The sequence below is a fragment of the Actinocorallia sp. B10E7 genome, from assembly GCF_039871655.1.
Classification (GTDB): Bacteria; Actinomycetota; Actinomycetes; order Streptosporangiales; family Streptosporangiaceae; genus Actinocorallia.
Genome location: NZ_JBDPLZ010000001.1, coordinates 783209 through 1012571, shown reverse-complemented (window position 1 = coordinate 1012571; position 229363 = coordinate 783209). Strand labels below are relative to the sequence as shown.

Below are 229363 nucleotides of genomic sequence, written 5' to 3'. Positions count from 1 at the left end.
GATCCCGGGCGGTGGCGGTGGATCGCGGTCTGTACGGCCTTGTTGTCGGCGAGGACGTCGGCTTTGAAATGAGTGATGCCGCATGACAGCGCGATCTCACTGAGGGAGTCGAGCAGGAGGCGGGCGAGGCCGCGGCGCTGCCATGCGTCGGCGACCAGCATGGCCAGGTCCGCCGTCCGGGGGGCGGCCGTATCGCGTGTGTACTCGGCGATCGCGACGGCATGGGTGTCTTCTTGTAGTGCGATCAGGACTTCCCGGTCCCGGTGGTCGACGGTCTTCAACGAGCGGAGATAGCCCGTGGGGATGCGTGGTGTGCCGACGAAGAACCGGTGGTAGAGGCTCTGGGCCGAAAGGAGGTCCGACAACGCGTGGACGAGGCCGATGTCGTCCTGTCGATACGTCCTGATCGTGACGAGGCCTGAGCCGCTCATGCGCGGGTGCGGGGTGTGATACCGAGGGCGGTGACGGCGCTGAGGACCGCGGCGAGGGCGATGAACCACCAGCCGTGCTGGAAGGCCGTCAGCGCCCGGCTGGAGGAGCCCTCGAGCGTGCCGAGGACGGCGACGAGGATGGCGACGCCGAGGACGTAGCCGAGCTGGCGGCTGGTGTTGACCACGGCGCTGCCGGTAGCGGCCTGGGCGGGAGGCAGGCCGGTGGTGGCGGCGGCGAGCAGGGTGGGCAGAGCCAGGCCGATTCCGACGCCGGTGACGATCCACCCGGGCAGGACCTGCGTCGCGTAGTGCACGTCGACGGAGGCGCTGACGGCCAGCATCGCCGCGCCGACGCAGAACAGCAGATTCCCCAGCGCGACCAGGACGCCCGCCGGGACGCGCCGGACCAGCCGCTGGCCGACGACCGCGAAGATCGGCACCATCAGCGGTCCCGGCATGATCGCGAGGCCGGTGTCGATCGCGCTGAACCCCGCGGCGTTCTGCAGCCACAACACGACGCTGGGGAAGAGCGCGCCGAACGCCGTGCAGAACAGCAGCGCCGTGGCGTTGGCCCAGGCGAAGGCCGGCACCCGGAACAGGGCGGGGTCGATGACCGGGGCCGGATGCCGCGCCATCCGTACGGCGAGGAACGCCAGGCCGAGGATCGCGGTGGCGAAGGAGCTCACCGTCAGCGCGTCGGCCCAACCCCATGATTCGCCTTTCACCAGGCCGAGCGCCGCCGCGCCGAGCGCGACGGCGATCACCGCCCCGCCGAGAAGGTCGGGCGTCCCGGCGATCGAGTCGTCGCGTGATTCGGGGAGGAGGCGCAGCGCCGCGGCGAAGGCCAGGATCCCGACCGGCAGGTTGATCAGGAACACCCACTGCCAGGACAGCTGCACCAGCGCCCCGCCGGCCACCGGGCCGAGCGCGCCGGCGAGGGAGCTGGTGGTCGCCCACACCTTCACCGCGCCCGCGCGCCGTTCGGGGGGCAGGGCGGTGAGCAGCAGCCCGAGGCTGGTGGGAGTGAGCACGGCGGCGCCGGCGGCCTGCAGCACGCGGAACGCCACCAGCCACCACAGCGTCGGCGCGGCCGCGCAGGCGGCGCTGGCGAGGGTGAAGACGACGAGCCCGGCGAGGAACCCGGTCTTCCTGCCGTGCCGGTCGGCGAGGCGTCCAGCCGGGATCAGCAGCGCCGCGTAGACGATCGTGTAGGCGTTGAGGATCCAGCTGAGGTCCGGCAGGGAAGCTCCGGGGAAGCTCCTGCCGATGTCGGTGAAGGCGACGTTGACCACGAAGACGTCGAGCATGGCCATGAACGCGGCCGCGCAGAGCACGAACACGACGGCGGTCGAGCGGTCGCCTTGCGGCCGCCCGGTGGCCGTCAGCGCTTTTGAAGGCATGGGAGCTCCCCACATCCGATCTAACTACACTTTTGTATAGCCAGGTCGCTGACTATACATCAGTGAAGTCATGGGCGGGTAGTATGGGGTCCATGCCTGCTGTGATGGAAGGTCTGCTCGCGGACCTCGGCTCGTGGAAGACCGACCACTGTTCACTGGTCAAGGCCCTGGAGATCGTCGGGACCAGGTCGACGCTGCTGATCCTGCGCGAGGCCTACTACGGCACCACCCGCTTCACCGGCTTCGCACAGCGCATCGGGATCACCGAGCGCATCGCGGCCAGGCAGCTGCGCCACCTCACCGAGGCCGGTCTGCTCGCCAAACGCCCCTACCGCGACGAGGGCGGCCGCACCCGCGACGAATACGTGCTCACCGACATGGGCCGCGACCTGCTGCCGGTCATCCTCGCCCTGATGCAATGGGGCGACAAATACCTCCAGGGCGAACATTCGCCGCTTCTGTACGTCGAGCACGACACCGGCTCCCCGGTCCATGTCGAGCTGCGCAGCGACACCGGGAACAAGGTCGAGCTCGAGAACCTCGGTGTGAGGCTCAACCCGGACTGGCGCAGGCCCAAACCGGCAGCAGACGTCGGCGACTGACGAACGGACGGGCCGTCCGACGGCTCAGGCGCGTTATCGAGGCATGACGAGCATCGGACCGAGCCCAGAGCCCACACAGGATCGTGTTCCTTCTGTTCAGCGCCGTGAGGGATCGGGCGGCGGCCACGACGGGAGCGCCCGTCAGTCGGGGAGCTCGGGCAGGGGCAGGCCCAGCGCGGCGGCCAGGGCAGGGAAGCACGATCGCAGGTCCGCGGCCCATGCTTCGAGTTCTTTCAGCCAGCTGCGGGTGGGGGCGCCGGCTCTCGCGGAGAACCGTTCGATCGCCCTCGCGGCGGGCATCTCCCCCGAAACCCTCCGCAAGATCGAGACCGGCCGCCTCCCCACCCCCGCCTTCGGCACCATCGTCCAGCTCAGCGAAGCCCTCGGCACCCCCTGTCCGACCTGGCCGACGCCTGGCGCCCCACCTCCGTCCGCACCAGCGCCTAAAGCCCCGACACTTTTCGGCCGCTCGGCGGCGCCCGGTCACCGCGTCAGATGGACTTCTGGGGCTTGAGCCGCTCTGGGAGGCGGGTGTGGCACGCAAACCCGAGGTGTTCTTCTGTGCGTTGTCGATGGAGAAGGGACGTCGGCTCCAGCGGATCACCAGGTCTGCGAAGGATCCGGTGAGGCTGCGGCGGGCGATCGTCGTCCTGATGCCGACGCAAGGCCGGCTTCCTTCTGGGCGGGGCCTCCGACTTCGACGGGGCGGTCCATGTGATTTCTCCTGGTGTGGAGGAGGGCCGAGCCGGGATGATGAAGGGTGACGGGCCGGGAGCGGGGAGGCGTGAGTGCGGGCGGGGCTGGAGATCGCCGGGCGTTACCGGGTGGGGGAGAAGCTGGGGCGGGGTGGGTTCGGTGAGGTGTGGACGGCTGAGGATCTGTTGCGGGATCGACGGGTGGCCATCAAGTTCCTGTACCGGCATGTGGCGGACTCTGAACCGTTGTGGCTGAGCAAGTTCCGGCAGGAGGCGCGGATAGCGGTCCGCCTGAACCACCCTGGGGTCACGTCGGTCAAGGACTTCGGGGAGTACGACGGGCAGTGGTACCTCGTGATGGAGTTCCTCGCAGGCAAGGATCTCGGCTGTGAACTCGTCGAGTATTCGCAGGGGCTGGAGCCCGGCAGGGCGGCGGGGCTGGTCGGGCAGGTGGTGAGGGCTCTCCGCGTCGCCCATGAGCACGGGATCGTGCACCGGGACCTCAAACCGGGCAACCTCATGCTCTTGGCCGGTGACGAGGTCAAAATCTGTGACTTCGGAATCGCCCACATCGCCGAGGCATCCGCCAGCTACAGCCTCGACGGGCGTCAGATCGGGACACCCGCTTACATGGCACCCGAACAATGGCTGGGCCAGCCTGTCGACCACCGCACGGACCTCTATGCGGTGGGAATCATCCTGCACGCCCTCCTCACGGGTACCCCACCCTTCCCCGGCCCCACCGTCACCGCCTTCATGGGCCAGCACCTCACTCTCCCCCCACCACGCATCACGCGACCCGACATTCCCCGCCACCTTGGCGAGCTCATCCATGGGTTGCTCCAGAAAGACCCCGACCAGCGCCCCGACCACGCCTTCGTACTCGCATCCCTGGTCAGCCCGCCCAAGGACGGCACACAGCAATCGGACCGGCCGACCGGTCCGTCCGGTCCGGAGTCCTGGGACAGCAGCAGCACCGACCGGACTCCGTTCACCGAAGACGCCCTGCTGCCTGAGATGTTCACCAACGACATGGGCATCGCATTCGCCCGGGTGGCCAGCGGTGCCCGCCCTTGCGATCAGGCAGGCACCGGGGATGTGGTCGCGGAGCTCACCAGCCACGGCTGCACCCACGTGATGACCGGGGTTTACCTGGAGCAACCCGGCCCCCTTGCCACCCCTGAGAACCCCGTCCTGGTCTCGGTCCAGGTTCTTCCGTTCCCTGACGCGGCGACGGCTCGGGACATGTACGACTACCTGAATGGCGATGCTCGATGGCGCCTCACCATCTGGTGTGCTCAGACCGGGGGCGTCGATGTCCCCCAAGCCGGCGGCACCGAGTGGCACCAGAGTTTTCGCTGGCAGCACAACCAGGTATTCCACCGCTACGTGATCACCTCGCTGGCCGCCCGCATGGACCACACAAATGACGGCTCCCTCGAACCCTGGTTTTCTTCGGCCGCGAATAAGGCCGCGAACTCCTGCGGGCCGCAGAACTACCGTGGCATCTAATCCGGATCTACCGGCCGGGTCGGTCAGATCGACGGCCGGTGGTTCAGCCGGGGGGTTCGGGTAGGGGCAGGCCCAGCGCGGTGGCCAGGGCGATGGTTCTGCGGGGAGTGGGGTAGCGGCCGGCCAGGCCGGTGGGGTCCAGGCGGCCGTCGCGGGCTTGGAACAGGACCTGCGCGGCGGGGTGGCGGCGCAGCTCGTCCGTGGTGAGTTCGCCGGAGACGCGCTGCGCCTCGGCGGCCAGGGCAGGGAAGCACGATCGCAGGTCCGCGGCCCATGCTTCGAGTTCTTTCAGCCAGCTGCGGGTGGGGGCGTCGGCTCTCGCGGAGAACCGTTCGATCGCTTGATCCAGCTCCTGCCAGGTGTGGTCTTGCCAGGGCCTGGTCTTCAGGACGGGCAGTTGCCACCGGCGTTTGGCGGTCGTCCAGTGGTCGGCGTGCGCGGGGACCGAGTGGACGGTGAACTCCGGGACGCACAGGGCGGTCAGGTTCCAGCCGTGGCAGGCGCCGGTGTCGAGGCCGAAGACCCTGCCGTCGCGGATCATCGGTTCCCGGCCGGTGACGTGGTGGCCGAACACGACCGGTTTGGAGTCGGTGTAGTGGTCGTGCCAGTGGCCGCCGGGGAAGAGCGCCGCGAGTTCCCGTTCGCCTCGGGTCGAGCCGCAGAGGATCTCCTCTTTCTGCTCGGTCAGCGGGACCCCGGGCACCATCGCGGCGTGCACGACACGGACGTGCTCGTTCTCGAAGTGGTAGGGCAGCGTCCGCATCCAGTCGACCGCCTCGGCGTAGCGGGCGCCGAGCTGCAGGCGTGTGATCTCCTGCGCGTAGGAGAAGATGCCGCGCACGTGCTTGCGTTCGTGGTTGCCCATGAGCGCGACCGAGTTCGGACGTTCGCGGAAGAAGTCGACCACGTCGCCGGGCGCCGGGCCGCGGTCGACCAGGTCACCGACACCGACCAGCAGGTCGTCCGGGCCGAGGTCGACCCGCTTCAGCAGTTCGAGCAGTTCGTCGAAGCAGCCGTGGATGTCGCCCACGATGATGGTGCGCCCCATGCGGCGATCTTAGGAAGGCACCGGATCGCCGCACAAAGGGTTTTGGAAAGGCTCAGATCGATGGCCGGTGGGTGAGGCGGGCGGAAGCCACATGCGCGAAGTTGATGACGCCGGGTGAGGGACTGCTCTGGGGGGAGCCCTTCCCGTTGAGGTGGGGGGAGCCCACCTGGCTGAAGGACTGCACCGTGCCGTCACGCATCCAGTCGACGAGGATCTCCTGTGTGAGCGCGGTCTCTTCGGAGGGGACGATCACGGTCACCTCCGTGCCGCCGACCAGGGTCAGGGCCAGCACTTGTTCTCGCGACGGACTCACGACGGGCTTCCCCCAGATCGATGGCTTCTTCTGTTCTGCAAGACAACCGGAGAGTACTTTCCCAGGAACAGGGAAGGGCCTGGCCGGATCCGGCCAGGCTAGCCGAAGGTCGCTTGACGGCGGGACGTCACCGGTCGTGACGGCCGGTGCGGAGGCGACGGGTGAAGGCGGTGAAGGCGGTGCGGGAGAAGGCGAGCTTGGGGCCGTCGGGGTTCTTGGAGTCCCGTACCGCGATCATCCCGGGGAGTCCGGCGACCTCGACGCAGTTGTCTCCGGAGGGGTCGCTGTAGGTGCTCTTGCGCCAGCATGCGGATGACAGGTCAGGTGTGCTCACTCATCCTCCATGATCGTACGGATCAGGTTCTCGGATTCCTCTGCGGACAACGCATCGGACCTAGTCACGTTGAACATTACGGCAAGTCTCCGGACGACTTCGGGATCGGTGAGCATCCGGCCGTTCCCATCGGAGCCTTCCATATAGGCGACGTCCGTGTCCTTGTCGAAGTTGAGGACCTGGAATCCGGTGGGATTGAAGACGAGCGCGTTCTTCGGAATGACTTGGATAGAGATCTTCGGAAGACTCATCAGATCCAGTAGGCGCTTGCACTGTCCAAGTCGAACCTCTGGATGCAGGTCTCGGATGACGGCTTCGCGAATCAGGAGGAAAACCCAGGGGGGGTCCTCTTTCGAGAAGATGGATTGCCGCTCCATCCGGATGGCGACCAACTCTTCGATCTTGTCCGGGCGGCGACCTGCGGTGAACATCAGGCGCGCGTATTCCTCTGTCTGAAAGAGGCCGGGGATGAGCAGCGGTTCGTAGAAACTGATTCCAGTTGTGCTCTTCTCGGCGTCGATCAGTCGACGGAACCCACTGGGAATCAGCCCTCGCTTCCGCGCGTCGACGAGTTGCTCCCACAGTCGGTGGAAGGTCCCACCGGTCTTGAAGTAGGTATCGAGATCGTCGGCAAGCCCTTCTGAGGGGGACTTGTCGTATGTTTCGACTTTTGCAAGCCACTGTGGGGTGCATCCGAGGGCTTCGGCCAGCTTGCCGCGAGATAGTCCGGCTGCTTCACGTTGCGCCCGCATTTCGATTACGAACATCTTTTGCGGCCAGACCGGCTCATCCTTGCGTTGAGGCGCCATTGGGTGCTCCCGGGTTGGGTCCACCAGGATCTTGGTCACCGGCGGCGGGGTCGGGGTGCGGCCGGGGGAGCGCACGGTTCGTAGCCGAGAGTAACGGCTTCCTGTGAGGGTGGTCACGAGAACGCACCCGAATCCCCAAGGAATTTCATTCATGAACGAACAGGAATGCGCCCTTCTCCAGAAGCAGCACCCCAACTGGAACATCCGCACCTTCAATGACAAGACGTGCTATATCGCCACCCGCCTTGGCTGCCCTTTCCTCACCGACGAGGAACTCGTGGCCGGCCTCTACATGACCCTCGTGGAAGACACCCTCGAAGAACTCGAAGAGGCCCTCGCGACCCAGGCGAAAATCGAGGACGCCCTGTGACTGCGGGAACCGCAGGCGCCTTCCTCTTGGGCGCCTGCGTCCTGACCCTGTCCGTCACCTTCACGGCCATGGCCATCCGTGACTTCTGGTACTCCGGCCGCCACCGCTGAACCCGCGCACCCTCATTCGCATAATGCGAACTTTTCGGGGAGCCATCGAAAGATCCGTCCGGCACATGACGTCGGTGGCGCAGGCCGCCGCGCGTGAAATACAGAGTGCTTCGGCGGGCGTCGGCCGGATAGCGTGTGGGCCATGTCGAGCCCTGAGGCATCCACGGTGGGGGCTTTCGGTCACGCCGTCAGCCCCCTGAACCACTGAGTTCGTAGTTCCGCCGTCCCGCCGCGTCCGCGGCCGGGCGGGTGTGCCCTCGGGCGCTGACCGCGGTGACGAGACGTCCCTTCTCACGCATCTCATCGCCTCGGAGCCACTCGATGCCTCTCCCGCTGTACCTGCTCGCCATGGCCGTATTCGCCATGGGCACCTCCGAATTCATGCTCGCCGGCCTCCTGCCGGACCTCGCCTCGGACCTCGACGTGACGGTCGGGGCGGCGGGCTCGCTCACCTCGGCCTTCGCGGTCGGGATGATCGTCGGCGCCCCGCTCATGGCAGGGCTGGCCCGCGACAGATCCGGACGGTCCAGCCTCCTCGGGTTCGTTCTCGTGTTCTCGGCGGCCCACGCCGTGGCCGCAGCCACCTCGAGCTTCCCGGTCCTCCTCGCCACCAGGGTGGTCGCGGCGTTCGCGAACGCGGGGTTCCTCGCCGTGGCCCTGACGACGGCCGCCACGCTGGTCTCTCCCGACAAGAAAGGACGTGCGCTCGCCGTGCTGCTGTCGGGCACGACGACGGCCACGATCGCCGGAGTCCCGGGAGGAGCGGTGCTCGGCACGCTGTTCGGGTGGCGGGCCGCTTTCTGGACCGTCGCCGCTCTCTGCCTGCCCGCGGCGATCGGCGTCCTCAAGGGAATCCCGGCACGCTCCGAGCGGGAAGACGAGACCGGCGGACCGGGCCTGCGATCGGAACTCGCATGCCTCGGGCGTCCGCGGCTGATCCTGGTCATGCTGCTCGGCGCGCTGGTGAACGCGGCGACCTTCGCGAGTTTCACCTTCCTCGCCCCCGTCGTGATCGGCACCGCCGGGCTGGGCGAGCTGTGGATCTCCGTCGTCCTGATGCTCTTCGGCGTCGGTTCCCTCATCGGCGTCACCGTCGCCGGACGGCTGTCCGACCGGCGCCCCGGCCCGGTCATCGCGGTCGGCGGTCCGCTGCTGCTCATCGGCTGGATCGCCACGGCCGTGCTGGCCGACGAACCGGCTGCCCTCCTCGTCCTAGTGTTCGTGCAAGGCGCGCTGTCGTTCGCGCTGGGCGGCACGCTGATCACGCGAGTCCTCTACGAGGCGGAAGGAGCCCCCACCATGGCGGGCTCATACGCGACCGCGGCACTCAACGTCGGCGCCGCCGCCGGACCACTCGTCGCCGCGACCACCCTCACCACCGAGGCCGGAGACCTCGGGCCGCTCTGGTCCAGCGGGCTCCTCGTCGCGATCGCGCTGCTCATCGCGTTCCCCTTCCGCGGTGTGATCGCGGCCGGCCGGAACGAGGAGGCGCGCGGTGACGCATGCGAACGCCCCTCGACCAAGGCCTCGCAGATATCGAGGTCGTCGAGCCGGTCGGAGACGAGTTCGATGGTGCTTTTCGCTCACCTGAGCAAAGAGCTCTGGTGGATCAGGAGGGCGTCAAGGTGCGCGAGAGCACTCACATCAAGGCTCTCGGTCCGGTTGAGGTAGAGGCGTCGGAGACAGGTGAGGTTTGTGAGGGGGGTCAGGTCGTTCACTTGGGTCCCGGTCAGGTCGAGGTGTTTGAGACAGGTGAGGTTTGTGAGGGGGGTCAGGTCGTTCACTTGGGTCCCGGTCAGGTCGAGGTGTTCGAGTCGGGTGAGGTTCGTGAGGGGGGTCAGGTCGCTCACTCGGGTCTCTGTCAGGTTGAGCTGTTTGAGCAGGGTGAGGTTTGCGAGGGGCATCAGGTCGTTCACCTGGGTCCCGGTCAGGTCGAGGTGTTCGAGTCGGGTGAGGTTCGTGAGGGGGGCCACGTCACTCACCCGGGCTCGGAGCAGGAGGAGCGTTCTCAGGCCGACGAGATCAGAGACAAAGGACAAGTCGGCGGGCCCGGCGCCGGACAGGTGAAGACGTCGAAGCCCGGGGAGCAGGCGGAGCAGTCGTGAACGCTCCGAGTCGGGTGCGGGGAACTTTATGACCGTTTGTCTCCCGGACAGGACCTCTCTCGCATACTCCTCGGGGAAACGCGAACGGAACCAGCCGCGGGAGAGGGCTTCCTGCACCTTTCCTCCTGCGACTCGAGAGAGCCGGGCGAGCAAGGGGATCGACGCGTCGACGTCGGTCAGGAGCACGGTCTCGGCGATGGCGGCGGCCTCGTCCTCGGTGAGGTCGTGAGTGCGGGCGTGCTCGGCCACCAGGTCGATGACGAACGGTCCGGCCTTCGCGAGCCTCCGCGCGTCGTCGGCGTTCTTCGGCGGGATGAGCCGCTCGGTGCGGTCGGTGATGGTCCGCGCGAGTTCCTCGGAGACGACCTCGGCCTCGGCGACGCAGGCCGCGGCGAGCAGCCAGAGGGTCTGGGCGGTGTCCTCGGAAGGGGCGGCCTCGGCCCGGGCGATGAGGTCGCGGAGGATCCGGTCCTGGCGGGTGCGGTCCCGCTGGCTCTGGCCCACGGCCATGATGAGGACGTCGTGGTAGAGCGGGTCGTCGGCGTGGCGGACGAGATGGTCGAGGTTGTGCTCCTGGAAGATCTCGACGGCGGCCAGGTAGTCCTGGAGGCTCGGGTGGCGGAACTCGACGCTGTCGGTCGTCGGGTCCTGCAGGAGGCCCGAGCGCTCCCGGAGGAACCCCAGCACGGCCTTCGGAGTGGTCTGGATCTTGCGGAGGCGGGGGAGCAGCCTCTCGATCTTGGCCAGGGCCGTCGCGTGGTCGATGGTGCGGCGGCCGTTGAGGGTCATCCACATCGCGATGCCCGACAGGAAGGGCTCCGACTGGGCGCGGGTGAGGGACAACTCCCCGGAGGGGATGCGGCGTTCCCGGTCGCGGGCCTCCAGGAGCATCGTCAGCGCCTGGTCGTAGAGGGCGGTGCGGCCTTCGGGGAGCACGCTGTTGTGGAGCCGGCCGAGAGCGCACAACATCGCGCACAGCAGCGGGTTCGTGGCCAGCCGGGACAGGTCCCTGCGGGCGGTCAGGGCCTCGATGAGCGCTTCGGCCTGCTCCTCGGCCGTCTCCCCGCCGTCCTCCGCCCGCCGGGTGCGATGCCAGCGGCGGATGAAGTCGTTGACCTGGCCGACGTTCATCGGTTCCAGACGGCTGGAGACGAAACCCCACGCGGACAACTGCTCCCGCTGGAAGGGGGAGAGCGCGCCGGGACGGGACGTCACGACGAACCGGGCGTTCGGATGACGGGTGAGGCGGCGTTCCAGCCACTCCATCACCTGCGGGCGGAACTCCTGGGGGACCTCGTCCAGCCCGTCGACGAAGACGACGGCGCGTCCCGCGTCGAGAAGGCCGGTCACCCAGGCGGCCGGCTTGTCGTCCGCGGCGGCGTCCTGCTCCACGAACTGCTCGACGGACGGCAGGCGCAGGCCGTCGGAGCTCATGTGGTCGCGCAGGCGCAGCAGGAAGGGGACCACGCCCAGTTCTTTCCAGCCGTCGAGCTGCGCCGGGAGGCTCTGCTTGCAGACCAGCAGGGTGAGGTGCTGGAGCAGTGTGGTCTTCCCCGCCCCGGCCGGGCCCTCCATGAGCAGGCGGGGATGGGCGGCGAGGAGGTCCTCGAAACGGTGGTCGAACTCCCGGGCGGGAACGAGGCCCTCGGGGCCGTCCGCGCGGTCCGGGGCGCCGGAGCGGACCGAGAGGTTCACGTAGGCGGTGGCCAGCTCGTAGGTCTGCTCGCGGAAGGGAAGGCCGAGGCCGTAGAGGCGGACCTTGCCGTAGAGCGCGGCGACCGCCGTCCGGTAGCGCGCCTCGTAGGCGCGGGTCTTCTCGTCCAGGTCGGGGAGGCGGCGGCCGAGGTCGGCGACCCTGCGGATCGTCTCGACGGCCACCCGGGGGCCGAACTCGCCGAGCCGGGTGAAGTGCTCGACCAGGTGGAGGCAGGCACCGTCCAGGAGTTTCGTGAAAAGGGCCAGGGCGCGGTCGTCCGTCAGCCCGTCGGCGGCGTCCGGGGCGGCCTCGCGCATGAGCTCCGACAGCCGCCCAGGGTCGAGGTCCGCCCGTAGCGCCAGGTCGATGTCGACGGCGTCCAGGGAGAGCAGCGCGGTGACGACCGCGTCCTCGGCGCGTTCGCCTTCTTCGGGGGCGATGAAGCGCCACTGCGGCTTCTCGTCCGTCGCCAGGAGGGCGAGCTGGTGGACGAGGGAGCGGAGGTCTTGTTCGACGAGTTCCTTCCTATCGCCCCGACGCCAGGCGAGGCGTTCCCGCCAGCCGACCGGTTCGGCCAGACCCGCGCCGGGTGCGGGAGCCCGGGGGATCATGCGGGAGACCAGCTCCCCCCAGACCGGGGAGGTGATCCAGGTGGTGAAGAGCTCCGGCACGGTGCGCCCCATCGGCTCGGCGGCGGTTCGAATCTCTCCATCGTGCTGAACTTTGTTCACCTTTGTGGGGAATCTCAGAAAGAGGGGTTCCCGGGGTAGCGTGCGCTTCGTGATGCGCAGATGGACGCTGCCCCTGCTGCTCGCGGCCATAGGCCTGGCCGTCGCCGTCCGGCAGGCGGACGAAGGGTCGCCCGTGGCGGCCGCCGTCTGGTCGGCGGTGTTCCTCGTGCTCGCCGCAGGGCTGTCGCCGCTGGCCTTTCCCCGGTCGGTGGGCGCGGCGGAGGCCCGGCGCCGCAGCGCGGACGACGGACGGCCGATCATCTACTGGCGGCCGGGCTGCCAGTACTGCCTCCGGCTCAGGCTTCGGCTGGGCCGAGCCGCCCGCCGGGCGCACTGGGTGGACATCTGGCGTGACCCGGAGGGCGCGGCCGAGGTCCGGGCCATCACCGGAGGCGCCGAGACGGTGCCGACCGTCGTGGTGTCGGGACGGTCGCAGGTCAACCCCGACCCCGCATGGCTACGCCGTCGGCTCAAGTGAGAGAGCCGACGGGCGCCTGTTTCCGCCGGGTCGACGGCGTGCCGGTTTCCCGGAGCACGACGTGGCGGCGGGGGATCCGGCTCGAAGCTTGGGATCATCGGCCCATGGACGGAATCGAGTGCGACGAAGAAGCGATCTCCGCGGTGGCGGACCACGTGGGCGGATTCTTCGCCGGGCATGAGGTCGACTCCACCCTCTACGACCTGGGGAGGAGCCGCCGCGCGGCCGTCCCCGGGCTCCGCATCCTGACCGTCGCGCCCGGGCCCCGCGCCGACGGCTGGACGTACGTCACCGCCGGGTGCTGGGGCGCGGCGAACGAGGAGGGGCAGGGCCTGGAGCTCGTACTGTCGGCGCCCGGCCGGGACGAGGGCTTCGTGGAGCTGCTGGCGATGGTCGCCTACTACCACGCGACCCGCTGGTTGGAGCTGCGGCACAGCGTCCCCATCGGCCGGCCCTGGGCGCCCGGCTCCTCATGCGACCACCTGCTGGTCTCCCGGCCCCGCCTCCACGGCCCGGCCTTCGAATACTGCTCCCTCCCCGGAGGGCGGGCCCGCCTCCTGGAGATCGTCCCCGTCACCGCCGCCGAACTGGCCTTCCGGCGCGAACACGGCCACGAGGCGCTGGAGCGCCTCTTCGAGGAGACCGGGACCGTCCCCACCGACCCCCACCGCCCCTGCGCCGTCGCGTGACGGCGTCCGGCGCCGGGAGCCGCGCTCAGGAGACGGACATAGATACGTCCTGTTCGCTGGTTGTTTTCCAGTTCCTCCGTTTAGGGAGGAGGAATTCGGGGCGCGTGGAGCGGTTGGGTAGGATCTGAGACCAGGCCGAGAGGCGCTGCAACGGGCCGGTCGCCCGCCACGCTCGGCCTTTTCGACATGAAACAAGGGCGCCTCCCGGAGACGAAGACGATGGGAGGAGCCGGGATGTCGGAATCAACGCAGGTCGTCCAGGGTCGCGAGGAGCGGACGCGGCGGCTGCGGGAGATCCTCGAGCAGCGGATCGCGGTGCTGGACGGGGCCTGGGGCACGATGCTCCAAGGGGCGAACCTCAAGCCCGAGGACTACCGGGGAGAGCGGTTCGCCGACCACCCGATGGACGTCACCGGCGACCCGGACCTGCTGAACATCACCCGGCCCGACGTGATCCTCGACGTGCACCGGCAGTACCTGGCGGCCGGGGCGGACATCACGACCACCAACACGTTCACCGCGACGAGCATCGCGCAGGCCGACTACGGGCTGCAGGAGTACGTGCGGGAGATGAACGTGGCGGGGGCGCGGCTGGCGCGCCAGGCCGCCGACGAGGCCGGCGGGAAGTTCGTCGCCGGGTCCGTGGGGCCGCTGAACGTCACGCTCTCCCTGTCGCCGAAGGTCGACGACCCCGCCTACCGGGCCGTGACCTTCGACGAGGTCGAGGCGGCGTACGCCGAGCAGATCGAGGCGCTCGCCGAGGGCGGCGTCGACCTCCTGCTCATCGAGACGATCTTCGACACGCTCAACGTCAAGGCAGCGATCTCCGCCGCGAAGCGCGTCGCGCCCGACCTGCCGATATGGATCTCCGTGACGATCGTCGACCTGTCCGGGCGCACGCTGTCCGGGCAGACGGTCGAGGCGTTCTGGAACTCCGTCAAGCACGCCGAGCCCCTCGTCATCGGCGTCAACTGCTCGCTGGGCGCCACCGAGATGCGCCCGCACATCGAGGACCTCGCCCGGATGGCCGGGACGTACACCGCCTCCCACCCCAACGCGGGGCTGCCCAACGCGTTCGGCGGGTACGACGAGACGCCGGAGGAGACCGGGCGGCTGGTCGGGGAGTTCGCGGCCGAAGGGCTCATCAACATCGCGGGCGGCTGCTGCGGCACGTCCCCCGCGCACATCGCGAAGATCGCCGAGGCCGTCAAGGGCAAGAGCCCGCGCAAGGTCGCCGAGCCGCCGAAGCGCAGCCGGTTCTCCGGCCTGGAGACCTTCGAGATCGGGCCCGACACCGGCTTCGTCATGATCGGTGAGCGGACCAACGTCACCGGGTCGGCGCGGTTCCGGCGCCTCATCGAGGCCGACGACTTCCAGGCCGCCGCCGACGTGGCGCTGGAGCAGGTGCGCGGCGGGGCCAACCTCCTCGACGTCAACATGGACGCCGACCTGCTCGACAGCGTGCAGGCCATGACCACCTTCCTCAACCTCATCGCGACCGAGCCGGAGATCGCCAGGATCCCCGTCATGATCGACAGCTCGCGGTGGAGCGTGCTGGAGGCCGGGCTCAAGTGCGTCCAGGGCAACGGGGTCGTCAACTCCATCAGCCTCAAGGAGGGCGAGGAGCAGTTCCTGGAGCAGGCCCGCAAGGTCAAGTCCTTCGGCGCGGGCGTCGTCGTCATGGCCTTCGACGAGCAGGGCCAGGCCGACACCGCCGACCGCAAGGTCGAGATCTGCGGGCGCGCCTACGACCTGCTCACGAAGGAGGTCGGGTTCGCGCCCGAGGACATCATCTTCGACCCGAACGTGCTGGCCGTCGCGACCGGCATGAGCGAGCACAACGGCTACGCCAAGGAGTTCATCGAGGCGCTGCCGCGGATCAAGGAGCGCTGCCCGGGCGCGCTCACGTCCGGCGGCATCTCCAACCTGTCGTTCTCCTTCCGCGGCAACGACGTGGTCCGCGAGGCCATGCACTCGGCGTTCCTGCTGCACGCCGTCCGCGCCGGGCTCGACATGGGCATCGTCAACGCGGGCCAGCTCGCCGTCTACGCCGACATCCCGGCCGACCTGCTGGAGCACGTCGAGGACGTGCTGTTCGACCGCCGCCCGGACGCCACCGACCGGCTCATCGAGTTCGCGCGGACGGTCTCCGGCAGCGGCACCAAGCGCGAGATCGACCTGTCGTGGCGGGAGCAGCCCGTCAACGAGCGCCTCTCGCACGCGCTGGTCCACGGCATCACCGACTTCATCGAGGAGGACACCGAGGAGGCCCGCCAGGGCTTCGCCCGTCCCCTCGAGGTGATCGAGGGCCCGCTCATGGACGGCATGAAGGTCGTCGGCGACCTGTTCGGCTCCGGGAAGATGTTCCTGCCGCAGGTCGTCAAGAGCGCGCGGGCCATGAAGCGCTCCGTGGCCTATCTCGAGCCGTTCATGGAGGCCGAGAAGGAGAAGGCCCTCGCCGAGGGTCGCGTCCAGGAGCGCCGCGGGCAGGGCAAGGTCGTGCTCGCCACGGTCAAGGGCGACGTCCACGACATCGGCAAGAACATCGTCGGGGTCGTCCTCGGCTGCAACAACTACGAGGTCGTCGACCTGGGCGTCATGGTGCCCGCCGCGAAGATCCTCGACACGGCCGTGGCGGAGGGCGCCGACGTCATCGGGCTGTCCGGGCTGATCACCCCGTCGCTGGACGAGATGGTCGCGGTAGCGGCCGAGATGGAGCGGCGCGGGCTGAAGATCCCGCTGCTCATCGGTGGCGCGACCACGTCCCGGCAGCACACCGCCGTGCGGATCGCGCCCGTCTACAGCGGGCCGGTCGTGCACGTCCTGGACGCGTCCCGGGTCGTCGGGGTGGTCTCGGACCTGCTGGACGCCGACCGGGCGCAGGTGCTCGACGCCGCCAACCGCAAGGAGCAGCAGGCGCTGCGCGAGGCGCACGAGAACCGGCGGCAGCAGCCGATGCTCACCATCGACCAGGCCCGCGGGAACGCCGAGCGCGTGCCGTTCGACGAGCTGCCCGTCCCGGCGTTCACCGGCCTGAGGACCGTCACGCCGAGCCTCGCCGAACTGCGCGAGATGATCGACTGGCAGTTCTTCTTCCTGGCCTGGGAGCTGAAGGGCAAGTACCCGGCGATCCTGGAGCAGCCCGCCGCCCGCGAGCTGTTCGACGAGGGGCAGGCGCTGCTCGACCAGATCATCGCCGACGGTTCGCTGCGCGCCGAGGGCGTCTACGGGTTCTGGCCCGCGCACTCCGAGGGCGACGACATCGTGCTGGAGAACGGCGTCCGCTTCCCGATGCTGCGGCAGCAGACGGCCAAGCCCGAAGGCCGCCCCAACCGCAGCCTCGCCGACTACGTGGCGCCGTCCGGCGACCACCTCGGCGCGTTCGCGGTCACCGTCCACGGCGCCGAGGAGCTGGCCGCGCGGTACGAGGCGAAGCAGGACGACTACAAGGCGATCATGGTCAAGGCCCTGGCCGACCGTCTCGCCGAGGCGTTCGCCGAGCTGATCCACCTCCAGGCCCGCCGCGAGTGGTTCGAGCCGGACGCCCGGCCCGTCCTGGAGGACCTGCACGCCGAGAGGTTCCGCGGCATCCGCCCGGCCCTGGGCTACCCGGCCTGCCCGGACCACAGCCGCAAGCGCACGCTGTTCGAGCTGCTCGACGCGGGCGCGCACGGCATGGCCCTCACCGAGTCGTTCGCGACGACCCCCGCGGCGAGCGTCAGCGGCCTGATCTTCGCCCACCCCGACGCCCGCTACTTCACCGTCGGGCGCCTGGGGCGCGACCAGATCGAGGACTATGCCCGCCGGACCGGGCTGAGCCTGGAGGAGACCGAGCGCTGGCTGCGCCCGAACCTCGCCTACGAGCCCTGATCGGCGGCCCGGCCGGGCGCCCGGTTCACGGGCGTCCGGCCACCCACGCCGTCCTGGTGGCGCGGACGGTGAGGTCGGTCCGGCGTAGGACGTGGTGGGGCCCGCCCTCGTCGAGGAGCGCGTCGAGCACGGCCTGGTCGTCGGGGCTCAGCAGGCCGCGGAGGCGGGCGCCGCCGCGCCGCAGGGTCGCCTCGGCGTAACGCCCGGCGGCGGCGGGGAGCGGAGGCGTCAGCTCGACGTCGAAGACCCGCTCGACCTTGACGGCGAAACCGGCCCGGGACAGGCGCGGGCCCCAGTCGGAGCCCAGGTCCGGGAGGTCGTGCCCGCGCTGCTCGGCGAGGGCGGCGTGACAGCGCTCCTCGAATCCTGGACGGCCGAAGCCGAGGTCCTCGGGCAGGAAGCGGGGGAAGGAGTCCAGCTCCAGCACGGCCAGGAGCCCGCCGGGACGGAGTGCGGCGAAGATCTCGCGCAGGCCCCGGTCGGGATCCGCCAGATGGTGCAGGGACGCCGACGCCCACACCAGATCGACGGTGTCGAGGGGCGGCCACTCGTCGTCCAGGTCCGCCTGGACGGTGTGGATCCGATCGGCCAGCCCGAGCTCGCGGGCCTTCTCGTGGAGCCGGAGCAGCATGGATTCGGAGGCGTCCACGGCGACGGCCTCGGCCTCGCCGAAGCGCTGGAGCAGCGCCAAGGTGCCGGCTCCGGTGCCGCTGCCCAGGTCGAGGATCCGGCGCGGGGGCGTGTCCCCGGCCAGTTCTTCCAGCAGGGCCGTCATCTCGGTCAGGAGCGGGTGCAGGACCTCGGCGTCGAGATCCAGGAGCTCCGCCATCCCCGTCTCGTCATCGGAAGCGTGATGGTGGTGCGTGTGATGTGCCATGTCTCGAGCTTACGAGACCTTGCTCCGATGGCATACCATCTTGCGTATGACGCAAGACTCAGCGGTCGAAGCCCTGGTCCGCAGCCGCATCAGAGGGATGCGCACGGCCCTGGGATGGTCGCTCGACGACCTGGCGGCCCGCTGCCACATGAGCCCGTCCACGCTGAGCCGCATCGAGACCGGCCCCCGCCGGATCGCCCTGGACCAGCTGACCTCGATCGCCCGCGCGCTGGGCACCACCCTCGACCAGCTGGTGGAGTCCCCGGACGACGAGGACGTGGTGATCAGACCGCGGCACGATCCGGAGCGGGGCCTCACCGCCTGGACGCTGAACCGCGACTCCGGGCCGCACGGCCTCACCGTCGCCAAGATCCGGGTCACCGAACCGGTGCGCCACGGCGCCGCCGAGCTGAAGGTCCACCCCGGCAGGGACTGGTTCACGGTGCTGTCCGGAACCCTGGTGCTGCTCCTGGGAGAGCGGACCGTCCTCGTCGAGGCGGGCCAGGCGGCGGAGTTCTCCACCATGATCCCGCACGCCTTCGGCGCCCACGACGGCCCCGCCGAGATCCTCGGCATCTTCGACCCCGAAGGCCGCCGTATCCACCTCCACGGCCCCTGGTGAGCCCTGGAAGCTCTCAGAGGCGAGGGATCAGGGCCTTCCCAAGGACCACACGGCGACGTCGATGCCGCCGCCGGAGGTCTCGCGGGTGCCGGCCGCCCACAGGGACTTGGTGCCGGGGATGTGGACAAGGTGCTGGATCATCCGCCTTTCGGGGAGGATGCGGCGGGTCCAGACGCCCTTGGGCGTGCGGTGGAAGAACGCGCGGTCGAAGTCCCACTCGTCGCCGGAGTCCGAGCCCCAGCCCTGGGCGTAGAGGCCGCCCGAGCCGTCGGAGACGTGATCGCTCAGAATGAAACCGGAGGTGACGGCGGGGGCCTCGCTCGCCCAGGTCCGGCCGTTCCAGCGGAGCTGAACGGAGGCATGGACGTTGGCGCCGCAGAGGGCGCCCTCGGTGGTGATCGCCGAGACCCAGACCCGGTCGCGGCCGAGCACGTTGAGGTCGAGGATCGTGGCCGAGTAGCCGGGGGAGGTCTTGGTGGGGGCAGGGTCGGTGCGCAGGACGTCGGGCTGGACGCGAGTCCAGCGGGTGCCGTCGAACCGGGCGATGATCCCGCTGTAGCCGTTGTGCAGGGAGCGGTCGTGGGCGAGCGCCCAGATCTCCCGGCCGGAGACGGCCTCGGCCTTCTGGATCAGGAAACCCGTGGCGTGGCGTTTCCAGGTCCTGCCGTCGAAGTGCCAGGAGGCGGGGCCCTTCCGGTCGAGGCCGTACACCCAGACGTTCTTCGGGCCGAGGGCCGCGACCGCGTTGACGTAGGCGTTCTTGAACGTGCGGGCGACCGTCCAGCGTTTTCCGTTCCAGCGCAGGACCTTCGACGCGTTGGAGCCGGCCCGGGCCGCCGCCGGGGCGGTGCGCGGCCCGGCGGACCGCTGGGGGGCGGCGCAGCCGTCCTCGGGCAGGTTGTCCAGGTACTTCTCGGCCAGCCGTTCGCTGCCCGTCACCGACATCCAGACGTTCTTCGCCGACGACGCGTCCGCCTGGCCGGGGATGCCCGTCAGGCCTCCGGGCAGCGGGCTGCGGCTCCAGGTCCTGCCGTTCCATCTGAAGGCCAGCGGCTCCAGCCCGGCACGGCGCTCGCGCATCCCGAAGACGAAGGCGCTCCGGCGGGTGGGCGCGATCGCCGCGGTCACCGTCTCGTCCCCCGCGAGCTTGAAGGTCTTCACCAGCGCGAACGTCCCGGGTTTCGCCTCCGCCGCCCCCGCGAGCAGGGCTGACGACAACGATCCGACGACGGCGACGGTGAACAGACGCTTCATGGACATTCCTGACAAAGGTGGCTGTAGTCCGATGAACCTATCTGCTCCGGCGCCGGAAGGAGGGCGTTACAGACCGGGCGCGCCCCAGACGGGGAACCAGCGGGTGAGGTCCGGTTCCAGAGGCAGGTCCTCTCGCAGAAGATCCTTCACCTGGAATTCGAGGTGGTTGTTGCGCCTCTGGCCGGGAAGCGGGGCGAAGGGATAGAAGGTGCCGCGCTTGTAGAGGTAGATGAGGGCCAGGGGACGGGCCGAGGGATTGCGGAAGGCGGCCAGGGAGCACAGGAGCTGGGAGCCGAAACCGTTGTCCTGGAGCGTGGTGTTGACGGCGTGGAGATCGTTGACCAGGGACGGCAGGTCCTCCGGGGTGTGGTGGGAGACGAGCCAGGTGTAGCCGTACTCGTCGTGCGTGAGCTCCACCGAGGGCGCGTCCGGAACGGCGTCGAGCAGATCCCGCAGCTCCTGCCGGAGCTCGGCGGAGGCGGTCCCCTCGACCGTGGCGAAGCAGACCGAGCCGACGCCGGCGGGAGCGTAGCCGGTGGAGGCCTGGAGGGTGATCGCCGCCGAAGGGAGGGCGAACAGCCGGTCCAGGTCGGGCTTGGCGGGCTTGCTGCGGCCGAGCAGAGTGTCCAGGAAACCCACGGGTCTTGCTCCTCTCAGGCGGGACCGCCCAGCCGGGCGGAGATGCCGGCGAGCTGCTCCAGGCGGCGTTCCAGGCTCGGATGGGTGGAGAACAGGACGGCCAGGGCGGTGCCGGGGCCGAGAGCGGGAGTGAAGAAGAAGGCGTTGAAGGCCTGGGCGGTGCGCAGATCACGGGTGGGGATGCGGGCGATGTCGCCGGTGAGCTTCGTCAGGGCCGAGGCCAGCGAGGACGGGCGTCCGGTGAGGATCGCGGCGGCGCGGTCGGCCGCCAGCTCCCGGTAGCGGGACAGGGCGCGGATGAGCAGGAAGCTGATGGAGTACACCGCCGCGGAGACGGCCATGACGGCCAGCAGCACGAGCGTGGTGTTCTGGTCGCGTCTTCCGCCGAACATCTGCGAGTAGAACGCGAACCGCACGATGAGGCCCGCCAGGACGCCCAGGAACGAGGCGATCGTGATGACCGCGACGTCACGGTGGGCCACGTGGGAGAGTTCGTGCGCCAGCACGCCCTCCAGCTCGTCGGGCTCCAGCCGCCGCAGCAGGCCGGTCGTGACGCAGACGACGGCGTGGTCGGCGTTCCGGCCGGTGGCGAAGGCGTTCGGCATGTCCATGTCCGAGACGGCGACCCGCGGCTTGGGCATGTCCGCCAGCGCGCACAGGCGGTCCACGACACCGTGGAGGTGCGGCTGTTCTTCCGGCGTGACGATGCGGGCGCTCATGCCGTACAGGGCTATCCGGTCGGAGAACCAGTACTGGGAGCCGAGCAGGAGGGCACCGATGGCCACGCCCACGACCCACGATTTGAGCAGGACGAACAGCGCCGAGACGAACAGCACGTACAGCAGGCCCAGCAGGAAGAGCGTCAGCAGCATGCGCGCGCTGAGCCTGCGGTCCGGCGGGAAGCGGCTGCGCATCACGTCATCCCGGGATCAGGCCCTCGGACGACAGGAGCTCCTTGACCTCGTCCAGAGTGGTGTCGTCGTCGGGGAGCACGAGCTCCGAAGGGGCGAGCACGTCGGGGGGAAGGGGCGACCCCAGCCGGCGGACGGTCTCCAGGAGCTCGCGCAGGGACAGGGTGAAGGTCTGCTCGTCGCCTCTGTCGGCGGCCTTCTGGAGCGCGGAGTCCAGCTCGTTGAGCTCGTTCAGGTGGTCGTCGGCGACGCGGTACTGGCCCTCGCCGAAAATCCTGATGATCATGATTTCCCTCCCTCTGGAAGCTCGGCCTGCTGGGCCTTCAGCCGGTCCAGCTCGGCGTCCACGTCCTGGCCGCTGGTGATGGCGTCGAGCTCGGCCTGGATGTCGTCGCGGCCGGGCGGGAGGGTGGCGTCCTCCAGGGCGCCGGAGGCGAGCAGCTCGTCCAGGGCTCCGGCGCGGGCCTGCATCTGGTCGGTCCTGTCCTGGACGCGCTGCATGGCCATGCCGACCTCGCCCATCTCCTCGCCGATGCCGCTGACGGCCTCGGAGATGCGGGTCTGGGCCTCGGCCGCGCTGTAGGTGGCCTTGAGCGTCTCCTTGCGGGTGCGGAACGCCTCGACCTTCGTCTGCAGGCGCTGGGCGGCGAGGGTGAGCTTCTCCTCCTCCGTCTGCAGGGCGGCTTCCTGATTCCGCAGGTCGGCGAGCTGGGAGACGACGCCCGAACGCCGGGCGAGGGCCTCCTTCGCCAGGTCCTCCCGTCCCGCCTGGAGCGATTGGCGGGCCTGCTCCTCCAGCTTCCCGCTGGACTGCTCCAGCCGCGCCGCCTGCAGTTCGACCCGTTTGCGGCTGGTCGCCACGTCCGCCACGCCCCGCCGGACCTTCTGCAGCATCTCCGACTGCTGCTGATAGGAGTAGTCCAGTACCTCGCGCGGGTCCTCCGCCCGGTCGAGAGCACTGTTCGCCTTGGTGCGGAACAGGGTGGCGATCCGTTGCGCGATACCGCCCATGGTGGCCGTCTCCCCCTTCCCGGAGGTGCCTCCGGCAGGTGGTGCAGGAATACCGTCAGCTACCCACAGTAATGATCCGAGCGTCAGCTACCTGCTATGTCGGGGTATTGGAGTCGTTAGGCCGCGTTCCATGATCCACGGTGTCTCTTCTCACCGTGCTCAGCCGGTGAGGGCGTCGAGGGTGACGAAACCATAGCCCCGGCCGCGCAGTTCGCTGATGACCCGGGGGAGGGCCTGCGCGTCCAGGGTGGTGCCGTCGTCGGGGTTGGCGCCCACGTGCATGAGGACGATCTGGCCGGAGTGGGCCGTGGAGACGACGCGGTCGACGACGGTGTCGGCGGTGACGCCGCCGGAGGTCCCCTTCCAGCCGAGGGTGTCGACCGTCCAGCGGACCGGGACGTAACCGGCGGCGTTGACCGTCCGGATGGTGCGGGTGTCGCGGTCGCCGTAGGGGAAGCGGAACAGCGGGCGGGGGTCCTTGCCCGTCGTCGAGGTGATCCGGGAGGCGGCCGTGGACAGCTCCTGGCGGATCTGGGCGTCGGACAGCTTCGTGAAGTACGGGTGGGTCGTCGAGTGATTGCCGAGGCGGTGGCCGGCGGCGGCGATCGTGGAGGCGCTGCCCGAGCAGCCCGAGGTGAACTGCCCCGTCAGGAAGAACGTCGCCTTGACGCCCTGGTCCCGCAGGGTCTTCAGGATCGAGGGGACGCCGCTGTCGTCCGCGCCCCCGTCGAAGGTGAGGGCGACGACCTTGCGGCTCGTGGGGATGCTCTCCCAGTCCTTCCCCGCCAGCTTGGACGGGACGCCGGGCTGCGGCTGCGTGGTGGTCGGCTTGGGCGTCGTGGGCTTGGGCGTCGTGGGTCTGGGGCTCGTCGGCCTGGGACTGGACGGGGTGGTCGACGGCGTGGAGGCGGAGGGCGAGGGGGTGTCGGGGAAGGGGTAGTCCGAAGGAGAAGGCGCGGGCGAGCAGGTCGAGGGGCTGGGGGACGGCTTGGCGCCCTTGGAGTCGTCATCGTCGCCGCATCCGGCGATCAGGGTCAGCAGCAGTACGGCGAGGGCGGCTTTACTCACGGTCTCCATGGGCATGACTATCCGTTTTATCACCCTCTGTGGCGATAAGGCGAAGGTCGGTGAGCTGGGGACGAAGGTCCCGCCGCCGGGACCCGCTCGCGGCGGCGAAGTTTAGTGCCGAGAACGTTATGTGGCTCACAGAATGCGTGTGATCCATGTCGCATTATGGCCGGTCTCATCGGTGGTAAAGCGGTGCGAGTGATCTCGAAAATCGATGCCTTACCAGGGGGAACGCTGTCCCCGGCGAAGGATCGGGAATTAATCACACCGCGACCGTCAATGGCATCCCGGTGTTTGGTCATGAGGGGTCAAGGGCATCGGAAATGCATGGCAACTCTACTTTGGATCATCGCGGTCGTCTTCGTCATCGCCGGACTCTACACGCTCCTTGCCCGCCGTGACCTGCTGTGGGGCCTGATCCTCATCGTGGTCGGGTTCCTCATCGGCCCGGGCGGCGTGAGCATCTTCAACGTCTAGCGCCCGCCGTACCAAGCGCATCGGAAATTCCCGTGAAAGACCGAGAGAAAGGTACGAGAAATGAGCACCATCGAGCAGATCATCGATGTGGCGGTTCCCGTCCGGGTCGCTTATGACCAGTGGACGCAGTTCGAGGACTTCCCCGAATTCATGGAAGGCGTCGACCGCATCGAGCAGGTCACCCCGACCCGCACCCACTGGAAGACCAGCATCGCCGGCGTCCACCGGGAGTTCGAGGCCGAGATCACCGAGCAGCGGCCCGACGAGTGCATCGTCTGGCACACCCTCGGCACGCCGCGGCAGGCCGGCGTCGTCTCCTTCCAGCCGCTCGACCCGGTGAACACCCGGGTGGTGCTGCAGATGCAGTTCATCCCCGAGGGCGTCGTCGAGCAGGTCGGCGACAGGTTGAACCTCGTCGAGAACCGGGTCAAGGGCGACCTGCGGCGCTTCAAGGAGTTCATCGAGGACCACGGCCGCCCGACCGGCGCCTGGCGCGGCAGCGTCGGCACCGACCCGTTCCCCGGCTCCGCCGCCGCGACCCCGTCCCGCCCGGTCACCGACCACGACCTCACCCGCCCCGACCACGCCCCGGGCCTCGACCCGGACCCCGAGCCGGGCGACCTGCCCGCTCAGGGCGTCCGGCCCGTCCCCGGCGCCCAGCAGCCCGCTCCGGGCCCGTACCCGGCGCGGCCTCACGGCACCCGCCCGGACCAGGGCCAGGACCCGCGCCTCGACCCCGGCCCCGCGCTCTGACGCACCGACAGACCCAGGCGTCCACACCCGAAGAAAGGACCCCCGAATGAACCTCACCACCGAACTGCGCCGGTTCACCCGAGGCAGCGACAGGTCGCGCGGACTCTTCGACCGACATCACCGCGGCCCGCGCCTGACGGCCCTGGCCCGTACCCGCCGAGGCCGCACCCCGACCCACCCCCTCGCCCGGCTGAAGGGACTGGCCGGACGCCTCCGCCGAACCCGGCGGTGACACGAGACACGAAGGCCGCGGTCATCCATCGGGGGAGGCCGCGGCCTTCGCCATGCCCGCTTCACTCCGGGCTGCACCTATCGGCGAGAATTCTCAGCTTTTTGCCAACTTCCCTCCCTATAGTCGCCCCCGTCAACCGACTCCAACGAGAGGTGTCTCATGCAGAGCCGTATCGTCATCTCCGCGGTCATGGGAATCGCGGCCGGGGCCACTGTCCTGGTGGCGGGCACGGGGGCGGCTTCCGCGACGTCGACCCCGTCCTGCGACACCAGGGTCTGGACCGACGACGTGCAGGGCCGGCCCGCGGGGCTCACCGTGCACTCCAAGGGCGGCGTGTACCTGTGGCACGCGCGTGACGGCTTCCACCTGAGGGTGACGCACCGCAGGGGTGACAGGCGCGTGTACGCCGGTTCGATCGTCTCCCCGGTGCGCATCCACGGGGTGCAGCGGGTCCGCAAGGAGTGGCGGGACAAGGTCTGGCTGTCCAAGGACCGCAAGACGCTGCACTTCCGGTTCGTCAACCGCGGCAAGCTGGACGGCGTGAACTTCCGGACGGCGTGCGCGAGCAGCCTGACGATCACCGCGGCGAAGGGCGGGGGCAGGACCCTGCCGCCCAAGCGGGTCTACCTCGGCGTGGACCGCGTCAACCCGCCGTCCGTCCCGTTCACGGTCCACCGCCAGGGCTGACCGTCCACAAGGGGTGAGAACGCGCCGCGCCGGACCCGTACCGTGTGACGGGAGGCGAGGAGGTCGCGGATGAACCGACGTCGGATACTCGCGGTGGACGACGATCCAGCGATCCTGCGCGCGCTGCGGCGCGGTCTCACCCTGGAGGGCTTCACGGTGCTGACCGCCGACGGGGGCCGGGCCGCACTGGAGGGCGCCGCGGACGCGGACGCGATCGTGCTGGACGTCTCCATGGCGGGCCTGTCCGGTATCGAGGTGTGCCGGACGCTGCGCGAGCGGGGCTCGGACGTCCCGGTCCTCATGCTGTCGGCGCTGGACGAGGTCGCGGACAGGGTCGCGGGGCTGGAGGCGGGAGCCGACGACTACCTGGCCAAGCCGTTCGACTTCACCGAACTCGTCCTGAGACTGCGCGCGCTGCTGCGCAGGGCGGGCGCCGCGCCCGGCGAATCGGTGCGGGCGGGCCCCGTGGCGCTCGACCCGGCGACCCGGCAGGCCTGGCGCGGAGAGCGGGAGCTGAATCTGACCCGCCGCGAGTTCGACCTGCTGGAGGTCTTCGTCCGCAACATCGGGACGGTGCTCTCGCGGGGAGTGCTGCTGGAACAGGTCTGGGGCTACGACTTCGCGGTCACCGACAACGCGGTCGAGACGTTCGTCGGCTATCTGCGCCGCAAGCTGGAAGCCGGAGAGGAGCCCCGGATCCTGCACACCGTCCGCGGTGTCGGTTACGTCCTGCGGGAACGGCCATGAGGCTCTCCACCCGGTTCACCCTGTGCGTCGTCCTGCTGGTGTCGGTGCTGGTGGCGCTGTCAGGGCTCCTGGTGCTGCGGATGGCCGTCGACGGCCTGGGGAACGAGCGCGACCACCGCCTCACCGTCCGGCTCCGGTCGCTGGATCCGACGGCCACCATCTACGCGCGGCGCGTCGTCAGACGGGACGCGGGGAACATGGTGGGGCAGCAGCTCAGCGCGGCGGCGACGGGCTCCGGAGGCGTCGTCATCGCACCGGCGGGCGCCGAGTCACTGGTCATCGGAGTCGTCCCGAGGGAACTCCCCGTCCTGTCGGAGGCCCCGGCCACCACCGCGGACGGCCGGTGGCGCTACGCGGGCACCGGGCTGGGCCGCGACGGCAGGCTCGGCACGCTGTGGGTCTTCGAGGAGGAGGCCGAGCTGGCCGGGCAGGCCTCCCGGCTGCGGACCCGGCTGCTGCTCGCGACGCTGCTGGCGATGCTGCTGTCCGCGGCCGTGGGGTACGGGATCGGCCGTTTCGCGGTCCGGCCGCTGTCCCGGTTGAGCCGCGAGGCGTCCCGGATCGATCTGGGGCCAGGCGGCGGAAGGCTGTCCACCTCCTCCGGCGTCATCGAGATCGACGACCTCGCGGGCCTCGTCAACGACCTGCTGGAGCGCCGGGACGGAGCCGTCGCCCGCACCGGCGAGGCGCTGGAGGCCGCCCGCGCCTTCGCGGCCACCGCGGCCCACGAGCTGCGCACCCCGCTGACCAGCATGAGCGCCAACGTCGGCCTGCTGTCCCACCCGGAGCTGCCGGAGGAGGACCGCGAGGAGATCCTCGAGGACCTCGCCCGCGAGCAGGCCAGGATGCAGCGCCTCATCACCATGCTGCGGCAGCTCGCCCGGGGTGAGCTGCTGGACCCCGCCTCCTTCACCGAGGTCGACCTGTCGGCCCTGGCCGACCTCGCCGTGGAGGACGCCCGCCGGAGACACCCCCACGCCGTGATCGTCGCGGACCTCCCCGGCCAGGTGACGGTCCGCGGCTGGCCCGAAGGGCTCCGCCTCCTCCTGGACAACCTGCTCGACAACGCGGCCCTCCACGGCGCCGACCCGTCGGGCCGGGCCCGCGTCGACCTCACCCTGCGCCCCGCCGGGACGACGGCGCTCCTCCGCGTCCGCGATCGGGGCCCCGGCATCCCCCCGGAACGCGCCACCGAGGTCTTCGACAGGTTCCACCGCCGTCCCGACAGCCCGGGCTCGGGCCTCGGCCTCACCCTCGTCAGGCAGCAGGCCGTTCTCCACGGAGGAACGGCGGTCCTGGCCCCGGCGCCTCCGGGGGGCGGCGCCCTCTTGCGCGTCGAGCTGCCCCTCCGGGAGCACGCCGCGTTCCCGCGCCCCGCCCCGTCCTGGCTCGCCGCCCGCCCGCCGTCGTCCGCGGCTCCCGCGGAGGAGGGCAGGTGAAGCACATTCCGGGAGGTTCGTGACGACCGGCCGGCGGGTCCGTCAGTCCTCGTCGCCTCCTTCGTCCTCGTCATCCTCGAAGATCTCCTCCACGATCTCGCCTGCGACCATGCCGCCGACGAATCCGACGGCCGCGCCCGCCACGACGCCTCCCATGCCGGAGCCGTGAGAGTCATGGGAGCCGTGGTGGCCGTGGGAGTCGTAGTGGCCGTGGGAGTCGTGGGAGTGGAAGCCGCCGTGTGAGGTGAGGGACTCCAGCCAGGCGAGCAGCTCGGAGGTCCAGTCGGCGGTGAGGGCTTCGTCGTGAGAGATGGTGAAGCGGCCGACGGCGTCGTGCCCGCCGCTGAAAAGGCCGCCGCGCTTGTCGGCTTCGAGGATGACGGTGAGGTTCCACGGGTCGGCGTGGAAGGTCAGCTCGACCTCGTTGACGCGGCCCCGGTACTGGGCGGGCGGGTAGAACTCGATCTCCTGGTAGAAGGGGATCCGCTGGTCGACGCCGGCCAGATGGCCGTGTTCGACGTCGGCGCCCTTGAACTGGAAGCCGAGCTGGGAGAAGGCCGACAGGACGACCTGCTGCGACGGCAGGGGCTCGACGGAGACGAGGTCGAGGTCGCCCTTGTCGACAGCCTTGGCGATGGCGAGCTCGGTGCGGACGCCCAAGGACATGCCGTGCAGGTGGGTGCCGAACACCGACGTCAGCGGGGTCTCCCAGGGGACGTCGAACTCGAACGGGATGCTCTGGTCCTGGCCGGGCTGGAGCTGGAAGGCGCCGGCCACGTCGACGCGGTGGAACTCGACGGTGGCGTTCGTCTCCTCGTCGCCGTGCTCGGACTCCATCCGGGTGACGAGGCCGAGCGTGACCCGCTGGATCTCGACGGCGTAGTCCGCCGCCTTGATGTGCACCTGTCCGCTCAGCGTGCCGCCGGGACGGCAGGCGGGCGTGGACAGGACGGTGTCGACGGAGGGGCCGCCCATGCCGAGGCTGCCCAAGATGCGTTTGAAGACCACGAGTTCCTCCTTCGCGCTCGCCTCGGGCGGCGCTGACGGGGGTTGCTGACGAGGTCTACTATTACAGTTGTAATTTCTTAACGCCAGTCGCTTGTGGATCTTGTCGGCTCCGCGGCGGTTACCCTCGAGGGCGGTCCATGCTCACCATCTACGCGGAGGGGGTCCGCCCAGTGTCCAGACGTCCGCTCGGGCAGCTCGAAGCCGAAGTCCTCGCCGCCGTCTCGGTGAGCGGGCCCGCCACCACGGCCGAACTCCTCTCGCGGATCCCCGGCGACCCCGCCTACACGACGATCAACACCATCCTGTTCCGGCTCCACGACAAGGGCCTCGTGACCCGGGAGCGGGACGGCCGGCAGTACCGCTACCGGCTGGCCGTCGACGAGGCGCGCCTGGTCGCGGACAAGATGCACGACCACCTCCGCTATGCCAGCGACTCCTCCAGCGTGCTCAGCCAATTCGTAGACGCGCTCAGCCCCGAGGAAGTGGACGAGCTGCGGCAGATCCTCGAACATCGTGGAAAGCGGACATGAACTGGTTCACCTTCCTCCCCGCCGGGATCACGCTCGCGCTGGGCGTCCTGCTGGGCCGCCTCCCCCTGCCGCTGCACCCCATGTGGTCCGGGCGCCTGCTGTGCACGGTCGCCGGGACGACGGGCCTGGCGACGGTCGGGACGTTCGTGTTCGTCGCGGTCAACTACTGGGCCACGCTCCACCCCCGCACCGCGGACCGGCTGCCCGAATGGACGCTCGTCGGTGACGACGATCCCGTCCCGGCCTGGCTCGGCGTCCCCGCGCTCGTCCTGACCGCCGTCAGCCTTATGATCATCTTGTGGCGGTCCGTCCGGTGGGTCACCGAGGTGAGAGCGGCGCAGCGGATGGCCCGGAGCCTGCTGGAGACCGACGTCCCCGTCGCCGTCGCGGTGCCCGGACGCCGAGGCGGGGTGCTGGTCTCGCGCGGCCTGCTCAAGGCGCTCGAACCGGCGGAGCTGGAGGCCGTCTTCCAGCACGAGGGCTCCCATCTGCGGCACCGCCACCACCGCTACCTGGCGGTCGGCGCACTCGCCGCCGGCGCCCTGCCCCCGCTGCGGTGGCTGAACGAACGCATGCGCTTCGCCCTGGAGCGCTGGGCCGACGAGGACGCCGCCGACGCCATCGGGGACCGGGAACTCGTCGCCCGCACCATCGCCCGGGTCGCGATCCTGCGCTCGCAGGCGCTCCCCGGCGCCATGGGGTTCACCGGCTCCGGCGTCGTCCAGCGGGTGAGAGCACTCCTGGACGAGGCCCCCGGACGCAACCCCGTCACCGGCCCCGTCGCGCTCATCTGCACCGGGCTGGCGACCGGAACCCTGGCACTGGTCGCCCTGCAGCTCGACCACGCCTTCAACCTCAGCTTCATTTGACCCCGCACGCGCCGGGCTGTCCGCGTCCGGCGCCTGTCCAGACCTGGAGCCTCAGTGCCCGGACGTGACCGTGTCCGCACGCTCGTCGAATCCCGTCGTTTCCAGCGGTTCATCACTGCGGTCATCCTCGTCAACGCCGCCACCCTCGGCTGCGAGACCTCGCCTTTCCTGCTCTCGGAGTACGGCGGCCTGCTCCATGCGATCGACCGCCTCGCCCTAGGCGTCTTCGTCGTGGAGCTGGTGCTGCGGCTCCACGCCTACCGCAGGGGGTTCTTCTCCGACGCGTGGAGCTGGTTCGACCTGATCATCGTCGGGATGGCCCTGCTGCCGTCCGGGGGCGGCCTGTCGGTGCTCAGGGCGCTGCGGATCCTGCGCGCGCTCCGGTTGATCTCGGTGGTCCCCAGCATGACGGCGGACGGCTGGCCGGAGATCACCCGCAGGGTCATGGCTGAGCGGCCCTGCGCTTGGGTGTTCTTCGTGGCTTACATCCTGGTCTCGCCCCGTCATACTCCTCAAGGATGTAAGTCGGCCTGCTCCCATGAGCGGGCCTTCGCCTTCTTAGTGGCGTCCTTTGTGACGTACGTGCCCTTGCCCTGGACGCTCACGATGAGCCCGCGCTCGCGGAGGACGGCCATCGCCCGCCGCACTGTGAGGTAGGCGTGCCCGTACTCGACGGCTAGTTCTCGCTCCGGCGCGAGGCGCTCGTTTGGTGCCAGGTCGCCGACGGCGATACGCGCGGTGATGTGGTCGGCGATCGCGACATAGATGAGGTCGGGGCCGTCCGGGCTGAACTCGGGAACCTCCACTCTTTGAGTATGTGGCTCTGCGTACCAAACTACGGCCATGGATTGCTATACATGGCTCTACTCTCGGCCCTAGGCTGACCTCATACGGATCGAGAGGAGGCCGGTATGGCCATGGCGAAGGAGACGAAGCGGGAGCTGCTGCTCCAACACCGATGGCCCGGTGTGTGCATCTGGTGGGGCGCGACGACGAGGAATTGGTGGGCGGTACTGCCGGGAGCCGCATATACCCGCCGGTCGAGGGCGCCTTCCTCTACCGCGGCAGCACTCGGGTAACGCACATCCTGTCGGCGATCCTGCTCATCATGGGCGACGAGCTCGACGAACGACGCTAGATCACCACGCGCGACCCGCCACCCACCGGGCACCCGGCAACTAAGGCGGCGGCTCTCGGCATCCCATCCCACCCTCAGGACCAGAATGATCCCCGTCATTGGCTACATTCGCGTCAGCACGGCGCGTGAAGAGATGATCTCGCCAGAGATCCAGCAGAACGCCATCAACGCATGGGCAGCCCGCACCGGCCGAAAAATCATCGAATGGATCATCGACCTCGACACCTCGGGCCGGAATTCCAAACGACAGGTCATGACGGCGATCGGCCGTATCGAGACCGGAGTCGCCCGCGAGATCGCCGTCTACCGGTACGACCGGTGGGGACGCAACGCCCTCGAGTCCATGGCGAACATCGGCAGACTCGAAGCCGTCGGCGGGCAGCTCCAGTCCGCCACCGAGCCTCTCGACGCCGAAACCGCCATTGGCCGCTACTCCCGCACCAACGCCCTCGCCCTCGCAGAGATGCAGTCCGACCTGATCAGCGAGAACTGGCGAGCCGCCCTCGACAACCGCCTCGCTCGCGGCCTGCCCAGCCACGGCACCGCCCGCTACGGCTACCTCCGACTCGGACGCATCCTCGACGTCGGTAACCCCGCCCCAACCCCCCGATACCGCGTCGACCCCAACGACCCCCTCGGGGAACGCTACGAACCCGACTACGAAGGCGGAACCGCCGACGTCCTCGCGGACCTCTACCACCGGTTCATCGGCGGACAGGGCGGAACCGCGCTCGTCAACATGCTCCACCGCGCCGGAATCCTCAACGCGACCGGGAAAACCTGGGAGTATGGGGCGCTCATGGCCGTCCTTGACTCCGGGTTCGGCGCGGGCCTGCTGCGCATCCACGACTCCGGCTGCCGGTGCGACAAGCGCAAGCGGAAGCACTGCCCGAACAATCTGTGGCTGCCTGGTGCGCACGCCCCCATCATCGACACGGACACATGGGAGGCATACCAGGAAGCCCGCCAGCGCCGCCATCGCTACGCGCCGCGGGCCCGCGCCGCGGTCTACCCGCTGTCCGGGCTCGTCCGCTGCGGGATCTGCTATGGCGGGATGGTCGTCACAGGAGGCGCCCGCCATCCCAGCGGCTACCAGTACGTGTGCAACCGGTGGAAGAGGAACCGCGACTGCGTGGCCGCCTCCCCCAGCCGGGCCCGCGTCGAGCGTGAGGTCCTGGCGATGCTCGCCGAGTGGAGCGACGACATCGACCGTCCCGTCGTTGAGGAGCGCGAGTCGGTCCGCATCGTGCCGGACACGGCACGGCTCACTCAGCTCCTCGCGGCGAAGGACGCGGTGCTCGTCCAGCTCGTCAAGGACCGCGCAGCGGACGGCGGGCGCACGCCGGCCGCGGTCTGGGACGCGGCCCGCGACGGCCTCCTCGAAGAGCGGGCGAGGATTGCCGAGCAGCTCGCACAGGAGCCTGCCGAGCCCGTCGGCCGGGCGTCGTTCGCGCCGGTAATGGTCGGCCTCCTGGAGAGCTGGGAGGTTCTGGCGGCAGAGGCGCGGAGGGAGATGCTGGCGCAGATGATTCGGCACGTGATCGTGCGGCGGGGGGAGCGGCGCGGCCATCCCGAGGTCGTCGTGACGCCCGTGTGGGAGCCATGTGATCTGCCCTGCTGTCAGGACTCTTAGTTACATCCTTTAGATGATGTCAAGTCGTCGTTTTGAATCTTTTCATCGCGATCACGGTCAGTGCGATGGAGCCGCAGGTCGTCGGGGAGATCCACGAGGATCTGGAGCGGCTGGACGAACGCGAGCAGCGCACGGACGCGCTCGTCCTGGCCGAGTTGCGCTCCCTGCGCGCCGAGGTGGAGGCCCTGCGAGCGCGGCTTCCCGATGTCTCCGCGCCGCGCGGGGCCGTCCCCGAGCAGGAGGGCGAGCCGGACGTGCTGCACGCCTGACCGGCTTGCCCTCTGTTTTCAACCGTTTGGTTGAAAACGGGAGCCGGACTGCCTATGCTGTTATTCAATTGATCGGTTGAATAACAGGGGGTAGGGGTGGTGGAGCTCTCGACGGACCGGCTCTCGCGGGTGTTCGCGGCGCTCGCCGACCCGACTCGGCGCGACATCGTGGCCCGGCTCGCGGAAGGCGACGCGACGGTGGGCCGGCTCGCGGAGCCCTACGGCATGTCCGTCCAGGCGATCTCCAAGCACATCAAGGTGCTGGAGGACGCCGGTCTGGTCAGCCGCAGCCGCGACGCCCAGCGCCGCCCCTGCCACCTCGAAGCCGAGGTGTTCGACCTGATGACCAAGTGGATCGAGCGCTACCGCCGCCAGGCCGAGGAGCGTTTCAGCCGCCTCGACGCCGTACTGGCGGCCATGGACGACACCCAGGGCATCACCGACCAGCAAGGAGTCGCATCGTGACCACGACGAAGACCCACGAGACCCGCATCGAGGCCGACCCGAACCTGCCCGTCATCCGCATCATCCGGGAGTTCGCGGCGCCGCGGGACCGCGTCTTCCGCGCCTGGACGGACCCGGAGCTCGTCGCCCGGTGGCTGGGGCCGAAGGACACCCCCACGAAGATCCATGTCTGGGAGATGCGCACCGGCGGCCACTACCGTTACTCGTCCCTCAGGGACGGACAGGAGATCGCCTCCTTCTACGGCTCCTTCCACGAGGTCCGCCCGAACGAGCGCCTCGTCCAGACCTTCACCTGGGAGGGCGCCCCCGACGGCGTCTCCCTGGAGACCGCCGCCTTCGAAGACGTCGACGGCGGCACCCGCGTCACCATCCTGTCCGTCGTGGAGAGCATGGAGCTCCGCGACCAGATCCTCGCCAGCGGCATGGAGGTCGGCGTCAACGAGGGGTTCGAGAAGCTCGACGAGATCCTCGCCGTGGAGTGAACGCCGCGGCCCGACGGCTCCTCTGACCAGGGGACGCACCATGACCATGCCGACACCCGGGTGGGTCCGCATCGAGATCGATCCGGACCTGCCCACCATCGTCATCACCCGCGATTTCGCGGCCCCGCCCGACCGCGTCCGCCGCGCCTGGACGGATCCGGGCCTGGCCGTGCGCTGGCAGGGCTCCAAGCACGTCACCACCCAGGTGGATCCCGGCCGGGCTCCCGGGGGCGACGGCCGCAGGCCCGTGCCGCGCCTGGCCCAGACCTACACCTATGAGGAGGTTCCGGCCGCCACCTGTCTGGAGACCGTCACGTTCGAGGACCTGGGAGCCGGGCACACCCGCGTCACGTCCCTCTCCGTCATCGACACGGTGGAGCACCGCGACCAGCTGACGTCCCAAGGGCTGGAGCGGTGGGTCACCGAGAGCTACCGGAAACTGGACGAACTTCTCTCCGCGGGGTGACCTCCGCCGGCCGCGCTCTTCCGCCGCGTTCCGCGTTCCGTCCGGCTGACAGGACCGTCGTGTGCCGGGGTGCCGGGCACCTCTGGCGACATTGGGGTCTAAAGTCCATGGACTTCGCTGTTTCGGACTGCCAAGTTGAGTTCGCGATAGTGGGATTTATGCGGACATCATGGCCGTGGAGCGAGGGACAGGGAGAACATGGCGGGAGCCGAAGGCGCAGTTCTCAGATGTGAAGGGCTCTCCAAGAAGTTCGGGGACCTCGTGGCGGTCGACGACCTCAGCTTCCACATCGGGGAGGGGGAGACCTACGGGCTCCTCGGCCCCAACGGGGCGGGCAAGACCACGGCCATCTCGATGATCGCGGGAATCCTGTCCCGGGACGCCGGAGAGGTGTTCGTCGACGGGGAGCCGCTCACGGCGGGGAACGTCGGGCTCAAGTCGAAGATCGGATACGTGCCGCAGGAACTGGCCGTCTACCCGGACCTGACGGGCCGGGAGAACCTGCGGTTCTTCGCGCGGCTGTACGGGATGAAGAAGGCCGAGGCGACGCGCCGGGTCGAGGAGGTGCTGGAGGTCGTCGGGCTGACGGAGCGCGCCAAGGACCTGGTGAAGCACTACTCGGGCGGGATGAAGCGGCGGCTGAACGTGGGGCTGGGGCTGCTGCACCGGCCCCGGCTGCTGATCCTGGACGAGCCCACGGCCGGCGTGGACCCCCAGAGCCGCAACGCCATCCTGGACAGCGTCTCCCAACTGGCCGGGGAAGGGTTGGCGATCCTCTACACGACGCACTACATGGAAGAGGCCGAGCGGCTGTGCGACCGGGTCGCGATCATCGACCAGGGGCGGATCCGGGCCGAGGGGACGCAGCGCGAACTGGTCGAACTCGTCGGGGAGCGGGACCACGTGACGCTGACGGGGGACGGCGAACTCGAGGCCCTCTCGGCGCGGCTCGGGGAACTGCCTGAGGTGTCCGAGGCCACCGTCGCGGACGGGCGCGTCGAGGTGTTCACGCAGGACGCCCGCGCGCTCCTGCCCAAACTGCTCCACGTGGCGGACGCCGAAGGCACGACGGTCAGATCCGTCCAGGTGGTGGAACCCGACCTGGAAGCCGTCTTCCTGCACCTCACCGGGAAAGCGCTGAGGAACTGAACATGCGGACGGCTCTTCTCATCGCGGGCAAGGACCTCAGACAACGCCTGCGAGATCGCACACTGCTGATGTACGCGCTGCTCCTGCCGCTCGGACTGGCGTTCGTGTTCAACGTGGTCTTCGGAGGCGTCGGAGAGGAACAGACCTTCCGGGTCGGCGTCGTGGACGGCGACCGGGGGACGGTCGCCACCGCCTTCGTGGACGGGGTCCTGAAGCCGGTGGAGGAATCGGGGGCCATCACCCTGCGGACGGTCGGAAGCCGTGAGGAGGGGGAGAAACTGGTCGCGGGCGACGACCTGGCGGCCCTGTTCGTCATCCCGTCCGGGTTCACCGCGGCCGTCAACGCGGGCGAGGAGACCGGGATCGAGGTCGTCGGCAACGCGGACTCGCCGGTCGGGGTCGAGGTCGCGCGGTCCATCGCCACCTCCTTCACCTCAGAAGTGATGACCGTGCGGCTGTCCGTCGCGATGGTGGGCGGCGACGCGGAGACGGCCCAGCGGGCCGCGGCGTCGGCGGCGTCGGCGGAGGCGATCTCCATGGAGAACATCACGGCCTCCGACAAGCAGTTGGACTGGAGCACCTACATGGCCACGGCGATGTCGGTGTTCTTCCTCTTCTTCACCGTGCAGTTCGGGGTCTCCGGAATGCTCGAGGAGCGTGAGAACGGCACGCTTCCCCGGCTGCTGACCGCGCCGGTGTCCCGCACGGCCGTGCTGGCGGGGAAGGTCCTGGTGAGCGTGTTCGTCGGTGTGATGAGCATGGTGCTGCTCATGGTCGCGATGGCCCTGATGTTCAAGGTGGAGTGGGGCAGCCCGGTGGGGCTGGCGCTGCTCGTGCCGGTGGGAGTGCTGGCCGCGACCGCGCTGATGGCCGCGGTCGCCGCCTTCGCGCGCGGACACGAGCAGGCGGAGCAGCGGCAGGCGGTGGTGGCGATCACCCTGGGCGCGCTCGGCGGCGCGTTCTTCCCGGTGGCACAGCTCGGCGGGGTGATGGGGGCGGTCAGCCCGGTCACCCCGCACTACTGGTTCCTGCGGGGACTGGCGGACCTGTCGGGCGGGGCGTCGGTCGTCGGAGTCCTGCCCAGTGTGGCGGCGCTGGGCGGTATCGCCGTCCTCGCCGGAGGAGTGGCCGCGTACGGCTGGAGCAGGGAGGCGAAGGCGTGAAGGCTCTGGCCATCGCGGGCAACGGGCTGCGGATGCTGCTGTTGCGTGACCGCAGCAGCATCTTCTTCGTGTTCCTCATGCCGATGATGTTGATCCTCATCTTCGGCGCGGCCTTCGGCAACAGCGGCCAGGAGAGGCTCGGCCTGGTGGTGCAGGACCGGGGTCCGCTGGCCGCCCGGATGGCGGCCGAGCTCAAGGCGCTGCCCGACCTCGAGGTCGAGGTCATGACGGACGCCGACCGGATGCGTTCGGACGTCGAGCGGGGGCGGCTGCAGGCCGGCGTCGTCATCCCCGACGGGTACGACCGGGCCGTGCGGGAGGGCTCGGCGGGCACCCTGCGGTTCGTGAGCCGGGAGGGCGTGAGCGGGCTGCGGATCGGCTTCGTCGTCCGGGCCGCGGCGGGCGGGGAGGCCGAACGGCTGAAGGCCGCGCGGTTCGCGGCGGCTGAGCAGGACGGCTCCTTCGAGGAGTCGCTGGCGAAGGCCGACCGGACGGCGCCGTCCGTGCCCGCGGTGAAGGCCGAGGTCGTCCTGGCCGGTGAGGAGAACGTCTACGCGAACGCGGGGCAGTTCGACCTCGGGGCCAGCCAGCAGTTGGTGCTCTTCATGTTCCTGACCGCGATGAACGGCTCGGTCGCGCTGATCGCCTCGCGCCGGCTGGGGATCGCCCGCCGGATGCTGGCCACGCCGACCCCGGTGCGCACCATCCTGGTGGGGGAGGCGCTGGGCCGGATCGGCCTGTCCTTGCTCCAGGGGCTGCTGATCATGGTGGGGTCAGCGGTCATGTTCGGCGTCGACTGGGGTTCCCCGGTGGGGACCGTCAGCCTGCTGCTGGCGTTCTGCCTGGTCGGCGGCGGCGCGGCGATGCTCACCGGCGCCGTCTTCCGGACGGAGCAGCAGGCCGGCGCGGTCGGGCTGTTCCTGTCGCTGGGGCTGGCCGCGGTGGGCGGGTCGATGATGCCGCTGGAGTTCTTCTCTCCGGCTCTGCGCTCCTTGGCCTTCCTCACCCCGCACGCCTGGGCCAACGACGGGTTCTCCGTCCTTGTCCTGCACGGCGGCGGCCTGGCCGACATCCTGCCGAACCTGGGTGTGCTGGCGGCCTACGCCGCCGTGCTGTTCGCCCTCGGCACCTGGCTGCTGCGCCGCTCCCTGATGTCGGCGCGTTAGCCGGGGCTCAGCCCACCGGACGGCTCCCGCGCAGCAGCAGCTTCGCGATCAGCGCGGGGTCGTCCACCATGGGGACGTGGCCGCAGTTCGGCAGCCGGAGGTGCCGGGCGTGCGGGACGCGGCGGCGGGCCACGGACGACTGGTAGAGCGGCAGGACGAGGTCGCGCCGCCCCCAGGCGATGGTGACGGGGACGTCGGGGGAGACCGCGGCGCGCAGGGGCTCGCTGTCGTCGATGAACCGCTCGATCGTCGGCAGGGCGCGCAGCATGCTCCGGTAGTCGCCGAGGGCGAGGTCGGGCAGGGCGGTGTGGGGGCGGGCGTAGATCCAGGAGAACAGGAGCGCGCGGCCGGCCTTGGTGGCGACGATCCGTTCGGAGCGGGTCTCGAGCCTGCTCGCGAGGGAGGTGACCACCTGGAACAGGGTCCGGGTGTAGGCGAACTCGGCGCCGGTGTTCCAGAACCCGGCGGGGGAGAGCGCGGTGGCGCTGCGGGCGGCGCCTTCCGCAGCGAGTTCCAGGGCGAGCCTGCCGCCCAGGGAGTTGCCCGCCACGTGCGGCCGGTCCAGTCCGAGGCCGTCGAGGAGGAGCCGGAGTTCCTTGCGCATGGTCTCGGTGGGCTTGCCCGGCCCGAGCTCGGGTGATTCGCCGTGCCCCGGAAGGTCGACCAGGATGACTTCGCGCTCGTCCGTGAGCCGGTCGAGCACCGGATACCAGCCCTGTCTGCGGTGGGCCAGCCCGTGCAGCAGAACCAGCGGCTCACCCGTCCCGACGCGTTCGTAAGCCAGCATGTCCGCTCCCTGTCCGCGATCCGTTCATTCCAGTGGCAACTGGGATGGTAGCGCCCTAGTTGTACATGTTGTCTAGATACCGAGGCCAACGTGTTCAGCGGCGACTGGCAAGGACGGTGGGACACGCGGGGCGTGGGACCAGGAGCAGCCGTCAGCCCGGAAGGCCCCTGCGGAGCATGTTCCGCAGGGGCCTTCCGGAGGCGGGGACGGCGTACAGCTCTTGAGGACGACTCAGTCGTCGTCCTTCTCGCCGGAGTCGTCCTTGTCGTCGTCGGCTGCGACCCGGCTGGAGAGGACCTTGCCGTCGGCCGCGTCGACGAACACCTCGTGCTCGACGCCCTCGCCGTCGCGGACCTCGACCTTCCAAGCGGGCCGGTCGCGGCCGTCGTCCTCCAGCTCCACCGAGGTGACGGTCCCGGAGACGGAACCGGTGGCGGCGGAGGCGGCCTGGGAAGCGGAGACCTTGGCGGCCTTCAGCGCGTCGGCCTCGGCCTTGGCCTCGGCGGCGTCCTCGGCGTCGTCGTCCTTCTCCTCGGCCTCGTGGGTGACCTCGCCCCCGGCGTCGATCTCCACCTCGCGCCAGGACCCGTCCTCGGCCAGCAGGTCGAGCTCCCAGGCGGACCCGTCGTCCTCCAGTTCCACGGACTCGACGGTGCCCTTGACCGTCTCCTGGGCCTTGGCGATCGCCTGCTCGACCGTCAGAGAGGTCTTCGCGGGGGCGCCCCCGGTGACGGTGCGGGCGACCCGGCCGACGGTGTCGTCATCCGCCATCGCCACGGCGGTCCCGCCGCCCAGAGCGACGAGCCCGGCGGCGGCGATCACGATCAGGGTCCTCTTCTGCATGGTCTTTCCCCTTCTGCTGAGATGGCTCCACCGTGCCTGAAGGGTGCTGAAGATCCGCTGAAGCAGTCTGAAGCCCGCTTCAGGTTCGGTTTGGCAAGCTGGCGGTATGAGACTGCTGATCGTGGAGGACGAACGCCGCCTGGCGCTCTCGCTCGCGCGGGGCCTGACCGCCGAGGGGTTCACGGTGGACGTCGTCCACGACGGAGCCGAGGGGCTGCACCGGGCCGTCGAGGAGGAGTACGACCTCATCGTCCTGGACGTGATGCTCCCGGGCATGAACGGCTACCGGGTCTGCTCGGCCCTGCGCGCGGTCGGCGACGAGACCCCGATCCTCATGCTCACCGCCAAGGACGGCGAGTACGACGAGGCCGAGGGCTTGGACACGGGGGCCGACGACTACGTGACGAAGCCCTTCTCCTACGTCGTCCTGAGGGCGCGCATCCGCGCGCTCCTGCGCCGCCGCACCCGGGGAGGCGCACCCGTGATCACGATCGGGGACCTGACCGTGGAGCCGGACGCCCAGCGCGTCCTGCGCGCCGGAGAGGAGATCGTCCTGACCGCCAGGGAGTTCGCCGTCCTGGAGCACCTCGCCCTCCACGCCGAGCAGGTCGTCTCCAAGCGGGAGATCCTCGAGCACGTATGGGACTCCGCCTACCGGGGCGATCCCAATGTCGTGGAAGTGCACATCAGCGCGCTGCGCCGGAAGCTGGACATCCCCTACGGGCGCAGATCGATCGTGACGGTGCGCGGAGCGGGCTACCGGCTGACGGCCGGAGGCTGACGTGCATCTGGGCTCGGTACGCGCGCGCACCACGCTCGGCGCCACCGCCGTGGTGGCGCTCGTCCTGGTGGTCACGGGCCTGGTCGTGGTGCTCTCGCTCCGCAGCGACCTGGTGCGCACCGCGGACCTGGAAGCCGAGGTCGGCGCCCGCAGGGTCGCCTCCCAGATCGCGGGCGGCGTGGCGTTCGGCGATCTCCGGCTCCCCGACGAGGACGAGCCGGTCCAGGTGATCGGACCGCGAGGCGAGGTCCTGGCGGCGACGGAGGACCTGGCGTCCGTCGCGGGAGTCAAGGGGATCACGCCCCGCCAGTACGACATGGATGACGACGACAAGGACGATGACGATCCCGGCAGGGGAGAGGTCTCCACCGGTGCGGTCTTCAGCACGCGTGACGCCACGGTCGACGGTGTCGTCGACGAGTACAGATTCGCCGCCGTGGAGGCCACCAGCCCCGGTGGCACGACCGTCCTGGTCTATGCCGGAAAGGATCTGACGACGACCCGTAACGCGGTCTCCGCCACGGTGCGTTCGATGCTCCTGGGGCTGCCTCTGGTGCTGCTCGTGGTCGCGGCGGCCACCTGGCTCGTCACCCGGAGGGCACTGCGCCCCGTCGAGGCGATCCGCGGAGAGATGGCGTCCATCACGGAAGCGGGTGATCTGGCCCGTAGAGTGCCCGTCCCGGACTCCCGTGACGAGATCGCCCGGCTGGCGGCGACTACCAACCGGACGCTCGCCGCCCTGGAATCCTCGGTCGAGCAGCAGCGGCGCTTCGTCGCCGATGCCTCGCACGAGCTGCGCAACCCGATCGCGTCCCTGCGCGCGCAACTGGAGATCGCGCTCGAACACCGGGAACTTCTCGATCTCCCCGGTGCCGTCGAGGACGTGCACCGGCTGCAGCAGCTCACCACGGACCTGCTCCTCCTCGCCCGTATGGACGCGGGAGAGGCACGACCACCCGCTTCGGTGATCTCCTTGACGGAGATGGTGGCGGACGAGCTGGCGGCCAGGCCGGATGCCGACAGGGTCCCGATCATCGTCGATCTGGAGGAGGGCATCCGGGTCGAGGGCCACCCCAGGCTGCTCGCCCGCGCGCTGTCCAACCTGGTGGACAACGCGCAGCGCCACGCCCACTCGTCAGTGAGGGTGGCGCTGCACGCTCGAGGAGACCGCGCCGTCCTGCGCGTCGCCGACGACGGGGAGGGAATCCCTCCCGCCGACCGGGAACGGATCTTCGGGCGTTTCGTCCGCAGGGACGACGCCCGGACCCGGGACGAGGGCGGCGCCGGTCTCGGTCTGCCCCTGGCACGTGAGATCGTGCGATCCCACCACGGCACGCTTCAGGCGGTCGAACCCGCCGTCCGTGGCGCCGTCCTCGAGATCACCCTGCCCCTGAGTCCCGCCTGACGGCGGAAGGGTGATCGGGAAGCGCAGGGGAAAGGGAGACCGCGGGACCCCCGACACCGCGGTCTCCCTGGTCGGTCACCGGCGGTCCCGCCGGCGGGCCCGGGTCACTTGGTGCTGCGCCGGATGTCGCGGGCCGCGTCCTTCACGCGTTCGCCGACCTGCTTGGCGCCGCCCCGGAGGCGGTCGGTCTTGCCTTCCGCGGTCAGTCCGGGGTCACGAGTCTCCCGACCGAGATTCTCCTTGGCGTGACCCTTGCCCATAGTCGCTTTGTTGCGAAGCTTGTCGAAAAAACCCATTTTCAGACCCTTTCTTGAGAGGGAGAGGCATCGAGAAGCGTGCGGAGCCGCCGCCGTCAGCCGACGTCGCCGCGCCAGCCACCGGTGGACCGGCCCCGGGCCTCGATGAACTCCTTGAAGCGGCGCAGGTCGCCCTTGACCCGGCGCTCCACGAGGTGGAGCTTGTCGGCCGCCTGCTCGGCCACGCCCTCGGGCTCGAAGTCCATCTGCAGCATCACCCTGGTGGTGCCGTCACTGATCCGGTGGAAGGTGACGACCCCGGCCTGCCGCGGCTTGCCCAGCGTGTGCCAGGCGATGCGCCGGTCGGGGTGCTGCTCGTCGATCTCGGCGTCGAACTCGCGGTGGACGCCGGCGATGCTGGTCTTCCAGTGGGTGCGGGTCGGCGTGACCTGCTCGATCCGCTCGACCCCCTCCATGAACTTGGGGAACTCCTCGAACTGGGTCCACTGGTCGTAGGCCGTGGTGACCGGAACGTCGACCTCCACAGACTGCTCGATGGTGCTCACTCTTCTTTCCTTTCTTTCTTTTGGGCCCTTTCAGGGGTCCTCTGGATTAGGGATTGAAGATGCTGACGCCGCCGGGTCCGATGAGGAGTCCGACCACGATGAGAATGATTCCCCACAGCAGATCCCTCCGTGCCAGCAGTGTGTAGAGACCCGCTATCACAAAGATCACTGCGATGATCCACAAAATTGTCGCCATGATTTTTGGGTGCCCTGAGTTTCTCGGCTCAAACACCCCGATCGGGGATGGTCCGTGTCGGGGAGTGGTGTGATCATGGCAAAAGCGTGATATTTTCGCAGGTCAAGACGTGTTTCGATGGGGATGGATCGGCTCTTAGATTTTCTTTGACCGGCGCACTCCCGGCGGTCCGACTGTGATAGTGGCCAAATCGAGATGTGAGCTGCCTTACGTTCGGCCCGATGGGGTATCGCCCTGTCCTGAAATGAGAAGGATTCAGCGGGCGCGGGTGCGGGCATATGAGGTGGCCATGGACGAGAAGAAGAAAGACGACGACAGGCCGGAGAGCGAGCGCGCCGCCGAACGGGTCTCGGACGCACTGGAGCGGGGCGTCTCCCAGGAAGAGCTCGACCCGGCCGACGCCGAGCGGACCGCGCACGCCACGGTCTCCCCGCAACCGGAGCCGGACGAGCGCCCCGAAAGCCGCTGAGAAGGCCGGCGGCCGCTCGAAGGAACGGCCGCCGGTCGTGGCGGGTCGTGCGTCAGGAGGACCTGACGGTGCCCTTGGGGCGTACGGTGCCCTTGGGACGGACGCCCCTGGGCATGAGCTTGCGCATCCTCGGCTTCTGCGAAGGACTGATCTCGCGCGGCCTGTACGTCTCGTACGGGCGGTTCGCCTTGTGCTTGCTCTTGTTGTCGTACAGGTAGATGTGCAGGTTCCGGCCCTGCTTCTGCCTCACCTTCTCCTGCTTGTTCCGGTACTCGCGGCGGTGCTCGTGCTTGTAGGGCTTGTAGGGCCAATCCGTCTGGAGGTCCCACCACTCGGGGCAGTCCTCCAGGGTCCGGATCCTTCCGTCCACCCCGTCGACGACGTCGCGGAAGCCGTTCTCGTCGGTGTGGGCGCGGTGCTGAAGGTGCCTGGTGAAGTGCGCGGAGTCGCGGCGCACCTTCAGCAGTTCATACGGGTGCATCAGCGAGGCCGTACGGTGGCAGATCTTCACCAGGCCGCGACCGGATCCGATGCCCGGATCGGCCGCGGCGACCGCTCCCGGCCCGCAGGCCAGGACCAACGCCAGTGCGCCGGCGATCGCGCCGGCGCCTTGAGATTTTCTCATTTGCGCGTCTCCCTCCGCCACGCTGGTGATCACGCGGCGATCCTCACTTTAGGTAATCGGGAGAACGCGGAAAGCTCTGACACGCGGCCGTCCGCGTGTCGCCGGGTAGGGGCACTTCATGCAGGTCACCGTGTTCGGCGCTACGGGCAGGATCGGCAGGCTGGTGGTCGACCGGCTGCTGGCCGACGGGCACGACGTCGTGGCGTTCGTCCGCGACCCCGCCCGTGTCCACCGCACCGACCCCCGCCTCACGCTGCTGCCCGGACGGCTGACCGACCGGGCGGCGGTGGTCGAGGCGCTGCGGGGGAGCGGCGCCGTCATCAGCGCGCTGGGCCCGTCGCTGCGGCAGAGGAAGAGGGGGATGGACCTCGCGGACGGGGTCCGGGTGATCGTCACGGCGATGGAGGCGGCCGGGATCGACAGGTTCATCGGCCTGGCCACCCCGTCGGTCGCCGACCCCAGGGACGCCCCGCACTGGAAGCGCACGCTCCGCCTCGTCCTGGGCAGGGCGATGTTCCCCCACACGATGCACGAGCTGACCGAGATGGTCGAGGTGATCACCGGGTCGGGGCTGGACTACACCCTCGCCAGGGTCGTCACCGCCACGGACGGCCCGAGCAGGGGACCCGTCCGGGCCGGGTTCTTCGGCCACGACCGGATCGGGATGTCCGCGCCCCGGGCGGACATCGCCGACTTCCTCGTCGACCAGCTCACCGACCGGCGGTTCTCCCGGGCGATGCCGGTGATCAGCTGCTGAGGCGGTGGCCGCCCTCGGGGACGGGCCGGGAGCCGAGGCCGAGCCGGGCCAGCAGCGGGGTGACCACCCGGACGAACAGCGGGGCGAACATCAGCACCGCCGCCGCCGAGAAGGCCGCGCCCAGGACGGTCCCGGCGAGCACGTCGTGCGGGTAGTGCACGCCCACCGCGACCCGCAGGACGGCGGCGGCCAGGCCGAGGGGCAGGACGAGCGCGGCGAGGCGGGGGCGGAGCATGGCGAGCCCCACGGCCGTGCCCACCGCGAGGGTGGTGTGGTTGCTGGGGAACGACCAGTCGCCCAGGGCGGGGCAGGGGGCGACGGCGGCGGCGTCCGCCAGGGCGCGGCACGGCCGCTCCTCGTAGACCAGCAGTTTCAGCCCCTCGCTGAGCGCGTAGGCGCCCACGGTGCCGACGCCCAGCATCATGGTCCCGGCCACGGTGCGCGCGTCTCCGCGGCGGACGGCCAGCGCCCAGACGACGACGAGGGTCAGGGCCATGATCGCCACGGTGGCCTCGGAGGCCAGTTCCAGCACGGTGTGCGCCCAGGAGGGGGTGCCCTCCACCGCCCCGGTCAGCGACCGGTAGACCGAGACCGAGGTCCCGCTCTGGACCCGTACCGGTTCGTCGCCGCCGCTGCCCGCGGGCGCGAGCCAGAGGGCGCTCGACGCGCCCACTCCCAGCAGGATGAGGCCCGCCGGCAGGTGACGGCTGAGGTAGTTTCCGGAGTCCAGTGCCATAGGGGCCGATTCTATGGAACAAAGAGGGCTGGAATTCTGGGTTAACACTTCTGGCGGCCGGAGAAAGCCCTGCCGAGATCCGGTTAGCTTAGGCTAGCCTAAGCTGCGTGCCTGTTTCCGGTGGGGCCCCGCGGTGGACGGTGCTGCTCGTGCTCGTCCTGGCGCTGGCGGGAGCGGTGGCCGCGAGCCTCGCGTTCGGGGCCAAGCACATCCCCTTCGGCGAGGTCGCCGACGGGCTGTTCGCGCCCGACGGCTCGGAGAACTCGCTGATCGTGCGCGGTGAACGGCTGCCGCGCACGATCCTGGGCATCGCGGTCGGGACGGCACTGGGGTCGGCCGGGGCGCTGATGCAGGCCCTCACCCGCAACCCGCTGGCCGAGCCGGGGCTGCTGGGCGTGAACTCGGGCGCGGCGCTGGCCGTGGTGCTGGTCATCGGCGTGCTGAGGGTGGACGAGGCACTCGTCTACGTGTGGGCCGCGCTCGCCGGCGCGGCGGTGACGGCGGTGCTGGTGTACCTGCTGGGGGCCGGCGGCGGATACGGGGCGACGCCGACGAGACTCGTCCTGGCCGGGGTCGCGGTCAACGCGGTCGCCGCCGGCGTCACGGCCGGGGTGATGCTGCTGGTCCCGCGGGCCTTCAACGGGTTCCGCTTCTGGCAGGTCGGCTCGCTGGGCGGCCAGGGCCTCGACGTCGTGTGGCGGATCCTGCCGTTCCTGCTGGCCGGCCTGCTCCTGGCGCTGTTGCTGGCCGAGCCGCTCAACACGCTGGCGCTGGGCGACGAGGCGGCCCGCTCGCTCGGCGGTCGGCCCGGACTGATCCGGGCGGCGGGCGGGCTGGCGATCGTCCTGCTCTGCGGCGGGGCGACGGCGGCGGCCGGGCCGCTGTTCTTCATCGGCCTCGCCGTCCCGTTCGCCGCGCGGGCGCTGGCCGGGACCGACCATCGCTGGATCCTGGCCTACTCCGCGTTCCTGGCGCCCGTGCTGCTGCTGGGCGCCGACGTCCTCGGCCGGCTCCTCGGCTCCCCGGGTGAGCTGGAGACCGGGCTGGTCACCGCCTTCCTCGGCGCCCCGCTGTTCATCCTCATCGTCCGCCGCGGAAAGGCCACGCGACTGTGAACGGAACGCTGCGGGCGGGCGGGACGCGGGTGCGCGGGGCGCGGGTCCCCGTACGGACGCTCTGCGTCTGCCTCGGGCTCGCCGCGGCGGCGTTCGGGGCCGCGGTGCTCGTCATCGGCACGGGAGACCTTCCGATCCCGCCCGCGGACGTCGTCCGGACGCTGTTCGGCGAGGGCACGCAGGTGCACCGGTTCATCGTGACGGAGCTGCGGCTGCCGAGGGCGCTGACGGGGATCCTGGTGGGGCTGGCGCTGGGGCTCAGCGGCGCGGTGTTCCAGAGCCTGTCGCGCAACCCGCTGGGCAGCCCCGACCTCATCGGGTTCACCACGGGGGCGGCGACGGGCGCGCTGGTGCAGATCCTGCTGGTGGGCGGCGGGACCGCCGCGGTCGCCTTCAGCTCGGTGGGCGGGGCGGCGCTGACGGGCACGGCGGTCTACCTGCTGGCCTATCGCGGAGGCGTCCACGGGAACCGCCTGGTGCTGGTGGGCGTGGGCGTCGCGGCGATGCTGGAGGCGTTCAACTCCTACCTCATCACGCGGGCGGAGCTGCGCGAGGCGTACGAGGCGGCGTTCTGGCTCACCGGAAGCCTCGACGGCCGCGACTGGGACCACGTGAAGGCGCTGGGCGTCGCGCTCGCCGTGCTCGTCCCCTTCGCGCTCGCGCTGGGCGGGCGGCTGCGGATGGTCGAGCTGGGCGACGACGTGGCGCGTTCGCTGGGGGTGAGGGTCGAGCAGAGCCGCGGGCTGGCGGTCGCGGGCGGGGTGGGGCTGGTCGCGGTGGCGACCGCCGCCGCCGGTCCGGTGGCGTTCGTCGCGCTGGCCGCGCCGCAGCTGGCGCGGCGGCTGACCCGGGGTTCGGGGCCGCAGCTGCTGCCGTCGGCGCTGATGGGCGCGGCGCTGCTGGTGGTGAGCGACCTGGTCGCGCTGCGGTTGCCGGTGCGGCTGCCGGTGGGCGTGGTCACCAGCGTGCTGGGCGGGGTCTACCTGGTCTGGCTGCTGGGGATCGAGGGCCGCAGGGGGCGTTGACGCCCCCGCACCCCTATTTTAGGTTAGCCTTACCTAAGTTAAGGGGTGTCTGTGCTGACCAGAGAAGAACTGAGGGACACGCTCGCCGGGATGCTCGGCGAACGGGCCGAGGACCATGACGACCTGATCGAGCTGGGCATGGACTCGATCAGGCTCATGGGCCTGACCGGACGGCTGCGCAAACGCGGCGTCGAGGTGGGCTTCGCGGAACTGGCCGAACGGCCGACGCTCGCCCAATGGTGGGAGCTGCTCGCCGAACGGGGCGCCATCGAACCGGCGGACGCCCGGGAAGAAGAGGCGGCCGAAGACGAGCACGCCGAACCGGAAGGCCCCTTCCCGCTCGCCCTGATGCAGCACGCCTACTGGATCGGCCGCGACGACGGCCAGCGGCTCGGCTCCGTGGCGGCACACCTCTACGTGGAACTGGACGGCGCCGGCGTCGACCCCGTCCGGTTCGAGGCGGCCGTCCGCGGCCTCGTCGAGCGCCACGCGATGCTGCGGGTCCGCATCGGCGACGACGGTACACAGCGGGTCCTGGCCGAACGCCCCGGACCCGCCGTGGTCGTCAATGACCTGCGTTCGGCGGCCGACCCCGAAGCGGAACTGGAACGGCTGCGCCGGGAGATGTCGGTCCAGCGGTTGCCGATCGAGGAAGGACGGGTGTTCGACGCGCGGCTCAGCCTGCTTCCCTCCGGTAGGACGCGGCTGCACCTGGACGTCGACATGATCGCCGCGGACGCGATGAGCTACCGCGTCCTCCTGGCCGACCTCGCCGCGCTGTACGAGGGCGAGACGCTCCAGCCGCTCGGCTACGGCTACGCCCGCTACCTGGCGGCCGACCCCCGGTCCAAGGCTCGCGAACGGGACGCGAAATGGTGGGCGGAGCGGCTCGACGACCTCCCCGGAGCCCCGGAACTGCCCGTCGTGCCGCGCCCCGGCGACCGCGTCGTGCGCGAACACCACTGGCTCACCCCCGACGACCGGCGGGGATTCATCGAACGAGCCCATCGCGAAGGCGTCACCCCCGCCATGGCCCTGGCCGCCGTCTTCGCCGAGACGATCGGCGCGTGGTCGGCCAACTCCAGGTTCCTGCTGAACCTGCCGCTGTTCCAGCGCGAGCCCGTCCACCCGGACGTGGACCGCCTGGTCGGCGACTTCACCGGCTCGATCATGCTGGAGGTCGACCTGACGTCCGAGCTGACGTTCCGGGAGCGAGCGCGCGCCCTGCAGGCGAAGCTGCACACGTCCGGGGCGCACAGCGACTACTCCGGCCTGGAGGTGCTGCGCGACCTGTCACGTGTCCGAGGGGAGCAGGTCCTCGCGCCCGTCGTCTACACGAGCGCACTGAACCTCGGTGAACTGTTCGCGGACGGCGTCCGCAGGGCGTTCGGAGAACCGGCGTGGATCATCTCCCAGGGCCCGCAGGTACTGCTGGACGCGCAGGTGACCGAGGTGTCCGGCGGCCTGCTGCTCAACTGGGACGTGCGCGATCCGGCGTTCCCCGAGGGCGTCGCCGACCTCATGTTCGAGGCGTACACCTCGGCCATCACCCGTCTCGGCGCACCGGACGCGGACTGGGACCAGCCGCTCGGCCTCGGCGTGACGCGCGAGCGGCTGGAGCTTCGGGAACGTCTCAACTCCCAGCCCGCGCTGCCCGAACGCACCCTGCACGAGCCCTTCTTCGAGCACGCCTCCCGCACGCCTGACGCTCCGGCCGTGCACTGGGGCGACTCCGGCACGATGACGTACGGCGAGCTCGCGGAACGCGCGTTGCGCATCGCCGCGGGGCTCGTGGCCGAAGGAGTCAAGCCGGGAGACCGCGTCTCCGTGGAGCTGCCGAAGGGCGCGGAACAGACCGCCGCGGTGCTCGGCGTGCTTGCGGCGGGCGCCGCGTACGTGCCGATCAGCCCCGCCCAGCCTCCGGCACGCCGTGACAAGATCCGTGCCTCGGCAGCCGTCTCCGCCTCGCTCGTCCCGGGCGGAGACCACGGTTCGGACGAACCGCTGGCGGCTCCCGTGCCCGGACGTGCCGATCAGGTCGCCTACATCCTGTTCACCTCGGGCTCCACCGGCGAACCCAAGGGAGTGGAGGTGTCGCACCGCGCGGCGGCCAACACGATCGACGACCTCATCGAGCGTTACGCGCTGTCCGCCTCGGACGTCACGTTCGGCGTTTCCGCGCTGGACTTCGACCTTTCGGTCTTCGATCTGTTCTCCGTCTGGTCCGTGGGCGGTGCGGTCGTCCTCCCGGACGAGGAAGAACGGCGCGATGCCGCCCGCTGGGCAGAGCTCGTCGGACGCTGGTCGGTGACCGTGGTGAACTGCGTACCGTCGGTCCTGGAGATGCTTCTGATGCAGGGACGGCCCGTGCCTTCCCTGCGTGTCGTCCTGCTCGGCGGAGACTGGGTCGGCACCCACCTTCCGGGGCTGCTGGAGAAGAGCGCTCCCGGCTGCCGTTTCGTGGCGCTGGGCGGAACGACGGAGACGGCCATTCACTCCACCGTTCAGGAAGTGGCCGGAGACGTCCCGTCCGACTGGACGTCCGTCCCCTACGGTGTGCCGTTGCGCGGTGTCGCCTGCCGTGTCGTGGACGAGCAGGGCCGCGACCGTCCGGACTGGGCCACCGGCGAGCTGTGGATCGGCGGCGCGGGCGTGGCCGAACGCTACACCGGAGACCCCGAACTCACCGCCGACCGCTTCGTGGAGTACCGGGGGCGCCGCTGGTACCGCACCGGTGACCTGGCCCGTTACCGTCCCGACGGGACGTTGGAGTTCCTGGGACGCCGAGACCACCAGGTGAAGATCCGTGGTTTCCGCATCGAGCCGGGCGAGGTCTCCGCCGCTCTGGAATCGCATCCGGCCGTCCGCCGCGCAGTGGCCCTGGTGTCGGGGGGCCGTCTGGCCGCAGCTGTGGTCCGCGAGGGGCCCGCGGTCTTGGACGACGGGGAGCTGACGGACCACGCGGCGGCTCTGCTTCCCCCGCACATGGTTCCCGAGCTGCTGGTCACCCTGGACGAGCTTCCGCTCACGGCCAATGCGAAGATCGACCGTCGTGCCCTGGCCGCGCTCGTCGCCGCCGAAGCCGGGACGGGCGGCGGTGCTCGGGTGCGGCCGCGCACCCGGCTGGAAGAGCTCATCGCCCGGACGATGGCCGAGGTGACGGGTGCCGCGTCCGTGGGCGCGGACTCGGACTTCTTCGCCCTGGGAGGTGACTCGGTCCTCGCCACGACGGTCGTCGCCCGGCTCCGCGAGGCCCTGGACACCACCTCCCTCCCGGTTCGCGTCCTGTTCGCCGAACGCACGGTGGAGAGGGTGGCCCGCCGCCTGAACGAGCTGGAGCGCGTTCCGGGCCGGCTGGAGGCCGTCGCGGACATCTGGCTGTCCGTCGCGGACATGCCGGAGGAGGAACTGGCCGCGCGGCTCGCCTCGGACGGGGCCTGACGCGCGTCCGGAGAGGCGGACCGGCCGGGCCCCACTCCCCCCGGGGCCCGGCCGGTCCGCTGCAGGTCAGTCGGCGGCCTGGATGCCGTCGGAGGCCGCGGGGAGGGTCGCGGCGCGGAGGCGGGTGAGCGTCAGCGCGAGAAGGGCGGCCAGCGCGGCGCCGATGACGCCGTAGAGGACGATCGCGGTGCCGGGGGCCAGATACCGGCCGAGGAAGCCCGCCGCGAGGGAGCCGACGGCCTCGCCGCCGGTCTCCTGGGCCGACCACAGGGCGTTGACGCGGCCCAGGTGGGAGTCGGGAGTGTGGGTCTGCAGGAGTCCGTAGCGCAGGATCTCCTCGATGGACGTGGCGAAGCCGTAGCCGAAGAGGACGGCCACCGCGAGCGCGGGATGGCGGGTCAGGCCGAGGCAGGCCAGGACGGCCAGGCCCGCGACCGAGGACAGCAGCAGGGCGCGTCCGGGGGCCTTCAGCGCGGTGGCCCAGCCGCTGGTGACCGAGGCCAGGACGGCTCCGCAGGCCGGGGCGGCGTACAGGAGGCCGAGGGTGGCGGGGCCGCCGTTCAGTTGGAGGTCGGTGAAGGCCGGCAGCAGGACGGGGACGCCGCCGACGATCATGAACAGGGCGCCGAGCAGCATGAGGCCGCCGACGACCCGGTGGGAGGCCACGAAGCGGAAGCCCTGGAACAGCGCCTTGAGGGGGTCGCCCTCGGGCTCCTCGGCGGGGTGCAGAGCGGGCAGGCCGACCAGCAGGCCGAGGGTGGCCAGGGTGGCGAAGGCCGCGGCGGCGTAGTTCCAGCCGACGCCGAAGGCCGCGACCGTGACGCCGCCCAGCGCGGGGGAGAGCATGGACCCCAGCCGGACGGTGAGGGCGTTCAGCGCCCCGGCGGCGACCATCTTGTCGGGGGTGGTGAGGGCGGGGGTGGCCGCGAGCAGGGCCGTCACCGAGACGCCGGTGGCCAGCCCGTCCCAGGCGGCCAGGAGGTAGACGGCCGCGAGGGACGGGTCGGGGAGGAAGGCGTTCAGGGCCAGCAGGGCGAAGCCCAGGCCGGCGACGGTGCGGGCGATGAGCATGAGGCGGCGGCGGTCGTGCCGGTCGGCCAGGACCCCGCCCCACAGGAAGCCGAAGAACAGGGCGAAGCCCTCGGCCGCCGCGACCCCGCCGACGTGCGCGGTGGAGCGGGTCATCTCGTGGACCTGCACCGGCACCGCGACGGCGAGCATCCCGATGCCGAAGACGGAGACGGTCCTGGCGATGAACACGTTGCGGAAGGGCCTGCTGTCGCGCAGCGGGCCGAGGTCCATCAGCATCTCGGGGGTTCTCCTCGGAAGGGGAAGTAAGTAAGGTAAGGCTATCCTTAGTCGATCACGGAGGAAGAGGGAAGCCCGTGCGGCGCACGTTCATGAACGGAAAGATCCACCGGGCCACCGTGACCCAGGCGGATCTGCACTACGTAGGCTCCATCACGATCGACGCCGAGCTGATGAGCGCCGCGGACATCGCGGAGGGCGAGCAGGTCCACGTCGTGGACATCGACAACGGCGCCAGGCTCGTCACCTATGCGATCACCGGGGAGGCGGGCAGCGGGGTCGTCGGGATCAACGGCGCGGCGGCCCACCTGGTGAAGCCCGGAGACCTGGTCATCATCATCTCCTACGCCGAACTGGAGGAGGCCGAGCGGACGGCCCACCGGCCGCGGGTGGTGCACGTGGACGGCGGCAACCGCATCGTCGCGCTCGGCTCCGACCCCGCGGAGCCCGTGCCCGGCGCGGCCGCCCAGCTCGCCGGACGGTGACGGATGAGCTCGCTGGAAGGGTTCGTCGGCTGGCCCGCCGAGTTCGAAGAGCGGTACATCGCCGAGGGCTACTGGAAGGACACGCTGCTCGGCGACGTCCTGAACGGGGTGGACCCGGAACGTGAGGCCCTCGTCGGCGGTGGTGAACGCCTCACGTACGGAGAGCTGGACAGGCGTGTGGAACGCACGGCCGCCGGCATGCTGCGACTGGGCCTGAAGAAGGGCGACCACGCCGTCGTCCAACTGCCCAACAGCCCGTCGTTCGTCATCGGGCTGCTCGCGATGCTGCGCATCGGCGTACTGCCGGTATTGGCGCTGCCCGCACACAGGGAGAGCGAGATCGGCTACCTGTGCGAGCTGGCCGGAGCCCGCGCGTACTTCATCCCCGACGGCCACGGCGGTTACGACCACCGCGAACTCGCACGGAAGGCCCCCGTCGAGTTCGTCATCGTCGACGGGGAGGCGCAGGAATTCATCTCGTTCGCGGATCTGGACGCCGAACCCGCCCCGTACGAGCGGCCGTCTCCGGCGGACGTGGCGCTGTTCCTTCTCTCCGGAGGCACGACGGGCCTGCCCAAGCTCATCGGGCGCACACACCGCGACTACGTCTACAACTACCAGGCCAGCGCAGAAGTCTGCGGATTCGGCCCGGACACCGGCTACCTGGTCGTCCTTCCCGCGGCGCACAACTTCGCGCTCGCCTGTCCCGGCATCTTCGGCGCACTGAGCCGGGGCGGCAAGGTCGTGCTGGCGCCCTCCGGGGCGCCTGACGCGGCCTTCCCGCTGATCGAGGCCGAACGCGTCACGGTGTGCGCGGTCGTCCCGCCGATCGCGCTGCTGTGGCTCGACGCCGTCAGCTGGTCGGACGAGGACCTGTCGTCCCTGGAGGTGCTGCAGGTGGGCGGGGCGAAGTTCGCCGCCGAACGCGCCGTACAGGTTCCCGGCGTGCTGGGCTGCCGGGTCCAGCAGGTGTTCGGCATGGCGGAAGGGCTGCTGAACTACACCCGTCTGGACGACCCCGACGACCTCGTGGCCATCTCCCAGGGGCGTCCCATGTCGCCCGCCGACGAGATCCGCGTGGTGGACGCCGAAGGCGAGGACGTCCCGCCCGGAGAGGTCGGCGAACTCCTGACCCGCGGCCCGTACACGTTGCGCGGCTACTACCGCGCGCCCGCCCACAACGCCCGGTCCTTCACCGACGACGGCTTCTACCGGACGGGCGACCTGGTGCGGCGGCTCCCGTCCGGGCACCTCGTCGTGGAGGGGCGGGAGAAGGACCAGATCAACCGGGGCGGCGACAAGGTGGCCGCCGAGGAGCTGGAGAACCATCTGCTGGCCCATCCGGCCGTTCACGACGCCGCGGCGGTGGGAGTGCCCGACCCGGTGATGGGCGAGCGGACCTGCGCGTTCCTCATCATCCGTGACGGCGGTGCCCCGCCGACTCTGAGGGAGCTCAAGGAGTTCCTCAAGGGCAGGGGAGTGGCCGCCTACAAGTTCCCCGACCGGATCGAGACGATCGACGCGTTCCCTCGCACGCCGGTCGGCAAGGTCAGCAAGAAACGACTGGCCGCGCTGCTCGCCTGAGCCGGATCGGGACAAGGACGCCCCCGGGACTCCCGGGGGCGTCATCGTCTTCGTCAACGGCCCACCACATGCGGTGCGATGCAGGAGAGCTTCTCGCACGTCTCCTCGTACTCGCGTTCCGGTGTGGAACCCGAGACGACGCCCGCGCCCGCGCGCAGCCAGGCCTGGCCGTCCTGGCTGTAGAGGGCGCGCAGGACGAGCGCCGCGTCGAGCGAACCGTCGTCGGAGACCGTCAGGACGGTCCCCGCGTAGAGCCCGCGGGGCTCCTCCATGCGGGCGATCGCCTCCATCGCCTCGCGCTTGGGGATGCCCGACGCCGTCACGCCGGGGAACAGCGCGCGCAGCGCGTCCCAGGAGGTGCGTCCCGCCGCGAGCCTGCCCGTGACGCGGGAGGCGAGGTGCTGGACGCTGCCGCGCTCCTTGACGCTCATGAACTCCGTGACGTTGACGGTGCCGGGTTCGCAGACGCCGTGCAGTTCCTCTTGCGAGGTCCGGACGGAGACGGCGTGCTCGAAGATCTCCTTGGGGTCGTTCTGCAGTTCGCGCCGGCGGGCGGAGTCGGCGTCGGAGCCGAGGCCGAACGCGCGGGTGCCCGCCAGGGGCTGGGTGGTGACGGTGCCGTTCTCGTCGACGGCGGCCACGACCTCGGGGCTGAAACCGGTGGACCGGAAGCCGTCGAGGTCGAGCAGGAACGACCGGGCCGGGGTGTTGGCGGCGCGTCCGGCCAGGTAGGTGCCGATGACGTCCACGGGGAACGGGATGGGCAGACGCCTGGAGACGATGACCTTCTGGTACTCGCCGGCCTCGATCTCCGCGACGGCGCGGGCGACGTTCTCGCGGTAGGCGTCGCCGCCCGTGCGCACGTCGATGGGAGACGGCACGGGGATCTCGGGCGGGAGGTCTCCCGACAGCAATTCGGCGACGGCGTTCGACTCGTCGGGCTCTTCGCCGGTGATGTAGGCGACGCCGTCTTCGATGCGCACTTCGGTGCGCGGGACGATGAGATGCGCCAGCCTGCCGGTGCGGGGGGTGCCGGCGAACTCGAAGGCGATCCACCCGTAGGCCGTCCAGCCGGAGCCGGGGACTTCGGTGAGCGCGTCGCCGAGCGCGCGGGCCGGGTCGCCGGACCAGGACCTGGCCGACTCCGGCCGCTCCGCCCAACGGAAGCGGACCGTCTCGGTATCGAGTGTCACCTCGCCGAGGGCGCCGCCTGCGAACCGCCAGGCGCCCGGACGTTCGTAGGCCACGTAGTCCGTGAACAAGCCCGAGCGGGCCAGACGGGCGACGAGCTGGACCGGATCCGCCGTGACGGAGACGGCGATCTGTGTACGGACACCGAACAACTGACCCACTCCTCTGCACGATCAACTTAGGTAAGGCTAACCTTGCAGATATTTAGTAGGCAAGGCTAACCTAACCGACGGGTGGGCGATCTTCGTCCGCACGGTGTTCCCCCCAGCGGAAGAGTTGAGCGTGCAGGGACAGACGGCCGCGCTTCGGCGCGAACTGATGCGACGGATGATGGCCGAAGCGGGCATCGGCCCCGAGACCGACCGGATCACCCCGAGAACGGCACAGGAACCCGCTCCGCTGTCCTACGCGCAGCAGAGCATGTGGCTGCACCACCAGGCCTTCCCCGACAGCCCCGCGTACAACGTCTGCCTCCTCATCCGCATGAGCGGCGCCCTGGACGTCGACGCGCTGCGCGCGGCCCTGCGCGGCCTGCTGCGGCGGCACGCCGTCCTGCGGACCGTCTACGACGACGGGCCGGTGCAGCGCGTCCTCGCCGACGACACGGCCGACTCGCTGGAACTGCCCGTCCGCGAATGCCCCGACGCCGAGGCGCGCGCCGCCGAACTCGCCGCGTCGCCGTTCGACCTGCGCGAGGAACGGCCGATCCGGCTGGAACTGCTCGGCCTGGGCGAAGCGGAGTACGCGCTCGTGCTCGTCGTCCACCACATCGCCTGGGACGGCATGACATGGGGTTCGCTCTCCCGCGACCTGTCGGCGCTGTACCGGGCCGAGGTCGACGGAGGGCCCGACGGGCTGCCGCCGCTGAAAGTGCAGTACGCCGACTTCGCGGACTGGGAGCAGAAGCGCGAACTCGACGCCGAAGACCTCGCGTTCTGGCGCGGACGCCTCGACCCGCCGCCCGCCCCCCTGGAACTGCCCGCCGACGCCCCGCGCGGATCGTCCGCCTCCGAGCGCGGCGGACGTCGCGCACGCCGGTTCGGCGACGACGTGACGGAGGGGATGCGCGAGCTGGCGGCCCGCGAGAACGCCACCCCGTACATGGTGATGCTCGCCGCCTACAAGGTCCTGCTCCACCGCTACACGGGTGCGACGGACATCCCCGTCGGCTCGGCCGTCATGAACCGCGAGCACACCGAGATCGAGCGGCTGGTCGGCAACTTCGGCAACACCCTGGTGCTGCGCAGCGACCTGTCCGGCGCGCCGACCTTCCGCGAGGCGCTGCACCGGGTCCGCGAGGTGTGCACCGAAGGCCTCGCCCACCGGACGACGCCCTACGACAAGATCATCGAGGAGCTGCGTCCCGCCCGCCGGAGCGGCGGGTCGCCGTACTTCGACACGATGCTGCTGTTCCTCGCCCAGGAGATCGGCGAGCTCGACCTCCCCGGCGTGAAGACCAGCTGGGCGCACATCCACAACGGGACGACGCACTTCGACCTGTCCCTCGAAGCGTTCGTCCGGCCGTCCGGGATGGTCGTGGAGGCCACCTTCCGGCGCGAACTGTTCACCGACGAACGCATGGACGCGCTGCTCGCGCACCTGGAGACCCTGCTGCGCGCCGCGATCGCCGACCCGTCATGCGCGATCCGAGACCTTCCGCTGCTGGACGAAGCCGAACACTCCCTCCTCGCGGGCTGGAACGCCACCGACCGGCGGGTCCCGGCCGAGACCATCACGGACCTCTTCGAAGCCCAGGTGCGCCGCACCCCCGACGCCGTGGCCGTCGAATCCGCGGCCGGCGTCCTCACCTACGCCGAGCTGGACGCCCGCGTCACGGCGCTGGCGGCCCGGCTCGGCACCGGACGCGGCGACGTGGTGGCACTGGCGCTCCCGCGAACCCCCACCCTGGTCGTCGCCCTTCTCGCGGTCCTCAAGACGGGCGCCGCCTACCTGCCTCTGGACCTCGCCCACCCCGCGGACCGGCTCGCCTACATGCTCCAGGACGCCGCTCCCACATGCGTGATCGCCGACCCCGCCACCGCGGAGCTGGTCCCCGAAGGACACCACGTCGTGTTCGCGGAAGGCACCGGACCGGAGCACTTCGAACGCCCCGAGATCCGGGGCGGCGACCTCGCGTACGTGATCTACACCTCGGGTTCGACCGGACGGCCCAAGGGCGTCGCCATCCCGCACACCGCGCTGACGAACTTCCTGTGCATGATGCGGGACCGGCTGGCGCTCGGTACGGACGACAGCCTCGTCGCGGTGACCACGATCGCCTTCGACATCGCGGTGCTGGAGCTGTACGTGCCGCTGATCAGCGGAGCGACCGTCGTGCTCGCGGACCGCGAGACGGTAAGGGACCCCCGGAGGCTCGCCGGCCTGCTGCGCGGGGCCACGATCGTCCAGGGCACCCCCTCGCTGCTGGGCACGCTGGACCCGGAGGCGTTCCGCGGCCTGCGCGTCCTGGTCGGAGGCGAGGCCCTGCCCCGGGCCCTCGCCGACAGGCTCGCCGCCACGGCCGAGGAGGCCCTCAACGTCTACGGGCCGACGGAGGCCACCGTCTGGGCGACGCTCACCGAACTCCCGTCCGACGGGATCGGCCGCCCCTTCCGGAACACCCGCGCACACGTCCTGGACGCCGCGCTGCGGCCGGTGCCCGTCGGAGTCCCGGGAGAGCTGTACCTGGCGGGCGACCAACTGGCCCGCGGCTACGTCGGACGGCCCGACCTGACCGCCGAACGCTTCGTCGCCGACCCGTACGGCCCGCCCGGCACGCGCATGTACCGGACGGGAGACCTGGCGCGGTGGAACCGCGACGGCGTCCTGGAATACCTGGGACGCACCGACGACCAGGTGAAGATCCGCGGTTTCCGCATCGAGCCCGCCGAGATCCAGGCCGTGTTGAACGCCGCCCCAGGGGTGGCGCAGGCGGCCGTGGTCGTCCGGGAGGACGTTCCGGGGGACAAGCGGCTCGTCGGCTACGTCGTGGCCTCCGGCGACCCCGACCCGCTCGACCTGGACGAGGTGCGCTCCGCCCTGGCCGACCGCCTCCCCGAGTACATGGTTCCCGCCGCCCTGGTGCGGCTGGACGCGCTGCCCCGGACGGTCAACGGCAAGCTCGACCGCGCGGCCCTCCCCGCACCCGAGGCCAGGACCGGGGGACGCGCTCCCCGCGACGAGCGGGAGGCCGCCCTGTGCGCGGTCTTCGCCGAGGTCCTGGGCCTGGAGGAGGTCGGCGTCGACGACGACTTCTTCGCCCTCGGAGGCCACTCTCTGCTCGCCACCCGGCTGGCGGGCCGCGTCCGCGCCGTGATGGACGCCGAACTCACCATCGCCGACGTCTTCGAGGCCCCGACGGTGGCCGCTCTGGCACCCAGGCTGGTGGCAGGAGCCAGGAAACGGGTCCGCGACGTGGTCCGCCCCGCGACGGTCCCCGCCTCGCACACCCAGCGCGGCATCTGGCTGGAAGAGGCGCTGCGCGAGCCGTCCGCCGCCTACACGCTGCCCCTCGGCCTGCGCCTCACCGGCGAATTCGACCCCGCGGCCCTGCACCGTGCGCTGGAAGACGTCGTGGCCCGCCATGAAGCACTGCGCACGCTCCTCGTCACCGGCGCCGACGGGCTGCCGGTCCAGCGGATCCTGGACTCCGTCGAAGTCGCCTTCGACGTCTTCGACGCCCGCGACTGGACGCCGGAACGGCTGCACGCCGACCAGACCCGCGCCGCGTCCCACGTCTTCGACCTCGGCAAGGAACTCCCCATCCGCGCCACGGTGTGGCGTACGGGCGGCACGGAATGGGTGCTCGTCGTCGCACAACACCACTCCGCGGCCGACGAATGGTCGTTCACACCACTGCTCGCCGACCTTTCCACGGCCTACGTCTCCCGTCTGAAGGGCGAAGAGCCGGGCTGGACCCCGCTGCCCGTCCAGTACGCCGACTACGCCGTCTGGCAGTCGGGCCGCGACGTCGACGAGCAGCTCTCCCACTGGGAGGAGACGCTGGCGGACCTTCCGGCCGAGAGCACCCTTCCGCTCGACCGGCCCCGCCCGGCCGAGGCCGCCCACCGGGGCGGGCTGCTGCCGTTCCGCATGCCGGCCGCCGGGATACGCGAGCTGGCACGGGAGACCGGCACCAGCGTCTTCATGGTCCTGCACGCAGCCGTCGCGGCCGCCCTGCGCGCCGCAGGCGCCGGAGAGGACCTCGCACTCGGCTCGCCCATCGCGGGCCGCTCCGACGAGGACCTCACCGACCTGGTCGGCGTCTTCGTCAACCTGCTGGTGCTGCGCACCGACCTGTCGGGCGACCCGACCTTCCGGGAACTGCTCGAGCGGGTCCGCCGCACCGACCTGGCCGCCTTCTCCCACGCCGAGGTCCCCTTCGAGCGGGTGGTGGAACGCCTGGCCCCCGAACGCTCCCTGGCCCGCAGCCCGCTGTTCCAGGTGATGGTCGTGCACCAGCGGCTGGACGACGTGCGGCTGCGGCTCCCCGGCGTCACCGCCGCGCCGTTCCTGCCCGAGACCGGCGGCGTCAAGTTCGACCTCGACCTGTACTTCGGCGAGGGCGAGGAGGAGATCGAGGGCTTCGCCGCCTATGCGGCCGACCTGTACGACCGCGAGACGATCGAGGACCTGCTCGCCGACCTGAGCGGCCTGCTCGCCAAGGCGACGGCCGAACCCGACCTTCCCCTGTCGTCCCTGCGGGCCGCCACCCCGGACGGCGCCCCGGCCGCGCAGGCGTACACCGGTCCTCTGACGGCCGAGCTGATCGAGGCGCAGGTCCGGCGCAGTCCGGACGCCACGGCACTCGTCTTCGGCGACGAGGCGCTCACCTACGCCGAGCTGAACGAACGGGCAGAGCGGCTGGCGGGCCGCCTCGCCGCCGCCGGAGCGGGCCCCGAACGGGTCATCGGCATCGCCTTCCCGCGCTCGGCGGACTTCGCGGTCGCGCTGTTCGCCGTGCTCAAGACGGGCGCCGCCTACCTGCCGATAGACGTGACATACCCGCAGGCCCGCGTGGACCTCATGCTGGAGACGGCCGAACCGCTGCTCGTCCTGGGGCGCGACGAGCCCCCGGCCGAGAGCGCGCCCCGCGACCGCGCCGGGGTCAGGCCCGGCCACCCCGCCTACGTGATCTTCACTTCGGGCTCCACCGGTACCCCCAAGGCGGTCATCGGCACCCAGCGGGCCCTGGCCAACCGCCTCGCCTGGGGAGCCGACCTGGTAGAGCCGGGCGTGCGCGCCGCCAAGAGCTCCCCGTCGTTCATCGACGGCACCACCGAACTCCTCGGAGGCCTCGTCTCCGGAGACACCGTGGTGATCGCGGACGACGCCACCGCCACCGACCCCATCGCGCTCACCGGGTTCCTCGACCGCCACCGCGTCACCACGGTGACGGTCGTCCCCAGCCTGCTCAACGCCCTTCTGGAGGCAGGCCCCCCGGCCCCGGTGACCACCTGGATCAGCAGCGGCGAACCCCTACCCAAGGCGCTCGCCGACCGCGTGACGGGAAGGCTGATCGACCTGTACGGCTGCTCCGAGGCGGCGGGCGACAGCCTCATCTCCGAGGTCTCCGCCGACGACGGCCTGTTCCCGATCGCAGGAACCACCGCCTACGTCCTGGACGGCTCCCTGCGCGAAACCGTCACGGGAGAGCTCTACCTGGCAGGAGACGGCCTCGCCCGGGGCTACCTCGGCGACCCCGTCCGCACCGCCGAACGCTTCGTCGCCAACCCGTTCGGCCCGCCCGGCTCCCGCCTCTACCGCACCGGCGACCGCGTACGCCGCCGCCGCGACGGCGGCCTGGAGTTCCTCGGCCGCGCCGACGACCAGCTCAAGATTCGCGGTTTCCGCATCGAGCTCGGCGAGGTCGAGACGGTCCTGGCCGCCCAGGAAGGCGTCCGCCGCGCCGCCGTGGCCGAACGCTCCGGACGGCTGGTCGGCTACATCGTCGGTGAAACCGACCTGGAAGCCCTGCGCGGACGTCTGGCGGAACTGCTGCCCGACTATCTCGTCCCGTCCCTCCTCGTCCGGCGCGACGAACTGCCGCTCAACCCGAACGGCAAACTCGACCGGAAGGCGCTTCCCGAGCCCGCCTCCGAAGGCGGAAGGGCACCGCGCACGGAACGAGAGAAGACCGTGGCCGCGCTCTTCGCCGAACTGCTGGGCAAGAACAGCGATGAGATCAGCGCGGAGGTGGACTTCTTCCGTTCGGGTGGCGACAGCATCAGCGCCGCCCTCCTGGTCGCGCGCGCCCGCAAGACGGGGCTGGCGGTCACCTTCCGCGACGTGTTCAAGCTGCGCACCGTCGAGGCACTGGCCCGCCACAGCACCGCCTCCGACGCCACCGTGTCCGTCCAGGTACGGGAAGACACCGGTGAACTGCCGCTTTCACCGCTGCAGGAAGGCCTCCTTTTCCACCTGATGATGGCCGGAGACAGACGTGACATCTACGTCCAGCAGGCCGTCATCAAGCTGGAAGGCCCGGTCGACGAAGCCCGCCTCGCCATCGCCGCACGTCGTGTCCTGGAGAAATTCCCCAACCTGACGGCGGGCTTCCGGACCGACGGGTTGCGGACCGTGCAGTTCATCCCCGAGGACTTCACCCTCGACTGGACGTACGCCGAAGTCGAAGATCTGGACGCGTTCGTCGAGGAGCAGAGGATCCGCCCGTTCACGCCGGGCGAGCCGCCACTGATCCGGTTTGCACTGGCCCGCGTGGGCGAGGACGACCACCGGCTCGTCCTGACCTCCGAGCTGATCCTGCTCGACGGGTGGTCCGGCGGCCTGCTGGTCACCTCTCTGCTGGAGTTCTACACCGATGAGGAAGCCGAGGCCGGGCGGCCCGTTACGCCGTTCCGCGCCTACCTGGACTGGGTGACGGCCCAGGACCGGGAGTCGGCGGTCAAGGCATGGGCGCGCAGCCTGAGCGGCCTGGAAGAGCCCACTCTTCTCCGCCCCGACCTCCTCGACCGGCCCGCAGACCTCGCCACAGCACGGGAACGGCATCTGGCCCTGCCCATGGACCTCGCCGCCGCGCTCGAACGGGCCTCCCGGGAGACCGGCAGTACCTTGAGCACCCTCTATGAGACCGCCTGGGGCCTGCTGCTCATGGGTCTCACCGGACGTGACGACGTGGTGTTCGGGGCGTCCGTCTCCGGGCGCCACCCCGACATCGACGGCGTCGAATCCATCGTCGGCCTGCTGTTCAACACCATCCCGGTACGGGTCACGGCAGCCCCCGCCGAGCCGCTCGGCACCGTGATGGACCGCCTCCAGGCCACCCAGTCCGAACTGTTCGACCACTCCTACGTCGCGCTGGCCGACGTCCAGCGTGCCACCGGGCTGGGCACGCTGTTCGACACGCTCTTCGTGTTCCAGAACTTCCCCGGAATGCCCACGGAACGCGGCTTCGGCCCGGGCGGCGACCTGCGCGTCGTCGACCGCGAGGTGCGCGACGCCACGCACTATCCGGTCACCATGGTGGTGAATCCCGGGGGGAACCTGCGGGTCATGTACCGCACGGACGCGTTCACCGACACGGAGGCCGAGCGCATCACCGAACGGTACGTCCAGATCCTCCGAACGCTGGCCGCCGACCCGCAGACGGCCTGCGCGAACCTGCCCCTGCTCCTCCCCGAGGAAGAGGAACGCATCCGCCAGGACTGGGCCGAGGCCGAGAAACCCGTCCCCGAACTGACCATCGCCGAACTCCTGGCCGACCGCGCCGCGCAGATCCCCGACGAGACGGCCCTCGTCTCCCAGCCGGACGTACGCCTCACGTACGCCGAACTGAACGCCGAGGTCAACAAGCTCGCAAGGCTCCTGCTGAAGTACGGCGCGGGTCCGGAGAAAGTCGTCGCGCTCGCGCTACCCCGCTCCGCGGAAATGGTCGTCGCCCTGTTCGCGGTGCTGCGTACCGGGGCCGCCTACCTTCCCCTGGAACTGGACTACCCGGCCGAACGCCTGGACTACATGATCCAGGACGCCGCGCCCGCATGCCTGGTCTCCCACCGCGGCATCGCGGCCGGACTCACCTACGAGGCGGCCCCGATCCTGCTGGACGACCCCGAGACGGATGCGGAACTGGCCGCCCAACCCCACGGCGACCTCACGGACGAGGAACTTCCCGGCTTCGCCCCCGGCACCCCCGGACGGCTCGAACACCCCGCGTACGTCATCTACACGTCCGGCTCCACCGGCCGCCCCAAGGGCGTGGTCACCCCTTACCGAGGCCTGACGAACATGCAGTTCAACCACCGCGCCAACATCTTCGACCCCGTGGTGGCCGAGGCCGGACACCGACTGCGCATAGCGCACACGGTCTCTTTCTCCTTCGACATGTCGTGGGAGGAACTCCTGTGGCTCATCGAAGGCCACGAAGTGCACGTCTGCGACGAGGACCTGCGGCGCGACGCCGAAGCCCTCACCGCCTACCTGCGCGAACACCGCGTCGACGTCATCAACGTCACGCCCACCTACGCCCAGCAGCTCCTGGAAGAAGGGCTGCTGGACGGCGAGCACCGCCCGCCGCTCGTCCTCCTCGGCGGCGAGGCGGTGCCCGCCTCCGTCTGGGACCGGCTGGCCGAAACGGAAGGCGTGCTCGGCTACAACCTGTACGGGCCGACCGAGTACACCATCAACACCCTCGGCGGCGGCACCACCGACAGCGCCACCCCGACCGTGGGCCGTCCGATCTGGAACACCCGCGCCTACGTCCTGGACGGCTGGCTGCGCCCCGTACCGCCGGGTGTCCCGGGCGAGCTCTACATCGCCGGAGCCGGCCTGGCACGCGGCTACCTGGGCCGCCCCGACCTGACCGCCGAACGTTTCGTCGCCGACCCCTACACGGCGGGCGGCCGGATGTACCGGACCGGCGACCTGGTGCGGGTCCGCGAGGACGGCATCATCGACTTCCTCGGCCGCACCGACGACCAGGTGAAGATCCGCGGCTACCGGGTGGAGCTGTCGGAGATCGAGACCGCGCTCGCCGCCGAACCGGGCGTCGGCCAGGCCGCCGTCATCGCTGTGGACAGCGACGTCCCCGGCGTGAAGCGGCTCGTCGGCTACGTCGTCCCCGACGCCCGGCCGGAGGCCGAAGAGGCGCAGATCGCCGAATGGCGGCAGGTGTACGACGAGGAGTACACCGAGATCGGCACGGCCGTCCACGTCGAGGACTTCGCCGGCTGGGACAGCAGCTACGACGGCGCTCCGATCCCGCTGGAGGAGATGCGGGAGTGGCGCGAGACGACCGTCGAGCGCATCAGGGCGCTGGCCCCGCGCCACCTCCTGGAGATCGGCGTCGGCAGCGGTCTCCTGCTGTCGCGTCTGGCACCCGTGTGCGAGACGTACCGGGGCACCGACTTCTCCGCTCCCGTCATCGCCAAGCTGCGCGAGGACCTGGGCGCCGCCACGAACGTCACGCTGAGCTGCCGGCCCGCCCACGACTTCACCGGCCTGCCCGAAGGGCACTTCGACACCGTCGTCATCAACTCGGTGGTGCAGTACTTCCCGAGCGCGGAGTACCTGGCCGAGGTCATCACCAAGGCCTTCGGCCTGCTCACCCCCGGCGGCGCGCTGTTCATCGGCGACATACGCGATCTCAGGACGGCCCGCGCGTTCCACTCCGCCATCCAGTCGCTGCGGGGAAGCACGGATCCGGCGGCCATCGACCGCGCCCTGCGCATGGAGAAGGAACTCCTCTTGGAGCCCTCCTTCTTCACCGCCCTCGGCCTGCCCGCGGACGTCGAGATCCGCACCAAGCGCGGTGTCCACCACAACGAACTGACCCGTCACCGCTATGACGTCACGTTCCGGAAGACCGAGGCGCTCCCCGAATCACGCACGATCCCCTGGAACGGCCTGGACGGACTCGCGGACCAGCTGGAGGACCTGCCCGTGCGCGTCCAGGGCGTCCCCGACCCGCGTCTGTCCGGCGAACTCGCCGCCCTGGAGGCGTTGGAGAACGGCGCGAGTGCAGAAGAAGCCCGCGTTCTGCTGGACGCCGCGCCCGAAGGCGTCGAACCGGAGGTGTTCTACGAGCTCGACCCGGACGTCGTCATCACCCCGTCCGGCGAACCGGGCCGTTACGACGTCGTCTTCGGCAGGGCGGCCGCCCGCCCGCAGGCGGAAGCAGGCCGCAAACCCGCCTCGTACGCCAACAACCCCGCCGCCGCACGAGGCAGAGGAGCACTGGCGTCCCGGGTCCGGGACGCGCTCAAGCGCACTCTGCCCTCTTACATGGTGCCCAGCGCGATCGTGACGCTCGACGCGTTGCCGCTGACCGTCAACGGCAAACTGGACCGGCGTGCCCTGCCGCTGCCCGACGGGCAGACCACCGGAGGCGCCGGACGCGAGCCGCGTACGCCCGTCGAAGGGCTGCTGTGCGCCCTGTTCGCCGAGGCTCTGGACGTCGCCAGAGTGGGTATCGACGACGGTTTCTTCGATCTGGGCGGCCACTCCTTGCTCGCCACGCGCCTGGTGGGCCGCGCCCGTACCGTGCTGCGTACCGAGCTGGCCATCCGGGACCTGTTCGAGGCTCCGACGGTCGCCGAGCTCGCCCAGCGCATCCACGACCGCGCGGGCGAAGAGGTCCGTCCCGCGCTCACCCCGCGCGAACGCCCCGAACACATCCCGCTGTCGTTCGCCCAGCGCCGCCTGTGGCTGCTCGACCAGCTGCTACGGGAAGACGAAGGCCCCCGAGAGGCGTATCACCTTCCGCTCGCCGTGCGACTGCGCGGAGCATTGGACGTCACCGCGCTGGAGGCCGCGATAGGTGACGTCGTGGCCCGCCACGAGAGCCTGCGCACTGTCTTCGCCGAACACGAAGGCGTCCCTTACCAGCGCATCCTCGCGCCGGAGCAGGCCAAGCCCACGCTGGAGATCGCGGCCTGTGCTCCGGAAGAGGTCATCGCGCGTCCCTTCGACCTCTCCAGGCAGATCCCGTTGCGCGTGGCCGTCTTCCCCGAAGGGGAGAACGAGCACCTGCTGCTGGCGGTCTTCCACCACATCGTGTTCGACGAGTGGTCGTTCGGGCCGTTCGCGCGTGACGTGGCGCAGGCGTACAACGCCCGTGTCGCGGGGGAGACCCCCGTCTGGGAGCCGCGACCCGTCCAGTACGCCGACTACACGCTCTGGCAGCGCGATCTGCTCGGCGACCCGCTCGACCCCGGCAGCAGGCACGCCCGCCAGCTCGCCTACTGGGCGGGCGCCCTGTCCGGCCTGCCGGAGGAGATCCCGCTCCCGGTCGACCGGCCACGGCCCGCCACGGTCGGCCAGCGCGGCGGCACCGCCGTCCGGGAGGTCCCGCGTCCGCTGACCGGGGCGATGCGGGCCAGGGCCCGCGAGGCCCGCGCCAGCATGTTCATGCTCTGCCAGACGGCGGTCGCCGCGCTGCTGCACACGATGGGCGGCGGCGAGGACATCCCGCTGGGCAGCCCGGTCGCGGGCCGCACCGACGACGCGGCCGGCTCCATGATCGGGTTCTTCGTCAACACGCTGGTGCTGCGCGCCGACCTGTCGGGAGACCCGACCCTGGAGGAGTTGCTGGCCCGGATCCGGGACACCGACCTGGCCGGGCTCGCTCACCAGGACCTGCCGTTCGAGGCGGTCGTGGAGGCGCTGAAGCCGCGCCGTGTGCCGGGACGCAACCCGCTGTTCCAGGTGATGGTGGGGTACGAGGCCCAGGACGCCGGTGAGATCGCCTTCTCCGGCCTGGAGCAGCGGCCCGCGCTGTTCGGCCCTGCCGCCGCCAAGTTCGACCTGGACTTCATCTTCCGCGAGGAGGGGGAGGACCTGCGGCTGATCGTCGACTACTCGGCCGACCTGTTCGACGCCTCCACCGTGGAGCGGATGATCGACGCGCTGCTGGCCGTCTGCGCGGCGGACCCAAAGGCCCCGGTGAGCGGCCTGCCCGCCTCGCTCACCGCCAGGAAGGTCACCGGCGACGCGGCGCCTGGCGCCGGCGGCGCCGGGTCGCCGGACCGCGAGGCCGCGCTGTGCCGGATCTTCGCCGAGGAGCTCGGCGTGGACGCCGTCGGCCCGCACGACGACTTCTTCGACCTGGGCGGCCACTCGCTGCTGGCGATGCGGCTGGTCCGCCGGATCCGCAGGGAGCCGGGCTGCGCAGGACTGAAGATCGCCGCGCTGATGGCGGCCCCGACCGTCGCGGGAATCCTCGGCGTCCTCGGGGCTTCCCAGGAGATCCCCCGATTGCTAAGTTAGGCAAGCCTTACCTAATAAAACCCCCTCCAGGAAGGACCCTTATCCATGCGCAGCACGATGCGCCGGCTGGGAGCCGTGGCCGCCCTGGCCCTCGGCCTCAGCCTCACCGCCGCCTGCGGCGGTGAGGGCGACGAGCCGTCCAAGGACGCTTCCGCCGGCTCGGCCGGCGCCTTCCCCGTCACCATCGAGCACAAGCTCGGCACCACGAAGATCGAGTCCGAGCCCCAGCGCATCGTCGCCCTCGGCGAGGCCGACCAGGACGCACTGCTCGCCCTGGGCGTGCGGCCCGTCGGCATGGCCGAGCTGACCGGCGTCCAGGAGGACGGACTGGCCCCCTGGACCGCCTCGAAGATCACCGGTGAGAGGCCGAAGCTGCTCAAGGCCGGCGAGTCCGGCTTCTCCGTCGAGGAGATCGCCGCGCTCCAGCCCGACCTGATCCTGGCCGGCGGGGACTACTACATAGACCAGGAGTACGAGAAGCTCTCCAAGCTCGCGCCGACCGTCGCCTACACGACCGGGCCGGCCGAGGACTCCTGGCAGGCGATCACCGCACAGGTCGCCAAGGCGGTCGGCCGGTCCGCCGAGGGCGAGAAGCTGATCGGACAGGTCGAGGACGAGCTCGCATCGGTGGTGACGAGCCATCCCGAGCTCAAGGGCAGGACCTTCGCCTTCACCAGCGTCTTCCCGTCCGGGAACATCGCGGTCATGAAGGCCGAGACCGACACCAGCGTGAAACTGCTCAACCGGTTCGGCCTGGTGCTGCCCGAGGAGATCAAGAAGCTGCCCGGCGAGGGCTTCGCCGCCGAGTTGAGCATCGAGAAGGCCGGCGTCCTCGACGCCGACGTCCTGATCAGCCACTACAACGACGACCCCGCGACCCAGAAGAAGATCGAGGGCAACGGGGTGTTCTCGAACCTGGAGGTCGTCAAGCGCGGCTCCTACGTCGCGATCGACCTCAAGGCCTTCTGGCCACTGCGCACCCCCACCGTGCTGGCGGCCCCCTACGTCGTGGACGAGGTGGTCCCGCGGATCGCCAAAGCGGCGAAGGCCGCCTCCTGACCGTCTCGTCCGCCGCGGCCCGCACGGGCCGCGGCGGCCCTTCCCCCAGGGAGCTTGTATGAGCACCAATCCCTTCGACGACTCCGAGGCCTCCTTCCTGGTCCTGGTCAACGCGCAGGAGCAGCACTCGCTGTGGCCCTCCTTCGTCCCGGTCCCCGAGGGCTGGACCGCCGTGCACGGGCCCGCCGACCGGTCCTCCTGCCTGGACCACGTCCGGACGCACTGGAGCGACCTCGTCCCGCGCGGCGTCCGCGACTGATTCTGAAGACCCTTAATTGGATCAGATGTCAAAAGACTCACCGTCATCACATGGGGGCAATCCGTACGAAGTGAGCCACACCACTTACCTCCGCTCAGTTTTGTCGCGATTAATTGCTGTGGATCGCTCAATCTTCTCGGCGGTCCAGCCGGTAATCTCGGCCCGCACATTTACCCGTTGTAACCCCCCTCATTCGCGAGGTAACTGATGGTGACGGCCACCCCCCAGGTTCTCGGCAGGACCCGGCAACTGATCCTGGATCTGTGGGAGATTTCGCGCCCCGGTCTGTTCCTTGTCTCCCTGGTCCCCTTCTATCTGGGATATCTGCTCGCCAGCGGTGAATTGATCGGCCCGGCCACCGGCCTGCTCGGACTCGTCATCTGGGGTCCCCTGGTGTGGCTGGCGGTACTGGCCATCAACGACGCCTACGACCTGGAAGGGGACCTGCTCAACCCGCGGAAGGACACCCCGCTCACCAGCGGCCGGCTCTCGGTCGGCGGAGCCAAGGCCGCGGCCTACGGCTCCGCGGCACTGGCCCTGGCGCTCTCCTTCGCGGTGCGCCCGGAAATGGCGTTGGCGACCCTCGGTTTCCTGGTGTGCGGGTGGGTCTACAGCGTGCCCCCGCTGAAATGGAAGAACCGTCCGGGCCTGGACGTGCTGAGCAACTGCACCGCGCTGGGCGTGTTCCCGGTGCTGGGCGGCTGGGCGGCGGTCGAATCGTTCGACGGATTCCCCTGGTGGACGATCCTCGCGGTGCTGCTGGTGGAGATCGCCCTCTACACCCCGACGATGATCCCCGACATCGAGAGCGACAGGGCCAGCGGCTACACCACCATGGCGGTGCGCATCGGAGCCGAGCGCACCTACCTGGTGGGGCTGGTCTGCTGGGCCGGGTTCTGGGTGCTGACCGTCGCGATGGCGGCGGTCGGCGAGGTGTTCCCGCAGTGGATGGTCTGGCCGTGGGCGGCCTGCGCCCCGGTGTTCGTCTGGCTGTACCACCAGGGTCTCAGCAAGGCCCGCGAGCCCAAGGACGTCGGCAAGGGCATGATCCGGGTGGGCAAGCTCTTCCTGCTGCCCTGCCTGCTCTTCGCCCTCGGCTACGCCGAGATCATCTCCTTCTGAACGACCCCTGAGCCCTTCGGCGCCCGCGGCTAAAGCCTCCGGGCGCCGATTCGCACCATGAGCTCCGGCCAGAGCCTCTTGGAGATCCGCCGCCACGCCGGCCAGTTGTGCCGCCCGTCGCCGTAGAGGCGCGCGGTGTAGGGGATGTTCAGCCCGTCCAGGCGTTTGCGGAACTCCCGGTTGGTCTGGCCGACGGCGCGCTCCCCGAACAGGCCGACGTCGACCGGCCCGACCTTCGGGTCGCCCGGTCCCGGACGTCCGGTGGTGCCCGCGGAGAAGAAGATCCCCACGCCGCGCAGCCGGGGCGCGAGCACGTAGGGGTCGTGCGCGCGCCAGTTGGCCGCGTCGACGCCGGGGAGGCCGTAGATGGCCGCGGGGTCCTGCTTGTTCGCCGCGTTGGTGACCATGGCCAGGGCGGGCATGCCGGGGGCGGTGAGGTGCAGGATGCCGCTGAGTGAGGCGACCTGGCGGAAGAGTCCCCTGTGCCGCGCCGCGTAGCCGATCGAGCCCATGCCGCCGGCCGAGACTCCGATCGCCGCGCGCCGCCGTCCCGCGTGGTAGTTGCGCTCGACGAGCTGGACGACGTCGGAGGTGTGGAACGTCTCCCAGCGCGGCGTCCCACCCCGCCCGTAGTTGTGCCAGTCGGTGTAACTGCCGTTGCCGCCCTCGGGCATGACGACTATCACGTCATAAAGGCGAGCCCATTTCTCTATGTCGGTGCTGCGGGCCCAGGAAGTGTAGTCGTCCTGGCCTCCATGAAAGGCATAAAGAACGGGCCAGGTTCTCTTCGTCTTCTTCTTCCAGTTCCGGGGGAGCAGAATCCTGATCTTCACGGACCCGTCGAGGTTCGGCGTCCGCACGGTCAGGTCGCGCATGTGCCGGCCGAGCCTCCTCTCCCGCACGATCTTCGCTCCGCCGTCCGCCGGGACGGGCGCCGCCGCCCGGACGGGGACGTCCCCCAGCAGGGGGAGGGTCAGCGCCACCCCCATCAGGCCGAAGGTCGTCCACGGATTCAGTGCCCTGGTCGCCGCGTCCACCGATCACCCTCCTCCTCGGAAGACAAGAGTGTGATCCTTGAAGTTTTCTCTGGCTAGCCATGAGTTGAGTGATAACGGATGTTTCATCAGTATCCGGTTAAAGGATCTGCGGTGGAAGCGTCAGCGGATGTCCGTTGTTCAAGAAGAAGCAGGGCCGAAAAAGGGGGGGGAGGAAAGCAGTGGACGAACAGGGGGCGGGCATGTCCGACCGGGACCGCGTCATCGTGTTGGCCCGGAGGCTGTTCGCGCAGCTCGGATACGACGCCACCACGCTCGGCATGATCTCGGAGGCCTCGGGCATCGACTCGCAGCGCCTTCACGAGCTCGTGGGCGGAAAACAGGACCTCTACCTCATCGTGCTCACCGAGCTCTTCGCCGAGCAGAACACCAGGCTGGCGGAGGCGGTGACGGCGTTCGACCCCGAGGCCCCCGGAAACGAGGGCTTCCACGGGCTGATCGACGCGTTCTTCGACTTCGCCCTGGAGCACCCCGAGCTGCCCGCCCTGCTCACCCACCGCTGGCTGGCCGACGCCGCGGACCTGAAGGCCACCGTCGACGAACGCTTCTCCCGTCCCCTGATCAAGGGGATGAGCGACACGATGCGCCTGACCGTCCGCGAGGACCTGGACCTGGACCTCGCCATGTGGACGATGCTCTGGAGCATCTGCGGCTTCATCAACATCGGCCTCACCGACGCCGAAGGCGTCCACCACGACCCGCACGACCGGGCGACCCGGGAACGTTTCCGCAGGTACCTCTACGAGATGATCGACCGCCTGCTCTGACTCCGCCCCGAGGGGCGCTCTCCGCTTCAGAAGGAGGCGGTCTCGGGCGGGCCGGGGCGGACTCCGAGCTGGATCGGGGCGAGGCCGTCCAGCAGGCGGTCCAGATGTGCCAGCAACTCGCCGTGCAGGGGCCAGTGCCCCGGGTCGTCGCGGAGCAGGGCGCCCAGGGCCTCGCGGTGCCCGCGGCCCTCGACCAGGAGCTCATGGGTGGCCTGGCCGTACCTCAGGCGGGACTCGGGCCCCGGCGCGGTGGCGGTCGCCGCGAACAGCCGGACCGCGCCGGACAGGGAGCGCAGGGTGAGCGCCAGCTGGGTCCGCACGTCCGCCGCCCACATCCGCGAGCCGAGGCCGGTGCGGTCGCGCAACTGCAGCCACGTCCGGTCGGCCATGCAGAAGGCCAGGCCCCGCAGCCGGATGGCGACGTGCTCCAGCGCGCTCACCGCGGTGCGCAGGGTCGGCGAGGGACCGCCCCTGGTCCTGGCCCTCGGGTTGAGCCGGGCGCTCTCCTCGGCCTCGGTGAGCCGCACCTCGGTCTCCTCGGCCCGGTCCGACAGCCGCCTGCTGCGGCCCAGCCAGGTGGTGACGTGCACCTTGCCCGGTTCGAGGTGCAGGTCGTCGGCGAGGGAGTCGAGCAGGTCGGCGGTGTGGGAGGCCAGGTCCAGCAGGCTCTTCTCCGCGGGTTCCACCCGGATCGGCGCGGTCAGCAGCACGCCGATCAACCCGACCAGCGCGCCGATGATCGTCTCCACCACCCGGTCGGCGGCGCCCTCCGGGGTCTCGGTGCCCAGCTGCAGGATGAGCATCGCGCTGATCGGCACCTCCAGAATGTGGTCACCGAGCTTGAACAGCCGGCCCAGCAGCAGCGCGACGCCGATGACGAGGCCCAGGCTCCACCAGGTGAACCCGATGGGTCCCGCCACCACCACCGCGACGACCACGCCGGTGGTGACGCTGAGGACGCGCTGGAGGGAGTGCCGGAGCGTCTGGTAGAGCGAGACCTGGACGATCAGCAGAGCGGTCAGCGGGGCCAGCAGAGGGGCCTGCACCGTCAGGATCCGGTCGGCCACGAGGTACGCGGCGACCGCGGTCACCACCAGCCTGACGGCGGTACCCCAGCTCACCCTTTCCTTGATAGGCGATCCGGGGCGCGCGCACCACGCTCAGGAACCGGAACTGGAGGGCTCTTGGCTCCAGCTTGGACCTCCTCAGATCCAGGAGTCCAGCCACATCCGGGAGTGCCACTCGCCGTAGGGGATGTTCTGCGCGGCCAGCACCGGATACAGGTACCAGAAGTTCAGCAGCACCAGCAGCACGAACCCGCCCGCGATCAGCGAGCCGACGACCCGCCGGGAGCGCGGATGGACCTGCGCGGGACCGATGATCAACCCCAGCACCAGAACGACCGCCAGCACCATGAACGGGACCAGCGGCAGCGCGTAGAACATGAACATGGTCCGGTCGCCGAAGGCCGAGGGGAACCAGCTCAGCCACCCCGCCACGTAGGCCGCGAGGACGGCCCCGGCCCGCCAGTCGCGGTAGGCCAGCCACAGGAAGACGATCACCACCAGGGCCGCGAGCGCGGCCCACCACAGGGCGGGGGTGCCGATGCCGAGGATCTCGCGGGAGCACTTGGCGGCCCCGCACCCCGTCGCCTTGTCGTCGTAGAAGTACGCCACCGGCCGGCGCAGGATCGGCCAGTCCCACGGCCAGGACTGGTAGGGGTGCTTGGACGTCAGGCTGTTGTGGAAGTCCAGGATCTGCCGGTGGTAGCGCACCAGGTCGGGCAGGCCCTCGAACGGGCGCAGCCACACGTTCTTCGCAGGGGTGCCGCGTCCCCAGCCGCCACTGGCGAACAGCCAGCCGGACCAGGTGGCCACGTAGGTGACGACCGGCAGGACGCCCAGGCTCAGCACCGTGGCGGTCCCGTCCTTGGCCAGCGCGCCGCCGACCGGGAACCGCACCCGGGCCATACGGCGGGCGCCCACGTCCCACAGGACGACCATCAGGAAGAAGACCGCGAGGAAGGGCGCGGCCGACCACTTGGTGCCGCAGGCGAGGCCGAAGCAGATCCCGGCCAGGATCCGCCACGGGTGCAGGATCCACGGGCCGAGGGAGGACGCGCGGCCGGGATCGGCGTCGAGCCCGGCCGCGAGGGCGCGCCGGGACCGGTCGCGGTCGGCCACCAGGCAGGCGAAAGCGGCCAGGATCCAGAACATCAGGAAGATGTCCAGCAGGGCCGTCCGGCTGGAGACCAGGTGCAGGCCGTCCAAGGCCAGCAGGAAGCCCGCCGCGCAGCCCAGCAGGGTGCTGCCGGTCATCCGCCGGGCCACCCGGCACAGGATCAGCACCGACAGGGTGCCGACCGCCGCGGCCATGAACCGCCAGCCGAACGGGGTGACCCCGAACAGCTGCTCGCCGAGCGCGATCATCCACTTGCCCACCGGCGGGTGGGCGATGAACGAGCCGCCCTCGGCCCAGATCTGGTCGGCCTTGCCACCGAGGAACAGCTTGTCCGCCAGGTCCTCGGGCTCGCGCACCCAGGAGTGCTCGTACCCGAACTTCAGCAGCGCATAGGCGTCCTTGGCGTAGTACGTCTCGTCGAAGACCACCGCGCGGGGGACGCCCAGCCGGTCGAAGCGCAGGAATCCGGCGAAGGCGGCGACGAGCAGCGGTCCGAGCCAGCCCCACAGCGCGCTGCCCGGCACCTTGGGCGCCAGTTTCTCGCGCAGCGTCGGGGGCGCCGGTGCTGTTTCGATCTCGGTGACAGCCACCCGGCCATCGTAGGGGGGATCGGGCGCCGGACAGGAAGCCCCTGTGGAAGGGAGGAGAGAATGGGCGGATGAGCACAGGCACCCTCATTCTCGCCGCCGCCCCCATCGGGCGGGCGGACGACGCCTCGCCCCGGCTGCGGACGGCCCTGGCGCAGGCCCCGGTCATCGCGGCCGAGGACACACGGCGGCTGCGCAGGCTCGCCGCCGACCTGGGGGTGACGCCGACGGGCAGGATCGTCTCCTACTACGACCAGAACGAGCGGAGCCGCGCCGTCGAACTGCTCGGCGACCTGCGCGACGGCAGGGACGTCCTGGTCGTCACCGACGCCGGGATGCCCGGGGTGTCCGACCCCGGCTACCGGCTGGTCGTCGAGGCCGTCGCCGCGGACGTCCCGGTCACCGTCCTGCCCGGCCCCTCGGCGGTGACCACCGCGCTGGTGCTGTCCGGACTGCCGACCGACCGGTTCTGCTTCGAGGGTTTCCTGCCCCGCAAGGCGGGGGAGCGGGCGGCCCGGCTCGCCGAACTGGCGGAGGAGCCGCGCACCATGGTCTTCTTCGAGGCCCCGCACCGCCTGGCCGCCTCCCTGGAGGCGCTCGGCGCCGCGTTCGGCCCCGGACGCCGCGCCGCCGTCTGCCGGGAGCTCACCAAGACCTACGAGGAGATCCGCCGCGCCCCGCTGGGCGAGCTGGCCGCCTGGGCGGAGGACGGCGTCAGGGGCGAGATCACCCTGGTCGTGGAGGGCACCCCGCCCCGCGAGACCCTCTCCGAACCGGCCGACCTCGCCGAGGCGGTGTTCGCCCGGGAACACGTCGGCCTCTCCCGCAAGGAGGCCATCGCGGAGATCGCCAAGGAGAACAAGGTCCCTAAAAAGGTGGTCTACGACGCGGTGCTGGCAGCGAAATGACCGGGGGCCCGGCGGTCCCCTCCGCCGTCTCCCGGGTCCGGGCGAACGCGCATCCGGCGGCGAGCGCGATGATCGGCATCGCGGTCAGCGCGTAGCGGTGGTCGAAGTCGACGGTCAGCGGGGGGACGGCCAGCAGCGCGACCCCGGCGGCCCAGGGCAGGAGGGCCGGGGGCGCCGAGCGGCGCCGGTACCAGGCGTAGGCGGGCAGGAGCAGGGCCAGCGCGAGCACCGGGCCGCGTACCGTGACGAACCCCTGGTAGAAGCGCATGATCCCGGCGTAGGGCTCGACGATTCGCGTTCCGCTGTTCGTCGCCATATCCGGGTCGTAGGCCGTGACGACGTCCGCCGGAGCGCCGCCTCCCAGCACGGGCCACACCGGAAGATCCTCGGCCCGCTCCGGGAAGAGGTACTTGCGTGCCGTGACGGCGGTCGGATGGTCGTCGCGTTCCCAGCGGAAGGTGCGGACGAAGAAGTCGTAGGCGACGGTCTTCGCGTAATCGAAGGGCTGTTCGAGGACCGCCCGCACCGCGAAACGCTGGGCGTCCTCGTTGATCCGGGGATCGAACGCCTCGCCGAAGCGCCATCCGATGGGTGATTCCGGGGCCCACACCTGGGAGGAGGACGCCTTCCGCTCGCCGGGCTCGCCCGCCGGGCACAGGTACCGCAGCTCCTCCGGGATGTTCTCGCACCGCACGAAGGCGGCCGTCCGGCCCCAGAGGAAGACGCCGTCCGTCGCGGTGATCCCGTAACGGCCGTTCTCGGAGTGGAACCAGCTCGCGTAGACGGCCAGCGGGAGCAGCCCCGTCACGGCGACCAGCCCCACGGCCCCCCACCGCCGCCGGAGGAGCAGCCAGGCCAGGGCGAGGAGCAGCAGCGGCAGCCCGATCGTCCTGGTCGTCGTGGCCGCGGCCAGCAGGGTTCCGGCCGCCGCCAGCCGGACCGGGTGGTGCCCTCCGGGCCACAGCAGGGCGGTCAGGGCGGCGACGGACAGGAACAGGAACAGGGTGTCGGAGAGGATCAGGCTCTCCAGCTCGATGATCCCCCCGTCCAGCAGGACCGGCGCGGCGGCGAGCGCGGCGCCCCAGGGCGGCAGGCCCCGCCGGGACAGCAGCAGGTAGACCAGGAGCCCGGTGGCGAGCCCCAGCAGATGCTGGACCGCCACGACCAGCTCGAAGGAGTGGAAGGGGCGCAGCAGCCACAGGAAGATCCCGTACCCGGCGGGCCGGATGGGGTGGGGGAACGGCTGCAGGGCGATCTGGACGTAGTCGTAGCTGTCGTTGAACCAGAGGGCGGGCCGGTACCCCAGCCCGGCGATGATCCGCAGCAGCGCCCCGAGCGTGAGAACCGCCACGAAGGCGCGGTGCCGCCGCAGGCGGAAGGCCGAAGGGGCCGGGGAGAGCGGGGGGCTGGCGCCCTTCTCCTCGGCCGGCAGGGGGGCCCGTCGTATCCTGGTCACCTGATCCAGATCTCGTCCGTCCGATCCTCGGATCCGACCGGCACGAGACCTCGGCCCACGGTTGCGGCTTGGCAACGGCGCCGATGTGCGGTCAGAATGCCCGGCACCATACTTCACCAGGCCCAGTCGAATCCTAAGGAGCCCTTTCCCATGGAACTGTCCGTGGTGATGCCTTGTCTGAACGAGGCGGAGACCGTGGAGACCTGTGTCCGCAAGGCCGTGGGTTTCCTCGAGGAGCACGGCATCGACGGCGAGGTCATCGTCGCGGACAACGGGTCCACCGACGGGTCGCAGGCCCTGGCCGAGGCGGCCGGGGCCAGGGTCGTCCCGGTGGCGCTCAAAGGCTACGGCAACGCGCTGATGGGCGGTATCAGGGCGGCGAAGGGCACCTATGTGATCATGGGTGACGCCGACGACTCCTACGACTTCACCGCGCTCCTGCCGTTCGTCGAGAAGCTGCGCGAGGGCGCGGACCTGGTGATGGGCAACCGCTTCAGCGGCGGGATCGAGCCGGGCGCGATGCCGCCGCTCCACCGCTACCTGGGCAACCCGGTCCTGTCGTTCGTCGGGCGGCTGTTCTTCGGCTCGAAGATCGGCGACTTCCACTGCGGCCTGCGCGGCTTCCGCCGGGACACCGCGCTGGCGCTGGGCCTGCAGTCGTCCGGCATGGAGTTCGCCTCCGAGCTGGTGGTCAAGATGACCCTCGCCGGCGCGAAGATCACCGAGGTGCCGACCACCCTGAAGAAGGACGGCCGGTCCCGTCCGCCGCACCTCAACACCTGGCGCGACGGCTGGCGGCACCTGCGCTTCCTGCTGCTCTACAGCCCTCGCTGGCTGTTCCTCATCCCCGGCCTGGTCCTGATGGCGGTGGGCCTGGTCTCCGGAGTGGCGCTGGCGGCCAGGCCGATCGAGATCCGGGGCGTCGTCTTCGACGTCGACACCCTGGTGGGCGCTTCGGCCGCGGTGGTGATCGGCTTCCAGGGGGTGGTGTTCTCGCTGCTCACCAAGGCCTACGGCGTCGCCGAGGGCTTCCTGCCGGCCGATCGCAGGGCCAACTGGCTGCTGAACTCCTGGAGCTTCGAGAAGGGCCTGGTCGTCGGCGGGGTGCTGGCGGTCGCCGGCCTGGCCGGGGTGGGCGTCTCGGTGGTCCACTGGCACGGCGCCCAGTTCGGCGAGCTCAACGCCCGGGAGACCCTGCGCATGGTCGTCCCGTCGGCCACCGCGCTGATGATGAGCTGCCAGATGATCCTGGGGACGGCGTTCCTGTCGATCCTGGGCATCCGCCGCTCCAGCCACCCGGGCACCGAGAGCGACGCCACGGAGACCCTGACGGTGGCCGACGCCGTGCGCCCGTCCGTGAAGGTCGCGGTCGAGGACTGAGACCCGTCCCGGAACCCGTCGCACAAGAAGCGGGGCGGCCCCGAGGGCCGCCCCGCTTCTTGCGTCCGGCGTGCTCAGCCGGGCCTGCCGCACACCCAGGACGCGGCGTCGGTGCAGACGGTGACCTTGGCGTTCTTGTAGGAGCCCTTGACCTTGGTCTTCACCTTGAATCCATCGCGGTCACCGCACTGCTTGAGTGAAGCGATCGACTTATTGCGCTTCTTCCATTTCTTTCCAACCTTTTCTTGATAGGAAAGGTAGAGGTAAGACCTGCCGACCGGCTCCTGCGAGACGCACCCCGTCTCGAAGTCGCGCACGTCGACGGTGATGTATCTGCCCTTCCAGATGATGAATCCCGAGGCATCGGCATAGGCGTTCGAGGTCCTGAAGTCCCGGTACGCGGCGAAGGCCGGCACGGAGGTGCCGCCCACCAGAGCGGCCGCCAGGGAGAGCGTCAGGAGCGGGCGTCCGAGTCCCTTGCGCACAGTCGTCCTCGTTCCACTCGATGGTGATCAGCGCGTGGACGATTCTCGCAGCTCCGGGCCGGAACACCCGGCCGGTGACCACTCTCGGACACCGGCCGGACACGCCGGGCTCGCGGTTCACCCCACGAGGACGGGGGTCTCCTTCGGCTCCTTCTCGGAGCCGTCCTCCGCCCGGTCGGCGCGCCGCCGGAGCCTGACGTCGCGCAGGGAGATGAAGGCGGCGAGGAAGGCCATGGGGACCGCGGGGATCACATAGCGGTAGTCGAACTCCGCGGTGGCGGCCGGAGCGGTCAGCAGGGCGGCCGCGAAGCCCCAGGGGAGGATGGCCTCGCCGCCCCACTCCCTCCACCGGCGGGCGATGCCGACGAGCGCGGCTGCGAGGGCGATTCCGACGACGGTGCCGGGGAGGAAGAAGTAGGACTGGTAGAACCGCATGAAGCCCGCGTACGGCTCGACGATCCTCGGACGGGCGTCGCCCGCCTGGTACCGGTGCAGAACGGGCACCGCCCAGTCGGAGATCGGCTCCGTCGTCGTACGGAAGCGGTACATGTTGTACGTGGGAGGGTCGGGGTAGACCTCGCGGTTCCACTTGAACACGCGGATCACGTCGTAGCCGATGGCGCTCAGGTAGTCGCCGGGCTGGGCCATGATCGCGCGCCGGGCGAACCGGCCGGCCAGCGCGCTCTTCTCGTTGCTGAACAACGCGCCCGAGTAGCGGTCGAGCGGGGAGACCTGCCCCCAGACGTAGAACTGCGAGCTCGGCCGCTCGTCGACGGGCAGGCCCGAGCACAGGGCGCTCTCCTCCACCGGCGGGTGGATCTTGTAGCAGTCGGCGAACTTCATGACCCGGGCGTACAGGAACGGTCCGTCGCTGTTGCTGAGCGCGAACCGCCCGTAATGGGCGTTGAACCAGGCGGCGTAGCCCACCAGCGGCAGGGCGCAGCTCACCGCCACCGCGGCGATCGACCGCCAGTTGACCCGCTTGACGACGAAGTAGACCAGGACCACGATCATCAGGCCGAGGCCGATCGAGCGCATCACGACGACCGAGGCCGTCAGCAGCCCCAGCACCAGCCCGCGCCGGACCGTGATCTCCCGCCAGGTGAGCGCCAGATAGGCCAGGAGGGTCATCATCAGCAGGAAGGGCACGTCCGACAGGACCAGATGCTCCAGCTGGACCTGGTAGGCGTCGAAGAGCACCGGGGCGGCGGCCAGGGAGGCCGCCCATTTGGGCAGGCCGAAGCGGCGCCAGAGCAGGACGTAGATGAGGGCCGCGGTGGCCAGGCCCATCAGGTGCTGGAGCGCGGTGACCAGGCCGAAGCTGTGGAACGGTTCAAGGAGCGCCAGCCAGAAGGCGTAGCCGTTGGGCCGGACGATGTGCGGCTCGCCGTCGAGCGCGCTGGCGACGTACTGGTAGGAGTCGTTGAACCACATCGCCCAGCGGTAACCGAGCATCGTGACCACGCGCAGCAGCAGGCCCAGGGCGGCGAGGAAGACGAAGACACGGTGCCGGGAAGCCAGGGCCACGGCTCTTCTGATGTGGGTCAATGGTGCTCCTGTGCGTCCCCCGGGGCAGAAACCCGTATCCTTTGATCCTCTAGTGTGCCTTCGCGGGCTGTTTCCCAGAGTGTGATCCGGTTCCAACCCGGCAACGAATGGCCACCCGGTCAGTCGAGGTGCTGCAGTAGCCGGTGTTGAGATCGAGGTTAGCCTAACCACCTGATCCAGGAGCTAACGGACTGAAGATGCTGCCCACCTTCGACCCGGTGCTCCTGGCGCTGGAATGCCTGCTCCTGCTGTCCGGCATGGCCCTCGCGGTGCTCGCCCACCGTCGCGACTGGCGGCCGGGGATCGCGCTGATCCTGCTCACCGGGCTCGGGCTGCGGCTGTCGATGCTGGCACTGGCGGTGATCACCGATGTCCGGCCCCAGGACCTCGACATCGACTTCCACGCCGCCGGGATCAACGCCCTGGCGCACCGCGACCCCGCCCTGCACGCAGTCCGCGACCTGGGCTGGAACTACCTGCCCACGTACGCGCTGTTCCTGGCCGCCAACGAGTGGGTGAGCCAGACCCTGGACCTGTCCTGGATGCTGGTCAGCCGAATCGGCCCGGTCTTCTTCGACCTCGGGGTGGCGCTGCTCGTCGGCAGGCTCGCCACCCGGCGAGAGGCCTTCCAGTACGCCTGCTTCCCGCTGCCCGTCCTGGTCAGCGCGGTCCACGGCCAGATGGAGCCCCTCTGCCTGCTGTTCGCCGTCGGGGCCTTCGTCGTGCTGCGCCGCCCCTGGCTGGCGGGGCTGCTGCTGGGACTGGCGATCTCCGTCAAGACCTGGCCCGCGCTCTTCATCCCCGCCCTCCTGCTGGGCCTGCCCGGATGGCGGGAGCGCCGCCAGGCCCTGGCCGCGATGTTCGCGCTGCTGGGCGCACTGCTGGTGACCATGCCGCTCACGGTCGGGACACCGGTCGCGCAGATGCCCGAGGTCGTGAAGATCATGCTCGGGTACAGCCCCGTCATCGGCACCTGGGGCTGGAGCTCGGTCCTGCTCTCCTTCGCCCCCGACGTGGACCAGACCCTGGTGGGCCGGATCGGCACCCTGCTGACGCTGAGCGCCGTCATCGCCGGGATCTGGCTCTGGCGGCGCGCCCACGCGGTGGACGTCGCCCAGGTGAGCGCCTCGGCCTTCCAGGTCGTCACCGCCGCCCACGGCGTCCAGTACCTCTCCTGGGCGGGGCCCTTCGCCACCGCGCGCCAGACCGGCCGGCTCCTGGTGCTCCAGGGGGCCCTGGGCCTTTACGCCGCGGTCGGATACCTGGTGCTGGGGCTCTCGCGGCCCCAGACGTACAGCGCCTGGTCGGACTGGTACTTCCCGGCCAGCCTGCTGGTCATCCCGCTGATCCTGTTCGCCCAGCCGTGGTCGCGGCGAGAGGCCCCCGCGCCCGTGTCCGCGCCGAGGCAAGAGCTGGCCGGGAGCCCTGCGTGAACCACCCCTGGCTGGTCGGGCTGCGCCTGCTGCTGGTCGCCGTCTGCTTCGCGCTCTTCTTCCTCGCCTCCCGCCGCGGCTGGCGCCCCTCGCTGAAAGCGACCCTGGCGGTGGCGCTGGGCCTGCGCCTGGCGATGCTCGCCCTGTCGCAGGACATCCGGCCGTACGACCTCGTCAACGACTTCCACACCGCCGGGGCCAACGTCCTGGCCCACCAGGACCCGATCCTCAACACCCGCCCCACCGGCTGGAACTACACCCCGCTCTACGCCTTCGTCCTCGCCCCGGCGGTCTGGCTGGAGCAGCACCTGGGCGTCCCGTGGCTGGTCGTCAGCCGGCTGGCGCCGATCGCCTTCGATCTGGGCGTGGTCGTCCTGGTCGGCCTGCTGGCGGGCCGCGAGACGGGGGCGCTGCGCCGCTTCCAGTACGCCTGCCTGCCGCTGCCCGTCCTGGTCAGCGCCGTCCACGGCCAGATGGAGCCGCTCTGCCTGCTGTTCGCCGTCGGCGCCTTCCTGGTGCTGCGTCGCCCCTGGCTGGCCGGCGCGCTCCTCGGCCTGGCGATCTCGGTGAAGTCCTGGCCCGCCCTGTTCCTGCCCGCCCTGCTGCTGGGCCTGCGCACCAACGCGGACCGCCTGCGCGCCTTCACGGCCACCGCGGCCGTCCCCGCCCTCTTCCTCGTCACCCTCCCCCTGACGGTCGGCACCCCGCTGGACGAGCTCCCCCGCATCGTCAAGACCATGCTCGGCTACAGCCCCAACGTCGGCACCTGGGGCTGGCCCGCCGTCCTCCTGGAGTTCCGCCCCGCCGACCCCCACGTCTGGGACGACCCCTTCTACCTGGCCGTCCGCCGCATCGGCACCCTGCTGACCCTCGCCGCCGTCCTGGCCGCCCTCTGGTACTGGCGCCGAGCCCGCTGCACCGACATCGCCCTGGCCACGACGTCGTCCTTCCAGGCCGTCACCGCCGCCCACGGCGTCCAGTACCTCCTGTGGCCCACCCCGTTCCTGGTGTCCGCCCCCACCCCCCGAGCGTCCTGGTTCCACACCGCCGCAGGCCTCTACGCCGCGGTCGGCTACCTGGTCATGACCGATCTGACCCCGGACGCCTACACCACCTGGGGCCGCTGGTACCCCCTCGCCAGCCTCCTCGTCATCGCCACCATCCCCCTGACCCTCCCCTGGAACCGCCGTCTTCCCCGGCGCGGTCTCCGCCCGGAGGGATCGCATGAGATCGAACGGCGCCGATGCGCAGGAGACCCCGCACGAGGAGCGCGCACAGTGTCGTAGGGCTGTGCTGGAGTGGCGGCGGCCGGGTAGACCACTCAGCGGAGGCGGGTCATGAATCGGATCTTCTCGTTTCACATCGTGAGCGTCGACGGGTACTACCAGGGGGCCGAAGGGGAGTTCGACTGGCCGAACATCGACGAGGAGTTCGACGCGTTCGCGGTGGCGCAGCTGCGGGAGATCGACACGATCGTGTTCGGGCGGCGGACGTATGAGCACATGGCCGCCTACTGGCCCACCGAAGAGGCGCTGGAGGCGGATCCGGAGGTCGCGGGGCTGATGAACTCCTACGCCAAGGTCGTGGTCTCGCACAGCATGACCTCGGCGGGGTGGCACAACACCGAGGTGATCACGGATCCGGGACTGCTGCGGGCGCGGAGCGGCACCCTCGCGGTCTTCGGGAGCTCGGAGCTGACCACCTCGCTGCTGGAGCGGGCGCTGATCGACGAGCTGCGGATCATGGTCCATCCGGTGGTGCTGGGGGAGGGGAGGCCCCTCTTCCACACGGCCACCCGGAGGCACCCGCTCAAGCTCACGCAGAGCCGCACGTTCTCGTCCGGGAACGTGCTGCTGACCTACCGACCCGTCTGAACCACCCTGTTGATCGTTCAGTGCGCGTCAGCGTGCGTTCAGCCGCCGGTAGCACGCCGTCAGGCGGGCGTCACCCGTGTGGATCGTTCAGTGCGCGTCAGCGTGCGTTCAGCCGCCGGTAGCACGCCGTCAGGCGGGCGTCACCCGCGTGGATCGTTCAGTGCGCGTCAGCGTGCGTTCAGCCGCCGGCAGCACGCCGTCAGGCGGGCGTCACCCGTGTGGATAACAGTTCGGTCCCCTCACGGGTAAGCCGTAGGCTTGGTACATGTCATCGCCGTCCCGCCATATCCTGACCGCCCCCGCCTGGCCGTACGCCAACGGCCCGCGCCACATCGGGCACGTCTCCGGTTTCGCCCTGCCGTGCGACATGTTCAGCAGGTACCAGCGCATGCTGGGCAACCAGGTGCTCATGGTTTCCGGGACGGACGAACACGGGACCCCGATCCAGGTCCAGGCGGACAAGGAGGGCGTGACGGCCCGCGAGCTGGCCGACCGCTACAACCGCGTGATCGTCGAGGACCTGCACGGACTGGGCATGTCCTACGACCTGTTCACCCGGACGTCCACCGAGAACCACTACGCCGTCGTCCAGGAGATCTTCAAGGGCCTGTACGACAACGGCTACATCTTCCCCAAGACCACGATGGGCGCGATCTCGCCGTCCACCGGCCGTACGCTGCCCGACCGCTACATCGAGGGCACCTGCCCCCGGTGCGGCTATGACGGCGCCCGCGGCGACCAGTGCGACAACTGCGGCAACCAGCTCGACCCGATCGACCTGATCGATCCGGTCAGCAAGATCAACGGCGAGACGCCGAAGTTCGTGGAGACCGAGCACTTCATGCTCGACCTGCCCGCCTTCACCGAGGTGCTGGGCCGCTGGCTGCGCGGCAAGGAGGGCGACTGGCGGCCCAACGTGCTGCGGTTCTCGCTCAACCTGCTGGAGGACCTCCAGCCCCGCGCGATCTCCCGCGACCTGGACTGGGGCGTGCCGATCCCGCTGGACGGCTGGCGCGACCAGCCCAACAAGCGGCTGTACGTCTGGTTCGACGCGGTCGTCGGCTACTTCAGCGCCTCGGTCGAGTGGGCGCGCCGCTCCGGCGACCCCGAGCGCTGGCGCGAGTGGTGGCAGAACCCCGAGGCCCTGGCCTATTACTTCATGGGCAAGGACAACATCGTCTTCCACACCGAGATCTGGCCGGCGATGCTGCTGGGCTACAACGGCGAGGGCGCCAAGGGCGGAACGCCCGGCTCGCTGGGCAGGCTGAACCTGCCCGACGAGGTGGTCTCCAGCGAGTTCCTGACCATGGAGGGCAAGAAGTTCTCCTCCTCGCGCCAAGTCGTGATCTACGTCAAGGACTTCCTGGCCCGCTACGACGTGGACGCCCTGCGGTACTACATCGCGGTGGCCGGTCCGGAGAACCAGGACACCGACTTCACCTGGCAGCAGTTCGTCGACCGCAACAACGGCGAGCTGGTCGCCCAGTGGGGCAACCTGGTCAACCGCAGCGTCTCCATGGCGGCCAAGGAGTACGGGGCGGTCCCCGAGGCCAAGGACCTCACCGAGGCCGATCTGGCGGTGCTGGAGTTCGCCCGCGGCGCGTTCGCGAAGGTCGGCGCGGAGCTGGGCCGCTCCCGGTTCAAGAACGCCATCACCGAGGCGTTCGAGGTGGTCCGCGAGGCCAACAGGTACCTCGCCGAGCAGGAGCCCTGGAAGATCAAGGACGACCCGGTGCGCAAGGGCACCATCCTGCACGTGGCGCTGCAGGCCGTCTGGGACGCCAAGACGCTGCTCACCCCGTTCCTGCCCAACAGCTCGCAGAAGGTCTTCGAGATGCTCGGCGGCCAGGGCGTCTGGTCCGGCATGCCGCGGATCGACGAGGTCTCCGAGGGCGAGCGGGTCTACCCGGTGATCACCGGCGACTACACCACGGCCCAGGCCCGCTGGGAGCACCAGCCGATCACCGCGGGCACCCCGCTGCAGCGGCCCGTCCCGCTGTTCCCCAAGCTCGACCAGAGCGTCGTGGAAGAGGAGCTGGCCCGCCTTGGCGCCTGAGGGCCGGGGGAGGGCCGAGAAGGCCCGGGAGCCCGTTCCGGTGCTTCCCGTGGCCGTCTTCGACAGCCACTGTCATCTCGACATGCTCGAGATGACGGTGGCCGAGGCCGTCGCGAAGGCCCAGGAGGTGGGAATCCGGCGGATCATGACGATCGGCTGCGACCTGCCGTCCTCGGAGTGGGCCGCCAAGACCGCCTCAGAGCACCCCGACGTGTACGCGGGGGTGGCGATCCACCCCAACGACACCAAGGGGCTCACGGACGAGACCCTGGCCCGGATCGCCGAACTGGCGCGGGACCCGAGGGTCGTCGCCGTGGGGGAGACAGGCCTGGACTACTACCGTGACCACGCCTCGCACGAGGAGCAGCAGAGTTCGTTCCGCGCCCACATCGCGATCGCCAAGGAGACCGGCAAGGCGCTGGTGATCCATGACCGCGAGGCCCATGACGACGTCCTGCGCATCCTGGACGAGGAGGGCGCCCCGGACAAGGTGGTCTTCCACTGCTTCTCGGGAGACGCCGAGATGGCCGGGGTCTGCGCCGGCAAGGGCTATGTGATGAGCTTCGCGGGCAACGTGACGTTCAAGAACGCCCAGCCGCTGCGCGACGCCCTGGCCGTCGCCCCGCTGGACCTCCTGCTGGTGGAGACCGACGCCCCGTTCATGACGCCGGTCCCCTACCGGGGGAAGCCGAACGCCTCCCATCTGATCCCCTACACCGTCCGTCTCATGGCCGAGGTCAAGGGAGTCCCGGTGGAGGAGTTGTGCTCGGCCATCGCCGGGACGGGCTCGCGTTTGTTCGGCTTTCCGCAGGGGTAGTTCAGGGAAAGCCCCGGGAGATCCACGCCTGACACGCGACAAACCGGTACGTTGTGTTGTTCGCCGCTCACGCTGCGGCTTCGGCCTCTAATGTTCTGTGACCGTGACTCGTAGTGGAAGGCATGCGGCGGCAGGGCGACCTCCGAGCCGGGTCCTGCCCGTTTTCGGGGCGGGGCTCCTGCTGGCCCTCGCGGCCGGCGGATGGTCCCTGTTCTCGAAGACCCCCTCGGAGGCCGAACAGCTCGCCCTCACCGGCGAGCAGAGCAACCTGGTCCTGCCGCCCTCCCTGCGGACGGTGACCGCCGCCCCGGCGCGGCCCGTTCCCGGCGGCGACGTGCGCCGGTCCAGGGCCGCCGCGCCGGGTACCCGCCACCGCCAGGCCCCCGAGACGGCCGAGAGCCTCCCCTCCCATCCGATGATCACCCCGCCAGAGGTTCCCACCGTGGTGGTTCCCACGGCCAAGCCCTCGCGCTCCCGGCCCGAGGTCCCCGAACTCCTCCCCAAGACCCCCACCGAAGACCTCGGCCACCTCGCCGACTCCGCGGCCAAGGGTCTGACCTCCGGGTTGAGGGCCATAGAGGCCAAGGTCCACGAGTTGAAGGTCCATGAGCTCAACTGGGACGCCGTCGCCCGTTGCGCCTCCGGCAACGATCCCAAGGCCGTCACTCCCGACGGCGCCCACGGCCTTTACCGCTTCACCCCCGAGAACTGGCGTTCCGTAGGCGGCACCGGTCTGCCCAGCGAAGCCACCCCCCACGAGCAGACCAAGCGCGCCCAGCTCCTCTACGCCCGAGAAGACGGCCGCTGGGAGTCCCTCTGGCCCCAGTGCGGCCGCCTCCTGTTCCAGAAGTGACCCGGGCGTCGCTCAGTCGATCGCCTTCAGGTCCACGATCAGGTGGCCGCCCGCCACCGGGGCGGTGTACATCCGCGTGTCCGGCCCCTCTACGGCGCCGTAGTAGACGGGGCCAGAGCCGTGGTCGTACCCCGGTACCGTCGCGAACGATCCGGTCCGCCGAGTCCGGAGATCGTGCAACAGCATTTCGGCCCCGCCTTCCGTGTCGGCCATGCTCACGGCGAACCGGTCAAGGGCCACCTCATCGTCCATGAGGTGACCGTGGAGCCGGACCGTGCCGGTCCCGTTCCTGGTCGTGATCGAGTTCGACTTCCGGTCGAGACACCAGGTGATCTTGCAGTTCCAGCTCGTGCCTCCGGCGGCGAAGGCCACGGTTCTCTTCTCCCCGGTCTCCAGGTTCCGCAGTTCTCGGCCGGTGATCTGCACCCGGTTCTGGTCCTGCGAGCGGTCAGGGACCGGGGAGCCTGCCCAGGGCCACCGCACCAGCCGTTCCTTCTCGGTCCCCGGGACCAGTTCGGCGGTGCCCCCGGCGAGCGGTGCGGTGTAGACCCCGGCCGAGAACTCCGACCAGTAGATCCTCCCGCCGGAGACGGTGAGGGTGTCGCGGGCCCCGATCTCACCGGAGAACCGCTCGACCGCCTTGACCGCGGCGCCTCCACCGACGGGGGCGGACCAGATCGTGCTGGTCCGGTCGGCGGAGACGGTGCTCCAGACGACCCGCCCCTCACCGACGGCGAACCCGCCGGCGGTGTACTTGCTCCCCGCAGGGGTCACAACGTCGATGATCTTGGCGGCCTTCTTCGTTCTCAGATCGTAGGTGTACAACGCCGAGACCGTCTCGAAGCCGGCCCAGGAGTTCACCAGGACCGTCCGTTCGTCGATCATCAACCTCGGCGCGATTTCGGTGCCGTCCGGCAGCCGGGCCGGGATCCGGTGTACGGCCTTGGGCCACAGCTTCTCGATCGGAGTGATCTCGAACGGGTCCTTGGCCGCCTCTTCGGGAGGAGGCAGCGGTGAAGCGGCCGTGTCCGCAGGTCCCACCGTCCTGTCGGGGCCGGCGGACGACCATCCGCCGAACACGGTTCCGCCCAGGACGAGCACCATCGCGGCGGCCGCTCCGGTCATCCGGGCCCGGCGCCGCTTCCGGTACCGGGTCTCCACCCGCTCGATCAGGTCGGGGGCCGGTGCCGGGGCCCTTTCCGCATGCCGTTCGAGGGTCAGGTTCAGGGTTTCTTCCAGGTTCTCCACGGACTGTCCGGTCATCGAATGCTCCCTTCCATGACGGCCGGGCTCCAGGTCCGGCGCAGTTTCTCCAGGGCGCGGGAGGCCTGGCTGCGGACCGTCCCCCGCGAGATGCCGAGCTGGGCGGCGATCTCCTCGTCGCTGAGAACCTCGTAGTAGCGCAGCACCAGGACCGCGCGCTGCCGTCGCGGTAGCGTCTCCAGCGCTCGCCAGAGCACGTCGTCGGACGGCGCCGGATCGGTGTAGGAGCCCTCGGGGACCAGGTCCGTGAGGGTCTCCCGGCGGGTGCGCCTCCAGAGCGAGATGTGCTGGCGGGCCATGGTGGTCCGCACATAGCCCTCGGGGTCGCGCTTGTTGATCACTCGGGGCCAGGCTCCCCGGAGCTTGAGCAGGGCGTCCTGGACGAGATCGGCGGCGTCGTGCGGGTTGCCGCTGAGCACGTACCCGTAGCGCAGCAGGGACTGCGCGCGGGAGGCCACGAATTCCTCATAGGTGTCATCCACCGGATGACGCCCGCCTAGCGGCGTGCTATCGGTGGCTGAACGCACGCTGGTGCGTGCTGAACGATCCACCGGATGACGCCCGTCTGACGGTGTGCTGCCGGTGGCTGGACGCACGCTGGAGCGTGCTGAACGGTCCACCGGACGACGCCCGCCTGACGGCGTGCTGCCGGTGGCTGGATGCATGCTGACGCGTGCTGAACGATCCACGGGTGTCCTCCTTCATGACCGGGACGCCGCGGGGGGCTCAACTGTTGCAGGGGAGAAGCACCTGATCCCTCTGGGAGAATCGAGGCGTGGGGGACGACGAGACCGCTGAGCGGGAGACGGCGCTGCTGGGCGCCGCCGACATCCGGGAGATCGCGGCTGCTCTGGGGGTCCGGCCCACCAAGCAGCTCGGCCAGAACTTCGTGGTGGACGCCAACACGGTGCGGCGGATCGTCCGGACGGCGGGGCTGACGCCCGAGGACGTGGTGATCGAGGTCGGGCCGGGGCTGGGGTCGCTGACCCTGGCGCTGCTGCCGGAGGCGGCCCGGGTGGTGGCGGTCGAGCTGGATCCGGTGCTGGCGCAGGCGCTGCCCGCGACGGTCGAGGCCCGTGCGCCGAGGCTGGCCTCGCGGCTGGAGGTGGTCCACGGCGACGCCATGCGGATCGGGGAGGTCCCGGGTCCGGCGCCGACGGCGCTGGTCGCGAACCTGCCCTACAACGTCGCGGTCCCGGTGGTGCTGCACCTGCTGGAACTGCTGCCGTCGCTGCGCAAGGGCCTGGTGATGGTGCAGGCCGAGGTGGGGGAGCGGCTGTCGGCGCGCCCCGGCAGCAAGATCTACGGGGTGCCGTCGGTGAAGATGGCCTGGTACGCCGAGGCCAAACGGGCCGGGAACGTCGGACGTGCGGTGTTCTGGCCGGCGCCCAACGTCGACTCGGCACTGGTGGCCTTCACCCGCAGGGAGCCGCCGTCGACCAGCGCGTCCCGGGAAGAGGTCTTCGCCGTGGTCGACGCGGCGTTCGCCCAGCGGCGCAAGACGTTGCGGGCCGCGCTCGCCGGATGGGCGGGGTCGGCCGCGCTCGCCGAGCGGATCCTGCGGGCCGCCGACGTCGATCCCACTGCGCGTGGTGAGATGCTCGACGTCAACGCATTTGCCAGCATTGCCGAACATCGTCTGAGCTGAGGTCCAGCATGTCCGTGACCGTCAAGGTCCCCGCCAAAGTCAATCTCCAGCTCGGGGTGGGGCCGCTGCGCGACGACGGCTACCACGACCTGGTGAACGTCTTCCACGCGGTCTCGCTGTTCGACGAGGTCACCGTGACGCCCGGGCCCCTGGCGGTGACCGTCGCGGGAGCCTCGATCGAGGGGGTGCCCGCCGGTCCGGACAACCTCGCGGCGAGGGCGGCCAAGAGGCTCGCCGCACACCTGGGCCGCGAACCCGAGGTCTCCATCCACATCGACAAGACGATCCCCGTCGCGGGCGGCATGGCCGGGGGCAGCGCGGACGCCGCCGCCGCACTGCTGGCCTGCGCCCGCCTGTGGGAGGCCGACGTCTCCCAGCAGACCCTCCTGGATCTGGCCGCCGACGTCGGCAGTGACGTCCCGTTCGCGCTGTTCGGCGGCACCGCCCTCGGGCTGGGTCGCGGAGAGCGGCTGACCGGGCTGCCCTGCGGGGGCGAGTTCCACTGGGTCTTCGCGCTGGCCGACGGTGGCCTGTCCACCCCGGCCGTCTTCGCCGAGTGCGACCGGCTGCGCGCGGCCTACGGTCAGGAGGCCGGCTGGCCGCACGAGTCGCCCGAGCTGCTGGCCGCCCTGGCCGCGGGGGACGCCAAGGCCCTGGGCGCGGCCCTGAGCAACGACCTGCAGCCCGCCGCCCTCAGCCTCCGGCCGTCCCTGGGCCGTACCCTCGCCGCGGGACGTGAGTTCGGCGCGCTGGGCGGGCTGGTCTCCGGTTCCGGGCCGACCTGCGCGTTCCTGGCCGCCGACGCCGAGCATGCCGCCGAGCTCGCCGCCGCCCTGGGGGAGGCGGGCGTGGCCCGCGCGCTGGTCACCGCCACCGGACCGGTCCCGGGAGCCCACGTCCTGTCCTGAATCCGTCTCCGAGACCACCCGCGGCCGCGGGCCGGTCCATGCTGTCGCGCGACGGCATTAGCCTGGTGGTGCTGTGAATCTGATCAATCTTGAGAACGTCTGCAAGGCCTACGGGCCCACACCGCTGCTCGACGGGGTCTCCCTGGGCATCGAGTCGGGGATGCGCATCGGCATCGTCGGCCGCAACGGGGGCGGCAAGTCCACTCTGATGGCGATCATGGCCCGCCGGATCGAGGCCGACTCCGGGCGGGTCACCCACACCGGCGGGCTGCGCCCGGCCTACCTCCTCCAGCGCGACGAGTTCGGCCCGGACGCCACCGTCCGCTCCGTGGTGCTGGGCGACCGGGCCGAGCACGAGTGGGCCGGCGACACCCGGATCCGCGACGTCCTCGCCGGGCTGCTGACCGGCCTGGACCTCGACGCCCCGCTGACCGGCATGTCCGGTGGCGAGCGCCGCAGGGTGGCGCTCGCCGCGCTGCTGGCGCCCGAGTCCGACGTGATCATGCTGGACGAGCCCACCAACCACCTCGACATCGAGGCGATCACCTGGCTGGCCCGCCATCTGAAGGCCCGCAAGGAGGCCCTCGTGGTGGTCACCCACGACCGCTGGTTCCTGGACGAGGTCACCGACCGCACCTGGGAGGTAGTGGACGGCCGGGTCGAGCGGTACGAGGGCGGCTACTCGGCCTACGTGCTGGCCAAGGCCGAGCGGACGCGGATCGCCGACTCCGCCGAGGCCAAGCGCCAGAACCTCATGCGCAAGGAGCTGGCCTGGCTGCGGCGCGGCCCGCAGGCCCGCACGTCCAAGCCGAAGTTCCGGGTGGACGCCGCTCAGGCGCTGATCGCCGACGTGCCGCCGCTGCGCGACAAGGTGGAGCTGACGAAGTTCGCCACGGCCCGCCTGGGCAAGACCGTCTACGACGTCGAGGACGTCACCCTGCACCTGGGCGGCGAGCCGGTCTTCCAGCATGTGACGTGGCGGCTGGGCCCCGGCGACAGGATCGGCCTGGTCGGGATCAACGGCAGCGGCAAGACGACGATGCTGCGGCTGCTGGCGGGCACCGTCCAGCCGGAGAGCGGCCGGATCGTGCGCGGCAAGACCGTCGCCCTGGCCCACCTGTCGCAGGAGCTGGCCGAGCTGGACCCGCAGCGCCGGGTTCTGGAGTCGGTGGAGGAGATCGCCCGCCGGATCACCGTGGGCAAGCGCGAGTGGACGGCCGGGCAGCTGCTGGAGCGGCTCGGCTTCCGCGCCGACGCCCAGTGGAAGCCGGTCGGCGACCTCTCCGGCGGCGAGCGGCGGCGCCTGCAGATCCTGCGGCTGCTCATGGGCGAGCCGAACGTCATGCTGCTGGACGAGCCGACCAACGACCTGGACATCGAGACCCTCACCGAGCTGGAGGACATCCTCGACGGCTGGCCGGGCACCCTGGTGGTGGTCAGCCACGACCGGTACTTCCTGGAGCGGGTCACCGACGTCGTCTACGCCCTGCTGGGGGACGGCACCATCCGGATACTCACCGGCGGCGTCGAGGAGTACCTCCAGCGGGTGGAGGCCGGCACCGTCTCGGCGGTCCGGAGCGCCCCCGCGCCCGCGGACCAGGCGTCCTCCCCGAACGGGGCGAAGCCCGTTCAGCAGGCCAAGCTCGACTGGAAGACCCAGAAGGAGCTGGACAGGCTGGAGCGCAGGCTCGACAAGCTGTCCCAGCGTGAGGAGCAGCTGCACGGGGAGATGGCCGGGGCCGCCACGGACCACGCCCGCCTGATGCGGCTGGACGGCGAGCTGAAGGCGGTGCTGGCCGAGAAGGACGAGGTCGAGATGGCCTGGCTGGAGCTGGCCGAAGGCTGAGCCGCCCGGCGCGGCACTCGGGTCAGTCCCGGTCGAACGGGATCAGCAGCGTGCGCAGCAGGTCGGTCAGGTGCCTGCGGTCGACCTCGCTGAGGGCGGCCAGCAGGTCCCGCTCCCGTTCGATCAGGTCGCTGAAGGCGGCGTCGACGCGCTGCTTGCCGGTCTCGGTGAGCCTGACCTGCACGCCTCGCTTGTCCTGCGGGTCGGGGTGCCGTTCGACCAGCCCGGCGGCGGTCAGCCGGTCGATGCGGTTGGTCATGGTGCCGGAGGTCACCAGGGTGGCCTTCAGCAGCTGCCCGGGGTTGAGCTGGTAGGGCGTTCCGGCGCGGCGCAGCGCGGTGAGGACGTCGAACTCCCAGGACTCCAGATCGTGGGCCACGAAGACCGCACGCCTGGCCCGGTCCAGGTGGCGTGCGAGCCGGGAGACCCTGCTCAGCACCTGCAGCGGCGTGACGTCGAGGTCCGGGCGCTCCACACGCCAGGCCTCGACCAGCCGGTCGACCTCGTCCTTCATGGGTGCACCCTACCTGTCTCGACATCAAGACACATGCCCGTGGGAAAGTCGGAGTGAACCGCGCCATCTCATCTTGACGTCGAGAGACTTTTGTTGCCATCATGTATCTCGATGTCAAGAGACAGTTGAACGAGGTGCCGCCCGCAGTGGGAGGAAAGCGGCTATACGTTCCCCTGCGGTGCTGCCGACTCCCGTAGCGGGCGGCATCTACCCCCGGCGGCTCACCTGCCGCCACCTCCGGCTCCCTATCCACGAGCCGACTCCGACCGGCGGTCGTGCGGAAAATCTCCGACGGCCCGCCGGTCTTCTCATGTGCGGGAAAGCAGGATTTTGCCCATCGGCCCTTCCAAGGTTACGAATCCGTAGGTTACGGTGGCGTAAGTAAGTGACTCCGACCGAGAGACCGGTGCTCGTGACCGCTTCCTCCATCGCCACGCCGCCGCGGCAGCCTATGAGCGATTTCTCCGACAGCCGCAACGGCGTCAAGCACAAGATCCTGGTGGCAATCTTCACCGGAGTGCCCTTCCTCACCCTGTTCGCGGTGGTGCCGATGGCATGGGGACGGATGCTGGGCTGGACGGACGTCGTCATCTTCGCGGTGTTCTACGTGCTCTCGGCCGGGGGCATCACCATCGGCTACCACCGCTACTTCACCCACGGCTCCTTCAAGGCCAAGCGCCCGCTGCGGATCTTCCTGGCGGTAGCCGGCAGCCTCGCGATGGAGGGCCCGGTCCTGAACTGGGTCGCCGACCACCGGCGCCACCACAAGTTCTCCGACAAGGAGGGCGACCCGCACTCGCCGTGGAAGTACGGCGACGACGCCAAGTCGCTGTTCAAGGGCCTGGTCTGGGCGCACTACGGCTGGCTGTACGCCTCCAAGGCCACGAACGTCGACAAGTACTGCAAGGACCTGAAGGCCGACAAGGACATCGCGCGCGTCCACAGCTCCTTCGGGCTGATCGTCGCCGGCACCTTCCTGCTTCCCGCGATCATCGGCGGGCTGGTCACCTGGTCCTGGGCCGGCTTCTTCACCGCGCTGTTCTGGGCCGGCTTCGTCCGCGTCACCCTGGTCCAGCACGTCACCTGGTCGGTCAACTCGATCTGCCACACCTTCGGCGACATGCCCTTCGCCTCGCGGGACCAGTCCCGCAACGTCTGGTGGCTGGCCATCCCGTCCCTCGGCGAGGCCTGGCACAACCTGCACCACGCCGACCCCACCGCCGCCCGCCACGGCGTGCTCAAGGGGCAGATCGACATCAGCGCCCGCATCATCTGGATCTTCGAGAAGCTGGGCTGGGCGTGGGACGTGCGCTGGCCCTCCGCGGAGCGACTGGAGTCCAAACGCGCTTAAGGTCTAGTCCATGAGCGACGCGCGAAGACGGCGGATGTCCGGCGGCGAACGGCGTGAGCAGCTGCTGGGCATCGGCCGCGCCCTCTTCGCCGAACGCGGGCTCGACGGCACCTCCGTGGAGGAGATCGCGGCCAAGGCCAAGGTCTCCAAGCCGGTGGTCTACGAGCACTTCGGCGGCAAGGAGGGCCTGTACGCCGTCGTCGTCGACCGGGAGATGGACCGGATCCTGGAGGCGGTCACCGCCGCGCTGACCACCGAGGCCGACTACCGGCGCAAGCTCGAGCTCGGCGCGCTGGCCCTGCTGGAGTACATCGAGGAGAGCACGGACGGCTTCCGCATCCTGGTCCGCGACTCCCACGCGGGGACGGGCCAGGGGAGCTTCGCCAGCCTCCTGTCGGAGATCGCCGCCCGGGTCGAGCACCTGCTCGGCAAGGAGCTCGACCACCAGGGCTACGACGAGGACTTCGCGGCGATGTACGCCCAGATGCTGGTCGGCATGATCGCCATGACCGGCCAGTGGTGGCTGGACGGCCGCAGGCCCAGGCGAGAGGACGTCGCCGCCCATGTGGTCAACCTCGCCTGGAACGGCCTGTCCCGGCTGGAGGAGAGGCCCACGCTCGATCCGCGCCGCAGGGCCAGGGAGCGCGAGCGCCGGGAACGCCGCCAGGAGAAGGCCCAGGCCAAGGCGGAGAAGGCCAGGGAGCGCGCCCTGCGCAGGCAGAGCCTCCTGCCGGCGGAGGAGATCGCCCCACTGGAGGCCTGACGTCTCTGGTGCATCATGGTCGGATGGCAGAGCGTCGCAGGCGGATGACGGGCAAGGAGCGGCGGGAGCAGCTCATCGAGATCGGCCGCGCCCTTTTCGCGGAGCGGGGCTTCGACGGCACGGCCGTGGAGGAGATCGCGGCGAAGGCCGGGGTGTCCAAGCCGGTGGTCTACGAGCACTTCGGCGGCAAGGAGGGCCTGTACGCCGTCGTGGTCGACCGGGAGATGACCCGGCTGGTGGACCTGGTCACCCAGGGCATGGCCGAGGGGCGGCACTACCGGGGCAAGCTGGAGGGCGCGGCCCTGGCCCTGCTGGAGTACATCGAGGAGAGCACGGACGGCTTCCGCATCCTGGTCCGCGACTCCCACGCCGCGTCCGGGACCGGCACCTTCGCCAGCCTGATCAGCGACATCGCCACCCACGTCGAGTACATCCTGGTCGAGGAGTTCGACCGGCACGGCTACGACGGCAAGCTCGCCCCCATGTACGCCCAGATGCTGGTCGGCATGGTCGCGATGACCGGCCAGTGGTGGCTGGAGGTGCGCAAGCCCCGCAGGGAGGAGGTGGCCGCCCACCTGGTGAACCTGGCGTGGAACGGCCTGTCGCATCTGGAGGCCGGTCCCAGGCTGCGTCCCTCCTCCAGGCGGAAGCGCTGAGCGGCCGGAGCCCCCGCCGTCCTCCGCGGCGGCCGCCGGAGCATGAGATGAATCACGTGGGACGATCCCCGCGTTCCGCCGGAGGGGCGGGCGGAGATCACGGGAATAAGGGCGCGCCGGTCGCCGGTCGGCGCGGTATCGTGGCCCCGGTGAAACGATCCGGCGTGGTGTAATCGGCAGCACAAGGGTTTTTGGTGCCCTTTGTTCAGGTTCGAGTCCTGGCGCCGGAGCTCAGGTCTGTGCAGGTCCGGTGCGGGCGATCATCAGCCCGGGCGGTATTCTCTCTACATGTCGGGTGAGTTACGCCCTGACGAAAATTTCCCGTCCTTGACGCCCAGGAGCCACTCTGTGAGCCCGGCCGCAGTCATCGTCCTCGCCGCCGGCGAGGGCACCCGGATGAAGTCCCGTACCTCCAAAGTCCTCCACCCGCTGGCCGGGCGCTCGATGCTCGGCCACGTGCTGGCCGCCGCCGGGGCGCTCGATCCCGAGCGCGTCCTCGTGGTGGTCGGGCACCGGCGTGAACAGGTCATCGAACATCTCCGGCAGGTCGCACCCGAAGCGGTGCCGGTCGTGCAGGAGGAGCAGGGAGGCACCGGACACGCCGTCCGGATGGTCTACGAGCAGGCGGGCCCGCTGAAGGGCACCGTCGTGGTGACCAACGGCGACCACCCCCTGCTCACGGGCGAGACCCTCCGCGCGCTGGTCGCCGCCCACGAGTCCGAGGGCAACGCCGTCACGGTGCTGAGCACGGACGTCCCCGACCCGACGGGCTACGGGCGCGTCCTGCGCGACGCCGACGGCTCGGTCGCCGGCATCGTCGAGCACAAGGACGCCACCGAGGAGCAGCGGCGCATCGCCGAGATGAACGTCGGCATGTACGCCTTCGACGGGGCCCTGCTGGGCGACGCGCTCAAGCGGCTGACCACCGACAACGCCGGCGGTGAGGAATATCTCACCGACGTCCTGGGCATCGCCCGTTCGGACGGTCACCGCGTCGGCGCGCACAAGGTCGCCGACTGGGTGGAGACCCAGGGCGTGAACGACCGCGTGCAGCTGGCCGCGGCCCGCCGCCAGCTCAACGACCGGATCCTGGAGCGCCTGATGCGCGAGGGCGTCACGGTCGTCGATCCGCGGACCACCTGGGTGGACGTCCAGGTCAGCGTGGAGCAGGACGTCGTGCTCCACCCCAACGTCCAGGTGCACGGCGCCACCGTGATCGGCGCGGGAGCCGAGATCGGCCCCAACGTGACGCTGCGGAACTCCACCGTGGGCGAGGACGCGGTCATCCGCGACGCCGTGGTCGAGCAGGCAGAGGTCGGCCCCCAGGCGAGCGTCGGACCGTACGCCTACCTGCGGCCGGGTGCCAGGCTGGGCCGCAAGGCCAAGGCCGGGACGTATGTGGAGATCAAGAATTCCGAGGTGGGCGAGGGCAGCAAGGTCCCGCACCTGACGTATGTCGGGGACGCCACCATCGGGGAGGGCGCGAACATCGGCGCGGGCTGCGTGTTCGTGAACTACGACGGGGTGACCAAGCACCGCACGACGGTGGGCGACCACGTCAGGGTCGGCAGCGACAACATGCTCGTCGCTCCGGTCACCGTCGGGGACGGCGCCTACACGGCGGCCGGCTCCGTGATCATCAAGGATGTGCCGCCCGGGGCCATGGCCGTGGCCCGCGGGCAGCAGCGCAACGTTGAGGGCTGGGTCGAGCGCAAGCGCGCCGGTACTGCCGCCGCGGAAGCGGCGAAACGGGCGCGTGAAAACAACACCCAGGAGGGGGACAAGTGACCGAGATCAAAACCCAGGTGGAGAAGAAGCTGATGCTCTTCTCCGGCCGGGCCTATCCGGAACTGGCCAAAGAGGTCGCCGAGAACCTCGGTACCGAACTGGTGCCGACCGCCGCCTACGACTTCGCGAACGGTGAGACCTTCGTCCGTTTTCTGGAGTCGGTGCGGGGCAGTGACGCCTTCGTCATCCAGAGCCACACCGCGCCCATCAACCAGTGGATCATGGAACAGCTGATCATGGTGGACGCGCTCAAGCGCGCCAGCGCCTCGCGCATCACCGTGGTCGCCCCCTTCTTCGGCTACGCCCGCCAAGACAAGAAGCACCGCGGCCGCGAGCCGATCTCCGCCCGGCTGATGGCCGACCTGTTCAAGACCGCGGGCGCAGACCGGATGATCACCGTCGACCTGCACACCGCGCAGATCCAGGGCTTCTTCGACGGCCCGGTGGACCACCTCTTCGCCCTGGAGTTGCTGGCCGACCACGTCGCCAACACCCTGGACACCTCCCAGGTGACCGTCGTGGCCCCCGACGCCGGCCGGGTGCGCGTCGCCGAGCGCTGGACCGACCGGCTGGGCTGCCCGCTGGCGATCATCCACAAGCGCCGTGACCCGATGGTGGCCAACGAGGTCAAGGTCTTCGAGGTCGTCGGCCAGGTCGAGGGCCGCACCTGCGTGATCGTGGACGACATGATCGACACCGGCGGCACCATCGTGAAGGCCGCCGAGGCCCTGTTCGAGCAGGGCGCGGCCCGGGTCGTCGTCACCGCCACCCACGGCGTGCTGTCGGGCCCGGCCGTCGACCGGCTGAAGAACTCCCGCATCTCCGAGGTCGTGCTCTGCAACACCCTGCCGATCCCGCCGGAGAAGCAGTTCGACAAGCTGACCGTCCTGTCGATCGCTCCGCTGCTGGCCAGCGCCATCAACGAGGTCTTCCACGGCGGCTCGGTCACCTCGCTGTTCGACGACGAGGGCTGAGTCCCCCGTCTTCCGGGCCCGGGCGATTCCGCCCCCCGGGCCCGGAAGCCGTGCCCGAGCGCATTTCAGCTCCGGATATCGGCTAGACTTTATGAACCGTGTGCGCCTCCTGCTGCGCGGCAGCCTGAGCGGATCAGGCCGCCTGTGCCGGAGATGCGCCCGAACGACGCCCTAGAAAGGGCCGAGGTCTTTCAGCAGACATCATCAACGAGGAGTATTCGCCGTGTCCGAGGTACGCATCGCCGCCGAGCCGCGCTCCGAGTTCGGTAAGGGTGCCGCTCGGCGCACCCGCCGGGCCGGGAAAGTGCCGGCCGTCCTCTACGGGCACGGCACCGACCCGCAGCACATCACCCTGCCGGGCCACGAGCTCATGCTCGCCCTCAAGACCCCGAACGTCCTGCTCCGCGTCTCCGGCCTGTCCGGCGGCGACGAGCTGGCCCTGCCCAAGGACGTGCAGCGCGACCCGCTGAAGGGCTTCCTTGAGCACGTCGACCTGCTGCTGGTCAAGCGCGGCGAGAAGGTCGTCGTGGACATCCCGATCACCGTCACCGGCGACGTCCCGGCGGGCGGCCGGGTGGCTCAGGAGCTGACCACCGTGTCGCTCGAGGCCGAGGCCACCCACCTCCCCTCCGAGGTCGTCATCGACCTGGGCACCCTGCAGGAGGGCTCCACCGTCCTGGTCAAGGACCTCGACCTGCCGCGCGGCGCGACCGTCGCCGGCGACCCCGAGGCGCTGGTGCTGCAGATCACCGGTGTCGCGGCGGCCGCGGAGGCCGAGGGCGAGGCCGGAGAGGCCTCCGCCGCGGAGTGACCTCCACGGAGTGAGAGCACGTCATGCTGGGCCCGGACGCCGTGGTGCGTCCGGGCCTTCGCCATATCCGGGAGACGTCCTGTGAGCGGAAGGGTGCGATGAGCGAGGATCTGTGGCTGGTGGCGGGGCTGGGCAACCCCGGTCCGGCCTACGCGGGGAACCGGCACAACGCGGGCTTCATGGTGCTCGACCTGCTGGCCGAGCGGATGGGCGGCGCGTTCAAGTCCCACCGGAGCCGTAACGAGGTGGTCGAGGGAAGGCTGAACGGGCAGCGGGTCGTCCTGGCCAAGCCGCGTTGTTACATGAACGAGTCCGGCGGTCCGGTGAAGGCCCTGCGCGACTTCTACAAGGTGCCCGCCGAGCGGATCGTCGTCGTCCATGACGAGCTGGACCTTCCATACGGGGCAATCCGTTTGAAGAAGGGCGGAGGTGATAACGGCCACAATGGACTCAGATCCATTACGAAGTCCCTGGCCGACAAGGAGTACCTGAGGTTGCGCTTCGGGGTGGGGCGCCCGCCCGGCCGGATGGACGCCGCGGCCTTCGTGCTGAAGGACTTCTCCGCCGCCGAGCGCAGGGAACTGCCTCTCTTCGTGGACCGGGCCGCCGACGCCGCCGAAACGTTGATCACCGATGGCCTCGCCGCCGCCCAGAACACCTTTCATCCGCTGTAATACGCGGTCATCGGTGCGCCTGGACGCCTTCGCGGACCGCCTTCACGCAACGTGACGGGCATGGCCGCTCCTGGCCTTGCCCGGCGGGAGAAACCGCACGTGAACGTGCCGCGGCAATCACTGTGAAATATGACGAACTGTTACGGGATTGACAGTCGTATGCCTCACATGATTTTTGGACTTCGTTGCATCGGTGATGCTGACGGGGCCTGGGGCGGATGTGCGGGAGTTGGAGGCTTCTGAACGCCGCGTTCCAGTTCTGGAGGACCGTGTGCTGCACGGTGGGCGGCGACCCGCGGGGAAGCCCGCGGATCAAGGGGCGCATAGTGGAGGGGCTCGATTCTGAGCGGCGTTCTCCGGGGGAGGGGCGGCCCTCGGGGGTGCTTTCGGCGCGACCGGGCCGCTCAGGTCCCGGTGCGAACGCATGGACGACGAATTATGTAGTTTCCGCAGTAGTTTTCGATTTTCTTGTTGTGCTTGCCGGGGCCTTGCTGGGTTTTGTTCTGAGATTTCCAGGTGCTCCCCAAGTAACTAATTTGCCGTATTTCATACTTACCTTCGCGCTGCCGTTCCTGTGGGTGCTGGTCCTGGCCGTGTGCCGGGCCTATGACCCCGGGGTGTTCGGCGAGGGCTCGGAGGAGTACCGGAGGGTCTTCAACGCGGGTTTCGTGCTCATCGCCTCCATCGCGATCCTGGCCTACGCCATGAAGGTGGACGTGGCCCGCGGCTACGTGATGACCGCGCTGCCCCTGGCCACGTTGCTCGACCTCTTCTGCCGCTACTTCCTGCGCCGTCGCCTGCACGCGCTGCGCGCCCGGGGCCGCTGCATGCGCGACACGGTCGTGGTCGGGCACGGCCACGCGGCGGATGAGCTGATCCGGCAACTGCGCCGGGAACCCCGCCACGGGCTGAACGTCGTCGCCGTGTGCCTGCCCGCGGGACCGCTGGAGAGCGAGGAGATCAGGGGCGTCCCCGTGCTCGGGGACTTCGGCGAGGCCGCGGACGTGGCGCGGCTCCTGGGCGCGCGCACCGTGGCGGTGCTGGCCTGCCCGGAGATGGACGCGGCCGCGCTGCGCAGGCTGGCCTGGAAGCTGGAATCCGACGAGGTCGAGCTGTGCGTGGCGCCGGCGCTGATGGACGTGGCCGGGCCCCGGATCAGCATCCGTCCGGTGGCGGGCCTGCCGCTGCTGCATGTGGAGCATCCGGAGCTCTCCGGGGGGCGGCGTCTGGTCAAGGGCCTGTTCGACCGGAGCACGGCGCTGCTCCTGCTGGTCCTGCTGGCCCCCCTCTTCCTGCTGATCGCGGGGACGATCCGCTGTTCCGGCCGGGGCCCGGTCCTCTTCCGGCAGGTGCGGGTGGGCAAGGACGGCCGGACTTTCGTGGTCTTCAAGTTCCGCTCGATGGTCGAGGGCGCGGAGCAGATGCTGGATCCACTGCAGAACGACGGCGACGGGGTGATCTTCAAGATCAAGCGGGATCCGCGGGTCACCCCGATCGGGGCCAGGCTCCGCAAGTACTCGCTGGACGAGTTGCCGCAGCTGCTGAACGTGCTGCGGGGCGAGATGTCCTTGGTCGGGCCCCGCCCGCCGCTGCCCGAGGAGGTGCGGCGCTTCCCCGAGGACGTACTGCGGAGGCTCGCGGTGAAACCTGGCATGACGGGGTTGTGGCAAGTGAGCGGCCGTTCCGATCTTTCCTGGGACGATTCGGTCAGGCTGGATCTGCGTTATGTGGAGAACTGGTCGCTCGCCCTGGACCTGCAGATCATGTGGCGGACAACGGCGATCATCGTGCGCGGTTCAGGGGCCTACTGAAGGCCGCTCTTCTGGCTGTCGGCGCCTGCCTGCGAGCGGAGTCCCGACTCCTGCGGAAGGGGGCGGGGAGCGGGCTCGGGCGTCCGCCGGGTCCCGGGGGCGCGCTGCTCGGGCATGACGACGAGTCCGAGCAGCTTGGCCCTGACCCGGTCGACCTGACGGAGCGCGGCGGTGACATGGTCGGTCTTGGTCCGGTGGGTCTCGATGACGACCAGCACGCCGTCGGAACGTCCGGCGATGGCCTGCGCGTCCGCGCCGAGCGTGGCGGACGGCGCCTCGATCACCACGAAGTCGACCTTCTCCCGCAGCCGGACGAGGATGCCGTCCAGCTTGACGCTCTGCAGCAGGTCGACCGCGCGTTCGGTGGCGAGGCCGGGGCCGATGACGGAGAGGTTGGGCGACTCGCCGGAGCGCAGGGTGACCTCCTTGAGCGAGGCGTGGCCCAGGAGCAGCTCCGCCAGGCCGGGTGCCGGGCTCTCGCCCAGGATGAGATGTCCGGCCCCGGTCTCGAGGTCGGCGGTGATGAGGACGCTCTGCCAGCCGATCCGGGCGAGCGCGGCGGCGGTGTTGGCGGCCACCACGCCGGCGCCCCGGCCGGTGGCGGCGCTGGAGACCATCACGACATGGGAGCCCTCGCCGAGGGTCGTGGAGATCGCGTGCGCCAGTTCGTGGAAGCCCTGGCCCTGCCGGTGCCGGGCGGACAGCAGCCCGAGCGGGGGGCCGCCCCGCCGGCCCGGCGGCAGGACGAAGGCCGGGACGAGTCCGAGCCGCCGTTCGAGGTCGCCCGCGGTGTGGATCCGGCGGTCCATCCGCTCCAGCACGATCGCCAGGATGACGCCCAGGAGCAGGCCGACGGCCAGCCCGCTGGGCAGGTACTTGCGGGGGCTGGGGTCGATGGGCGCGGGAGACGGCACCGCGTCGGTGATGATCTCGCCGGGGGCGACGTTCGCCGCGTTGATCTTGGCTTCCGACAGCCGGTCGGTGAGGCTCTCCATTTGGGAGAAGAGCAGGCCCTTCTGCTGGGCGTCCTTCTCCGCGGACCACTGCTCGGTGATGTTGGAGATCTGGGTCTCCAGCGTCTGCAGTTGCGAGTTGATCACACCGAGCGCGCTGTCGGCGCGGCTGCTCAGGTAGGCCTGCCCGAAGGCATGGGCGCAGTCGCGGGCCGTGACGGCGTCCGCGGCCTCGCAGGTCAGGTAGAGGACGGTCGATTCGTCGGGGACGGTGACGGTCACCTGCCTGGACAGCTGCTTGGGTGGCGTGCCGGTCCTCATCAGCCGCGCGGCCACCTGGGCGACGCTCATCGAGCGCACGCGCTGCGCCTCGGTCTGCAGGTTGATCTCGTTGTTCCGGCTGGACTGCCCGCTGTTCTCCACCCCCGTCGGGGTCACATGGACGACGACGAACGACGAGTATGTCGGCGGGACGACGACCACGAGGAGGGCCGCCAGGGCGAGGAACAGGAAGGCGGACTCGGCCACCACCCACCAGCGCCGCCGCAGCATGGCCAGGTAGTCGGCCAGCCCTTGGGAGGGGACACCGGAGACGGCGTTCATTCGATCATGCAAGACGAGCTCCCCTTTGCCGCCCACCGCAATCGCCCGGCCGTGTGGGGCAAACATACCTTGAGGATTTGCGGTTGATCTATGGATGGGTGCCGGTAACTGCGGATATTCAGATGAGAGAGGTCATTCCCGCCGGGTGCGTATCTTGTGGATGGCGATTCCCGCGCTCGCCGCGAACATGAGAAGCGCGAATACGGTGAGCGGCGTTCGGGGGATTCCCTCGGCTCGCGTTTCTGTCGTAGGCGGCGTCGGGGGAGAGGCGGTGTCGGCCGAGCGGGGCAGCGGCACCCGCCAGATCGGCTGGCGCGACCCCTCGGAGTTGACCAGCAGCGCGTGCCCGTCGCGGGTGAAGGCGACACCCTCGCCCTGGCGCTGCGGGGGCAGATGGATCTTGACCGGCTCGCGGGTGAGCGCGTTCGCGACCTCGCCGCGCTCGACCCACCAGACGAACGCGTTCTCGCCGTTGCGGACCACCAGCCTGTCGCCGGAGGGGGAGAAGGCGCCGCCGGACGCGGCGGGCACCGGCAGCGAGCGGGTGACCTCGCGCAGCACGTTCACGTTCTCGGTGCTCGGGTTCTCCGGCAGCTCCCAGACCTCGGCGGCGGCCGGAGGGGGCTGGGAGGCGGCTCCGGGGGCGGCGGCGGGCGCCTGGGTCTTGGTCACCAGGTAGATCCGGCCGGTTCCGGGCTGCAGCAGCAGGGTCTCGACGTTCCTGGTTTTGAGGTCGGGATACCGGACCGGGTGGGAGACCAGGCCCGACGGGCCCTTGGCCGCGGCGTCCGGCTCGTCGAAGCGCAGGATCCGGAAGCTCGTGCGGTACCTCTGGCCGGAACCCCGCCTGACCTGAAAGGCGTCGCCGGTGTCGGCGATGACGACCACCCGGCGGCCGTCCGCGAGGGTCCCGGTCGCCAGATCCTCCCAGTCCTCGTTGCCGCCCTTCGGCAGCGGGACGGTGAACGCCGTCCGGCCCCGCCGGTCGAGCGCGTAGAGAAGGGTGGAGCGGCGGGCGTCCTGGACGGTGAACATCAGCTGGCCGTTTTCGGCCAGGGCGAGACCGCTGAGATTGTCCAGAGCGCCGTCGGCGACCACGGTGATGATCTGTGCGGCCGGTGAGTCCGGCGAGATGGCCAGGGCCGGGACCGGCGCGGGAACCGCGAGCACGGAAACGGCGGCCGATATGCCGAGTCGCCTGATCTTGTACATGTGCGCCCGCTCTCGGAGAGGGTGAGACTTAAGTGCAGACGCGTGCATTATGCGGTACTGACAGTAGGCTGCTCGGAAACCGATGATCTCCATCGTCCGATTGCTGTTCTGGCCCGCCGGAGGAGACGGAAATGGCCGAAGTGGCCTCTGCGGCTTCCGTCACCGTGGTGATCGCGACCAGGGATCGTCCGGGGCTGCTGGAGACCGCGGCGAAGGCCGCGCTGGCCCAGGACCACCCCGGCCGGCTGGAACTGCTCGTGGTGTTCGACCAGACCGAGCCCAGAGAGCTCGACCTGGGCGTGCTCCCGCCCGGACGGACCGTGCGCACGATGCGCAACCGGCGGACGCCGGGCCTGCCGGGCGGCCGCAACACCGGCATCGACGCGGCCACCGGGGAATACGTGGCCTTCTGCGACGACGACGACTTCTGGCGGCCCGGCAAGGTCGGCGCCCAACTGGCCCTGCTGGCCGAGCACCCCGGCAGCCTCGCCGCCGGCACCGGGGTCGAGGTCCGCTCGCCAGGCGGCTCGACGGTCCGGCTCGTCCCGTACGAGGCGGTCGGTCTCCGGGATCTGCTGCGCGACCGGGTCTTCGCCCTGCACCCGTCGTCCGTGCTGGCGCACCGGGACCGGCTGGTGGCCGAGGCGGGGCTGGTGGACGAGGAGATCCCGGGCGGGTATGCCGAGGACTACGACTTCGTCCTGAGAATCGCGCGGATCGCCCCGATCCCCTGCGTGCCGAGTCCGCTGACCGTGGTCAACTGGGGCGGCTCGTTCTTCGCCGACCGCTTCGCGACGATCGCCGACGCGCTGACCTACCTGCTGGACAAGCATCCCGAGTTCGCGTCGGAACCGGCGGGACTCGCCCGGATCCAGGGGCAGATCGCCTTCTACCGCGCCGCGTCGGGCGCGCACGCCGTGGCCAGGGGCTGGGCGCGGTGCGCGCTGCGCGGCAACTGGCGGGAACCGCGTGCCTACCTGGCCATGGCGATGGCACTGCGGTTGGTCTCCGCGCCGCGGGTGCTGAAAGAGCTCAACGCCCGGGGCCGGGGGGTCTGACCCGTCATGGCCCTGCTGACGGCGGACCGGCGCTTCACGGTACGGCAGGCCGATCTGCCCACCCGGTCGTTCGTCCTGGCGTTCGCGGGCTTCCCGGCGCTGTGGCTGCTCGGCCTCGGCGGGTTCGCCGCGCTCATCGCCGCCGCCCCGATCCTTCTGCGGCTGGTGTTCCGCCGCGGGATCGACCTGCCCGCCGGCTTCCTGCTGTGGCTGCTGTTCCTCGGCTGGACCGTGCTGTCGGCCACCCAGCTGGACACCTCCGGCCGGATGATCGGCTTCGTGTTCCGGTTCCTGAGCTACGGCTCGGCCGCCGTCCTGTTCGTCTACCTGTGGAACTGCCCGCCGAGACTGCTTCCGGCGCGCAGGGTCTGCGGGCTGTTCGTGCTGTTCCTCACCTGGGTGGTCATCGGCGGCTACCTCGGGGTCCTGCTGCCGCGCGTGTCGCTCACGACCCCGATGGAGCAGCTCCTTCCCGCGGCGCTGAAGAGCAACTCCTACGTGTGGGAGCTGGTGCATCCGAAGTTCGCGGAGATCCAGTACCCGTGGGGCGCGCCCGAGCCGTTCATCCGGCCCAGCGCGCCGTTCGCCTACACCAACACCTGGGGGAGCCACTTCGCGCTGCTCGCCCCGTTCGCCTTCTGCTACGCGTCGATGAGCGTCCCGAAGTGGCAGCGGTACGGCGCGCTGGCGCTGGTCGCGGCCGGATTGGTCCCCGCCTTCGCCACCCTCAACCGGGGCATGTTCCTGTCCCTGGGCGTCGGCGTCGTCTACGCCTCGGCGCGATTGGCCCTGCGAGGCCAGATCTTCCTCATGACGGCGGTCGGATCGCTGCTGGCCGCCGCGCTGTACACCGCCTACTCGATGGGCGTGTTCGAGCTGATCAGCGCGCGCACCGAGTACAGCCCGACGAACTCCTCCCGCGCCAGCCTGTACGCGGAGGCGTTCGACCGGACCCTGGACTCCCCGCTCCTCGGCGCGGGCTCCCCGCGCCCGTCGCTGACTCTGAACATCTCGGTCGGCACCCAGGGCCAGTTCTGGAACGTCATGTTCTCCTACGGGTTCGTGGGCCTCGCCCTCTTCTGCGGGTTCATCTGGTGGCTGGCGATCCGCAGCCGGAACGTCCCGGGCCCGCTGATCTGGCTGCACGTCGTGCCGTTCATGGCGTCCTTCATGCTCTTCTTCTACGGGCTGGACGGCTCCCAGCTCGTGCTCGTCTTCGTCGCGGGAGCGCTGGCGATCTCACGTGCCGGGGAGGAGACATGACCCGGCCCGGCCCCGAGGGGGCGCTGCGCGAGACCGCCAAGGGCGGGGCGGTCGGACTGCTCGGCACGATCATCGCCGCGGCGGGGGGCTTCGGGCTGACCGTGGTGGTCGCCCGCGCGCTCGGCCCGGAGCGGACCGGGGTGTTCTTCATCGTGGTCGCGCTGGTCATGATCATCGGCGAGATCACCGAGCTGGGCGCCGACACCGGCCTGGTCCGGATCGCCGCGGCCCACCGCGCGCTCGGCCGGACCGGAGCGCTGCGCGACCTGCTGCGGGCCGCGCTGGTCCCGGTCGCGGTGAGCGGCCTCGCCGCCGCCGCGGTGCTGCTGCTGGCCGCGGAGCCGATCGCCGGACTGCTGGTGGACGAGGCCGGCCGAGACGACGCCCTGCTGTTCCTCTACCTCGGCGGGCCCGCGGTCGCCGTCTGGGCCCTGCGGAACGTGGCGCTGGCGGGTACCCGCGGGCTCGGCGGCGTCACCGCGTTCACCCTGGTCAACAATGTCGCGCTGCCCGCCGCCCGGCCGCTGCTGGTGCTCGGCTGCGTGGTCCTGGGCTGGCCCGCCTGGACGGTCATGGCCTCGTGGTCGCTGCCCGCGGTCCTGGCCGCCGCGGCGGCGCTCCTCCTGCTGTGGCGGGCGCTGCGTCGGGTGGAGGAGCGCGAGCCCGCCTCGGCCCCGGCCCCGGCCAGGGCCGAGACCGTCCGCGAGTTCTGGGCCTTCTCCGGGCCGCGCGGGGTGGCGGCCGCGCTGGAGGTCGGGATCGTCTGGCTGGACGTCCTGATCGTCGGCGCCCTGGTCTCCACCCGTGAGGCCGGCCTGTACGCCACGACGAGCCGGTTCGTCACCACCGGCACCCTGGTGCTGGCCGCGACCAGGATCGCGATCGCGCCGCAGCTCTCGGCGCTGCTGGCCAGGGGGGAGAAGGCGGCGGCGGAGCGGCTGAACACCGTGGCCACCACCTGGATCGTCGCCGGGTCATGGCCGCTGTACCTGGTGCTGGCCGTCGGCGGCCCGTTCGTGCTGACGCTGTTCGGCGCGGAGTTCGCCGAGGGGGCGACCGCGCTGGCCGTCCTGTGCGGGGCGATGCTGGTGGCGCTGCTGGCGGGCAACGTCCAGACGGTGCTGCTGATGGGCGGCCGGAGCAGCTGGAGCCTGATGAACAAGGCGGTCGCGCTGGGCGTGATGGTCGTGGCGGACCTCCTGCTGGTGCCGTCGTACGGGCTCGTCGGCGCGGCGGTCGCCTGGGGCCTGACGATCCTGGTCGACAACGGGCTGGCCGTGCTCCAGGTCAGGTACGGGATGGGGCTGCGGTCGGTGTCCGGCGGCCCGCTTCTGGTGGCGGCCGGAGCGCTGCTGTGCTTCGGAGCGACCGGTGTCACGATCCGGGGGACCGTGGGCATGACCGGCCAGGGATTCCTGCTCTACTGCGCGGTGGCGACCGCCGCCTACGCGGGAGTGCTGTTCGTGCTGCGAGGCGTGCTCCATCTCGACGCGTTGTCGGGTGCGGTGCGCGACCGGCGAGGAACGAAGGGGTAGCTCATGGCTGACGGGATGGCGGCGCGGCTGAAGGATGTCTCTCCGCGTTGGCTGAAGGACGTGGCGAACTCCGTGACGCGGGCGTACGCGGTGCGGACGGCGGAGCGGCGGCACCTGCCGGACTTCATGATCATCGGGACGAAGCGCGGCGGGACCACCTCGCTGTGGAACTACCTCGTCGGGCACCCGCTGGTGATGCCGATGTATCCGCCCTCCCGGGGGCTCAAGAGCCCCTGGTACTTCTACGCCAACTACGCCAGGGGCGACGCCTGGTACCGCTCGCACTTCGCGACCGAGGGCGAGCTGGACCGGTGGGAGGCCCAGCACGGGGCGCGTCCGCTGACCGGTGAGGCGTGCCCGTACTACATGTACGATCCGCGGATCGCCGGGCGGGTCCACTCCATGATGCCGGAGCTCAAAATCGTCGTGCTGCTCCGCGACCCGGTGAAACGCGCCTATTCGCATTTCTGGGAGCGGACGGGCGAGGGCGACGAGGTCCTCACCTTCGAGGAGGCGCTCGCCGCCGAGCCGGCCCGGATGGAGGGGGAGCTCGACCGGATGGCGGCCGACCCGTACTACTACAGCCGCCCGCACGACTTCTTCTCCTACCGGGACAGGGGCGTCTACCTGCCGCAGCTGCGGCGCTGGGCGGAGCTGTACTCCCGGGAGCGCATGCTCGTCATGCCGGCCGAGGAGCTGTACGCCGACGAGCAGCGCGCCGTGGACCGGGTCTGCGCCTTCCTCGGCCTGCCGCCGCATCCCCTCACCGTCGCCGAGCGGCACAACCACCTGCCCGCCCCCGCGATGAATCCCGGGACGAAAGCGGAACTGACGGAGTTCTACCGGGAGCACAACCGGGAGCTCTTCGCCTGGCTCGGCGCGGATTACGGGTGGCCTGTTTAGGCTGTTTCTTATTCCGCCTCATTCATTGACATTATTTTTTGTTCATTAATAAAATTCTCCATTGCGGACTCATCCGTCCTCGGGGGGCGCGGGCCGGTCCTCTGTGGGGGATTTTCATGTCTTTGTCCATTCGTGTCCGTCATCGGGTGGCAGCGGTCGGAGCCGCCGCCGCCCTGCTCTGCCCGGGGTTCCTCCTCGCGCCGGGAGACCCGGCTCACGCCGCGGTCCCCGGCGACGGGACCACCGCGCTCACCGCCGCACCTTCCTGCTGGGCCGTCAAGCAGTCGATCCCCGCCAGCCCCGACGGCGTCTACTGGCTGCAGACGCCCCAACTCGTCACCGCCCAGCAGTTCTACTGCGACATGACCACCGACGGAGGCGGCTGGGTACTGATCGGCCGGGGACGCGAGGGCTGGAAGTTCGAGTACGGCGGACAGGGCACCGCCGGCTCGATCCGCAACACCCCGGCGGGCACCGGGGCGTTCACCCCCGCCGCCCTGCCGGGCGACACGGTCAACGGCCTGCTCGGCGGCACCCCGGTCAAGGACCTCCCGGACGGGGTCCGGATCAGACGGGCCACCGACACCACCGGCACCGCCTGGCAGGAGCTGCGCTGGAAGTTCAGCAAGCTCACCTCCTGGTCGTGGACGTTCGACGGCGGCAACCGGCTGTCGTCCGCGTCGTTCGACTCGGCCGTCTACAACGAGTCGCTCAGCACCGCGAGCATCGCCAAGGACAGCAGCAGCGCCCCCTACCAGCGGGTGACCACGACCGAGTCGAGCAGCCACGGTTACAAGAAGGGCTTCGCCCACGGCACCCGGGTCGGCGGAGGCAGCAACTCCGCGACCAACCACCTGTGGACGAACGCCGCCGAGGGCTCGCCGCTGGCCTTCTCCCAGGTGTTCATCCGGCCTCGGTCCACCACCACCGACTACGGGACGGTCCCGGACGAGGGGCTGCCCGCCTCGCTCACCGCGCCTCTCAAGGCCAACCGGACCACCCCGGTCACCTGGGGCGTGACGGGAGTCGTCGGCGGCGGCAGCGGCGAGCAGAACATCGAGGTGCAGGGCCTGGCCGTCCTGAACAACGTCCTGTACGTCGGAGGGAAGTTCCGGTACGTGCAGAAGGGCGCGACCCCCGGCACCGGCGAGAAGGTCGAGCGGCCCTATCTGGCCGCGTTCGACGCGAGCACGGGCGACTGGCTGCCGGCCTTCGCCCCGGTGCTGAACGGGCAGGTCTGGGACATCCAGGCGGCCGGCGACAAGATCGTCATCGGCGGCGAGTTCACCAGTGTCAACGGGGAGGCCCACACCGCGGGCGTCGCCGCGCTCGATCCGGTGACCGGCGCGGTGGTGCCCGGCTGGCGGGCCTCGGTCACCCTGAGCGACGGATCCGCTGCGCTCGTCCGGGCGATCGACCTCGAAGGCGGCTGGCTCTACCTCGGCGGCAACTTCACCCGGATCTCCGGCGGTGACCCGGTCGGCTCGCAGGTCACGCTCAGCCGGACCGCCCGGGTCAGGCTGACCGACGGCCGGCCGGACGGCACCTGGAAGCCCCAGTTCAACGGCAGCGTCATCGAACTGGACGCCACCCCCGACCGGGTCTACTACGGCGGTTACTTCACCCAGTTCGCGGGCGCGCCCGCCCGCAAACTGGCCGTCGTCACCACGTCGGCGCCACCCGCCCAGGTGGCCGGGCTGGGCGACCAGAACTGGGTGCCGAGCACCACCAACGTGGACAAGCAGTACCGCCAGACCGTCCGCGAGACCGGGAACACGGTCTGGATCGGCGGCTCCGAACACGACTTCCAGGTCTACACCCGTGACACCTTCGACCGGATCACCGGTCACATCAGCCGGGCGGGCGGCGACATGCAGGCGGCGGTCGAGATCGACGGCATCATCTACGGGGCCTGCCACTGCTGGAACTTCATGTACAACGACGCCACCAACTACTCCGATCCAAACGCCGACGGCGGGTTCACCTCGGTGCACCAGGTCTACGGCATCGGCGCGTGGAACGCCTCGACCGGGGAGTTCCTGCCGAACTTCACGCCCAGCTTCGACACGCGGGCCGGTATCGGCCCCTGGGAGCTGGTCGAGGACGCCAACGGCTGCCTGTGGTTCGGCGGCGACTTCAACCGGGGCTCGTGGGACTCGGGGGCGGGCGCCTACCAGTGGATGGGAGGTTTCGGCAGGCTGTGCGGGAAGGACGGCACGGCTCCGGCGGCGCCGACGAATCTGCGGATCGGCGCACAGGACGCCACGACGGTGAGGCTGCAGTGGGACGGGACGCCGAACGATACCTCGGTGAAATACGAGCTGCTGAAAGACGGCCGCGTCATAGCCACCTCCCTGGCAGGCTGGTCTTACACCGACGCCCTTGACGGTGTTCCTCATAGGTATGTCGTCCGCTCGATGGATGCGGCGGGCAACCGATCGGCATCAACGCCTGTGCTCACAGCTCCCTAAATCAGGAGAAAGCCGTGCGTAACGCCCTGGTTCTGTCCCTCGCCCTGGTCCTCGCCGGCACGCTGACCGCGTCCTGCGAAGACGCGAAGGACTCCCTCTCGGCCGAGGAACAGAGCCGGCGGCCGTCACCCCACGGTACGAGCCCGGGTTCCTCCGCGGCTCCGGCCTCCGGGCCGGAGCCGCGGCCCACCGGACCCCCATCACGCACCCGCACGCCGCCGGACGCCACCGCCTCCGCCCCAGCGCCGGACGGCCCCTGCGGCACCGGGGCCAAGCTCGTGCCCGAGTGCGGCGCCTGGTGGGGGGTGTACGTCCGGCGCGGCTGGGAGGACTCCAGCGTCACCTCGCTGGAGAGCAGGGTCGGCCGGAAGTTCGATATCGTCATGCGGTACTTCGACTGGACGAACAGCGACACGGGACGCTTCCCCGACGCCTCGGCGCGGCGGATCGGACGGTCCCGGCACATCTTCTTCTCGTGGGACACCCGGGTCTACAAGACCGGCGAGACCATCAAATGGGCGTCCATCGCCCGCGGCGACCACGACGACGAGATCGTCCGCCCGGCGGCCGAGCGGATGAAGGCGTTCGGCAGACCGGCCTTCCTGTCCTTCGACCACGAGATGGAGCTGAACGTCACCCCGGACGGCGGACGGCACGGCACCGAGGCCGACTACGTGGCGGCGGCCCGGCACGTCCGCGAGGTCTTCGACGAGGTCGGCGCGACGAACGTCGTCTGGGTGTTCACGCTCAGCGGCGGCGTCTACGGCCGGATGGCCGAGCGCATGACCAGGCTCTACCCCGGTGACGACCACGTCGACTGGGTCGGCTGGGACCCCTACAACTTCCACCGGTGCCACCGGACGGGCTGGGAGACCTTCGGCGAGTCCATCGACCGCACCTACACCTGGATCAGCCGGGGCATCGGCCGGAACAAGCCGCTGATCCTGCCGGAGTACGGGACCGCCTGGGACCCCGGCGACCCGGGCCGCGCCCAGCGCTGGCACGACGACATCCCCACCACGCTGGCCACGAAGTACCCCAGGATCAAGGCGCTGATCCGCTGGGACTCCGATGTGCGCAACCAGGGGATGCAGTGCGGCCTGAACATCGACTCCGGACCAGGGATGCTGGAGTCCTTCCGCCGGGCCGGCCTGCACCCCTACGTGAACCCCTGAGGCGCCGTCCGGTCAGTGAGGCCGGCGGCGACGGGGCCTGGCCATGAGCTCCTCGACCAGGGTGGTGAACCGCGCGGCCGTCGCGGCGGTGCGGTCGGCGCCGTCCTCCCGGACGGCGAACCGGGCGGGTTCGGCCAGAGCGAGATCGAGCCGGGCCGCCAGCTCTTCGGCGCTCTCCGGCCGGACTATGAGCCGCTGCTCGGCCATCAGCCGGGTGAACCGCACCTGGTGGTCGTCCACATGCTCGCCGAGGGCGGCCCGCCGGGGCACCACGATCGGCAGCCGCCCCGCGTCACGCGCGGCGGTGATCGTGCCGGGGCCGCCGTGGCAGACGACGGCGTCCGCGCCGCGCAGCAGTTCCTCCATCCGCTCGTGGGGAAGCAGTTCGTGGCACCGGGCCCCGGCGGGCGGCCGGGACGAACCGTGCTGGACGACGCAGTCGAGCTCCGGCCGTCCGGCCAGCCAGGGCTCGATCCAGTCCATCAGCCGGTGGAACGGGTGGTGGTCGGTGCCGACCGTGATGAAGACCAGGGGTCGGGGGGTCACAGCAGCGGTCCCAGCACCACGCCGCGGGGGTACATCTTCTTCTGCTCCTCCCACTGCAGCAGGAACAGGTCGGTGAACGGCGCGCAGAGGCGTCCGGTCAGGGTCGCCGAGTCGATCCGGTCGTAGACCTCGATGTAGACCGTGCGGCAGCCGAGCAGCCGCCCGAGCACGAAGAACGGCAGCGCCACGCCCGCGCCGCTGCTGACGATCAGATGCGGCCGGGACCGGGAGAGCAGCCGCGCCGCCAGCCAGAGGTTGCGCAGCAGGTTGGGGAGGTTGCGGGTGGTCGGGTGGTGGCCCCAGCGGACGTCCTCGTCACGCAGCAGCGACACCGCGTCGGCCTTGTCGAACGTCACCCAGGTCCGTTCGTGCCGCTCCCACCAGGGGCGCAGCCGGTAGAGCTGGGCGAGGTGGCCGCCGGGGGAGGAGACCAGCAGGACTTTCAAACGGTGCCTCCGATCTCGGCGAGAACGCCGAGGAGCGCCGGGTGCAGGGCGGGGTTCCAGCCGCCGCCTCCGCGTCTGAGCCGCCAGGTCCGGGCGGACATCTCCAGGAGGTAGAGGTCGGCCGCGGCGGGGTCGCCCAGCTCGTGCCGGGCGGACTCGCGGACCGCGGCCACCGCGGTGGGCAGCGGCGCCCCGCGCAGCACCAGGGCCACCTGGAACCGCCAGTGCAGCAGGTCCAGCCCGAAAGGGACCTGGTCGGCGCTGTGCTCCCAGTCCCAGAGCTGGAGCCTGCCGCGGTGGGTCCCGACGTTCCACGGCACCCAGTCGCCGTGCCAGCGGCCGAACTCCCGTCCGGCGCCGCCGGATGTCCGCTCGACCCGGTCCAGCGCGGCGCGCAGCGCCTCACCGAACCGCCGGTCGTCGGCGTCGGCCGGCTCCACGCCCGCGGTCTCGTCCCGCAGCCGCTTCCAGTAGGCGGAGGCGGCGAGCGGGACGGGGGCCGACGGGGCGGCGATCGCGCGCAGCAGGTCCAGCGGCGGAGGCGTGTCGGGGTCGCGGTGGCCCCGTACCCGGGCGGGCAGCGGCTCGGTCACCGTGACGGTCCGCTCGCCCCAGCTTCCGTGGTGCAGCACGGCGGGGACGTGGGCGGCCTCCAGCGGGGGCAGCGCGGTGATGCTCGCGGCCTCGTTCGCCACCAGGTCGCGGGTCGCGGGATTCCAGCCGATCTTGGCGTAGCCGATGGACGTCCCGCCGGGGGAGAACAGCTGCAGGGTCGGCTTGGAGTTGGGGTCCAGCGGCCGGACGCCCACGCCGAAGACCAGCGGCCCGCGGCCGAGCACCTCGGCGAGATGGGTGCTGAGCAGCGCCGAGGGCGGCGCGTCCCGGGGGACGGCGACGGTGAGCTGGGGGAACGCGGCGCCCAGCCCGGCCCGGAGTCCCAGTCCCAGCACTCCCCGGACCGCGCGCTTGCGGATGGGCCGCAGCGCGTTGTAGCGCAGCAGTGAGGCCGAGGCGGCGCGCCGGGTGGCCAGTGGCACGAGGAACCGGGCTCTGCGCAGGTCGGGGACGACGGCGTAGCGTTCGGCGATCCGGTATCCGTCGGGCGGGTGGCCGTCCGAGGGCGGGACCAGCACGACGGCGGACCCGCCGGTGGTCCAGAGCTGTCCGACGAGTGCCCGCAGACCTGTATTGGCTACCCCGAGAGCGTCCAAAGTGGGGCAAGTTTATCGAGCAATGCGGGCCGGCGGCAGGGAAGCCGGGGAAGTCAGCGGAGACGGGAAGGGGCGGCGCTGCCCTCGCTCGGTTCGACGGCCTCGGCCTGGACGGTGCAGTCGTCGCAGACGCGGATCGGCGTTCCGTTGAGGAGCCTGCCCACCGGCCTGCGTGGCCGGGGCCATCTCTTGCCGCAGGAGGCGCAGGCCCTGCCTCTGCGCTGGGCGGTGTCGAGTCCGTCGGGGACGAAGGTCCGCTCGGGGATCTGTTCTTCTCTGGTCATGGCATGCCCATGGTCGCCCGGCGAGGAGATCCAGACCATCCCCTCGGTCTTACTTTGCGAAGAAAATCGAGAATTTTATCATGGTTCACCAAGGGGACACCGGGGGTTCGCGCCGGATGTCGCCAAAGGGCAGACTTGGTGGATCCTTCCCACCCCGGGGAGGGTCGGCCTCCCCCCGGCGGGCGGTCGGGTTGCACGGATATCGGTGTGATAATGGCCACAATGGGCTGTGGCTCCGGGCGAGGAACCCCCGTTCCCGGCCGATCGTGTGGCCTACTCCCTCGGGGAGGGCCGGGGCGCGTCCGGCAGTGCCCTGGTATCACCCGCTTCACCCGCGGTAATACCCCATACTTACTTAAACCAGAACGATAGGGAATTCAGTCAATGCCCCTGGAAGACGATCACTCCCTGGCCGCCCGGCTCGCCGCCGAGGCCGGTGAAGTGCTGCTGAGACTGCGCTCCGAGCTGGGTTTCGCCGACGGTCGCGCCCTCAAGGACGCCGGTGACCAGGCCTCGCACGAGTACCTGATGGAGGCGCTCGCCCGGTACCGTCCGGACGACGCGGTGCTCAGCGAGGAGGGCAAGGACGACAAGGTCCGCCTGAAGAGCGACCGAGTCTGGATCGTCGACCCTCTCGACGGCACCCGCGAGTTCAGCGAGGAGGGCCGCAGCGACTGGGCGGTCCACGTGGCGCTGTGGGAGAACGACAGGCTGGCCGCCGGCGCGGTGGCGCTGCCGGCCCAGGGCGTCACCCTCTCGACCGGCAACCCGCCGGAGAGCGCGGAGCGCGCCGCGGAGCCCATCCGGATCGTGGTGAGCCGCACCAGGCCCCCGCAGATCGTGCACGACCTGACGGCCAAGCTGGAGGCGGCCGGCCACACGGTGGAGCTCGTCCCGATGGGATCGGCCGGGGCGAAGATCGCCGCGGTGCTCACCGGCGACGTGGACGTGTACGTCCACGCCGGCGGCCAGTACGAGTGGGACTCCGCCGCGCCGGCCGCGGTGGCGCTGGCGGCCGGGGCGCACGCCTCGCGGATCGACGGCTCGCCGTTGGTCTACAACGAAGAAGACCCCTACCTCCCGGATATCCTGGTCAGCCACCCCTCCCTGGCACAGTTGATCCTTTCCGGGCTGAACTGAGGAACCCATGCAACGCGCCGACTACTTGATGTCCCAGCTGGACGTGCTCGAAGCCGAGTCGATCCACATCATCCGGGAGGTGGCCGCCGAGTTCGAACGGCCGGTGCTGCTCTTCTCCGGCGGCAAGGACAGCATCGTGATGCTGCGCCTGGCCGAGAAGGCCTTCGCCCCCGCTCCCATCCCGTTCCCGGTCATGCACGTCGACACCGGCCACAACTTCGACGAGGTCATCGAGTACCGGGACCGCAAGGTGGCCGAGCTCGGCCTGCGCCTGGTGGTCGCCTCCGTCCAGGACGCCATCGACAAGGGCCACGTCGTGGAGCAGAAGGGCCGCCGCGCCTCGCGCAACAAGCTCCAGACCGTCCCGCTGCTGAACGCCATCGAGGAGCACGGCTTCACCGCCGCCTTCGGCGGCGCGCGCCGCGACGAGGAGAAGGCCCGCGCCAAGGAGCGCGTGGTCTCCTTCCGCGACGAGTTCGGCCAGTGGGACCCCAAGAACCAGCGGCCCGAGCTGTGGAACCTCTACAACACCAAGATCCACCCCGGTGAGCACGTCCGGGTGTTCCCGCTCTCCAACTGGACCGAGCTGGACATCTGGGACTACATCCGCCGGGAGGAGATCGAGCTGCCCTCGATCTACTTCGCCCACACCCGGCAGGTGTTCGAGCGGGACGGCATGCTGCTGGCCGACCTGCCCCCGGCCAACCGGGGCGAGGACGAGCCGGTCTTCGAGGCCATGGTCCGCTACCGGACCGTCGGCGACATCTCCTGCACCGGCGCGGTGAAGTCCAGCGCGGTGGGCCTGGACGAGGTGATCGAGGAGATCGCCGCCACCCGGGTCACCGAGCGCGGCCAGACCCGCGCCGACGACCGCGCCTCCGAGGCAGCCATGGAAGACCGCAAGAAGGAGGGCTACTTCTGATGGCCGCCCCGCGTATGGACATCCTGCGTTTCGCCACCGCCGGCTCCGTCGACGACGGCAAGTCGACCCTCATCGGGCGGCTGCTGTACGACTCGAAGTCCATCTTCGAGGACCAGCTCGAGTCGGTGGAGCGCACCTCCGTCGACCGCGGCGAGGAGTACACCAACCTCGCGCTGCTCACCGACGGCCTGCGCGCCGAGCGCGAGCAGGGCATCACCATCGACGTGGCGTACCGCTACTTCGCGACGCCGCGCCGCAAGTTCATCATCGCCGACACCCCCGGGCACATCCAGTACACCCGGAACATGGTGACCGGCGCCTCCACCGCCGACCTGGCGATCATCCTGGTCGACGCCCGCAAGGGCATCCAGGAGCAGTCGCGCCGGCACGCGTTCCTCACCACGCTGCTGCGGGTGCCGCACCTGGTCGTCGCGGTCAACAAGATGGACCTGGTGGACTACTCCGAGGACGTCTTCAACGGCATCGTCGACGAGTTCACCGCGTTCGCCTCCAAGCTGTCGATCGGCGACCTGTCCTTCATCCCGCTGTCGGCGCTGCACGGCGACAACGTGGTGGAGCGTTCGATGAACATGCCGTGGTACGACGGCAGCAGCCTGCTGCACCACCTGGAGAACGTGCACATCGCGTCCGACCGCAACCTCATCGACGTGAGGTTCCCGGTGCAGTGCGTCATCCGCCCGCACAAGTCGACGGACCCGGCCCTGCACGACTACCGCGGGTACGCCGGCCAGGTCGCGGGCGGCGTGCTCAAGCCCGGTGACGAGGTCGTGCACCTGCCGTCAGGGCTGACCAGCACCATCACCCACATCGACAGCCCGAACGGGCCGGTCGAGGAGGCCTACTCCCCGATGTCGGTGACCATCCGCCTGGCGGACGAGATCGACATCTCCCGGGGCGACATGCTCTGCCGGCCGAACAACCAGCCGCAGGCCACCCAGGACCTCGACGCGATGATCTGCTGGATGGACGACGCCAAGGCGCTGACGCCCCGCACGAAGCTGACGCTCAAGCACACCACGCGGACCGTCAGGGCGCTGGTGAAGGACCTCCAGTACCGGCTGGACGTCAACACCCTGCACCGCGACGAGACGGCCGAGAGCCTCAAGCTCAACGAGATCGGCCGGGTGACCCTGAGGGTGACCCAGCCGCTGTTCGTGGACGACTACGGCCGCAACCGGCTCACCGGCGGCTTCATCCTCATCGACGAGGCCACCAACGCCACGGTCGCGGCGGGCATGATCTCCAACCCGCTGCGCTGATCCGGCATCGGAACGACGAACGGGCCTCCCTTCGGGGAGGCCCGTTCTGTTGTGTTCTCTCGCAGGGGCGTTCGTCGCGGGACGTTCGTCAGACGTCGGTGTCGACGGTCTCGGCGTCCTTGGTGCGGTTGCGCAGCAGCACCCAGCTGAGCACCGCGACGATGATGAGGGCCAGCAGGCTCCAGGCCAGGACGGCGGTCGGGACGCCGAACATCTTCAGCGCCGAGGCCAGCAGCACGACGGCCAAGGCGCGGCGGATGAGCTGCCCGGGGGCGCGGGAGGAGATGCGGGCGCCGAGGTAGACGCCGGGGATGGAGCCGACCAGCAGGGCCGCGGTCACCGACAGCTGGAAGTCGCCGAAGAAGATGTGGCCCAGCGCGGCGGAGGCGACCAGCGGGACGGCCTGGAGCAGGTCGGTTCCGACCAGCTGGTTGGCCTTGAGCATGGGGTAGAGCGCCAGCAGCGCCACGATGATGAGGGAGCCGGAACCGACCGAGGTGATGCCGACGACCACGCCGCCGACGACACCGGTGAGGATGGTCGGGAGGGGGCGGATCCGCAGCTCCGGGGTCGGTTCCGAGGCGGGGGAGCCCGGCTCGGCGGTGATCCGCTCCGCCTCGACGCGCTGTTCGGCCTTGTCGCGGATGGCCTGCCACATCCGGACGATCAGCCCTGTCGCGGCGATGAGCAGGGCCACGCCCATGGCCTTCTCGATGAAGTTCTGGGTGGCCTCTCCATCGCCCATCGCACGGGCGATGAGCACCCCGCAGAAGGCGGCCGGCACCGACCCGGCGCACAGCCAGGCGACCAGCTTCAGGTTCACCGTGCCCCGGCGCAGGTGCACGAAGCTGCCCACGGGCTTCATCACCGCCGAGGCGACCAGGTCGCTGGAGACGGCGGTCAGCGGTGGCACCCCGAAGAAGGTCACCAGCATCGGCGTCATCAGTGCGCCGCCGCCCATACCGGTCAGTCCGACGACGATGGCCACCAGAAAGGACCCGATCGCCATCGCTACGTCAAAGTGCATCGGTATATCCCATGGAAATACTAGGAAATAGTCCGTAACACTCTACAGGTCGGCCATAACCCGCGTTACCTGACCCAGCCGCCCGAGGTCAGGAGCTTGAGGACCGAGTCCACGGCCTCCTCGGTCGACAGGCCGGTGGTGTCCAGGACGAGATCGGCGTCCTCGGGGGTCTCGTACGGGTCGGAGATGCCGGTGAACTCCGGGATCAGCCCGGCCCGCGCCTTGGCGTACAGGCCCTTGCGGTCACGGCGCTCGCACTCCTCCAGCGGGGTGGCCACGTGCACGAGCACGAAGTCGCCGACGGCCTCGACCATCCGGCGCACCTCGGCGCGGGTCGCGGCGTAGGGGGCGATCGGCGCGCAGATCGCCAGCCCGCCGTGACGGGTGATCTCGGAGGCCACGAAGCCGATCCGGCGGATGTTCAGGTCGCGGTCGGCCTTGGAGAACGTCAGGCCCGAGGAGAGCATCTGGCGGACCACGTCGCCGTCCAGCAGCGAGACCGTGCGGCCGCCGTTCTCCACCAGGGCGTCGGCCAGGCCGCGGGCCACGGTGGACTTGCCCGAGCCCGACAGGCCCGTGAAGAAGACGGTGACGCCCCGCTCGTGCCGCGGCGGACGCGCCCGGCGCAGTTCGACGGCGACCGCGGGCGGGGTGAACCACTCGGGGATCGGCGCCCCCTGGTCGAGCAGCTCGCCGAGCTCCTCGGGAGACAGCTCGGCCCGCGCGTGGTCCTCCTCGATCCGGGCGACCGGACGCCAGACCTCCACGTCCACGTCGTAGGCCCACGGCTCGGGCACGACGACCTCCAGCGGGACGTCGCCGTCCAGCGGGATGGAGGTGAACAGATGGGTGGCGCCGTAGGCGGCGGCCACATGGGCCCGCAGCTCGGGCTCACGGCCCCCGGCCCGGGGCGCGAGGTTCACCGGGACGATCAGGGAGCCTTCGGGAAGGTCCTTGCGCACCGCCAGCAGGGCACGGACGAGCTCCTGTTCGTGCGATCCCGACAGCAGGGCCAGCACCAGCACCGGGGCGCCGAGCTTCTCGGCCGCCTGCCGCAGCTGTCCGAGCTGCTTGCGGTGCAGCGGCTCGCGGGTGGCGACGGCCAGCAGCCGCCCGTCCTTGCCGGGGGCGACCTCCAGCTCGGCCGGGGTGCGCCGCAGCCGGTGGAAGGCGCCGTAGGCGGGCCTGCGCAGCGGGGTCAGCGGGCCGGCGAGCCGCACCCGGTCCTCGGGCAGGCCCGGGTCCCGCCAGGCCTCCTCGACCTGGAGGACGGCCAGCGGCACTCCCTCGGGGTCCTGCAGGACCAGCCGCCGCTCCTCGGCGAGCTCGCCGGGCGCGGCCAGCAGGACCGGCGACGGCCAGGGCGTGCCGTCGGCGAGTCTGCCGCCCGCGACCACGGCGGCGGTGTCCAGCGAGCCGAGGAAACCGGTCAGCGGGCGGAAGGCCCCCGCCAGCAGCAGTTCCAGATCGGCGAGTTCCGTCGGGGCGGGGGTCCACGACTTCAGGTCGTGGAGTTCTTCGGGCAGTCCAGCGCTCACCGGGCCAAGGTACCGCCCGCCGCGCCGTCGCGGGATGCCCCGATGGTCACATCCGGCTCCGGCCGGTCAGATGATGCGGGCGAAACGGCTCTCGGGCTTGCGGATGACCAGCACGAGCTCGCTGTGGCCGGAGGTGAGGCGCCCGCCGGTGAAGGTGGAGACCGTACGGGCGAGGGCACAGACGCCGCCGCTGCCGCGGGTCTCGGTGTGCGCCTCGGCGATCACCAGGCCGCGCTGCAGGCACCAGTTGCGCATGCCCTCCAGGGAGGTGATCGGCTCGTAGACGCTCGGGTGGGAGTCGCGGACGTCATCGCCGAGCAGGCCGAGCAGGCGGCGCGGGAGCGTCCGGCGGATCAGGCCGTAGGCGCTGTCGCGGTCGGTGAAGCGCACCAGCAGCAGCCCGCCGGGCTTGAGGGCGGCGATCATCCGGTCCAGCACCAGCTCGGCGTGGGTGATGCGCTCGATCAGAGAGTCGGCGTGCACCACGTCGTAGGCGCGCGGGGGCAGCGGGGCGTTGCGCAGATCACCCAGGTGGAAGGTGTCCAGATCCCCGCGGGACGCGGTGCGCGTCCGCAGCGCCGGGGTGTCGAGGTCGATGCCCGTCACATGCCGGTCGAGGTCTGCGGGGAGCGACAGGCCGGACCCCCGGCCGCACCCGGCCTCGAGGATGTGGACCCTGCGCAGCCCCTTGTCCTGGGCGTGCAGCCTGACCCGCTCGGCGAAGAGGTCGTCCTCCACGACCGCGCGGTCCCTTACAGAAAGCTCGGTCATGACTCCGCAGCGTAGTGAAAGAAGGGGCGTGCGTCCGGTATTTGCTCTTTCTTGAGGGGATTCTTGACCCGACCTCAGGGGGCCGGGAACGCGTAGGCTGGGAGCCGCTCCCGGACACCCGCGCTCCGGGGGTCTCGGGCTGCGCGGACGCGCGCGGCCTCCGTCTTTCACAAGGTCGATGATGTCTCTCTCGCCATTGCTCGATGTCGTGCTCACCGATCCGGCGCTGCGCCGCTCCCTGGACGGCGAGCACACGCTCGTCGGCCCTCCCGCGCTGCGGCCGGTGCTGGCCGCGGTGCTGGCGCGCACCGCGATCGACGGCGCCGCCGTCCTGGCCGTCACGGCCACGGGCCGGGAGGCCGAAGATCTGACCTCGGCGCTGACCAGCCTGCTGGACCCGCACTCGGTGGCGCACTTCCCGGCCTGGGAGACCCTGCCGCACGAGCGGCTCTCGCCGCGCAGCGACACGGTGGGGCAGCGCCTGGCGGTGCTGCGCCGGCTCAAGCACCCCGAACCCGGCGACCCGGCGGGCGGGCAGCTGCGGGTGGTCGTCACCCCGGTACGCGCGGTGCTCCAGCCGATCGTCGCGGGCCTGGGCGACCTGGAGCCGGTCCGGCTGCGCCAGGGCGACGAGGCCGAGCTGGACGAGGTGGTGCGGCGCCTGGTGGAGACCGGGTACGACCGGGTCGACCTGGTGGAGAAGCGCGGCGAGATCGCGGTGCGCGGCGGCATCCTCGACGTGTTCCCGGCCGGCGAGCAGCACCCCCTGCGGGTGGAGTTCTGGGGCGACCAGGTCGAGGAGATCCGCTACTTCAAGGCCGCGGACCAGCGCTCACTGGAGATCGCCCAGGACGGGCTGTGGGCGCCGCCCTGCCGGGAGCTGCTGCTCACCCCGCCGGTGCGGGAGAAGGCGCGGCTGCTGGCGGCCGAGCACCCCGCGCTGGCCGACGTGCTGGACCGGCTGGCCGAGGGCGAGGCCGTGGAGGGCATGGAGACCTTCTCCCCGGTCCTGGCCGAGCACATGGAGCTCCTCGTCGACCTGCTGCCCAAGGGCAGCCGGATGCTGATCTGCGACCCCGAGCGCATCCGCAGCCGGGCGGCGGACCTGGTCAGCACCAGCCAGGAGTTCCTCGAGGCGTCCTGGGTGAACGCGGCGGCGGGCGGCGTCGCGCCGATCGACCTCGGCGAGGCCGCCTACCGGACCCTGGAGGAGATCCGGGACCGGGCCCGTGAGCTGGACCTGCCGTGGTGGCTGACCAGCCCGCTGATGACCGGGGACGACGAGCACGAGAACGTCGTGCTGGACGTCAAGCCGGCCGACGCCTACCGGGGCGACCGGGAGAAGGTCGTCGCCGACGTGCGCCGCTGGCACGACGAGGGCTGGAAGGTGGTGTTCACCAGCGAGGGCCACGGTCCGGCCGAACGGTTCGTGGAGGTGCTGCGCGACGCGGGCGTCCCGGCCTCGCGCCAAGAGGCGGAAGGGTCGGTCCTGGTCACCACCGGGCTGCTGGAGCACGGCTTCCTGTGGTCGGGCGGCGGCGAGGTGAAGCTGGCCGTCCTCACCGAGACCGACCTGTCGGGGCAGAAGTCCTCCACCAAGGACATGCGGCGGATGCCGTCCCGGCGGCGCGGCGGCATCGATCCGCTGCAGCTGTCGGCCGGCGACTACGTGGTGCACGAGCAGCACGGCGTCGGCCGGTACGTGGAGATGGTCTCCCGGACGGTCCAGGGCGCGACCCGCGAGTACCTCATCCTCGAGTACTCCAAGGGCGACCGCCTGTTCGTCCCCACCGACCAGCTGGAGGAGCTCACCCGGTACGTCGGAGGCGAGGCGCCGTCGCTGCACCGGCTGGGCGGCGCGGACTGGCAGAAGGCCAAGTCCCGGGCCCGCAAGGCGGTCAAGCAGATCGCCGGGGAGCTGATCCGGCTGTACTCGGCGCGGATGGCCAGTCCCGGCCATTCCTTCGGCCCGGACACCGTCTGGCAGCGGGAGCTGGAGGACGCGTTCCCCTACACCGAGACCCCCGACCAGCTCGCCGCGATCGAGGAGGTCAAGCAGGACATGGAGAAGCCGGTCCCGATGGACCGGCTGATCTGCGGCGACGTCGGCTACGGCAAGACCGAGATCGCGGTGCGGGCGGCGTTCAAGGCCGTCCAGGACGGCAAGCAGGTCGCGGTGCTGGTGCCGACCACGCTGCTGGTGCAGCAGCACCTGTCGACGTTCACCGAGCGGTTCGCCGCCTTCCCCGTGGTGGTCAAGCCGATCTCCCGGTTCCAGACCGACAAGGAGGTCACCGAGACCCTCCAGGGGCTGGCCGAGGGCAAGGTCGACCTGGTGGTGGGCACGCACCGGCTGCTCAGCCCGTCCACCCGGTTCAAGAACCTGGGCCTGTGCATCATCGACGAGGAGCAGCGCTTCGGCGTCGAGCACAAGGAGGAGCTGAAGCGGCTGCGCACCCAGGTGGACGTGCTGGCGATGTCGGCGACGCCGATCCCGCGGACCCTGGAGATGGGCCTGACCGGCATCCGGGAGATGTCGACGATCCTGACCCCGCCGGAGGAGCGGCATCCCGTCCTGACGTTCGTCGGCCCCTACGACGAGAAGCAGATCGCCGCCGCGATCCGCCGCGAGCTGCTGCGCGAGGGGCAGGTCTTCTTCGTCCACAACCGGGTGAAGTCCATCAACAAGGTGGCCGCGACGCTCAAGGAGCTGGTGCCGGAGGCCCGGGTGGCCACCGCGCACGGCCAGATGAACGAGCAGCAGCTGGAGAAGGTGATGGTCGACTTCTGGGAGAAGAACTACGACGTCCTGGTCGCCACCACGATCGTGGAGTCGGGTCTGGACATCCCGAACGCCAACACCCTCATCGTGGACCGGGCCGACACCTACGGCCTCTCCCAGCTGCACCAGCTGCGCGGCCGGGTCGGCCGGGGCCGGGAGCGCGCGTACGCCTACTTCCTGTACCCGCCGGAGAACCCGCTGTCGGAGACCGCGCACGAGCGGCTGGCGACGATCGCCCAGCACACCGAGGTCGGCGCGGGCATGTTCGTGGCGATGAAGGACCTGGAGATCCGGGGCGCGGGCAACATCCTGGGCGCGGAGCAGTCGGGCCACGTCGCGGGCGTCGGGTTCGACCTGTACGTCCGGATGGTCGGCGAGGCGGTGCGCGAACTGAAGTCCGAGCCTGAGGCGACGATGCCCGAGACCAAGGTCGAGCTCCCGGTGGACGCGCACATCCCGCACGAGTACGTGCCGGGGGAGCGGCTGCGCCTGGAGGCCTACCGGCGCATCGCCGGCATCGCCTCCGACGAGGAGATCCCCGAGGTCCTCGAGGAGCTCAAGGACAGGTTCGGCGCGCCGCCCGTGCCCGTCCTCAACCTGCTGGAGGTCGCCCGGTTCCGGGCCAAGGCCCGGCGGGCGGGGCTCACCGAGGTGGTGCTGCAGGGCAACTTCGTGCGGTTCGCCAAGGCGGGCGGCGAGGACCGCATCCTGCCGGAGTCGCGGCAGGTCCGCATGCAGCGGCTCTACCCCAAGAGCCTGATGAAGCCGGGCCAGATCCTGGTGCCCACGCCCAAGACCGCGCCGATCGGCGGGCGCCCGCTGCGGGACGGCGAGATGTTGCGCTGGGCGACGGAGCTCGTGGAGGCGCTCTTCCTCCAGGAGCCGGGGGTCGTCTCCCAGGCGAAGAGATAAGTAAGGTGTGACGGGTGATACGAAAGATCCTCGTCGTCGCGGCGCTCACCCTCGGCGCGACGGCCTGCGGAGACCAGACGCGCATGGGCGCCGCCGCGACCTTCGGCGACGTCCCGCGGATCAGCGAGGCGGAGCTGAGCGACGCCGTCACCGAGTGGCGGGACTCCTACCGGGCGAATCCGCTCCCCGCCCAGCAGCTCACCCTGGCCGACCCCGAGTCGACGCCGCGCAGCGTGCTCAGCAGGCTCATCGCCATGCGGGTCAGCGAGAAGGCGGCAAGGGACCGCGGCATCGTGGTCACCTCCGCGCAGGTGGACGGTTTCATCGACAAGGTCGCCAGGGAGGGTGGAAGGAACCTCTTCGACCTCTTCACGATCTCCTTCGGGGTCCCGCCGAGCCACAGCCGCGAGTTCGCGCGGATGATCGTCGTCGAGGAAAGGCTCGCGACCGGCGCGAGCTCGGGAGCAGCCGCCAACGAGCAGGTGCACCAGGCCTTGACGCAGACCGCGCAGAAGATGGACATCAAGGTCAACCCGCGGTATGGCGGAGGCTACGCGGACGGCCTGCTCCGGCCGGTGAGAACCTGCCTGTCGCTCATGGAGAACGAGGAGCCGTGCGTCTGATCCTGCTGGCGACCACCCACAGGGTCGCGCCCGGGCTGCTCGCCTGGCGGGCGTGGAGCGTTCTGCGGGACTCCCGGGTGCTGACCGCCGCCGAGGGCCATCCGCAGCTGCCGTTCCTGCGGGAGGCGGGTGTGGCGGTCGAGGTGGTGGAGCCGGATGCCCGTGCGGTGGTCGACGCCGCCCTGCGGGAGGACGTGGTGTGGCTGGCCGCGCCGGACGGAGACGCCGAGTTCGCCGCCCGGGTCGGCGAGCTGGTCGTCGGCGGCCCCGGTGAGGGGCTGGAGGTCGAGATCGTGCACGGCTCCTATGACCTGCCCGGCGCCCGGCTGCTGGACGTGGTCGCGGTGATGGAGCGGCTGCGCCACGACTGCCCGTGGGACCGCAAGCAGACCCATCAGTCGCTCATCCCGTATCTGGTGGAGGAGACCTACGAGACGGCCGACGCGGTCGCCTCGGGTGATTTCACGGCCCTGCGGGAGGAGCTGGGCGATGTGCTCATGCAGGTCGCCTTCCACGCGGTGGTCGCCGCCGAGCGCGGCGAGGACGGCTTCACCATCGACGACGTCGCCGAGGGCATCGTCGACAAGCTCGTCCGGCGCCATCCTCACGTGTTCGGCGAGGTGGACGTCTCCGGCGCCGCCGAGGTCGAGGTGAACTGGGACGCCATCAAGAAGGCGGAGAAGGGCGAACGCGGCCTGCTGGAAGGGGTGCCCTTCTCCCAGCCCGCGCTGCTGGAGGCGGCCCAGCTCGTCCGCCGGGCCCGCAAGGGCGGCGTCCCCGAGGAACTGTTCGCCGACTACGCCGACCGGGCCGGTCCGGCCGAGGACGCGGAACGCGAGCTGCGCGCTTGGTCTACCCGATTCCGGGCAAAAGTGGAGGAATGGGAGCGCCAGAGCCGGGGATGACCCGGATATGAGCGACGCCCGCCCCCGGGGGCCTGCTGGTTATCGGACATCTGTCCGGTCTATGGTGTGCCGCATGGAAGCGGACGGGGGTATCGGCAGAGCCGACGCGGCGAGACGGCTCGCGGGGTACAGCATGCTGGCCGGGCTGCTGGCCGGACTGCTGATGGTGCCGCTCGCCTGGACGGCCGGGGTCGGCGCGCGGGACTCCGCCGACTGGCTGCTCAGCGAACCGGTGGACCTGGACGAGCTGAAGGCGCCGCAGCGCTCCCAGATCCTCGCCGAGGACGGCACGCTCATCGCCACGTTCTACCGGCAGAACCGGGTGGACGTTCCGCTCGACAAGATGGCCCCGGTGGTGAAGCAGGCGGTGCTCGCCATCGAGGACTCCCGGTTCTACGAGCACGGCGCGCTCGACACCCGGGGCACGATGCGCGCCCTCATGTCGAACCTGAACAACGGGGGTGAAGCGGCGCAGGGCGGTTCGGGCATCACCCAGCAGTACGTGAAGAACCTGCTGTACATGAACGCCGAGAGCGAAGAGGAAAAGCAGGAGGCGGTGGAGACCACCACGGGCCGCAAGCTCCGCGAGCTGCGGTACGCGGTCGCCGTCGAGCGCAGGTACCCCAAGGACGAGATCCTGGAGAAGTACCTGAACATCGCCTACTTCGGCGACGGCGCGTACGGGGTCGAGGCCGCGGCCCGCCGGTACTTCTCGGTCTCCGCCTCCAAGCTGACCCTCAACCAGGCGGCGACGCTGGCCGGCATCCTCAAGAACGGCAACTTCTACAACGTGCGGCTGAACGGCGAGGGCGCCCGCAACCGGCGGAACGTCGTCCTGGACCGGATGGCCGAACTCGGCTGGATCACCCCCGAGCAGGCGCGCAAGGAGAAGGACAAACCGCTCGTCCTCAAGCTCACCGAGACCAAGAACGGCTGCACCGAGAGCAAGGCCCCGTTCTTCTGCGACTACGTGCAGCGGGAGATCCTCGACAACCCCATCTTCGGCAAGACGAAGAAGGAGCGGGAGCGGCTGCTGTGGATAGGCGGCCTGAAGATCCGCACCACGCTGGACTGGCGGACCCAGAACGCCGCGCACAAGGCGCTGCTGCGGCACGTCCCGGCCAAGAACAGCGAGAAGAAGGCAGCGGCCCAGGTCCTCGTCGAACCGGGCACCGGTGAGATCAAGGGCATGGACGTGGGCCGGGAGCTGGGCCCCGACGGGGAGCCCGGCAAGACCTGGATCAACTTCGCGGCGGACGCCTCCCACGGCACCAGCGTGGGCATGGCGGCCGGCTCCACCTTCAAGGCGTTCACGCTGGCGGCCGCGTTCGACGAGGACATGCCGATCGGCGAGCGCATCACCGCGCCCGTCGCGTACTCGCCCACCGGGTTCCGCGACTGCAAGGGCAAGGACGTCAGCGACACCACCGCGCTGCGCAACTCCTCCGACGGCGAGGGCGGGCGCAGCTTCAGCCTGCTCACCGGCACCTGGCACTCGGTCAACACCTTCTTCCTCAAGCTGGAGAAGGAGGTGGGCCTGTGCGACACGGTGAAGATGGCCAAGAAGCTGGGCATCCGCCGGGCCGACGGCAAGCCGCTGCAGGAGTACGCCTCCTTCACCCTGGGCTTCAACGACGTCTCCCCGCTGCGGGTCGCCGCCGCCTACGCGGCGTTCGGGGCGCGCGGAAAGTACTGCGAGCCGATCGCCATCAAGCAGATCACCCGCAGCGACGGCAAGAAGCTCAAGGTGCCGTCGGCGAACTGCGAGCAGGTCATCGACAAGGGCGTCGCCGACGCGGTGAACCACGTGATGAGCGGGGTCCTGACCAAGGGCACGGCGCGGGGCCTGAGCCTGGGCCGTCCCGCGGCGGGCAAGACCGGCACGGTGGACAACTACTCCGCGGCCTGGTTCGCCGGGTACACCCCGGAACTCTCCTCGGCCGTCTGGGTGGGCGACCCGCGCGGCGGCTACAAGTACCCGATGACGAACGTGTGCCTGCCGACGCACTGCGGCGGCCCGGTCTACGGCGCGACCATCCCGGGGCCGATCTGGCGCGACACCATGGTGGAGGCGCTGCGGGGGGTCGAGGCCACGGGTTTCCGCAGGCCGCCCTCGTACTTCTTCCGCAAGGGCTCGGGCGAGGACAAGGTGCGTATGCCGGACCTGCGCGGTCTCAAGCCGGACGAGGCGATCGACAAGCTCCGGGCGATGAACATGGACTACCGGATCTCCTCGTCGAAGGAGCACTCCGACCGGTACCCCGAGGGCACCGTCGCCTCGACCGATCCGGCGCCCGGCGCGAGCATCGACCCCGGCGACTCCACCACCGTCGTCCTCACCCTCTCCGAGGGGCCGGAACCGCACGAGGGGCCGCCGCCGCACGAGGAAGGTCCGTTCACGCCCGAGCTGCCCTTCCAGATGACGCCCTTCCAGGTGCCCTTCCTGTCCCGCTGAGCGACCCGGGGACCGTGCGGGACCACCCCGCACGGTCCCCGTGGATCAGTCGCCGACCCGCTCCAGCCCCCAGCGGGTGCGGATCGCCCGGTCCACCATTGCGAACAGCTGGTCGACCAGGATGCCGATGATCAGGATGACGATCATCACCGAGATCATCTCGGCGGTGTCGCTGACCTCGCGTGAGAAGTGCAGCAGCGTGCCGACCGACTGCTTGCCGATGATGACCAGCAGTTCGCCGGCCATCAGGCTGCGCCAGGCGAACGCCCAGCCCTGCTTGAGGCCGGCGACGAACGACGGCAGCGAGGCGGGGATGACGAGATGCCGGTAGCGGGCCAGGCCCGTCAGTCCCATGGTCTTGCCGACGCGCAGCAGGATCGGCGGGGTGTAGTCCACCCCGGCGATGAGCCCGTTGGCGATCGAGGGCGCCGCGCCCAGCACCACGACGAACAGGATCGCGCTCTCGCTCAGCTTGAACAGCAGGATCGCCAGCGGGAACCAGGCGATCGACGGCATCGTCTGCAGGCCGGTGATGAGCGAGCCGAAGGCCCGGCGCAGCACCCAGGACTGGGAGACCAGCGCTCCGGCGACCCCGCCGACCAGCACCGCGAGCGCGAAGCCGATCAGCGCGCGCTTCATGGTCAGGGCGACCGCGGACCAGAAGGTGCCCGTGGTGACGACGTCGAAGAAGACCGGGAGCACGTCGCGCGGCCCCGGCAGCACCCAGGGCTCGCGCCAGCCGCTGAGCACGACCAGCTCCCAGGCCGCCAGCGAGATCAGGACCGCGGTGGCGATCGGCCACAGCGCCGACCAGATCCGCGTCAGCGGGCTCTTCCTGGCGCCCGCGGTCAGCTCCAGCGCGTCCAGGCCGGCGATCTGCCGCTGCAGCCTGCCGCTCTCCTGCCGCTCAAGAACCATGGCGGCTCACCTCCTCCTTGAGCCGGTCGGTGATGGTCGCGGCCAGCGTGGCCACGTCGGGGGAGTCGATGCGGCGGGGCCGCGCGAACTCCACCGGGAACTCCTGGATCACCCGCCCGGGACGGCTGGACAGCAGCACGACCCGGTCGCCGAGCCGCACGGCCTCCCGGACGTTGTGGGTGACGAACAGCACGGTCAGGTTCCGCTCCCGCCAGATGCGCTCCAGCTCGTCGTGGAGCAGGTCGCGGGTCATCGCGTCCAGGGCGCCGAACGGCTCGTCCATGAGCAGGACGGTGGGACGGTCGTCGTTGGCGGATTCGGTGAGGGCCAGGGCGCGGGCCAGCGCCACCCGCTGGCGCATGCCGCCGGACAGCTGGTGCGGGCGCTTCTTCTCGAATCCGGCCAGGTGCACCGAGGCGAGCAGCTCCGACGCGCGCCGCTTGCGCTCGCCGCGCGGGACGCCCCGCTGCCGCAGGGCCAGTTCGAGGTTGCCCGAGACGGTCAGCCACGGGAACAGGGCGGGTTCCTGGAACATCAGGGCCACCCGGGCGTCGCCCAGGTCGATCGTGCCGGCGCCGGCCTTGTCCAGGTCGGCGACGAGGTTGAGCAGGGTGGACTTGCCGCAGCCGGACGCGCCGAGCAGGCAGACGAACTCGCCGGGACGGACGTCCAGCGAGACGTCGTCCAGGGCGAGCAACGCCGACGCACCGGAACCGAATGCTTTGGAGACGCCCGAAAGCCGGACCGCGGTGGCGGTCCGGCTCGCGGGGGCCTGAGCGGCCTTCGTCATGAAGTCTCGACCTCCGGCTTCCCCGCGGCCTTGAGGATCTCGTTGAGGTAGGTCAGGTCGTAGATGCCGTTCAGGTCGACCGGCTCGAGCAGGCCGATCGACTCGGCGTTCTTCGCCCCGGTGACCAGGGAGGAGGGGATCGGGTCGCTGAGGAACTCGATCTCCTTGAAGGCCGAGTCGAGCACCTCCTCGGACAGGGGCTTGCCGGACAGCTTCTCCAGCTGGGCGTTGGCCGCGGTCTTGGCGTCCTCGAGGTTGGCGTTGATGTAGTCGTTCGAGGCGACGGTGCCCTCGACGAGCTTCTTCACCAGGTCGGGGTGCTCCTTGGCGAACTCCTGCCGGACGATGAGGTGGGTGATGACGAACTTGCCGTCGGGCCAGAGTTCCTTCTCGTTGAGGATCTTCTTGGCGCCGGACTCGAGGATCAGCCGGGAGGCGAAGGGCTCGGGCACCCAGGCGCCGTCGATCTCGCCCTGCTTGAAGGTGTCGATGGTCTGGGAGTTCTCCTGGGGCACGACGGAGACGTCGCCGGAGCCGTCCTTGTCGGCGGTCAGGCCCTTGGACTTGAGGTAGGAGCGGATCGCCACGTCCTGGGTGTTGCCCAGCTGCGGAGTGGCGATCTTCTTGCCCTTGAGGTCGTCCAGGCCCTTGACCTTGTCGGGGTCGACGACCAGGGACACACCGCCGGAGGCGGCGCCGCTCACGATCTTGATGGCCTGGCCCTTGGACTTGGCCCAGGCGTTGATCGCCGGGTTGGGTCCGATGAAGGTGGCGTCGACGCCCTTGGCGAAGAGCGCCTCGACGGCGGCGGGGCCGGCGTTGAAGGACTTGGGCTCGAGCTCGACGTCCGAGCCCAGCTTCTCGGCGAAGAGGCCCTTCTCCAGGCCGACCAGCGCGGTGGCGTGGGTGATGTTCGGGAAGAACCCGAGGTTCACGGTGGTCTTGCCGCCGTCGCTGCCGGAGGAGTCGTCACCGCAGGCGGCCAGCGCGGGCAGTCCGATCACCACTGCTGCCATCGCCGCCAGGGCTTTTCTCCTGCTGAGCTTCATCGTTCTCCCGCTCCCGGTCGATATTTTCGACTGATTCGATGTGAAAAGTAGAGCAAGAGGTGACCTAGTAAGTCAACCTGATCGGTAGGAAAAGTGGGTACGGTCGGGTGACGTCGCCGGACGGCGAGCCCTCCGAACCGGCGGGGAAGCGCTTCGGTAGGCTCTGGACGTAACCCCCGTGATGCTGAACAAGGAGCGCGACAGTGTCTGCGATCGAGGCCGTACACGCCAGGGAGATCCTCGACTCCCGCGGTAACCCCACCGTCGAGGTCGAGATCCTGCTCGAAGACGGCACCCAGGCGCAGGCCGCCGTGCCCAGCGGCGCCTCCACCGGCCAGTTCGAGGCCGTCGAGCTGCGTGACGGCGACGAGCGCTACGGAGGCAAGGGCGTCCGCAAGGCCGTCGAGGCCGTCAACGGCGTCATCGCCAAGGAGCTCGTCGGCTACGACGCCGACGACCAGCGCATCATCGACCAGGTCATGATCGACCTGGACGGCACCCCCAACAAGGCCAACCTGGGCGCCAACGCGATCCTGGGCGTCAGCCTCGCGGTGGCCAAGGCCGCGGCCGAGTCCGCCGACCTGCCGCTGTTCCGCTACGTCGGCGGGCCGAACGCGCACGTGCTGCCGGTGCCGATGATGAACATCCTCAACGGCGGCGCGCACGCCGACACCAACGTCGACATCCAGGAGTTCATGATCGCGCCGCTGGGCGCGCCCACGTTCTCCGAGGCGCTGCGCCAGGGCGTGGAGGTCTACCACTCCCTCAAGTCCGTGCTCAAGGGCAAGGGCCTGAACACCGGCCTGGGCGACGAGGGCGGCTTCGCCCCCGACCTGCCCTCCAACCGCGAGGCGCTCGACCTCATCCTGGTCGCCATCGAGAAGGCCGGGCTCACCCCCGGCCGCGACGTGGCGCTCGCCCTGGACGTCGCCGCCACCGAGTTCCACTCCGAGGGCTCCTACACCTTCGAGGGCGTCGGCAAGAGCGCCGAGGAGATGGCCGCCTACTACGCCTCCCTCGTCGCCGACTACCCGCTGGTCTCCATCGAGGACCCGCTGGACGAGAACGACTGGGACGGCTGGAAGGCCCTCACCGACGCCATCGGCGACAAGGTGCAGCTGGTGGGCGACGACCTGTTCGTCACCAACCCCGAGCGCCTGGAGCGCGGCGTCAAGACCTCCACCGCCAACGCGCTGCTGGTGAAGGTCAACCAGATCGGCTCCCTGTCGGAGACCCTCGACGCCGTCGCGCTCGCCCACAACAACGGCTTCAAGTGCATGATGAGCCACCGCTCCGGCGAGACCGAGGACACCACCATCGCCGACCTGGCCGTCGCCACCAACTGCGGCCAGATCAAGACCGGCGCCCCGGCCCGCAGCGACCGCGTCGCCAAGTACAACCAGCTCCTGCGCATCGAGGAACTGCTGGACGACGCCGCCCGCTACGCCGGCGCCGCGGCCTTCCCCCGGTTCGCCTGGGAGGGCTGACATCCCCGGTCGGCGCGGACCCGCCCCCCGTGACCACACGGGGGGCAGGTTCCACCTGACCTCACGCGCCGCGATCCTCGCGGTCGTCGTGTGCGCCATCGCGCTGAGCCTGGCCTACCCGGTGCGCGAGTACGTGGCGCAGCGCAGCCAGATCTCCCAGCTGCAGAAGCGGGAGGCCGCCGTGCGCAGGGACGTGCGGGAGCTCACCGAGAAGAAGGCCAGGCTGGGCGACCCCGAGTACGTCAAGCGCGAAGCCAGGCGCAGGCTGCACTTCTGCGAGCCCGGAGAGCAGTGCTACGTCGTCCTGGACGGACAGGGCGGCACGTCCGAGCAGGAGCAGGCGGCCGGGCCCACCCGAACCCCGCCGTGGTACGAGACCCTGTGGAAGTCCGTGGAGGCGGCGGACCGGCAGGGCTGACGCCGCCGTCCGCGGCGGCCGGTGGCGGGCCATAGACTCGAGGGCGTCCTCCATGCCCGTATTTCAGCACAGGGAGTAACCGCGTCGATGGACGAGCGTGACGTCAAGGCCGTCCAGGCCCAGCTCGGACGGCCGATCCGGGGCGCGGCCGAGGTCGCCCACCGCTGTCCGTGCGGTCTCCCCGACGTGATCGAGACCGCCCCGTACCTGCCGGACGGCTCGCCCTTCCCCACCCTGTACTACCTCACCTGCCCCCGCGCGGCCTCGGCCATCGGGCGGCTGGAGGAGCGCGGCCGGATGAGGGAGATGCAGGCCAGGCTCGCCGAGGACCCCGAGCTGGCCGAGCGGTACCGCGCCGCCGACCGCGACTACCGGGAGCGGCGCGACCGGGCGGCGGCCAAGGAGGGCATGCCCTCGCTGCCCGAGGGCATGCAGACCGCGGGCGGCATGCCCGAACGGGTCAAGTGCCTGCACTCGCTGGTCGCCCACGAGTTGGCGGCCCCCGGAACGAACCCTTTCGGACGCGAGGCGCTGGACGAGCTGCCCGAGTGGTGGCGTTCCGGATGCTGCGTCGATGCGATGATTGTCGACTAGGCACGGCTGTCACCAGCGGCCTCAGGGAGGGGACATGACGCGGGTAGCCGCGATCGACTGCGGGACCAACTCGGTCCGGCTGCTCATCGCCGACATCGTCGACGGCCACATGCGGGACGTCGAACGGGAGATGCGCATCGTCCGCCTCGGGCAAGGAGTGGACGAGACGGGTGAGCTCGCCCCCGAGGCGCTGGAGCGCACCTTCAAGGAGATGCGCGACTACGCCCGGCTCATCGGGCTGCACGGCGCGGAGAAGGTCAGGGTCGTGGCGACCAGCGCCACCCGCGACGCCCGCAACAGGGCCGACTTCGTGTCCGGGGTGAACGAGATCTTCGGGGTGAAGCCCGAGGTCGTCTCCGGTGAGGAGGAGGCCCAGCTCTCCTTCACCGGAGCCACCAGGGAGCTGGCCGTGCTCCGCCCCCTCCGCCCGTACCTGGTCGTCGACATCGGCGGCGGCTCCACCGAGTTCGTGGTGGGCGGCTCCGAGGTCGAGGCCGCCCGCTCCATGAACATCGGCTGTGTGCGGATGACCGAGCGGCACTTCAAGGGCGCCAACCCGCCCTCGCCCGAGCTGATCTCCAACGCGGTCGCCGACATCGACGCCGCGCTGCGCGAGGTCCGCCAGAGCGTCCCGGTCGCCGAGGCCCGCACCCTGGTCGGGCTGGCGGGCTCGGTCACCACGGTCGCCGCGATGAGCATGGGCCTGGAGACCTACGACTCCGAACGCATCCACCTGTCGCGCATCACCGCCGCCCAGGTGCACGAGACCACCCGCAAGCTGCTGCACATGACCCACGAGGAGAGGGCCGCCCTGGGGTTCATGCACCCCGGCCGGGTGGACGTCATCGGGGCCGGCGCGCTCATCCTCGACCGCATCATGCGCGAGTACGGGTTCGGCGCGGTGGTCGTCAGCGAGCACGACATCCTCGACGGCATCGCCTGGAGTCTCGTCTGAGCCCCGCCGGCCCGGGGCCGGCGACGGGTCCGGCGCCGTTCGTCCCTCCCGGCACCGGCTGGCCCGGGGACCCGGCGCTGCCGTCCACCCCGGTCGCGCGGACTCCGGCCGAGGTGGCGGAGCTCGCGGCGCGGGCGCCGGACCTGGCGGAGCTGTGCGCCAGGCAGTCGGTCTGCCGGGCGTGCCCGCGGCTGGTGGACTGGCGGGAGCGGGTCGCGGTGGAGCGTCGCAAGGCGTTCCGGGACGAGGAGTACTGGGGGCGCCCCATCGCCGGGTGGGGGGCGCCGGACCCGGCGATCCTCATCGTCGGTCTCGCCCCGGCCGCGCACGGCGGCAACCGCACGGGCCGTATCTTCACCGGTGACAGGTCGGGGGACTGGCTGTTCGCGTCCCTGCACCGCGTGGGGCTGGCACTCCGGCCCGAGAGCGTACGCGCCGGGGACGGGCAGGAACTGCTGAACACCCGGATGGTCGCCGTCGTACGCTGCGCGCCCCCGGACAACAAGCCGCTGCCGTCCGAACGCGACGCCTGCCGTCCCTGGCTGGCCAGGGAACTCCTCTTCACCCGGCCGAGGGTCATCGTCGCGCTCGGAGGCTTCGCCTGGCAGGCGCTGTGGCCCGCGCTGGCGGAGGCGGGAACGTCCGTGCCGCGCCCGCGCGCGAAGTTCACGCACGGCGCGGAGGTCCGGCTGGAGGAGACCCTGCTGCTCGGCTGCTACCACCCGTCCCAGCAGAACACCTTCACCGGGCGGGTCACGGAGGCGATGCTGGATGAGGTCTTCACCCGGGCCAAGGAGGCCGCGGGGCTCTGAGCGGAGCGCGGCACCGGGGAAGGCATGGGGAAAGGGGCAGGGCCGGGCTCAGCGGACTCGCCGCTGAACGCCCCCGTCAGGCCCTGACCCGTCCCCGCCTCCGGCCCCCGCCGGAGGTGTGACCCCGCTGGACCCTCGTGCGTCACGAGAGTGTGGTTGCAGAAGATGGGATGGCGGAAACCGGTACGAGGTTCGGAGATTCGGAAGAAAATCTCGGCCCCGAATGGCCACGCTCTTCGCGGCATGTGCCACACACCGTGCGGGACGGGTGGGATAGGGGTGGGCGAGCCTAAGATCAGCGGGGCGTCGTACGAGGGAGAACAGCATGGTGGAGGGGGCCGCGGGGCGGCTTGAGCCCTTGCTGACCCGGATTCTGGGTGATCCGCTGCCGGTCCGGGTGCGCGCCTGGGACGGCAGCGCGATCGGGTCGACCGGAACCCCGGTGTTCGTGATCCGCGACCGGCGGGCGCTGCGGCGGCTGCTGTGGAAACCCGGCGAGATCGGTCTGGTCCGCGCCTACGTCACCGGCGAGCTGGACATCGAGGGCGACGTGTGCGCCGCGCTCGGGGCGCTGCAGCGGGTGCTGCGCCACGACGACGAGGCGATCCGGCTGAGCGGCGACGACAAGCGCGAGATAGTCCGGACGGCGGTGATGCTGGGCGCGGTGGGACCCGAGCCGAAGGCGCCGCCGGAGGAGGGCGGCAGGGGCCTGCTGGAGGAGACCCCCGAGGAGCTCTACGCCCGGATGGCCGGCGACAGCCGCGCGCTGGGCACCGGGCGCTGGGAGGGCGCGACGACGTTGGCGGAGGCCCAGAACGCCGACGAGGCGCGGCTCGCCGCCAGGCTCGCCCTCGAACCGGGTGCCTCGGTGCTGGAGCTCAACGCCGGCTGGGCCTCCTTCTCCGCCCGGCTCGCCCGGGAGCACGGGGCCGAGGTGACGGCCGTCACCTCCTTCGACATCACCCCTCCGGAAGGGGTGCGGGTGGTTCCCGCCGAGCCCGCCGAGGGCTCCTACGACGTGATCGTCGCGCTCGCCGGGGTGCTGCCCCTGCACGGGGTGATCGGCAGGCTCGCCGCCCTGCTCAAGCCGGGCGGCCGGCTGCTGGTCCGCCAGCCCGTGCACCGGCAGGACTCCGTCCAGCGCCCGTTCACCAGCGACTACGTCTTCGGCTCCGACGAGGAGCTGCCCACGCTCGGGGCCTTCATCGAGGCGCTGGACGCGGTGGGCCTGGAGGTGCGGCGGGCGGTGGCGCTGCGCGAGGACTACGCCCGGACCCTCCGCGCCTGGGCCGCGGGCCTCCAGCGGGAGCCCCTGGAGGACGGCCGCGCCCGCACCTGGCTGCTGCACCTCGCGACCACCGCGCTGGCCGCCGAGACTGGCAGGATCGGGTTGTACGAACTGGACTCGATCCTGCGCTGAGGCATATTCCCCTTGCGCCGCGGAACGTTTTCCAGATATGGACCGTCTAATCGATGTGACGATTCTCAGTTGCCGGAGGAAATGATGGAGAGCAGGAACCCCGCGTTCCGCCACATGGGTGAACAGGCGCGTCGCGAGTACACGCCCTCCCCGCAGCAGCTCCAGGACATGTACAACCAGCCGGCGTACACGCCCCCGGCCGTGCGGACCATGACCGTCGACGACGTCGTCGTCAAGGGCTTCCTGAGCCTGGGCACCCTCGCCCTCACCGGCACCCTCGCCTGGGTCCTGAACCTCGGCATGGGTGTGGCCCTGGTCTCGGCCCTGATCGGCCTCGGCGTCGGCCTGTACCTGAGCTTCTCGGGCAAGGCGAGCGCCGCGCTGACCCTGACCTACGCCGCCTTCTACGGCGTCGCGGTCGGCACGATCAGCCACCTGTACAACGACTTCTACAACGGCATCGTGCTCCAGGCCGTCCTCGGCACGGCGCTGGCGTTCGGCGGCATGCTGGCCGTCTACTCGCTGCGCATCATCCGGGTGACGCCGAAGTTCACGAAGTACGTTCTGGCCGCCGGCATGGCCCTCCTCGGCCTCATGCTGGTCAACCTGGTCGCGAGCCTCTTCACCGACGGCGGCCTCGGCATCCGCGAGAACGGCGCCCTCGGCATCGTCTTCAGCGTCGTGGCGATCCTCGTCGGCTGCTTCTTCCTGATGCTCGACTTCGACATGGTCGAGCGCGGTGTGCAGGCAGGCCTTCCGGAGAAGTACTCCTGGGCCTGCGCCTTCGCCCTCACCAGCACCCTGGTCTGGATCTACCTGGAGGTCCTGCGCCTCCTGGCGATCCTCAACAGCAGCGACTGAGCGAGCCGACGCGCAGAAGCAACGAGAGATGCCCTCGGGAGAATCCCGAGGGCATCTCTCGTTGAGGCAAGGCACTGCGGAGAGCGCGAACGCGCCTCTCCGCAGTACCACGGCACCCACCATCCCGGTATGACGGGCTGGTGTCAGCTTGCTGCCACAGCGACGGCCTGAAGTGAATACAAACGATGATGTTGGGTTAGGCGAGCGCTAGCTGAGCCTCTCCAGGATCATCGCCATGCCCTGGCCGCCGCCGACGCACATGGTCTCCAGACCGAACTGCTTGTCGTGGAACTTCAGGCTGTTGATGAGGGTGCTGGTGATGCGGGCGCCGGTCATGCCGAAGGGGTGGCCGATGGCGATGGCGCCGCCGTTGACGTTCAGCTTGTCGATGTCGATGCCCAGCTCGTCGGCCGACGGCAGGACCTGCGCGGCGAACGCCTCGTTGATCTCGACCAGGTCGATGTCGTCGATGGTCAGGCCGGCCAGGGCGAGGGCCTTCTTGCTGGCCTCGACCGGGCCCAGACCCATGATCTCGGGGGAGAGGCCGGAGACACCGGTGCTGACCACGCGGGCGAGCGGGGTGATGCCCAGCTCGGCGGCCTTGGTGTCACTCATGATGACCACGGCGGCGGCGCCGTCGTTCAGCGGGCAGCAGTTGCCGGCGGTCACCGTGCCGTCGGGGCGGAAGACCGGCTTGAGCTGGGAGACGGCCTCGTAGGTGGTGCCGGCGCGGGGGCCGTCGTCCTTGTTGACCACGGTGCCGTCGGGCAGCGTGACGGGGGTGATGTCGGTGGCCCAGAAGCCGTTCTCGATGCCCTTCTCGGTGAGGTTCTGGGAGCGGACGCCGAACTCGTCCTGGCTCTGGCGGGACACGCCCTTGAGCCGGGCGACGTTCTCGGCGGTCTGGCCCATCGCGATGTAGACGTCGGGCAGGATGCCCTCCTCGCGCGGGTCGGTCCAGTCCTGGCCGCCCTCGGCCAGCTTGGCGGTGCGGGCCTCGGCGGGCGCGAACTTCTCGTTCTGGGTGTTGGGCAGCCCGTCGGAGGAGCCGAAGGCGAAGCCGGAGACGTGCTCGACGCCTGCGGAGACGATGACGTCGGCCTCACCGGCCTTGATGGCGTGCAGCGCCATCCGGGTGGTCTGCAGCGACGACGAGCAGTAGCGGGTGATGGTCGCGCCGGGGACGGTGTCCAGGCCGAGCAGCACGGACACGACGCGGCCCATGTTGTAGCCCTGGCGGCCGCCGGGCAGGCCGCAGCCCAGCAGGAGGTCGTCGATGCTGTTCGGGTCGAGCTGGGGGACCTTGGCCAGGGCGGCCTGGACCATGCTCGCGGCCAGTTCGTCGGCGCGCAGGTCCTTGAGGGAGCCCTTGAAGGCTCGGCCGATGGGGGAACGGGCGGTGGCGACGATCACTGCCTCGGGCATGGGATTCCTCTTCTCCTGGGGCCGTACCTCGGCCATCAAGTTACCGGTAAGTACTCTAATCCTGTTCTAGGACAAGATTCTAGAAATCCGGGGAGAAGCCGGCGGTGCCGGGGTGCTCCTTAGCCGTACATACCCGGGGTGGTGCCGGTGGTGTCCCTGGTGCCGTGGAGGGCGCCCTGCTCGTCCCGCCAGACCCGGTGGCCGTCGACGGAGCCGGTGAACCAGACGGGAGGCGGGGCCGAGACAGGGGTCTTCTCGCCGGTGGCGAGGTCGTAGGCGCACAAGGAGGCCACCGGGAAGAAGCCGGGGGCGCCTCCGGCCAGCCGCAGGGGCTCGGGCGAGGTGGTGCAGAAGGACCAGGCCCGCAGGCCCTGGAGGGGGACGGGAGCGGCCTGGCGCAGGTCGAACGCCGCGCCCTTGCGGCCGGGGATCCGGAATCCGAGGGTCGACAGGTCCGCGGAGAAGGACAACCACCAGGATGCGCCGCGGGGCACGTCCGCGGAGGGGATCGTGGTGAGCTTGCGGCCGGTGCGGGTGTCGATCCGGGCGAAGCCCTCGAAGTTCCCGGAGGAGCCGACCTCCCGGGTGATCAGGCCGACCGCCGGGTTCGGGCTCGGGTAGACCCGCAGCTGGCGCGGATGCGCCCACACGGGCGAGCCGTCGGCCAGCCGCAGCGCGAAGAAGCCGTAGGCCGACAACGACCGGCCCCGCCGGGCCGGCGCGACGTGGCCGAGGAGCAGTTCGCCCGCCGTGCCGAACGACCAGCCGCCCGAGAGGTCCACCCCGGAGCCCACCGCGTCCTCCACCGGGAACGTCCACAGCCGGCGTCCAGACCCGGTGGCGTGCGCGGCGAGGACCGGCCGCTCGGCCATGCGGAAGACCACGATGCGGTCCCGGTCGGCGTGCTCGACCTCGGCCAGCCCGCGCAGCCTCCACAGGGTCCGGCCGGTGCCGCCGTCCAGCACCACGAACCGGGGGCTGCGCTGGGCGGTCGACTCCGACAGGCATACGTTCGTCCCGCAGGCGACCGGCCCGAACGTGGATCTCACGCCCCGCGCCCACCGCTGCTCGCCCGTCCTGGCGTCGCGGGCCACGATCATGGCCTTCCACGGCCCCTCGGCGCGCGGCTCCAGCGCGACCACCACCGGCCCGGCGACGGCAGGGGGCTGCACCCCCATCCCGGGCAGCCGCCCGGCCATCGTCGCCGGGCGCGCCCACAGCCGCCTGCCCGTGGCCAGGTCGTCGACGACCGTCTCCAGGGCGCCGTCGGAGCGCAGTCCGGTGACGGCCACGACGCCCGAGCCCAGCGAGGCCCTGCTGACCGCGTTCACCCGGGTGTCGGTCCAGCTCGCCGCGGCGTGGGCGGTGTCCCGGTCCGTTCCGCCGGAGCATCCCGCCACCATCAGTGCCGAAAAGGACGCGGAGAGTAGTCGCTTGAGGGCGGCCGAGGGCATGGGGTGAACTCCAGGCGAAGGAGGGGGCCTCGGGCTCAGACCACGCCGGGTGCCACCTCGGGCAGGGTCGAGCCGTCGGACGAGGGACGGGCGGGAGCCGCGCCACCCGTGCGGCGCAGCAGCGTGACCCAGCGGGACATGCCGTTGCCGCCCCGTGCCGTCACCTCGGTGCCGGGCTTCTCCGCGGCCGAGGCGGCCGCGAGGTAGATGGGCAGGACTCCCTCGCCGAACCGGGCCTCGGGCTCGAGCCCCAGTGCGGCTGAGACCGAAGGTAGCAGGGCCGCCGCCGCCGCACCGTAACCTCGCGAAGACGGATGGTAACGATCCGCCGAGAAGAACTCGCCCGGTTCGATGGCGAAGTCCCGTCCGAGGAGGTCGCCGAGGGACACCGTGCGCCCGCCCGCCCGCACCACCACCACGGTCTGCGCGGCGGCGAGCTGGCGGCTGGTGCGCTGGGCGATCCAGCGCAGCGGCTGCATGAGGGGCTCGACCGAGCCCAGGTCGGGGCAGGTGCCCACGACGACCTCGGAGCCCGCGGCGCGCAGCCTCCGCACCGCCTCCTCCAGGTGCCGGACGGACTCGGCCGCCGCGACCCGGGCGGTGACGTCGTTGGCGCCGATCATGATCACCGCGATCTCCGGCTCGGCCTTCAGGGCCTGGGAGACCTGCTCGCGCAGGGCCTCGGAACGGGAACCGGAGACCGCCACGTTGGTCAGCCGGACCGGACGCCCCGCGCTGGCGGCCAGGCCCGAGGCGAGCAGGCCCGCCGCGGTCTCCTCCGGCTCGTGCACGCCGATCCCGGCGGCGGTGGAGTCGCCCAGCATGACGAAGGAGATCGGATCGCCGGGCAGCCAGCGCCCGTAGAGGCCGTCGGTGACCGGAGGCAGGAGGCTGGCCGACCCCTGGATGATCTTTCTGGCGAGCCGGGCCTCGGCCACCAGGAGGGCGAAGGTCAGCCCGCCCAGGACGGTCAGGCCGCCACCGCCGAAAGCCGCCGCCGTCACTATCCGGCGCGTGGTCAGAGCCCTCAGCATTCGCTCGCTCACCCCCGCGGGCTGGGTTAGTGTCGAAAACGGAATCTATCCGAGCGGCCGTGTGCTCGCGGACGGAAACACCGGCTGAAACGGATAGGAAACATAACGAGTATTCCCTTTCTTTCCAGCGCGCAAGACAAGGATGTCCCGTGCAGGTTCATGACTCGCTCATTCCCTTGATGGGAAACACTCCACTGGTCCGGCTGCGGAGCGTGACGGACGGACTGCCCGGCCAGGTGATCGCCAAGGTGGAGTACCTCAACCCCGGAGGCTCGGTGAAGGACCGCATCGCGGTCCGGATGATCGACGCGGCGGAGGCCTCGGGGGCGCTGCGGCCCGGCGGGACCATCGTCGAGCCGACCTCCGGCAACACCGGCGTGGGCCTGGCCATCGTCGCCCAGGAGCGCGGCTACCGGTGCGTCTTCGTGGTCCCGGACAAGGTCGCGGCGGACAAGGTCAACGTGCTGCGGGCCTACGGCGCCGAGGTCGTCGTCTGCCCCACCGCCGTCGCGCCCGACCACCCCGACTCCTACTACTCGGTCTCCGACCGGCTGGCCCGGGAGATCCCCGGCGCCTGGAAGCCCGACCAGTACTCCAATCCGGAGAACCCGAGGTCGCACTATCTGAGCACCGGCCCGGAGATCTGGGAGCAGACCGAGGGGAAGATCACCCACTTCGTCGCGGGGGTGGGCACCGGCGGCACCATCACCGGCGCCGGGCGCTACCTCAAGGAGGTCTCCGGCGGGCGGGTGAAGGTGATCGGCGCGGACCCGGAGGGCTCGGTCTACTCCGGAGGCACCGGCAGGCCGTACCTGGTGGAGGGGGTGGGCGAGGACATCTGGCCCGGGACCTACGACCCGGACGTCTGCGACGAGATCATCGCGGTCTCCGACAAGGACTCCTTCGTGATGACCCGGCGGCTGGCCCGCGAGGAGGGCCTGCTGGTCGGCGGCTCCTGCGGCATGGCGGTGGTCGCGGCGCTGCGGGTGGCCGAGCGGGCCGGGCCCGGGGCCGTCGTGGTGGTGCTGCTGCCCGACGGGGGACGCGGCTACCTGTCCAAGATCTTCAATGACGAGTGGATGCAGAACTACGGCTTCCTGTCGGCGGCCACCGACGAGGCCAAGGTCGCGGACGTGCTGGAGGGCAAGGGCGGCGGGCTGCCGGAGTTCGTCCACGCCCACCCGGAGGAGACCGTCGGCTCGGTGATCGAGCTGATGCGCGAGTTCGACGTCTCCCAGGTGCCGGTGCTCAAGGAGGAGCCGCCCGTCATGGCCGCCGAGGTGGTCGGCGCGATCGGCGAGCGGGAGCTCCTCGGCCTGCTGGTGGCGGGCAAGGCCCGGCCGGACGACCCGCTGTCGCTGCACATGTCGGAGCCGCTGCCCATGCTCGGCTCCGGCGACCCGCTCTCCCGCGCGGTGGAGGTGCTGGAGAAGCACGGCGCGGCGGTCGTCCTGGTGGACGGCAAGCCCGCCGGGATGATCAGCCGTCAGGACCTGCTGGCCTTCCTGTCGACGGCCTGAACCCGGGGACGGGAACGGGGCGGTCCCCCTGAGGAGGGCCGCCCCGTGAGGTGGTGCGGTCACTGCTTGGCGAACTCCGGCCGGGGCTCGGCCTTCGCCTTGGCCCGGTCGCCGTGCCCCGGCCACCAGGCGGCGTGGCCGAGCAGGGCCGTGACGGCAGGGACCAGGAACGTCGCCATGACGAAGGCGGAGAGCATGATGCCGACGGCCACGCCGAAGCCCATCTGCTGCATCATCGCGACCGGGGCCAGGATCATGACGGCGAAGGTGCCCGCCAGGATCAGGCCGGCCGCCATGACCGTCGGGCCGCCGTGCTCGACGGCCAGCGCCGCGGCCTTCCTCGGCTCGTGGCCCTCCCTGGCCTCCTCGCGGAGCCTGGCGGTCATGAGGATGTTGTAGTCGGTGCCGATCGCCAGCACGAACAGGTACATGATGATCGGCAGCTGGAAGGTCACCCCCGGTTCGTCCTTCAGGAACTGGAAGAAGTACACGGCGGAGCCGATGGTGGCGGCGAAGCCCAGCAGCACCGCGGGCACCAGGTAGAGCGGGGCGACGAGGCTGCGCAGCTGCAGCGCCAGGATCAGCGCGATGAGCAGCGCCGCGACCGGGAGAATGACCGACAGGTCGCGGTTGTTCACCTCGTTGATGTCCGCGTAGATCGAAGTCGCTCCACCGACGTAGGCGCGGGTGCCCTCCGGCGCCAGATCGTGGACGGCGGGCCGGAGCTCGTCCTTGACCAGATTGATCGAGTCGTTGGAGTTCGGGTTCTCCTTGAGCAGCAGATCGACCCGGGCGATCGACTTGGTCGTCACCCCCAGGACCGCCTGCTGGACCCCGCCGACACCCGGTGCGGACTTGGCCTTCTCCGCGAAGGCGTCGAGCTGTGCCTGGGTGAGATCGGTGCCGTTCTCGCTCTTGAGGTAGACCTGGACGGGCATGGTGAGCCCGGGCGGGAATCCCTTCTGCATCTCCTTGACGGCCTGCGCCGACTCGGTGTCCTGCGGGAAACCGGCCTGGAAGTCGTAGTCGGCCTTGAAGAACCCGGCGCCCGAGGCCAGTGCGATCAGCAGTCCGCCGGACACCAGCGCCACCACCAGCGGCTTGGCTCCGACGAAGCCGCCGATCTTGCGCGCCGTGCTCGCCTCGGGCTGGGTCTTCCACGACTTGGACGGCCAGAAGACCGCGGGGCCCAGCAGGGAGACGAGCGCCGGGATCAGGGTGAGCGAGGTGATCGCCATGACCACCACCGCGATGGCCAGGGACGGGCCCCAGGCGCTGAACACCCCGAAGGCCGCCAGCAGGAGCACCAGGAACGCCACGGCCACCGCCGCCGCGGCGGAGGCGATGACCTCGCCGACCCGCTCCACCGCGTGGATCATCGCGGTCCGCTTGTCGTCGCCGGCGCGCAGCCGCTCCCGGAAACGGAACATGAGGAACAGGTAGTAGTCGGCGCCGATACCGAACAGGACGATCAGGATGATCGTCTCCAGCGAGTCGTCGCCGGAGAAGTCCAGCACCTTGGACGCGGTACCGATCAACCCCATCACCACGGACATGGTGAACGTGATCACGATGATCGGGATCAATGCGGCCAGCGGGGCGCGGAAGATCACCAGGATCAACCCGATGATCAGGACGAAGGTCGCGATGCCGACGATGGTGAAGGCCTGCTCGAAGGAGTCGGCGTTGTCGGCCCAGCTGGCGATGTCACCGCCGACCTTCGCCTCCAGGCCGCTTCCCTGAAGCTGGCCGGGAAGGGCCTTGCGCAGTTCCTTGACCGCGGCGAGCTGCTTCTCCTGATCCTCCAGCGACTGGCCCTGCATCGGCACGGTGATGATCTGGACCAGCTTGTTCGGCGCGACGGCCTCGGGGCCGGTGGCGACCGCGACGACCGACGGGGGCTTGGGCAGCGCCTGGGCGACCGCCGTCGTCTTGGCGACGTCCTGGTCGGTGAGCGGCTTGCCGTCCGTGCGCTTGACCACGATCAGAGCCGAGGTGGTCTCGGCCTGCGGGAAGGCCTTCGCGGAGATCTCGGTCGCCTGCAGCGACTCGTATTTGGAGGGAAGGAAATTGCTCTGGTCGGACTCGGTTTCCAGCTTGGGGGAGAGGGCGATGACGAGCACCGCCACCACAAGCCACGCCGCGATGGTCCACCAGGGATGTCTGACGACGGCGTTGCCGAGCCGTCCGAACATTTCGGAGCCTCTCTGCTGTGAGGGATTTATCGATTCTTTACGCAATCTAGGGGTGGGCTCCCCTGTCTGTGATCCACCCCGGTACCGAAAGTGGGCCTGGTACCTGCGGGGGAGAGTGACCTCCCTCAGGAGGAGAGGGCGAGCCCCTAGCCTGGGGGGATGAACGACCGGAGCTTCGAGACGCTGGCGATCCACGCGGGTCAGGAACCCGACCCGGTGACCGGGGCGGTGGTCCCGCCGATCTACCAGGTGTCCACCTACCAGCAGGACGCGATCGGGAGCCTGCGCGGCGGGTACGAGTACAGCCGCAGCGCCAACCCGTCCCGCACGGCCCTGGAGGAGTGCCTGGCGGCGCTGGAGGGCGGGAGGCGGGGGCTGGCCTTCGCCTCGGGGCTGGCCGCGGAGGACGCGGTGCTGCGGACCCTGTGCGGCCCCGGCTCGCACGTGGTGATCCCGAACGACGCCTACGGCGGCACCTACCGGCTGTTCGCCAAGGTCTACGAGCGCTGGGGCGTGTCGTTCTCACCCGTGCCGCTGGCGGATCCGGCGGCCGTCCGGGCGGCGATCCGGCCCGAGACGGCCCTGGTGTGGCTGGAGACGCCCACCAACCCGCTGCTGGGGATCGCGGACATCGAGGCCATGGCGGGGATCGCCCACGAGGCGGGGGCGCTGCTGGTCGTCGACAACACCTTCGCCAGCCCCTACCTGCAGCAGCCGCTGGCGCTCGGCGCGGACGTGGTGCTGCACTCCACCACCAAGTACCTGGGCGGGCACTCCGACGTGGTCGGCGGGGCCGTGGTCACCGCCTCGGACGAGCTGGGCGGGCGGCTGGCCTACCACCAGAACGCGATGGGCGCGGTGGCCGGGCCGTTCGACTCCTGGCTGACCCTGCGCGGGATCAAGACCCTGGCGGTGCGGATGGACCGGCACGGAGCCAACGCGGCCCGGGTCGTGGAGCTGCTCACCCGGCACCCGAAGGTCACCGGCGTGCTCTACCCGGGGCTGCCCGACCACCCGGGGCACGAGACCGCGGCCAAGCAGATGCGCGGCTTCGGAGGCATGGTCTCCTTCCGGATGGCCTCGGAGGAGGCGGCGGTCGCGGTCTGCGAGGCCACGGAGCTGTTCATCCTCGGGGAGTCCCTGGGCGGCGTGGAGTCGCTGATCGAGCACCCGGCCAGGATGACCCACGCCTCGGCCGCCGGGTCCCCTCTCGAGGTCCCGGCGGACCTGGTGCGGCTGTCGGTCGGCATCGAGGAGTGCGGCGACCTGCTCGCCGACCTGGAGCAGGCGCTGGAGAAGGCGTGACGGGGTTCGGGGGCGTTCTTCCGGTGGGGGACGGTCAGTCGGCGTTCCAGTAGCTGTCGCCCTCGAAGATCAGGGCGGCGGCGCCGACGAGGCCGGAGGTCTGGCCGAGGGCGGCGGGGACGACCCGCACACCGCGGGCGAACTCCATGCGGGCGTGGGCGCGGAAGGTCTCCTCCAGGGGGGCGAACAGCAGCGGTCCGGCCTGGGCGAGGCCGCCGCCGATGGCGACCACCTCCAGGTCGCACAGGTGGGTGGCCGAGGCGATGCCGATGCCCAGGGCGCGGCCCGCCCGGCGCATGGCGGCGACCGCGATGGGGTGGCCCCGGGTGGCGTCGGCGGCCAGGTCCTTGGCGGTGGCCACCATCTGCTCCGGACGCCAGCCCTCGGCCTGCGCCCAGGCGGCCAGGGCGGGGCCGCGGGCGATCGCCTCCAGGCAGCCGCGCCCGCCGCAGGTGCAGGGCAGGCCGCCCGGATCGACGACGATGTGGCCGATGTGGCCGGCGTTGCCGCTGGCCCCGTCGATGAGCCGCCCGCCCAGGATCAGCCCGCCGCCGACGCCGGTCGACACGACCATCCCCAGCACGTTCCGCGCGCCCTTGCCCGCGCCGCGCCAGTGCTCGCCGATCGCGACGGCGACGGCGTCGTTGTGCACCCGGACGGGGAGCCCCGGGTGGCGCTCCCGCAGCCGGTCGCGCAGGGGGAAGCCGCGCCAGCCGGGGATGTTGAGCGGGGAGACCTCGCCGGAGGGCCACTGCATGGGCCCTCCACAGCCGACACCGACGCCGATCAGTTCGGCGTCGGTGTGCAGCTTGTCCAGGAGGGCCTCCAGCGTCCGCCACAGACCTTCGGCGTCCACTCTGGGGGTCTCGGCTCTTTCGTAGGACTCGATCCTTCCGTTCGGATCGACGATTCCCACGGCCATCTTGGTGCCACCGATGTCTACGGCTAGAACGCGCGTTTCTTTCATACGGCGCTGTCCTTCCTGCGGTCGGAGCCTGCGAAGGCGAGAATGGAGGCGGTGAAACCGTGAATATGGTTGCGGCCGGCGACCGGACCGATCTCCCCGTCGGCGAAGAAGCCTCCGACGGAGCCGAACTGGCCCAGGGCCCGCACGTCGTGGTCCGAGGCGCCGAACATCGCGCGTCCCCGGCCGTTGCAGGAGAAGAGCAGAGCCCCTTCGACGGGGCCCACGTCGAAACCCCTCACCAGCTTGGTGAGGTTGCTGTCGGCGGCCCCGGCGTCCCGTACCTGGAACCTGACCGTCTGGCCGGTCTCGACCACGTCGCCGACGGCCAGCGCGCCGGTGTCGGCGTCGACCCCCACGACGCCGCGCACCAGGAAGTCGCCCTGCTCATGGTCCTCGGCGTACTCGTCCATGGCGATCCCGATGAGCAGGCCCTGGGTGGCCAGCTCGCGTTCGGGTTCGGACAGGTCGGTGATGATCTCCTCCAGCTTGTCCAGGGCGGGGGCCCCGGCCAGCTCGAACAGGACGTTCTGGTCGGCGCTGGTCACCGTCATGGGCGGGCCGATCGGGCGGGCGCCCTGGCTGAGCAGGGTGACGGCGTGGACGGGGCCGCTGATGACCACGCCGACCGCGCCGGACTCGACCACCTGGTCGTCCACGAAGAGCCGGGTCTCGCCCTGGCCGCCGCCCGCGAGGCCGCCGACCAGCGGGAGTCCGGGCAGGACCTCCTCGGAGCGCTCGACGAAGGCGTCGGCCGGGAAGGAGTACGGATCGGCGAGCAGGACCCCGACCACGTCCTCGGGTGTGCTCTCCGGCATGCCCACGACGACCAGGCGTTCGTCCGACTGGAGGGTCTCCAGCCGGAAGGGCTCCAGCCGGGCCCCCGGCAGGATCGCGGCCCAGGCGCTGACGGCCGAGGCCTCCTCGATGGCCCGGCCCGCCGCGATCACCCCGTCGGCGCTGCATCCCAGTATCGTGCGGGCGTCGCTGTAGGCCATCGCGTGCCGCGCCGCCCGCTCGACCTCCTGGGCGTCCGTCCCGTGGACGAACACGCAGAGAAGGTCGGCGGGCCCGTCCAGGGCCCTGGTCGCCTGCCGTACGGCCTCCTCGGCCGCGCGGACGAGATCGGGCCCCATCGCCAGTCCGTCCCCGAAACGAGTCATGCTTTTGATTCAACCGGGCTTGACCCGAATCCGAAACCACTCCCGTGTAAACAGTGCGGTTGGGACATGAGGGACGTAATCTCGTTTAGGTGCCTTCCCAACCGCGTGAGACCACGCTCGCCGAGTTGCTCGAATCCGGTCATGTCCACCGGCCGGTGAAGACCGAACTGCGAGAGAATCTCCTGTCACGTTTGAAAACAGGGGAAACGAGATTTCCGGGGATCGTGGGTTTCGATGAGACCGTGCTCCCCCATGTGGAACGAGCCCTGCTGGCAGGGCACGACCTGGTCCTGCTGGGCGAGCGGGGCCAGGGCAAGACCCGCCTGATCCGGACACTGGTCGGCCTGCTCGACGAGTGGACCCCGGTGATCGAGGGCTGCGAGATCAACGACCATCCGTTCGAGCCCGTCTGCATCCGCTGCAAGAGGCTGGCCGAAAAGGCGGGCCCGGAGCTTCCGATCACCTGGAAGCACCGGGAGGAGCGGTACGGCGAGAAGCTCGCCACCCCCGACACCTCCGTCGGCGACCTCATCGGCGACGTCGACCCGATCAAGGTCGCCGAGGGCCGCACCCTGGGCGACCCCGAGACGGTGCACTACGGGCTGGTGCCCCGCACCAACCGGGGGATCTTCGCCGTCAACGAGCTGCCCGACCTGGCCGAGCGCATCCAGGTGGCGCTGCTGAACGTGCTGGAGGAGCGGGACGTCCAGATCCGCGGCTACTCCCTGCGGCTGCCCCTGGACCTGATGCTCATCGCCTCGGCCAACCCCGAGGACTACACCAACCGGGGCCGGATCATCACCCCGCTGAAGGACCGCTTCGGCGCGGAGATCCGCACCCACTACCCGCTGGAGCTGGACACCGAGCTGGAGCTGATCGTCCAGGAGGCCGGCCTGGTCGCCGAGGTGCCCCGGCACCTGCTGGAGGTGATCGCCCGGTTCACCCGGCTGGTCCGCGAGTCCAAGGCCGTCGACGCCCGCTCCGGGGTCTCGGCCCGGTTCTCCGTCGCCGGCGCCGAGACGGTCGCGGCCGGGGCGCTGCGCCGGGCCGCGCTGGCGGGCGAGGAGCGGCCCGTGGCCCGGGTCTGCGACCTGCCCGCGGTGGTGCCGAGCCTCATGGGCAAGGTCGAGTTCGAGGTCAGCGAGGAGGGCCGTGAGCAGGAGGTGCTGGAGCACCTGCTGCGCCGGGCCGTCGCCGAGACCTTCCGGCGGCACCTGGGCGGGGCCGACCTGTCCGGGCTGCTGGAGAGGTTCGACGCGGGCGAGACCGTCGACACCGGCGAGCTGGTGCCCTCCGCGGACCTGCTGCGCCGACTCGGCCCGGTGCGCGGGCTGGCCAAGCTGATGGAGCTGCTGGGGCTGGACGGGGACTCTCCCGGCCAGGCCGCGGCGGCGCTGGAGTTCGCGCTGGAAGGCCTGTACCTCACCCGGCGCCTGTCCAAGGACGTCTCGGGCGAGGGCGCGACCTACCGAATCTGAGGGCGCACCTGAGGGGGAGCCATGAAATACCGGTACGGACCCTACCGGGAGGGACCCGACCCGCTGGCACCGCCGTACGACGTCCGCGAGGCGCTCGACGCCGTCGGCGAGGAGGTGCTGAACGGCGGCCGGGTCGGCGACGCCCTGCGCGACCTGCTGCGCCGCGGCCTGGACGGAGAGAACGGCCGCCGCGGCCTGGACGACCTGCTGCGACAGGTCCGGGAGCGCCGCCGCGAGCTGCGGGAGCGCGGCCGCATGGACGGGCTCCTGGAGCAGGTCAGGGCGCTGCTGGACACCGCGATCGGCCAGGAGCGCGCCGAACTGTTCCCCGACCCGTCCGACGAGGCACGGCTGCGCGAGGCGGAACTGGACCAGCTGCCTTCCGACACGGCCAGTGCCGTCCGGTCCCTGCGGGACTACCAGTGGCGCTCCGAAGCGGCGCGGCAGACGTTCGAGCAGCTCAAGAACATGTTGCGCAGCGACGTCCTGGACGCCCAGTTCGAGGGCCTCAAGCAGGCGCTCCAAGGCGGAGACCCCGCCCAGGCGGAGCGGGTCAAGCACATGATGGCCGCGCTCAACGCGATGCTGGAGGCCGACGCCAGGGGAGAGCACCGCCAGGAGGACTTCGACGCCTTCATGGCCGAGTACGGGGACCTCTTCCCCGACGAGCCGCGCACCCTGGAAGAGCTGGTGGACTCCCTGGCCCGCCGCTCGGCCGCGCTGAACCGGCTGATGAACTCCCTCAGCCCCGAGCAGCGCGCCGAGCTGGCCGAGCTCATGGCCGAGTCGCTGCAGGACGCCGGCCTGGAGCTGGAGATGGCCCGGCTGGGCGACGCGCTGCGCCAGCGCCGCCCCGACCTGGACTGGACCGGCCGGGAGAGCATGGACGGTGACGACCCCCTCGGCCTGGGCGACGCCACCAGCGCGCTGGCAGACCTCGCCGACCTCTCCGAGCTGGAGTCGGCGCTGCGCCAGGACTACCCGGGCGCCAGCCTGACGGACGTGGACGAGGAGGCGGTCCGGCGGGCGCTGGGCCGCAGTGCCGTGGACGACCTGGCCGAGCTGCGCCGGATCGAGGCCGAGCTGGAGCGGCAGGGCTACCTGAACCGGGAGGGCGGGAAGCTGGAGCTGACCCCCAAGGCCGTCCGCAGGCTGGGGCAGACCGCGCTGCGCCGGGTCTTCTCCCGGCTGAAGGGCGGCAGGAACGGTCAGCACGACCAGCGGAGCGCCGGTCAGGCGGGGGAGTTCACCGGCACGTCGCGGCAGTGGCGGTTCGGCGACGAGCAGCCCCTGGACGTGGTCCGGACGGTCTCCAACGCCCTCCTGCGGGATCCGTCCGACGTCCGGCTGCTGCCGGAGGACTTCGAGGTCAAGGAGACCGAGCGGCGCACCGGCGCGGCCGTCTGCCTGCTGGTCGACCTGTCGTACTCGATGGTCATGCGGGGGGCCTGGGCGGACGCCAAGCAGACGGCCCTGGCCCTGCACTCCCTGGTCAGCACCCAGTACCCGCAGGACGCCATCCAGATCATCGGGTTCTCCCACCACGCCCGGGTGCTGCAGCCGGAGCAGATGGCCGTCCTGGACTGGGAGATGGTCCAGGGCACCAACCTGCACCACGCGCTGCTGCTGGCCGGACGGCACCTGGACGCCCATCCGGGCTTCGAGCCGATCGTGCTGGTGGTGACCGACGGCGAGCCGACCGCGCACCTGCAGTCCAACGGGCTGCCGGTGTTCGACTACCCGCCGACGCCCGAGACCCTGGTGCTCACGTTCGCCGAGATCGACAAGATGACCAGGCGCGGGGCCACCCTCAACGTCTTCATGCTGGCCGAGGACCGCAGGCTGGTGGCGTTCGTGGAGGAGCTGGCCAGGCGCAACGGGGGAAGGGTCTTCTCCCCGGACTCGGGCCGTCTCGGAGAGTACGTGGTCAGCGACTATCTGCGATCGCGGGGTTAAGGTCGTGGTATGTCGACAGCTGATCGCATCCTGCTCATCCTGCACGTCGGGTTCGCCGTCTTCACCCTGGGCCCGCTGACCGCCGCGACCATGTCCACGCCCCGCTACATCAGGGCCGGCAAGATCGAGGTCCTACGCTATCTGCGGCTGGTGACCCGCCTGTACGGGCTGGGCTCGCTGGGCGTCTTCCTGTTCGGGCTGTTCCTGGCCGAAGGCCGGTTCGACCAGATATGGCTGTCGGTGTCGATGACCCTGTTCATCGTCGCCCTCGCTCTGCTGCTGGTCGTCGAACGGGACCAGCGCAAGGCCATCTCCAAGCTCTCGGGCGGCCACGGAAAGGAGACGGGACGGGCCGGCCCCGAGGCGTCGGACACCAAGGCCGAGCAGGGCAGGATCGCCGCCCTCTCGGGCATCGTGGCCCTGCTCTGGCTGGTGATCCTGGTCCTGATGTTCTGGAATTAGCGCGGGGGCGTCACTTGGCCCACTTGGCGATCCACTTGAGGACCTGGGTGTAGTTCTTCTTGTTCTTGAGGATCTCGCCGCCGTGGAGGGCGCCGGGCAGCCGCCGCAGGGTCACCGGGACGCCTGCGGCGCGCATCTCCGAGCGCAGGGTCGTGCTCTGCTCGACGCCCACGAACTCCTTGGCCGAGTGAATGATCAGGGCCGGGGCGTCGCCCTGGGTGACGTGCTCCTCGGGGGTGGCGTCGGTGAGCAGGGGCCAACAGTCGGGGTCCTGGAAGACGGGGGCGCATCCCAGCAGCTTGACCACGGCCTGGCGGAGCTTGCGGGTGTAGGTGTCGGCGCCGTCCCGGCCGCCCGCCTCGTAGCCCTCCAGCGGGGAGTTGACGGGGGAGAGGGCCACCACGGCCCGCACCCGGGAGCTGCCGGTCCCGCGCACGGCGAGGATGGAGGCGAGCTGGCCGCCGGCCGAGGTGCCCATCGCGATGATGCGCCGCTGGTTGACGCCCAGCTTCTTGGCGTTCTTGTGCAGGTACGTCACGGCGGCCCCGACGTCGTCGCTCTGCGCGGGCCAGACGGCCTGCTGGCTCAGCCGGTAGTTGGTGGCGAACACCAGGTAGCCGCGCCCGGCGAGGTCCCTGGCGATGGCCTTCCAATGGCCTTTGTCGCCGCCCCACCAGTAGCCGCCGTGGATGAGGAGGATCGCGGGCCGCTTCTTCTTCGCGGAAGGCGCGGCGTACATGTCCATGCGCTGCGGCTTCAGCTTGCCGAAGGCGATCGTCTTGGTCTGGACTTTCGGTGCGGCCTGGGCGGATCCCGTCCATCCCAGGGAGGCGGCCAGCATCACGAATGTCACCAGAAGCACGCGCATGGGGCAGCAGCCTAGTAGGTGTGAACCTCCCATAAGGAAAGACCGGGAAGGTTTCCCAGGACCCGTCACATCCGCTCCGCCTCGCGGAAGCCGGGGGTCGCGCGGTAACGTCCCCTCTGACCAGCGCGACTGAGCCGAGCACTCCGGGAGATGACTCAGTGAGCCGAACCCGCTACTGGACCGCGGCCGCCGTCTTGTCGGGGGTCCTGGTCGCGTCCCTCCCCTTCGCCGTGGGCATGATCAAGGAGGAGGCCTCCCCGGACCCGGACTCCGCGGAGCGGAACGAGACGGCTCGGCCGCGCGAGTACGAGAGAGTGGGCTACTTCCCGCGCTGGGCGTCCTACCAGCGCAAGTTCCATGTGAAGAACCTGGTGACCAGCGGCGCGGCCGGCAACCTCACGACGGTCCAGTACGCGTTCGCCGAGCTGGACTCCAAGGGCCGGTGCTTCGTGACCACCGAGCCGGGCTCTGGCAGCGCCCACGACGACTACGTCCGCCCCTACAAGGCCGAGGCCAGCGTGGACGGGGTCGCCGACGCCGCGGACGCCCCGCTGCGCGGGCACTTCGGGCAGTTGCAGCGGTTGAAGAAGCAGTACCCCGACCTCAAGATCAGTCTCGCGATCGGCGGCTGGACCGGCTCGAAGTACTTCTCCAACGGGGCGCTCACCGCGGCCTCGCGCAAGGCGATGGTCGAGTCCTGCCTCGACCTGTTCATCCGGGGCGACCTGCCCAAGGTCGGGACCGCGGGCGGCCGGGGCGCGGCCGCGGGCCTGTTCGACGGCATCGACATCGACTGGGAGTGGCCGTCCTCGCCGGGCTACAACGACAACGTCCACCGGCCGGAGGACAAGCGCAACCTCACCCTCCTGCTGGCCGAGTTCCGCCGCGGGCTCGACGCCCAGGGCGAGGCGGACGGCAAACGCTACGGGCTGACGATGTTCATGCCCGCGGCCCCCAACGACGTCAAGAACCTCGAGGTCGAGAAGATCCACCGGTACCTCGACTACGGAAACCTTCAGGGCTACGACCTGCACGGCCAGTGGGAGGAGCGCGCCAACCACCAGAGCAACCTCTACGACGTCGCCGACGACCCCGGGACACCCGGGAGGTTCAGCGTGGACTCCGCGCTGAACGCCTACCTCGGCGCCGGATGGCCCGCCTCCAAGATGACCTTGGGCATCCCGATGTACGGCCGCGGCTGGAAGGGCGTCCCCGCCAAGAACCGGGGCCTCTGGCAGGCCGGGACGGGCGGTGCCAGAGGAGCGCACGAGGTGGGCCTGGAGGACTACAAGCTCCTCGTACGCCGGAAGGGCACCGTCTACAGGGACGACAGGGCGGGCGCCGTCTGGAAGTACGACGGCGACACCTGGTGGTCCTACGACGATCCGGAACTCGTCGAGGTGAAGGCCGCCTACATCAGGAAGAAGAAGCTCCGGGGCGGCATGTTCTGGTCCCTGGACGGCGACGACGACCGGGCGTCCCTGAGCACGGCCCTGTTCAAGTCCCTGTCCTGACGGGCGCGCCCTCCCCGTGCTGCGAGGATGAGGACATGAGCCACACCGTCACCCTCGACGCGATCCGCCGGGCGGAGGAGGGGCTGCGCGACGTCATCGTCCGCACCCCGCTGCTGCACTCCCGGTACCTGTCGGAACTGGTGGGCGGCCCCGTCCACCTCAAGTGCGAGAACGTGCAGCGCACCGGCTCCTACAAGATCCGCGGCGCCTACACCCGGATCTCCCGGCTGAGCCCGGAGGAGCGCTCCAGGGGAGTGGTGGCGGCCAGCGCCGGCAACCACGCGCAGGGGGTGGCGCTGGCCGCCTCGCTGCTGGGCTGCAAGGCGACCATCTTCATGCCGGCGGGGGCCCCGCTGCCCAAGGTGGAGGCGACCCGCGCCTACGGGGCGCAGATCATCTACCCCGGCGACTCGGTGGACGCGTGCCTGCCGGCCGCCCAGAAGTACGCCGAGGAGAACGGGGCGGTGTTCATCCACCCGTTCGACCACCCCGACATCGTCGCGGGCCAGGGGACGCTCGGGCTGGAGATCCTCCAGGAGTGCCCGGACGTCCGGACGGTCGTCACCGCCGTGGGCGGCGGCGGGCTCGCCTCGGGGCTGGGCGTCGCGCTCAAGGGCGGGGGCTTCACCGGGAGCCTGCTGGGCGTGCAGGCCAAGCGGGCGGCGGCCTTCCCGCCTTCGCTGGCGGCGGGAAGGCCGGTGGGCATCACGCCGAGCCCGACGATGGCCGACGGCATCGCCGTGGGACGTCCCGGAGAGCTGACCTTCGAGCTGGTCTCCGAATACGTCGACTCGGTGGTGACGGTCTCCGAGGAGTCGATCTCCCGGGCGATGCTGCTCAGCCTGGAGCGGGCCAAGCAGGTGGTGGAACCGGCGGGCGCGGCCTCCATCGCCGCGCTGCTGGAGCACACCTACGCGATGCGCCCGCCGGTGGTGGCGGTGCTGTCCGGCGGCAACATCGACCCGCTCCTGCTGTCCAAGGTGCTGCGCCACGGCCTGGCCACCGCCGGGCGCTACATGGTCGTCCGGGTACGGCTCACCGACCGGCCCGGAGCGCTGGTGCGGCTGCTCTCGGAGCTGGCCGACCTCGGCGTCAACGTCCTGGACGTCGTGCACGAGCGGGTGGCGGCCCGGCTGCACCTGGAGGACGCCGAGGTGGTCCTGCACCTGGAGACCCGCGGCCCCGAGCACAGCGAGGAGGTCGTGGGACGGCTGCGCAAGCAGAACTACACCGTCAAGTTCTCCTGAGCGGGACGGGACGTCTCGCCGGTCAGAGCTGGGGCTTGCCGGCGGTGTAGACCCACTTCTTGAACAGGGCGTCCAGCTGCTTGCCGCTGAACTTCTCGGCGAAGGCGTGGAACTGCCTGGTGCTGACCGTCTTGCCGCGGTAGGAGGCGAGCCAGGCGCGGACGAGCCGGAAGAAGACGTCGTCGCCGAGCTCCTTGCGCAGCGCGTGGACGGTCATCGCGCCCCGCTGGTAGACGAGGTTGTCGAAGATGTGGTCGCGGCCGGGGTCGCCCAGCACGCCCTTCCACACGTCGGCGCCGGGGCCCGCGGAGTAGGCGCCGCGGAAGCGCTGCTCGGCGGTGCGCTCGCCGTTCCGCTCGCTCCACAGCCACTCGGTGTAGGTCGCGAAGCCCTCGTTGAGCCAGATGTCCCGCCACTTGGCGGGGGTGACGCTGTCGCCGAACCACTGGTGGGCCAGCTCGTGGACGACGAGGTCGTCCGGCGGGTTCTGGCCGGAGGTGTTCCAGTCGTGCACCGGGCGGGCCTGGGTCTCCAGGGAGTAGCCGACGTCGAGCTTGTCGACGATGCCGCCGGTCGAGGTGAACGGGTAGGGCCCGAACAGCTTCGACTGCCACTTCAGGACGGTCCTGGTCTTCTTGTCGTAGGTCTGGAGCTGTTTCTTGGAGGCGGCCAGTGCGGAGTCGAACGCGGTGACGCTCTGCAGCCCGCCGCTCCTGGTGCGCAGGACCTCGTAGTCGCCGATCGCGACCATGGACAGCTCGCTGGACATCGGCTGGCGCATCCGCCAGCGGTGGACCGCCTTGCCGCCCTTGACCTTGCGGCTGACGAAGTCGCCGTTGGCCAGCGCCGTCAGGTTCTTGGGGACGGTGACGGCGAACGTGTAGGTCGCCTTGTCCTTGGGGGTGTCGTTGACCGGGAACCAGCTGGCGGCGCCGAACGGCTGGTTGAGGGCGACCGCGCCGTCGGAGGTGGTGATCCAGCCGGACGTGCCGAGCGGCTGGTCGGCGATCTTGTCGGGGTGCCCGCTGTAGCGGACCGTGACGGTGAACCTCTCACCCAGCCGCAGGCCCTTGGCCGGGGTGACGGTGAGCTCCTGGAAGCCGGAGCGCTTCCACTTGGCGGCCTTGCCGCCGACCCGGACGCTCTGCACGGTCAGGCCGTGCAGGTCGAGGTTGAAGCGGGAGAGGTTCTGCAGGGCGATGGCGGTGATGGTCGCCGTGCCGGTCAGGTGCTTGGCGGCCGGCGCGTACTCGAGCCGGAGCCCGTAGTGGCGGACGTCGTACCCGCCGTTGCCCATTTTGGGGAAGTAGGGGTCTCCGGCGCCCGCCGAGCCGGGACGGTAGTCGACCGCGGCGTCGGCGGACACCGGAACCAGGACCAGCGATGCCGTCAGAGTGGTGGCGGCCAGCAGCCGGGGAACGGTCATCTACGGTGTCTCCTGTCACGGGGGTCTTTCCATCTTCACCCGTGCGACACCGTATCGGCGGTAACGACACGTCCGGCACCGACCCGCCGGTGATCACCGGCGGGTCGATGACGGATCACCGGCTGCTTCTGTAATCACCGGCTGCTTCTGTAATCACCAGCTGCCCTTGGCGGGCTTGCCCTTCTGGTAGAGCCAGACCTTGAAGAGCCGGTCCAGCTGCTTGCCGGAGATGCGCTCGGAGAGCGCGACGAACTCCGCGGTGCTCCCGTGGCCGTTCCTGTTGTCGGTGGCCCAGGTGCGCAGGATGCGGAAGAAGTCGCGGTCGCCGACCTTGCGGCGCAGCGCCTCCAGGGTCATCGCGCCCCGGATGTAGACCGAGAAGCCGAACATCTCCGCGCGTCCCGGGTTGCCGGGAACCGGGCTGAGGGCGGGTGAGCCGCCGGACTGCCGGTAGTAGCGGTCGAAGATCTTGCGGGTGCTCTCGTGCCGGTTGTTGTGCTCCTTCCAGAGCCACTCGGCGTAGGTCGAGAAGCCCTCGTTCAGCCAGATGTCCTCCCAGCGGCGCAGGCTCACGCTGTTGCCGAACCACTGGTGCGCGAGCTCGTGCACGACGAAGGCCTCGTCCGGCACGAAACCGCCGTAGACCGGCCGGCTCTGGGTCTCCAGCGCGTAACCGAGCTGGGGGTCGTCGACGATGCCGCCGGCGGTGGTGAACGGGTAGGGGCCGAAGATCTTCTGCTGCCAGCGCAGCGATTTGATCGTGGTGTCGTGCACCCGCTTGAGGGACTTGCGGTACTTGGGGTCCACCGCGGTGATGACCTGGATGCGGCCCAGCCGGCTGCGCCGCTCCACGAAACTGCCGATGGCGACGGTCGCCAGGTAGGTGGCCATGGGCGTGCGCTCGTGCCAGCCGTAGGTGGTCAGGCCGCCCTTGGTGACGGGCCTGTCCGGCTCGCCGTTGGCGTAGGCGCGCAGCCGGGACGGCACGGTGATCGAGAAGTCGTAGGTCGCCTTGTCGCTGGGGTGGTCGTTGGACGGCAGCCAGGCCGCGGCGCCGTCGGGCTGCGCGGCGACCAGCGCGCCGTCCCTGGTCTTGTTCCAGCCGTAGGAACCGAGCCCCGGGTTGTTGAAGGCGGGCGGCGTCCCCGTGTAGCCGACGACCGCCTTGAAAGCCGCGCCCTTCTCGATCGGCCTGGCCGGGGTGACGACCAGCTCCTGCCCCTCCCGCTTGTACTCGGCGGGCCTTCCGTCCACGGTGACCCTGGTGATCTTCGGACCCCGGTAGTCGAGGTCGAAGGAGGTCAGCTCCTGCGACGCCTTCGCGTCGATCCCCACGATGGCGTCCACCCGGTGCCCCGCCGGGGTGAACTTCAGATCCACCTCGTAGTTGCGGACGTCGTAGCCTCCGTTCCCGCTTTTGGGGAAGTAGCGGTCACCGAGCCCGGGATCCCCGGGTCCGGCCGCTCCTGCCATCGCTCCGGCGCCCGCTCCCGGGGAGATCCCCACCAGAAGCGCCGCCGCGGTCCCTGCCGCCACTGTTCGAAACCCATGCACGGGACCCACCTTGCGCGGGGCGGTGGGCGCTGTCGCGGGCGCACACGGCACTTGACGGAGTGCTGACCACCGATCTACTCAGCGCGGAGGGCGGACCGGCTCGTACAGCCAGGCCTGGAAGAAGGAGGACAGCTCCTGCCCCGACACGCTCTCGGCGAGGTCGACGAACTGCTCGGTGGTGGCGTTGCCGTACCGGTGGTCCTCGGCCCACCTGCGCAGCAGGGAGAAGAACTCGTCGTCCCCCATCTTCGCGCGCAGGGCGTGCAAGGTCATCGCGCCGCGGTCGTAGACGGCGAAGGAGTCGAACAGCCGCTCACGTCCGGGGTCGCCGGTGAGGACCTGCCAGGAGGAGGGGGGCGTCTCCTGGTAGAGGGAGTCGAACCGGGACTGGAGGGACTGTCCGCCCATGCGCTCGCCCCAGATCCACTCGGCGTAGCTGGCGAAGCCTTCGTTGAGCCAGATGTCCTGCCACCGGGTGACGCTGATGCTGTCGCCGAACCATTGGTGCGCCAGCTCGTGCGCGATGATCGTCTCACTGGGGTCGAAGTCGCCGTAGATGGAGCGGGACTGGGTCTCCAGCGCGAAGCTCACCGCGGCGTTGTCGATGACGCCGCCGGTCGAGCCGAACGGATAGCGGCCGAACAGCTTCACCCACTCGTCGGTGATCTTCGCCTTGGCCTGGTAGAAGTCGTCGATCGAGGGGGTCCGGACGGAGGAGTCCACGGCCACCATGATCGGGATTCCGCCGGGAGTCACCCCCTCCTTCACCCGGAAGTCACCGACGGCGATCATGGCCAGGTAGGTGGCCATCGGCTGCTCGACCGTCCACTTGGTGGTGGTCAGGCCGTTCGCAGTGGACGCCGGGCCGCTCTCCCCGTTGGCGACGGCGGTGAGGTTCTGCGGGACGGTCAGGGCGAGGTCGAAGGTGGCCTTGTCGCTGGGGTGGTCGTTTCCGGGGAACCAGGTGTGCGCCCCGCTGGGCTGGCAGGCGACGGCGACGCCGTCGGGGGTCTCGATCCAGCCGTACTGCCCGAGGATCGGGTCGTTGACGGCCCGAGGGGTGCCCGAGTAGGCGACGGTGACGGTGAAGTCGCTGCCGCCCGCGACGGTGGCGGACGGCTGGACGACGAGCTCGGATCCCTCGTGGTCGAAGTCGGCCTTCCTGCCGTTGACCTTGACCTGGGAGACGTCCAGGCCGGTGAGGTCGAGGTTGAACTCCGCCATCTCCCGCTGGGCGTGGGCCTTGATGGTGGCGACCGCGTCCAGGGACTTCTTCGCGTCCGACGGGACGATCTTCAGCTTGAGGGAGTAGTGCCGCACGTCGTAGCCGCCGTTGCCGTTGCCCGGCACGTAGGGGTCGCCGGCCGAGCTCTGGGTGGGCACGATGGGGGAGGAGTCGGGCGGAGCCTGGGCGCCGGTCGTGGTCGTCGGGGTGGGGCGGAGAGGGGCTGGGCCGGGCTCCCCCACCTGGCAGCCGACGCTCAGCGCGGCCACCAGGGCGAGGGAGAGGGCCGCCGCTGCGGGACGTCGGTTATACACGCTGCCCAGATTGCCGGGTCATGAGGGAATCGGGCAACTGATGTGTTAGATCAGTAGGGCTGTCCTGGAGCGCCGGACTGGTACGGGTCGGGGCCTGTGGCATCGACAACGACCGTTTTCGCGGCCTTGTCGTGCAGTGTCTGGTTCTTGGGATTGGTGAAGATCCAGATCGCGTCGACCAGGAAGCCCACGCAGCAGACATAGGTCAGCACGACGAAGACCACGGCGCGGACCGCCGCGGCGCCGGAGTCGACGGGCCCGCCGTCCAACTCCCGCACCACCCGGGTGCCCACCGCCTTCTTGCCCAGGGTCTGCCCGTGCCAGCGGTGGGTCAGCAGCCAGAAGTACAGGAACGCCAGGACCGCCGCCGCCAGGCTGGCGAAGACCTGACCGGTGGAGTAGAGCCGGTCGAACTCGTAGGCGGTGCTGCCGTCCGGCCTGGTGACCACGAAGTCGCCCCGGTTGGTGCCGAAGGGCAGCGCGAGGCAGCAGGCGACCACCGAGTAGATGATCCAGTCGATGAAGATGCCGAGGAAGCGTTTTCCCTTGCCGGCGATCATCGGCGGAGCGGCTCCGTAGCCTCCGCCGAAGCCACCCTCGTATCCTCCCCCTCCGTAGGGCGGCTGACCGCCCCCGTAAGGGGGCTGCCCTCCGCCGTAGGGCGGCTGGCCCCCTCCATAGGGCGGCTGGCCGCCCCCGTATGGAGGTTGACCGCCTCCGTAGGGCGGCTGCCCTTCGCCGTAAGGAGTCTGGCCCCCGTAAGGGGGCGGAGTCTGGCCCCTGTAAGGGGGCGGAGTCCGGCCGTAGGGGTCGGAGGCGCCGTGGCTCTGGTGGGGACCGGGCTGGTCCTGGGAGAAAGGAAGGCCTCCCGAAGGCCTCCCGCCGCCCGGTCGCTCCCAGGGGTCCTGCTGCGGTTGCGTCATAGTCGCAAGATCGCCGGGAATCGCGCGCTCAAACCAACCGATTGTCCGACTTGATGTTCCATTGGAGGTGTCTTGATGGGTAAAGAGGGACAAATAAACAGCGTCCACGGGGACCGTGGACGCTGCGGGAAGCGAAAGGCGGGGAGGATCAGGCGCCGGCGTAGGGCACCGCGTCGATGATCTCGACGGTCATCGCGCGCCCGTTGGGCAGCGTGTAGGAGGCCTTGTCTCCGACCTTCTTGCCGTTGATCGCCGCGCCCAGCGGAGACTTGGGGGAGTACACGTCGATCGGAGAGCCCTGCTCCTCCCGGGAGGCCAGCAGGAAGGTGACCTCCTCGTCGTCCCCCTCGAAGGAGATGGTGACGGTCATGCCCGGGGTCACCTTGCCGTCGGCGCTGACCGGAGCCTCGCCGACGCGGGTGTTGTCGAGGATCTGGCGGAGCTGGAGGATGCGGCCCTCCATCTTGCCCTGCTCCTCCTTGGCCGCGTGATAGCCGCCGTTCTCCTTGAGGTCGCCCTCCTCGCGAGCTGCCTCGATCTTCGCGGCGATCTCTTTGCGGCCAGGACCCGAAAGGTACTCGAGCTCGCCCTTCAGGCGGTCGTACGCCTCCTGGGTGAGCCAGGTGACGTTGTCAGTGCGGGTCTCGGTCACGGGTACTCCTAGTTTCCACGCGATGTGGCCGGGGTGTCTCGACGCCGTTCCCAGGTCGGGACCGTACGGGAAACCTCAAGCCTATCCGGTCGATCAGAGTAAAGGTTCCCACCGACGGCGATCTGGAACCTGCCATCCGATGGTCAGGAACGTACGCAGTCCCTCAGTTCGGCCATGGTGGCCTTTCCGCTGGTGGGAAGGTAGATCATCTGGGTGGAGGTGCTCTTGCCGGGCTCCGCCACCACCTCCTGCTGCCCCACGACGAGGCCGTCCACGGCCTGGGCCCGGGCGGTGCAGGTGACCCTGGCGTCGGCCGGCTTGAGGATCTGGAAGGTCATCTGCACCGAGGACTCGCCCTGCACCACGAAGGTGATCGTCCGTCCCGAGATGCCGTGGATCCCGCTGCGGCTGTCGCCGGCGTTGCCCATGACGATGGCCCAGCCCACCATGCACACGGCGACGAACAGGCCGATGACCCCGTAGCCGATCCAGGTGCCCGCGGAACGCTTCTTCGGCTGTTCCGGAGCGGGCTCGCCGTGCCGGGCCGGTTCGGCGTGGACGGTCATGGAATCCTCGCGGTTCTGTCGGTGTTGACTGCGACAATCTCGTAGTCAGCTTCACCTTAAGCATAGGGAGCGCCCCCAGTGGCTGAGACCTTGCGGCTGATGGCCGTGCACGCTCACCCCGATGACGAGTCGAGCAAGGGAGCGGCGACGATGGCCCGCTACGTCGCCGAAGGAGTCGACGTGCTGGTGGTCACCTGTACCGGGGGTGAACGGGGCGACATCCTCAACCCGGCGATGGACCGCCCCGAGGTCAAGGAGAACCTGGCGGCGGTCCGGCAGGCGGAGATGGACGCCGCCAGGGAGATCCTGGGAGTGCGCCAGGAGTGGCTGGGCTTCATGGACTCGGGGCTGCCCGAGGGCGACCCGCTGCCGCCGCTGCCGGAGGGCTGCTTCGCCCTGGTCCCGACGGAGAAGGCCGCGGCACCCCTGGTGCGGGTGATGCGCGAGTTCCGGCCGCACGTGGTCCTCACCTACGACGAGAACGGCGGCTACCCCCACCCCGACCACATCAAGACCCACGAGATCTCCGCGGCGGCCTTCGACGCGGCCGGCGACCCTGACCGCTACCCGGAACTGGGCGAGCCCTGGCAGCCGCTGAAGATGTACTACTTCCTCACCTTCCACAAGGAGCGCCTGCTGGCCCTGCACGGGGCCCTGGTGGAGGCGGGCGAGGAGTCGCCCTACCTGGACTGGATCGCCAACTGGGAGGACCGGCCGATGAAGTGGCCGGTCACCACGAAGGTGCCGTGCGGCGACTTCTTCGAGGTCCGCGACGCCGCGCTGATCGCGCACGCCACCCAGATCGACCCCACGGGCTGGTGGTTCGCCTGCCCGCCCGACCTCCAGCGCGAGGCATGGCCGACCGAGGACTACCATTTGGCCAGGTCCCTGGTCGATACGGAACTGCCGGAGGACGATCTGTTCGCCGGAGTCCGGGAGAAAGTGGGCGCGTGATGTGGATCTTGGCGCAGGAGTTGAACGACGAGACCGTCTCGCCCGGCGCGCTGGGCACGCTGGTCGTGGTCTGCCTGGGCATCGCCCTGGTGTTCCTGATCAAGTCGATGAACAAGCGCATCTCCAACGTCGACGCCCCGAGCCAGGCCGACCTGGACCAGGAGGCCTGGGAGAAGGCCGAGGCCGCGCGCGGCGAGGAGAACGGCGCCGGGTAGCCGCGGGCGCGCGGGCCGGGTCCGCTCCCGGTCAGGAAAACTTCATGATCGATTGAACGCCGCGCGGGCGCGAGCCGCCCGCGCGGCGTTCCTTGCTTGCATGGCCTGCATGAAGCGGCTCGGGTACGGCTTGGCGGCGGCTCTCCTGCTCATCCCGGTGGGCTCCCATCTGGCCACGGGGAGCACCGGAGCGGCGCCCCCGGCGTCGGCCCCGAACGCCCCGGAGGCCGATCCGGAGCCTCGTGCCGCGGCGGTGAGGGCGCATCCGACCGGGCCGTCCCGGGCGCCGGTGGGGTGGGGGCCGCCGGCCCTGGCCGAGGACTTCGAGGGAGACCGGATCGACCTCTCCCGCTGGGCGGTCTACCACGAGCCCGAGGGCGCCCACCCCCGCACCAGGAAGGCGGTCTCGGTCGGGGACGGCGTCCTGCGCCTGACCGGCGCCCTCTACGGCGGGAGGAACCTCTCCGGCGGCGTGGCCGCCCACTACGCCCAGACCTTCGGCAGGTTCGAGGCCCGGATGCGGGTGGAGCGGGGCGCGGGCTACTCGGCGGTCATACTGCTGTGGCCCACCCGGCAGGGCGACCCCGAGTGGGCCGAGATCAACTTCGCGGAGATCCCCGACTCCCTGCGCCGGACCACCGGCCTCTTCGTGCACCACGGCAAGGACGACAAGACCTCCTCCAGGTCGGTCGACCGCGACTTCACCCGGTGGCACGTCTTCGCCGTCGAGTGGCTGCCGGACCGGGTGACCTTCTTCATCGACGGGAAGATCGTGTGGGAGCACACCGGTGACGACATCCCGAAGAAGGCCGACATGCACCTGGCCCTGCAGAACGACGTCGTCTGCTACGCCAAGGACCAGTGCCGCGACGAAACGACCCCGGAACGCGTGACGATGTACGTCGACTGGGTAAGGGTCTACCCACTGTCCCCGTAACATCGCCAGTTTAGGGTGACGCCATGAACCGTCTGAAGGATGCGACAAGCCCCTATCTGCTGCAGCATGCGGACAATCCGGTCGATTGGTTCCCCTGGGGCGAGGCCGCCTTCGAGGAGGCGCGGCGGCGGGATGTTCCGATCCTCCTGAGTGTTGGATATGCGGCTTGTCACTGGTGTCATGTGATGGCGCACGAGAGCTTCGAGGACCCGGAGACGGCCGAGCTCATGAACGCGCGCTTCGTCAACGTGAAGGTCGACCGCGAGGAGCGGCCGGACGTCGACGCCGTCTACATGGAGGCCACGCAGGCGCTGACGGGGCAGGGCGGCTGGCCCATGACGGTCTTCATGACCCCCGACGGGCATCCCTTCTACTGCGGCACCTACTTCCCCAGGGGCCGGTTCCAGGGGCTGCTGAACGCCGTCTCCGGGGCCTGGGGGAACCAGCGCGAGAAGCTGGTCGAGCAGGGGCAGCAGATCGTGGAGGCGCTCGGCGAGCAGGGAGTCCAGCACGGGCCCGGGCCGACCGAGGCGACGCTCGCCCAGGCGGTCCAGGTACTGGGGCGCTCGTTCGACGAGCAGTACGGCGGGTTCGGCACGGCGCCGAAGTTCCCGCCGTCCATGGCCCTGGAGTTCCTGCTGCGCCAGGGCGACCCCGGCCGCATGGCCGCGCGGACCCTGGAGGCCATGGCCCGCGGCGGGATCTACGACCAGCTCGGCGGCGGCTTCGCCCGCTACAGCGTCGACGAGAAGTGGATCGTTCCGCACTTCGAGAAGATGCTGTACGACAACGCCCAGCTCGCCCGGGTCTACGCGCACTGGTGGCGCCGGGACGGGGCGCCGCTGGCCCGGCGCGTCGCCCTGGAGACCTGCGACTGGATGCTCCGGGAGCTGGGGACGGCCGAGGGCGGCCTGGCCTCGGCGCTCGACGCCGACAGCGAGGGCGTCGAGGGCAGGTTCTACGTCTGGACGCCCGAGCAGCTCGCCGAGGTGCTGGGGGAGGAGGACGCGGCCCGCGCCGCCCACGCCTTCAAGGTCACCCGGGAGGGGACGTTCGAGCACGGCTCGTCCACCCTCCAGCTGGAGGGCGACCTGCCGGAGGATCTGAGGTACCGGCTGCTGGAGGCCCGCGCCTCCCGGGTGCGGCCCGCCCGCGACGACAAGGTGGTGGCGGCCTGGAACGGGCTGGCCATGGCCGCGCTGGCCGAGTGCGGCGCCCTGTTCGACCGGCCCGACCTGGTCGAGGCCGCCGAGCGGATCGCGGCTCTGATCGAGGAGCTGCACGTCGTGGACGGGAGGCTGCTGCGCACCTCCAGGGACGGCGTCGCGGGCGCCAACGCGGGCGTCCTGGAGGACTACGCGGACGTCGCCGAGGGGTTGCTCGCGCTGCACGCGGTCACGGGCCGTCCGGAGTACGTGAGGCGCGCGGGAGTCCTGCTCGACGCCGTTCTCGCCCATTTCGGCGACGGCCGGGGCGGCTTCTACGACACCGCCGACGACGCCGAGGCCCTCTTCCGGCGTCCCAAGGACCCCACGGACAACGTGACGCCGGGCGGACAGTCGGGCGCGGCCGGGGCGCTGCTGACCTACGCGGCGCTGACGGGCTCCCAGGAGCACCGGGCCGCCGCGCTGGCGGCGCTGGGGGTGGTCGCCCCGCTGGCCAAGCACGCCCGCTTCGTGGGCTGGGGCCTGGCCGTCGCGTCGGCGGCCCTGCACGGGCCGTTGGAGATCGCGATCGTGGGCTCCCTGGAGGACCCGGAGACCAGGGCCCTGCACCGCACGGCCCTGATGAGCACCTCGCCCGGCGCGGTGGTCACGGTGGGCCGGGGGGACGAGATCCCCCTGCTGGCGGGACGCGAGCCGGTGGACGGCAGGCCCGCCGCCTATGTCTGCCGCGATTTCGCCTGCCGCATGCCCGTGACGACGCCCGCCGAGCTCAGCGCGGAGCTGGCCCTGGGATAGGGCGCGCGGAGGGACCCCGGCGATATTGGATGCGCTGTCAATGTTTACAGTGAGGGAACTCACGTTTTAAGGTCTGTTGAGCCTGCTGTAGACGTATGTCGTTTCTGAGTGACCGGGGGATCGAAGAGTGCGGGTGCGCGTACCGGGCCGTCGTGCCGTTCCCGCGGCCATCGGGGTGGCCATCGCCACCGTGCTCGCGGTCGACGTGGCGATCCTGGCCGAGCAGGCGACCCGGAAGGCCTCCGCCGAGCGCACCGAGCAGCTGGTCGCCGCCGCCGGCGACGGGCGGCTCGCCCAGGAGGTGGCCCCCCTGGGCCGCCGGATGGAGCCCCGGTTCATGGTCGTCTCCCGGGACCGTGCCGCGATCTCGGACGAGCTGCTGGAGAAGGTCCGCCGGATCAAGGGCGTCGCCGGGGTCGAACGGGTCGACGGGGCCAGGGCGAAGCTCGCCGGCAAGGAGGTCGGGATCTTCGGCGTCGACCCGTCCTCGTTCCGCAACTTCACCCCGAAGCCCACGGCAGAGCACGACGGCCTGTGGCGCAACGTCGCGGCCGGCGACGTGGCCGTCTCGTTCGTGCTCGGCAGCGACGGCGGCGTCGGGCTGGACAGCCAGGTGCCGGTCAGCGGCGGCTCCCGGGCCGAGCGGGTCAGGGTCGGCGCGCACGCGACCATGGGCATCGGCGACATCGACGCGGTGGTCTCCAAGACGACGGCCCGCCGTCTGGGCATGGTCGAGGACAACGTCCTGCTGATCGCTTTGGACGCCGAGAGCGCCAAGGACTCCAAGGCCGCGGGCAGGGTGAAGAAGGCGGTCGGACGGCTGGTGCCCGCGAAGACCGGGACGCTGCGGACGCTCAGTCCCGGCCTCGACTTCAAGTCCTCCGGCGGCAGCGGCGCCTACCTGAGCGCTCTGGAGATCAAGACGGCGATCAACGCGGGCATGACCAAGCTGGGCATGCCGTACGTGTGGGGCGGGGAGTCGGACGCCGAGGGCGGCTACGACTGCTCTGGCCTGCTGCAGTGGTCCTTCCGCCAGGCCGGGATCCGGTTGCCCAGGGTGGCCGAGGACCAGGCCCGCACCGGCCCGGTCGTGCCCTTCGAGCAGGCGCGGGTCGGCGACCTGCTGATCTGGGCCAACGACCCCACCGCTCCGGGCCGCATCTCCCACATCGCCCTCTACCTGGGCGGGGACGAGATGCTGGTGGCTCCGCGCACCGGCGACTTCGTCAAGATCCAGAAGGTGTACTTCCGGGGTTTCCGCGGCGCGGTCAGGATCGACCGGAAGGCCGCCGCGCGGCTGGCCGGCTGAACGGCCGGGAGCGGACGGGTCCGACACAGATCCGTGATCTGGCGAGACAAAGGGGCCTCGGCGGCGATAATTGAAACGGCCGAACCGAGGAGGACTGTCGTAGTGGAGGTCAAACGCAGCATCAAGGACCGGATCAAGCGAAGCCGTCCCTACGGGGCGATCCGTGACCTGGCTTACCGGTTGTACGAGGGCCGCGTCGAGAAGCACCTGCCCAAGGACCAGGTGCCCCGGCACGTGGGCGTGATCCTGGACGGCAACCGCCGCTGGGCCAGGGAGATGGGCCTGTCGGACGTGAACTCCGGGCACCAGGTCGGCGCGGACAAGATCTCCGACCTGCTGCGTTGGTCCACCGAGGCGGGGGTCGAGGTGGTCACCCTCTGGCTGCTGTCGACCGACAACCTGACCAGGCCCGCCGGGGAGCTCGAGCCCCTGCTGCGGATCATCGAGAACACCGTGCAGCAGCTGGTCCGGGAGGGCTGGCGGGTGCAGGCGGTCGGAGCTCTCGATCTTCTGCCCGACAAGACGGCTCGTGTCCTGAAAGATGCCGGGGAATCCACATCCAATGCCGACGGGCTGATTGTGAACGTCGCCGTTGGGTATGGAGGTAGACGTGAGATCGCTGATGCGGTTCGCTCCCTGCTCCTGGAGCAGGCGGCCCGGGGCACCAGCATCGAGGAGCTTGCCGAAGCCCTCGATGTGGAGCACATCGCCGAGCATCTCTACACCCGCGGCCAGCCCGACCCGGATCTGGTCATCCGGACCTCGGGGGAGCAGCGCCTCTCCGGCTTCATGCTCTGGCAGAGCGCCCACTCGGAGTTCCACTTCTGCGAGGTCCACTGGCCGGACTTCCGCCGGGTGGACTTCCTGCGGGCGCTCCGCTCCTACGCCGCGCGGCACCGTCGCTTCGGCACCTGAGAAGAGTCGATCCGAACTCCGAGTTCACAGCCCCGTCATGCATCTGTCATGTCGGGGCTGTTCTCTTTCAGGAGCCGAGGTAGCAATTTCCCAGGTAAGGGCGCTTACCAGCGTCCGAAGGAGAGCGAGTGGGCACACCCTCCACGCGTCCGGCGTCGGCCGGTCGCACCTACGTCCTCGACACCAGCGTTCTCATCGCGGACCCCGCGGCCATCACCCGGTTCGCCGAGCATGAGATCGTCATCCCGATCGTCGTGATCACCGAGCTGGAGGCCAAGCGCGACCACCCTGAACTGGGCTACTTCGCCCGTCAGGCGCTGCGCGCTCTGGACGACCTGCGGGTGGAGCACGGCCGGCTGGACGATCCGCTGCCGATCGGCGAACACGGCGGCACGCTGCGGGTGGAGCTCAACCATTCCGATCCCAGCGTCCTGCCGGACGGGTTCCGGCTGGGCGACAACGACACCCGCATCCTGTCGGTGGCCCGCTGGCTGTCCGTGGAGGGCAAGGACGTCGTCCTGGTCTCCAAGGACCTGCCGCTGCGGGTCAAGGCCTCCGCGGTGGGCCTGCCCGCCGAGGAGTACCGCGCCGAGATGGTCGTGGAGTCCGGCTGGACCGGCATGCGCGAGATCGAGGTGCCGGCGGGGGACGTGGAGGAGCTCTACGAGAGCCAGCGGCTGGAACTCGAGGCAGCCCGTGACCTGCCCTGCCACACCGGCCTGCGGCTGCTGTCGGAGCGCGGCTCGGCGCTGGGCCGGGTCCTGCCGGACAAGTCGGTGCGGCTGGTGCGCGGCGAACGGGAGGCGTTCGGGCTGCGCGGTCGCTCGGCCGAGCAGCGCGTCGCGCTCGACCTCCTGCTGGACGAGGAGGTGGGCATCGTCTCGCTGGGCGGCCGGGCGGGCACCGGCAAGTCGGCCCTGGCCCTCTGCGCGGGCCTGGAGGCCGTACTGGAGCGCCGCCAGCACCGCAAGGTCGTGGTGTTCCGGCCGCTGTACGCGGTCGGCGGGCAGGATCTGGGCTACCTGCCGGGCTCGGAGAACGAGAAGATGTCGCCCTGGGGGCAGGCCGTCTACGACACCCTCTCGGCGGTGACCACGCCCGAGGTCATCGAGGAGGTGCTGGACCGCGGCATGCTCGAGGTCCTGCCCCTCACCCACATCCGCGGCCGTTCCCTGCACGACTCGTTCGTGATCGTGGACGAGGCCCAGTCGCTGGAACGTGGCGTACTTCTCACCGTTCTGTCCCGGATCGGCCAGAACTCGCGGGTGGTGCTGACCCATGACGTGGCCCAGAGGGACAACCTGAGGGTCGGCCGGCATGACGGCGTCGCGGCGGTCGTGGAACGTCTCAAGGGGCACCCGCTCTTCGCGCACGTGACGTTGAACCGTTCCGAGAGGTCGCCGATCGCGGCTCTGGTGACCGATCTGCTGAACGACATCGGCGCGTGAGAAAGGCGCGACGGGAGATGCCCGCGACGCCTCGCTGAGGCGGGGCGGCCGACGAATCCGTTCACACACCGTCCGCACTTCGGTGCGGACGGTGTTTTCGTCATGACTCCCGGTGACGTGACCTCTCCGTTACGTTCGCCTGTGACAAGGATCACAGAACTTATCGGTAGCTCCCAGAACCGCAGCTCTGGCGGGGATTTCGTAAATTTTTCGGCAAGCCGACCACGGGTCGGAGTCATGCAAACACCAGGATCGGGTTGCGGGACACCCCCGACTCTGCGGCATGGTTTCCCCCGGAAGTGTGAGAGCCGGACCAATTCGCTGGAAGGGAGCCAGAGCGTGCCGATCGACGCGCCGCCCAAGGCTTGGGAACCAGCGGGTCCGCAGAGTCCGCATCCCGACGTCAAAGTCGCCGGGAGCGCCGCGGCGGAGCAGCTCGACCTCGGCTCCCGCACCCAGCCGAAGCCGAGCCGGATCTTCGTGGCCGGAGCCGTCACCGCTCTGGTCGTGGTGGTCGGAGCCTCGGTGTTCACCCTCCTGTCCGGTGGATCCGACACGGACAAGGAGTCGCTCAGCGCCAGTGTCGTCGAGCCGACCAAGCAGGTGCCGACCGACACCCCGCCGGTCGAGACGGTCGACCCGAAGGCCGCTGCCGAACAGCAGCGCAAGGAGCTCAAGAAGCGCGCCGTCAGCGACGCGCGGCAGGACAAGGTCCCCTCGCACACCCTGAAGAAGGGGCCGACTCCCGAACCCACCGAGCCCGAGGTCCCCGCGGGCCCGCCCGTGAGCCCCGGTACGGCTCAGGCGGTCGCCAAGTCCATGCTGCCCAAGTTCGGCTGGAAGGCGGACGAGCAGTTCGGCTGCCTCTACCAGCTGTGGAACCGCGAGAGCGGCTGGCGCACCACCGCCGGACGCGTCGACGGCCCTTACGGCATCCCCCAGGCCAACCCCGGCTCGAAGATGGCCAGCGCCGGGCCGAAGTGGCGGACGGACGCGGCCACCCAGATCAAGTGGGGCCTCGGCTACGTCAAGGGCCGCTACGGGAGCCCGTGCGGCGCCTGGGCGCACTTCCAGGCCAACCACTGGTACTAGGCCGTCGGCCGGTACCTCCGAAGTCTCCGGGCCCCGTGCCCGGTGAGGCGACGCAGGAGTCGCCTCCGCCGTCCCTCCGGGGCGGCACGCTTCGCCCGCACCGGAGCGGGCTCACAACCCCATAAGCGGTGAGCAGTCCCGAGAGGCCCTCGCCTCCCTCGCCGCGTCCACCCCGGATGAGCGGGCACGTAGCCCGCGCCCGCGCGCCTTCGCGCGTCCTCTTCCCGGAGCCCGATCGTCGCCTCGCCCGCGACGGCTCTGCCCGGGGTGGTCCATGACCGTGACGTGATCGGCGTCCGGCCGACGAAAGGATCCCCCATGTCCGGACAGAACTACCCCCAGGCCCCCCAGAACCGACTTAGCCGATCTACTGCCTCCATCGGGATGCGCGCGGCACTCGTTACAGCGGTGACGGGGCTGGCGTTCGGCCTCGGGTCGGCGTCGACGGGCACGAACGCCTACGCCGCGACCGAAACGGCGAACACCACGTCGAACGCCGCCAAGGCGGTACAGAAGAAAAAGAAGCTCTCCCTCAAGCAGCGCAACAAGGCCATCGCCCGGCAGATGCTGAAGAAGAGGGGCATGTCCGACCAGCAGTACCGGTGCCTGGTGAAGCTGTGGACCAAGGAGAGCAACTGGAACCACCGGGCCTACAACTCCTCCTCGGGCGCCGGAGGGATCCCGCAGGCGCTGCCCGCGTCGAAGATGAGCTCCGCGGGCAGGGATTGGCGGACCAACCCGAAGACCCAGATCAAATGGGGCCTGCGCTACATCAAGGGACGTTACGGGACGCCTTGCGGGGCCTGGGCGCACTTCCTTTCCCGCAACTGGTACTGATCCCGCGGTCAAGGCCGGCGCCGTCCGGTCAGGACGTGCCCGGGACCCGGGAAAATCCCGGTCCCGATCGGCGGATTCCATGATCGATCCGTTTGTTTCCCGGTGACGGTACCTGCCGTGTCACCTCGCACGGTGAGGGGAGCGCGGGAGTTCCCGCGCCCCACCAGCGCCCCGCAGATCCGCGTCCGCGCGGGTCGCTCGCAGGAGAAGGCGTCCGGCCACCCGCGCGGCATCCCGCCGCGCGGGTCACGCCGACGGGGCGGAACCGCATGCGGCACGGCCGGTGCCGCGATCGACGGAGGAAACATCTTGATCGGAACATGCCCGCTTTGGATCAGCCGCCTGCCGGTCGTGGCCATCGCCGTCCTGGCCTCGACCGGGCTGTGGTCCGCCCCCGCCGCGGCGGGGGCGGACGCGGTGAGCCGGCCGTCCGGACTCGACACCGCGGCACGTCCGATGCCCCAGATCCACCGGATCCACCGGATCCACCGGATCCACCGGGTGGAGGGCGCAGCGGAGGTCCACAGGGTCCGGACGCCCGGGAGGGCTCCGGCGGCTCAGGTGATCCAGAAGGTACAGAAGCTGCAGACACTGCAGAAGGCCGCGAAGGCGGTGAAGCTCTCCCGTAAGAGCAGGAAGTACAGGTCCGCGTCCCGTGTCGAGCGCAACAAGCAGATCGGCATGGAGCTGGCCGCAGGCTTCGGATGGGACGACAGGCGGCAGTGGCGCTGCCTGGAACGGCTGTGGACCAGGGAGAGCGGCTGGAACCACATGGCGCGCAATCCCGGCTCCGGGGCGCACGGCATCCCGCAGGCCCTGCCCGGCTCCAAGATGGGCGGGATCTCCGGTGACTGGCGCACCAACCCCGAGACCCAGATCAAGTGGGGCCTGCGCTACATCAAGGGGCGTTACGGGACGCCCTGCGGGGCCTGGGCCCACTTCGGGGCCTCCGGCTGGTACTGACCGGCCTCAGCCGCCGCTCCCGGTAGGGGGCGTCTCCTCCTCGCGGTGGCCGGTCATCCGCAGGACGTCGAGGGCGGCGTCCAGTTCCTCCAGGGACAGGGCGCCGCTTTCGACGTGGCCGCGCTCCAGGACGACGTCGCGGATCGTCCTGCGCTGCGCCAGGGCCTGCTTGGCGATGACCGCGGCCTCCTCGTAGCCCACGTGCCGGTTGAGAGGCGTGACGATCGACGGGGAGCCCTCGGCGTACTCCAGGCAGCGCTCGACGTCCGCCTCCAGCCCGTCGACGCAGCGGTCGGCGAGCAGGCGGGTGACGTTGGCCAGCAGCGAGAGGGACTCCAGCAGGTTGCGGGCGAGCATCGGCAGCTGGACGTTCAGCTCGAACGACCCGGACGCCCCGCCGAACGCGATCGCCGCGTCGTTGCCCACCACCTGGGAGGCGACCATGGCGACGGCCTCGGGCAGCACCGGGTTCACCTTGCCCGGCATGATGGACGAACCCGGCTGCAGGTCCGGCAGCCGCAGCTCGGCCAGGCCCGCCCGCGGCCCCGACCCCATCCAGCGCAGATCGTTGGCGATCTTGTTCAGGCCTACCGCGATGGTGCGCAGCGCCCCGCTCGTCTCCACCAGGGAGTCCTGGGCGCCCTGCGCCTCGAAGTGGTTCCTGGCCTCGCGCACCGGCAGCCCCGTCCGCTCGGCCAGCAGCGCCGAGACCCGGCCGCCGAAGCCGGGCGGGGTGTTCACCCCGGTGCCCACGGCCGTCCCGCCCAGGGCCAGCTCGCCGAGCCGGGGCAGCACCGCCTCCAGCCGCTCGATCCCGTACCGCACCTGCGCGGAGTACCCGCCGAACTCCTGTCCCAGGGTCACCGGGGTGGCGTCCATGAGGTGCGTGCGGCCCGCCTTCACCACCGTGGCGAACTCCTCGGCCTTGCGCTCCAGCGCGGCGGCCAGATGGGCCAGCGCGGGGCTCAGGGAGGTCACCACGGCCTCGGTGGCGGCCAGGTGGATGGAGGAGGGGAAGACGTCGTTGGAGGACTGAGAGGCGTTCACGTGGTCGTTGGGGTGGACCGGGCGGCCCAGCCTCTCCTCGGCCAGGGAGGCGATCACTTCATTGGCGTTCATGTTCGAGGAGGTGCCCGAACCCGTCTGGAAGACGTCGACGGGGAAGTGCTCGTCCCACTCGCCCTCGGCGACCCGGTCGGCGGCCCAGGCGACGGCCTCGGCCAGGTCCCGCTCCAGCACGCCCAGTTCGGCGTTGACCGTGGCCGCGGCCGACTTGATCAGCGCCAGCGCCCGGATGTGGGCGCGGGAGAGTCGCAGCCCGGAGACGGGGAAGTTCTCCACGGCCCGCTGGGTCTGCGCCCGCCATCTGGCCTCGGCCGGTACCCGCACCTCGCCCATGGAGTCGTGTTCGACCCGGAAACCGCCTGCCCGAGAGTCATCCATATTCAGGGTGATGTCCCGGGCAGGGCGGTTTATTCCTGGGGCACGGGGGCCGGTCGGGCCCGGCCGGTCATTCGCGCTCGATGTCGCGGTAGGTCTGCTCGCCGGCCTCGGCCGCCTGGAGCTTCCCGTTGATCGTCACCTGGCAGATCTTGCCGTCGCTGACCGTCAGGTCCATCGGGACGGAGTTGTACCGGGCGATCTGGCCGTCGCCGACGGTCACGTTGTTGACGGTTCCGGCCGCGCCGCCCTCCCGCCCGATCACCGTGGTGAGCTTGCACTGGCCGCCCCGCGCCCTGACCACCACCACGTCCATGTCCGCGCTGAGCGGGGTGGCGGACTCGTCGGACGTCGGCGCGGCGACGGGAGGCTCCTCCGAGTCGCCGCCGAGCAGCACGAACAGCGCGGCGATCAGCGCGATCACCCCGGCCACCGGAATCCCGATCAGCAGGTACGGGTGCAGCTTGCCCGTCGAGCTCTGCCGGGCCCGGTGCGCGCCGCTGCGCCGGCTGGGCAGCCCCGCGGAGGACAGCGTGCTCGCGCCCTCCGGGGGGATGGTGGAGGTCGCGCTGCGCTTGGGCATCGCGGCGCGCTCCAGCCGTTCGGCCAGCCTGGAGTGGCTGAGCCGCCGCTTGGGGTTGCGCTGCAGCAGCCCGCTGATGATCGGGCCGAGGTCGCCGGCCCGCTGGGAGACGGCCGGGTCCTCGGTGAGGACCGCCGACAACGTCGCCATGACGTTCTCGTGGTCGAACGGGGGGCGCCCTTCGACCGCGCAGTAGAGCGTCGCTCCGAGCGACCACAGGTCGGACTCGGGGGTCGCCTTCTCCCCGCGCGCGACCTCGGGCGCGACGTAGGCGGGCGAGCCCACGAAGGTGCCGACCTTGGTGATGGTGGACGAGCCGTTGGTGACGGCGAGCCCGAAGTCGGTCAGCACCACTCGGCCGGGGGCCAGCAGCACGTTGCTCGGCTTGATGTCGCGGTGCAGGACGCCCGCCGCGTGCGCCTCCTCGAGCGCGTCCACCAGCTGGCGGCCGAGACCCGCCGCGTCCTCGGGACGCAGCGGGCCGTGCTCCTTGATGTGCTGTTCGAGGGTCGGCGCCTCGATGAGCTCCATGACGATCCAGGGCCGCGCGTGCTCCTGGACGACGTCGTATACCTCGATGATGGACTTGTGCCGCACGCGGGCGGGAGCGCGGGCCTCGCGCAGGGTACGCCGGTAGAACACGACGCGGTCGTTCTCGTCCAGCTCCGCGGGGAAGCGGATCTCCTTGATCGCGACATCGCGTTCCAGCAGCTCGTCGTGGGCGCGCCACACCGTGCCCATCGCCCCGTGTCCGAGTGCATGGAGCAGGCGGTAACGCTTCGCCAGAACGAAGTGCTCCGTCTGAGTCATGCGGGCAAAGATACAGGAGCAAGAGGCTTGTCAGACACCGGATGCAATGTCTAGATATAACGCTTTCTTGCTCACTCGCCGCCAAAACTCGTGCCGATGACGGAGAGCGGAGCGGGCCTGCACCCGCTCCACTTCTGTCATCGATGAGCGACGGCGGACCGCCCTACCGGCGGGCCGGAACGGTGGGCGTGAAGGTCACCTGCCGGCCCTCGCTGAAGAAGTCGTTCCCCTTGTCGTCGACGACGATGAAGGCCGGGAAGTCCTCGACCTCGATCTTCCAGACGGCCTCCATGCCGAGCTCGGGGTACTCGAGCACCTCGACCTTCTTGATGCAGTCCTGGGCGAGGCGGGCGGCGGGGCCGCCGATGGAGCCCAGGTAGAAGCCGCCGTGCTCGGCGCAGGCGTCGGTGACCTGCTGGGAGCGGTTGCCCTTGGCGAGCATGACCATCGAGCCGCCCGCGGCCTGGAACTCCTCGACGTAGGAGTCCATGCGGCCCGCGGTGGTGGGGCCGAAGGAGCCGGAGGCGTAGCCGTCGGGGGTCTTGGCCGGGCCGGCGTAGTAGACGGCGTGGTCCTTCAGGTACTGGGGCATGCCCTCGCCCGCGTCCAGCCGCTCCTTGATCTTGGCGTGGGCGATGTCGCGGGCCACCACCAGCGGTCCGGTGAGGGACAGCCGGGTCTTGACCGGGTAGCGGGAGAGCTCGGCGCGGATCTCCGCCATCGGCCGGTTGAGGTCGATCTGGACGACCTGGTCGTCCAGGTGCTCGTCGGTGGTGTCGGGCAGGAAGCGGGCCGGGTCGGTCTCCAGCTTCTCCAGGAAGACGCCCTCCGCGGTGATCTTGGCCAGGACCTGGCGGTCGGCCGAGCAGGAGACCGCGATGGCCACCGGGCAGGACGCGCCGTGCCGGGGCAGGCGGATCACCCGGACGTCGTGGCAGAAGTACTTGCCGCCGAACTGGGCGCCGATGCCGAGCTTCTGGGTCAGCTCGAAGACCTGCTGCTCCAGCTCCAGGTCGCGGAAGCCGTGGCCGCCGATCGAGCCCTCGGTGGGCATGTGGTCGAGGTAGTGCGCGGAGGCGTACTTGGCGGTCTTCAGCGCGTACTCGGCGGAGGTGCCGCCGACGACGATCGCCAGGTGGTAGGGCGGGCAGGCCGCGGTGCCCAGACTGCGGATCTTCTCCTCCAGGAAGGAGAGCATGCGCTTGGGGTTCAGGACCGCCTTGGTCTCCTGGTACAGGTAGGACTTGTTGGCGCTGCCGCCGCCCTTGGCCATGAACAGGAACTTGTACTCGTCGCCGCCCGCGGCGTACAGCTCGATCTGGGCGGGGAGGTTGGTGCCGGTGTTCTTCTCGTCCCACATGGTCAGCGGGGCCATCTGGGAGTAGCGCAGGTTCAGCTTCGTGTAGGCGTCGTAGACGCCCCGGGAGATGTGGGCCTCGTCCATGCCGTCGGTCAGGACGTTCTGGCCGCGCTTGCCCATGACGATGGCGGTGCCGGTGTCCTGGCACATCGGCAGGACGCCGCCGGACGCGATGCCGGCGTTCTTCAGCAGGTCCAGGGCGACGAACCGGTCGTTGGGCGAGGCCTCGGGGTCGTCGAGGATCTTGCGGAGCTGGGCGAGGTGCGCCGGGCGCAGCAGGTGTGAGATGTCGCGCAGGGCGGTCTCGGTGAGCAGCCGCAGCGCTTCGGGCTCCACCTGGAGGAAGGTCCGCCCCGCCGCCTCGACCGTGGAGACGCCCTCGGTGGTGAGCAGCCGGTACTCGGTCTCGGTGTCCTTGCCGAGCGGCAGCAGGTCGGTGTAGGCGAACTCAGGCATTCCATCCCTCGCACTGTGAAAGTTTCAGAGAGTCCGGCTTTTGGCCGAACCAAGAGTAAACCTTCCTTCTCAGCGCCTGACCCCGCAGGTCACGCCGACGGCCACCAGGAGGCAGCCGAGCAGCTGGCCGGGGGCCGGGGCGCCCAGCCCCAGCACGACGCCCGTCGCGGCGGCCGAGACGGGGATCAGGCCGCCGAACAGCGCGGCCCGGTCCGGGCCGAGCCGGCCCAGGGCGTCGAACCACAGCAGGAACGTGCCCGCGGTGATGACCACTCCGACGTAGGCGAACGCCGTGCCCTCCGCGGGGGTGGGGAGGCGGGGCGACTCGCCGGTGAGCAGGGCGGCGGCCAGCAGCAGGGGAAGCGCCAGCAGGGTGCTGTAGACGGAGACCCGCAGTGGGCCGAGCCGGGGGAGCAGGGGCACCGCCAGCAGGGAGAAGAGCACTTCGCCGCCCAGCGCGCCCAGGGAGAACAGCAGCCCGCGCGGGTCGCCGTCCCCCAGGCCGTTGGCCAGCGCGGCCCCGGCGGCCACCACCAGGGCGCAGCCGATCACCCGGGTGGAGGGCCGGTAGCCGCCGATCAGTGGCCCGGCGACGGCCAGGACGACCGGGGAGGCTCCGACGACCGCGCCCACCGTGGCGGGGTCGGCCGAGCGGGACGCCTCCACCAGGCAGTAGTTGAAGCCGACCAGCCCGGTGGCGGCGAGCGCGGTCAGCAGGCCCCACTCCCGGATTCCGCGCGGCAGCACGGGGGCGCGCAGCAGCAGGGGCAGCAGGATCAGCGCGGCCAGGCCGTAGCGGATCGCCTGGCCGGTGAACAGCGGGTAGTCCCCGATGGTGGCGGAGACCGCCATCAGAGTGCCGATGAGCACCATCGAGCACGCGGCTCCGGCCACACCCCGCATCCCGCCGTCCGGCCGGGTGGAACGGGGGCGGCCGGCCGGCGCCGCGGAGGTCTCGGGTCTGGTCAACAGGTCCATGAGGTGCAAAGGTAGGAAGCAATTGGTCCTGGAAACAGGTCCATTGATGCCGCAAAATCAAGGACCATTTCGTGCTCGACCTCCACCTCGACCTCGATCGCGCGGCCGGACGGCTCGGGGTCCAGCTCGCCGTCCGGCTGCGGGAGGCGATCCGCGCCGGACGGCTGCCGGAGTCCGCCCGGCTGCCCTCCACCCGCGCCCTGGCCCAGGACCTCGGGGTCTCCCGGGGGGTGGTGGTCACCGCCTACGAGCAGCTGGCCGCCGAGGGGTTCCTCGTCTCCCGTCCCGGGGACGGCACCAGGGTCGCCCGCCTGCCCGCCGTCCCGACCCCGCGGGACCTGCCGGCCGCCGGCGCGGATCCCGGAGGCGAGTACGACCTCCGCCCCGGCACGCCCGACCTGACCTCCTTCCCCCGGGCGAAGTGGACGGCGGCCCTCAAACTGGCCCTGGAGGAGATGGCCCACACCGATTTCGCCTACCCCCATCCGGCGGGGGCGCCCGTACTGCGCCGGGAACTGGCCGGATACCTGGGGCGGGTGCGGGCGGCCGTGGCGGCCCCCGAGCAGGTGGTCGTCACCGCGGGGGTCGCGCACGGGCTGTCGGCGGTCGTCCGCCTGGCCGGAGTGCCCCTGGCCATCGAAGATCCCCTCTCCGACCGGCAGCTCCCCCTGCTGCGGGCCACCGGGGCGCCCCTGATCCGGGTGCCCGTGGACGAGGAGGGCATGGACGTCGAGGCGCTGGCCCGCTCCGGGGCCGGGGCCGTGCTGCTCACCCCCGCCCACCAGTTCCCGACCGGGGTGGTGCTGTCCTCCCGCCGCCGGGCCGCGCTGGTGGAGTGGGCGGAGGCCGCGGGCGCGCTGATCCTGGAGGACGACTACGACGCGGAGTTCCGCTACGACAGGGATCCCGTCGGCTGCGTGCAGGGGCTGGCCCCCGAACGCACGGTCCTGTTCGGCTCGGTCAGCAAGACCCTGGCCCCGGGCCTGCGGCTGGGCTGGCTGGTCGCCCCGGCGGGGCTGGCCGCCAGGGTCGCGGACCACCGCATGGACACCGACCTGGGGTCCCCGGTGATCGAACAGCACGCCCTGGCGGGATTCCTGGCCTCGGGCGCCTACGACCGGCATCTGCGCCAGATGCGCCGGATCTACCGGTCCCGGCGCGACGCCCTGGTCGGGGCGCTGGCGGCGCGGCTGCCCGAGGCCGGGATCGACGGGATCTCGGCGGGGCTCCACCTGTTCCTGCGGCTGCCTTATCCGGTGCCGGACCTGGCCGAGGCCGCCGCCGCGCGGGGGGTGCTCGTGCAGACCTGCGGCCCGTCCGCCCTGATCGTCGGCTACTCGGCTCTCACCGAGGCCCGGCTCGCCGAGGCCGTCGCCCGGCTGGCGGAGGCGGTCAGGCGGGGGCGGCCGCGCTCTTGACGGGCCGGGGGGAGAAGGAGGGGGCGAGCGCGAGGATGACGAGGATGAGCGCGGCCGGGATCATGAACGCGACCCGCAGGTTGCTCTCCCCCTCGGCGGGCGCGAACGCGCCGATGATGGCGGCGCCGAGCACGAAGCCCACGTAGTTGAAGAGGTTGACGCGGGAGACCGCGATGCCCAGCCCGGTGGAGTCCACCCGGTCGGCGGCGGCGAAGGCGATCGGCGCGACGACGCAGACGCCCAGGCCCATGACGGTGACGCCGGCGATGGCCAGGCCCGCGTTGGGCGCGGCGATGACCCCGGCCATGCCCAGGAAGCCCACCACCGCTCCGGCTCGGACGATGTTCACCGGACCCCACCGCCGGACGCCGAAGTCGGCGACGCCCCGGCTGAGGACCATGGCGACCTGGTAGGCGACGTAGGCCAGGGGGGCGACGGTGGCGGAGGAGCCCAGCTCGTCCTGGAGGTACTTGGCGCTGTAGTTGGAGATGGCCGCGTCCGCGATGTAGAAGCAGGCCATCGCGGTGCCGACCAGGGCGACCGGCTTCCACGGGACGAGCCTGCCCGCGGCCTTGAGCTCCTCGGCGGACGGTCCGGAGCCTTCCTCGTGCTTCTTGTAGAGGAACGATCCGAGGATCAAGGAGCCACCGAGGCCCAGGAACGCGGGAACGACGAAGCCGGCGTACAGCGACAGTTCGAGCCGGCCGGCCAGGGACGCCCACAGTCCGCCGAGGATGCCCGCGGCGCTCCACACCGCGTAGAAGCCGGAGATGACGCTCTTGCCCTCGTGGCGTTCGACGGCGACGGCCTGGGCGTTCATCGAGGCGTCCACGGCTCCGACGGCCAGGCCGAACAGCGCGACGGACAGGTACAGGGGGAGGAGCTCTCCGCCGGTCAGACCGATGAGGACGATGGACAGGGCGACGGCGGGCTGTCCGATCCGCAGCACCGGGCCGCTGCCGAAGCGCTTGAAGGCCAGGCCGGACAGCACGCTGCCCAGGCCGGCGACGACCGGGACGAGCAGCAGCACGATCGCGAGATCGGCGTCGCTGAGGCCGTGCGCGTCCTGGATCTCGGGGACGCGGGTGACGAGCGAGGCGAAGCACAGCCCCTGGATGCCGAAGGCCGCGTAGGTGGCGAGCCTGGCCTGCCGATCCCGCATTACTCACTCCCAAAAGGTGAGAAAGGTTCACGGAAGGTTATGGATCGGCCGGACCCCGGTCAAGGGGTCAATTCTCCACCGTCACGCTCCGCTTGCCATCGGGCAGCCTCACCAATAGCCCGTCACCCGGCTCCAGCTCCTCCGCGCTGCGCACGACCGCGCCGTCGGGCCGCTGGACGATCGCATACCCGCGCTCCAGAGTCGCCGCGGGGGAGAGCGCCGTCAGCCGGGCCCGGGTGTGGGTGAGCCGGTCCCCGGCGCGGTCCAGCGCCGCGCCCACCGCCCGCCGCGCCCTGTCCCGCATCGTCAGCACCTGCTCGTGCTTGCGCTCCACCTCGCGCACCGGATCGGCCAGCGCCGGACGGGAACGGACCGAGGCCAGCCACGTCCGCTCCCGCTCGATCCGCCCGGTGACCGCACGGCGCCCCCGGTCCCGCAACTGGTGGACCAGCGCGACCTGCTCGCGGACGTCCGGGACGACGCGCTTGGCGGCGTCCGTCGGAGTGGAGGCGCGGTGGTCGGCCACCAGGTCGAGCAGCGGGTTGTCCTGCTCGTGCCCGATCGCGGAGACCACCGGGGTGCGGGCGGCGGCCACGGCCCTGACCATCGTCTCGTCGGAGAACGGCAGCAGGTCCTCCAGCGAACCGCCGCCCCGGGTGATGACGATGACCTCGACCTCCGGGTCGGCGTCCAGCTTCCGCAGCGCCTCGACCACCTCGCCGACCGCGTACGACCCCTGGACCGCCACCGGCTCGACCTTGAACGACACCGCGGGCCAGCGCCGCCTGGCGTTCTCCAGCACGTCCCGCTCGGCCGCCGAGTCCCGGCCGCAGATCAGGCCGACCGTCCCCGGCAGGAACGGAAGCGGCCTCTTGCGCTCGGGCCGGAACAGGCCCTCCGCCGCCAGCGTCCGCTTCAGCTGCTCCAGCCGGGCCAGCAGCTCCCCGATCCCGACCGCCCGCACCTCGATGGCGGTCAGCGAGAACGAGCCCCGGTTGATGTAGAAGTCGGGCTTGGCGTGCACCACGACCCGCGCTCCGTCGACGACGGCCGGGTTGTCGAACACCCCGCGGGCCCCCACGACCCGCACCGACATGTTGGCCGCCGGGTCCCGCAACGTCAGGTAGACGGTCTGCCCGCGCCGGTTCAGCTCGGTGATCTGGCCCTCCACCCAGACCCGTCCGAGCCGCCCGATCCAGCCGCCCACCAGCTGGAGCACGGTCCGTACGGGCACGGGCGAGTCCGCCGAGGTCTGCAAAGCCATGCCCGCGAGGTTAGCGCTCATCGGGGACGGACCCCCAGACCCCGGGTGGCGTTACGCTGGCCGTATGTCGGAGGAGACGCTCTCGTACGAGAAGGCCAGGGACGAGCTCGCGGAGGTGGTCAAGCGGCTGGAGACCGGGGGCCTCACGCTGGAGGACTCCCTGGCGCTGTGGGAGCGGGGGGAGAAGCTCGCCGGCATCTGCGAGGAGTGGCTGGAAGGGGCGAGGGCCCGGCTGGCCGCCGTGATGGCGCCGCAGCCGGGCGAGGACGCGGCGCCCTTCTGAGGCGGCCTTCCGCGTCCGCTCAGCCGGTCTTCGGCTGGGCGACCAGGGAGCCCGCCAGGACGGCCAGCTCGTCGTACCCGGCCGTGCCGGTGAGCACGATCGTGCTGTCGGGGAGCCGCCGGACCAGCGAGTACTGCTTCTTGTCCCGCTGGTGGTACTGCTCCCACACCAGGCCGCCGACGGTCTGCCGTCCGGCCGCGTTCTGGGGGGTGGACCCGGGCACGTTGGTCATCCGCGCGACGAAGCCCTTGGGCCCGTCGGGGTCCTCGTTGCTCTGCTCGAAGGCGGCGTAGCGCCTGCTCGGCGTGACGAGGACGAGGTGCCAGGCCACCGTGCCCTTCGCGGCGTCCTTCACCGGGGCGTTGGTGCCGGTGAGGCGGCTGCCGGTGGCGGCCCACGGTGCGGGCAGCCCCTCGGGGGCGTACGTCCGGTAGGGGGCCTTGCGGGTGAACTCCTTGGCGTCCCAGGTGTAGTCGATCGTCCTGGGGAGCGGCTCGTCGTCCTCGGTCGGGGTGATGAGGAAGATCGCCAGGATCAGCGCGAAGCAGGCGCCGATGGCCAGCACGAACTGCCCGGGCCCCGAGAGGTACCGCTTGAGCGTGCCCTCGGTGACCACCCTGGTCTCGCGCTTGGGGCCGCCGGAGGAGGCACCCTCCGGCGTGGTGGTCTGGTCGGTCTGTCCGGTCTCTGGAGTCACGGTCTCGGTCATTCGACTGGCTGGATGGTGGCGAGCACTTTGATGATGTTCTTCGCCAGCGTGCGGGAGCGCTCGATGTCCTCGCCCGCGGAGACGACGTCGACCGCGCTGATCATCGCGCCGGTGAGCACGATGACCAGCGGCTCGTTGAAGCCGCCCGCCCGGGAGTGGAACAGCGCGGCGTTGCGGCGGGCCCACTTGTTCAGCCGCTCCCGCATGATGCGGTCGAAGCCGGGAGGGCCGTCGCCGGAGATGAACAGGCGGGACAGCTCCCGCTCGGCCACCGAGCCCTCGAGGTAGGCGGCGGCGCCGGCCAGGAACTGGTTTTTGGGGTCGTCGTCGCCGCTCTCGCGGATCTGGTGGATCGCTTCGCGGGTGCGTTCCTGCTGGCGCACCTGGAATTCCTCGAACAGCGTCAGATACAGGTCGGCTTTGCCGTTGAAATGGTGGTAAAGACTGCCGACGCTGGCTCCGGCCCGGGCCACGATGTCGGTCACGGCGGCCTGGGCGAAGCCCTGCTCGCAGAAGACTTCCCTGGCGGCCCGCAACAGGGCGCCCCTGGTGGCCTGGCCCCGTTCGGAGACCCTGGTGGAAGTCTCCTCGATCTCGCTGCTCATGAACGTCGAGATTACGCCACCGGCGGGGAGGTCGGCGTCGGGCCCTGCCCTCTGGTCTGGTCCAATTTGTGAGATGACCTTCCAGGATCAGAGAATCCGGGAGAACCCGCCTCGACCGAAGGGTCCGCTATGTCTGAAAACTCACCGTTGGCCACCGCGCCGGAGGCGCCGGACCGCAACCTCGCGCTGGAACTCGTCCGGGTGACCGAGGCGGCCGCGCTCGCCGCGGCCCGCTGGGTGGGCCGCGGAGACAAAATAGGCGCGGACGGCGCCGCCGTCAACGCGATGCGCCAACTGATCAACACGGTCTCGATGAAGGGCGTGGTGGTCATCGGCGAGGGGGAGAAGGACAACGCCCCGATGCTCTTCAACGGCGAGGAGGTGGGAGACGGAACCGGCGCCGAATGCGACGTGGCGGTGGACCCGATCGACGGCACCACCCTGAACGCCCTGGGCATGCCGAACGCCATCGCCGTCCTCGCCGTGGCGCCCCGGCACTCGATGTACGACCCCTCCGCGGTCTTCTACATGGAGAAGCTCGTCACCGGCGCCGAGGCCGCTGACGCCGTGGACATCGAGCGCCCGATCGGCGACAACATCCGCGCCGTCGCCAAGGCCAAGGGCTCGTCCGTCCAGGACGTCACCGTCGTGATCCTCGACCGCCCCCGCCACGAGGGCATCGTCAAGGAGATCCGCGAGGCGGGCGCCCGGATCAAGTTCATCCGGGACGGCGACGTGGCCGGCGCGATCATGGCGGCCCGCGAGGGCACCGGCGTCGACCTGCTGCTGGGCATCGGCGGCACGCCCGAGGGCATCATCGCGGCCTGCGCCATGAAGTGCCTGGGCGGCGTGATCCAGTCCCGGCTGTGGCCGCAGGACGAGGCCGAGCGGCAGCGGGCCATCGACGCCGGCCACGACCTCGACCGGGTCCTGACCACCGACGACCTGGTCAGGTCCGACGACGTGTTCTTCGCCGCGACCGGCATCACCGACGGCGAGCTGGTCAGGGGCGTGCGCTACGTCAAGGGCCTGGCCAAGACCCACTCGCTGGTCATGCGCGGCCGCAGCGGCACCATCCGCCGTGTGGACGGCGAGCACCGGCTGGGCAAGCTGCGCGCCTACTCGGCGATCAACTTCGACGGCCCCGTCTGAGCGACGGCCGCCAGGGCCGCTTCGGCCTGATCACCTTCACCGAGCCGAGGAGGAGGGTGCCGGTCACCTCGACGACCGGGCCCTCCTCGGGCAGATCGTGCCGTCCGCCGTGGCGGGCGGAACTCAGGACGGTCCGCCCGGTGACCCGGACCTCCACCCCGTCCGGGACGATCAGCCGGAGCCGCCCGCACAAGGCGCTCACGTCCAGGGTGACGTGCCTGCGCTGCAAGATCGCCTGGCGCAGGTCGAGTTCGACGGTGCCGAAAAGGGCGGCGACCGGCAGTCTGGCCGGGACCACCCACCGGCCGTCCCGGCGCTGGGAGCCGAACAGCGCCAGGAGGCTCTGCGCGTCCACCTTGAAGGGCTGCTGCTCGGCGGGCAGCAGGTCCCGGGTGAAGGCGGTCAGCTCGCCGAGCGTCCGCGCCCGGTAGACCGCCTCGATGCGCTCGGAGTGCTCCTCCAGGGTGAGCCGCCCGTCGGTCACCGCGTCGTGGAGGAGTTCCGCGACGCGTTCGCGGTCGGCGTCGGAGGCTCTCATCTCGCGCACGGGCACGGGCCGGTCGGAATCCACGTCTAGACGATAATGCGCCGATCGCTTCCTCGCACAGCGGAAGGCCCCGTCCGGCGCGTGGTCTTCCGCAGCGGTACGGGGCCCTTCCAGACCGTGTCCTCAGGCCTGCTCGGCGAGCTTCGCCAGCCGGTTGCCGTACATCGTGATGAGCTCCTCACGGCCGGCGTTCGCCGCCTCGTACTCGCGCAGCATCTCCACCTGCTCGGCGGTCAGCTTGCGCAGCCTGGCGCGCAGCGAGGCGTGGGTGAGCTGGTCGTAGTTCGGGACGGGCAGGTCGGCCTCGGTGAGCGTGGTCCCCGGGACGGGCTCGGGCTCGATGATCTCCTCGACCACCGCGTCGACGAGCTCCTGGTCGACCTCCGGCTCGAGGACCGGGACGAGCTCGGGCCGCTCGTCCACGGGCTCGGGGACCGGGGCGGGCGGAGGCACGGTGGCGGGCTTGCCGATGGTGATCTCGCCGGTCCCGGCGACGGTCCCGTTGGCCTTGGCGGGACGCGGAGGCCGGGCCACCGGCGTCTCCTGCGGGACGGGCGCGGGCTTGGGCACGACCAGCTCCAGCACGCGGCCGACCGTGGTGCCCTCCAGCCGGGAGCCCACCTTGTGGGTGAGCCGCTCGGCGTCGCCCATCAGCCTGTCCAGAACCGGCCGCAGCTCGCCGCCGCGGAGGTCCTTGTAGTCCTTGGTGACCCTGTCGGTGAGCAGCAGGGTCCGGCCCACGCCGAACATGGCCAGGCGCGCCGCGTGAAGGGGCAGGTCTCTGACCTGCTCGTTCACCGCCTCCTGGACCTGCTTGCCCACTTCTCGCGGGGTACGCGGCATCGTTCAGCTCCTGTTTCGTCCGACAGCGCAGTGTCTGGCTCGTACGGGAAGTGTGGGAGTAGGCGTCGATAACTAGGTGACTCGATGACTCAATAACACTGTGCCGTACGCGTTCGGGGATGGTCACCCCCGGTGAACGGAAATATGGGGTGTCCAGCGGTGGATTGGATCACATTCGAGTGGTGGTATCGAGACACGGGTGACGGAACGTAAAATGTGACCATGGCCTCTTCAAGCACTCGCCGGGTACTGCTCGCCAAGCCTCGTGGTTACTGCGCGGGCGTGGACCGCGCGGTGCAGACGGTGGAGAAGGCGCTCGAGCAGTACGGCGCCCCCGTCTACGTCCGCAAGCAGATCGTCCACAACGTCCACGTGGTCAAGACCCTCGAGGAGCTCGGCGCGGTCTTCGTGGACGAGACCGACGAGGTCCCCGAGGACGCGATCGTCGTCTTCTCCGCGCACGGCGTGGCCCCCGTCGTGCACGAGGAGGCGGCGCGGCTGAACCTCCGCACGATCGACGCCACCTGCCCCCTGGTGACCAAGGTGCACCGCGAGGCGGTGCGCTTCGCCAAGGACGACTACGACATTCTGCTGATCGGGCACCAGGGCCACCCCGAAGTGATCGGTACCACCGGTGAGGCCCCCGCGCACATTCAGCTGGTCGACGGCCCCAAGGACGTCGCCAACGTTACCGTGCGTGACCCCGAAAAGATCGTATGGCTCTCCCAGACGACCCTCTCGGTGGACGAGACCAACGAGACGGTCGACGCGCTGCGGGAGCGCTTCCCGTCGCTGCAGAGCCCCCCGTCCGACGACATCTGCTACGCCACTCAGAACCGGCAGACGTCGATGAAGGAGATCGCCGCCGAGTCCGACCTGGTCCTGGTCGTCGGCTCGCGCAACTCCTCCAACTCCAAGCGGCTGGTCGAGGTGGCCAAGGACTACGGGGCCAAGGACGCCCACCTCATCGACTACGCCGAGCAGATCGAGGAGTCCTGGCTGGAGGGCGTGCGGACCGTCGGGATCAGCAGCGGCGCCTCCGTCCCGGAGATCCTGGTGCGCGGCGTGCTGGAGTACCTGGCCTCGCACGGCTTCGAGGACGTCGAGGAGATCGAGTCGGTCAAGGAGCACATGGTCTTCGGGCTGCCCCGCGAGCTGCGCGAGGACCTGCGCGCGCCGCGGCCGTCCTGAGCCACTGAGAGCCGCGGGCGGCCCGGCCGGGCCGCCCCGGACGCTCACTCGTCCCAGCGGACGGGGTCCTCCTCGGTCTGCCGCTCCTGGGTGAGCCGGAAGCCCGAGGCCTTGAGGCTGATCTCGCGCCAGGCCTCCAGCACCCCGCGCCGGAAGGCGATGACCGCGGTCAGCGCGGTGCCCGCCAGCAGCCACGGCGCGCGGGCGCCCAGCTCCAGCGGCACCGCGATCAGCAGGCTCCGCAGGAGCGAGCCCCCGTTCAGGGCGCCCGCCACCTCGGCGGTCAGCGTCGCCAGGAAGCCCACCAGCGGCGGGGCCACCACCAGCGTGGGCAGGTCCGCGGGTTTGGTGAACAGCGCGGCCAGCACGCAGGCGGTGACGAAGACCAGGCCGGGCAGGAAGGAGACGTCCACCAGCGCGCCGAGCAGGCTCAGCACGAAGACGGCGGCGATCCCGCCGCGCGCGGTGAGGGTGAGGGGTGCCGCCGGCCGCTTCTTCTGCCGCCGGCCCTGCCTCCGCCGCTGCACGTCTTCCTCCGTCCGTGCAGCCTTCTTCTCGGAGCCCCCGGTTTTCCCGCCCTTTCCGGTGCTACCGGTCTTCCTGGTCTTCCCGGTCTTCCCGCCGGTTCGAGTGGTCATTCAGGCGTCCTCTGAACTCGGCCGGCCGGAGATGGGCCGCGCAGCGAAACCTACCTTGTCGACGGTGCCGGGAATCTCGGCTCCGAGAAGTTCCGCGGCGGACAGCGCGCGCGGAGACTCCTCGACGGGCCCCGGGGCCTCCAGCACGGCGTCCGTGACCCCCAGCTCGTTGAGCCTGCGGGCGCTGACCAGGACCCGGCTCTCCAGCGAGCCGACCGTCCGGTTGTAGCCGCGCACCGCGCCCGACAGGGCACGCCCCAGGTCGTCCAGATGGCCGCCCAGCACGCCGAGCCGCTCGTACAGCTCCCGGCCCACGTCGAAGACCTGGCGGGCGTTGCGGGACAGCGCGGCCTGCTGCCAGGTGTAGGCGGCGGTGCGCAGCATGCTGATCAGCGTGGTCGGGGTGGCGAGGTGCACCTTGCGGGCCATCGCGTACTCCAGAAGGCCGGGATCGCGGTCCAGCGCGGGCGCCAGGAACGCCTCACCCGGCACGAACAGGACGACGAACTCCGGGGCCGGGCTGAAGGCCTGCCAGTACGACTTGGCGGCGAGCCTGTCCACGTGCTCGCGCAGATGCCGGGCGTGCGCGTCCAGCCGGTGCTCCTTGCCCTCCGCGGCCTCCAGGTAGGCGGCGAGGGAGACCTTGGAGTCCACCACGATGGTGCGCCCCTCGGTCAGGCGGACCACCAGGTCGGGGCGGACGGTGCCGTCGGCGGTGCGGGCACTGGCCTGCTCGGAGAAGTCGCAGTGCGGGGTCATCCCGGCCAGCTCCACCACGCGGCGCAGCTGCAGCTCGCCCCAGCGGCCCCGAGCCTCCGGCCGCTGCAGCGCCCGGACCAGGCTCTGGGTCTGGTCGCGCAGCTGCTCGGAGCTGTGGCGGACGAACTCGACCTGCTTGGCCAGCATCGCGTGGGACTCCCGGCGGGAGGTCTCCAGTTCGCGCAGCTGCTCCGAGACCCGGCCCAGCGTCTCCTTCAACGGCTCGACGAGGTGCTCGACCGCCTGCTTGCGCTGCTCCAGCTCACCGGCGGCCTCCGCGCCGGCCGCCTTGAGCCGGGCGTCGGCCAGCTCCAGGAAACGCTGGTTGGAGGCGTCGAGGGCCTGGGCCGACAGGGTCGCGAACCGCTCGCCCATGCGCTGCTCGGCGTAGGCGAGCTTGTCCTCGGCGGCCCTGGCGCGGGCGATGAGCGAGGACTGCCGGGCGGTCGCCAGGGCGAATCCGAGCACGACCCCGATCACCAGTCCGGTCAGCAGCGCCACGCTCATGCCTCTGATCGTCGCACGGGACGGGCCGAAAGCCCTTTCACGACGCGGCTTGTCGGTTGTGTGATCCGCCCCGCCGGGCGAGACTGCGGGGCATGAGCGAAGCCTTCGAACGAGCCTTCCGCCGCGCGCTGGCCCTGCGCCCCGACGCGCCGCCCTCCCGGCGGGCGCGGCTGCTCGGGACGGCCGTCCGCCTGAGCGGCAAGCGGCTGTGGGCGGGCACCCCCGACACCCCCGCCGGGCTGGTGCGGTTCCGCCGCACCACCGAGCTGGCCGCCCGAGCCCTGCGTACCCCCGCGGGAGTGCGCTTCCTCCAGGAGGATTTCGGGCTGTTCTCCGGAGAATGGGTCAGGGCCGGGCGGAGGGCCGGCAGCGACGAGAAGAAGGTCGTCCTCTACCTGCACGGCGGCGGCTACTTCTTCGGCGGCCCCGGGCTCTACCGGGGCCTGTCCTGGCGGCTGTCGGCGGCCACCCGCCGTCCCGTCCTCATGGTCGACTACCGGCTGGCGCCCGAGCACACCCCGGCGGACGCGCTCACCGACGCCCTGCTGGCCTACGACGCCCTGCTGGCCCGGGGCCACCTGCCGCAGGACATCGCGGTCGCCGGCGACTCGGCGGGCGGCCACCTGGCGCTCAGCCTGGTCCACGCGCTCAAGAGGCGCGGCACCCCGCTCCCCGGGGCCGTGGTGGCGATCTCGCCCTGGGCCGACCTGCTGTGCGCGGCCGAGTCCCACCGTTCGAACGAGCTGAGCGACCACCTCATCCCCGCCGTGAAACTGGCCTGGCTGGGAGGGGTCTTCTGCGACGGTGCCCCCGAGGACAGCCCGCTGTTCGATCCGGCGAGGGGGGACTACGCGGGCTTCCCGCCGCTGCTTCTGATCTCCAGCACCACCGAGATCCTGCGGGACGACGCCCGGCTGGTGGCACGGCTGGCCTCCTCCGCCGGGGCGGAGGTGGTGCACCACGAGTGGATCGGCCAGGTCCACGTGTTCCCGGTCTTCGCGGACTTCGTTCCCGAGGCCAAGGCGGCGCTGCGGAGCATCGGCGAGTTCCTCACCTCCCGGTGAGCACTAAACTCCTCAGTCGTGAGCCTTTCGATCGGGATCGTCGGCCTGCCCAACGTCGGCAAGTCCACGCTGTTCAACGCCCTGACCAAGAACGACGCGCTGGCCGCGAACTACCCGTTCGCCACCATCGAGCCGAACGTCGGTGTGGTCGGGGTACCCGACCCTCGGCTGCAGAAGCTGGCCGAGGTGTTCGGGTCGGCCCGGATCCTGCCCGCGACCATCGAGTTCGTGGACATCGCGGGCATCGTCAAGGGCGCGTCCGAGGGGCAGGGCCTGGGCAACAAGTTCCTGGCCAACATCCGGGACACCGACGCGATCTGCCAGGTCATCCGGGCCTTCAACGACCCCGACGTCACCCACGTCGACGGCGAGACCAACCCGCTGCGCGACATCGAGACGATCAACACCGAGCTGATCCTCGCCGACCTCCAGACCATCGAGCGGGCGGTGCCGCGGCTGGAGAAGGAGGTCAAGCTCAAGAAGGACAAGGACGCCCCGCAGGTCCTGGAGGCCGTCAAGGCCGTCCAGGAGAAGCTGAACGAGGGCGTGACGGCGTACGCGTCCGGCGCGGACCTCGCCCTGCTGCGCGAGCTGCACCTGCTGACGGCCAAGCCGTTCATCTACGTCTTCAACCTGGACGAGGACGAGCTGGGCGACGACTCCCTGCGCGACAAGCTCAGCGCCCTGGTCGCCCCCGCCAAGGCGGTGTTCCTCTCCGCCAAGATCGAGTCCGAGCTGATCGAGCTCCCCGACGACGAGGCCCTGGAGCTGCTGCAGTCCATGGGCCAGGAGGAGTCGGGCCTGGCCCAGCTGGTGCGGGTGGGCTTCGACACCCTCGGCCTGCAGACCTATCTGACGGCGGGCCCGAAGGAGGCGCGCGCCTGGACGATCAAGAAGGGCGACACCGCCCCCGAGGCCGCCGGCGTCATCCACTCCGACTTCCAGCGGGGTTTCATCAAGGCCGAGGTCGTCTCGTTCGCGGATCTCGTCGCCGAGGGCTCCATCCCCGCCGCCCGCGCCGCCGGCAAGGCCCGCATGGAGGGCAAGGACTACGTCATGCAGGACGGCGACGTCGTGGAGTTCCGCTTCAACGTCTGAACGATGACCCCGGCGACGGAGTGGGAAACGGCGGCTCGAACATCCGGTGCTGACTGAATTCGTGCGGGACCAGACCTTCACCGTCGCGTGGTTCGGCCGGATGGCCGTCGTGTGGCTCGGCTGGGCGTAGGAGGATCCGCTTCCGTCGTGGCGTAAGTGGCTCGGCCTCGGTTCGGTGCTCGGCATCGCCCTGGCGCTGGGTTTCGGTGTCCTGACCGCGCGGCACTGGTCCGGCGGTACGGCCCTCGCCGACCGCTACCACTGGTTCGGAGTGCTGGTGGCCGCCGAAGCGGCGGCCGCCGGGCTGGGCTGCGCCGTCCTGGCCCGGTGGAACGCCGGGCGCTGGATGGCCTGGTGGGTCGCGCTCGTCGTAGGACTGCACTTCCTGCCCTTGTCCGCTCTGCTCGACGACGCGAGCATCGCCGTCTTCGGCCTGCTGCAGTGCGCGGGCCTCGTCCTGCTCGCCAGGCCCCTGCGCCGCAGCGACGTGACGACGAGCCGTTACGCGGGACCGCTGATGGGAACGTCGCTCCTGGCCTACGCGGCCGTTTCCTCCGTCCTCGTGGCCCTGGGCGGAACGGCTTCCTGACCCGGCGAAGGCCGGCACCGCTCCAAATATCCAGCCTTGCACGCCCCGCTCTATGTTCCGCTTCAACGTCTGCCCGGGGCCGCTTCCGGTGTCTTCATCGTGCCGTGGCGGTCCGCAGGCGTTCCCGTCCCGGCCAGTGGGAGGCGCAGGACGAGGCGCGCACCGCGGCCGGCGGGGTTGTCGGTCGCGTAGAGGCGTCCGCCGTAGGTCTTCGCGATCTCCCGGGCGATGGACAGGCCGAGCCCGGTGCCGCGGGGGTCCTTCTTGCGGGAGAGGGCCGAGCGGTGGAAGCGCTCGAAGATCTTCTCGTGTTCGCCCTTGAGGATGCCCTGGCCGTCGTCCCTGACCTCCAGGACGGCCTCGGGTGCCTCGTCGGAGATGATGATCTGGATCTCTTTTTCGGCGTGGCGGTCGGCGTTGGTCAGCAGATTGCCCAGCAGCCGGGACATCCGGATCCGGGAGGCGCGCACGACCACGCCGGGCTCGAGGTGGAGGGAGACGTGGTGGGTGAGGCTCTGACGCCGCACTTCTTCGGTGGCGAGTTCCGCCAGGTCGACGTCCTCGACGGGGGCGGGCGCTCCGGCGTCCAGGCGGGAGAGCTCGAGCAGGTCGGAGACCAGGTCGTTGAGCCGCATCGCGTCCTGGAGCACCGCCTGCAGGACCTGCTGGGGGTCGGCGTCGGGGTCGGCCAGGGCGTCTTCGAGCCGGATCTGCAGCCCGGTGATCGGGGTGCGCAGGTCGTGTGAGGCGTCGGAGACGAACTGCCTCTGCCGCTCGACCGCCTCCTTCAGCGCCTCGGCCTGCCGGCGCTGGATGTCGTAGGCCTGCATGAGCCGTTCGTTGAGGTCCTGCAGTTCGCGGGAGCGCGTGTTGACCTCGTTCTCTATCACCTCGAGCTGGGCCCGCAGAGGGGTGTCGGGTTCGAGCCGCCGCAGCCTCTGAAGGGCGGAGGTGACCTCCTCGAACCGGTTGATCACCAATGCCACCCGGCCGTCCGGGCCGGGGACCGGGATGTTCATCTGGCTCCAGTAGCGCTCCTCGAACACATCGGGCCTGCCGGGCACCTGGGCGCTGTTCTTCTGCAGGGGCATGGTCTCGGGGTTGCCCGTGGCGAACACGCGTTCGATGGAGCGGCGCAGGGCCTGCCTTCCCTCGAACTCCTCGGGGTCGGAGGGGTCGTGGGGGAAGGCATCGAAGAGCGTCCGGCCGACGATCTCCTCGCGGGGGCGTCCGGACCACCGCACGCAGGAGTCGTTGGCCGCCACGATGACGAGGTCCCGCGTCAGCAGCAGCGCGCCTGGCGGCATGGCCGACCAGGCGGCCTCGAAGTCGATCTCAGAAGACCCCACGGGTACCTCTCGGATTTCTTCCGAATGCGCAACGCAAGTAAAACGCTCCTTTGTGTGGCGTTATTTCGCTTCAACGGGGGTGCGGGGGATCCGGAGGGCCACCAGGCATCCGCCCACGGCCAGCACGACCATGCCGATGATTCCCGAGGTCAGCGCCCGGTCCCGGGCGCGGGCGTTGATCCGGACGAGTTCGTCGGCCGCGGCGTCCCTGACGCCCCGGGCCCTGAGCCTCTCGCGGAGCGTCTCGTCGCCCGCCGCGGTGAGCTGGACCTGCCGTTCGAGCGTCTCCTTGACGATTTTCTTCTCGCCGCCGGTCAGGACGGTGCTCTGGTCCACTCCGGCCTCGAACGAGTAGAGCAGCGTCACGGTCATGAGCGCGCCGGCCAGCGCGATTCCCATGGCGCTCCCGAGGTAGTTGCCGCTGCGGGACAGGCCCGCCACGTCGCTCACCTCGTGGGGCGGCGGGGCCGACTGGACCAGGTCGGTCAGGGTCGTGGACATGCCCTGGCCCAGTCCGAAGAGGAAGAGGCCCGGCGCGAACCCCAGGCCCGTGGAGAACACCCCCTGTTCGTAGGGCCGGAACATGGCGACGATCAGGACGCAGCCGCTGATCATCAGCAGGAACGACCAGGCCTGCGCGGCGCGCTGGGTCATCCGCCCGTTGGTGACGAGCTTGGTGACCACGGGTGCCGCCGTCACCAGGCCCAGGGTCGTGGGGAGCAGCACGAGCCCGCACCGCAGCGCGTTGAAGCCCAGGGTGGTCTGGACGAAGACCGGCAGGAGGAAGAGCGCGCCCGCGGGCACCAGGTACTGGAGGGCCTGGGTGGCGGACGCGAACCGGACCGTGCGGTTGCTCAGCACCGAGACCCGCACCAGCGGGTCTCCCGCGCGTTTGACGAGACGGAGCTCCCACGCGGCGAACGCGCCGAGGAGCATCACCCCGATCAAGCCGAACAGGGCCACCGGTGACAGGCCGCCTTGCGGGAGCAGGGTGCGGCCGAAGGCCTCGAAGTCGTGCCGGGCCGTGAGCAGGCCGTACCGTCCCGCCAGCAGGGTCGCCACGACGAGCAGCCCGCATCCGAGGGCGGAGAGCGCGGCCCCGGGCAGGTCGAAGGGCTGCCGGGGGCGCTCGTGGCGCGGCTCGGGATCGCCCGCCCGCCGCAGGAGCAGCACCACCACGACCGAGAGCACGGCGCTCATGAGGAACGACGCCCGCCAGCTCAGATAGTGGGTGATCACCCCGCCGAGGAGGGGGCCGGCCGCCGCGCCGAGGCCTCCGATCGTCCCGATCAAGGCCAGGGCCTTCGTCCGGCTCGTTCCGGAGAGTGTGGCGGTGAGCAGGGAGAGCAGCGCCGGGAGCATCAGCGCCACGCCGATCCCCAGGAGCAGGGACCAGCCGATCATGAGGGCGCCGATGCCCGGGGCGAGCGCGGTGACCAGCGAGCCCAGCGCGAAGATCTCCGCGCCGGCGATGAAGACGCGCCAGTGGCCGCGGCGCGCGCCGAGCTTGCTGCCCGCGATCACGAACGCGGCTATCACCAGGGCGTAGAGCGAGATCACCGACTGCACGGCGGTCAGCGTGGTGCCCAGGTCCCGGATGATGTCCGCCAGCGCGACGTTCATGGCCGTGGAGGTGTACGCCATCAGGAAGTTCTGCACGGCGAGGGGGATGAACAGCGCCTTGATGTGCGGTGCTCCCTCGGCCGCCTCGTCGACCCGCGGCGTTCCGATCAGTCGTCCCACGATCACGCCCCCGCGTTCCGATCGTCGTCAGAGGCGGTGGCCGCCCCCGGCCCCGCTCACCTCGTCGTCCCCTCACTCTCCAGAGTGCACGCATCGCTCTGCGGCGCCTTACCTCGGGGTGCGTGCACGCTGTCCGGTGAAGGGGCTCCGGGATGTCTTCGCCGGTCGCTCGAAGGTGTGTGGAAAGCGCTGGATCTGGGAAATGTGTCCGGGGATTCGTCCGGCTTGTTAGGGAACGCGGGCGTTCTGGTGGATGAGGTGAGGTTTGTGTGATGTGTGTGGGTAGTGCGACATGCACATCCGCGCGCCGAGACTGGGCATCTTGGTGAGTCACTGGAACAATTGCCTCTCGTGGCTACGCTTGGGGCCACATGACGGATGAGGCGCGCCGGTGGGGCGAGGCGCATAGGCGGAGGCGTTGATGGCTCGCAGGTCGGCTGTGGACGAGGGTCCTGCTGCGCTCGACGAGCCGTGGGACGAGGAGCCGAAGGCTCCCAGGAAGCAATGGAGCGGAGGCGGCGGCCGCTGGTGGATCTGGGTCGGACGGGCGTTGTTGTGGACGTTCGTGCTGGTCGTCATAGTGAACGGGATCCGCGCGCCGTTCGAACGGTTCACCGCGGAGACGCCGTCCTCGACCACGAGCGCCGACGACGGCAAGCCGAAGTTCCCGCAGACCCAGGCGTCGGCGTACGCGCTGCAGTTCGCGCAGGTGTACCTGAACTACGACGAGAACGCGTCCGGCGGACGCCAGGAGGAACTGGCGCGCTTCCTTCCCGAGGGAGCCGACGCGCAGTTCGGGTGGGACGGCCTGGGTCAGCTGTCGGCGCAGCACATCCAGCTGCTGTCCGTCCAGGTGAAGGACGTGAACAACGCGATCGTCGACATCGCGGCGAAGGTCGGCTCGCGCTGGATCACCCTGGCGGTCCCCGTGTACGCCAGGGACGGCGCGTTCGTCATCTCCGGGCCGCCCGCGCTGCTCGAGGCGCCGAAGAAGGCGCAGCTGCCGCAGGAGGGCGGCGGGGAGCACGACGAGGAACTGGAAGCGCAGCTGAAGACCCAGCTGACCGGTTTCTTCGAGGCGTACGGCAACAGCAACGCGCTGAACCTGCAGCGCTACACCGAGGGCGGAGCCATCACCGGCCTGGGGTCGGCGGTGAACCTCGAAACGATCCTCGAGGTGGACGCCCCTCCCGGTGACTCCGACGAACGCACGGTCACCGCGACCGTGCAGTGGAAGGTCCCCCCGACCCAGCCTCGTGGGACGGAAGGTCGGCTCACGCAGACCTACGAGCTCGTCGTGGTGAAGAAGAGCGACCAGTGGAATGTTCGCTCGATCCGCGGCGCCGTGCGGGCCGGGTCCTAGAAATGAGGTTTTAGTGCTGTTCCACCATCTGGCGGCGACCCTCCCCCTGGAGACGCTGGCAGCCGCGGACGATTTGAACACCGACGACCTGGCGACCTGGCTGCGGAACCTCTTCGGTCCGCTGTTCCTGGTGATCGTCTCGATCGTCGCGCTGTTCTTCCTCTTCACCCGGGAGATCACCCGGTTTGCGCAGTTCATCCTGCTGGCCATCGGCATCGGGATCATCTTCTACGTGCCCAACATCATCGAGGTGACGGCGAAGGCCATCGCCAAGGCGCTGGGCGTCGACCTGGACTGAGGTCGGCCGACGGCGAGGGGAGCGGCACATGGATCTGCCCACATACACCAATGTCTGGCGTATTGAGAAACGGCTGTACAAGCTTTACGACCTGCGGCTGCCGATGCCGCTTCCGCTGGTCACGATCGGCGTGTACGCGGGTTCCTTCCTGCCCTGGATCGTTCTCCTGCAGTTCTTCGGCGTGCCGTTCAGCGCGCCGTGGCACGTGCTCTACCTCGTCCCGCCCGGGGTCGTCGCCTGGCTGGCGACCCGTCCGGTCATCGAGGGCAAACGGCTCAACGAGCTGCTGCAGTCGCAGGCGCGCTACCTCAGCGAGCCCCGCACCTGGTGCCGCCTGACGCCGATCCGGGAACCGCGCGAGGTCGTGGTCGTCGCGCGCGTGTGGCGTTCGCCCCGCCAGTTCACCCCCTCGCTCGACGCGCTCACCGAGGTGCCGGCGCAGGCACGCCCACAGGCCCCCGCCGCGCCGACCCCCGCGACCGCCGACGCCCCCCAGCCGCTGTCGGAGTACGCCGCCGAGTACGCGGCCGCCCACCAGGGCGCCGTCGCCCGCATGCAGGCGCAGATGAACGTCCAGCACGTCCCGGCGCCCGAGCCCGCCGAGCGCATGCCGATCCCGGTCACCCCCACCCTCGACTCGCCGGCCGAGCCGCTGCGCACCGAGTCCGTGCCGCCCGGCTCCGTCCCGCCGGCCGAGCCCGTCCCCGCCGAGCCCGTCGAGCCCGTCCGGGTGGAGACCGCGACCGAACCCGAGGACGAACCGGCCTCCGCCGCGCCGTCCCGCGCCGAGCCCCCCAAGCGCGCCCTCATCTCCGGCATTCGCCGCCCCGGCGAGGAACTCCAGTACTGGCGTCCCGCGGGAGCCGAGGCGGACGCCGCGGGCACCCCCACCCACGCCGTCCGCACCACCTTCGACGCCGCCGCCATCCGCCAGGCCGCCGCGGCGGCCCGCGCGGAGGAAGCGGCCCGCGCGGCCGAGGCGGCCCGCGCCCAGCGGCCCCCGACCCCTCCCCGCCCGCGGACGCCCGCCCGCTCGGCCGAGACGGCCCCGGCCGAGCAGCCGCCGCGTGCGGACGAGACCGCCGGTCCGCGGCAGTCCGAGAGGAACGAGGACGCCGCGCGGACGGGAGAGGCCATCCGGGCGGAGGAGGAGGCACGAACCGAGGCGCAGGAGCCCGCGCGGCCCGAGGCCGGGATCCGCGACGAGGAGTCCGTGCGGCCGCTGGACATCGACCGGACCGAGGACGTCGCCCGCGACGAGGAGCCGGCGCGGAGCGGAGACACCGAGCGGCCCGGGGAAGCGGAGCACGCGGAGGAGCCGCGCGCCCACGAGGAAGTTCGGCAGGGAGACGACGCCGGACGGCGCCTGGACGGGCCGTCGCCTTCGGGGGAAGGGGACGCGGTGCACGCGGGCGGAGAGACACCGGTCGGACCTCCCGGTTCGTCCGGGCCCGTTCCGGAGGGGGACGAGGCCGTCGTGCACGAGGAGCACACGCCAGCCGAGGCGGACGAGGAGAGCGCGGAGCGCCCCGTGGTGGGGCAGCCGCCCGCGACCATGCCCGACATCCCACGGGTGCCGGGTTCGTTCGGAGCGGCTTCGACCCCGCCGCCCCGGCTCAGAGAAGAGGAACGGCCTCAGGGAGACGAGGCGGAGCAGCGGCCCGAGCGTGAGAGCACGCCCGCCGCGCCCGCCGCGCCCGCCGCGCAGGTGAGCCCGGTGAACTCGGTGGCGAACCGGACGGACCAGCAGATCTGGCCTCCCGTTCCGGCTCCGGGCAAGCTGCCCCCCGCACGGGTGGCCCCGCCGCCGACGACGGCACCGGACATTCCCCAGGTCACGCCCTCGTCGGCCCCGCAGGCCCCCGTGCCCCCGGCCTCCGCGACGCCGGCCTCGGGCTCCGCGCCCGCCGAAGGAACGCCGGCGGACCCGAACCGGCGGGAACGCGGGGAGGCGCCGTCCGGCGGACACGCGAGACCGGCGGCGGCTCGGGGACCTCAGCCGTCCGAGGAGACGCCGTCGGGGCGGGAGGCCCCGTCCGGTGGCCGTGAGGCGCCGATGGCGGGTCCGGGGCCCCGGCCGTCCGAGAGAGCGCCGGAACGGCGGGAGACGCCGTCTGGCGGCCATGTGGTGCCGATGGCGGGTCCGGGGTCCCGGATGCCCGAGGATGTGCCGGTGGAGCGGGAACGTCGGGAGGCGCCGTCCGGCGGGTACGCGGTGCCGGCGGCGGGGCACGAGGACGAGCGGCCGGGCGGGCCGGGGGAACCGCCGGGGAGTTTCGGCGGGCGCGGGCAGCGTCCGCGGATCACCGCGGTCGAGGGCGACCAGGGGCTCGGCGGACGGGCTCCGGAGCGGTCGGTGTGGCCGGGGGCGCCCAGCAGGGACCGGCTGCCCGAGCCGGTGCGGGGGCGGCCGGTCAAGCCGGAGCCGCCGAGGATCGTGCCGCCGCGTGAGGAGCTTCCGCCGCCGCCCCGCGAGGTGCGTTCCGGCCCGGCCTCTCCGGTGCGGCCCCGGCCTACACCGGTGCCGGCCCCGCCGGTGGAGCGGGTCCAGGCGATCACGCCTCCGGACCAGCCCATGGAGGAGCCGGGCGGCCTGCGCCGCCTGCTCGGCCGCGGCAACCCCGTCGACCAGGACTACATCGAGCGGCTGCAGCGCCCGTTCCAGGGCAAGCGCCACATCGTGGTGCTCGGCTGCACAGGGGGCGCGGGCCAGACGGTCACCACGCTGATGATGGGGCACACGTTCGCGCAGTACTGCGGGGAGCCCACCGTCGCGCTCGACGTCAACCCGGGTCCCGGCGCGCTGGCCCGCCGCACCAAGATCGACACGCATGAGACGCTCACGTCGCTCATCGCCAACTCCGAGCACATCGGCAGCCTGTCGGGAATCCGGCGCTACACCAGCCGCTCCAAGTCGGGCCTGGACGTGGTCGCGGCGGGCAAGACCCCGCTGCACTCGCTGGACGACCGCGACTACGCGCAGGCGATCCGCACGCTCGACCGGTTCTACAGCGTCACCCTGCTGGACGCCGCCGCCGGCGTGGTCAGCAGGGTGCTGCCGCACGCCGACCAGATCGTCCTGGTCGCCCCGGCCAGCGCGGACGCCCCGCGCGCGGTGGCGATGACGTTCGAGTGGCTCGACGGCCACGGCTACCACGACCTCCGCCAGCGCGCCGTCACCGTCATCAACGGGGTGAGCCGCCGCAGCCAGGGCGACGTGGAGCAGGCCGAGCAGGTGGCGCGCGGCCAGTGCCGCGCGCTGGTCCGCATCCCCTGGGACGACCACCTCAGCCTCGACCGGTCGCCCCGCAACGAACTCAAGGCCCTCAGGCCGCCGACGAGACGGGCCTACCTGGCCCTGAGCGCGGTGGTCGCGGGTGGCTTCTCCGTCCTGCCCGAGCGGTACCAGGACCCGTCCCCCTACCATCAGGAGCGCACGCAGTGAGTCGGACGAAGACGAGTCGGCTGGCCGTCCGGTACTTCGACGACCGCATCCTCCTCGCGGAGCACTCGGCCTGGGCCTACTTCCGGCTGCCGACGTTCAGCTACGAGTTCACCACCGCCGAGGAGCGCGAGGCGCTCGCGACGAACCTCACCATCGCGCTCGCCACGATCCGCATGCAGGACGCCGAGGTGCACCTGCGGATCGCGCACCGCACGTACCCGGCGGCCGAGTGGGCCCTGGCGCTGGACAGGACGAGCGACAACGGCCCCGGCTGGCGCGCGTACCTGGAGGAGATGTACTCGCACGTCTGGGCGAAGGACTTCTGGTCCAAGGAGGTCTACCTCGGCGTCCGCCTCGGTAAGCGCGGCGTGCAGCTGCAGGGTTCGCTCGGCACGCTCCTGGGCTTCTACCGCAAGTCCGAGCGGACGCTCGGCCTGGAGGACGACGCGGTCGACGAGCGCGAGATCAAGCGCTGGACGGAGCAGGCGGAACGTCTGGGCCGCGCGTTGTCCAGCGGTGCTCTGCGCGCCCGCCACGCGACGTCCGTGGAGGTGGCGTGGCTGTTCCAGCACGCCGTGACGGGCGCGCTCGCGGACCCGCCTCCGTCGGCCGTCTCCAAGCGCCGCTGGGGCGCGGGCGAGATCGAGGCGCTGGTGGAAGGAGCGATCCACAACGGGCGTTCCCACCTGCGCATGGAGCAGCCGGGCGGCGAGTCCTACACCGCGTACCTTTCGTTCGCGCGTTTCCCCGACCTGATGCCGTTCCCGGACGGCGAGCCGTGGCTGCACTACGCGGACTCGCTCTCCTTCCCCGTCGAGATCAGTTCGCGGATGCGTCTCATCCCGCCCGCGCTGGCCTCCAAGGACGTGTCGCGCAAGCTCGCGCACGCCCGTGACATGGACGCGCACATCCGTGAGGCGGGCGCCGAGGCGCCGATCGCGCTGGCGGAGCAGATCGACGCGGCCCGGATGCTGGAGCACGGCATCACCAAGGAGCGCCTCCCGTTCGTCTACGGCTGGCACCGCCTCATCGTGACGGCCCACACCGAGGAGCTGCTCGTCCAGCGCGTGGACGCCGTCGTCGAGCACTACCGCGACATCGGCATCGACGTGGTGAACTCGACCGGCGACCAGTTCTCGTTGTTCAGCGAGTCCCTGCCGGGCGACCGCATCCGCCTGAACGCCTACGCCCAGCGCCAGCCGCTGCGGACGATCGCGGGCGGCATGCCGGTGGCCACCGTCGACCTCGGCGACCGCAGGGACGACGTGGGCGGCGGCTGGACGGGTCCCTACATCGGCGAGACCCTGGGCCGGGCGCGCAGCATCGTGCACTTCGACCCGCTGGTCGCAGCCGCGCGCAACCGTCCGACGGCCATCGCCATCACCGGCGAGCCCGGCGGCGGTAAGACCACTCTGGCCCTTTTGCTCATCTATCAGATGGCACTACGCGGCGTTACGATCGCGGCTATCGACCCCAAAGGTGACGCGGAAGCACTCGTGGAGCTGTTGAAGGCGCGCGGGCGCAAGGCCAGGACGCTGCCGTTGGGCTCGGCGGCGCCGGGCCTGCTCGACCCGTTCGGCTTCGGCGACGACATGGCGGCCAAGAAGACGATGGCGACCGAGACGCTGCGGCTGCTGCTGCCGCGCATGTCGGAGGAGCGCGAGTCGGCGATGATCCAGGCCGTCGGCGCGGTCGCCAACGGCGAGCGCCCGTCGCTGGGCAAGGTCGTCGACCACCTGGAGGCGGCGGAGGACGCGGCGTCCAAGAACCTCGGCGCGGTACTGCGGTCGATGTCGGAGATGCGGCTGGCGTCCCTGTGCTTCGACCCGTACGGGGGGGAGCGCATCGACACCGAGGGCTGGACGACCGTCTTCACGCTCGGCGGACTCACCCTGCCGGACGTGGCGATCAACCGTGAGGACTACTCCTACGAACAGCGGCTTTCGGTCGCCCTGATGTACCTGGTCTCCCAGTTCGCGCGCCGGCTCATGCACGGGCTGGACCGAAGGCTGCCCAAGGCCATCTTCCTCGACGAGGCGTGGGCCATCACTTCGACACCCGAGGGCGCCAAACTGGTGCCGGAAGTATCGCGGATGGGCCGCTCCCGCAACACTGCGTTGATCTTGGTTTCGCAAAATGCCGGTGACCTGTTGAATGAGCAGGTGACGAACTGTCTCTCGTCGGTCTTCTCCTTCCGCTCCAGCGAGCGGGGAGAGGTCGGCAATGTCATGGCGTTGCTCGGTGTCGAGGCCTCCGACGAGCACAAGGGCGTGCTGCGCAACCTCGGCAACGGCGAGTGCATCTTCCGGGATCTGGACGGACGGGCGGGACGGGTGGGCGTGGACCTCATCTCCGAGGAGCTTCTGCGCTGGCTCGACACCAACCCGACCCGCCAGAAGCCGGTTCTGTCCAAGACGGGGGCTGACCCAGAGGAGAACGCCGGATGAGACTCCGACGTGCCGTCGGCCGTGTTCGCCGGGGAGCGGGTCGTCGACGATCCGTGGTGCTGCTGCTGTGCATGGCCGCGTTCATGCTCATGACGCCCGCCGCCGCGGCCGCCCCGGACCCGCCGTGGAGCACCAACCCCAACGACGCCTGCGCGCCCGCCGCCGCCCCCGCCCCCGAGGCGTACGGCTCCGGTTCCGACGGGCTGATCAAGCCGCCGGACCACCCGAGCGAGCAGCTGAAGGCCACGGCCGCCGACCAGCTCACCTACTACGACCGCTACGGCACCGCGGGCCAGACGTGGTACGCCGTCGACATGGGCTGCGGCGACGCCATGGCCATGATCGGCAACTCCGTCTCCAACACGCTCTTCACGCTGGTCCGCGCCATCGACCGCACGACGATCAGCGTCTACCAGGCGGCGGCGTCCGAGTCGCTGCTGGGCTGGCTGAAGGACACCGTCGACGAGGTCATCACCGGCATCGGCAAGACGTTCAACGCCCGCTACTGGACGCCGGTCGTCATCCTCGGCGCGCTCACCCTGGCCTGGTGGGGGCTGGTCCGCAAGCGCACGTCCAAGGTGGCCGAGGGCACCATCTGGATGGTCGCGGCGATGGTCGGCCTGATCTGGTTGATCGCCCGCCCGGGCGACTTCACCACGCTCGGCACCACCGTCTCCAACGCCACCGGCGCGGCGTTCAACGCGGCGCTGCCGCAGAGCGGGACGGGCGCCACGTGCGTCCCGACACCCGAGGGCAAGCCGACGCTGGACGCCTCCAAGCTGGACGCCACCACCCGCAACGCCAACGGCCTGTGGGTGGCCCTGGTCTGCAAGCCGTGGCTGATGGGCGAGTTCGGCACCACCGACCCCGAGGCCGAGATCGTCAAGGATCACGCCGACAAGCTGCTGTACGCCCAGGCCGTCGACCTCCCCGAGACGTACGGGGACGAGAAGCCCGACATGGGAGCCAAGGCCGACGCCTACCAGGAGGTCGCCAAGAGCATCAAGTCGGAGTACCCGGGCGTCTACCCGCTCTTCCAGGGCAAGCAGTGGACGTCGCGGCTGGCCGTCGCGTTCGGCGCGCTGTTCGCCGCGCTGGTCGCGGGCCTGCTCATCCTGGTCATCTCGGTCGCTCTGATCATCGTGAAGATCGCGTTCCTGCTGCTGCTGGTGGCCGGCCCGATCTTCCTGGGCATCGGCATCCACCCGGGGATCGGCCGGGTGATCGCCGTCAGATGGCTGGAGCTCCTGCTGTCGATGCTGCTCAAACAGGCGGCGCTGATAGGGGTGCTGGCCCTGCTGCTGTGGGCCTACGGGGTGATCCTCGGAGAGGGCCTGCCCTGGGGCCTGCAGATCATGCTCATCGCCCTGGTGACCGGAGCGGCGTTCATCTACCGCAAGCCGTTCCAGCACCTGTTCGCGTCCGTGGGGTACTCGGCGGTCTCCCGCGCCCGCTCGGAGAGCGAACTGGAGAAGTCCATCGCGACGATGCGCAAGAACACCCTGGGCGTCGCGCAGGCCGCGGCTCCGGGAGCCGCGCTGTCCCGGCTGGTCCGCCGCGAGGACGGCGCGCCCGCGCTGTCGGGCATCGGCCCCGACGAACCCGCGGTCAAGTCCGGTTCCGGCTCGCTGGGCACCAAGGTCCGGACCGCCGATCCGGCGGGCGCCGGATCCGGCCGCGTCGCCGACACCGCGCCGCCGCTGAACCTGCCCAACAGCAGGAGCGGCGGAGGCTCCGCAAGCACCGGAGGCGGCGGGAGCGTCGCCGTGGCGGGCCGCGGCCGCACGTCCACGGGCGCGGGCCGTCCGGCGTCGAACCCCCGCCCGCTCTCCCGCAAGGGCGGCGGAGGCGGCGGCAGACCCGCCTCGTCGGGCGAGCGGCCCGCCCCCAAACCGGCCCCCAAGCCGGCTCCTCAGCCGAAGCCGGGCGGCGGCGTCACCGGCGCGTCGGTGCCCAGGCAGCGGGAGACCCCCGCGCCCGCCGCACGCGACCAGGCTCCGCCGCTGTGGGCCAAGCGGGTCGCCGACACCGAGCCCCCCGCCCCGTTCTGGCTGAACTCGGCCGACTCCTCCGACGACTAAGACCGCCATGGATCTGAACAACGACCGTCAGCGGCGGATGGTGTTCGCCGGGGTGGCCGTCGCACTGGTGCTGCTGGGCCTGTGGCTGTGGTGGCCCAGGCCCGACACCGAACCGGTGGAGCGTGACGACACCCCGGTGGCGAGCGCGCCGCCCGCCCCCGCCACACCTCCGCCGGGCATCGACGAACTCGTCGACCCGGAGAGCTTCGACATCTACCGGCTGCTGCCCTTCGGCCGGGAGGACTTCGCGACCGCGGCCACCACGGCCCAGCAGTTCGTCGCCCGGTACGGGACCTACCGGTACGACGAGGAACCCCGGACGTATCTCGACAGGCTCCGGCCGCTGGTGAACGACCTGGTCTACGACGACCTGCTGGCCGCCGCGTCCTCACCCGGGATCCTGGAGCAGCGCAGGATCGACCAGACGGTCGCGGAGGGCGGCGCCTCGCTGAACTCCATCCGCACGATCGGCGGCACCTCGGTCACCTTCCTGGTGACCGGAGTGCAACAGGTCACCGAGGCCGGGGCCACCGGCAGGGACAGCAAGCAGTGGGCGGTGACGGTGCAGAACACCGGCGGATCGTGGAAGGTCTACTCCTTCGACCCGGCCGAAGTGGGACAGGACGGTGAATCCGGATGAGGAGGCGCCTGCTGGCGGTCGGCGCGGTCAGCGTCTTCGCCGCCCTCTTCTTCGCGCTTCTCATCGTCCCCACGTTCTTCGGCGCCTCCCAGTTCCTCTTCGGAGGGGGAGGCGGCAGGGGCAACTGCGTGGACACCGCGGAGGCCGCCGAACAGCCGGGCGAGGCCGAGGCGGCCAAGGGCATCCCGGAGAACTACCTGGCCCTCTACAAGAAGGCGGGCGAGGAGTACGGGATCCCGTGGAACATCCTGGCCGGGGTGGGCCGGGTCGAGACGATCCACGGAACGCTCAAGAGCGAGGGCGTCCTCAGCGGCGAGAACTACGCGGGAGCCGGCGGCCCGATGCAGTTCCTGGAGCCGACATGGAAGGCCTTCGCCGTCGACGGCGACGGCGACGGCGCGAAGAACCGCTACGACCCGGCCGACGCCATCCCCTCCGCCGCCCGCTACCTCAAGCACAACAAGGCGCCGGAGAAGGTCCGGACCGCGCTGTTCCAGTACAACCACTCCTGGGACTACGTCGACGACGTCCTGGACTGGGCGGCCAAGTACGCCGCCGGCGAGTTCAAGGTCATCCAGGCGGGCGGGCTGCCCGACTGCAAGGACACCGACGACCTGCCCGCCTACACCGACGACGTCGTCGCCCGGATCATCGACTTCGCGCTCGCCCAGCGCGGCAAGCCCTACATCTGGGGCGGCACCGGCCCCGACGGCTATGACTGCTCCGGCCTGATGCAGATGGCCTACAAGCACGTCGGCCTCGACATCCCCCGCGTCACCTTCGACCAGTGGCCGTTCGGCGTCAAGATCAAGGACGGCACGGAGCAGCCCGGCGACCTCGTCTTCTTCGACTCCGGCCCGAACACCGCGCCGGGCAGGCCCGGCCACGTCGGCATGGTCATCGGCGAGAACAAGATGATCGTCGCCCGCTGCACCGCCTGCCGCCCCGCCATCGCCGTCAGGCCCTACCGCATCAGCACCCTGGTCGGCTTCACCCGCCCGCTCCAGCACCCGACCGTCGCCGACAAGCTGGAGAAGCTCGGCTGACCGTCCGTCCGGGGGCGACCCCCAGGCCCCCGGGCGGCTCAGCCGATCCTCGCTTCGCTGCGGTCGGCGGGTTGTCTTGTCTGGGGGGCGACCCCCAGGCCCCCGGGGCGGCTCAGCCGATCCTCGCTTCGCTGCGGTCGGCTGAGCCGGGGGGCTCTGGCAGACTGGGCGAATGCTGCCTGATGAGCTGTTCCAACCGCTGCGCCTGGACGACGCCCTGGAGGAGGCCGAGAAGGCCGGGGGGCGCGAGGCGGCCGTCGCGCTGCTGCAGCGGGCGCTGGAGGACCCTCGGGCCAAGGGCGACGAGACGCTGCCGGAGTACCTGGACGAGCTGATCGACCAGCTCACCGAGCTGAAGCGCTACCCCGAGGCGATCGAGGCGACCTACCGGCTGATCGAGGTGGACGAGTCCGCCCGGCTGGAGGAACTCGGCGCCATCGCCCACCTGCACGCCATGAACGGCGACCACGCCGCGGCCCGCGCGCTGCTGGAGGAACTGCGCGGGCAGGCCGAGCCGCTGGACGCGCTGATGAACACCCTGGTGCTCGCGGGCGAGCTGGGCGACCGGGACACGGCCGTCCGCTGGCTGGCCGAGGACCTGCGGCGGGGAGTCTCCGAAGGCTGGGACCCCGACCTCGTGCTCATCCACCGCGGGCACTTCCGCCGCCTCGGCGGCTCCGACCCCCGGCTGGAGGCCCTGGTCGCCGACTACCTGCCGCCCGTCGAGCAGCGCGGCGTCAAGCGGCTGCCGACCGGCCCCCGCTTCGTCTACGCGGGCACCGACCCGCTGGAGATCGAACGGCAGATGCGCGTCGACCTGTCCGCGCGCATCCTGACCCCCGAGGGGGAACTGATCCCCTGGCCTCCGGAACGCAACGACCCCTGCTGGTGCGGATCGGGCGCCAAGTACAAGAAGTGTTGCGGACGTCCTACGATCTGAGCCCCGCCGGAAGGTAGGTTGCGGGGAACCTACGGGGGAGGCTTCATGGTCATCGTGGTGGGCGCGGCCATCATCTCCGGCGGCAGGCTGCTCGCGGCCCAGCGGGCGGCTCCGGCGTCGCTCGCGGGTGGCTGGGAGCTGCCCGGCGGCAAGGTGGACCCGGGCGAGTCCGACGAGGCCGCCCTGATCCGGGAATGCAAGGAGGAGCTGGGCGTCCTCATCGAACTGGCCGACCGGATCGACGGAGACTGGCCGCTGGGCGAGGGCAAGGTGCTGCGCGTGTGGACGGCCCGGCTGGCCGCCGGGGAACCCGAGGCGCTGGAGCACATGGCGCTGCGCTGGCTGGGCCCGGACGAACTCGGCGACGTCGCCTGGCTCCCCGGGGATCTCCCCGCCGTCGAGGCGGTACGACGTCATCTGCTGTCGTCGGGCCGCCGCTAGAGGGTCCGCCCGGGGCCCGGGGTGACGTGGAACACTTCTTGGCCGCTCTCCTGCCCGAAGGCGGGAGATCACCGGCTCACGCAGCCCGGTCGGCCGACGGCCCGCCAGGTCCCGTACGATCAGTGCCGGCCGGGGCCCAGACCAGCCCGGACGAGCATCACCCGTGCGGGTGACCTGCCACCCCGCCGAGAGCGGGCGACCGGATTCCTCCCCGGTCCGAAGGCCGGGGCGTCCTCCGGCGTCCTCGGTAACGGCGGGTCAACAGGTCAAGACGCACTAGAATCTGATGTAGACAGCTGATCTGCGCCGCCCGGTTCCGGATTTCCGACCCTCGGACGACCCTCGGACGCGGCGAATCCCGAGACGAAACCGAGCGTGCCTTCATGCCCATCGCCACCCGCGACGACCTTCGAAACGTGGCCATCGTGGCCCACGTCGACCACGGCAAGACCACCCTCGTCGACGCCATGCTCTGGCAGTCCGGAGCCTTCCGCGACAACCAGTCCGTCGACGACAGGGTCATGGACTCCAACGACCTGGAGCGCGAGAAGGGCATCACCATTCTCGCGAAGAACACCGCGGTGCGCCACGGTGACCTCCTGCTGAACATCATCGACACCCCCGGCCACGCCGACTTCGGCGGCGAGGTCGAGCGCGGCCTGTCCATGGTCGACGGCGTGGTGCTGCTGGTCGACGCGTCCGAGGGGCCGCTGCCGCAGACCCGGTTCGTGCTGCGCAAGGCGCTGGGCGCGAAGATGCCGGTCATCCTGGTGATCAACAAGGTGGACCGGCCCGACGCCCGGATCACCGAGGTCATCGACGAGGTCTACGAGCTGTTCATGGACCTCGACGCGACCGAGGAGCAGATCGACTTCCCGATCGTCTACGCCTCGGGCCGCGCCGGACGGGCCAGCCTCAACAAGCCCGCCAACGGCGAGATGCCCGACAACGCCGACCTCGAGCCGCTGTTCCAGGTCATCAAGGAGACCATCCCGGCTCCGTCCTACGACCCGGACGCCCCCTTCCAGGCGCACGTCACCAACCTGGACGCCTCCAGCTACCTGGGCCGGATCGCGCTGTGCCGGGTGCACAACGGCACGATCAAGAAGGGCCAGCAGGTCGCCTGGTGCAAGGGCGACGGCACGGTCGAGCGGGTCAAGATCTCCGAGCTGCTGATGACCGACGCCCTGGAGCGCAAGCCCGCCGAGTCCGCGGGCCCCGGCGACATCATCGCCATCGCCGGCATCTCCGACATCATGATCGGCGAGACTCTGGCCGACCCCGAGGACCCGCGCCCGCTGCCGCTGATCACGGTGGACGAGCCGGCCATCTCGATGCTGCTGGGCACCAACACCGGCCCGCTGGCCGGCCGGGAGAAGGGCACCAAGGTCACCGCCCGCCTGGTCAAGGACCGGCTCGACCGCGAGCTCATCGGCAACGTCTCGCTGCGGGTCCTGCCGACCGAGCGCCCGGACGCCTGGGAGGTGCAGGGCCGCGGCGAGCTGGCGCTGGCCATCCTGGTGGAGACCATGCGCCGTGAGGGCTACGAGCTGACCCTCGGCAAGCCCCGCGTGGTCACCAAGGAGATCGACGGCAAGCTGCACGAGCCGGTCGAGCGGCTGACCGTGGACATCCCCGAGGAGTACCTGGGCGCGGTCACCCAGCTGCTGGCGGTCCGCAAGGGCCGCATGGAGCACATGACCAACCACGGCACCGGCTGGGTGCGGATGGAGTTCCTGGTCCCGGCGCGCGGCCTGATCGGCTTCCGCACCGAGTTCCTCACCGAGACCCGCGGCACCGGCATCGCCCACCAGGTCTTCGAGAAGTACGAGCCGTGGTTCGGCGAGCTGCGCACCCGCCCGACGGGCTCGCTGGTCTCCGACCGGTCCGGCGTCGCCACCACCTACGCGATGTTCAACCTGCAGGAGCGCGGCACCCTGTTCGTCGACCCGGCCACCGAGGTCTACGAGGGCATGATCGTCGGGGAGAACTCCCGCGCCGACGACATGAGCATCAACATCACCAAGGAGAAGCAGAAGACCAACATCCGCTCCTCCACGGCCGAGGAGTTCGACCGCCTCGTCCCGCCGAAGAAGCTGTCGATGGAGGCGGCCCTGGAGTTCATCCGGGACGACGAGTGCGTCGAGATCACCCCGACCGCCGTCCGCCTCCGCAAGGTCATCCTGGACACCAAGGAGCGCGAGCGCCAGGCAGCCCGGGCCAAGCGCGGCTGACCCGCGTCGATCCGAGCCCGGCTCCCTTCGGGGAGCCGGGCTTTTTCGCTGCGTTCTGACTACGCTGAGAGACGGCGCGTCCTACGATGACGGGAGCTGAGCGTGATGGGAAGTGATCGTATGGTGACCATCTCGTTTCCGTCGGAGGTCTCCGTCTCCCTGCCGGAGGAGGACACGCCGTACGGCATGTGGTCGCGTGGTGAGCTCGAGGACTACCTGCATCTCCCTGAACTTTTTTCTACCGAGGTCATCGACGGGGAGATCGTCGTGTCGCGTGCACCGGCTCATGGCCACAACCAGATCATCGAGGGCATCGGGCTGCCGTTCCGGGGAAAGCTCTTCAACGACCCCTCGTTTCCATGGCGTTGCGCGCAGGGCACCGGACTCGACATGGTCGGGATCGAGCAGGGCCTCCTCCCGGATCTGATGGTCATAGACGCCAGGATCTACCGGGAGGCGGCGCGCGAGCACAGGCTCGTCTCCGACCAAGTCGAGCTGGTCGTCGAGGTCACGTCGCCCTCGAACGCGGCGAACGACCGCCGCCCCGCCAAAGGGAGGGCCAGGCCCAGCAAGTGGCGCGCCTACGCGCGGGCCGGTGTTCCCTACTATCTGCTGGTCGACCGTGACCCGAGGATCGCCTCCGCCGTTCTGTACTCGATTCCCGACGCCGGCACAGGGGCGTACCTGGAAGAGGAGTCGTGGAAGTTCGGAGAGGCGATCCACCTGCCTGAACACTTCGATGTGATCATTCCCACCGACGAATGGCTCCCCTGGGATTTTGTTTGAGCAGACGCCATATGCCTCGGTCTGCGAGAGCGGTCAGCGTCGGTCTGAGCCCGGCTCCCTTCGGGGAGCCGGGCTTTTTCGCTGCGTTCTGACTACGCTGAGAGACGGCGGGTCCTACGATGACGGGAGCTGAGCGTGAGGAGAAGTGCGCAGATGGTAGCTGTCTCGGTTCCGCCGGAGTACTCCGTCTCGATGCCCGAAGAGGACACGCCGTACGGCATGTGGCTGCGTGGTGAACTCGAGGACTACCTACATCTCCCCGAACTCTTCTCTACCGAGGTCATCGACGGGGAGATCGTCGTGTCGCGTGCACCGGCCTTCGGGCGTGACCGGATCATTCATGCGATCATCTTCGCCTTCAACCGGGCGAAAGTCCTGGATGAGTCCTTCTCGTGGCTCTGCTCGTCCACTGGTCTGGACATGGTGGGGATCGAGGCGGGCTACATCCCGGATCTGATCATTTTGGATGAGCAGATCTCCCGGGAGGCGTTGCAAGGGGAGGTGCGGCGCCGACTCGTCTCCGACCAGGTCGAGATGGCCGTCGAGGTGACGTCGCCTTCGAACGCCAAGGTCGACCGGTGTCCCGCGAAGGGAGCAGAGGGGCGTGGCAAGTGGCGTGGTTACGCGCGATGCGGTGTTCCCTACTATCTGCTGGTCGACCGTGACCCGAGGATCGCCTCCGCCGTTCTGTACTCGATTCCCGACTCCGCCACGGGGGCGTATCTGCAGGAGGAGTCGTGGAAGTTCGGTGAGGAGATAGAGCTGCCCGGGCACTTCGGGGTGACGATCTCCACTGACGAATGGCTGTCCTGGGACTTCGGCTGAGAGGCGGTGCCCTCCCGGTGCCGGAGAGCGGGAGGGCGGAGTTCCGCCGGGTGGTCGTCAGTTCAGGGTGGGTCTGCCGAGGGTGTCGATCTTGGCGGACTTGGAGTAGGCGCGTAGGGTGTCGCCCTTGGCGGTGCCGTCGAAGACGACCTGGTACCTGGCGTCGCACCAGGTACCGGCCTTGATCTTGAATCTGCCCTTGGCGTCGGTGCGGCCCTTGGCCGCCACCCGCCAGGTCTTCCCGCACAGGAAGATCACCGCCACCTTCTGGCGGGCGTAGGGGAAGCGGCCCTTGCGCTTGGCGCCCGTGCGGTAGAGCACACCCGAGACGGTGATCTTCTTTCCGACCTTGATCCGGCGCGGGGTGAAGGTGAGCGCGTCGAATGACGTCTTCCAGCGCCACGCCTTGCGGACGGTGCTCGTGGCCGGGGCGTAGTGCTCGTCGCCCGGGAAGCGCAGCCGCCACCAGCCGGGGGCGTGGGTGAAGGGCCCGAAACGCAGTCCGCGGTGGGCGTCGGGGCGGGTGCGGGTGACCGTCCGCCAGCCGCGCCTGCCGTCGGGGGAGTACTGCAGTGAGACGTCGATCCGGGTGGGGTCGTCGTTCGGGCCGGCGCTCAGGGTGAGCCGGCCGGTCGCCTTGAACCTGCGTGAGGGGGAGTAGGAGACCCCGAAGTCGTGGAGCACGGCCGTGGCCAGCACCCGGACCTGGACCCGGGGGCTGTCGGCCTTCTGCCCGTCCGCCTCGAACCGGGCCCGGAAGGTGCCCGTCTCGCGCAGGGAGGCCGTCACCGAGTAGGAGCCGTCGGTGCGGGTGAGGGCGTCGAGGCCGTCGTCCTCCACGGTGTTCAGGTTGTCGATCTCGATGGCCTCGCCCGGGATCGGGATGACGTCGCCGGCCTCGGTCCTGCCCTGGAGCGTTCCGCTCAGGCGCACCTCACCGCCCGCCGCGATCGCCTTCGGGTCGGCGAACAGGGTGAGGACGGCCTCGACCGGTGGAGCGGCCGCCCGTGCGGGCAGGCCGGGCAGCACGCCCAGGCCGCAGGTCAACGCGGTCAGGACAGGGAGGGAACGCCGCAAAGTCATCTCGCCTTCGTCTGATGACGAGATCGTATAGACAGGCTGTGACAGTTCGGACCCGCCTGAAGGTAAGATCCATAACTTTCCGGTCCGGAGTCAGGCGATCACGGTGGAGCGAGGAACGCCTGACCCCGATTCGTCGGTCCGGGGGCCGACCCCCGGACCGACGGGGTCAGCCCAGGTGGACGGTGCCGGTCACGTCGGCGGCCAGCCGGAGCGAGTCGCCGTCCTGGAGGAAGGCCTCGACGCCGGGGGAGAGCCGCTCGCCGTTGACGAACGTGCCGTTGGTGGAGCGCTCGTCGCGGACCTTGGCCACGCCCGCCGGGTCCAGCCAGACCGTCGCGTGCTTGCGGGACACGTTGTCGTACTGGGTGAACGTGGAGGCGGCCGGAGACTGGCCGGCGTCACGGCCGAGGATCAGCTGCTGGCCCGGCATGACCTTCAGCTCCCCGGTGGGGAAGCTCAGCCGCAGGGCCGGACCCATGCCGCCGGGCCGCAGCGGCTTCAGGCAGACGTTGCACTGCGCCGCCGCGGGGTTGGCCAGCACGCTCTCGCAGTGCGGGCACATCGCGGCGGTGCTGTCCTGGTGCGGGTGACCGTGCTGCCGCTGGTCCGGCTGCATCAGTGTGCCGTCACGGGCCGGCGGCGGGTCGAACTGGCCGGGACGGCGGCCGTACGGGTCCTGGGCGGGGGGTTGCCCGTAGCCCTGCTGGGGCTGGCCGTACGGGTCCTGTGCCGGGGGTTGCCCGTAGCCCTGCTGGGGCTGGCCGTACGGGTCCTGTGCCGGGGGTTGCCCGTAGCCCTGCTGGGGCTGCCCGTACGGGTCCTGTGCCGGGGGTTGCCCATAGCCCTGCTGGGGCTGCCCGTACGGGTCCTGGGCGGGGGGCTGGCCGTAGCCCTGCTGCGGGCCCTGGCCCTGCTGGGGCTGGGCGTAGGGGTCCTGTGCCGGAGGCTGGCCGTAGCCGCCCTGCGGGGCCTGCTGGCCGAGGGGCTGACCGTACGGGTCCGGCGGCTGCGGCTGGCCGTACGGGTCCTGTGCCGCGGGTTGCCCGTAGCCGCCCTGCGGGGCCTGCTGGCCGAGCTGGTTGGGCTGGCCGTAGGGGTCCTGGGCGGGGGGCTGCCCGTAGCCCTGCTGGGGCTGCCCGTAGGGGTCCTGTGCCGGAGGCTGCCCGTAGCCCGGCTGAGTCCCCTGCTGGGGCTGGCCGTAGCCCTGCTGGGGCTGGCCGTACGGGTCCTGGGCGGGGGGCTGCCCGTAGCCCTGCTGGGGCTGCCCGTACGGGTCCTGAGCGGGCGGCTGGCCGTACTGGGCGGGCTGCCCGTAGGGGTCCTGTGCCGGAGGCTGCCCGTAGCCTCCCGCCGGACCCGGCTGCGACGCGTAGGGCTGCTCCGCCGGAGCGGGGCGCCGACGGCGCCCGCGGGTCAGGTTGTTCCCGCAGGTCATGCAGATCAGGTCGCCAGGATTGTGCGGGGTCTGACAGACCTCGCAGGTCAGAGTCTCCATGAGGCCTCCCCGGCTCGTACTCCCGCCCCGTCCAGCACCGCGCTCAGACGATCCATGTCGCCTCGGCGCGGGATGCCGATGTAGTACACCCGCCGTCCTTCCGCACCGTCTTCGACGCACACCTGCATGCGCCGCCCGTCCATCTCGTCCGACCCGTACCGCCGGCGCCCGAGAGGGGACAGCGGTATGAGTTGCTGGTTCGCCGATCCCCGGAGCGGGGATCCGTCGTTGAGCCGTTCCACGTACGGACCGGTCACCACAGCGTCGCACAGTTTAAGGATGTCCCGCGACTCCGGATTCCGCGAGAGCCTCGAGATTACATATCCGGAATAGACCAGGATGTCCAATGTACGTGATCCTCGCCACTCCCACAGCCCCTCCAGCAGCTCTCGCAGCGCCCCGACCTGCTGGAACGGCTCTCCGCCGGAGATCGTGACCCCGTCGACCTCAGGGAGGCCCGCCACCCACTCCAGCACCGAGGAGACCGGGACCCGGAGGCTCTCGTCGGTCTCCCAGGTGTCCCGGGACAGGCAGCCGGGGCAGGCCAGGGTGCAGCCCTGGAACCAGATCCCGGCCCGAACTCCCGGGCCCAGCGCGGTCACCGGATGGTGGAGCTTGGCCAGCCTGACCGAGCCGCCGCCCTCGCCGCCGCGGGCGCTCACGACTCCTCGGCGGGGGGATCGGGGTCGGCGGAGTCGAGCTCCAGCTCGACGATGCTGCCCTCGCGCCTGATCCCCCGCACGGTGATCCGCGTGCCGGACGGCAGGTCGAGCTCGAACAGGGCGCGGGCCAGCGGGTTGACGAAGTGCGACTCCAGGGCCATGCCGATGCCCCGGCCTCCCTTGTCCAGCTCGCCCGTGCACCACTCGCGCAGGGTGCCCATCACCTCGGACTTCACCGCCAGGCTGAGCCGGTGCTCCTCGGTGACCCGGCGGCAGATGTTCGCCAGCTGCAGGTCGAAGATCTTCGACGCGGCCTCGGCGCCGATGAAGTTGAAGACGATCACGTTGTCGCCGAGCCGGTTGAGCAGCTCCGGACGGTTGAGCGTCGAGGTGAAGTGCTCGGAGATCGCGCCCTTGATCCGGTGCTCGATCTCGGCGTAGCCCAGGCCCGGCACGACCTTGGCCGAGCCCAGGTTCGAGGTGAAGATCAGGATCGACTCGGAGAAGTGCACGGTGTGGCCCCGGCCGTCGGTCAGCCGGCCGTCCTCCAGGATCTGCAGGAACTTGTCGAGGATCCGGGGGTGGGCCTTCTCGATCTCGTCGAAGAGGATCACCCGGAACGGGTCCTCGCGCACCGCGTTGGTCAGCTCGCCGCCGGCCTCGTGGCCGATGTAGCCGGGCGGGGAGCCGATCAGCCGGTCGCCCGCGCCCTCGGCGGAGAACTCCGACATGTCGAAGCGCAGGTAGGCCGAGTCGTCGCCGAACACCAGCTCGGTGATCGACTTGGCCAGTTCGGTCTTGCCGGTGCCGGTCGGGCCGGCGAAGAACAGCACGCCGCGCGGCCGGGAGCCGGACTTGGTGGCCTGTGCTCCGGACAGCCCGAGAACCGCCCGCTTGAGGATGTCCAGGGTCTTGGTGACGGCCTGGGGCTGTCCCAGGACCCGTTCGGGCACCCGGCGCTCCCCTTCCAGCACCCGGCGGCGCAGGTGGCCGCGCGACCACGGGTTGTCCAGGACGCCCAGTTTGTAGGTGCGGACGGCGTCGGGCAGGTCGGCCAGGTCGACGTTGCGCTCCTTGGCCAGACGGGTGACCTCGATCATCGACTGGAGGGTCAGCCCGTCGGCCTGCTCGGCGAAGGCGTCGCAGGCCTCGGCGGCCGCCTGGTCGGCCTCCGGGTCGGCGGCGAAGGCGCGGGCCAGCAGCCGGGCCGTCACCTGCCGGTCGCCCAGGTGCGGGCGGGGGAGCGTCAGTTCGCGGATGGAGTCGTTCTCGGCCACCAGCCAGGACGGGAGGTCGCCGGGACGCTCCACCAGCCACAGGATCGGGTTGTAGAAGGGCTTGGGCCGCACCCCCGGCGCCCGGACGGGCCGGGCGGTGCGGGAGAGCTTCTCGCAGAAGCGGAAGAAGTCGCGTTCCGGCGGCTGGAGCTCGGTCGGGGACGCCGCGATCCGGGACGCGCCCTCGATCAGGAAGGCGGCGCGGATCTGCTCCTTGGGCCGGGCCAGCGCCTCCAGATGCTTGGTGAGCCCCTCCAGGGACGGCTTGGCGTCCCACTTGCCGAGCAGCTTCTCGGCGGCGGCCAGGGCGTCGTCGTCCTCGGGGAAGACCCGCAGGCCGTCCACCAGGTCGTAGATGAACATGCAGGACAACCCGCTGGACTGCAGGGCCTCCCACAGCAGTTCGCGCAGCGGCAGCAGCGCGATCTCGCCGCTGTTGGGGAAGAGGAAGCTGTCGTAGAGGTTGCCCGACAGGACGTACTGCGAGTGCACCGACAGGGTCGCGTCGAGTTCGCGGATGAACGGAGGCCAGCCCATCAGGCGGCCGCCGAGTGTGGGCTGGTCAGTGCTCAAGTCGGCGTTCCCTCGGCTTGTTCTTCTTCTGCGTGGTGGTCGTCGTCGATTGTGCACCCAGGGGGAGTTCCTCGGCGCCGGGCTCCAGACGCCACGTGAGCGCCATGTCCAGCCCGTCCTCGCGCAGCCTTTCCTTGGCGGCTTCGAAGGCGTCGCACCATTCGCGTTCGCGTTCGGCGTCGCGGCGGCGGTCGTCCTCGCTCAACGCGGGGCGGGTGCGCATCATCTTGGCGCGCAGAGTGGAGTCGTCCAGCTGCATCCGGACGGCCTGGTCCGGCCACTCGGAGCGGGTGAGCAGCAGGGACCCCTCCACCGGGACGAACGTCGAGAAGCCCGTGTCCACCTGGTAGCCGAGCTCTTCGAAGGTCTTCGTGACGGTCGCCAGTATGTACTGGCGTTCGGCCTCGGCCTGCGCGAGCCTGTCCTGCTCCAGCGCCCAGGCTTTGAGGCGTTCGCGTTCGGCCTTGACGTTCTTACCGGCCTCCTGGACGCGCAGACGCACCTCGCTGAGCATCGCCTCGGCCTCCGCGTCGGTGGTGGCCTGAGCGACGCGTACGGCGGCTTCCTGGACGCGTCGGCGGTCGGCCTCGGAGGTGTCGGGCAGCAACCGCGACAGCACCCGGGAGAGGTCTTCGCTGCGGTTCGCGGGCGTCTTCAGCTGAGCCGTCACGAGCCGTCCGAGCTCCTCGGCGATGGCCCGTTCCGCCTTGTCGAGCGCTTCGTCGACGGCCGCGCACCATGTGACGAGCTCGCCGTAGTCCTCTGCGCCGGTGAAGTTCAATTCCGCTGGAAGCGGCACGGACAGGACGACACCGTGTTCTTGGTGTGTTCGCCGCAGCACATCCCCGAGAGCGCGGATCCTCGCGTTCCGGTCGATGACCTCCCGCAGCGCACGCTCATACCGTTCGACCTCGGCGAGTGCCTCGGCCCGTCCGCCGGCCTTCTTCTCCGCCAGCGCCGCCAGCACCTCGGCGGTCTTGGACCCGGCGTTCGCACCCGCTCCGAGCAGCCGGTTCATCCCCAGGCTGGCGATCACCGCGGCGTCCAGGACGATCTCCGCCTCCACGCCACTGCTCAACTGGTGCCCCTTCCTGATGCGCCCCGATGCACACGGAGTCAGCCTTCTATGACTTCCCGGCGGCGCTCGGAGTTCGCCTCACGCCACCGATGGCTTCGCATACCCCCGCCGAGCGCGTGCCCGACGGTCGCCGCCACGACCAGCAGCAGCCACAGCAGCCAGGCCAGAGAACTGAGAACGGACACCAGCATCAACAGGATCAGCAGGGGGATGGTCGCCGCCAGCAGCGCCATCCCGCACCCGCGCGCACCCGTTCGCCGCGCCGTGTTCGACATCGCCTGCGAAGTCTTGGACAACCCGCCGCTGACGAGCCTGCCGCCCTTGGCCAGCGCCGCCCACGGCCCGCCCGCCAGGTAGTCGGAGCCCTGCTGCTGGGCGAGCGCGAGTTCGACGGCCGCCGAGACGAGCCAGGCGCCCGCGCCCACGAGCAGCATCAGCCCGAGCGGCACCGCCGCGGCCCGCTGCACCCCGCCGACGCTCGCCGTCTCACCGGGCTGCGCCTGCCCGGCCATCGCCGCGATCGCGAAACTCCCGGCGCTCCACAGGGCGAGGAAGGCCAGCGACCACAGGACGGCCCGCACCCGCGCGGCGCTCCGTCCTTCTTTCCGTTCGTTCTCCCGCCGCTCCCACAGCGCGGCTCTTCCTTCGGCGCGGTAGGCGTCCGCGGCCGCGTCCACGTCGAGCGGCAGCCCGCCCGTCCCCGCCGTCGAGGACGGCCTGGACGGCTGCGGCGGCGCATACGGCCGCACCGGCTCGACGGCCTCGTCCGGGACGGGAGGAGTCCCGCCGTGCAGCCACTCCATGATCTGCGGGTGGCCCCACCGCCGCCGCGGATCCCGCGTGAGCAGCCCCTGGCAGAGCAGCCGCAGATGAGGGTCCTGCACGTCGTCGTTCTCGATGGCCCGCGTCGCCAGATGGTCGACGACGACCGTCTCGCTCAGCCCGTCGAACGGCTTGCGCCCGGTGATCAGCTCCCGCGCGATCATTCCGAGCGACCACCAGTCCCGCGCCGGCGACACCTGCCCCGACAGCGACTCCGGCGCCGCGTACGCCAGCGTCCGCGAGGAGGACGCGAACACCACGCTCTGCTCCAGCACCCGGCTGAGCCCGAAGTCGGTGATGACGAGTTCGCTCCCGCGCACCAGCACGTTCTCGGGTTTGAGGTCCCGGTGCACGATCCCCACGTCGTGCAGCGCCTTCAACCCCTCGGCGAGCTGCGCCACCGCCGTGGTCGGATCGACCCGCCGCCCCCGCGACAGGTCCCGCAGGTTGCCTTCGGGAAGGTATTCGAGGATCTCGTAGTCCCGCCCGTCCGCGTGCCCCGTCTCCAGCACCCGGACCACATGCCGCGACGTCAACCGCGGCAGGACCTCCCACACCTCGCGGTCCGCCGAATACCCGCGCCGGTAGATCTTGACGACGTACCGCTCGTCGCCGCCGGAGTGCTCCCGCACGAGCAGGAGGTCGGACTCGGCCCCCTGGACGGGCAACTCCCCCTCGACCGCGAACCGCGAACCCAGCACCCCCGGCAATCGCACCAGGGAGTCCCCTCCCGTGTGCGCCCCCGGCGCATCCCGGCTGGTGACTCCCGGATCCCGTCGCGTCCACTGCGGGTCGTCCACGCCGCGAGCCTACCGCGCACGAACCCGGACGCACCCGACACACATTCTTGGCGGCACCGTACGGGCCGACGGCGCCCGGCCGCCCCGGCCCGCCGAATCCATTTAGACATTATTGTTCTTTTGGATTGTCCGGGTGTCCGTGGAGGTGTCGGTGCGGGTCTTGGCGGGACGGTACGCGCTGGAGGAGGAACTCGGACGCGGCGGGATGGGCGTGGTCTACCGGGCCACCGACCTGGAACTGGGCCGGGACGTGGCGGTCAAGCTGCTGCCCGAGCAGTTCTCGAAGCAGCCCGGATTCCTGGCCCGGTTCCAGCGGGAGGCGCGGGTGGCGGCCGGGCTGTCGCACCCGCACGTCGCGGTGGTGCACGACATCGGGCAGGACGGGGACGCGCCGTACCTGGTCATGGAGCTGGTGGCCGGACGGACGATGTCCGAGGCCGCCGGCGGCGCGGCGATGGAACCCGAACACGTGGCGTCCGTGGCGGTCGATGTGCTGGACGCGTTGGAGCACTGCCATGCCAGGGGGATCGTGCACCGCGACATCAAGCCGTCCAACATCATGCTCGACGAGGCGGGGGTCCGGCCGCGGGTGAAGGTGATGGACTTCGGCATCGCCCGGCTGCTGTCGGACACCGCCACCCGGCTGACCGCCACCGGCATGCTCATCGGAACCCCGGCGTACCTGTCGCCCGAACAGGCCAACGGCGAGGACGCGCTGCCCGCGTCCGACCTCTACTCCCTGGGGTGCGTCCTGTACGAGCTGCTGACGGGCCGTCCGCCGTTCACCGGGGACTCGCCGACCGTGGTGCTGCTCGGCCACCTCCAGCGGACACCCCAGCCGCCGTCGGCGCTGCGTCCCGGCCTCGCGCCGGAATGGGACCGGATCGTCATGACCGCGCTGGCCAAGGCCCCCGAGGAGCGCTTCGCCTCCGCGACGGCCATGCGCGACGCCCTCCAGGCCCTGCTCGTGCCGACCCGCGCCCCGATGCCCGTCGACACCGGTCCGCCTTCTCCGACGGATCTCCTGCCGCCGATCCCGCTGTACCCGCCCGCGCACGTCCCGCCGGGCGGCGGCCACCGCCTCGCGATGACCGGCCCGGACACGCGGAGCAACACGGCGGAACACCCCTCAGGCGTGCCGGACACGGTCTGGACGTTCTTCGCGGGCATCGGCCTGTTGTTCGCGATGGCGGCCGGAGCCGTGTTCGTCGTGGCCACGGAGGGGCGGGGCTTCGTCCTCCCCCAGGCCTATCTGGCCTACCTGCTGTTGATCGCCGTCGCCGGGGCCATGGTGGTGCCGCCGATCCGGCAACCGGCCGCGGCGCTCCTCGCCGGGACGCTGCCGACCTGGCCGTTCTGGATCATCTGGGAGTCCTTCCGGGCGTCCCCCGACCAGCTGTGGCTCGTGTCGTACTCCTGCGGGCTGGCGATGGCCGTCGCCGGCGGCGCGGTGGCCCTCGGCAGCGGGCTCACCCCTCACCGGCTCCACCCGTTCCGGCTGGTCTGGAGCGTGTTCGGCTCCCTGGCGGCGGTGGCCCTGACCACCCTGCTCCTCGACTTCCATGAGCGCTTGTTCGCGCCCGTCGTGGTGGCCTGCGTCGTGACGGCCCTCGTCATCACCGGGTCGGCGTTCCTCCGCTCCCCGTGGGCGACGGCCGCGACGGCCGTCGGCTGGCTGGCGGCCGTACCGCTGTACGGTCACCTGATGCTGGGGTGACCGCCGCCCGGGACGCTCACGGAGCGACGGGTGGCTCGGCCCGGTAGGCGGGCTCGATGGGCTCCTTACGCCGGGGCCGGACGGCTGCGGTGAGCGCCCGTGTTCAGAAAGGCTCCGTCAGAAGCGCTGCATTCTCGTCGCCACTTTCAAGGTATAGCTGCACCTGGGGCTTGCGGCAAGGCCCCGGTGCTGCTTCAGAATCGGTGGCCGTGAGCCGGATCGGCGCGGAAAAAGCCGGTCGCATGCGTATGCGGGCTCATATTCGCCATGCGGTCATTCGGGCCGCGAACGAAGCCAGGGGGAATCCACATGCGTTTTCTGCTGTCCACCATCGGGACGCGCGGCGACGTCCAGCCGCTGGTGGCGCTGGCGCTGGAGCTGAGGGGGCTCGGCCAGGAAGTCCACCTGTGCGTGCCTCCGGACTTCCGCGACTGGATCGACGGTCTCGCGATCCCCGTCACCCCCGCCGGGCCCGAGCTGCGCCGGTCCGCGGACGCTCCGTCGGCGCCGCCCTCGCCGGAGCAGCTGCGCCGGCTGGCCCGGGACTCGGTCGCCGCCCAGTTCGGGACGATCGAGGAGGCGGCCAGGGGCTGCGACGTCATCGTCGCGGCGACGGCCCTGCAGGTGGCCGCCCGTTCGGTGGCGGAGCTGATGGGGATCCCCTACGTCTTCGCCGCCTACTGCCCGGCGGTCCTGCCGTCGCCGCACCACGCGCCGCCGCCCATGCCGGGACAGCCTCCCGCGACGGTCGGCGACGACGAGTTGTGGGCGCGGGACGCGGCGCGCTTCAACGCCATGTTCGGTGACGCGCTCGGCTCCCACCGCGCGTCACTCGGCCTGGCGCCGGTCGAGGACGTGCGCGGCCACATCCTCACCGACCGGCCCTGGCTGGCCGCCGATCCGGTGCTGGCGCCCTGGCCCGGGGGCGGCGACGTCGTCCAGACAGGCGCCTGGATCCTGCCGGACCGGCGTCCGCTGCCTCCCGAACTGGTGGAGTTCCTCCAGGCCGGCGAACCGCCCTTCTACTTCGGCCTCGGCAGCCGCATGCACGCCCCGCGGGGCCTCGCCGAAGCGATGGTCGAATCGGCCCGCGCGCTCGGACGCCGTGTGATCGTCTCCCGTGGCTGGTCCGGCCTGTCTCTGGCGGGCGACGCCCCCGACTGCCTGTCCATCGGAGACGTCGATCACCGGAAGCTCTTCGGGCGGGTCGCCGCCGTCGTCCACCACGGCGGGGCGGGCACCACGACCGCGGCTGCACAGGCCGGAGCGCCCCAGCTCGTCATCCCGCAGGTCTACGACCAGCACTACTGGGCGCGGCAGGTCGACCGCCTCGGCATCGGCACCGGCCACCCGCCCGTCACGCCGACCGCCGACTCGCTGATCGGGGCCCTCCGGCAGGTCCTCCACCCCGACGTGGCGGCCCGCGCCCGGACCGTCGCCGCCGAGACGCGCACCGACGGCGCCAGGACCGCCGCCCGCCGCCTGATCGCCTCAGACCTGTAGAGCTCAGGAAGACGAGCCGAGGAGCCGCCCGCCGAGTGCATGAGTCGGCTCACGAGACACTCCTGCCCTCAGCCGGCTCTACTCGCAGAATCGTGCATCGCGCGCGGATCGGGTTATTCAGCTCTGGTCAGGCGTCGGCGAAGTCGCTCAGCTCGATGGCCTCCTTGAGTTTTCGGCCATGGTGGAACGGTAGGAGGCCTTCGTGCTGGAGTCTGCCGACGACGATCCCGGGGGCGATGCCGATCTCGTCGGCGAACCGCTGCGCTGAGGCGAGGGTCTTCAGCGAGGGCAGGCGGCGGGCTTCCCGGGGTGGGATCAGAAGGTCGCGGGCGAAGCGGTTCGCTTCTTCTTCCTTGGGGTCGCCGTCGAGTCGGCTGTCTTCGATCCAGATGCCCTGTTTGCCGTGGTGGAGGACATGACAGATCTCGTGGAAGAAGGTGAACCACCACTGGTCGGCGGTACGGTATCGCCCGCTGAGGACGAGCATCGCCTTCTCGGAGTTGAGCCACTTCGTCGCCCCGCACACCCGTGCCCCCTTGACCTCCGGGACGATGACGACGGCGACGCCGTGGTGGGCGCAGATCTCACGCATCGCCGTCAACGATTCTCGGAAGGGCCGTACCGTCAATTCGCGGAACGTCTCCAGCGCATCCTCCAAGCCATCGCGGTCGAATGGCCGGCAGCGGACGTCATGGGCCGCCAGCTCGGAGATCCGGAGCCAGACGGCCACCGAGCCCTCGTCGGCTTCGAATGCCTTGGACTGGCGGAAGGAGACGGTCGGCCGCTGGTAGAGCTCCCGGTAGGTCGAGACGTGAGCGACGCCGAAGAACGCGAGGAGCTGCTGGACCCGGCTCACCGGGTCGTCCGGCCGGTCGGGGAGAACGCCTCGCTTCTGCATCTCCTTGAGGGGAAACTCCTTCAGCCACTCGGTGAGCTCCTGAAGGTCGTCCCTGGCCCTGAGACGCTGCTGGGCGGTCTGGTAGTCGGCCTCCAGCCGGTTCCACAACTTGGCGGGCATACCGGTGACGAGTTCCAACCGCGTGGCCACCTCAGGGCTCAGCGAGACCAGCCCCTGGATGAGCTGGTTGACGTGCTTGGGGCTCAAGCCGAGGCGTGATGCGAGCTGGCGCTGGGACATCCCCAGCTCGTCCAGGAACTCGCGGATGCTCTCTCCCGGAGGGACGGCGAAATCAGGTTCGCTCGCAGGATGAAACTGGACCGCGCCCGCCATGGTTCTCGGCTCCTCCCGGCCTGGTTCAGCCTTCGTGGTAGTCAATGATCTGGATCACAAGGGCTGAGTTCTGCGTGATGACCCCTGCCTCCGCCTTCTCCTTGTCCGTCATCAGCCGGAAGACCAGCCGAAACCCTCCATGGAGCCGCAGCGCGTGGCAGTCCTGGTAGTAAGCCCCTTTGAGGGGGTGGCACTTACCGGGACCGGCCATGATCTCATCGAGATCTTCGGCCTGTCGTAGAAGCCGGAGCCTCTGAAGGACCTTCTTGGCACCCGCGTCCCCGTACTTGGCGCGCAGGCCCCGGTGCGATCCGCAGAGCGCGGCCAGGTGACCGTCGGCAAAGAACACCTCCAAGCTCTCGGCCTCCTACTGTCTATCAGTATTAACCAATCCGGTAAACGCCACACCCCCTCCGGGCGGCACAACCATGCCAGAGCGGCCTTGCCGCCCGAAGGGTTTCTCAAGTCGATCTACCTGCTCTTTAAGGGGCTGGTCTCACTTCAGCAGCCACTCGCCGGACTGATCGGCGAAGCCGCTGTCGAGGGCGAGCTGGAAGCGGGTGACCTTGGCCTTGGCGGGCACCTCGAAGACGAGGAAACCGCGGCCGCTGCGCCCCGGAGCGAGCTTGAGCGAGCTACTGAGGGACGGGCCGGCGGCGACCTCGCGGAAGTCGGCGTTGTACTGCTGGTCGTCGGCGTCGAAGACGAGGGCGCCGTTGCTCGGGGAATCCTGGTAGGTCTCGGTGCCGACGTTCTTGAGGGCGAGCTGGACGGCGAAGAGACGCTTGCCCTTCGCCGCCTGGGAGAACATGTCCTTGCCCTTGGCATCGCGGACGGCCTTCACAAGGGTGACGGCGACCTTCAGCCCACCGTCCATGCCGGTGAGGGTGATCTGGTCACCGACCTTCGCCTGCTGGGTGGTGTCCTTCGCGGGGGCGGCGGCGATAAGACGGCAGGAGAGGCGAAGCTCGCCGCGATCGCCCGGGACCTGGTGAAGGCCGTCCGCCGGAACCTGACCACGGACTGGGCGGCGCGATGATGTCCAGGCCAAGCTCCGCTCCATCATCAAACGGCTCCTGGCCTGCCACGGCTACCCGCCCGAGGAGGAGAAGGACGCCATCGACGACGTGCTCCGCCAACTGGAGACCTTCGCCGACGAGTGGTCCGCCTGATCCGGGCGACAGGCCATCCGAGCAGAGCTGTCGAGGGCGGGCAAGCCACGCTGCCCGCCCTTGGCTGGAGCCCTGTCGTCAGTGCCCGTTCGTGCGGAGCTCGCTGAGCAGCGCACCGAGAGCGGTGTTTCGGAAGGCCAGGACGGGGCCTTCGGGATTTTTGGAGTCGCGGACCAGGACGTGGCCCGGTACCGGGGCGATTTCAACGCATTCGCCGCCGGAACCGTCGCTGTGGCTGCTTCTACGCCAGTGCAGAGTGGAGAGCCGGGGGTTCACAGGTAATCCTCACGGACTTGCTTCAGGAATTGCATGGATTCAGCTCGGGGCAGGGCTTCGCCCAGGATGTCAGCAAATCGGATCGTGCAGTCTGAAACCTTGTCGCGCTCCTCGATCAGTTGACCCATTCCTATGTTCTCGAAGTAGACGAGATCGTCCTCGCGAGCGTAGCCGAGGATGACGAAGCTGCCTTCTGAAGCAAGCGAGGTCGCGTGGGCGAATGGGAGAACCCTGATCTGGACGGTGGGGGATTCCGCATAGCAGATGAGCCGTTCGACCTGTTCGGCCATCACCTCGGGGCCGCCGAGAGGGCGACGCAGTACTGCTTCGTCGACCACGAACATCGCCTTCTTCAGCCTGGACTCGTTGAGGATCTCCTGGCGGCCCATCCGTCCGTCCACTCTCGCCGCGAGTGCCTCCGGATGATGGTGGGGGTTCATCAGCGCCGTGGCGTATTCGCGAGTCTGGAGTAGCCCTGGAACGGCCTGGTTCGCGAAGGAGCTGAACCATTGGGCCTG

Annotated in this window: 201 protein-coding genes, 1 tRNA gene, 3 pseudogenes and 1 riboswitch (2 of these 206 cut by a window edge); of the genes and pseudogenes, 120 read left to right on the top strand and 85 right to left on the bottom strand. The window is 70.5% G+C overall.

The genetic code is table 11. The annotated features are described in order from the left end of the window. Both ABGB12_RS04865 and ABGB12_RS04860 read right to left on the bottom strand, forming a co-directional pair. Positions 1–431, bottom strand: the 5' portion of a protein-coding gene (locus tag ABGB12_RS04865; protein ID WP_347674926.1) for a GNAT family N-acetyltransferase. The gene continues 154 nt to the left of window position 1, outside the view; only the first 431 of its 585 coding nucleotides appear in the window; it begins with the start codon at positions 429–431; the stop codon falls past the left edge of the window. Next, positions 428–1831, bottom strand: coding sequence for an MFS transporter (locus ABGB12_RS04860; RefSeq protein WP_347674924.1), 1404 nt, complete (start codon positions 1829–1831; stop codon positions 428–430). The genes ABGB12_RS04865 and ABGB12_RS04860 overlap by 4 nt, the downstream gene beginning before the upstream one ends. 92 nt (positions 1832–1923) lie before the next feature. Here ABGB12_RS04860 and ABGB12_RS04855 point away from each other — a divergent pair, with 92 nt between their 5' ends. Continuing rightward, positions 1924–2433, top strand: coding sequence for a helix-turn-helix domain-containing protein (locus ABGB12_RS04855; RefSeq protein ID WP_347674923.1), 510 nt, complete (start codon positions 1924–1926; stop codon positions 2431–2433). Positions 2434–2574: 141 nt separating this feature from the next. Here ABGB12_RS04855 and ABGB12_RS04850 read toward each other — a convergent pair whose 3' ends face one another. Further along, positions 2575–2733 carry a hypothetical protein gene (locus tag ABGB12_RS04850; RefSeq protein ID WP_347675047.1) on the bottom strand — a complete coding sequence of 53 codons (159 nt, stop codon included), beginning with the start codon at positions 2731–2733 and terminating at the stop codon, positions 2575–2577. Between ABGB12_RS04850 and ABGB12_RS04845 the strand changes: the two are divergent. Continuing rightward, positions 2714–2947: pseudogene (locus ABGB12_RS04845) on the top strand (helix-turn-helix transcriptional regulator); the annotation flags it as partial. The gene ABGB12_RS04850 and the pseudogene ABGB12_RS04845 sit on opposite strands and share 20 nt — an antisense overlap. Before the next feature lie 274 nt (positions 2948–3221). Then, positions 3222–4640, top strand: coding sequence for a serine/threonine-protein kinase (locus ABGB12_RS04840; RefSeq protein ID WP_347674921.1), 1419 nt, complete (start codon positions 3222–3224; stop codon positions 4638–4640). A gap of 43 nt (positions 4641–4683) precedes the next feature. Here the strand turns inward: ABGB12_RS04840 and ABGB12_RS04835 are convergent, their stop codons facing one another. From ABGB12_RS04835 to ABGB12_RS04820, 4 genes are all read right to left on the bottom strand, one after another. Then, positions 4684–5688, bottom strand: a complete 1005-nt coding sequence (locus ABGB12_RS04835) for a metallophosphoesterase family protein (RefSeq protein WP_347674919.1) — start codon at positions 5686–5688, stop codon at positions 4684–4686. 52 nt (positions 5689–5740) lie between these two features. After that, positions 5741–6001: a hypothetical protein gene (locus ABGB12_RS04830; RefSeq protein ID WP_347674917.1), complete on the bottom strand. Its 261-nt coding sequence runs from the start codon at positions 5999–6001 to the stop codon at positions 5741–5743. A gap of 127 nt (positions 6002–6128) precedes the next feature. Further along, positions 6129–6335, bottom strand: a complete 207-nt coding sequence (locus tag ABGB12_RS04825) for a DUF397 domain-containing protein (protein WP_347674915.1) — start codon at positions 6333–6335, stop codon at positions 6129–6131. Continuing rightward, on the bottom strand, positions 6332–7183 hold the full coding sequence (locus ABGB12_RS04820) for a helix-turn-helix transcriptional regulator (protein WP_347674913.1): 852 nt from the start codon (positions 7181–7183) through the stop codon (positions 6332–6334). Before ABGB12_RS04820 ends, ABGB12_RS04825 begins: the two co-directional genes overlap by 4 nt. 112 nt (positions 7184–7295) lie before the next feature. On the opposite strand from ABGB12_RS04820, the gene ABGB12_RS04815 reads away from it, so the two are divergent. Together ABGB12_RS04815 and ABGB12_RS04810 are read left to right on the top strand one after the other, a co-directional pair. Further along, complete coding sequence (locus ABGB12_RS04815) at positions 7296–7514, top strand: hypothetical protein (RefSeq protein ID WP_347674912.1); 219 nt, start codon at positions 7296–7298, stop codon at positions 7512–7514. Between the two features lie 431 nt (positions 7515–7945). Next, positions 7946–9091 (top strand): annotated as a pseudogene (locus tag ABGB12_RS04810) (Cmx/CmrA family chloramphenicol efflux MFS transporter); the annotation flags it as partial. Positions 9092–9207: 116 nt separating this feature from the next. Here ABGB12_RS04810 and ABGB12_RS04805 read toward each other — a convergent pair. Beyond that, positions 9208–12096: an NACHT domain-containing protein gene (locus ABGB12_RS04805; RefSeq protein ID WP_347674910.1), complete on the bottom strand. Its 2889-nt coding sequence runs from the start codon at positions 12094–12096 to the stop codon at positions 9208–9210. A 112-nt stretch (positions 12097–12208) separates the two neighbouring features. On the opposite strand from ABGB12_RS04805, the gene ABGB12_RS04800 reads away from it, so the two are divergent. The 3 genes from ABGB12_RS04800 to metH all read left to right on the top strand — a co-directional run bounded on the left by ABGB12_RS04800 (position 12209) and on the right by metH (position 17193). Continuing rightward, entirely contained in the window at positions 12209–12634 is a 426-nt protein-coding gene (locus ABGB12_RS04800; RefSeq protein WP_347675045.1) for a glutaredoxin domain-containing protein, read from the top strand. A 104-nt stretch (positions 12635–12738) separates the two neighbouring features. Then, complete coding sequence (locus tag ABGB12_RS04795; protein WP_347674908.1) at positions 12739–13323, top strand: suppressor of fused domain protein; 585 nt, start codon at positions 12739–12741, stop codon at positions 13321–13323. 131 nt (positions 13324–13454) lie between these two features. Further along, positions 13455–13533: riboswitch (S-adenosyl-L-homocysteine riboswitch) on the top strand. A gap of 24 nt (positions 13534–13557) precedes the next feature. Then, positions 13558–17193 carry a methionine synthase gene (gene metH / locus ABGB12_RS04790; protein WP_347674906.1) on the top strand — a complete coding sequence of 1212 codons (3636 nt, stop codon included), beginning with the start codon at positions 13558–13560 and terminating at the stop codon, positions 17191–17193. Positions 17194–17218: 25 nt separating this feature from the next. On the opposite strand, the gene ABGB12_RS04785 is transcribed toward metH, so the two are convergent. Further along, complete coding sequence (locus tag ABGB12_RS04785; RefSeq protein ID WP_347674904.1) at positions 17219–18070, bottom strand: class I SAM-dependent methyltransferase; 852 nt, start codon at positions 18068–18070, stop codon at positions 17219–17221. Between the two features lie 46 nt (positions 18071–18116). On the opposite strand from ABGB12_RS04785, the gene ABGB12_RS04780 reads away from it, so the two are divergent. Continuing rightward, on the top strand, positions 18117–18692 hold the full coding sequence (locus ABGB12_RS04780; protein WP_347674902.1) for an XRE family transcriptional regulator: 576 nt from the start codon (positions 18117–18119) through the stop codon (positions 18690–18692). A gap of 27 nt (positions 18693–18719) precedes the next feature. On the opposite strand, the gene ABGB12_RS04775 is transcribed toward ABGB12_RS04780, so the two are convergent. The 6 genes from ABGB12_RS04775 to ABGB12_RS04750 form a co-directional block, all read right to left on the bottom strand. Then, positions 18720–19946 (bottom strand): hypothetical protein, encoded by a 1227-nt coding sequence (locus ABGB12_RS04775; RefSeq protein ID WP_347674901.1) that lies wholly within the window; start codon positions 19944–19946, stop codon positions 18720–18722. A gap of 66 nt (positions 19947–20012) precedes the next feature. Further along, positions 20013–20585, bottom strand: coding sequence for a hypothetical protein (locus tag ABGB12_RS04770; protein WP_347674899.1), 573 nt, complete (start codon positions 20583–20585; stop codon positions 20013–20015). A gap of 14 nt (positions 20586–20599) precedes the next feature. Then, the gene (gene htpX, locus ABGB12_RS04765; protein WP_347674897.1) at positions 20600–21502 is read right to left on the bottom strand and encodes a zinc metalloprotease HtpX; all 903 of its coding nucleotides are present in this window, start codon (positions 21500–21502) and stop codon (positions 20600–20602) included. Between the two features lies 1 nt (position 21503). Further along, positions 21504–21782 (bottom strand): hypothetical protein, encoded by a 279-nt coding sequence (locus ABGB12_RS04760; RefSeq protein WP_347674895.1) that lies wholly within the window; start codon positions 21780–21782, stop codon positions 21504–21506. Next, the gene (locus ABGB12_RS04755; RefSeq protein ID WP_347674893.1) at positions 21779–22507 is read right to left on the bottom strand and encodes a PspA/IM30 family protein; all 729 of its coding nucleotides are present in this window, start codon (positions 22505–22507) and stop codon (positions 21779–21781) included. The genes ABGB12_RS04760 and ABGB12_RS04755 overlap by 4 nt, the downstream gene beginning before the upstream one ends. Positions 22508–22666: 159 nt before the next feature. Continuing rightward, positions 22667–23584: a polysaccharide deacetylase family protein gene (locus tag ABGB12_RS04750; RefSeq protein WP_347674891.1), complete on the bottom strand. Its 918-nt coding sequence runs from the start codon at positions 23582–23584 to the stop codon at positions 22667–22669. Between the two features lie 318 nt (positions 23585–23902). Between ABGB12_RS04750 and ABGB12_RS04745 the strand changes: the two genes are divergently transcribed. From ABGB12_RS04745 to ABGB12_RS04720, 6 genes are all read left to right on the top strand, one after another. Then, entirely contained in the window at positions 23903–24052 is a 150-nt protein-coding gene (locus ABGB12_RS04745; protein ID WP_198653817.1) for a GPGG-motif small membrane protein, read from the top strand. Between the two features lie 60 nt (positions 24053–24112). Then, positions 24113–24805, top strand: a complete 693-nt coding sequence (locus ABGB12_RS04740; protein ID WP_347674889.1) for an SRPBCC family protein — start codon at positions 24113–24115, stop codon at positions 24803–24805. 46 nt (positions 24806–24851) lie between these two features. Further along, entirely contained in the window at positions 24852–25037 is a 186-nt protein-coding gene (locus tag ABGB12_RS04735; protein WP_347674887.1) for a hypothetical protein, read from the top strand. A 159-nt stretch (positions 25038–25196) separates the two neighbouring features. Then, positions 25197–25724 (top strand): DUF2613 domain-containing protein, encoded by a 528-nt coding sequence (locus ABGB12_RS04730; protein ID WP_347674885.1) that lies wholly within the window; start codon positions 25197–25199, stop codon positions 25722–25724. 69 nt (positions 25725–25793) lie between these two features. Then, positions 25794–26471, top strand: coding sequence for a response regulator transcription factor (locus ABGB12_RS04725; protein WP_347674883.1), 678 nt, complete (start codon positions 25794–25796; stop codon positions 26469–26471). Next, positions 26468–27910, top strand: a complete 1443-nt coding sequence (locus ABGB12_RS04720; RefSeq protein ID WP_347674881.1) for a HAMP domain-containing sensor histidine kinase — start codon at positions 26468–26470, stop codon at positions 27908–27910. Before ABGB12_RS04725 ends, ABGB12_RS04720 begins: the two co-directional genes overlap by 4 nt. 42 nt (positions 27911–27952) lie before the next feature. Here the strand turns inward: ABGB12_RS04720 and ABGB12_RS04715 are convergent, their stop codons facing one another. Continuing rightward, positions 27953–28918: a sporulation protein gene (locus ABGB12_RS04715; protein WP_347674879.1), complete on the bottom strand. Its 966-nt coding sequence runs from the start codon at positions 28916–28918 to the stop codon at positions 27953–27955. Positions 28919–29088: 170 nt separating this feature from the next. Here ABGB12_RS04715 and ABGB12_RS04710 point away from each other — a divergent pair, with 170 nt between their 5' ends. From ABGB12_RS04710 to ABGB12_RS04700, 3 genes are read left to right on the top strand one after another with little or no spacing between them, the layout of a single operon-like run. Then, positions 29089–29448, top strand: coding sequence for a BlaI/MecI/CopY family transcriptional regulator (locus ABGB12_RS04710; protein WP_347674877.1), 360 nt, complete (start codon positions 29089–29091; stop codon positions 29446–29448). Next, entirely contained in the window at positions 29445–30317 is an 873-nt protein-coding gene (locus ABGB12_RS04705) for a M48 family metalloprotease (protein ID WP_347674875.1), read from the top strand. The genes ABGB12_RS04710 and ABGB12_RS04705 overlap by 4 nt, the downstream gene beginning before the upstream one ends. 54 nt (positions 30318–30371) lie before the next feature. Next, positions 30372–30974, top strand: coding sequence for an ion transporter (locus ABGB12_RS04700; protein WP_347674873.1), 603 nt, complete (start codon positions 30372–30374; stop codon positions 30972–30974). Here ABGB12_RS04700 and ABGB12_RS04695 read toward each other — a convergent pair. Continuing rightward, a pseudogene (locus ABGB12_RS04695) lies at positions 30953–31162 on the bottom strand (GntR family transcriptional regulator); the annotation flags it as partial. The gene ABGB12_RS04700 and the pseudogene ABGB12_RS04695 sit on opposite strands and share 22 nt — an antisense overlap. A 158-nt stretch (positions 31163–31320) precedes the next feature. Here ABGB12_RS04695 and ABGB12_RS04690 point away from each other — a divergent pair. The 9 genes from ABGB12_RS04690 (at position 31321) to ABGB12_RS04650 (ending at position 38248) form a co-directional block, all read left to right on the top strand. Then, on the top strand, positions 31321–31455 hold the full coding sequence (locus ABGB12_RS04690; protein WP_347674872.1) for a hypothetical protein: 135 nt from the start codon (positions 31321–31323) through the stop codon (positions 31453–31455). An 85-nt stretch (positions 31456–31540) separates the two neighbouring features. Beyond that, positions 31541–33088, top strand: a complete 1548-nt coding sequence (locus tag ABGB12_RS04685; protein WP_347674871.1) for a recombinase family protein — start codon at positions 31541–31543, stop codon at positions 33086–33088. Between the two features lie 32 nt (positions 33089–33120). Then, complete coding sequence (locus tag ABGB12_RS04680; RefSeq protein WP_347674869.1) at positions 33121–33357, top strand: hypothetical protein; 237 nt, start codon at positions 33121–33123, stop codon at positions 33355–33357. A gap of 99 nt (positions 33358–33456) precedes the next feature. After that, the gene (locus ABGB12_RS04675) at positions 33457–33822 is read left to right on the top strand and encodes a metalloregulator ArsR/SmtB family transcription factor (protein WP_347674867.1); all 366 of its coding nucleotides are present in this window, start codon (positions 33457–33459) and stop codon (positions 33820–33822) included. Beyond that, positions 33819–34304 (top strand): SRPBCC family protein, encoded by a 486-nt coding sequence (locus tag ABGB12_RS04670; protein ID WP_347674865.1) that lies wholly within the window; start codon positions 33819–33821, stop codon positions 34302–34304. Before ABGB12_RS04675 ends, ABGB12_RS04670 begins: the two co-directional genes overlap by 4 nt. Before the next feature lie 40 nt (positions 34305–34344). Then, complete coding sequence (locus tag ABGB12_RS04665; RefSeq protein WP_347674864.1) at positions 34345–34770, top strand: hypothetical protein; 426 nt, start codon at positions 34345–34347, stop codon at positions 34768–34770. A gap of 198 nt (positions 34771–34968) precedes the next feature. Next, a complete protein-coding gene (locus ABGB12_RS04660; protein ID WP_347674863.1) occupies positions 34969–35919 on the top strand; it encodes an ABC transporter ATP-binding protein in 951 nt (316 codons plus the stop codon). 2 nt (positions 35920–35921) lie between these two features. Continuing rightward, positions 35922–37082, top strand: a complete 1161-nt coding sequence (locus tag ABGB12_RS04655; RefSeq protein ID WP_347674862.1) for an ABC transporter permease — start codon at positions 35922–35924, stop codon at positions 37080–37082. Further along, complete coding sequence (locus ABGB12_RS04650) at positions 37079–38248, top strand: ABC transporter permease (RefSeq protein ID WP_347674861.1); 1170 nt, start codon at positions 37079–37081, stop codon at positions 38246–38248. The genes ABGB12_RS04655 and ABGB12_RS04650 overlap by 4 nt, the downstream gene beginning before the upstream one ends. Before the next feature lie 7 nt (positions 38249–38255). Here ABGB12_RS04650 and ABGB12_RS04645 read toward each other — a convergent pair whose 3' ends face one another. Then, the gene (locus ABGB12_RS04645; protein WP_347674860.1) at positions 38256–39035 is read right to left on the bottom strand and encodes an alpha/beta hydrolase; all 780 of its coding nucleotides are present in this window, start codon (positions 39033–39035) and stop codon (positions 38256–38258) included. A 231-nt stretch (positions 39036–39266) separates the two neighbouring features. Beyond that, complete coding sequence (locus tag ABGB12_RS04640) at positions 39267–39878, bottom strand: PepSY domain-containing protein (RefSeq protein ID WP_347674858.1); 612 nt, start codon at positions 39876–39878, stop codon at positions 39267–39269. Between the two features lie 106 nt (positions 39879–39984). Between ABGB12_RS04640 and ABGB12_RS04635 the strand changes: the two genes are divergently transcribed. Further along, complete coding sequence (locus ABGB12_RS04635; RefSeq protein WP_347674857.1) at positions 39985–40659, top strand: response regulator transcription factor; 675 nt, start codon at positions 39985–39987, stop codon at positions 40657–40659. Position 40660: 1 nt separating this feature from the next. Then, positions 40661–42064, top strand: coding sequence for a HAMP domain-containing sensor histidine kinase (locus ABGB12_RS04630; RefSeq protein ID WP_347674856.1), 1404 nt, complete (start codon positions 40661–40663; stop codon positions 42062–42064). Between the two features lie 104 nt (positions 42065–42168). Here ABGB12_RS04630 and ABGB12_RS04625 read toward each other — a convergent pair whose 3' ends face one another. The 3 genes from ABGB12_RS04625 to ABGB12_RS04615 are packed head-to-tail and all read right to left on the bottom strand — an operon-like array spanning position 42169 to position 43062. Beyond that, positions 42169–42360, bottom strand: a complete 192-nt coding sequence (locus ABGB12_RS04625; protein ID WP_347674855.1) for a CsbD family protein — start codon at positions 42358–42360, stop codon at positions 42169–42171. Between the two features lie 56 nt (positions 42361–42416). Then, complete coding sequence (locus ABGB12_RS04620) at positions 42417–42866, bottom strand: SRPBCC family protein (RefSeq protein ID WP_347674854.1); 450 nt, start codon at positions 42864–42866, stop codon at positions 42417–42419. A 46-nt stretch (positions 42867–42912) separates the two neighbouring features. Further along, the gene (locus tag ABGB12_RS04615; RefSeq protein ID WP_344449993.1) at positions 42913–43062 is read right to left on the bottom strand and encodes a GPGG-motif small membrane protein; all 150 of its coding nucleotides are present in this window, start codon (positions 43060–43062) and stop codon (positions 42913–42915) included. A 289-nt stretch (positions 43063–43351) separates the two neighbouring features. Here ABGB12_RS04615 and ABGB12_RS04610 point away from each other — a divergent pair, with 289 nt between their 5' ends. Next, positions 43352–43531 (top strand): hypothetical protein, encoded by a 180-nt coding sequence (locus tag ABGB12_RS04610; protein WP_347674853.1) that lies wholly within the window; start codon positions 43352–43354, stop codon positions 43529–43531. A gap of 52 nt (positions 43532–43583) precedes the next feature. Here ABGB12_RS04610 and ABGB12_RS04605 read toward each other — a convergent pair whose 3' ends face one another. Next, positions 43584–44156 (bottom strand): hypothetical protein, encoded by a 573-nt coding sequence (locus tag ABGB12_RS04605; protein ID WP_347674852.1) that lies wholly within the window; start codon positions 44154–44156, stop codon positions 43584–43586. 118 nt (positions 44157–44274) lie between these two features. On the opposite strand from ABGB12_RS04605, the gene ABGB12_RS04600 reads away from it, so the two are divergent. Then, positions 44275–44913, top strand: coding sequence for an NAD(P)-binding oxidoreductase (locus ABGB12_RS04600; RefSeq protein ID WP_347674851.1), 639 nt, complete (start codon positions 44275–44277; stop codon positions 44911–44913). Here the strand turns inward: ABGB12_RS04600 and ABGB12_RS04595 are convergent. Beyond that, on the bottom strand, positions 44903–45649 hold the full coding sequence (locus ABGB12_RS04595) for a phosphatase PAP2 family protein (RefSeq protein ID WP_347674850.1): 747 nt from the start codon (positions 45647–45649) through the stop codon (positions 44903–44905). The genes ABGB12_RS04600 and ABGB12_RS04595 overlap by 11 nt on opposite strands. Before the next feature lie 107 nt (positions 45650–45756). Here ABGB12_RS04595 and ABGB12_RS04590 point away from each other — a divergent pair, with 107 nt between their 5' ends. Genes ABGB12_RS04590 through ABGB12_RS04580 form a run of 3 tightly spaced genes read left to right on the top strand, consistent with a single transcriptional unit; the run spans position 45757 to position 51230 of the window. Further along, a complete protein-coding gene (locus ABGB12_RS04590) occupies positions 45757–46764 on the top strand; it encodes an iron chelate uptake ABC transporter family permease subunit (protein ID WP_347674849.1) in 1008 nt (335 codons plus the stop codon). Next, complete coding sequence (locus ABGB12_RS04585; protein WP_347674848.1) at positions 46761–47789, top strand: iron chelate uptake ABC transporter family permease subunit; 1029 nt, start codon at positions 46761–46763, stop codon at positions 47787–47789. Before ABGB12_RS04590 ends, ABGB12_RS04585 begins: the two co-directional genes overlap by 4 nt. A 51-nt stretch (positions 47790–47840) precedes the next feature. Beyond that, a complete protein-coding gene (locus ABGB12_RS04580) occupies positions 47841–51230 on the top strand; it encodes an amino acid adenylation domain-containing protein (RefSeq protein WP_347674847.1) in 3390 nt (1129 codons plus the stop codon). 66 nt (positions 51231–51296) lie between these two features. On the opposite strand, the gene entS is transcribed toward ABGB12_RS04580, so the two are convergent. Then, on the bottom strand, positions 51297–52538 hold the full coding sequence (gene entS / locus ABGB12_RS04575) for an enterobactin transporter EntS (RefSeq protein ID WP_347674846.1): 1242 nt from the start codon (positions 52536–52538) through the stop codon (positions 51297–51299). A gap of 77 nt (positions 52539–52615) precedes the next feature. Between entS and panD the strand changes: the two genes are divergently transcribed. Beyond that, entirely contained in the window at positions 52616–53023 is a 408-nt protein-coding gene (gene panD / locus ABGB12_RS04570; RefSeq protein WP_347674845.1) for an aspartate 1-decarboxylase, read from the top strand. Positions 53024–53026: 3 nt separating this feature from the next. Beyond that, entirely contained in the window at positions 53027–54607 is a 1581-nt protein-coding gene (locus tag ABGB12_RS04565) for an AMP-binding protein (RefSeq protein WP_347674844.1), read from the top strand. 53 nt (positions 54608–54660) lie between these two features. Here ABGB12_RS04565 and ABGB12_RS04560 read toward each other — a convergent pair whose 3' ends face one another. Then, positions 54661–55950: a salicylate synthase gene (locus ABGB12_RS04560; RefSeq protein WP_347674842.1), complete on the bottom strand. Its 1290-nt coding sequence runs from the start codon at positions 55948–55950 to the stop codon at positions 54661–54663. 130 nt (positions 55951–56080) lie between these two features. On the opposite strand from ABGB12_RS04560, the gene ABGB12_RS04555 reads away from it, so the two are divergent. The 4 genes from ABGB12_RS04555 (at position 56081) to ABGB12_RS04540 (ending at position 70460) form a co-directional block, all read left to right on the top strand. Next, on the top strand, positions 56081–68020 hold the full coding sequence (locus ABGB12_RS04555; protein ID WP_347674841.1) for an amino acid adenylation domain-containing protein: 11940 nt from the start codon (positions 56081–56083) through the stop codon (positions 68018–68020). A gap of 45 nt (positions 68021–68065) precedes the next feature. After that, on the top strand, positions 68066–69079 hold the full coding sequence (locus ABGB12_RS04550; RefSeq protein WP_347674840.1) for an iron-siderophore ABC transporter substrate-binding protein: 1014 nt from the start codon (positions 68066–68068) through the stop codon (positions 69077–69079). Positions 69080–69137: 58 nt separating this feature from the next. Next, positions 69138–69338 (top strand): MbtH family protein, encoded by a 201-nt coding sequence (locus ABGB12_RS04545; RefSeq protein WP_347674839.1) that lies wholly within the window; start codon positions 69138–69140, stop codon positions 69336–69338. A gap of 207 nt (positions 69339–69545) precedes the next feature. Then, positions 69546–70460: a UbiA family prenyltransferase gene (locus ABGB12_RS04540; RefSeq protein ID WP_347674837.1), complete on the top strand. Its 915-nt coding sequence runs from the start codon at positions 69546–69548 to the stop codon at positions 70458–70460. A gap of 29 nt (positions 70461–70489) precedes the next feature. Here the strand turns inward: ABGB12_RS04540 and ABGB12_RS04535 are convergent, their stop codons facing one another. Continuing rightward, positions 70490–71497: an alpha/beta hydrolase-fold protein gene (locus ABGB12_RS04535; RefSeq protein WP_347674835.1), complete on the bottom strand. Its 1008-nt coding sequence runs from the start codon at positions 71495–71497 to the stop codon at positions 70490–70492. Between the two features lie 179 nt (positions 71498–71676). Here ABGB12_RS04535 and ABGB12_RS04530 point away from each other — a divergent pair, with 179 nt between their 5' ends. Next, positions 71677–72282, top strand: a complete 606-nt coding sequence (locus ABGB12_RS04530; RefSeq protein WP_347674834.1) for a TetR/AcrR family transcriptional regulator — start codon at positions 71677–71679, stop codon at positions 72280–72282. Between the two features lie 26 nt (positions 72283–72308). On the opposite strand, the gene ABGB12_RS04525 is transcribed toward ABGB12_RS04530, so the two are convergent. Both ABGB12_RS04525 and ABGB12_RS04520 read right to left on the bottom strand, forming a co-directional pair. Further along, positions 72309–73403, bottom strand: coding sequence for an aromatic acid exporter family protein (locus tag ABGB12_RS04525; RefSeq protein ID WP_347674832.1), 1095 nt, complete (start codon positions 73401–73403; stop codon positions 72309–72311). 84 nt (positions 73404–73487) lie between these two features. Further along, positions 73488–75053, bottom strand: coding sequence for a phospholipid carrier-dependent glycosyltransferase (locus ABGB12_RS04520; protein ID WP_347674831.1), 1566 nt, complete (start codon positions 75051–75053; stop codon positions 73488–73490). Positions 75054–75121: 68 nt separating this feature from the next. On the opposite strand from ABGB12_RS04520, the gene rsmI reads away from it, so the two are divergent. Next, positions 75122–75958 (top strand): 16S rRNA (cytidine(1402)-2'-O)-methyltransferase, encoded by an 837-nt coding sequence (rsmI, locus tag ABGB12_RS04515; protein WP_347674829.1) that lies wholly within the window; start codon positions 75122–75124, stop codon positions 75956–75958. Here the strand turns inward: rsmI and ABGB12_RS04510 are convergent. Then, positions 75918–77414, bottom strand: coding sequence for a hypothetical protein (locus ABGB12_RS04510; protein ID WP_347674827.1), 1497 nt, complete (start codon positions 77412–77414; stop codon positions 75918–75920). The genes rsmI and ABGB12_RS04510 overlap by 41 nt on opposite strands. 150 nt (positions 77415–77564) lie before the next feature. Here ABGB12_RS04510 and ABGB12_RS04505 point away from each other — a divergent pair, with 150 nt between their 5' ends. Continuing rightward, the gene (locus ABGB12_RS04505) at positions 77565–78794 is read left to right on the top strand and encodes a glycosyltransferase family 2 protein (protein WP_347674825.1); all 1230 of its coding nucleotides are present in this window, start codon (positions 77565–77567) and stop codon (positions 78792–78794) included. 74 nt (positions 78795–78868) lie between these two features. Here the strand turns inward: ABGB12_RS04505 and ABGB12_RS04500 are convergent, their stop codons facing one another. Continuing rightward, entirely contained in the window at positions 78869–79279 is a 411-nt protein-coding gene (locus ABGB12_RS04500) for a hypothetical protein (protein ID WP_347674823.1), read from the bottom strand. Positions 79280–79396: 117 nt separating this feature from the next. Continuing rightward, positions 79397–80827 (bottom strand): glycosyltransferase family 87 protein, encoded by a 1431-nt coding sequence (locus ABGB12_RS04495; protein WP_347674822.1) that lies wholly within the window; start codon positions 80825–80827, stop codon positions 79397–79399. 197 nt (positions 80828–81024) lie between these two features. On the opposite strand from ABGB12_RS04495, the gene ABGB12_RS04490 reads away from it, so the two are divergent. The 6 genes from ABGB12_RS04490 (at position 81025) to ABGB12_RS04465 (ending at position 87860) form a co-directional block, all read left to right on the top strand. Beyond that, complete coding sequence (locus ABGB12_RS04490; protein WP_347674820.1) at positions 81025–82260, top strand: glycosyltransferase 87 family protein; 1236 nt, start codon at positions 81025–81027, stop codon at positions 82258–82260. Continuing rightward, the gene (locus ABGB12_RS04485; protein ID WP_347674818.1) at positions 82257–83546 is read left to right on the top strand and encodes a glycosyltransferase family 87 protein; all 1290 of its coding nucleotides are present in this window, start codon (positions 82257–82259) and stop codon (positions 83544–83546) included. The genes ABGB12_RS04490 and ABGB12_RS04485 overlap by 4 nt, the downstream gene beginning before the upstream one ends. Positions 83547–83597: 51 nt before the next feature. Beyond that, a complete protein-coding gene (locus ABGB12_RS04480; RefSeq protein WP_347674816.1) occupies positions 83598–84134 on the top strand; it encodes a dihydrofolate reductase family protein in 537 nt (178 codons plus the stop codon). Positions 84135–84399: 265 nt separating this feature from the next. After that, a complete protein-coding gene (metG, locus tag ABGB12_RS04475) occupies positions 84400–86190 on the top strand; it encodes a methionine--tRNA ligase (RefSeq protein ID WP_347674814.1) in 1791 nt (596 codons plus the stop codon). Further along, a complete protein-coding gene (locus ABGB12_RS04470; protein ID WP_347674812.1) occupies positions 86180–87007 on the top strand; it encodes a TatD family hydrolase in 828 nt (275 codons plus the stop codon). The genes metG and ABGB12_RS04470 overlap by 11 nt, the downstream gene beginning before the upstream one ends. A 103-nt stretch (positions 87008–87110) precedes the next feature. Continuing rightward, positions 87111–87860, top strand: coding sequence for a transglycosylase family protein (locus ABGB12_RS04465; protein ID WP_347674810.1), 750 nt, complete (start codon positions 87111–87113; stop codon positions 87858–87860). A 12-nt stretch (positions 87861–87872) separates the two neighbouring features. Here ABGB12_RS04465 and ABGB12_RS04460 read toward each other — a convergent pair whose 3' ends face one another. Together ABGB12_RS04460 and ABGB12_RS04455 are read right to left on the bottom strand one after the other, a co-directional pair. Beyond that, a complete protein-coding gene (locus ABGB12_RS04460; protein WP_347674808.1) occupies positions 87873–89123 on the bottom strand; it encodes a hypothetical protein in 1251 nt (416 codons plus the stop codon). Then, complete coding sequence (locus ABGB12_RS04455) at positions 89120–89605, bottom strand: SigE family RNA polymerase sigma factor (protein ID WP_347674806.1); 486 nt, start codon at positions 89603–89605, stop codon at positions 89120–89122. The genes ABGB12_RS04460 and ABGB12_RS04455 overlap by 4 nt, the downstream gene beginning before the upstream one ends. Positions 89606–89898: 293 nt before the next feature. Here ABGB12_RS04455 and rsmA point away from each other — a divergent pair, with 293 nt between their 5' ends. The 3 genes from rsmA (at position 89899) to ABGB12_RS04440 (ending at position 93525) form a co-directional block, all read left to right on the top strand. Further along, the gene (gene rsmA / locus ABGB12_RS04450) at positions 89899–90771 is read left to right on the top strand and encodes a 16S rRNA (adenine(1518)-N(6)/adenine(1519)-N(6))-dimethyltransferase RsmA (RefSeq protein WP_347674805.1); all 873 of its coding nucleotides are present in this window, start codon (positions 89899–89901) and stop codon (positions 90769–90771) included. Between the two features lie 8 nt (positions 90772–90779). Next, positions 90780–91679: a 4-(cytidine 5'-diphospho)-2-C-methyl-D-erythritol kinase gene (locus tag ABGB12_RS04445; protein ID WP_347674804.1), complete on the top strand. Its 900-nt coding sequence runs from the start codon at positions 90780–90782 to the stop codon at positions 91677–91679. A gap of 73 nt (positions 91680–91752) precedes the next feature. After that, entirely contained in the window at positions 91753–93525 is a 1773-nt protein-coding gene (locus ABGB12_RS04440; RefSeq protein ID WP_347674802.1) for an ABC-F family ATP-binding cassette domain-containing protein, read from the top strand. 22 nt (positions 93526–93547) lie between these two features. Here ABGB12_RS04440 and ABGB12_RS04435 read toward each other — a convergent pair whose 3' ends face one another. Next, on the bottom strand, positions 93548–94039 hold the full coding sequence (locus ABGB12_RS04435; RefSeq protein WP_347674800.1) for a MarR family transcriptional regulator: 492 nt from the start codon (positions 94037–94039) through the stop codon (positions 93548–93550). Between the two features lie 451 nt (positions 94040–94490). Between ABGB12_RS04435 and ABGB12_RS04430 the strand changes: the two genes are divergently transcribed. The 9 genes from ABGB12_RS04430 (at position 94491) to ABGB12_RS04390 (ending at position 102867) form a co-directional block, all read left to right on the top strand. Beyond that, positions 94491–95390, top strand: a complete 900-nt coding sequence (locus tag ABGB12_RS04430; protein WP_347674799.1) for an acyl-CoA desaturase — start codon at positions 94491–94493, stop codon at positions 95388–95390. 10 nt (positions 95391–95400) lie between these two features. After that, on the top strand, positions 95401–96153 hold the full coding sequence (locus ABGB12_RS04425; protein ID WP_347674797.1) for a TetR/AcrR family transcriptional regulator: 753 nt from the start codon (positions 95401–95403) through the stop codon (positions 96151–96153). A 23-nt stretch (positions 96154–96176) separates the two neighbouring features. Next, a complete protein-coding gene (locus tag ABGB12_RS04420) occupies positions 96177–96809 on the top strand; it encodes a TetR/AcrR family transcriptional regulator (protein ID WP_347674795.1) in 633 nt (210 codons plus the stop codon). A gap of 158 nt (positions 96810–96967) precedes the next feature. After that, positions 96968–97039: transfer RNA gene (locus tag ABGB12_RS04415), tRNA-Gln, on the top strand. A 58-nt stretch (positions 97040–97097) separates the two neighbouring features. Continuing rightward, positions 97098–98597, top strand: a complete 1500-nt coding sequence (gene glmU / locus ABGB12_RS04410; RefSeq protein WP_347674793.1) for a bifunctional UDP-N-acetylglucosamine diphosphorylase/glucosamine-1-phosphate N-acetyltransferase GlmU — start codon at positions 97098–97100, stop codon at positions 98595–98597. Beyond that, a complete protein-coding gene (locus ABGB12_RS04405) occupies positions 98594–99571 on the top strand; it encodes a ribose-phosphate diphosphokinase (protein ID WP_347674791.1) in 978 nt (325 codons plus the stop codon). Before glmU ends, ABGB12_RS04405 begins: the two co-directional genes overlap by 4 nt. Positions 99572–99794: 223 nt before the next feature. Beyond that, positions 99795–100382: a 50S ribosomal protein L25/general stress protein Ctc gene (locus ABGB12_RS04400; protein WP_347674790.1), complete on the top strand. Its 588-nt coding sequence runs from the start codon at positions 99795–99797 to the stop codon at positions 100380–100382. A gap of 98 nt (positions 100383–100480) precedes the next feature. After that, positions 100481–101056, top strand: coding sequence for an aminoacyl-tRNA hydrolase (gene pth / locus ABGB12_RS04395; protein ID WP_347674789.1), 576 nt, complete (start codon positions 100481–100483; stop codon positions 101054–101056). A gap of 380 nt (positions 101057–101436) precedes the next feature. After that, positions 101437–102867, top strand: coding sequence for a sugar transferase (locus ABGB12_RS04390; RefSeq protein ID WP_347675044.1), 1431 nt, complete (start codon positions 101437–101439; stop codon positions 102865–102867). On the opposite strand, the gene ABGB12_RS04385 is transcribed toward ABGB12_RS04390, so the two are convergent. Together ABGB12_RS04385 and ABGB12_RS04380 are read right to left on the bottom strand one after the other, a co-directional pair. Continuing rightward, positions 102861–104435 carry a Wzz/FepE/Etk N-terminal domain-containing protein gene (locus ABGB12_RS04385; protein WP_347674787.1) on the bottom strand — a complete coding sequence of 525 codons (1575 nt, stop codon included), beginning with the start codon at positions 104433–104435 and terminating at the stop codon, positions 102861–102863. The two genes, ABGB12_RS04390 and ABGB12_RS04385, sit on opposite strands and share 7 nt — an antisense overlap. Positions 104436–104555: 120 nt before the next feature. After that, entirely contained in the window at positions 104556–105635 is a 1080-nt protein-coding gene (locus ABGB12_RS04380) for a hypothetical protein (RefSeq protein WP_347674785.1), read from the bottom strand. 131 nt (positions 105636–105766) lie between these two features. On the opposite strand from ABGB12_RS04380, the gene ABGB12_RS04375 reads away from it, so the two are divergent. From ABGB12_RS04375 to ABGB12_RS04350, 6 genes are all read left to right on the top strand, one after another. Next, positions 105767–106693: a glycosyltransferase family A protein gene (locus tag ABGB12_RS04375; RefSeq protein ID WP_347674784.1), complete on the top strand. Its 927-nt coding sequence runs from the start codon at positions 105767–105769 to the stop codon at positions 106691–106693. A gap of 6 nt (positions 106694–106699) precedes the next feature. Next, positions 106700–107956, top strand: a complete 1257-nt coding sequence (locus tag ABGB12_RS04370) for a hypothetical protein (protein ID WP_347674782.1) — start codon at positions 106700–106702, stop codon at positions 107954–107956. Further along, the gene (locus tag ABGB12_RS04365; protein ID WP_347674780.1) at positions 107953–109491 is read left to right on the top strand and encodes an oligosaccharide flippase family protein; all 1539 of its coding nucleotides are present in this window, start codon (positions 107953–107955) and stop codon (positions 109489–109491) included. The genes ABGB12_RS04370 and ABGB12_RS04365 overlap by 4 nt, the downstream gene beginning before the upstream one ends. Before the next feature lie 3 nt (positions 109492–109494). Next, positions 109495–110394 (top strand): sulfotransferase, encoded by a 900-nt coding sequence (locus ABGB12_RS04360; RefSeq protein WP_347674778.1) that lies wholly within the window; start codon positions 109495–109497, stop codon positions 110392–110394. 146 nt (positions 110395–110540) lie between these two features. Continuing rightward, the gene (locus tag ABGB12_RS04355) at positions 110541–112865 is read left to right on the top strand and encodes a fibrinogen-like YCDxxxxGGGW domain-containing protein (RefSeq protein ID WP_347674776.1); all 2325 of its coding nucleotides are present in this window, start codon (positions 110541–110543) and stop codon (positions 112863–112865) included. A 14-nt stretch (positions 112866–112879) separates the two neighbouring features. Beyond that, complete coding sequence (locus tag ABGB12_RS04350; protein WP_347674775.1) at positions 112880–114040, top strand: hypothetical protein; 1161 nt, start codon at positions 112880–112882, stop codon at positions 114038–114040. Between the two features lie 12 nt (positions 114041–114052). Here the strand turns inward: ABGB12_RS04350 and ABGB12_RS04345 are convergent, their stop codons facing one another. Genes ABGB12_RS04345 through ABGB12_RS04330 form a run of 4 tightly spaced genes read right to left on the bottom strand, consistent with a single transcriptional unit; the run spans position 114053 to position 116527 of the window. Further along, a complete protein-coding gene (locus ABGB12_RS04345; RefSeq protein WP_347674773.1) occupies positions 114053–114586 on the bottom strand; it encodes a glycosyltransferase in 534 nt (177 codons plus the stop codon). Continuing rightward, positions 114583–115032, bottom strand: a complete 450-nt coding sequence (gene pssD, locus ABGB12_RS04340) for a PssD/Cps14F family polysaccharide biosynthesis glycosyltransferase (RefSeq protein WP_347674772.1) — start codon at positions 115030–115032, stop codon at positions 114583–114585. The genes ABGB12_RS04345 and pssD overlap by 4 nt, the downstream gene beginning before the upstream one ends. After that, positions 115029–116243, bottom strand: coding sequence for a hypothetical protein (locus tag ABGB12_RS04335; protein ID WP_347674770.1), 1215 nt, complete (start codon positions 116241–116243; stop codon positions 115029–115031). Before ABGB12_RS04335 ends, pssD begins: the two co-directional genes overlap by 4 nt. A 53-nt stretch (positions 116244–116296) precedes the next feature. Then, a complete protein-coding gene (locus ABGB12_RS04330; protein ID WP_347674769.1) occupies positions 116297–116527 on the bottom strand; it encodes a hypothetical protein in 231 nt (76 codons plus the stop codon). 384 nt (positions 116528–116911) lie between these two features. Here ABGB12_RS04330 and ABGB12_RS04325 point away from each other — a divergent pair, with 384 nt between their 5' ends. Genes ABGB12_RS04325 through ABGB12_RS04315 form a run of 3 tightly spaced genes read left to right on the top strand, consistent with a single transcriptional unit; the run spans position 116912 to position 119869 of the window. After that, positions 116912–117667, top strand: a complete 756-nt coding sequence (locus ABGB12_RS04325) for a 3'(2'),5'-bisphosphate nucleotidase CysQ (RefSeq protein WP_347674767.1) — start codon at positions 116912–116914, stop codon at positions 117665–117667. A 7-nt stretch (positions 117668–117674) separates the two neighbouring features. After that, a complete protein-coding gene (cysD, locus tag ABGB12_RS04320) occupies positions 117675–118589 on the top strand; it encodes a sulfate adenylyltransferase subunit CysD (protein WP_347674766.1) in 915 nt (304 codons plus the stop codon). Between the two features lie 14 nt (positions 118590–118603). Then, positions 118604–119869, top strand: a complete 1266-nt coding sequence (locus ABGB12_RS04315) for a GTP-binding protein (protein WP_347675042.1) — start codon at positions 118604–118606, stop codon at positions 119867–119869. A gap of 88 nt (positions 119870–119957) precedes the next feature. On the opposite strand, the gene ABGB12_RS04310 is transcribed toward ABGB12_RS04315, so the two are convergent. The 3 genes from ABGB12_RS04310 to ABGB12_RS04300 all read right to left on the bottom strand — a co-directional run bounded on the left by ABGB12_RS04310 (position 119958) and on the right by ABGB12_RS04300 (position 123205). Then, a complete protein-coding gene (locus ABGB12_RS04310; protein WP_347674764.1) occupies positions 119958–120896 on the bottom strand; it encodes a sulfite exporter TauE/SafE family protein in 939 nt (312 codons plus the stop codon). 65 nt (positions 120897–120961) lie between these two features. After that, the gene (gene cysC, locus ABGB12_RS04305; protein ID WP_347674762.1) at positions 120962–122434 is read right to left on the bottom strand and encodes an adenylyl-sulfate kinase; all 1473 of its coding nucleotides are present in this window, start codon (positions 122432–122434) and stop codon (positions 120962–120964) included. 66 nt (positions 122435–122500) lie between these two features. Next, positions 122501–123205 (bottom strand): class I SAM-dependent methyltransferase, encoded by a 705-nt coding sequence (locus tag ABGB12_RS04300; RefSeq protein WP_347674761.1) that lies wholly within the window; start codon positions 123203–123205, stop codon positions 122501–122503. 181 nt (positions 123206–123386) lie between these two features. Between ABGB12_RS04300 and mfd the strand changes: the two genes are divergently transcribed. The 4 genes from mfd (at position 123387) to ABGB12_RS04280 (ending at position 130882) form a co-directional block, all read left to right on the top strand. Next, positions 123387–126899: a transcription-repair coupling factor gene (mfd, locus tag ABGB12_RS04295; RefSeq protein WP_347674760.1), complete on the top strand. Its 3513-nt coding sequence runs from the start codon at positions 123387–123389 to the stop codon at positions 126897–126899. 14 nt (positions 126900–126913) lie between these two features. Further along, the gene (locus ABGB12_RS04290) at positions 126914–127522 is read left to right on the top strand and encodes a SurA N-terminal domain-containing protein (RefSeq protein WP_347674759.1); all 609 of its coding nucleotides are present in this window, start codon (positions 126914–126916) and stop codon (positions 127520–127522) included. Further along, entirely contained in the window at positions 127513–128427 is a 915-nt protein-coding gene (locus ABGB12_RS04285) for a MazG family protein (RefSeq protein ID WP_347674758.1), read from the top strand. The genes ABGB12_RS04290 and ABGB12_RS04285 overlap by 10 nt, the downstream gene beginning before the upstream one ends. A gap of 73 nt (positions 128428–128500) precedes the next feature. Next, positions 128501–130882, top strand: a complete 2382-nt coding sequence (locus ABGB12_RS04280) for a penicillin-binding protein (protein WP_347674756.1) — start codon at positions 128501–128503, stop codon at positions 130880–130882. 45 nt (positions 130883–130927) lie between these two features. On the opposite strand, the gene ABGB12_RS04275 is transcribed toward ABGB12_RS04280, so the two are convergent. Genes ABGB12_RS04275 through ABGB12_RS04265 form a run of 3 tightly spaced genes read right to left on the bottom strand, consistent with a single transcriptional unit; the run spans position 130928 to position 133639 of the window. Then, complete coding sequence (locus ABGB12_RS04275; RefSeq protein WP_347674755.1) at positions 130928–131800, bottom strand: ABC transporter permease; 873 nt, start codon at positions 131798–131800, stop codon at positions 130928–130930. Beyond that, positions 131790–132590 (bottom strand): ABC transporter ATP-binding protein, encoded by an 801-nt coding sequence (locus tag ABGB12_RS04270; RefSeq protein ID WP_347674753.1) that lies wholly within the window; start codon positions 132588–132590, stop codon positions 131790–131792. Before ABGB12_RS04270 ends, ABGB12_RS04275 begins: the two co-directional genes overlap by 11 nt. Beyond that, positions 132587–133639 carry an ABC transporter substrate-binding protein gene (locus ABGB12_RS04265; RefSeq protein ID WP_347674751.1) on the bottom strand — a complete coding sequence of 351 codons (1053 nt, stop codon included), beginning with the start codon at positions 133637–133639 and terminating at the stop codon, positions 132587–132589. Before ABGB12_RS04265 ends, ABGB12_RS04270 begins: the two co-directional genes overlap by 4 nt. A 203-nt stretch (positions 133640–133842) precedes the next feature. On the opposite strand from ABGB12_RS04265, the gene eno reads away from it, so the two are divergent. The 7 genes from eno (at position 133843) to ABGB12_RS04230 (ending at position 140186) form a co-directional block, all read left to right on the top strand. After that, positions 133843–135126 (top strand): phosphopyruvate hydratase, encoded by a 1284-nt coding sequence (gene eno, locus ABGB12_RS04260; protein WP_347674750.1) that lies wholly within the window; start codon positions 133843–133845, stop codon positions 135124–135126. Between the two features lie 88 nt (positions 135127–135214). Beyond that, the gene (locus ABGB12_RS04255) at positions 135215–135544 is read left to right on the top strand and encodes a septum formation initiator family protein (protein ID WP_347674748.1); all 330 of its coding nucleotides are present in this window, start codon (positions 135215–135217) and stop codon (positions 135542–135544) included. Between the two features lie 87 nt (positions 135545–135631). After that, a complete protein-coding gene (locus ABGB12_RS04250) occupies positions 135632–136138 on the top strand; it encodes a DUF501 domain-containing protein (RefSeq protein WP_347674747.1) in 507 nt (168 codons plus the stop codon). Positions 136139–136172: 34 nt separating this feature from the next. Continuing rightward, on the top strand, positions 136173–137093 hold the full coding sequence (locus ABGB12_RS04245; protein WP_347674746.1) for a Ppx/GppA phosphatase family protein: 921 nt from the start codon (positions 136173–136175) through the stop codon (positions 137091–137093). Then, positions 137090–137905: a uracil-DNA glycosylase gene (locus ABGB12_RS04240; RefSeq protein WP_347675041.1), complete on the top strand. Its 816-nt coding sequence runs from the start codon at positions 137090–137092 to the stop codon at positions 137903–137905. Before ABGB12_RS04245 ends, ABGB12_RS04240 begins: the two co-directional genes overlap by 4 nt. Before the next feature lie 325 nt (positions 137906–138230). Further along, complete coding sequence (locus ABGB12_RS04235) at positions 138231–139325, top strand: class I SAM-dependent methyltransferase (protein ID WP_347674744.1); 1095 nt, start codon at positions 138231–138233, stop codon at positions 139323–139325. A gap of 84 nt (positions 139326–139409) precedes the next feature. Continuing rightward, positions 139410–140186, top strand: a complete 777-nt coding sequence (locus ABGB12_RS04230; RefSeq protein WP_347674742.1) for a Bax inhibitor-1/YccA family protein — start codon at positions 139410–139412, stop codon at positions 140184–140186. Between the two features lie 207 nt (positions 140187–140393). On the opposite strand, the gene ABGB12_RS04225 is transcribed toward ABGB12_RS04230, so the two are convergent. The 3 genes from ABGB12_RS04225 to ABGB12_RS04215 all read right to left on the bottom strand — a co-directional run bounded on the left by ABGB12_RS04225 (position 140394) and on the right by ABGB12_RS04215 (position 144111). Continuing rightward, positions 140394–141611: an acetyl-CoA C-acetyltransferase gene (locus ABGB12_RS04225; protein ID WP_347674741.1), complete on the bottom strand. Its 1218-nt coding sequence runs from the start codon at positions 141609–141611 to the stop codon at positions 140394–140396. A 119-nt stretch (positions 141612–141730) separates the two neighbouring features. Next, positions 141731–143065 carry a PQQ-binding-like beta-propeller repeat protein gene (locus ABGB12_RS04220; protein ID WP_347674739.1) on the bottom strand — a complete coding sequence of 445 codons (1335 nt, stop codon included), beginning with the start codon at positions 143063–143065 and terminating at the stop codon, positions 141731–141733. A gap of 35 nt (positions 143066–143100) precedes the next feature. Further along, on the bottom strand, positions 143101–144111 hold the full coding sequence (locus tag ABGB12_RS04215) for an SGNH/GDSL hydrolase family protein (protein ID WP_347674737.1): 1011 nt from the start codon (positions 144109–144111) through the stop codon (positions 143101–143103). A gap of 137 nt (positions 144112–144248) precedes the next feature. Between ABGB12_RS04215 and ABGB12_RS04210 the strand changes: the two genes are divergently transcribed. Then, positions 144249–145619 carry a cystathionine beta-synthase gene (locus ABGB12_RS04210; protein WP_347674735.1) on the top strand — a complete coding sequence of 457 codons (1371 nt, stop codon included), beginning with the start codon at positions 144249–144251 and terminating at the stop codon, positions 145617–145619. 59 nt (positions 145620–145678) lie between these two features. Here the strand turns inward: ABGB12_RS04210 and ABGB12_RS04205 are convergent, their stop codons facing one another. Beyond that, positions 145679–147814 carry an MMPL family transporter gene (locus ABGB12_RS04205; RefSeq protein WP_347674733.1) on the bottom strand — a complete coding sequence of 712 codons (2136 nt, stop codon included), beginning with the start codon at positions 147812–147814 and terminating at the stop codon, positions 145679–145681. 159 nt (positions 147815–147973) lie between these two features. On the opposite strand from ABGB12_RS04205, the gene ABGB12_RS04200 reads away from it, so the two are divergent. Continuing rightward, positions 147974–149119: a cystathionine gamma-synthase gene (locus tag ABGB12_RS04200; protein ID WP_347674732.1), complete on the top strand. Its 1146-nt coding sequence runs from the start codon at positions 147974–147976 to the stop codon at positions 149117–149119. Positions 149120–149153: 34 nt separating this feature from the next. Here the strand turns inward: ABGB12_RS04200 and ABGB12_RS04195 are convergent, their stop codons facing one another. Together ABGB12_RS04195 and ABGB12_RS04190 are read right to left on the bottom strand one after the other, a co-directional pair. Continuing rightward, positions 149154–150086, bottom strand: a complete 933-nt coding sequence (locus tag ABGB12_RS04195; RefSeq protein WP_347674731.1) for an ROK family protein — start codon at positions 150084–150086, stop codon at positions 149154–149156. Further along, positions 150083–151246 (bottom strand): FIST N-terminal domain-containing protein, encoded by a 1164-nt coding sequence (locus ABGB12_RS04190; protein WP_347674729.1) that lies wholly within the window; start codon positions 151244–151246, stop codon positions 150083–150085. Before ABGB12_RS04190 ends, ABGB12_RS04195 begins: the two co-directional genes overlap by 4 nt. A gap of 89 nt (positions 151247–151335) precedes the next feature. Here ABGB12_RS04190 and ABGB12_RS04185 point away from each other — a divergent pair, with 89 nt between their 5' ends. Genes ABGB12_RS04185 through ABGB12_RS04175 form a run of 3 tightly spaced genes read left to right on the top strand, consistent with a single transcriptional unit; the run spans position 151336 to position 155142 of the window. Next, positions 151336–152724, top strand: a complete 1389-nt coding sequence (locus tag ABGB12_RS04185; protein WP_347674727.1) for a sigma 54-interacting transcriptional regulator — start codon at positions 151336–151338, stop codon at positions 152722–152724. Between the two features lie 21 nt (positions 152725–152745). Next, positions 152746–154680, top strand: a complete 1935-nt coding sequence (locus tag ABGB12_RS04180) for a hypothetical protein (protein WP_347674725.1) — start codon at positions 152746–152748, stop codon at positions 154678–154680. Between the two features lie 9 nt (positions 154681–154689). Further along, on the top strand, positions 154690–155142 hold the full coding sequence (locus tag ABGB12_RS04175) for a hypothetical protein (RefSeq protein WP_347674723.1): 453 nt from the start codon (positions 154690–154692) through the stop codon (positions 155140–155142). A gap of 10 nt (positions 155143–155152) precedes the next feature. On the opposite strand, the gene ABGB12_RS04170 is transcribed toward ABGB12_RS04175, so the two are convergent. After that, complete coding sequence (locus tag ABGB12_RS04170) at positions 155153–156010, bottom strand: alpha/beta hydrolase (RefSeq protein WP_347674722.1); 858 nt, start codon at positions 156008–156010, stop codon at positions 155153–155155. 158 nt (positions 156011–156168) lie between these two features. On the opposite strand from ABGB12_RS04170, the gene ABGB12_RS04165 reads away from it, so the two are divergent. Together ABGB12_RS04165 and ilvA are read left to right on the top strand one after the other, a co-directional pair. Next, the gene (locus tag ABGB12_RS04165; RefSeq protein WP_347674721.1) at positions 156169–157524 is read left to right on the top strand and encodes a glycoside hydrolase family 18 protein; all 1356 of its coding nucleotides are present in this window, start codon (positions 156169–156171) and stop codon (positions 157522–157524) included. A gap of 35 nt (positions 157525–157559) precedes the next feature. Beyond that, a complete protein-coding gene (gene ilvA / locus ABGB12_RS04160) occupies positions 157560–158771 on the top strand; it encodes a threonine ammonia-lyase (RefSeq protein WP_347674719.1) in 1212 nt (403 codons plus the stop codon). A 22-nt stretch (positions 158772–158793) separates the two neighbouring features. Here ilvA and ABGB12_RS04155 read toward each other — a convergent pair whose 3' ends face one another. The 6 genes from ABGB12_RS04155 to ABGB12_RS04130 all read right to left on the bottom strand — a co-directional run bounded on the left by ABGB12_RS04155 (position 158794) and on the right by ABGB12_RS04130 (position 165431). After that, positions 158794–160197 (bottom strand): M1 family metallopeptidase, encoded by a 1404-nt coding sequence (locus ABGB12_RS04155; RefSeq protein WP_347674717.1) that lies wholly within the window; start codon positions 160195–160197, stop codon positions 158794–158796. Positions 160198–160350: 153 nt separating this feature from the next. Continuing rightward, positions 160351–161733 carry a M1 family metallopeptidase gene (locus ABGB12_RS04150; protein ID WP_347674715.1) on the bottom strand — a complete coding sequence of 461 codons (1383 nt, stop codon included), beginning with the start codon at positions 161731–161733 and terminating at the stop codon, positions 160351–160353. 96 nt (positions 161734–161829) lie between these two features. Beyond that, a complete protein-coding gene (locus tag ABGB12_RS04145) occupies positions 161830–163290 on the bottom strand; it encodes a M1 family metallopeptidase (RefSeq protein WP_347674713.1) in 1461 nt (486 codons plus the stop codon). Positions 163291–163340: 50 nt separating this feature from the next. Then, the gene (locus ABGB12_RS04140; RefSeq protein ID WP_347674711.1) at positions 163341–163850 is read right to left on the bottom strand and encodes an RDD family protein; all 510 of its coding nucleotides are present in this window, start codon (positions 163848–163850) and stop codon (positions 163341–163343) included. A gap of 511 nt (positions 163851–164361) precedes the next feature. Then, positions 164362–164865, bottom strand: a complete 504-nt coding sequence (greA, locus tag ABGB12_RS04135) for a transcription elongation factor GreA (protein ID WP_347674710.1) — start codon at positions 164863–164865, stop codon at positions 164362–164364. Positions 164866–165008: 143 nt separating this feature from the next. Beyond that, positions 165009–165431 (bottom strand): DUF4307 domain-containing protein, encoded by a 423-nt coding sequence (locus ABGB12_RS04130; protein WP_347674709.1) that lies wholly within the window; start codon positions 165429–165431, stop codon positions 165009–165011. Positions 165432–165509: 78 nt separating this feature from the next. Here ABGB12_RS04130 and mca point away from each other — a divergent pair, with 78 nt between their 5' ends. The 10 genes from mca (at position 165510) to ABGB12_RS04080 (ending at position 176062) form a co-directional block, all read left to right on the top strand. After that, a complete protein-coding gene (gene mca / locus ABGB12_RS04125; protein WP_347674707.1) occupies positions 165510–166385 on the top strand; it encodes a mycothiol conjugate amidase Mca in 876 nt (291 codons plus the stop codon). After that, entirely contained in the window at positions 166385–166600 is a 216-nt protein-coding gene (locus ABGB12_RS04120; protein WP_347675039.1) for a hypothetical protein, read from the top strand. The genes mca and ABGB12_RS04120 overlap by 1 nt, the downstream gene beginning before the upstream one ends. Positions 166601–166709: 109 nt before the next feature. Further along, positions 166710–167537 (top strand): glycoside hydrolase family 16 protein, encoded by an 828-nt coding sequence (locus tag ABGB12_RS04115; protein ID WP_347674705.1) that lies wholly within the window; start codon positions 166710–166712, stop codon positions 167535–167537. 23 nt (positions 167538–167560) lie between these two features. After that, positions 167561–169498 carry a thioredoxin domain-containing protein gene (locus tag ABGB12_RS04110; RefSeq protein ID WP_347674703.1) on the top strand — a complete coding sequence of 646 codons (1938 nt, stop codon included), beginning with the start codon at positions 167561–167563 and terminating at the stop codon, positions 169496–169498. A 133-nt stretch (positions 169499–169631) separates the two neighbouring features. Further along, entirely contained in the window at positions 169632–170807 is a 1176-nt protein-coding gene (locus tag ABGB12_RS04105; protein ID WP_347674701.1) for a C40 family peptidase, read from the top strand. A gap of 102 nt (positions 170808–170909) precedes the next feature. Beyond that, a complete protein-coding gene (locus tag ABGB12_RS04100) occupies positions 170910–171722 on the top strand; it encodes an isoprenyl transferase (protein WP_347674700.1) in 813 nt (270 codons plus the stop codon). A gap of 128 nt (positions 171723–171850) precedes the next feature. After that, entirely contained in the window at positions 171851–173170 is a 1320-nt protein-coding gene (locus ABGB12_RS04095) for a PhoH family protein (RefSeq protein WP_347674699.1), read from the top strand. A gap of 339 nt (positions 173171–173509) precedes the next feature. Beyond that, positions 173510–174262 carry a lytic transglycosylase domain-containing protein gene (locus tag ABGB12_RS04090; protein ID WP_347674697.1) on the top strand — a complete coding sequence of 251 codons (753 nt, stop codon included), beginning with the start codon at positions 173510–173512 and terminating at the stop codon, positions 174260–174262. A gap of 384 nt (positions 174263–174646) precedes the next feature. After that, positions 174647–175099 carry a transglycosylase SLT domain-containing protein gene (locus ABGB12_RS04085; RefSeq protein ID WP_347674696.1) on the top strand — a complete coding sequence of 151 codons (453 nt, stop codon included), beginning with the start codon at positions 174647–174649 and terminating at the stop codon, positions 175097–175099. Between the two features lie 309 nt (positions 175100–175408). Then, the gene (locus tag ABGB12_RS04080; RefSeq protein ID WP_347674694.1) at positions 175409–176062 is read left to right on the top strand and encodes a hypothetical protein; all 654 of its coding nucleotides are present in this window, start codon (positions 175409–175411) and stop codon (positions 176060–176062) included. 6 nt (positions 176063–176068) lie between these two features. On the opposite strand, the gene ABGB12_RS04075 is transcribed toward ABGB12_RS04080, so the two are convergent. The 4 genes from ABGB12_RS04075 to ABGB12_RS04060 form a co-directional block, all read right to left on the bottom strand. Beyond that, the gene (locus tag ABGB12_RS04075) at positions 176069–177505 is read right to left on the bottom strand and encodes a class II fumarate hydratase (RefSeq protein ID WP_347674693.1); all 1437 of its coding nucleotides are present in this window, start codon (positions 177503–177505) and stop codon (positions 176069–176071) included. Positions 177506–177572: 67 nt separating this feature from the next. Beyond that, positions 177573–178895, bottom strand: coding sequence for a serine/threonine-protein kinase (locus tag ABGB12_RS04070; protein WP_347674691.1), 1323 nt, complete (start codon positions 178893–178895; stop codon positions 177573–177575). Positions 178896–179058: 163 nt separating this feature from the next. Next, positions 179059–180711: a fumarate hydratase gene (locus ABGB12_RS04065; protein ID WP_347674689.1), complete on the bottom strand. Its 1653-nt coding sequence runs from the start codon at positions 180709–180711 to the stop codon at positions 179059–179061. 69 nt (positions 180712–180780) lie between these two features. Next, positions 180781–181689, bottom strand: a complete 909-nt coding sequence (locus ABGB12_RS04060) for a DMT family transporter (RefSeq protein ID WP_347674688.1) — start codon at positions 181687–181689, stop codon at positions 180781–180783. Between the two features lie 71 nt (positions 181690–181760). Between ABGB12_RS04060 and ABGB12_RS04055 the strand changes: the two genes are divergently transcribed. Then, a complete protein-coding gene (locus ABGB12_RS04055; RefSeq protein WP_347674686.1) occupies positions 181761–183107 on the top strand; it encodes a PLP-dependent aminotransferase family protein in 1347 nt (448 codons plus the stop codon). Here the strand turns inward: ABGB12_RS04055 and ABGB12_RS04050 are convergent. Further along, entirely contained in the window at positions 183082–184269 is a 1188-nt protein-coding gene (locus tag ABGB12_RS04050) for an MFS transporter (protein WP_347674684.1), read from the bottom strand. The genes ABGB12_RS04055 and ABGB12_RS04050 overlap by 26 nt on opposite strands. A gap of 67 nt (positions 184270–184336) precedes the next feature. Then, on the bottom strand, positions 184337–185533 hold the full coding sequence (gene xseA / locus ABGB12_RS04045; protein WP_347674683.1) for an exodeoxyribonuclease VII large subunit: 1197 nt from the start codon (positions 185531–185533) through the stop codon (positions 184337–184339). Positions 185534–185597: 64 nt separating this feature from the next. Between xseA and ABGB12_RS04040 the strand changes: the two genes are divergently transcribed. Further along, entirely contained in the window at positions 185598–185816 is a 219-nt protein-coding gene (locus tag ABGB12_RS04040) for an exodeoxyribonuclease VII small subunit (protein WP_347674681.1), read from the top strand. Positions 185817–185835: 19 nt separating this feature from the next. Here ABGB12_RS04040 and ABGB12_RS04035 read toward each other — a convergent pair whose 3' ends face one another. Together ABGB12_RS04035 and ABGB12_RS04030 are read right to left on the bottom strand one after the other, a co-directional pair. Continuing rightward, on the bottom strand, positions 185836–186525 hold the full coding sequence (locus ABGB12_RS04035; RefSeq protein ID WP_347674680.1) for a DUF4245 domain-containing protein: 690 nt from the start codon (positions 186523–186525) through the stop codon (positions 185836–185838). Then, positions 186522–187130, bottom strand: a complete 609-nt coding sequence (locus ABGB12_RS04030) for a TetR/AcrR family transcriptional regulator (RefSeq protein WP_347674679.1) — start codon at positions 187128–187130, stop codon at positions 186522–186524. Before ABGB12_RS04030 ends, ABGB12_RS04035 begins: the two co-directional genes overlap by 4 nt. A 129-nt stretch (positions 187131–187259) precedes the next feature. Here ABGB12_RS04030 and glpX point away from each other — a divergent pair, with 129 nt between their 5' ends. Continuing rightward, on the top strand, positions 187260–188282 hold the full coding sequence (glpX, locus tag ABGB12_RS04025; RefSeq protein ID WP_347674677.1) for a class II fructose-bisphosphatase: 1023 nt from the start codon (positions 187260–187262) through the stop codon (positions 188280–188282). Here the strand turns inward: glpX and ABGB12_RS04020 are convergent. Together ABGB12_RS04020 and ABGB12_RS04015 are read right to left on the bottom strand one after the other, a co-directional pair. Continuing rightward, complete coding sequence (locus ABGB12_RS04020) at positions 188260–188853, bottom strand: DUF1707 domain-containing protein (RefSeq protein ID WP_347674675.1); 594 nt, start codon at positions 188851–188853, stop codon at positions 188260–188262. The two genes, glpX and ABGB12_RS04020, sit on opposite strands and share 23 nt — an antisense overlap. A gap of 99 nt (positions 188854–188952) precedes the next feature. After that, positions 188953–189672: a hypothetical protein gene (locus ABGB12_RS04015; RefSeq protein ID WP_347674674.1), complete on the bottom strand. Its 720-nt coding sequence runs from the start codon at positions 189670–189672 to the stop codon at positions 188953–188955. 222 nt (positions 189673–189894) lie between these two features. On the opposite strand from ABGB12_RS04015, the gene ABGB12_RS04010 reads away from it, so the two are divergent. Beyond that, complete coding sequence (locus ABGB12_RS04010; RefSeq protein WP_347674672.1) at positions 189895–190863, top strand: 4-hydroxy-3-methylbut-2-enyl diphosphate reductase; 969 nt, start codon at positions 189895–189897, stop codon at positions 190861–190863. A gap of 44 nt (positions 190864–190907) precedes the next feature. On the opposite strand, the gene ABGB12_RS04005 is transcribed toward ABGB12_RS04010, so the two are convergent. Beyond that, the gene (locus tag ABGB12_RS04005) at positions 190908–191390 is read right to left on the bottom strand and encodes a DUF6542 domain-containing protein (RefSeq protein WP_347674670.1); all 483 of its coding nucleotides are present in this window, start codon (positions 191388–191390) and stop codon (positions 190908–190910) included. Between the two features lie 111 nt (positions 191391–191501). Next, complete coding sequence (locus ABGB12_RS04000) at positions 191502–192767, bottom strand: DNA recombination protein RmuC (RefSeq protein ID WP_347674668.1); 1266 nt, start codon at positions 192765–192767, stop codon at positions 191502–191504. Between the two features lie 92 nt (positions 192768–192859). On the opposite strand from ABGB12_RS04000, the gene ABGB12_RS03995 reads away from it, so the two are divergent. From ABGB12_RS03995 to ABGB12_RS03985, 3 genes are all read left to right on the top strand, one after another. Beyond that, positions 192860–193831, top strand: coding sequence for an alpha/beta hydrolase fold domain-containing protein (locus ABGB12_RS03995; protein WP_347674667.1), 972 nt, complete (start codon positions 192860–192862; stop codon positions 193829–193831). Positions 193832–193849: 18 nt separating this feature from the next. Next, positions 193850–194929 carry a redox-regulated ATPase YchF gene (ychF, locus tag ABGB12_RS03990; protein WP_347674665.1) on the top strand — a complete coding sequence of 360 codons (1080 nt, stop codon included), beginning with the start codon at positions 193850–193852 and terminating at the stop codon, positions 194927–194929. A gap of 175 nt (positions 194930–195104) precedes the next feature. Continuing rightward, positions 195105–195518, top strand: coding sequence for a hypothetical protein (locus ABGB12_RS03985; RefSeq protein ID WP_347674663.1), 414 nt, complete (start codon positions 195105–195107; stop codon positions 195516–195518). Positions 195519–195580: 62 nt separating this feature from the next. Here the strand turns inward: ABGB12_RS03985 and ABGB12_RS03980 are convergent, their stop codons facing one another. Then, positions 195581–196867, bottom strand: coding sequence for a PAS domain-containing sensor histidine kinase (locus ABGB12_RS03980; protein ID WP_347674662.1), 1287 nt, complete (start codon positions 196865–196867; stop codon positions 195581–195583). 60 nt (positions 196868–196927) lie between these two features. After that, a complete protein-coding gene (locus tag ABGB12_RS03975) occupies positions 196928–198610 on the bottom strand; it encodes an MFS transporter (protein WP_347674660.1) in 1683 nt (560 codons plus the stop codon). Positions 198611–199031: 421 nt separating this feature from the next. On the opposite strand from ABGB12_RS03975, the gene ABGB12_RS03970 reads away from it, so the two are divergent. From ABGB12_RS03970 to ABGB12_RS03915, 12 genes are all read left to right on the top strand, one after another. Then, on the top strand, positions 199032–199973 hold the full coding sequence (locus tag ABGB12_RS03970) for a conjugal transfer protein (RefSeq protein ID WP_347674658.1): 942 nt from the start codon (positions 199032–199034) through the stop codon (positions 199971–199973). 16 nt (positions 199974–199989) lie between these two features. After that, complete coding sequence (locus ABGB12_RS03965; protein WP_347675037.1) at positions 199990–200271, top strand: hypothetical protein; 282 nt, start codon at positions 199990–199992, stop codon at positions 200269–200271. Between the two features lie 28 nt (positions 200272–200299). Continuing rightward, positions 200300–203716 (top strand): TcpE family conjugal transfer membrane protein, encoded by a 3417-nt coding sequence (locus tag ABGB12_RS03960; RefSeq protein ID WP_347674657.1) that lies wholly within the window; start codon positions 200300–200302, stop codon positions 203714–203716. Continuing rightward, positions 203713–206163: an ATP-binding protein gene (locus ABGB12_RS03955; RefSeq protein WP_347674656.1), complete on the top strand. Its 2451-nt coding sequence runs from the start codon at positions 203713–203715 to the stop codon at positions 206161–206163. The genes ABGB12_RS03960 and ABGB12_RS03955 overlap by 4 nt, the downstream gene beginning before the upstream one ends. Continuing rightward, on the top strand, positions 206160–208244 hold the full coding sequence (locus tag ABGB12_RS03950; protein WP_347674654.1) for a type IV secretion system protein: 2085 nt from the start codon (positions 206160–206162) through the stop codon (positions 208242–208244). The genes ABGB12_RS03955 and ABGB12_RS03950 overlap by 4 nt, the downstream gene beginning before the upstream one ends. A gap of 7 nt (positions 208245–208251) precedes the next feature. Further along, on the top strand, positions 208252–208884 hold the full coding sequence (locus ABGB12_RS03945; RefSeq protein ID WP_347674652.1) for a hypothetical protein: 633 nt from the start codon (positions 208252–208254) through the stop codon (positions 208882–208884). Next, the gene (locus ABGB12_RS03940; RefSeq protein WP_347674651.1) at positions 208881–209930 is read left to right on the top strand and encodes a bifunctional lytic transglycosylase/C40 family peptidase; all 1050 of its coding nucleotides are present in this window, start codon (positions 208881–208883) and stop codon (positions 209928–209930) included. The genes ABGB12_RS03945 and ABGB12_RS03940 overlap by 4 nt, the downstream gene beginning before the upstream one ends. A 172-nt stretch (positions 209931–210102) precedes the next feature. Next, a complete protein-coding gene (locus ABGB12_RS03935) occupies positions 210103–210870 on the top strand; it encodes an SEC-C metal-binding domain-containing protein (protein ID WP_347674649.1) in 768 nt (255 codons plus the stop codon). A gap of 45 nt (positions 210871–210915) precedes the next feature. Next, positions 210916–211311, top strand: coding sequence for a (deoxy)nucleoside triphosphate pyrophosphohydrolase (locus ABGB12_RS03930; protein ID WP_347674648.1), 396 nt, complete (start codon positions 210916–210918; stop codon positions 211309–211311). A gap of 383 nt (positions 211312–211694) precedes the next feature. Then, positions 211695–213545, top strand: coding sequence for a translational GTPase TypA (typA, locus tag ABGB12_RS03925; RefSeq protein WP_347674647.1), 1851 nt, complete (start codon positions 211695–211697; stop codon positions 213543–213545). Between the two features lie 123 nt (positions 213546–213668). Next, the gene (locus ABGB12_RS03920; protein ID WP_347674646.1) at positions 213669–214331 is read left to right on the top strand and encodes a Uma2 family endonuclease; all 663 of its coding nucleotides are present in this window, start codon (positions 213669–213671) and stop codon (positions 214329–214331) included. Positions 214332–214523: 192 nt separating this feature from the next. Further along, positions 214524–215156, top strand: coding sequence for a Uma2 family endonuclease (locus tag ABGB12_RS03915; protein WP_347674645.1), 633 nt, complete (start codon positions 214524–214526; stop codon positions 215154–215156). A gap of 57 nt (positions 215157–215213) precedes the next feature. Here the strand turns inward: ABGB12_RS03915 and ABGB12_RS03910 are convergent, their stop codons facing one another. The 6 genes from ABGB12_RS03910 to ABGB12_RS03885 form a co-directional block, all read right to left on the bottom strand. Further along, positions 215214–216239 carry a hypothetical protein gene (locus tag ABGB12_RS03910; protein WP_347674644.1) on the bottom strand — a complete coding sequence of 342 codons (1026 nt, stop codon included), beginning with the start codon at positions 216237–216239 and terminating at the stop codon, positions 215214–215216. Positions 216240–216405: 166 nt separating this feature from the next. After that, positions 216406–217734 (bottom strand): FHA domain-containing protein, encoded by a 1329-nt coding sequence (locus tag ABGB12_RS03905; RefSeq protein ID WP_347674643.1) that lies wholly within the window; start codon positions 217732–217734, stop codon positions 216406–216408. Then, on the bottom strand, positions 217722–218396 hold the full coding sequence (locus ABGB12_RS03900; RefSeq protein ID WP_347674641.1) for a 4Fe-4S single cluster domain-containing protein: 675 nt from the start codon (positions 218394–218396) through the stop codon (positions 217722–217724). Before ABGB12_RS03900 ends, ABGB12_RS03905 begins: the two co-directional genes overlap by 13 nt. After that, a complete protein-coding gene (locus ABGB12_RS03895; RefSeq protein ID WP_347674639.1) occupies positions 218393–220246 on the bottom strand; it encodes an AAA family ATPase in 1854 nt (617 codons plus the stop codon). The genes ABGB12_RS03900 and ABGB12_RS03895 overlap by 4 nt, the downstream gene beginning before the upstream one ends. Then, positions 220236–221324 (bottom strand): response regulator receiver protein, encoded by a 1089-nt coding sequence (locus ABGB12_RS03890; RefSeq protein WP_347674637.1) that lies wholly within the window; start codon positions 221322–221324, stop codon positions 220236–220238. The genes ABGB12_RS03895 and ABGB12_RS03890 overlap by 11 nt, the downstream gene beginning before the upstream one ends. 38 nt (positions 221325–221362) lie before the next feature. Further along, entirely contained in the window at positions 221363–222946 is a 1584-nt protein-coding gene (locus tag ABGB12_RS03885) for a serine/threonine-protein kinase (RefSeq protein ID WP_347674636.1), read from the bottom strand. 133 nt (positions 222947–223079) lie between these two features. On the opposite strand from ABGB12_RS03885, the gene ABGB12_RS03880 reads away from it, so the two are divergent. Together ABGB12_RS03880 and ABGB12_RS03875 are read left to right on the top strand one after the other, a co-directional pair. Next, positions 223080–224663 carry a protein kinase gene (locus ABGB12_RS03880; protein WP_347674635.1) on the top strand — a complete coding sequence of 528 codons (1584 nt, stop codon included), beginning with the start codon at positions 223080–223082 and terminating at the stop codon, positions 224661–224663. 309 nt (positions 224664–224972) lie between these two features. Then, positions 224973–226166: a glycosyltransferase gene (locus ABGB12_RS03875; protein WP_347674634.1), complete on the top strand. Its 1194-nt coding sequence runs from the start codon at positions 224973–224975 to the stop codon at positions 226164–226166. Positions 226167–226293: 127 nt separating this feature from the next. Here the strand turns inward: ABGB12_RS03875 and ABGB12_RS03870 are convergent, their stop codons facing one another. The 3 genes from ABGB12_RS03870 to ABGB12_RS03860 form a co-directional block, all read right to left on the bottom strand. Then, the gene (locus ABGB12_RS03870) at positions 226294–227397 is read right to left on the bottom strand and encodes a HigA family addiction module antitoxin (protein ID WP_347674632.1); all 1104 of its coding nucleotides are present in this window, start codon (positions 227395–227397) and stop codon (positions 226294–226296) included. A gap of 25 nt (positions 227398–227422) precedes the next feature. Then, a complete protein-coding gene (locus ABGB12_RS03865) occupies positions 227423–227752 on the bottom strand; it encodes a hypothetical protein (protein WP_347674630.1) in 330 nt (109 codons plus the stop codon). 141 nt (positions 227753–227893) lie between these two features. Continuing rightward, on the bottom strand, positions 227894–228274 hold the full coding sequence (locus ABGB12_RS03860) for a DUF4352 domain-containing protein (protein ID WP_347674628.1): 381 nt from the start codon (positions 228272–228274) through the stop codon (positions 227894–227896). Positions 228275–228458: 184 nt separating this feature from the next. On the opposite strand from ABGB12_RS03860, the gene ABGB12_RS03855 reads away from it, so the two are divergent. Continuing rightward, positions 228459–228569, top strand: a complete 111-nt coding sequence (locus ABGB12_RS03855) for a type I restriction enzyme endonuclease domain-containing protein (RefSeq protein ID WP_347675036.1) — start codon at positions 228459–228461, stop codon at positions 228567–228569. 78 nt (positions 228570–228647) lie between these two features. Here ABGB12_RS03855 and ABGB12_RS03850 read toward each other — a convergent pair whose 3' ends face one another. Further along, entirely contained in the window at positions 228648–228845 is a 198-nt protein-coding gene (locus ABGB12_RS03850) for a DUF397 domain-containing protein (RefSeq protein WP_347674626.1), read from the bottom strand. Then, on the bottom strand, positions 228842–229363 hold the 3' portion of the coding sequence (locus tag ABGB12_RS03845) for a helix-turn-helix transcriptional regulator (protein ID WP_347674624.1). The gene runs 324 nt beyond the window's last position; the window shows 522 of its 846 coding nt (coding positions 325–846); its start codon lies off the right edge, out of view; the stop codon is at positions 228842–228844. Before ABGB12_RS03845 ends, ABGB12_RS03850 begins: the two co-directional genes overlap by 4 nt.

Excerpts from the sequence above, each read along its gene's own strand:
- ABGB12_RS04860 (WP_347674924.1), bottom strand. The coding sequence starts at position 1,831 with ATGCCTTCAAAAGCGCTGACGGCCACCGGGCGGCCGCAAGGCGACCGC.
- ABGB12_RS04855 (WP_347674923.1), top strand. The coding sequence starts at position 1,924 with ATGCCTGCTGTGATGGAAGGTCTGCTCGCGGACCTCGGCTCGTGGAAG.
- ABGB12_RS04850 (WP_347675047.1), bottom strand. The coding sequence starts at position 2,733 with ATGCCCGCCGCGAGGGCGATCGAACGGTTCTCCGCGAGAGCCGGCGCC.
- ABGB12_RS04835 (WP_347674919.1), bottom strand. The coding sequence starts at position 5,688 with ATGGGGCGCACCATCATCGTGGGCGACATCCACGGCTGCTTCGACGAA.
- ABGB12_RS04815 (WP_347674912.1), top strand. The coding sequence starts at position 7,296 with ATGAACGAACAGGAATGCGCCCTTCTCCAGAAGCAGCACCCCAACTGG.
- ABGB12_RS04800 (WP_347675045.1), top strand. The coding sequence starts at position 12,209 with ATGCGCAGATGGACGCTGCCCCTGCTGCTCGCGGCCATAGGCCTGGCC.
- ABGB12_RS04795 (WP_347674908.1), top strand. The coding sequence starts at position 12,739 with ATGGACGGAATCGAGTGCGACGAAGAAGCGATCTCCGCGGTGGCGGAC.
- metH (WP_347674906.1), top strand. The coding sequence starts at position 13,558 with ATGTCGGAATCAACGCAGGTCGTCCAGGGTCGCGAGGAGCGGACGCGG.
- ABGB12_RS04785 (WP_347674904.1), bottom strand. The coding sequence starts at position 18,070 with ATGGCACATCACACGCACCACCATCACGCTTCCGATGACGAGACGGGG.
- ABGB12_RS04780 (WP_347674902.1), top strand. The coding sequence starts at position 18,117 with ATGACGCAAGACTCAGCGGTCGAAGCCCTGGTCCGCAGCCGCATCAGA.
- ABGB12_RS04775 (WP_347674901.1), bottom strand. The coding sequence starts at position 19,946 with ATGAAGCGTCTGTTCACCGTCGCCGTCGTCGGATCGTTGTCGTCAGCC.
- ABGB12_RS04760 (WP_347674895.1), bottom strand. The coding sequence starts at position 21,782 with ATGATCATCAGGATTTTCGGCGAGGGCCAGTACCGCGTCGCCGACGAC.
- ABGB12_RS04755 (WP_347674893.1), bottom strand. The coding sequence starts at position 22,507 with ATGGGCGGTATCGCGCAACGGATCGCCACCCTGTTCCGCACCAAGGCG.
- ABGB12_RS04750 (WP_347674891.1), bottom strand. The coding sequence starts at position 23,584 with ATGGAGACCGTGAGTAAAGCCGCCCTCGCCGTACTGCTGCTGACCCTG.
- ABGB12_RS04745 (WP_198653817.1), top strand. The coding sequence starts at position 23,903 with ATGGCAACTCTACTTTGGATCATCGCGGTCGTCTTCGTCATCGCCGGA.
- ABGB12_RS04740 (WP_347674889.1), top strand. The coding sequence starts at position 24,113 with ATGAGCACCATCGAGCAGATCATCGATGTGGCGGTTCCCGTCCGGGTC.
- ABGB12_RS04735 (WP_347674887.1), top strand. The coding sequence starts at position 24,852 with ATGAACCTCACCACCGAACTGCGCCGGTTCACCCGAGGCAGCGACAGG.
- ABGB12_RS04730 (WP_347674885.1), top strand. The coding sequence starts at position 25,197 with ATGCAGAGCCGTATCGTCATCTCCGCGGTCATGGGAATCGCGGCCGGG.
- ABGB12_RS04725 (WP_347674883.1), top strand. The coding sequence starts at position 25,794 with ATGAACCGACGTCGGATACTCGCGGTGGACGACGATCCAGCGATCCTG.
- ABGB12_RS04720 (WP_347674881.1), top strand. The coding sequence starts at position 26,468 with ATGAGGCTCTCCACCCGGTTCACCCTGTGCGTCGTCCTGCTGGTGTCG.
- ABGB12_RS04705 (WP_347674875.1), top strand. The coding sequence starts at position 29,445 with ATGAACTGGTTCACCTTCCTCCCCGCCGGGATCACGCTCGCGCTGGGC.
- ABGB12_RS04685 (WP_347674871.1), top strand. The coding sequence starts at position 31,541 with ATGATCCCCGTCATTGGCTACATTCGCGTCAGCACGGCGCGTGAAGAG.
- ABGB12_RS04665 (WP_347674864.1), top strand. The coding sequence starts at position 34,345 with ATGACCATGCCGACACCCGGGTGGGTCCGCATCGAGATCGATCCGGAC.
- ABGB12_RS04660 (WP_347674863.1), top strand. The coding sequence starts at position 34,969 with ATGGCGGGAGCCGAAGGCGCAGTTCTCAGATGTGAAGGGCTCTCCAAG.
- ABGB12_RS04655 (WP_347674862.1), top strand. The coding sequence starts at position 35,922 with ATGCGGACGGCTCTTCTCATCGCGGGCAAGGACCTCAGACAACGCCTG.
- ABGB12_RS04645 (WP_347674860.1), bottom strand. The coding sequence starts at position 39,035 with ATGCTGGCTTACGAACGCGTCGGGACGGGTGAGCCGCTGGTTCTGCTG.
- ABGB12_RS04640 (WP_347674858.1), bottom strand. The coding sequence starts at position 39,878 with ATGCAGAAGAGGACCCTGATCGTGATCGCCGCCGCCGGGCTCGTCGCT.
- ABGB12_RS04635 (WP_347674857.1), top strand. The coding sequence starts at position 39,985 with ATGAGACTGCTGATCGTGGAGGACGAACGCCGCCTGGCGCTCTCGCTC.
- ABGB12_RS04625 (WP_347674855.1), bottom strand. The coding sequence starts at position 42,360 with ATGGGTTTTTTCGACAAGCTTCGCAACAAAGCGACTATGGGCAAGGGT.
- ABGB12_RS04615 (WP_344449993.1), bottom strand. The coding sequence starts at position 43,062 with ATGGCGACAATTTTGTGGATCATCGCAGTGATCTTTGTGATAGCGGGT.
- ABGB12_RS04610 (WP_347674853.1), top strand. The coding sequence starts at position 43,352 with ATGGACGAGAAGAAGAAAGACGACGACAGGCCGGAGAGCGAGCGCGCC.
- ABGB12_RS04605 (WP_347674852.1), bottom strand. The coding sequence starts at position 44,156 with ATGAGAAAATCTCAAGGCGCCGGCGCGATCGCCGGCGCACTGGCGTTG.
- ABGB12_RS04600 (WP_347674851.1), top strand. The coding sequence starts at position 44,275 with ATGCAGGTCACCGTGTTCGGCGCTACGGGCAGGATCGGCAGGCTGGTG.
- ABGB12_RS04595 (WP_347674850.1), bottom strand. The coding sequence starts at position 45,649 with ATGGCACTGGACTCCGGAAACTACCTCAGCCGTCACCTGCCGGCGGGC.
- entS (WP_347674846.1), bottom strand. The coding sequence starts at position 52,538 with ATGCTGATGGACCTCGGCCCGCTGCGCGACAGCAGGCCCTTCCGCAAC.
- ABGB12_RS04565 (WP_347674844.1), top strand. The coding sequence starts at position 53,027 with ATGAGCTCGCTGGAAGGGTTCGTCGGCTGGCCCGCCGAGTTCGAAGAG.
- ABGB12_RS04550 (WP_347674840.1), top strand. The coding sequence starts at position 68,066 with ATGCGCAGCACGATGCGCCGGCTGGGAGCCGTGGCCGCCCTGGCCCTC.
- ABGB12_RS04545 (WP_347674839.1), top strand. The coding sequence starts at position 69,138 with ATGAGCACCAATCCCTTCGACGACTCCGAGGCCTCCTTCCTGGTCCTG.
- ABGB12_RS04540 (WP_347674837.1), top strand. The coding sequence starts at position 69,546 with ATGGTGACGGCCACCCCCCAGGTTCTCGGCAGGACCCGGCAACTGATC.
- rsmI (WP_347674829.1), top strand. The coding sequence starts at position 75,122 with ATGAGCACAGGCACCCTCATTCTCGCCGCCGCCCCCATCGGGCGGGCG.
- ABGB12_RS04505 (WP_347674825.1), top strand. The coding sequence starts at position 77,565 with ATGGAACTGTCCGTGGTGATGCCTTGTCTGAACGAGGCGGAGACCGTG.
- ABGB12_RS04490 (WP_347674820.1), top strand. The coding sequence starts at position 81,025 with ATGCTGCCCACCTTCGACCCGGTGCTCCTGGCGCTGGAATGCCTGCTC.
- ABGB12_RS04480 (WP_347674816.1), top strand. The coding sequence starts at position 83,598 with ATGAATCGGATCTTCTCGTTTCACATCGTGAGCGTCGACGGGTACTAC.
- metG (WP_347674814.1), top strand. The coding sequence starts at position 84,400 with ATGTCATCGCCGTCCCGCCATATCCTGACCGCCCCCGCCTGGCCGTAC.
- ABGB12_RS04460 (WP_347674808.1), bottom strand. The coding sequence starts at position 89,123 with ATGACCGGACAGTCCGTGGAGAACCTGGAAGAAACCCTGAACCTGACC.
- ABGB12_RS04445 (WP_347674804.1), top strand. The coding sequence starts at position 90,780 with ATGTCCGTGACCGTCAAGGTCCCCGCCAAAGTCAATCTCCAGCTCGGG.
- ABGB12_RS04435 (WP_347674800.1), bottom strand. The coding sequence starts at position 94,039 with ATGAAGGACGAGGTCGACCGGCTGGTCGAGGCCTGGCGTGTGGAGCGC.
- ABGB12_RS04430 (WP_347674799.1), top strand. The coding sequence starts at position 94,491 with ATGAGCGATTTCTCCGACAGCCGCAACGGCGTCAAGCACAAGATCCTG.
- ABGB12_RS04425 (WP_347674797.1), top strand. The coding sequence starts at position 95,401 with ATGAGCGACGCGCGAAGACGGCGGATGTCCGGCGGCGAACGGCGTGAG.
- ABGB12_RS04420 (WP_347674795.1), top strand. The coding sequence starts at position 96,177 with ATGGCAGAGCGTCGCAGGCGGATGACGGGCAAGGAGCGGCGGGAGCAG.
- glmU (WP_347674793.1), top strand. The coding sequence starts at position 97,098 with ATGTCGGGTGAGTTACGCCCTGACGAAAATTTCCCGTCCTTGACGCCC.
- pth (WP_347674789.1), top strand. The coding sequence starts at position 100,481 with ATGAGCGAGGATCTGTGGCTGGTGGCGGGGCTGGGCAACCCCGGTCCG.
- ABGB12_RS04380 (WP_347674785.1), bottom strand. The coding sequence starts at position 105,635 with ATGTACAAGATCAGGCGACTCGGCATATCGGCCGCCGTTTCCGTGCTC.
- ABGB12_RS04375 (WP_347674784.1), top strand. The coding sequence starts at position 105,767 with ATGGCCGAAGTGGCCTCTGCGGCTTCCGTCACCGTGGTGATCGCGACC.
- ABGB12_RS04370 (WP_347674782.1), top strand. The coding sequence starts at position 106,700 with ATGGCCCTGCTGACGGCGGACCGGCGCTTCACGGTACGGCAGGCCGAT.
- ABGB12_RS04365 (WP_347674780.1), top strand. The coding sequence starts at position 107,953 with ATGACCCGGCCCGGCCCCGAGGGGGCGCTGCGCGAGACCGCCAAGGGC.
- ABGB12_RS04360 (WP_347674778.1), top strand. The coding sequence starts at position 109,495 with ATGGCTGACGGGATGGCGGCGCGGCTGAAGGATGTCTCTCCGCGTTGG.
- ABGB12_RS04330 (WP_347674769.1), bottom strand. The coding sequence starts at position 116,527 with ATGACCAGAGAAGAACAGATCCCCGAGCGGACCTTCGTCCCCGACGGA.
- ABGB12_RS04325 (WP_347674767.1), top strand. The coding sequence starts at position 116,912 with ATGCCCCTGGAAGACGATCACTCCCTGGCCGCCCGGCTCGCCGCCGAG.
- cysD (WP_347674766.1), top strand. The coding sequence starts at position 117,675 with ATGCAACGCGCCGACTACTTGATGTCCCAGCTGGACGTGCTCGAAGCC.
- ABGB12_RS04315 (WP_347675042.1), top strand. The coding sequence starts at position 118,604 with ATGGACATCCTGCGTTTCGCCACCGCCGGCTCCGTCGACGACGGCAAG.
- ABGB12_RS04310 (WP_347674764.1), bottom strand. The coding sequence starts at position 120,896 with ATGCACTTTGACGTAGCGATGGCGATCGGGTCCTTTCTGGTGGCCATC.
- ABGB12_RS04300 (WP_347674761.1), bottom strand. The coding sequence starts at position 123,205 with ATGACCGAGCTTTCTGTAAGGGACCGCGCGGTCGTGGAGGACGACCTC.
- mfd (WP_347674760.1), top strand. The coding sequence starts at position 123,387 with ATGTCTCTCTCGCCATTGCTCGATGTCGTGCTCACCGATCCGGCGCTG.
- ABGB12_RS04280 (WP_347674756.1), top strand. The coding sequence starts at position 128,501 with ATGGAAGCGGACGGGGGTATCGGCAGAGCCGACGCGGCGAGACGGCTC.
- ABGB12_RS04275 (WP_347674755.1), bottom strand. The coding sequence starts at position 131,800 with ATGGTTCTTGAGCGGCAGGAGAGCGGCAGGCTGCAGCGGCAGATCGCC.
- ABGB12_RS04270 (WP_347674753.1), bottom strand. The coding sequence starts at position 132,590 with ATGACGAAGGCCGCTCAGGCCCCCGCGAGCCGGACCGCCACCGCGGTC.
- ABGB12_RS04265 (WP_347674751.1), bottom strand. The coding sequence starts at position 133,639 with ATGAAGCTCAGCAGGAGAAAAGCCCTGGCGGCGATGGCAGCAGTGGTG.
- ABGB12_RS04250 (WP_347674747.1), top strand. The coding sequence starts at position 135,632 with ATGGACGAGCGTGACGTCAAGGCCGTCCAGGCCCAGCTCGGACGGCCG.
- ABGB12_RS04245 (WP_347674746.1), top strand. The coding sequence starts at position 136,173 with ATGACGCGGGTAGCCGCGATCGACTGCGGGACCAACTCGGTCCGGCTG.
- ABGB12_RS04235 (WP_347674744.1), top strand. The coding sequence starts at position 138,231 with ATGGTGGAGGGGGCCGCGGGGCGGCTTGAGCCCTTGCTGACCCGGATT.
- ABGB12_RS04230 (WP_347674742.1), top strand. The coding sequence starts at position 139,410 with ATGGAGAGCAGGAACCCCGCGTTCCGCCACATGGGTGAACAGGCGCGT.
- ABGB12_RS04225 (WP_347674741.1), bottom strand. The coding sequence starts at position 141,611 with ATGCCCGAGGCAGTGATCGTCGCCACCGCCCGTTCCCCCATCGGCCGA.
- ABGB12_RS04220 (WP_347674739.1), bottom strand. The coding sequence starts at position 143,065 with ATGCCCTCGGCCGCCCTCAAGCGACTACTCTCCGCGTCCTTTTCGGCA.
- ABGB12_RS04205 (WP_347674733.1), bottom strand. The coding sequence starts at position 147,814 with ATGTTCGGACGGCTCGGCAACGCCGTCGTCAGACATCCCTGGTGGACC.
- ABGB12_RS04200 (WP_347674732.1), top strand. The coding sequence starts at position 147,974 with ATGAACGACCGGAGCTTCGAGACGCTGGCGATCCACGCGGGTCAGGAA.
- ABGB12_RS04195 (WP_347674731.1), bottom strand. The coding sequence starts at position 150,086 with ATGAAAGAAACGCGCGTTCTAGCCGTAGACATCGGTGGCACCAAGATG.
- ABGB12_RS04190 (WP_347674729.1), bottom strand. The coding sequence starts at position 151,246 with ATGACTCGTTTCGGGGACGGACTGGCGATGGGGCCCGATCTCGTCCGC.
- ABGB12_RS04180 (WP_347674725.1), top strand. The coding sequence starts at position 152,746 with ATGAAATACCGGTACGGACCCTACCGGGAGGGACCCGACCCGCTGGCA.
- ABGB12_RS04175 (WP_347674723.1), top strand. The coding sequence starts at position 154,690 with ATGTCGACAGCTGATCGCATCCTGCTCATCCTGCACGTCGGGTTCGCC.
- ABGB12_RS04170 (WP_347674722.1), bottom strand. The coding sequence starts at position 156,010 with ATGCGCGTGCTTCTGGTGACATTCGTGATGCTGGCCGCCTCCCTGGGA.
- ilvA (WP_347674719.1), top strand. The coding sequence starts at position 157,560 with ATGAGCCACACCGTCACCCTCGACGCGATCCGCCGGGCGGAGGAGGGG.
- ABGB12_RS04155 (WP_347674717.1), bottom strand. The coding sequence starts at position 160,197 with ATGACCGTTCCCCGGCTGCTGGCCGCCACCACTCTGACGGCATCGCTG.
- ABGB12_RS04140 (WP_347674711.1), bottom strand. The coding sequence starts at position 163,850 with ATGATCGCCGGCAAGGGAAAACGCTTCCTCGGCATCTTCATCGACTGG.
- ABGB12_RS04130 (WP_347674709.1), bottom strand. The coding sequence starts at position 165,431 with ATGACCGTCCACGCCGAACCGGCCCGGCACGGCGAGCCCGCTCCGGAA.
- ABGB12_RS04120 (WP_347675039.1), top strand. The coding sequence starts at position 166,385 with ATGTGGATCTTGGCGCAGGAGTTGAACGACGAGACCGTCTCGCCCGGC.
- ABGB12_RS04115 (WP_347674705.1), top strand. The coding sequence starts at position 166,710 with ATGAAGCGGCTCGGGTACGGCTTGGCGGCGGCTCTCCTGCTCATCCCG.
- ABGB12_RS04110 (WP_347674703.1), top strand. The coding sequence starts at position 167,561 with ATGAACCGTCTGAAGGATGCGACAAGCCCCTATCTGCTGCAGCATGCG.
- ABGB12_RS04085 (WP_347674696.1), top strand. The coding sequence starts at position 174,647 with ATGCGCGCGGCACTCGTTACAGCGGTGACGGGGCTGGCGTTCGGCCTC.
- ABGB12_RS04075 (WP_347674693.1), bottom strand. The coding sequence starts at position 177,505 with ATGGATGACTCTCGGGCAGGCGGTTTCCGGGTCGAACACGACTCCATG.
- ABGB12_RS04070 (WP_347674691.1), bottom strand. The coding sequence starts at position 178,895 with ATGACTCAGACGGAGCACTTCGTTCTGGCGAAGCGTTACCGCCTGCTC.
- ABGB12_RS04065 (WP_347674689.1), bottom strand. The coding sequence starts at position 180,711 with ATGCCTGAGTTCGCCTACACCGACCTGCTGCCGCTCGGCAAGGACACC.
- ABGB12_RS04060 (WP_347674688.1), bottom strand. The coding sequence starts at position 181,689 with ATGGACCTGTTGACCAGACCCGAGACCTCCGCGGCGCCGGCCGGCCGC.
- ABGB12_RS04050 (WP_347674684.1), bottom strand. The coding sequence starts at position 184,269 with ATGCGGGATCGGCAGGCCAGGCTCGCCACCTACGCGGCCTTCGGCATC.
- xseA (WP_347674683.1), bottom strand. The coding sequence starts at position 185,533 with ATGGCTTTGCAGACCTCGGCGGACTCGCCCGTGCCCGTACGGACCGTG.
- ABGB12_RS04040 (WP_347674681.1), top strand. The coding sequence starts at position 185,598 with ATGTCGGAGGAGACGCTCTCGTACGAGAAGGCCAGGGACGAGCTCGCG.
- ABGB12_RS04035 (WP_347674680.1), bottom strand. The coding sequence starts at position 186,525 with ATGACCGAGACCGTGACTCCAGAGACCGGACAGACCGACCAGACCACC.
- ABGB12_RS04030 (WP_347674679.1), bottom strand. The coding sequence starts at position 187,130 with ATGAGCAGCGAGATCGAGGAGACTTCCACCAGGGTCTCCGAACGGGGC.
- glpX (WP_347674677.1), top strand. The coding sequence starts at position 187,260 with ATGTCTGAAAACTCACCGTTGGCCACCGCGCCGGAGGCGCCGGACCGC.
- ABGB12_RS04015 (WP_347674674.1), bottom strand. The coding sequence starts at position 189,672 with ATGCCGCGTACCCCGCGAGAAGTGGGCAAGCAGGTCCAGGAGGCGGTG.
- ABGB12_RS04010 (WP_347674672.1), top strand. The coding sequence starts at position 189,895 with ATGGCCTCTTCAAGCACTCGCCGGGTACTGCTCGCCAAGCCTCGTGGT.
- ABGB12_RS04000 (WP_347674668.1), bottom strand. The coding sequence starts at position 192,767 with ATGAGCGTGGCGCTGCTGACCGGACTGGTGATCGGGGTCGTGCTCGGA.
- ABGB12_RS03995 (WP_347674667.1), top strand. The coding sequence starts at position 192,860 with ATGAGCGAAGCCTTCGAACGAGCCTTCCGCCGCGCGCTGGCCCTGCGC.
- ABGB12_RS03970 (WP_347674658.1), top strand. The coding sequence starts at position 199,032 with ATGGCTCGCAGGTCGGCTGTGGACGAGGGTCCTGCTGCGCTCGACGAG.
- ABGB12_RS03960 (WP_347674657.1), top strand. The coding sequence starts at position 200,300 with ATGGATCTGCCCACATACACCAATGTCTGGCGTATTGAGAAACGGCTG.
- ABGB12_RS03950 (WP_347674654.1), top strand. The coding sequence starts at position 206,160 with ATGAGACTCCGACGTGCCGTCGGCCGTGTTCGCCGGGGAGCGGGTCGT.
- ABGB12_RS03945 (WP_347674652.1), top strand. The coding sequence starts at position 208,252 with ATGGATCTGAACAACGACCGTCAGCGGCGGATGGTGTTCGCCGGGGTG.
- ABGB12_RS03940 (WP_347674651.1), top strand. The coding sequence starts at position 208,881 with ATGAGGAGGCGCCTGCTGGCGGTCGGCGCGGTCAGCGTCTTCGCCGCC.
- ABGB12_RS03935 (WP_347674649.1), top strand. The coding sequence starts at position 210,103 with ATGCTGCCTGATGAGCTGTTCCAACCGCTGCGCCTGGACGACGCCCTG.
- ABGB12_RS03930 (WP_347674648.1), top strand. The coding sequence starts at position 210,916 with ATGGTCATCGTGGTGGGCGCGGCCATCATCTCCGGCGGCAGGCTGCTC.
- typA (WP_347674647.1), top strand. The coding sequence starts at position 211,695 with ATGCCCATCGCCACCCGCGACGACCTTCGAAACGTGGCCATCGTGGCC.
- ABGB12_RS03915 (WP_347674645.1), top strand. The coding sequence starts at position 214,524 with ATGCCCGAAGAGGACACGCCGTACGGCATGTGGCTGCGTGGTGAACTC.
- ABGB12_RS03910 (WP_347674644.1), bottom strand. The coding sequence starts at position 216,239 with ATGACTTTGCGGCGTTCCCTCCCTGTCCTGACCGCGTTGACCTGCGGC.
- ABGB12_RS03905 (WP_347674643.1), bottom strand. The coding sequence starts at position 217,734 with ATGGAGACTCTGACCTGCGAGGTCTGTCAGACCCCGCACAATCCTGGC.
- ABGB12_RS03875 (WP_347674634.1), top strand. The coding sequence starts at position 224,973 with ATGCGTTTTCTGCTGTCCACCATCGGGACGCGCGGCGACGTCCAGCCG.
- ABGB12_RS03870 (WP_347674632.1), bottom strand. The coding sequence starts at position 227,397 with ATGGCGGGCGCGGTCCAGTTTCATCCTGCGAGCGAACCTGATTTCGCC.
- ABGB12_RS03860 (WP_347674628.1), bottom strand. The coding sequence starts at position 228,274 with ATGGACGGTGGGCTGAAGGTCGCCGTCACCCTTGTGAAGGCCGTCCGC.